General features: G+C 57.2%; 209 protein-coding genes and 8 tRNA genes (2 of these 217 running past the window's edge). 94 read left to right on the top strand and 123 right to left on the bottom strand.

Annotated features, from left to right (window positions below; genetic code table 11):
• Positions 1-1,082, bottom strand: the 5' portion of a protein-coding gene (locus ACT3IC_RS03895; RefSeq protein WP_159339724.1) for an MFS transporter. The gene continues 124 nt to the left of window position 1, outside the view; only the first 1,082 of its 1,206 coding nucleotides appear in the window; it begins with the start codon at positions 1,080-1,082; the stop codon falls past the left edge of the window.
• A gap of 163 nt (positions 1,083-1,245) precedes the next feature.
• On the opposite strand from ACT3IC_RS03895, the gene ushA reads away from it, so the two are divergent.
• On the top strand, positions 1,246-2,898 hold the full coding sequence (gene ushA, locus ACT3IC_RS03890) for a bifunctional UDP-sugar hydrolase/5'-nucleotidase UshA (RefSeq protein WP_103178519.1): 1,653 nt from the start codon (positions 1,246-1,248) through the stop codon (positions 2,896-2,898).
• Positions 2,899-3,018: 120 nt separating this feature from the next.
• Here the strand turns inward: ushA and ybaK are convergent, their stop codons facing one another.
• The 3 genes from ybaK to copA form a co-directional block, all read right to left on the bottom strand.
• Positions 3,019-3,498, bottom strand: a complete 480-nt coding sequence (gene ybaK / locus ACT3IC_RS03885) for a Cys-tRNA(Pro)/Cys-tRNA(Cys) deacylase YbaK (RefSeq protein WP_103178520.1) — start codon at positions 3,496-3,498, stop codon at positions 3,019-3,021.
• A gap of 199 nt (positions 3,499-3,697) precedes the next feature.
• Entirely contained in the window at positions 3,698-4,492 is a 795-nt protein-coding gene (locus ACT3IC_RS03880; RefSeq protein WP_473476270.1) for a TraB/GumN family protein, read from the bottom strand.
• Between the two features lie 75 nt (positions 4,493-4,567).
• Positions 4,568-7,066, bottom strand: coding sequence for a copper-exporting P-type ATPase CopA (copA, locus tag ACT3IC_RS03875; RefSeq protein WP_473476267.1), 2,499 nt, complete (start codon positions 7,064-7,066; stop codon positions 4,568-4,570).
• A 106-nt stretch (positions 7,067-7,172) separates the two neighbouring features.
• On the opposite strand from copA, the gene cueR reads away from it, so the two are divergent.
• Positions 7,173-7,583, top strand: coding sequence for a Cu(I)-responsive transcriptional regulator (gene cueR / locus ACT3IC_RS03870; RefSeq protein WP_103824084.1), 411 nt, complete (start codon positions 7,173-7,175; stop codon positions 7,581-7,583).
• Here cueR and ACT3IC_RS03865 read toward each other — a convergent pair.
• The 8 genes from ACT3IC_RS03865 to tesA form a co-directional block, all read right to left on the bottom strand.
• A complete protein-coding gene (locus ACT3IC_RS03865; protein ID WP_473476264.1) occupies positions 7,580-8,296 on the bottom strand; it encodes a DUF3142 domain-containing protein in 717 nt (238 codons plus the stop codon). The genes cueR and ACT3IC_RS03865 overlap by 4 nt on opposite strands.
• Positions 8,266-10,410: a PA5441 family protein gene (locus ACT3IC_RS03860; protein WP_473478875.1), complete on the bottom strand. Its 2,145-nt coding sequence runs from the start codon at positions 10,408-10,410 to the stop codon at positions 8,266-8,268. Before ACT3IC_RS03860 ends, ACT3IC_RS03865 begins: the two co-directional genes overlap by 31 nt.
• A gap of 16 nt (positions 10,411-10,426) precedes the next feature.
• Complete coding sequence (locus ACT3IC_RS03855) at positions 10,427-10,885, bottom strand: NfeD family protein (protein WP_159339776.1); 459 nt, start codon at positions 10,883-10,885, stop codon at positions 10,427-10,429.
• Positions 10,885-11,796 (bottom strand): SPFH domain-containing protein, encoded by a 912-nt coding sequence (locus tag ACT3IC_RS03850; protein WP_103178526.1) that lies wholly within the window; start codon positions 11,794-11,796, stop codon positions 10,885-10,887. The genes ACT3IC_RS03855 and ACT3IC_RS03850 overlap by 1 nt, the downstream gene beginning before the upstream one ends.
• A 177-nt stretch (positions 11,797-11,973) precedes the next feature.
• On the bottom strand, positions 11,974-12,828 hold the full coding sequence (locus tag ACT3IC_RS03845; protein ID WP_159339726.1) for a hypothetical protein: 855 nt from the start codon (positions 12,826-12,828) through the stop codon (positions 11,974-11,976).
• 323 nt (positions 12,829-13,151) lie between these two features.
• Entirely contained in the window at positions 13,152-14,006 is an 855-nt protein-coding gene (locus tag ACT3IC_RS03840; protein ID WP_159339727.1) for a co-chaperone YbbN, read from the bottom strand.
• Positions 14,007-14,063: 57 nt separating this feature from the next.
• Positions 14,064-14,873, bottom strand: a complete 810-nt coding sequence (locus ACT3IC_RS03835; RefSeq protein ID WP_103178529.1) for an SDR family oxidoreductase — start codon at positions 14,871-14,873, stop codon at positions 14,064-14,066.
• The gene (gene tesA, locus ACT3IC_RS03830; protein ID WP_103178530.1) at positions 14,863-15,486 is read right to left on the bottom strand and encodes a multifunctional acyl-CoA thioesterase I/protease I/lysophospholipase L1; all 624 of its coding nucleotides are present in this window, start codon (positions 15,484-15,486) and stop codon (positions 14,863-14,865) included. Before tesA ends, ACT3IC_RS03835 begins: the two co-directional genes overlap by 11 nt.
• Here tesA and ybbA point away from each other — a divergent pair.
• The 3 genes from ybbA (at position 15,457) to ACT3IC_RS03815 (ending at position 19,882) form a co-directional block, all read left to right on the top strand.
• Positions 15,457-16,143, top strand: coding sequence for a putative ABC transporter ATP-binding protein YbbA (ybbA, locus tag ACT3IC_RS03825; RefSeq protein WP_159339728.1), 687 nt, complete (start codon positions 15,457-15,459; stop codon positions 16,141-16,143). The two genes, tesA and ybbA, sit on opposite strands and share 30 nt — an antisense overlap.
• Complete coding sequence (gene ybbP / locus ACT3IC_RS03820; RefSeq protein ID WP_103178532.1) at positions 16,140-18,554, top strand: putative ABC transporter permease subunit YbbP; 2,415 nt, start codon at positions 16,140-16,142, stop codon at positions 18,552-18,554. The genes ybbA and ybbP overlap by 4 nt, the downstream gene beginning before the upstream one ends.
• A gap of 182 nt (positions 18,555-18,736) precedes the next feature.
• Positions 18,737-19,882, top strand: a complete 1,146-nt coding sequence (locus tag ACT3IC_RS03815; protein ID WP_473476260.1) for a porin — start codon at positions 18,737-18,739, stop codon at positions 19,880-19,882.
• Between the two features lie 357 nt (positions 19,883-20,239).
• Here the strand turns inward: ACT3IC_RS03815 and mnmH are convergent, their stop codons facing one another.
• The 7 genes from mnmH to ppiB form a co-directional block, all read right to left on the bottom strand.
• Positions 20,240-21,310, bottom strand: a complete 1,071-nt coding sequence (gene mnmH / locus ACT3IC_RS03810; protein WP_103178534.1) for a tRNA 2-selenouridine(34) synthase MnmH — start codon at positions 21,308-21,310, stop codon at positions 20,240-20,242.
• Between the two features lie 74 nt (positions 21,311-21,384).
• Complete coding sequence (gene purK / locus ACT3IC_RS03805; RefSeq protein ID WP_156654018.1) at positions 21,385-22,452, bottom strand: 5-(carboxyamino)imidazole ribonucleotide synthase; 1,068 nt, start codon at positions 22,450-22,452, stop codon at positions 21,385-21,387.
• Positions 22,449-22,958, bottom strand: a complete 510-nt coding sequence (gene purE, locus ACT3IC_RS03800; protein WP_032616904.1) for a 5-(carboxyamino)imidazole ribonucleotide mutase — start codon at positions 22,956-22,958, stop codon at positions 22,449-22,451. Before purE ends, purK begins: the two co-directional genes overlap by 4 nt.
• Before the next feature lie 171 nt (positions 22,959-23,129).
• Positions 23,130-23,318, bottom strand: coding sequence for a hypothetical protein (locus tag ACT3IC_RS03795; RefSeq protein WP_156654019.1), 189 nt, complete (start codon positions 23,316-23,318; stop codon positions 23,130-23,132).
• Positions 23,319-23,388: 70 nt separating this feature from the next.
• Positions 23,389-23,598, bottom strand: a complete 210-nt coding sequence (locus ACT3IC_RS03790; protein ID WP_103178537.1) for a YdgH/BhsA/McbA-like domain containing protein — start codon at positions 23,596-23,598, stop codon at positions 23,389-23,391.
• A gap of 145 nt (positions 23,599-23,743) precedes the next feature.
• Positions 23,744-24,466, bottom strand: a complete 723-nt coding sequence (lpxH, locus tag ACT3IC_RS03785; RefSeq protein WP_159339729.1) for a UDP-2,3-diacylglucosamine diphosphatase — start codon at positions 24,464-24,466, stop codon at positions 23,744-23,746.
• A 3-nt stretch (positions 24,467-24,469) separates the two neighbouring features.
• Complete coding sequence (ppiB, locus tag ACT3IC_RS03780; protein ID WP_159339730.1) at positions 24,470-24,964, bottom strand: peptidylprolyl isomerase B; 495 nt, start codon at positions 24,962-24,964, stop codon at positions 24,470-24,472.
• A gap of 172 nt (positions 24,965-25,136) precedes the next feature.
• On the opposite strand from ppiB, the gene cysS reads away from it, so the two are divergent.
• Positions 25,137-26,522: a cysteine--tRNA ligase gene (gene cysS / locus ACT3IC_RS03775; RefSeq protein ID WP_159339731.1), complete on the top strand. Its 1,386-nt coding sequence runs from the start codon at positions 25,137-25,139 to the stop codon at positions 26,520-26,522.
• An 81-nt stretch (positions 26,523-26,603) separates the two neighbouring features.
• Here cysS and ACT3IC_RS03770 read toward each other — a convergent pair whose 3' ends face one another.
• The 5 genes from ACT3IC_RS03770 to folD all read right to left on the bottom strand — a co-directional run bounded on the left by ACT3IC_RS03770 (position 26,604) and on the right by folD (position 31,151).
• A complete protein-coding gene (locus ACT3IC_RS03770; protein ID WP_103178540.1) occupies positions 26,604-27,125 on the bottom strand; it encodes a metal-dependent hydrolase in 522 nt (173 codons plus the stop codon).
• Between the two features lie 72 nt (positions 27,126-27,197).
• Positions 27,198-28,214 carry a Mal regulon transcriptional regulator MalI gene (gene malI, locus ACT3IC_RS03765; RefSeq protein ID WP_103178541.1) on the bottom strand — a complete coding sequence of 339 codons (1,017 nt, stop codon included), beginning with the start codon at positions 28,212-28,214 and terminating at the stop codon, positions 27,198-27,200.
• Between the two features lie 74 nt (positions 28,215-28,288).
• Positions 28,289-29,788 (bottom strand): PTS transporter subunit EIIC, encoded by a 1,500-nt coding sequence (locus ACT3IC_RS03760; protein ID WP_103178542.1) that lies wholly within the window; start codon positions 29,786-29,788, stop codon positions 28,289-28,291.
• A 282-nt stretch (positions 29,789-30,070) separates the two neighbouring features.
• The gene (ybcJ, locus tag ACT3IC_RS03755; protein ID WP_023334767.1) at positions 30,071-30,283 is read right to left on the bottom strand and encodes a ribosome-associated protein YbcJ; all 213 of its coding nucleotides are present in this window, start codon (positions 30,281-30,283) and stop codon (positions 30,071-30,073) included.
• A 1-nt stretch (position 30,284) separates the two neighbouring features.
• Positions 30,285-31,151 carry a bifunctional methylenetetrahydrofolate dehydrogenase/methenyltetrahydrofolate cyclohydrolase FolD gene (folD, locus tag ACT3IC_RS03750; RefSeq protein WP_103178543.1) on the bottom strand — a complete coding sequence of 289 codons (867 nt, stop codon included), beginning with the start codon at positions 31,149-31,151 and terminating at the stop codon, positions 30,285-30,287.
• A gap of 220 nt (positions 31,152-31,371) precedes the next feature.
• Between folD and ACT3IC_RS03745 the strand changes: the two genes are divergently transcribed.
• The 7 genes from ACT3IC_RS03745 (at position 31,372) to pheP (ending at position 40,400) form a co-directional block, all read left to right on the top strand.
• Positions 31,372-31,448: transfer RNA gene (locus ACT3IC_RS03745), tRNA-Arg, on the top strand.
• Positions 31,449-31,562: 114 nt separating this feature from the next.
• The gene (locus ACT3IC_RS03740; RefSeq protein ID WP_103178544.1) at positions 31,563-32,861 is read left to right on the top strand and encodes a Fic family protein; all 1,299 of its coding nucleotides are present in this window, start codon (positions 31,563-31,565) and stop codon (positions 32,859-32,861) included.
• 67 nt (positions 32,862-32,928) lie between these two features.
• On the top strand, positions 32,929-33,273 hold the full coding sequence (gene yajD, locus ACT3IC_RS03735) for an HNH nuclease YajD (protein ID WP_159339732.1): 345 nt from the start codon (positions 32,929-32,931) through the stop codon (positions 33,271-33,273).
• Positions 33,274-33,393: 120 nt separating this feature from the next.
• On the top strand, positions 33,394-34,188 hold the full coding sequence (locus tag ACT3IC_RS03730) for a hypothetical protein (RefSeq protein ID WP_139156322.1): 795 nt from the start codon (positions 33,394-33,396) through the stop codon (positions 34,186-34,188).
• A 440-nt stretch (positions 34,189-34,628) separates the two neighbouring features.
• Positions 34,629-36,815, top strand: a complete 2,187-nt coding sequence (locus ACT3IC_RS03725; protein WP_159339733.1) for a TonB-dependent receptor — start codon at positions 34,629-34,631, stop codon at positions 36,813-36,815.
• Between the two features lie 119 nt (positions 36,816-36,934).
• Complete coding sequence (locus ACT3IC_RS03720) at positions 36,935-38,908, top strand: PhoX family protein (RefSeq protein WP_103178548.1); 1,974 nt, start codon at positions 36,935-36,937, stop codon at positions 38,906-38,908.
• 103 nt (positions 38,909-39,011) lie between these two features.
• Complete coding sequence (gene pheP, locus ACT3IC_RS03715; RefSeq protein ID WP_473476248.1) at positions 39,012-40,400, top strand: phenylalanine transporter; 1,389 nt, start codon at positions 39,012-39,014, stop codon at positions 40,398-40,400.
• A gap of 44 nt (positions 40,401-40,444) precedes the next feature.
• Here the strand turns inward: pheP and ACT3IC_RS03710 are convergent, their stop codons facing one another.
• On the bottom strand, positions 40,445-40,744 hold the full coding sequence (locus ACT3IC_RS03710) for a helix-turn-helix domain-containing protein (protein WP_103178550.1): 300 nt from the start codon (positions 40,742-40,744) through the stop codon (positions 40,445-40,447).
• Positions 40,732-41,094: a type II toxin-antitoxin system RelE/ParE family toxin gene (locus ACT3IC_RS03705; RefSeq protein WP_473476245.1), complete on the bottom strand. Its 363-nt coding sequence runs from the start codon at positions 41,092-41,094 to the stop codon at positions 40,732-40,734. Before ACT3IC_RS03705 ends, ACT3IC_RS03710 begins: the two co-directional genes overlap by 13 nt.
• Before the next feature lie 253 nt (positions 41,095-41,347).
• Here ACT3IC_RS03705 and ACT3IC_RS03700 point away from each other — a divergent pair, with 253 nt between their 5' ends.
• The 4 genes from ACT3IC_RS03700 to ACT3IC_RS03685 all read left to right on the top strand — a co-directional run bounded on the left by ACT3IC_RS03700 (position 41,348) and on the right by ACT3IC_RS03685 (position 45,811).
• The gene (locus ACT3IC_RS03700; protein WP_103181038.1) at positions 41,348-42,586 is read left to right on the top strand and encodes an MFS transporter; all 1,239 of its coding nucleotides are present in this window, start codon (positions 41,348-41,350) and stop codon (positions 42,584-42,586) included.
• Positions 42,587-42,600: 14 nt separating this feature from the next.
• A complete protein-coding gene (locus tag ACT3IC_RS03695; protein WP_473476242.1) occupies positions 42,601-43,626 on the top strand; it encodes a sugar phosphate isomerase/epimerase family protein in 1,026 nt (341 codons plus the stop codon).
• Complete coding sequence (locus ACT3IC_RS03690) at positions 43,619-44,761, top strand: Gfo/Idh/MocA family protein (protein WP_103178553.1); 1,143 nt, start codon at positions 43,619-43,621, stop codon at positions 44,759-44,761. Before ACT3IC_RS03695 ends, ACT3IC_RS03690 begins: the two co-directional genes overlap by 8 nt.
• 75 nt (positions 44,762-44,836) lie before the next feature.
• A complete protein-coding gene (locus ACT3IC_RS03685) occupies positions 44,837-45,811 on the top strand; it encodes a LacI family DNA-binding transcriptional regulator (RefSeq protein ID WP_103178554.1) in 975 nt (324 codons plus the stop codon).
• Here ACT3IC_RS03685 and ACT3IC_RS03680 read toward each other — a convergent pair whose 3' ends face one another.
• On the bottom strand, positions 45,812-47,056 hold the full coding sequence (locus ACT3IC_RS03680) for a mechanosensitive ion channel family protein (protein ID WP_473476238.1): 1,245 nt from the start codon (positions 47,054-47,056) through the stop codon (positions 45,812-45,814).
• A gap of 66 nt (positions 47,057-47,122) precedes the next feature.
• A complete protein-coding gene (locus ACT3IC_RS03675) occupies positions 47,123-48,559 on the bottom strand; it encodes an MFS transporter (RefSeq protein ID WP_473476235.1) in 1,437 nt (478 codons plus the stop codon).
• Positions 48,560-48,666: 107 nt separating this feature from the next.
• Here ACT3IC_RS03675 and ACT3IC_RS03670 point away from each other — a divergent pair, with 107 nt between their 5' ends.
• From ACT3IC_RS03670 to ACT3IC_RS03660, 3 genes are all read left to right on the top strand, one after another.
• Positions 48,667-49,533, top strand: a complete 867-nt coding sequence (locus ACT3IC_RS03670; protein ID WP_156654029.1) for a helix-turn-helix transcriptional regulator — start codon at positions 48,667-48,669, stop codon at positions 49,531-49,533.
• A 137-nt stretch (positions 49,534-49,670) separates the two neighbouring features.
• The gene (locus ACT3IC_RS03665; RefSeq protein ID WP_114315711.1) at positions 49,671-50,000 is read left to right on the top strand and encodes a type II toxin-antitoxin system RelE/ParE family toxin; all 330 of its coding nucleotides are present in this window, start codon (positions 49,671-49,673) and stop codon (positions 49,998-50,000) included.
• Positions 49,981-50,268: a helix-turn-helix domain-containing protein gene (locus ACT3IC_RS03660; protein ID WP_103178559.1), complete on the top strand. Its 288-nt coding sequence runs from the start codon at positions 49,981-49,983 to the stop codon at positions 50,266-50,268. Before ACT3IC_RS03665 ends, ACT3IC_RS03660 begins: the two co-directional genes overlap by 20 nt.
• Before the next feature lie 36 nt (positions 50,269-50,304).
• Here ACT3IC_RS03660 and nfsB read toward each other — a convergent pair whose 3' ends face one another.
• From nfsB to ACT3IC_RS03645, 3 genes are all read right to left on the bottom strand, one after another.
• The gene (nfsB, locus tag ACT3IC_RS03655; RefSeq protein ID WP_156654030.1) at positions 50,305-50,958 is read right to left on the bottom strand and encodes an oxygen-insensitive NAD(P)H nitroreductase; all 654 of its coding nucleotides are present in this window, start codon (positions 50,956-50,958) and stop codon (positions 50,305-50,307) included.
• Positions 50,959-51,034: 76 nt separating this feature from the next.
• Positions 51,035-51,406: an MmcQ/YjbR family DNA-binding protein gene (locus tag ACT3IC_RS03650; protein ID WP_103178561.1), complete on the bottom strand. Its 372-nt coding sequence runs from the start codon at positions 51,404-51,406 to the stop codon at positions 51,035-51,037.
• Positions 51,396-51,986 carry a TetR/AcrR family transcriptional regulator gene (locus ACT3IC_RS03645; protein ID WP_156654031.1) on the bottom strand — a complete coding sequence of 197 codons (591 nt, stop codon included), beginning with the start codon at positions 51,984-51,986 and terminating at the stop codon, positions 51,396-51,398. Before ACT3IC_RS03645 ends, ACT3IC_RS03650 begins: the two co-directional genes overlap by 11 nt.
• A 190-nt stretch (positions 51,987-52,176) precedes the next feature.
• Between ACT3IC_RS03645 and ACT3IC_RS03640 the strand changes: the two genes are divergently transcribed.
• Both ACT3IC_RS03640 and ACT3IC_RS03635 read left to right on the top strand, forming a co-directional pair.
• Positions 52,177-53,280 carry an MBL fold metallo-hydrolase gene (locus ACT3IC_RS03640; RefSeq protein WP_156654032.1) on the top strand — a complete coding sequence of 368 codons (1,104 nt, stop codon included), beginning with the start codon at positions 52,177-52,179 and terminating at the stop codon, positions 53,278-53,280.
• Positions 53,281-53,312: 32 nt separating this feature from the next.
• A complete protein-coding gene (locus tag ACT3IC_RS03635) occupies positions 53,313-53,654 on the top strand; it encodes a RamA family antibiotic efflux transcriptional regulator (protein ID WP_103178564.1) in 342 nt (113 codons plus the stop codon).
• Positions 53,655-53,662: 8 nt separating this feature from the next.
• Here the strand turns inward: ACT3IC_RS03635 and ACT3IC_RS03630 are convergent, their stop codons facing one another.
• Entirely contained in the window at positions 53,663-53,905 is a 243-nt protein-coding gene (locus ACT3IC_RS03630; RefSeq protein WP_103178565.1) for a DUF1158 domain-containing protein, read from the bottom strand.
• Positions 53,906-54,398: 493 nt separating this feature from the next.
• On the opposite strand from ACT3IC_RS03630, the gene ACT3IC_RS03625 reads away from it, so the two are divergent.
• Positions 54,399-57,101: a cation-transporting P-type ATPase gene (locus ACT3IC_RS03625; protein ID WP_473478870.1), complete on the top strand. Its 2,703-nt coding sequence runs from the start codon at positions 54,399-54,401 to the stop codon at positions 57,099-57,101.
• 40 nt (positions 57,102-57,141) lie between these two features.
• Here ACT3IC_RS03625 and ACT3IC_RS03620 read toward each other — a convergent pair whose 3' ends face one another.
• Positions 57,142-58,263, bottom strand: a complete 1,122-nt coding sequence (locus ACT3IC_RS03620; RefSeq protein WP_103178567.1) for a YbdK family carboxylate-amine ligase — start codon at positions 58,261-58,263, stop codon at positions 57,142-57,144.
• 147 nt (positions 58,264-58,410) lie between these two features.
• Here ACT3IC_RS03620 and ACT3IC_RS03615 point away from each other — a divergent pair, with 147 nt between their 5' ends.
• From ACT3IC_RS03615 to ACT3IC_RS03585, 7 genes are all read left to right on the top strand, one after another.
• Complete coding sequence (locus ACT3IC_RS03615) at positions 58,411-58,905, top strand: GNAT family N-acetyltransferase (RefSeq protein ID WP_159339777.1); 495 nt, start codon at positions 58,411-58,413, stop codon at positions 58,903-58,905.
• Between the two features lie 44 nt (positions 58,906-58,949).
• Positions 58,950-59,195 carry a YmjA family protein gene (locus tag ACT3IC_RS03610; protein WP_103178569.1) on the top strand — a complete coding sequence of 82 codons (246 nt, stop codon included), beginning with the start codon at positions 58,950-58,952 and terminating at the stop codon, positions 59,193-59,195.
• A gap of 95 nt (positions 59,196-59,290) precedes the next feature.
• Positions 59,291-59,779, top strand: a complete 489-nt coding sequence (locus ACT3IC_RS03605) for a cold-shock protein (RefSeq protein WP_103178570.1) — start codon at positions 59,291-59,293, stop codon at positions 59,777-59,779.
• Between the two features lie 225 nt (positions 59,780-60,004).
• Positions 60,005-60,718, top strand: a complete 714-nt coding sequence (locus tag ACT3IC_RS03600; protein WP_159339741.1) for a GNAT family N-acetyltransferase — start codon at positions 60,005-60,007, stop codon at positions 60,716-60,718.
• A 359-nt stretch (positions 60,719-61,077) separates the two neighbouring features.
• Positions 61,078-61,485, top strand: a complete 408-nt coding sequence (locus ACT3IC_RS03595) for a hypothetical protein (RefSeq protein WP_159339742.1) — start codon at positions 61,078-61,080, stop codon at positions 61,483-61,485.
• Between the two features lie 701 nt (positions 61,486-62,186).
• A complete protein-coding gene (locus ACT3IC_RS03590) occupies positions 62,187-62,327 on the top strand; it encodes a hypothetical protein (RefSeq protein WP_180210385.1) in 141 nt (46 codons plus the stop codon).
• 352 nt (positions 62,328-62,679) lie between these two features.
• Positions 62,680-62,832, top strand: a complete 153-nt coding sequence (locus tag ACT3IC_RS03585) for a Hok/Gef family protein (RefSeq protein ID WP_103824124.1) — start codon at positions 62,680-62,682, stop codon at positions 62,830-62,832.
• Between the two features lie 279 nt (positions 62,833-63,111).
• Here ACT3IC_RS03585 and ACT3IC_RS03580 read toward each other — a convergent pair whose 3' ends face one another.
• A complete protein-coding gene (locus tag ACT3IC_RS03580) occupies positions 63,112-63,468 on the bottom strand; it encodes a nuclear transport factor 2 family protein (RefSeq protein WP_103178574.1) in 357 nt (118 codons plus the stop codon).
• Between the two features lie 223 nt (positions 63,469-63,691).
• A complete protein-coding gene (locus ACT3IC_RS03575; protein WP_159339743.1) occupies positions 63,692-64,273 on the bottom strand; it encodes a hypothetical protein in 582 nt (193 codons plus the stop codon).
• A gap of 585 nt (positions 64,274-64,858) precedes the next feature.
• Here ACT3IC_RS03575 and ACT3IC_RS03570 point away from each other — a divergent pair.
• Positions 64,859-65,308, top strand: coding sequence for a carboxymuconolactone decarboxylase family protein (locus ACT3IC_RS03570; protein WP_159339744.1), 450 nt, complete (start codon positions 64,859-64,861; stop codon positions 65,306-65,308).
• 194 nt (positions 65,309-65,502) lie between these two features.
• On the opposite strand, the gene ACT3IC_RS03565 is transcribed toward ACT3IC_RS03570, so the two are convergent.
• From ACT3IC_RS03565 to ACT3IC_RS03555, 3 genes are read right to left on the bottom strand one after another with little or no spacing between them, the layout of a single operon-like run.
• Positions 65,503-65,982 (bottom strand): carboxymuconolactone decarboxylase family protein, encoded by a 480-nt coding sequence (locus ACT3IC_RS03565; RefSeq protein WP_159339745.1) that lies wholly within the window; start codon positions 65,980-65,982, stop codon positions 65,503-65,505.
• 15 nt (positions 65,983-65,997) lie between these two features.
• Positions 65,998-66,606, bottom strand: a complete 609-nt coding sequence (locus ACT3IC_RS03560) for an FMN-dependent NADH-azoreductase (RefSeq protein ID WP_236560464.1) — start codon at positions 66,604-66,606, stop codon at positions 65,998-66,000.
• A 7-nt stretch (positions 66,607-66,613) separates the two neighbouring features.
• Entirely contained in the window at positions 66,614-67,039 is a 426-nt protein-coding gene (locus tag ACT3IC_RS03555; RefSeq protein WP_159339746.1) for a GNAT family N-acetyltransferase, read from the bottom strand.
• 108 nt (positions 67,040-67,147) lie between these two features.
• Between ACT3IC_RS03555 and pdxR the strand changes: the two genes are divergently transcribed.
• The gene (gene pdxR, locus ACT3IC_RS03550; protein WP_159339747.1) at positions 67,148-68,527 is read left to right on the top strand and encodes a MocR-like pyridoxine biosynthesis transcription factor PdxR; all 1,380 of its coding nucleotides are present in this window, start codon (positions 67,148-67,150) and stop codon (positions 68,525-68,527) included.
• A 256-nt stretch (positions 68,528-68,783) separates the two neighbouring features.
• Here the strand turns inward: pdxR and ACT3IC_RS03545 are convergent, their stop codons facing one another.
• Both ACT3IC_RS03545 and ACT3IC_RS03540 read right to left on the bottom strand, forming a co-directional pair.
• Positions 68,784-69,812, bottom strand: a complete 1,029-nt coding sequence (locus ACT3IC_RS03545; RefSeq protein WP_159339748.1) for an HlyD family secretion protein — start codon at positions 69,810-69,812, stop codon at positions 68,784-68,786.
• 10 nt (positions 69,813-69,822) lie between these two features.
• Positions 69,823-71,415, bottom strand: coding sequence for an MFS transporter (locus ACT3IC_RS03540; protein ID WP_159339749.1), 1,593 nt, complete (start codon positions 71,413-71,415; stop codon positions 69,823-69,825).
• Between the two features lie 149 nt (positions 71,416-71,564).
• Here ACT3IC_RS03540 and ACT3IC_RS03535 point away from each other — a divergent pair, with 149 nt between their 5' ends.
• Positions 71,565-72,350 (top strand): IclR family transcriptional regulator, encoded by a 786-nt coding sequence (locus ACT3IC_RS03535; RefSeq protein ID WP_159339750.1) that lies wholly within the window; start codon positions 71,565-71,567, stop codon positions 72,348-72,350.
• A gap of 523 nt (positions 72,351-72,873) precedes the next feature.
• Here ACT3IC_RS03535 and ACT3IC_RS03530 read toward each other — a convergent pair.
• Entirely contained in the window at positions 72,874-73,878 is a 1,005-nt protein-coding gene (locus ACT3IC_RS03530) for an SDR family NAD(P)-dependent oxidoreductase (protein ID WP_159339751.1), read from the bottom strand.
• A gap of 106 nt (positions 73,879-73,984) precedes the next feature.
• Here ACT3IC_RS03530 and ACT3IC_RS03525 point away from each other — a divergent pair, with 106 nt between their 5' ends.
• The 7 genes from ACT3IC_RS03525 (at position 73,985) to pgaD (ending at position 84,525) form a co-directional block, all read left to right on the top strand.
• Positions 73,985-74,932 carry an AraC family transcriptional regulator gene (locus ACT3IC_RS03525; RefSeq protein WP_159339752.1) on the top strand — a complete coding sequence of 316 codons (948 nt, stop codon included), beginning with the start codon at positions 73,985-73,987 and terminating at the stop codon, positions 74,930-74,932.
• 798 nt (positions 74,933-75,730) lie between these two features.
• Entirely contained in the window at positions 75,731-76,477 is a 747-nt protein-coding gene (locus ACT3IC_RS03520) for a Slam-dependent surface lipoprotein (RefSeq protein ID WP_159339753.1), read from the top strand.
• A 37-nt stretch (positions 76,478-76,514) separates the two neighbouring features.
• Positions 76,515-77,945: a surface lipoprotein assembly modifier gene (locus tag ACT3IC_RS03515; protein ID WP_103178576.1), complete on the top strand. Its 1,431-nt coding sequence runs from the start codon at positions 76,515-76,517 to the stop codon at positions 77,943-77,945.
• 387 nt (positions 77,946-78,332) lie between these two features.
• Complete coding sequence (gene pgaA, locus ACT3IC_RS03510) at positions 78,333-80,735, top strand: poly-beta-1,6 N-acetyl-D-glucosamine export porin PgaA (RefSeq protein ID WP_236560465.1); 2,403 nt, start codon at positions 78,333-78,335, stop codon at positions 80,733-80,735.
• Between the two features lie 9 nt (positions 80,736-80,744).
• Positions 80,745-82,760 (top strand): poly-beta-1,6-N-acetyl-D-glucosamine N-deacetylase PgaB, encoded by a 2,016-nt coding sequence (gene pgaB / locus ACT3IC_RS03505; protein ID WP_103178578.1) that lies wholly within the window; start codon positions 80,745-80,747, stop codon positions 82,758-82,760.
• Positions 82,757-84,091, top strand: coding sequence for a poly-beta-1,6-N-acetyl-D-glucosamine synthase (pgaC, locus tag ACT3IC_RS03500; RefSeq protein WP_156654043.1), 1,335 nt, complete (start codon positions 82,757-82,759; stop codon positions 84,089-84,091). Before pgaB ends, pgaC begins: the two co-directional genes overlap by 4 nt.
• The gene (pgaD, locus tag ACT3IC_RS03495) at positions 84,088-84,525 is read left to right on the top strand and encodes a poly-beta-1,6-N-acetyl-D-glucosamine biosynthesis protein PgaD (protein WP_159339756.1); all 438 of its coding nucleotides are present in this window, start codon (positions 84,088-84,090) and stop codon (positions 84,523-84,525) included. The genes pgaC and pgaD overlap by 4 nt, the downstream gene beginning before the upstream one ends.
• Positions 84,526-84,569: 44 nt before the next feature.
• Here pgaD and ACT3IC_RS03490 read toward each other — a convergent pair whose 3' ends face one another.
• Genes ACT3IC_RS03490 through ACT3IC_RS03475 form a run of 4 tightly spaced genes read right to left on the bottom strand, consistent with a single transcriptional unit; the run spans position 84,570 to position 89,310 of the window.
• Positions 84,570-86,069 carry an FGGY family carbohydrate kinase gene (locus ACT3IC_RS03490; RefSeq protein WP_473476216.1) on the bottom strand — a complete coding sequence of 500 codons (1,500 nt, stop codon included), beginning with the start codon at positions 86,067-86,069 and terminating at the stop codon, positions 84,570-84,572.
• 14 nt (positions 86,070-86,083) lie between these two features.
• Positions 86,084-87,502 carry an L-fucose/L-arabinose isomerase family protein gene (locus ACT3IC_RS03485; protein WP_473476213.1) on the bottom strand — a complete coding sequence of 473 codons (1,419 nt, stop codon included), beginning with the start codon at positions 87,500-87,502 and terminating at the stop codon, positions 86,084-86,086.
• A gap of 34 nt (positions 87,503-87,536) precedes the next feature.
• Positions 87,537-88,487: a transketolase family protein gene (locus ACT3IC_RS03480; protein ID WP_159339759.1), complete on the bottom strand. Its 951-nt coding sequence runs from the start codon at positions 88,485-88,487 to the stop codon at positions 87,537-87,539.
• Complete coding sequence (locus ACT3IC_RS03475) at positions 88,480-89,310, bottom strand: transketolase (protein ID WP_156654046.1); 831 nt, start codon at positions 89,308-89,310, stop codon at positions 88,480-88,482. The genes ACT3IC_RS03480 and ACT3IC_RS03475 overlap by 8 nt, the downstream gene beginning before the upstream one ends.
• 296 nt (positions 89,311-89,606) lie before the next feature.
• Between ACT3IC_RS03475 and ACT3IC_RS03470 the strand changes: the two genes are divergently transcribed.
• Positions 89,607-90,560, top strand: coding sequence for a sugar-binding transcriptional regulator (locus tag ACT3IC_RS03470; protein WP_103178585.1), 954 nt, complete (start codon positions 89,607-89,609; stop codon positions 90,558-90,560).
• Positions 90,561-90,668: 108 nt separating this feature from the next.
• Here the strand turns inward: ACT3IC_RS03470 and ACT3IC_RS03465 are convergent, their stop codons facing one another.
• From ACT3IC_RS03465 to hypA, 11 genes are all read right to left on the bottom strand, one after another.
• Entirely contained in the window at positions 90,669-91,757 is a 1,089-nt protein-coding gene (locus ACT3IC_RS03465) for an ABC transporter permease (protein WP_159339760.1), read from the bottom strand.
• Between the two features lies 1 nt (position 91,758).
• A complete protein-coding gene (locus tag ACT3IC_RS03460) occupies positions 91,759-93,285 on the bottom strand; it encodes a sugar ABC transporter ATP-binding protein (RefSeq protein ID WP_180210766.1) in 1,527 nt (508 codons plus the stop codon).
• Complete coding sequence (locus tag ACT3IC_RS03455) at positions 93,285-93,893, bottom strand: DUF2291 family protein (RefSeq protein WP_103178587.1); 609 nt, start codon at positions 93,891-93,893, stop codon at positions 93,285-93,287. The genes ACT3IC_RS03460 and ACT3IC_RS03455 overlap by 1 nt, the downstream gene beginning before the upstream one ends.
• An 11-nt stretch (positions 93,894-93,904) precedes the next feature.
• Positions 93,905-94,846, bottom strand: a complete 942-nt coding sequence (locus ACT3IC_RS03450; protein ID WP_156654048.1) for a D-ribose ABC transporter substrate-binding protein — start codon at positions 94,844-94,846, stop codon at positions 93,905-93,907.
• A gap of 135 nt (positions 94,847-94,981) precedes the next feature.
• Positions 94,982-95,626 (bottom strand): enterobactin synthase subunit EntD, encoded by a 645-nt coding sequence (gene entD / locus ACT3IC_RS03445; protein ID WP_473476209.1) that lies wholly within the window; start codon positions 95,624-95,626, stop codon positions 94,982-94,984.
• Positions 95,627-95,683: 57 nt separating this feature from the next.
• Entirely contained in the window at positions 95,684-97,768 is a 2,085-nt protein-coding gene (gene flhA / locus ACT3IC_RS03440) for a formate hydrogenlyase transcriptional activator FlhA (RefSeq protein WP_473476206.1), read from the bottom strand.
• Positions 97,769-97,819: 51 nt separating this feature from the next.
• Positions 97,820-98,830, bottom strand: coding sequence for a hydrogenase expression/formation protein HypE (hypE, locus tag ACT3IC_RS03435; RefSeq protein ID WP_473476203.1), 1,011 nt, complete (start codon positions 98,828-98,830; stop codon positions 97,820-97,822).
• Positions 98,827-99,948, bottom strand: coding sequence for a hydrogenase formation protein HypD (gene hypD / locus ACT3IC_RS03430; RefSeq protein ID WP_103178592.1), 1,122 nt, complete (start codon positions 99,946-99,948; stop codon positions 98,827-98,829). The genes hypE and hypD overlap by 4 nt, the downstream gene beginning before the upstream one ends.
• Entirely contained in the window at positions 99,948-100,226 is a 279-nt protein-coding gene (locus ACT3IC_RS03425; RefSeq protein ID WP_103178593.1) for a HypC/HybG/HupF family hydrogenase formation chaperone, read from the bottom strand. Before ACT3IC_RS03425 ends, hypD begins: the two co-directional genes overlap by 1 nt.
• Positions 100,217-101,089 (bottom strand): hydrogenase nickel incorporation protein HypB, encoded by an 873-nt coding sequence (hypB, locus tag ACT3IC_RS03420; RefSeq protein WP_473476200.1) that lies wholly within the window; start codon positions 101,087-101,089, stop codon positions 100,217-100,219. Before hypB ends, ACT3IC_RS03425 begins: the two co-directional genes overlap by 10 nt.
• Positions 101,090-101,092: 3 nt before the next feature.
• Complete coding sequence (gene hypA / locus ACT3IC_RS03415) at positions 101,093-101,443, bottom strand: hydrogenase maturation nickel metallochaperone HypA (protein WP_103178595.1); 351 nt, start codon at positions 101,441-101,443, stop codon at positions 101,093-101,095.
• Between the two features lie 233 nt (positions 101,444-101,676).
• Here hypA and ACT3IC_RS03410 point away from each other — a divergent pair, with 233 nt between their 5' ends.
• The 10 genes from ACT3IC_RS03410 (at position 101,677) to ACT3IC_RS03365 (ending at position 110,173) form a co-directional block, all read left to right on the top strand.
• Positions 101,677-102,135, top strand: coding sequence for a transcriptional regulator (locus ACT3IC_RS03410; protein WP_158251038.1), 459 nt, complete (start codon positions 101,677-101,679; stop codon positions 102,133-102,135).
• A 77-nt stretch (positions 102,136-102,212) separates the two neighbouring features.
• Positions 102,213-102,818, top strand: a complete 606-nt coding sequence (locus ACT3IC_RS03405; RefSeq protein WP_103178597.1) for a 4Fe-4S dicluster domain-containing protein — start codon at positions 102,213-102,215, stop codon at positions 102,816-102,818.
• Positions 102,818-104,647, top strand: coding sequence for a formate hydrogenlyase subunit 3 (gene hycC, locus ACT3IC_RS03400; protein WP_473476197.1), 1,830 nt, complete (start codon positions 102,818-102,820; stop codon positions 104,645-104,647). Before ACT3IC_RS03405 ends, hycC begins: the two co-directional genes overlap by 1 nt.
• Before the next feature lie 2 nt (positions 104,648-104,649).
• Positions 104,650-105,573, top strand: coding sequence for a respiratory chain complex I subunit 1 family protein (locus ACT3IC_RS03395; protein ID WP_159339770.1), 924 nt, complete (start codon positions 104,650-104,652; stop codon positions 105,571-105,573).
• Between the two features lie 15 nt (positions 105,574-105,588).
• Positions 105,589-107,298, top strand: coding sequence for a formate hydrogenlyase subunit HycE (gene hycE, locus ACT3IC_RS03390; protein ID WP_159339771.1), 1,710 nt, complete (start codon positions 105,589-105,591; stop codon positions 107,296-107,298).
• 9 nt (positions 107,299-107,307) lie between these two features.
• Positions 107,308-107,853, top strand: coding sequence for a formate hydrogenlyase complex iron-sulfur subunit (locus ACT3IC_RS03385; RefSeq protein WP_103178601.1), 546 nt, complete (start codon positions 107,308-107,310; stop codon positions 107,851-107,853).
• The gene (locus ACT3IC_RS03380) at positions 107,850-108,614 is read left to right on the top strand and encodes an NADH-quinone oxidoreductase subunit B family protein (protein WP_103178602.1); all 765 of its coding nucleotides are present in this window, start codon (positions 107,850-107,852) and stop codon (positions 108,612-108,614) included. Before ACT3IC_RS03385 ends, ACT3IC_RS03380 begins: the two co-directional genes overlap by 4 nt.
• A complete protein-coding gene (locus tag ACT3IC_RS03375; protein ID WP_103178603.1) occupies positions 108,614-109,024 on the top strand; it encodes a formate hydrogenlyase maturation HycH family protein in 411 nt (136 codons plus the stop codon). The genes ACT3IC_RS03380 and ACT3IC_RS03375 overlap by 1 nt, the downstream gene beginning before the upstream one ends.
• Positions 109,017-109,472: a hydrogenase maturation peptidase HycI gene (gene hycI, locus ACT3IC_RS03370; RefSeq protein WP_103178604.1), complete on the top strand. Its 456-nt coding sequence runs from the start codon at positions 109,017-109,019 to the stop codon at positions 109,470-109,472. Before ACT3IC_RS03375 ends, hycI begins: the two co-directional genes overlap by 8 nt.
• 320 nt (positions 109,473-109,792) lie before the next feature.
• Positions 109,793-110,173 carry a cell envelope integrity TolA C-terminal domain-containing protein gene (locus ACT3IC_RS03365; protein ID WP_263951192.1) on the top strand — a complete coding sequence of 127 codons (381 nt, stop codon included), beginning with the start codon at positions 109,793-109,795 and terminating at the stop codon, positions 110,171-110,173.
• A 142-nt stretch (positions 110,174-110,315) separates the two neighbouring features.
• On the opposite strand, the gene ACT3IC_RS03360 is transcribed toward ACT3IC_RS03365, so the two are convergent.
• Positions 110,316-111,119: an NADPH-dependent F420 reductase gene (locus tag ACT3IC_RS03360; RefSeq protein WP_263951191.1), complete on the bottom strand. Its 804-nt coding sequence runs from the start codon at positions 111,117-111,119 to the stop codon at positions 110,316-110,318.
• 38 nt (positions 111,120-111,157) lie between these two features.
• Here ACT3IC_RS03360 and ACT3IC_RS03355 point away from each other — a divergent pair, with 38 nt between their 5' ends.
• Positions 111,158-112,114, top strand: coding sequence for a LysR family transcriptional regulator (locus ACT3IC_RS03355; protein WP_263951190.1), 957 nt, complete (start codon positions 111,158-111,160; stop codon positions 112,112-112,114).
• Between the two features lie 198 nt (positions 112,115-112,312).
• Here ACT3IC_RS03355 and ACT3IC_RS03350 read toward each other — a convergent pair whose 3' ends face one another.
• Positions 112,313-112,768, bottom strand: coding sequence for a hypothetical protein (locus tag ACT3IC_RS03350; RefSeq protein WP_103178609.1), 456 nt, complete (start codon positions 112,766-112,768; stop codon positions 112,313-112,315).
• A gap of 599 nt (positions 112,769-113,367) precedes the next feature.
• Between ACT3IC_RS03350 and ACT3IC_RS03345 the strand changes: the two genes are divergently transcribed.
• From ACT3IC_RS03345 to ACT3IC_RS03305, 9 genes are all read left to right on the top strand, one after another.
• Positions 113,368-114,057 carry a hypothetical protein gene (locus ACT3IC_RS03345; protein ID WP_156654062.1) on the top strand — a complete coding sequence of 230 codons (690 nt, stop codon included), beginning with the start codon at positions 113,368-113,370 and terminating at the stop codon, positions 114,055-114,057.
• 213 nt (positions 114,058-114,270) lie between these two features.
• Positions 114,271-114,750, top strand: a complete 480-nt coding sequence (locus ACT3IC_RS03340) for an Hcp family type VI secretion system effector (RefSeq protein WP_103178611.1) — start codon at positions 114,271-114,273, stop codon at positions 114,748-114,750.
• A 157-nt stretch (positions 114,751-114,907) separates the two neighbouring features.
• A complete protein-coding gene (hydN, locus tag ACT3IC_RS03335) occupies positions 114,908-115,453 on the top strand; it encodes an electron transport protein HydN (RefSeq protein ID WP_114315672.1) in 546 nt (181 codons plus the stop codon).
• A gap of 37 nt (positions 115,454-115,490) precedes the next feature.
• Positions 115,491-117,641: a formate dehydrogenase subunit alpha gene (gene fdhF / locus ACT3IC_RS03330; RefSeq protein ID WP_473476188.1), complete on the top strand. Its 2,151-nt coding sequence runs from the start codon at positions 115,491-115,493 to the stop codon at positions 117,639-117,641.
• Positions 117,642-119,864 carry a carbamoyltransferase HypF gene (gene hypF, locus ACT3IC_RS03325; RefSeq protein ID WP_473476186.1) on the top strand — a complete coding sequence of 741 codons (2,223 nt, stop codon included), beginning with the start codon at positions 117,642-117,644 and terminating at the stop codon, positions 119,862-119,864.
• Between the two features lie 14 nt (positions 119,865-119,878).
• Complete coding sequence (locus ACT3IC_RS03320) at positions 119,879-120,898, top strand: HoxN/HupN/NixA family nickel/cobalt transporter (protein WP_473476183.1); 1,020 nt, start codon at positions 119,879-119,881, stop codon at positions 120,896-120,898.
• A 150-nt stretch (positions 120,899-121,048) separates the two neighbouring features.
• Positions 121,049-123,196 carry a formate dehydrogenase subunit alpha gene (gene fdhF / locus ACT3IC_RS03315; RefSeq protein ID WP_473476180.1) on the top strand — a complete coding sequence of 716 codons (2,148 nt, stop codon included), beginning with the start codon at positions 121,049-121,051 and terminating at the stop codon, positions 123,194-123,196.
• A 2,319-nt stretch (positions 123,197-125,515) separates the two neighbouring features.
• A complete protein-coding gene (locus ACT3IC_RS03310) occupies positions 125,516-125,977 on the top strand; it encodes a hypothetical protein (protein WP_473476178.1) in 462 nt (153 codons plus the stop codon).
• Between the two features lie 683 nt (positions 125,978-126,660).
• Positions 126,661-127,122, top strand: coding sequence for a hypothetical protein (locus tag ACT3IC_RS03305; protein ID WP_473476176.1), 462 nt, complete (start codon positions 126,661-126,663; stop codon positions 127,120-127,122).
• 557 nt (positions 127,123-127,679) lie between these two features.
• Here ACT3IC_RS03305 and ACT3IC_RS03300 read toward each other — a convergent pair.
• Complete coding sequence (locus ACT3IC_RS03300; protein ID WP_103178619.1) at positions 127,680-129,920, bottom strand: TonB-dependent siderophore receptor; 2,241 nt, start codon at positions 129,918-129,920, stop codon at positions 127,680-127,682.
• Between the two features lie 254 nt (positions 129,921-130,174).
• Here ACT3IC_RS03300 and fes point away from each other — a divergent pair, with 254 nt between their 5' ends.
• The 3 genes from fes to entF are packed head-to-tail and all read left to right on the top strand — an operon-like array spanning position 130,175 to position 135,467.
• Positions 130,175-131,377: an enterochelin esterase gene (gene fes / locus ACT3IC_RS03295; protein ID WP_325940550.1), complete on the top strand. Its 1,203-nt coding sequence runs from the start codon at positions 130,175-130,177 to the stop codon at positions 131,375-131,377.
• Positions 131,378-131,391: 14 nt separating this feature from the next.
• Positions 131,392-131,604 (top strand): MbtH family protein, encoded by a 213-nt coding sequence (locus tag ACT3IC_RS03290; RefSeq protein ID WP_214421718.1) that lies wholly within the window; start codon positions 131,392-131,394, stop codon positions 131,602-131,604.
• A complete protein-coding gene (gene entF, locus ACT3IC_RS03285; protein ID WP_473476172.1) occupies positions 131,601-135,467 on the top strand; it encodes an enterobactin non-ribosomal peptide synthetase EntF in 3,867 nt (1,288 codons plus the stop codon). Before ACT3IC_RS03290 ends, entF begins: the two co-directional genes overlap by 4 nt.
• A gap of 160 nt (positions 135,468-135,627) precedes the next feature.
• Here the strand turns inward: entF and fepC are convergent, their stop codons facing one another.
• The 3 genes from fepC to fepD are packed head-to-tail and all read right to left on the bottom strand — an operon-like array spanning position 135,628 to position 138,412.
• Entirely contained in the window at positions 135,628-136,422 is a 795-nt protein-coding gene (gene fepC, locus ACT3IC_RS03280) for an iron-enterobactin ABC transporter ATP-binding protein (RefSeq protein WP_473476169.1), read from the bottom strand.
• A complete protein-coding gene (gene fepG, locus ACT3IC_RS03275; RefSeq protein WP_473476166.1) occupies positions 136,419-137,411 on the bottom strand; it encodes an iron-enterobactin ABC transporter permease in 993 nt (330 codons plus the stop codon). Before fepG ends, fepC begins: the two co-directional genes overlap by 4 nt.
• Complete coding sequence (gene fepD / locus ACT3IC_RS03270) at positions 137,408-138,412, bottom strand: Fe(3+)-siderophore ABC transporter permease (RefSeq protein WP_103178625.1); 1,005 nt, start codon at positions 138,410-138,412, stop codon at positions 137,408-137,410. The genes fepG and fepD overlap by 4 nt, the downstream gene beginning before the upstream one ends.
• A gap of 111 nt (positions 138,413-138,523) precedes the next feature.
• Here fepD and entS point away from each other — a divergent pair, with 111 nt between their 5' ends.
• Positions 138,524-139,759, top strand: coding sequence for an enterobactin transporter EntS (entS, locus tag ACT3IC_RS03265; RefSeq protein WP_473476163.1), 1,236 nt, complete (start codon positions 138,524-138,526; stop codon positions 139,757-139,759).
• A 172-nt stretch (positions 139,760-139,931) separates the two neighbouring features.
• Here entS and fepB read toward each other — a convergent pair whose 3' ends face one another.
• Positions 139,932-140,891, bottom strand: coding sequence for a Fe2+-enterobactin ABC transporter substrate-binding protein (gene fepB, locus ACT3IC_RS03260; protein ID WP_214421720.1), 960 nt, complete (start codon positions 140,889-140,891; stop codon positions 139,932-139,934).
• A gap of 187 nt (positions 140,892-141,078) precedes the next feature.
• Between fepB and entC the strand changes: the two genes are divergently transcribed.
• The 7 genes from entC (at position 141,079) to ACT3IC_RS03225 (ending at position 148,518) form a co-directional block, all read left to right on the top strand.
• The gene (gene entC / locus ACT3IC_RS03255) at positions 141,079-142,254 is read left to right on the top strand and encodes an isochorismate synthase EntC (protein ID WP_103178629.1); all 1,176 of its coding nucleotides are present in this window, start codon (positions 141,079-141,081) and stop codon (positions 142,252-142,254) included.
• A gap of 9 nt (positions 142,255-142,263) precedes the next feature.
• A complete protein-coding gene (gene entE / locus ACT3IC_RS03250) occupies positions 142,264-143,862 on the top strand; it encodes a (2,3-dihydroxybenzoyl)adenylate synthase EntE (RefSeq protein ID WP_159339307.1) in 1,599 nt (532 codons plus the stop codon).
• An 11-nt stretch (positions 143,863-143,873) separates the two neighbouring features.
• Positions 143,874-144,728 (top strand): isochorismatase, encoded by an 855-nt coding sequence (locus ACT3IC_RS03245; protein WP_103178631.1) that lies wholly within the window; start codon positions 143,874-143,876, stop codon positions 144,726-144,728.
• On the top strand, positions 144,725-145,477 hold the full coding sequence (entA, locus tag ACT3IC_RS03240) for a 2,3-dihydro-2,3-dihydroxybenzoate dehydrogenase EntA (RefSeq protein WP_197431833.1): 753 nt from the start codon (positions 144,725-144,727) through the stop codon (positions 145,475-145,477). Before ACT3IC_RS03245 ends, entA begins: the two co-directional genes overlap by 4 nt.
• Entirely contained in the window at positions 145,478-145,891 is a 414-nt protein-coding gene (gene entH / locus ACT3IC_RS03235; RefSeq protein WP_156654076.1) for a proofreading thioesterase EntH, read from the top strand.
• Between the two features lie 264 nt (positions 145,892-146,155).
• Positions 146,156-148,261, top strand: a complete 2,106-nt coding sequence (gene cstA, locus ACT3IC_RS03230; protein WP_156654077.1) for a pyruvate/proton symporter CstA — start codon at positions 146,156-146,158, stop codon at positions 148,259-148,261.
• Between the two features lie 59 nt (positions 148,262-148,320).
• Entirely contained in the window at positions 148,321-148,518 is a 198-nt protein-coding gene (locus ACT3IC_RS03225; protein ID WP_014169079.1) for a YbdD/YjiX family protein, read from the top strand.
• On the opposite strand, the gene ACT3IC_RS03220 is transcribed toward ACT3IC_RS03225, so the two are convergent.
• From ACT3IC_RS03220 to ACT3IC_RS03205, 4 genes are all read right to left on the bottom strand, one after another.
• Positions 148,515-148,919, bottom strand: coding sequence for a helix-turn-helix domain-containing protein (locus ACT3IC_RS03220; RefSeq protein WP_114315653.1), 405 nt, complete (start codon positions 148,917-148,919; stop codon positions 148,515-148,517). The genes ACT3IC_RS03225 and ACT3IC_RS03220 overlap by 4 nt on opposite strands.
• Entirely contained in the window at positions 148,900-149,196 is a 297-nt protein-coding gene (locus tag ACT3IC_RS03215) for a type II toxin-antitoxin system RelE family toxin (protein WP_103178635.1), read from the bottom strand. Before ACT3IC_RS03215 ends, ACT3IC_RS03220 begins: the two co-directional genes overlap by 20 nt.
• 190 nt (positions 149,197-149,386) lie before the next feature.
• A complete protein-coding gene (locus tag ACT3IC_RS03210) occupies positions 149,387-150,130 on the bottom strand; it encodes an SDR family NAD(P)-dependent oxidoreductase (RefSeq protein WP_103178636.1) in 744 nt (247 codons plus the stop codon).
• A gap of 61 nt (positions 150,131-150,191) precedes the next feature.
• Positions 150,192-151,289, bottom strand: a complete 1,098-nt coding sequence (locus ACT3IC_RS03205; protein WP_156654078.1) for an oxidoreductase — start codon at positions 151,287-151,289, stop codon at positions 150,192-150,194.
• A gap of 158 nt (positions 151,290-151,447) precedes the next feature.
• Here ACT3IC_RS03205 and ACT3IC_RS03200 point away from each other — a divergent pair, with 158 nt between their 5' ends.
• The 4 genes from ACT3IC_RS03200 to ACT3IC_RS03185 all read left to right on the top strand — a co-directional run bounded on the left by ACT3IC_RS03200 (position 151,448) and on the right by ACT3IC_RS03185 (position 156,354).
• Complete coding sequence (locus ACT3IC_RS03200; protein WP_103178638.1) at positions 151,448-152,950, top strand: sugar ABC transporter ATP-binding protein; 1,503 nt, start codon at positions 151,448-151,450, stop codon at positions 152,948-152,950.
• Positions 152,947-153,942 carry an ABC transporter permease gene (locus tag ACT3IC_RS03195; RefSeq protein WP_103178639.1) on the top strand — a complete coding sequence of 332 codons (996 nt, stop codon included), beginning with the start codon at positions 152,947-152,949 and terminating at the stop codon, positions 153,940-153,942. The genes ACT3IC_RS03200 and ACT3IC_RS03195 overlap by 4 nt, the downstream gene beginning before the upstream one ends.
• 20 nt (positions 153,943-153,962) lie before the next feature.
• Positions 153,963-155,027 carry a sugar ABC transporter substrate-binding protein gene (locus ACT3IC_RS03190; protein ID WP_473476153.1) on the top strand — a complete coding sequence of 355 codons (1,065 nt, stop codon included), beginning with the start codon at positions 153,963-153,965 and terminating at the stop codon, positions 155,025-155,027.
• Positions 155,028-155,112: 85 nt separating this feature from the next.
• Positions 155,113-156,354, top strand: coding sequence for an LVIVD repeat-containing protein (locus tag ACT3IC_RS03185; RefSeq protein WP_473476151.1), 1,242 nt, complete (start codon positions 155,113-155,115; stop codon positions 156,352-156,354).
• A gap of 91 nt (positions 156,355-156,445) precedes the next feature.
• On the opposite strand, the gene mtnK is transcribed toward ACT3IC_RS03185, so the two are convergent.
• Positions 156,446-157,645, bottom strand: coding sequence for an S-methyl-5-thioribose kinase (mtnK, locus tag ACT3IC_RS03180; RefSeq protein ID WP_473476149.1), 1,200 nt, complete (start codon positions 157,643-157,645; stop codon positions 156,446-156,448).
• 105 nt (positions 157,646-157,750) lie between these two features.
• Between mtnK and mtnA the strand changes: the two genes are divergently transcribed.
• On the top strand, positions 157,751-158,779 hold the full coding sequence (mtnA, locus tag ACT3IC_RS03175) for an S-methyl-5-thioribose-1-phosphate isomerase (RefSeq protein ID WP_103178643.1): 1,029 nt from the start codon (positions 157,751-157,753) through the stop codon (positions 158,777-158,779).
• Between the two features lie 87 nt (positions 158,780-158,866).
• Here mtnA and ACT3IC_RS03170 read toward each other — a convergent pair whose 3' ends face one another.
• Genes ACT3IC_RS03170 through ACT3IC_RS03160 form a run of 3 tightly spaced genes read right to left on the bottom strand, consistent with a single transcriptional unit; the run spans position 158,867 to position 160,706 of the window.
• On the bottom strand, positions 158,867-159,409 hold the full coding sequence (locus ACT3IC_RS03170; protein ID WP_156654082.1) for a 1,2-dihydroxy-3-keto-5-methylthiopentene dioxygenase: 543 nt from the start codon (positions 159,407-159,409) through the stop codon (positions 158,867-158,869).
• Positions 159,406-160,095 (bottom strand): acireductone synthase, encoded by a 690-nt coding sequence (gene mtnC / locus ACT3IC_RS03165; RefSeq protein ID WP_263951176.1) that lies wholly within the window; start codon positions 160,093-160,095, stop codon positions 159,406-159,408. The genes ACT3IC_RS03170 and mtnC overlap by 4 nt, the downstream gene beginning before the upstream one ends.
• The gene (locus tag ACT3IC_RS03160; RefSeq protein WP_263951175.1) at positions 160,092-160,706 is read right to left on the bottom strand and encodes a methylthioribulose 1-phosphate dehydratase; all 615 of its coding nucleotides are present in this window, start codon (positions 160,704-160,706) and stop codon (positions 160,092-160,094) included. Before ACT3IC_RS03160 ends, mtnC begins: the two co-directional genes overlap by 4 nt.
• A 124-nt stretch (positions 160,707-160,830) precedes the next feature.
• On the opposite strand from ACT3IC_RS03160, the gene ACT3IC_RS03155 reads away from it, so the two are divergent.
• Positions 160,831-161,991, top strand: coding sequence for a pyridoxal phosphate-dependent aminotransferase (locus tag ACT3IC_RS03155; RefSeq protein WP_263951174.1), 1,161 nt, complete (start codon positions 160,831-160,833; stop codon positions 161,989-161,991).
• A 109-nt stretch (positions 161,992-162,100) separates the two neighbouring features.
• Here the strand turns inward: ACT3IC_RS03155 and citR are convergent, their stop codons facing one another.
• Positions 162,101-163,015: a DNA-binding transcriptional repressor CitR gene (citR, locus tag ACT3IC_RS03150; RefSeq protein WP_103178648.1), complete on the bottom strand. Its 915-nt coding sequence runs from the start codon at positions 163,013-163,015 to the stop codon at positions 162,101-162,103.
• 714 nt (positions 163,016-163,729) lie between these two features.
• Here citR and ahpC point away from each other — a divergent pair.
• Both ahpC and ahpF read left to right on the top strand, forming a co-directional pair.
• Positions 163,730-164,293, top strand: coding sequence for an alkyl hydroperoxide reductase subunit C (gene ahpC / locus ACT3IC_RS03145; RefSeq protein ID WP_103178649.1), 564 nt, complete (start codon positions 163,730-163,732; stop codon positions 164,291-164,293).
• Between the two features lie 315 nt (positions 164,294-164,608).
• Positions 164,609-166,174, top strand: a complete 1,566-nt coding sequence (gene ahpF, locus ACT3IC_RS03140; protein WP_103178650.1) for an alkyl hydroperoxide reductase subunit F — start codon at positions 164,609-164,611, stop codon at positions 166,172-166,174.
• Positions 166,175-166,230: 56 nt separating this feature from the next.
• Here ahpF and uspG read toward each other — a convergent pair whose 3' ends face one another.
• Positions 166,231-166,659, bottom strand: a complete 429-nt coding sequence (gene uspG / locus ACT3IC_RS03135; RefSeq protein ID WP_103178651.1) for a universal stress protein UspG — start codon at positions 166,657-166,659, stop codon at positions 166,231-166,233.
• 202 nt (positions 166,660-166,861) lie between these two features.
• Between uspG and ACT3IC_RS03130 the strand changes: the two genes are divergently transcribed.
• Positions 166,862-168,100: a zinc-dependent alcohol dehydrogenase gene (locus tag ACT3IC_RS03130; protein ID WP_159339297.1), complete on the top strand. Its 1,239-nt coding sequence runs from the start codon at positions 166,862-166,864 to the stop codon at positions 168,098-168,100.
• A gap of 71 nt (positions 168,101-168,171) precedes the next feature.
• On the opposite strand, the gene rnk is transcribed toward ACT3IC_RS03130, so the two are convergent.
• The gene (rnk, locus tag ACT3IC_RS03125; protein WP_103178653.1) at positions 168,172-168,582 is read right to left on the bottom strand and encodes a nucleoside diphosphate kinase regulator; all 411 of its coding nucleotides are present in this window, start codon (positions 168,580-168,582) and stop codon (positions 168,172-168,174) included.
• 397 nt (positions 168,583-168,979) lie between these two features.
• On the opposite strand from rnk, the gene ACT3IC_RS03120 reads away from it, so the two are divergent.
• Positions 168,980-169,600 (top strand): flavin reductase family protein, encoded by a 621-nt coding sequence (locus ACT3IC_RS03120; protein WP_473476141.1) that lies wholly within the window; start codon positions 168,980-168,982, stop codon positions 169,598-169,600.
• Between the two features lie 4 nt (positions 169,601-169,604).
• Here the strand turns inward: ACT3IC_RS03120 and rna are convergent, their stop codons facing one another.
• Together rna and dcuC are read right to left on the bottom strand one after the other, a co-directional pair.
• Positions 169,605-170,414, bottom strand: coding sequence for a ribonuclease I (rna, locus tag ACT3IC_RS03115; RefSeq protein WP_220435596.1), 810 nt, complete (start codon positions 170,412-170,414; stop codon positions 169,605-169,607).
• Positions 170,415-170,502: 88 nt separating this feature from the next.
• Complete coding sequence (dcuC, locus tag ACT3IC_RS03110; protein ID WP_473476139.1) at positions 170,503-171,876, bottom strand: anaerobic C4-dicarboxylate transporter DcuC; 1,374 nt, start codon at positions 171,874-171,876, stop codon at positions 170,503-170,505.
• Between the two features lie 715 nt (positions 171,877-172,591).
• On the opposite strand from dcuC, the gene pagP reads away from it, so the two are divergent.
• Both pagP and cspE read left to right on the top strand, forming a co-directional pair.
• On the top strand, positions 172,592-173,167 hold the full coding sequence (gene pagP / locus ACT3IC_RS03105; RefSeq protein WP_255410820.1) for a lipid IV(A) palmitoyltransferase PagP: 576 nt from the start codon (positions 172,592-172,594) through the stop codon (positions 173,165-173,167).
• 190 nt (positions 173,168-173,357) lie between these two features.
• Entirely contained in the window at positions 173,358-173,567 is a 210-nt protein-coding gene (cspE, locus tag ACT3IC_RS03100; protein ID WP_002439184.1) for a transcription antiterminator/RNA stability regulator CspE, read from the top strand.
• A gap of 220 nt (positions 173,568-173,787) precedes the next feature.
• Here the strand turns inward: cspE and crcB are convergent, their stop codons facing one another.
• Positions 173,788-174,171, bottom strand: a complete 384-nt coding sequence (gene crcB / locus ACT3IC_RS03095; RefSeq protein ID WP_103178657.1) for a fluoride efflux transporter CrcB — start codon at positions 174,169-174,171, stop codon at positions 173,788-173,790.
• 66 nt (positions 174,172-174,237) lie between these two features.
• Between crcB and ACT3IC_RS03090 the strand changes: the two genes are divergently transcribed.
• Together ACT3IC_RS03090 and tatE are read left to right on the top strand one after the other, a co-directional pair.
• Positions 174,238-175,026, top strand: a complete 789-nt coding sequence (locus ACT3IC_RS03090) for a deaminated glutathione amidase (RefSeq protein WP_420193155.1) — start codon at positions 174,238-174,240, stop codon at positions 175,024-175,026.
• 125 nt (positions 175,027-175,151) lie between these two features.
• Positions 175,152-175,355, top strand: a complete 204-nt coding sequence (tatE, locus tag ACT3IC_RS03085; RefSeq protein WP_103178659.1) for a twin-arginine translocase subunit TatE — start codon at positions 175,152-175,154, stop codon at positions 175,353-175,355.
• A gap of 85 nt (positions 175,356-175,440) precedes the next feature.
• On the opposite strand, the gene lipA is transcribed toward tatE, so the two are convergent.
• The 14 genes from lipA to leuS all read right to left on the bottom strand — a co-directional run bounded on the left by lipA (position 175,441) and on the right by leuS (position 190,427).
• Positions 175,441-176,406 carry a lipoyl synthase gene (lipA, locus tag ACT3IC_RS03080; RefSeq protein WP_420193154.1) on the bottom strand — a complete coding sequence of 322 codons (966 nt, stop codon included), beginning with the start codon at positions 176,404-176,406 and terminating at the stop codon, positions 175,441-175,443.
• Positions 176,407-176,612: 206 nt separating this feature from the next.
• Positions 176,613-177,566, bottom strand: coding sequence for a YbeF family transcriptional regulator (locus tag ACT3IC_RS03075; RefSeq protein ID WP_473476134.1), 954 nt, complete (start codon positions 177,564-177,566; stop codon positions 176,613-176,615).
• 304 nt (positions 177,567-177,870) lie between these two features.
• On the bottom strand, positions 177,871-178,512 hold the full coding sequence (gene lipB / locus ACT3IC_RS03070; protein ID WP_103178662.1) for a lipoyl(octanoyl) transferase LipB: 642 nt from the start codon (positions 178,510-178,512) through the stop codon (positions 177,871-177,873).
• 92 nt (positions 178,513-178,604) lie between these two features.
• Positions 178,605-178,868, bottom strand: coding sequence for a DUF493 family protein YbeD (ybeD, locus tag ACT3IC_RS03065; RefSeq protein WP_003022706.1), 264 nt, complete (start codon positions 178,866-178,868; stop codon positions 178,605-178,607).
• A gap of 107 nt (positions 178,869-178,975) precedes the next feature.
• A complete protein-coding gene (dacA, locus tag ACT3IC_RS03060; protein ID WP_103178663.1) occupies positions 178,976-180,187 on the bottom strand; it encodes a D-alanyl-D-alanine carboxypeptidase DacA in 1,212 nt (403 codons plus the stop codon).
• Between the two features lie 138 nt (positions 180,188-180,325).
• Positions 180,326-181,447, bottom strand: coding sequence for an endolytic peptidoglycan transglycosylase RlpA (gene rlpA, locus ACT3IC_RS03055; RefSeq protein WP_103178664.1), 1,122 nt, complete (start codon positions 181,445-181,447; stop codon positions 180,326-180,328).
• Between the two features lie 10 nt (positions 181,448-181,457).
• On the bottom strand, positions 181,458-182,570 hold the full coding sequence (gene mrdB, locus ACT3IC_RS03050) for a peptidoglycan glycosyltransferase MrdB (RefSeq protein ID WP_103178665.1): 1,113 nt from the start codon (positions 182,568-182,570) through the stop codon (positions 181,458-181,460).
• A 2-nt stretch (positions 182,571-182,572) separates the two neighbouring features.
• Entirely contained in the window at positions 182,573-184,474 is a 1,902-nt protein-coding gene (gene mrdA / locus ACT3IC_RS03045) for a peptidoglycan DD-transpeptidase MrdA (protein WP_103178666.1), read from the bottom strand.
• 30 nt (positions 184,475-184,504) lie between these two features.
• Positions 184,505-184,972 (bottom strand): 23S rRNA (pseudouridine(1915)-N(3))-methyltransferase RlmH, encoded by a 468-nt coding sequence (gene rlmH / locus ACT3IC_RS03040; protein ID WP_103178667.1) that lies wholly within the window; start codon positions 184,970-184,972, stop codon positions 184,505-184,507.
• A 3-nt stretch (positions 184,973-184,975) separates the two neighbouring features.
• A complete protein-coding gene (rsfS, locus tag ACT3IC_RS03035) occupies positions 184,976-185,293 on the bottom strand; it encodes a ribosome silencing factor (protein WP_103178668.1) in 318 nt (105 codons plus the stop codon).
• Between the two features lie 270 nt (positions 185,294-185,563).
• Positions 185,564-186,217 carry a nicotinate-nucleotide adenylyltransferase gene (nadD, locus tag ACT3IC_RS03030; protein ID WP_103178670.1) on the bottom strand — a complete coding sequence of 218 codons (654 nt, stop codon included), beginning with the start codon at positions 186,215-186,217 and terminating at the stop codon, positions 185,564-185,566.
• Between the two features lie 3 nt (positions 186,218-186,220).
• Positions 186,221-187,252, bottom strand: a complete 1,032-nt coding sequence (gene holA, locus ACT3IC_RS03025; RefSeq protein WP_473476126.1) for a DNA polymerase III subunit delta — start codon at positions 187,250-187,252, stop codon at positions 186,221-186,223.
• Complete coding sequence (gene lptE / locus ACT3IC_RS03020) at positions 187,252-187,830, bottom strand: LPS assembly lipoprotein LptE (RefSeq protein ID WP_103178672.1); 579 nt, start codon at positions 187,828-187,830, stop codon at positions 187,252-187,254. The genes holA and lptE overlap by 1 nt, the downstream gene beginning before the upstream one ends.
• Before the next feature lie 14 nt (positions 187,831-187,844).
• On the bottom strand, positions 187,845-190,427 hold the full coding sequence (leuS, locus tag ACT3IC_RS03015; RefSeq protein WP_263951147.1) for a leucine--tRNA ligase: 2,583 nt from the start codon (positions 190,425-190,427) through the stop codon (positions 187,845-187,847).
• 215 nt (positions 190,428-190,642) lie between these two features.
• Between leuS and ACT3IC_RS03010 the strand changes: the two genes are divergently transcribed.
• Positions 190,643-191,125, top strand: coding sequence for a zinc ribbon-containing protein (locus tag ACT3IC_RS03010; RefSeq protein WP_103823619.1), 483 nt, complete (start codon positions 190,643-190,645; stop codon positions 191,123-191,125).
• 46 nt (positions 191,126-191,171) lie between these two features.
• On the opposite strand, the gene ACT3IC_RS03005 is transcribed toward ACT3IC_RS03010, so the two are convergent.
• The 12 genes from ACT3IC_RS03005 to miaB form a co-directional block, all read right to left on the bottom strand.
• Entirely contained in the window at positions 191,172-192,962 is a 1,791-nt protein-coding gene (locus ACT3IC_RS03005; RefSeq protein ID WP_473476121.1) for a two-partner secretion domain-containing protein, read from the bottom strand.
• 65 nt (positions 192,963-193,027) lie between these two features.
• Entirely contained in the window at positions 193,028-194,701 is a 1,674-nt protein-coding gene (locus ACT3IC_RS03000; RefSeq protein WP_156654095.1) for a ShlB/FhaC/HecB family hemolysin secretion/activation protein, read from the bottom strand.
• Positions 194,702-195,051: 350 nt separating this feature from the next.
• Complete coding sequence (rihA, locus tag ACT3IC_RS02995) at positions 195,052-195,990, bottom strand: pyrimidine-specific ribonucleoside hydrolase RihA (protein WP_159339289.1); 939 nt, start codon at positions 195,988-195,990, stop codon at positions 195,052-195,054.
• Positions 195,991-196,112: 122 nt separating this feature from the next.
• A complete protein-coding gene (locus ACT3IC_RS02990; RefSeq protein WP_103178677.1) occupies positions 196,113-196,838 on the bottom strand; it encodes an amino acid ABC transporter ATP-binding protein in 726 nt (241 codons plus the stop codon).
• Complete coding sequence (gltK, locus tag ACT3IC_RS02985; RefSeq protein WP_103178678.1) at positions 196,838-197,512, bottom strand: glutamate/aspartate ABC transporter permease GltK; 675 nt, start codon at positions 197,510-197,512, stop codon at positions 196,838-196,840. The genes ACT3IC_RS02990 and gltK overlap by 1 nt, the downstream gene beginning before the upstream one ends.
• Complete coding sequence (gene gltJ / locus ACT3IC_RS02980; protein WP_103178679.1) at positions 197,512-198,252, bottom strand: glutamate/aspartate ABC transporter permease GltJ; 741 nt, start codon at positions 198,250-198,252, stop codon at positions 197,512-197,514. Before gltJ ends, gltK begins: the two co-directional genes overlap by 1 nt.
• 158 nt (positions 198,253-198,410) lie before the next feature.
• Positions 198,411-199,319: an amino acid ABC transporter substrate-binding protein gene (locus tag ACT3IC_RS02975; protein WP_201304716.1), complete on the bottom strand. Its 909-nt coding sequence runs from the start codon at positions 199,317-199,319 to the stop codon at positions 198,411-198,413.
• Positions 199,320-199,671: 352 nt separating this feature from the next.
• On the bottom strand, positions 199,672-201,210 hold the full coding sequence (gene lnt, locus ACT3IC_RS02970) for an apolipoprotein N-acyltransferase (RefSeq protein ID WP_159339287.1): 1,539 nt from the start codon (positions 201,208-201,210) through the stop codon (positions 199,672-199,674).
• 5 nt (positions 201,211-201,215) lie between these two features.
• Positions 201,216-202,094, bottom strand: a complete 879-nt coding sequence (gene corC / locus ACT3IC_RS02965) for a CNNM family magnesium/cobalt transport protein CorC (protein WP_103178682.1) — start codon at positions 202,092-202,094, stop codon at positions 201,216-201,218.
• Positions 202,095-202,198: 104 nt separating this feature from the next.
• Positions 202,199-202,666, bottom strand: coding sequence for an rRNA maturation RNase YbeY (gene ybeY, locus ACT3IC_RS02960; RefSeq protein ID WP_103178683.1), 468 nt, complete (start codon positions 202,664-202,666; stop codon positions 202,199-202,201).
• Entirely contained in the window at positions 202,663-203,709 is a 1,047-nt protein-coding gene (locus tag ACT3IC_RS02955) for a PhoH family protein (RefSeq protein WP_103178684.1), read from the bottom strand. Before ACT3IC_RS02955 ends, ybeY begins: the two co-directional genes overlap by 4 nt.
• Positions 203,710-203,859: 150 nt before the next feature.
• Positions 203,860-205,290 carry a tRNA (N6-isopentenyl adenosine(37)-C2)-methylthiotransferase MiaB gene (gene miaB / locus ACT3IC_RS02950; protein WP_103178685.1) on the bottom strand — a complete coding sequence of 477 codons (1,431 nt, stop codon included), beginning with the start codon at positions 205,288-205,290 and terminating at the stop codon, positions 203,860-203,862.
• 136 nt (positions 205,291-205,426) lie between these two features.
• Between miaB and ubiF the strand changes: the two genes are divergently transcribed.
• Positions 205,427-206,602, top strand: a complete 1,176-nt coding sequence (gene ubiF / locus ACT3IC_RS02945; RefSeq protein WP_159339286.1) for a 3-demethoxyubiquinol 3-hydroxylase — start codon at positions 205,427-205,429, stop codon at positions 206,600-206,602.
• A 97-nt stretch (positions 206,603-206,699) separates the two neighbouring features.
• Here the strand turns inward: ubiF and ACT3IC_RS02940 are convergent.
• From ACT3IC_RS02940 to nagB, 12 genes are all read right to left on the bottom strand, one after another.
• Positions 206,700-206,774, bottom strand: a tRNA-Gln gene (locus ACT3IC_RS02940).
• Between the two features lie 36 nt (positions 206,775-206,810).
• Positions 206,811-206,885: transfer RNA gene (locus ACT3IC_RS02935), tRNA-Gln, on the bottom strand.
• Positions 206,886-206,928: 43 nt separating this feature from the next.
• A tRNA-Met gene (locus ACT3IC_RS02930) sits at positions 206,929-207,005 on the bottom strand.
• A 16-nt stretch (positions 207,006-207,021) separates the two neighbouring features.
• Positions 207,022-207,096, bottom strand: a tRNA-Gln gene (locus ACT3IC_RS02925).
• A 33-nt stretch (positions 207,097-207,129) separates the two neighbouring features.
• Positions 207,130-207,204: transfer RNA gene (locus ACT3IC_RS02920), tRNA-Gln, on the bottom strand.
• A gap of 23 nt (positions 207,205-207,227) precedes the next feature.
• Positions 207,228-207,312, bottom strand: a tRNA-Leu gene (locus tag ACT3IC_RS02915).
• Between the two features lie 8 nt (positions 207,313-207,320).
• A tRNA-Met gene (locus tag ACT3IC_RS02910) sits at positions 207,321-207,397 on the bottom strand.
• 225 nt (positions 207,398-207,622) lie between these two features.
• The gene (asnB, locus tag ACT3IC_RS02905) at positions 207,623-209,287 is read right to left on the bottom strand and encodes an asparagine synthase B (protein ID WP_103178688.1); all 1,665 of its coding nucleotides are present in this window, start codon (positions 209,285-209,287) and stop codon (positions 207,623-207,625) included.
• Between the two features lie 250 nt (positions 209,288-209,537).
• Positions 209,538-210,290 (bottom strand): HAD-IIA family hydrolase, encoded by a 753-nt coding sequence (locus tag ACT3IC_RS02900; protein ID WP_159339285.1) that lies wholly within the window; start codon positions 210,288-210,290, stop codon positions 209,538-209,540.
• Positions 210,291-210,335: 45 nt separating this feature from the next.
• Positions 210,336-211,556 carry a DNA-binding transcriptional regulator NagC gene (gene nagC / locus ACT3IC_RS02895; protein ID WP_103178689.1) on the bottom strand — a complete coding sequence of 407 codons (1,221 nt, stop codon included), beginning with the start codon at positions 211,554-211,556 and terminating at the stop codon, positions 210,336-210,338.
• Between the two features lie 8 nt (positions 211,557-211,564).
• Positions 211,565-212,713 (bottom strand): N-acetylglucosamine-6-phosphate deacetylase, encoded by a 1,149-nt coding sequence (gene nagA / locus ACT3IC_RS02890; protein WP_103178690.1) that lies wholly within the window; start codon positions 212,711-212,713, stop codon positions 211,565-211,567.
• A gap of 56 nt (positions 212,714-212,769) precedes the next feature.
• The gene (gene nagB / locus ACT3IC_RS02885) at positions 212,770-213,570 is read right to left on the bottom strand and encodes a glucosamine-6-phosphate deaminase (protein WP_103178691.1); all 801 of its coding nucleotides are present in this window, start codon (positions 213,568-213,570) and stop codon (positions 212,770-212,772) included.
• Positions 213,571-213,898: 328 nt separating this feature from the next.
• On the opposite strand from nagB, the gene nagE reads away from it, so the two are divergent.
• From nagE to chiQ, 4 genes are all read left to right on the top strand, one after another.
• The gene (gene nagE / locus ACT3IC_RS02880; RefSeq protein WP_159339284.1) at positions 213,899-215,848 is read left to right on the top strand and encodes a PTS N-acetyl glucosamine transporter subunit IIABC; all 1,950 of its coding nucleotides are present in this window, start codon (positions 213,899-213,901) and stop codon (positions 215,846-215,848) included.
• 179 nt (positions 215,849-216,027) lie between these two features.
• Positions 216,028-217,695 (top strand): glutamine--tRNA ligase, encoded by a 1,668-nt coding sequence (gene glnS, locus ACT3IC_RS02875; RefSeq protein ID WP_103178693.1) that lies wholly within the window; start codon positions 216,028-216,030, stop codon positions 217,693-217,695.
• 433 nt (positions 217,696-218,128) lie between these two features.
• Entirely contained in the window at positions 218,129-219,535 is a 1,407-nt protein-coding gene (chiP, locus tag ACT3IC_RS02870) for a chitoporin ChiP (protein WP_156654102.1), read from the top strand.
• Positions 219,536-219,581: 46 nt separating this feature from the next.
• Positions 219,582-219,911 carry a ChiQ/YbfN family lipoprotein gene (gene chiQ / locus ACT3IC_RS02865; RefSeq protein WP_473478866.1) on the top strand — a complete coding sequence of 110 codons (330 nt, stop codon included), beginning with the start codon at positions 219,582-219,584 and terminating at the stop codon, positions 219,909-219,911.
• Positions 219,912-220,066: 155 nt separating this feature from the next.
• Here chiQ and fur read toward each other — a convergent pair whose 3' ends face one another.
• From fur to ybfF, 4 genes are all read right to left on the bottom strand, one after another.
• Positions 220,067-220,513: a ferric iron uptake transcriptional regulator gene (fur, locus tag ACT3IC_RS02860; protein WP_010428651.1), complete on the bottom strand. Its 447-nt coding sequence runs from the start codon at positions 220,511-220,513 to the stop codon at positions 220,067-220,069.
• A 290-nt stretch (positions 220,514-220,803) separates the two neighbouring features.
• Positions 220,804-221,334: a flavodoxin FldA gene (fldA, locus tag ACT3IC_RS02855; protein WP_168192007.1), complete on the bottom strand. Its 531-nt coding sequence runs from the start codon at positions 221,332-221,334 to the stop codon at positions 220,804-220,806.
• 155 nt (positions 221,335-221,489) lie between these two features.
• Positions 221,490-221,777, bottom strand: coding sequence for a LexA regulated protein (gene ybfE, locus ACT3IC_RS02850; protein ID WP_103178695.1), 288 nt, complete (start codon positions 221,775-221,777; stop codon positions 221,490-221,492).
• Positions 221,778-221,905: 128 nt separating this feature from the next.
• Positions 221,906-222,679: an esterase gene (gene ybfF / locus ACT3IC_RS02845; RefSeq protein ID WP_103178696.1), complete on the bottom strand. Its 774-nt coding sequence runs from the start codon at positions 222,677-222,679 to the stop codon at positions 221,906-221,908.
• Between the two features lie 183 nt (positions 222,680-222,862).
• Here ybfF and seqA point away from each other — a divergent pair, with 183 nt between their 5' ends.
• Both seqA and pgm read left to right on the top strand, forming a co-directional pair.
• The gene (seqA, locus tag ACT3IC_RS02840; protein WP_103178697.1) at positions 222,863-223,405 is read left to right on the top strand and encodes a replication initiation negative regulator SeqA; all 543 of its coding nucleotides are present in this window, start codon (positions 222,863-222,865) and stop codon (positions 223,403-223,405) included.
• A gap of 24 nt (positions 223,406-223,429) precedes the next feature.
• On the top strand, positions 223,430-225,070 hold the full coding sequence (gene pgm, locus ACT3IC_RS02835; protein ID WP_103178698.1) for a phosphoglucomutase (alpha-D-glucose-1,6-bisphosphate-dependent): 1,641 nt from the start codon (positions 223,430-223,432) through the stop codon (positions 225,068-225,070).
• 99 nt (positions 225,071-225,169) lie between these two features.
• On the opposite strand, the gene kdpE is transcribed toward pgm, so the two are convergent.
• The 4 genes in view from kdpE to kdpB are tightly spaced (at most 12 nt apart) and all read right to left on the bottom strand, a layout consistent with a single transcriptional unit that may run on beyond the window.
• Positions 225,170-225,847: a two-component system response regulator KdpE gene (gene kdpE / locus ACT3IC_RS02830; RefSeq protein ID WP_473476105.1), complete on the bottom strand. Its 678-nt coding sequence runs from the start codon at positions 225,845-225,847 to the stop codon at positions 225,170-225,172.
• Positions 225,844-228,519: a two-component system sensor histidine kinase KdpD gene (kdpD, locus tag ACT3IC_RS02825; RefSeq protein WP_473476102.1), complete on the bottom strand. Its 2,676-nt coding sequence runs from the start codon at positions 228,517-228,519 to the stop codon at positions 225,844-225,846. The genes kdpE and kdpD overlap by 4 nt, the downstream gene beginning before the upstream one ends.
• Complete coding sequence (gene kdpC / locus ACT3IC_RS02820) at positions 228,520-229,095, bottom strand: potassium-transporting ATPase subunit KdpC (protein ID WP_103178704.1); 576 nt, start codon at positions 229,093-229,095, stop codon at positions 228,520-228,522.
• A gap of 12 nt (positions 229,096-229,107) precedes the next feature.
• On the bottom strand, positions 229,108-230,686 hold the 3' portion of the coding sequence (gene kdpB, locus ACT3IC_RS02815) for a potassium-transporting ATPase subunit KdpB (RefSeq protein ID WP_473476098.1). The gene runs 470 nt beyond the window's last position; the window shows 1,579 of its 2,049 coding nt (coding positions 471-2,049); its start codon lies beyond the right edge, outside the window; it ends in the stop codon at positions 229,108-229,110.

Here is a 230,686-nt window from a genome sequence, read left to right as displayed (position 1 = left end):
CCAAGGCCACCCATGCCAAAAGCAAAACCAAAAAACAGCCCGGAAACCATGCCGATACGCCCCGGAAGCAGCTCCTGGGCATAGACCAGAATGGCAGAAAACGCAGAGGCGAGGATAAAACCAATGATCACGGTTAAAATACCCGTCCACCACAGGGTTGCGTAGGGCAAAATAAGCGTGAAGGGCGCAACGCCAAGGATAGAGCCCCAAATCACATATTTACGCCCGATTTTGTCACCCAATGGCCCACCAATAACGGTTCCGGCGGCAACGGCAAACAGGAAGGCGAAGAGATGAAACTGGGCGTTTTGTACCGATAATCCGAATTTTTCCATCAGGTAAAAGGTGTAATAGCTGCTGATGCTCGCCATATAGAAATATTTGGAGAAAATCAGCATCAGCAGAATGCTGACCGCCAGAATAACCTTGTTACGGGGAAGGGGATTGATAACCGGCGCTTTTGGTTTGCCCTTATTAACCCGGTGCTGGGCGGCGTACCAGCGGCTGATTTGCGCCAGCACCACAATCGCCAGCAGCGCAGCCAGCACAAACCAGGCCACGTTTCCTTTTCCATAGGGGGCAATAATTACCGCCGCCAACAGCGGGCCGAGGGAGCTGCCGAAGTTACCGCCCACCTGGAACAGCGACTGCGCCAGCCCGTGACGGCCACCGGAGGCCATACGTGCCACGCGGGACGACTCCGGGTGAAATACCGACGAGCCGGTGCCCACCAGCGCGGCTGCCACCAGTACCCCTTCAAAGCTCCCGGCCATCGCCAGCAGGATCAGGCCGCTCAGGGTAAAGCACATACCAATGGGCAGCGACCACGGCATCGGGTATTTGTCCGTCCAGTAGCCCACCACCGGTTGTAGCAGCGACGACGCCAGCTGGAAGGTGAGGGTGATCATGCCGATCTGCACGAAGGTAAGAGAGAACTCGGACTGCAATAAGGGGTAGATCGCCAGAATAAGCGACTGGATCATATCGTTCAGCAGATGCGAAAGACTGATTGCGCCAAGAATACCAAATGAGGTGCGAGCCTTAGCAGCCGACACCGGTGGAGTAGATTCACTGATTGCCATAAATACCACGTCGATTGTTATAGGAAGTGCAGGATGTAATTATTATCCGCCTAACATACCTGTCCCCGACATTTGAGGAAAGTCGCAATTCTGAAAACATATTTGTCTATTCTGATTACTCATTGTAATTTTTGCGTTTGTCTATGCATCAGGGAGTGAAGAAATGAAGTTAATGAAGCGAGGCGTCGCGCTGGCAATCATTGCGGCGTGTGGGCTGATCAGCCTGCCGGCCCAGGCCTGGGAAAAAGATAAAACCTATAACATCACCATCCTGCATACCAACGATCACCACGGCCACTTCTGGCGCAGCGAATATGGCGAATATGGCCTTTCGGCACAGAAAACGCTGGTGGATGGGATCCGTAAAGAGGTGGCGGCAAAAGGCGGCAGCGTGCTGCTCCTCTCCGGCGGCGACATTAATACCGGCGTGCCGGAATCAGATTTACAGGACGCGGAACCCGATTTTCGCGGCATGAATTTGATTGGCTACGATGCGATGGCCGTGGGCAACCATGAGTTTGATAATCCCATCGAAGTATTACGCCAGCAGGAGAAGTGGGCCAAATTTCCGTTCCTCTCCGCCAATATTTATCAGAAAAGCACCGGCGAACGCTTATTTAAACCCTGGGCCATTTTCAAACGCCAGGATATTAAAATTGCGGTGGTGGGGCTGACCACCGACGACACGGCGAAAATCGGCAACCCGGAATATTTCACCGATATCGAATTCCGTAAGCCGGCTGACGAAGCGAAGCTGGTGATCCAGGAGTTGCAGCAGAACGAAAAGCCGGACGTGATTATCGCCACTACCCATATGGGTCATTACGATAATGGCGAGCACGGCTCGAACGCGCCAGGGGATGTCGAGATGGCGCGTAGCCTGCCGGCGGGCTCCCTGGCGATGATCGTGGGGGGTCACTCCCAGGATCCGGTCTGCATGGCCTCGGAGAATAAAAAGCAGGTGGACTATGTGCCAGGCACGCCGTGCGCGCCCGATAAGCAGAACGGGATCTGGATTGTGCAGGCGCACGAGTGGGGCAAATATGTGGGCCGGGCCGATTTCGAATTCCGTAACGGCGAGATGAAGCTGGTTCACTACCAGCTCATCCCGGTCAACCTGAAGAAGAAGGTGACCTACGATAATGGCCAGAGCGAGCGCGTTCTCTATACGCCAGAAATTGCGGAAAACCCACAGATGCTCTCCCTGCTGACGCCGTTCCAGAATAAAGGTAAAGCGCAGCTGGATGTGAAGATCGGTACGCTCAATGGCAGACTGGAAGGCGATCGCAGCAAGGTGCGCTTCGTGCAGACCAATATGGGCCATCTGATCCTGGCCGCCCAGATGGCGCGCACCAATGCCGATTTTGCAGTGATGAGCGGCGGCGGCATCCGCGACTCCATCGAAGGGGGCGATATCACCTATAAAGATGTCCTCAAGGTGCAGCCGTTCGGCAACGTGCTGGTCTATGTCGATATGAGCGGTAAAGAGGTTACCGACTATCTCACCGCGGTGGCGCAGATGAAACCGGACTCCGGTGCCTATCCGCAGTTTGCCAACGTGAGCTTTGTGGCGAAAGGTGGGGTGCTCAACGACCTGAAGATCAAGGGTGAACCGGTTGATCCGGCGAAAACCTACCGTATGGCGACCCTGAGCTTTAACGCCACCGGCGGTGATGGTTATCCGCATATCGACGACAAACCAGGCTATGTGAATACCGGCTTTATTGATGCCGAGGTGCTGAAGCAATACATCCAGCAGAACTCACCGCTGGATGTGAATGCGTATGAACCGCAGGGTGAAGTGAGCTGGCAGTAAGCGCCGTCAGTGCCGGGTGGCGGCTTCGCCTTACCCGGCCTACGGTTCGAACGGTTTTAACGGTTTTAACGGTTTTTTGGTTTTGTAGGCCGGGTAAGCGCAGCGCCACCCGGCGTTTTTTTAATCCCGACGCGCGATATCCGCAAACTGCGCATCCAGCATTTTCGCCAGATCGCTCGCCGCCAGTTCAATATCCATCCCGCGCTTGCCGCCGGAAATATAGATCGTCTCAAACGCCTGTGAAGGTGCATCAATCAGCGTCGGCAGGCGCTTCTTCTGCCCCAGCGGGCTAATTCCCCCCACCAGATACCCCGTGGTGCGTTGCGCCACCATCGGGTCGGCCATATCCACCTTTTTGGCGCCCAGCGCTTTGGCCACTTTCTTCAGATCCAGCTGACTGGCAACCGGCGTCACCGCCACGGCGAGGTGTTTCATATCGCCATTCACCGCGACCAGCAACGTTTTATAGACCTGATCCGCATTCAGACCCAGTTTACGCACCACTTCATCACCAAAATTGGTTTCAGCCGGATCGTGGTCATAGCTGTGGATCCGAAACGGAATCTTGTTTTTTTCGAGTAATTTAACGGCGGGAGTCATAGCAATCCTTCTTAGCCTGGACAATAAACGCCTTAAGAATACGCCTCAAAAGCGGCTAAAAAATAGCACCATCTTGCGCAATAGTGTTGGCAGTGATGGTCACTTTGAGCGACAATCTGCTGAACCGGAGGTCTCCTCCGGCATAATAACAATGATGAAATTCCTCTTTGACGGGCCAATAGAAATATTGGCCACTTTTTTATCTCAGCAGCGACGGCAAATTCCCCTCGCCGTACAGATGCAACGCCCCCACCGCCACCACATACCGCCCAGCCGGCAACGCGTGCAGCTTTTCGCACCACGCCTGATTACGCTCATGCATCAGCACATCATACAGCGACTCGCTGAAGGTCGCCGGAAGCGCCAGCTTGTCGACGACAGGGGGGGAATCCAGCCACCAGCTCACCATGGTTTGCAGCAGGCGGGCATTGGTGTGCCAGTGAGTCAGGGTATCTTCCAGCAGCAGCAAACCGTCGTCTGGCATCTGGCGCAGCAGGGCGATCTGGCTGGCCGCCCCTTCCAGCTCAATGACCGGTAGGTTCTGCGTGCGCGCGGCATTCAGCAATTGGTAATCGATGCCGTAATCTCCCCGCAGCCCCAACCGCTGCGCCTGGGTAGCCTGCAACACCATAGCGATCTGCCACAGCGGCTGGCTCTCAAGCTGATTAAGCGATAATCCAAGCTCCCCGGCGACCCGTTGCAGTTCCGTAAGCTGGGTCGGGCTGATACGCTCCGCCAGCGGAGGCGGGATCGCAAGTCCTGCGAAGGGCGACTCGTTCCCGGAGATATCCGCTTCGACGATCAGCGCGTCGGCATGATGCAAGCGGGTAACCAGGCCATCGGGCAGGGGAGACATATCCCGCGTACCCATATGGATACTGCCGACCAGATGCAGATGCTGTCCGCCGGGAAGGGTGATATCAAGACCAGGCCAGCGATAGCGGCGGGGGAAGAGGGCGCGAAACGATGCTTTCAGACGTTGAAACAGACCCATACGCGCTCCCTGATGAAAAATTCATGCTAGCGCGTGGGGAGGAGTGGCGCAAGACGTCCTTGTCCTGCGACCACCTCAGGCTTTAGGTTTAAAGCGCAGCAGGCGGTTGGCGTTGCTGACCACGGTAATAGAGGAGAGGGCCATGGCGGCACCCGCCACCACCGGATTGAGCAGCGTGCCGGTCAGCGGCCATAAGATCCCGGCGGCGACAGGAATACCGAAGGCGTTGTAGATAAAGGCCCCCAGCAAATTCTGCTTCATGTTGCGCAGCGTCGCTTTCGAGATGGCGAGCGCGTCGGCCACGCCGGTCAGACTGTGGCGCATCAGGGTTATCGCCGCCGTTTCGATGGCGACATCGCTGCCGCCGCCCATGGCAATCCCGACATCGGCCTGTGCCAGCGCCGGGGCATCGTTGATGCCGTCGCCAACCATCGCCACCCGGCGCCCCTGCTTCTGCAGTTTGATAATCGCCTCCGCCTTGCCATCCGGCAGGACGCCCGCAATCACCTCATCAATGCCAGCTTCCCTGGCGATAGCCTGTGCGGTAGTGGCGTTATCGCCGGTCAACATCACCAGACGATAACCCTCCCGGTGCAGGCGTTGCAGTGCGGTCACGCTGTCTGCGCGCAGCGGATCGCGGATGGCAAACAGCGCCGCGGCCCGCCCGTCAATCGCCAGCAACACTGGCGTTGCGCCCCTGGTGGCCCAGGTGTGCAGATGTTCATCCAGCTCGCTGGTATCAATGCCATTTTCCGTAAGCAGCGCCTGATTACCGAGCAGCAGGGTGCGGTTGTCCACCTCGCCGCTGACGCCAAGGCCACGCAGGGTGCGGAAGTTATCTACCTGGGCGAGCGCGCGCTCCGCTTTATCCAGAATCGCCCGGGCCAGCGGGTGGCTGGAACCCTGCTCAAGTGCGCCTGCCAGATTGAGGGCGGCAGCTTCGTCGATCCCACCCAGGGTATGGACGGCAACCACCTGCGGTTTACCTTCGGTCAGGGTGCCGGTTTTATCAAAGACCAGCGTATCCAGAGTGCTGGCGCGTTGCAGGGCGTCGGCGTCGCGCACCAGCACGCCCGACTCCGCGGCACGTCCGACGCCGGAGATAATCGACATCGGCGTCGCCAGCCCCAGGGCGCAAGGGCAGGCGATAATCAGCACCGTGGTGGCGATCACCAGGGTGTAAACAATCTGCGGCGCGGGGCCAAAAAAGTACCAGATAGCGGCGCTGAACAGGGCGATACCCACCACCACCGGCACGAAAATGGCAGAGATTTTATCCGCCAGCTTGCCGATCTCCGGTTTGCTGCTCTGGGCCTGGCGCACCATCCGAATAATGCGCGACAGCGTGGTGTGACTGCCGACGGCGCTGGCGCGGAACAGCACGCTGCCATCCTGCACGACAGTACCGGCATGAATGCTCTCCCCGTCGCTTTTCTGCTGCGGTACCGGCTCGCCGGTGAGCATCGCCTCGTCAAACCAGGCTTCGCCCTGGGTGATCTCCCCGTCCACCGGGACGCGATCCCCGGTGGTCAGGCGCAGGATCATGCCTGCTTCAACCTCTGCCAGCGGCACGCTCTGTTCGCCGCTCTCCGTCACCACCCGGGCGGTGGGCGGCGTTAAATCGAGTAATCTTTCCAGCGCTTTCGACGAACGCTGCCGGGCCCGCGCCTCCAGCATATGGCCTAAGTTGATCAGGCCGATGATCATGGCGCTGGCTTCATAGTAGAGATGGCGCGCTTCCATCGGGAACCACTGTGGCCAGAGGTTTACGCTCATCGAGTAGAGCCACGCCGCGCCGGTACCCAGCGCCACCAGCGTGTCCATGGTGGCGGTGCGGTTTTTCAGGCTCTTCCAGGCGCTGGTATAAAAGTGGCCGCCGGCGACGATCATCACGCCGAGGGTGAGCACGCCGATCGCCAGCCACAGCGTGCGGTTATCGTCGGTGACCATCATGTTGTCGCCGAGCATACCCCAGCCCATCACCGGGATACCTACCAGCAGGGCGACAATCGCCTGCCAGCGAAAACGTTTCATGGTGGCGATGGCCGTCTCCTGCTGGCGCGCCCGCCGTTCGATGTCATCCTCAATCGCTTCGGCGCCGTAGCCCGCTTTCTCAACGGCCTGCACTAAATCAGCGGCGGAAGCACTGCCCATCACCAGCGCAGTGCGTTCCGCCAGATTGACCCGTGCCTGTGCCACACCCGGAACCGCCTGCAGTGCATCCTGCACCCGGGTGACGCAGCTGGCGCAGCTCATGCCGTTGATCAACAGCTGTTGGCTGTCATCACTGTCGTGAGCTGCCGGAAGCTCAGAGGGGTCCGCTGTCAGTGCTTCCGACGGAGTTGTTGACGCTGTCAGCGGATCAGCCTTTGGGTGGCTTAACGCCGCACCGTAACCGGCCTGTTTGATGGTGTCGATCAGGGCATCGGCGCTGGCGCTGCCGGTAACGACCGCGTGCTCGATGGTCACCTCTGCATGCTCAACGTCCGGGCGTTGCTCCAGACTCTCTTTAACGCGTTTGACACAGTGGCCGCAGGAGAGGCCGTCCAGTGTCAGATCGATGGTTTGAGACATAATTAGCTCCTTATAAATCTCCAGCCAGATATTGACCGGAGAGACACTTTCATCTAACTGTTATCAAGGTTAAACCTTCCATCAAGGGGAAGGTCAAGGGGGAAACGTGAATATCAGTGATGTTGCCAAAAAAACTGGCTTAACCAGCAAAGCGATTCGTTTTTACGAAGAGAAAGGGCTGGTGACACCGCCGCTGCGCAGTGAGAACGGCTACCGGAGCTATACGCAAAAGCACCTTGATGAACTGACGCTACTGCGCCAGGCGCGGCAGGTGGGGTTCAATCTGGATGAGTGCGGCGATCTGGTGACGCTGTTTAACGATCCTGCCCGCCACAGCGCCGATGTAAAAAGCCGGACGCTGGATAAGGTGGCTGAAATTGAGCGGCATATTGTAGAGCTACAGGCGATGCGCGATCGGCTGCTGGCCCTGGCCGAGAGCTGCCCGGGGGATGAGAGCGCTGACTGTCCGATCATCGATAATCTCTCCGGCTGCTGTCATCGTAAGGTGAAGGCTTAACGCCGGGCCGGGTTGAGCATAAACACCACCGTCCCGCGATACCAGGGGGATTTTCGCAGTTGCGCTTCGGCCTGCACATCCCGCTGGCCGTTTTGTACCAGCCCGAGCTTGAAGGGAATGCGCAGCCGGGCAAGCGCGGGCAGATAGGCCTGATAATTGTCTACCGTATGGCGGCCCTGATAGCTCTGGATCACCAGCTCATCTACCGCCAGCGCGTTCAGCGTGGCGACATCGCCGGTTTTCGCCCAGTCCAGTAGCCCGGTCACCCCCAGCGCAAACTCCGGCGGCAGCTGCTGGCGAAGTGTACGCAAAAAGCGCGCGTAGTCTGCCAGCTGGTGGGTAGCGGCATCAAAATCGACCTGTAACCCCACGACCTGATTTCCGGCGGCCTGCCAGCGCTGCATCAACCGCACAATTCTCGGCACGATGGTCGGCGGCACCTCCAGGGTAGTAAAGCGCACGGTCAGCCAGATGGAGGGAAAGGTCAGGCGACTGACCGGCAGGCCGAGGCGCTGAAATACCACCTCATCGGGCCGGGCCAGCACTTCGCCCTGATGGAGATAGACCGTTTGCGCCTCTTTCAGTGCCTCGCTGGCCTTCACCCCTGACCAGAGCCAGAAGGCCGGATGCTCGTGGGCGGTAACAATTTCTGCCGCCTGCGCCTCTCCGGCCAGCAGCGCGGCTACCAGTAGTATTTGAGTTTTTGCGCCCACGGACTGCCCGGATACTGCGTTTTTAACTGCGAGAACCAGCCTTTGCGCTGGGCTTTATCCACATCGGTTCCGCCACATTCGTTATAGCCGGACGGGGCGTAGCACATGATGGCCCGATAGAGCGCATAGCTCTTATCTTCATGTTCCGCCTTTGGTGAGGTGATGACCTGCTGGTAGTAAGCCTGTCTGTCGAACTGCCCGTAGGGTTCTTTGCGGTGGATGGCCGCCTCCAGCAGACCGTTGCCCGCACTCTCTTTCCACAGATCGACACGGGTATTGGTTGTGCGGAAAAACTCGCCCAGACAGTTCAGGGCATGGGCATCTGCGGCGTTCTGGCTGAGCACCTGCACCGTTTGGTCCAGGCTTCGACAGACGTAACCGGCTTCGGCGGCATCGCCGTTCCAGTCAAATACGCTCAGGTTAACATCGTCAAACGCTTTGCCAATGACTGGCGAGGTTATCGCGCTGGCGAGCTTTCTGTCATTTAACCAGTCGCTAAAGCGGTTCTCCGTTAAATCGCGCACCAGCAGGGTATGCAGCGCAATGGTCCGCTCTTCATTGTTGGGTCCCTGACTGGCCTGCTGACGTAACCGATCAGGCGAGGCTACCGCTTTCAGCACCCGGGAGCGATAACGCAGGCTGGTGATGGCGCTATCCGCGGCAAATATCGCCTCTGGATTACCGCTATAGACCAGGGTGGCCGCCAGTCTGGACTGCACGTACTGCTGCTGTTCAGCATCCTGGCTGAGTTTCAGCAGCTTAAGCCAGAAATCACGCGCCTCAGGCCACTGCTTTTGCGCCATCAGCGCGTCGCCGTACAGTACCTGCTCGCTGAAGGCGACAATGTCGTGCGCCGGGAGTCTTTCTGCCGGTTTAACGGCCTGAAGGATGGCGGCAGGGTTATTCGTCGCCTGCCACAGGTTCAACTGTAAATTGCGCCACAGCGCCAGCTTGCCGCTCTGTTCAAACGCCGGTTTGCCGCTGTTGAGATCCTCCTGCGTCAGGGTCGGTTTCTCGTCGCTGTTCAGGCGAAGGGCGCGCAGCAGTTCGATATAGCTGACCTGCGGCGCGTCGGGGAAGGCTTCCCGCACGGCACGACCGTAGAACTGCATGCCGTAGACATTATCGTATTCGGTCACCAGGCCGCGCAGCGCCTCAGCATTCTCAGCCTGCTGGAACCGCTGCTCGTACAGCCCTGCCAGCTGCGGCCACGCCTGCAGATACCAGTTGATGCGGCGCAGCATACCGCGCGCCGAATCGGCGTAACGCCCCTCCGGCCAGCGCTGGAGGTAAGCCTGGGCCGCTTTCTGCGCCTGTTCAGCGGCCGGACGGTCGATGCGGTCGATATCAAAATCGCCATACTCTCCGGTGCTGTTCTGGCTGCTTTTGTTCAGCGCCGTGCGCATCAGCATATAGCCCGCGGTCTCTGCCAGCCACGGACGATCGCTGTCGACAAGCGAGGTAAACGCCCGTTCCGCCTCCTCGTAATCTCCGGCATAAAAACGGGCCGCCCCGGTCAGATAAGTTTGATACAGCAGGGCAGAAGAGTGGGCAGGAAGGGTCGTCAGGGAGGCGGAGATCTGCTCATCGGTTGCGCCGGAGTAAAGCCCCAGACGCGCCTGCCCCAGGACATGGCGCTGTTCCGCCGTCAGCGCGTCGTCGGCCAGCAGCGCGGCAAAAAACTGGCTGAGGCTGTCGGCACTGTTCGAGACGAAGCGGTTTTCCTGCTCGCTGTCCTGCCGGGTGTCGACGGCCCCGAGCTGCAATGCGGCCAGCTGCTGATTGAGAAGGCTCTCTTCAGCGGGTTTGTCCGCGGCTGGGGTGACAGGATCTTCCGGGTCATCCCACTCCGGGTGGTAAGCAAAATAGAAATCCCGGGAGCGGGTGATATCCACAGGCATCGACTGCACGGGCAGGGCAAAGGATTTGGCTTCGCTCAGCAGGCGCAGCAGGTTATCGCGGGAGTCGTTACCGGGCGTCAGCACCGGGTCGCCTTTCAGCAGACAGTGCTCATCGCTCCAGTTGCAGTCTTCCATATCAAATGAGGCAAATGCCGGAGCGGCGCTCGCCAGTAAGGCGCTAACGCTGAGTGCCAGCGTTGTCTTCCTGACCATCATGCTATTCCTGTTCTTATCGGGAAAGGGCCCGGACGCGAAGGGTAATACCCTCTACGGCCACCACCTCAACTTTGGTGCCGACGCCTAAATCCTCGTCGGCAATAACCGGCCACGAACTGTCGCCGACACGCATATGACCGCGCCCGTTAACCAGGGCGGTGTCCAGGGTAAACTGCATCCCCACCAGCTGTTTTCCTCGCTGGTTGAGCCGGGCATCGGCGGGCTTCTGGGCGCGCACCTGCCTTGAGAGCCAGCGCCACCAGAGCCAGGCGGCAATCAGGGTCAGCAGGGCAAACAGCACCCCCTGCCATGCCCAGTCGAACGGTAAGATCCACACCAGCAGCCCGGTGATAACGGCCGCCACGCCGCTCCACAGCAGATAGCCGTTGCCGCCGAGCATCTCTGCCGCCAGCAGCAGGCCGCCGAGGCTAAGCCAGAAAACGTGCGGATGTGCAGCAATCATCTCGATCATCATTTGCGCTCGTTGCCGCTGTTTTTAATCAGTTCCGCGATCCCGCCGATCGAACCCATCAGGCTGCTGGCATCCAGCGGCATCATCACCACCTTGCTGTTATCCGCCGAGCCTATAGCCTGCAGCGCCTCGGTGTACTTCTGCGCCACAAAGTAGTTAACCGCCTGGATATCCCCGGCTGCGATAGCTTCCGAAACCATTTTCGTGGCGCGGGCTTCAGCTTCCGCCGAACGTTCACGGGCTTCAGCCTGTAAGAAGGCCGACTGGCGTTCGCCTTCAGCTTTCAGGATCTGCGACTGTTTTTCCCCTTCAGCCTTCAGGATCTCCGCCTGACGTACCCCCTCGGCCTCCAGAATGTAGGCGCGCTTGGTTCGCTCGGCCTTCATCTGGGCGTTCATGGAGGTGATCAACTCTGCTGGCGGGCGCACGTCGCGGATCTCAATACGCGTAACTTTAATACCCCAGGGGTTGGTGGCTTCATCGACGATGTGCAGCAGGCGGGTATTGATGCTGTCGCGCTGGGAGAGCATTTCGTCCAGCTCCATTGAACCCAGCACGGTTCGAATATTCGTCATCGTGAGATTTATGATGGCTAACTCAAGGTTGCTGACCTCGTAAGCCGCTTTCGGCGCGTCAATCACCTGAATAAAGCAGACCGCATCGATGGTGACATTGGCGTTATCCCGGGAGATAACCTCCTGAGACGGAATATCGAGGACCTGCTCCATCATATTGATTTTGCGGCCAATGCGGTCCATAAACGGCACGACCAGGCTTAAGCCCGGCTGCAGCGTCGTGGTATATCGACCAAAACGTTCCACCGTCCACTGGTAGCCCTGCGGAACGATTTTGACGCCGGCGGCGACGATCACCAGCGCCACGAAGATTAAAATAGGGATGACGATGAACATGTAAAACCTCCTGTTTTGTATTCCATGTTGCGATTAAAACTGTTCGTTTGTTGCGCATAAGTATACCGGCAAACAGGGGTAAATTCCCGCCAAATCAACGAGCCGGGCTGGATTCAGACAGAAAAAAGCCCCGCTAAAAATAGCAGGGCAACGCGTGTTTTCCGTTATCAGAGAAGATCAGGCGCTGGAGGGAGTGTAAGAGAAGTCAGCGATATACTGTTCGCCCGCGTCAACGATCGCCCGCGACAGTCCCGCATAATATTTTTCCAGGCCCATCGCTTCTATCTGCTGCAGCTGCTCGCGCACCGGGGCACAGAACAGACCGGCGTTACCCGCTTCGACGCGCTTATTATTCGGTGGCAGATCGCCGGTGATCGCTTTAAACCAGGTGCGGATACCCTGTTTAAGGTTATTTGGCGCTTTCGACAGATCGTCGATCCCCGTCAGCACCTGCAGGGTCGGGAAGCGATCTTCCGCCACGGCGCTTTTCAGGCGGTCAAAGAACTGGCTGAACAGTTCAAAGGAGCCCAGTTCGATAATTTTCGGTTTTGTGGTTTTACCGTTTTTATTGCCGATTTTGCTTGCTGCAGGCGTGCTGGACGGCACGATACCTGTCTTATGCAAGTCTAAACCAAACAGCAGATTGCAGTGGGCACGGCGCTCTTTCAGCGGGTAAGACATCAGCACATCGATAAACGTCGTCGCCATCACATCCGACAGCTTATGGTTGATCAGCCACTGCGAGCGAGAGAAATCGGCCGGGGAGACAAACCAGTGCGGAACCTCGTTGTAACGCTTCGACTTACCTTTGCCATCAAATTCAATGAAATGCGTGCCGTTGTCGAAAGCAAATTTGCAGTTTTTAAAGCTGACGATGGTGGTGTTGACGATCAGCGCTTTTTTGACGAAATCAACGACTTCCGGTCCAATAACGAAGCTGGTCTCTGCCGATGAGTGGATGACTTGCATTAATGTTTCTACATCAGGAACACCCGGCTTGAGAGAGGTGAACTCATAAAAGATATGTGCCATGCCGCATACTTCCTATAGTTATTAGCGTGCCCTTTTCATAACGAAAAAGTTTAACATCATCCTGATAAAGCTGGCTAATGGCAGCGTGTGTGGGCGTTTTGCCACGATCACAAATGGAAGATAAACGTTACTCCAGACGGGCTATTCGTTCAGAAACGTGGACATAGGGAAGGCTATATTTTACATCGTTAAAGTCTGGTTAACATTTTCTCAAAATTAAACATCAGGAAGACTAAACAAACGCTATCGGCAGAGATAAAAAAGCCGCCATAACGGCGGCTGACAGAGTGTTCGTGGCGGCACTGACCGGCCAGCTGGCAGAATCAGTACAGCAGAGCGTAAAGTTTACGGCGATAGGTCGAAGCCAGTGAATCACCCGTCCCGAGGGCGGCCAGAATTTCCTGGAACATTTTGCGCGCCTGGCCGTCTGCCGCAGCCAGATCCTTTTTAAGATGGCTGAACAGCAGTTCCAGCGCCTCTTCGTTACGACCTACCTGATGCAGCTGCAGCGCCAGCTGGCTCGCCAGTACCGCGTCGTCAGGGTTGTCGGCAACCTGCTGTTGCAGCTGCTGGATTTCCGGCGTATCCGCCGCCTGCTTCAGCAGTTCAATTTGCGCCACCAGCCCCTGGTAGCGGGTATCCTGATCCTGCAATGGGATCGTTTTGAGCACCACTTCGGCCTCTTCAGAACGCTTTAAGATAATCAGCGTTTCCGCCAGCAGCAGGCCGATTTCACTATTCTGACCGGAGAGCTGCCACGCCTCTTTCAACAGCGGCAGGGCTTCGTCATGTTTGCCTTCGGCCATCAACGCTGCCGCCTGCTGCGCTTTCAGCTCCTCTTCGCGCGGCAGCACTTTATCCAGCAGGGCGCGGATCGCCTCTTCCGGCTGCGGGCCCTGGAAGCCATCCACCGGCTGACCGTTCTGGAACAGATAAACCGTAGGAATGGCGCGCAGGCCAAACTGGGAGGCAATCATCTGCTCGGCGTCGCAGTCCAGCTTCGCCAGGATAAACTGACCGTTGTACTGGGCTGCCAGCTTCTCGAGCACCGGCGTCAGCTCCAGACAGTGCTGACTACGTTCAGACCAGAAGTAGAACAGCACCGGTTTGGTCATCGACTGTTCAAGGGTCTGGTGCAGGTTGGCTTCGGTAATGTTGACAATATTCTGTACGGACATGCGGCTATCCCAATTATGAGTTTCTGTTTACATGGGGGCGTGGCGCGAGGCTTCAACTCAACCCTGTAAAAATTTGTCCATCATCCGGCCAGGCAGCAGGCGCTTCAGCAGGCCGACGGCATGGGTCACCAGCGTGACCGGATAACGCAGCTTGGGGTTTTTGCTCTCAAAAGCATGGCGCACTTTGGCGACCACCGCCTCCGGCCCCAGGGTAAAACGGGCGGCGATACCGGGGTTTTCCACCGGCTTGTCGGCCTGGGTTTGATTGACATTGTCGGTAAAGCGGGTGCGGATAGGGCCCGGTTCAATCAGGCTCACCTTAATGCCGCTGTGGCGAAGCTCCATGCGCAGGGCATCAGACCAGGCTTCCAGCGCATATTTGCTGGCGGCGTAAGCCCCGCGGCCCGGAGTAGAGATAAGCCCCATCACCGAGGAGGTCATCACAATCCGGCCTTCGCCATGCGGCAGCATGGCCGGCAGCAGGCGCATGGTCAGCTGATGAACGCCAAAAAAGTTGGCGGAGAATTGCGCTTCAAGCTGCTGGCGGGTAACGCTCTGCAGCGGGCCGTAAACGCCGAAACCGGCATTATTAAACAGCCCGTACAGACGATTGCCGGTCAGGGCGATCACCTCATCGGCGGCGCGCTCAATGCTGTCGGTACAATCCAGATCCAGCTGTACGCCGGTTAAACCCATGCCGTTCATCCGTTCAACGTCTTCCGGTTTACGGCAGGCGGCCAGCACCCAGAACCCCTGACGCTTCAGCTCAAGGGCGCTTTCCAGGCCAATGCCACTGGAACATCCTGTAATTAAGACCGATTTTTGCATAACTTTACCTGTCAGGATCTCCGTTGAATTACGAGTCATGTTTAACTAATGGAGCCAACCGGGTTGCCATCCAGTCGGCGATAAACGGCTGGGCGTCCCGATTGGGGTGAATACCGTCGTCCTGCATCCACTGCGGTTTCAGGTAAACCTCTTCCATAAAAAAGGGCAGCAGCGGAATATCGAACTCTTTAGCAAGCTTCGGATATATCGCGCTAAAGGCTTCATTATACCGACGACCATAGTTGGCAGGCAGTCGAATTTGCATCAGCAACGGCTGGGCGTTCGCGGCGCGGATATCCTGCAGAATTTTGCGCAGGGTTTGCTCGGTCTGCTGTGGCTGGAAACCGCGCAGGCCGTCATTGCCGCCAAGCTCCACCAGCACCCAGCGCGGCTGGTGCTGTTTCAGCAGGGCCGGCAGACGGGAGAGACCTTGCTGGGAGGTGTCCCCGCTAATGCTGCCGTTAACAACCGACGTTTTGCTCTGCCATTTATCATTCAGCAGCGCAGGCCAGGCGGCACTGGCCGCCATCCGGTAGCCAGCGCTCAGACTGTCACCCAGAATTAATAGCGTGTCCGCAGCCGCGGCGCGAAATGAGAACAGCATCAAAAACAGGAAGGGCAAATGCCAGCGGAAAACATTGTTGAAGTTCATCATCTTAAGAAGTCCGTGGGTCAGGGTGAGCACGAGCTTTCCATCCTCACCGGAGTTGAACTCATTGTCAAACGCGGGCAGAGCATCGCCCTGATTGGAGAATCGGGCTCCGGCAAATCCACGCTGCTGGCGATCCTCGCCGGTCTGGATGACGGCAGCAGCGGTGAGGTCAACCTGGTCGGGCAACCCTTGCATAAGCTCGATGAAGAGGCGCGCGCCGCCCTGCGGGCAAAGCACATTGGCTTTGTGTTCCAGTCATTTATGTTGATTCCAACCCTTAACGCGCTGGAGAACGTCGAGCTGCCGGGGCTGCTGCGCGGTGAGAACACCACCCAGAGCCGGGAGAGCGCCAGCGCGCTGCTGCAACAGCTGGGGCTGGGGAAACGCCTCGATCACCTTCCGGCGCAGCTCTCCGGCGGCGAGCAGCAGCGCGTAGCGCTGGCCAGGGCGTTTAACGGTCGCCCGGATGTGCTGTTTGCCGACGAACCCACCGGTAACCTCGATCGCCAGACCGGAGACAAAATTGCCGATCTGCTCTTTTCGCTGAACCGTGAACACGGCACGACGCTGATCCTCGTCACCCACGATCCGCAGCTGGCCGCCCGCTGCGATCGCCGCCTGCGCCTGGTCAATGGCGAACTGCAGGAGGATGCATGATTGCCCGCTGGTTCTGGCGCGAATGGCGCTCCCCTTCGCTGCTGATTGTCTGGCTGGCGCTAAGCCTGGCGGTGGCCTGCGTACTGGCGCTCGGCAGCGTCAGCGATCGGATGGAAAAGGGACTCAGCCAGCAAAGCCGTGAGTTTATGGCCGGCGACCGGACGCTGCGCAGCTCCCGCGAAGTGCCGCAGGCGTGGATTGAGGAGGCGAGAAAGCAGGGGCTGAAGGTCAGCGAGCAGATCGGTTTCCAGACCATGACCTTTGCCGCCGGGACGCCGCAGCTGGCGAGCGTGAAGGCGGTCGATGATATCTATCCGCTCTACGGCGAGCTTCAGACCAACCCGCCGGGGCTGAAGCCTGCGCCGGGCACGGTGCTGCTGGCGTCGCGTCTGATGGCGCTGCTGAATTTAAAAACCGGCGACAGCATTGATGTCGGCGATGCCACCCTGAAAATCGCCGGGGAGGTGGTGCAGGAGCCGGACGCCGGATTCAATCCGTTTCAGATGGCGCCGCGTCTGCTGATGAACACCGCAGATGTCGCCAAAACCGCGGCGGTACAGCCCGGCAGCCGCGTCACCTGGCGCTTTAAGTTTGGCGGCACGCCCGCGCAACTGGAACGTTACGAAAAATGGCTCCTGCCGCAGCTGAAGCCGGAGCACCGCTGGTCCGGGATGGAGCAGGAGGAGGGCGCACTCGGCAAATCGCTGGAGCGTTCCCAGCAATTCCTGCTGCTCTCGGCGCTGCTCACGCTGCTGCTGGCGGTGGCGGCGGTGGCAGTCGCCATGGGCCACTACTGCCGCAGCCGCTACGATCTGGTGGCGATCCTCAAAACGTTGGGGGCGGGCAGGGCGCAGCTGCGCAAACTGATTATCGGTCAGTGGCTGATGGTGCTGACGCTCTCGGCTGTCACCGGCGGGATGATGGGGCTACTGTTTGAAAAAGTGCTGATGGTACTCCTCAAGCCGGTGCTGCCCGTCGCGCTGCCCCCTGCCAGCCTCTGGCCGTGGCTCTGGGCGATCGGGGCGATGACCGTCATTTCGCTGCTGGTGGGGCTGCGTCCTTACCGCCTGCTGCTCGCGACACAGCCCCTGCGCGTTCTGCGTCGCGACGTGGTGGCCAGCGTCTGGCCGCTGAAATATTACATTCCGGCTATCGTGGCGGTGGTGGTGATGCTCCTCGCCTGGCTGATGGGCGGGAGCATGCTGCTGTGGGCCGTGCTGGCTGGCGCCGTCGTGCTGGCGTTGCTCTGCGGTGTGCTGGGCTGGATGCTGCTCAGTGTGCTGAAAGGGCTCACGGTAAAATCGCTGCCGGTGCGTCTGGCGGTGAATCGCCTGCTGCGCCAGCCGTGGTCGACCCTCAGCCAGCTGTCGGCATTTTCGCTCTCGTTCATGCTGCTGGCATTGTTGCTGGTGCTGCGCGGCGATCTGCTGGATCGCTGGCAACAGCAGCTTCCACCAGAAAGCCCGAACTACTTTTTGATCAACATTGCCCCGGAGCAGGTAACGCCCCTGAAAGCGTTTCTCGCTGAACACCAGATTATCCCGGAGTCTTACTACCCCATTGTGCGGGCGCGCCTGACCCAGATTAACGGGCAGTCCACCGAGGGCAATAAAGATGAATCCCTCAACCGGGAGCTGAACCTCACCTGGCAGGATAAGCGCCCGGATCATAATCCGATCACCGCCGGCAGCTGGCCGCCGAAAGCGGGGGAGGTATCGATGGAGGAGGGGCTGGCGAAACGCCTCAACGTCGCGCTGGGCGATACGGTGACCTTTACCGGCGATACCCAGGATTTCAGCGCGAAAGTGACCAGCCTGCGCAAGGTCGACTGGGAGAGTCTGCGGCCTAACTTCTTCTTTATCTTCCCCCCCGGGGCGCTGGACGGGCAGCCCCAGAGCTGGCTGACCAGCTTCCGCTGGGAGAATGGCAACGGCATGCTCACCCAGCTTAACCGCGAGTTCCCCACCATCAGCCTGCTGGATATCGGCGCGATCCTCAAACAGGTCGGGCAGGTGCTGGAGCAGGTGAGCCGGGCGCTGGAGGTGATGGTGGTGCTGGTGACCATCTGCGGCGTGCTGCTGCTGCTGGCCCAGGTGCAGGTCGGGATGCGCCAGCGTCATCAGGAGCTGGTGGTCTACCGTACTCTGGGGGCAGGTAAAAAGCTGCTGCGCACCACGCTGTGGAGCGAGTTCGCCCTGCTGGGGCTGGTGGCTGGCCTGGTGGCGGCCATTGGTGCCGAAACTGCGCTGGCGGTGCTGCAAACCCGGGTATTTGACTTCCCGTGGGAGCCAGACTGGCGGCTGTGGGCGATCCTGCCCCTGAGCGGTGCGGTGCTGCTTTCGCTGTGCGGCGGCTGGCTGGGGGCGCGTTTACTGAAAGGCAAAGCCCTGTTCCGCCAGTTCTCCGGTTAATTCCTTTCCTGAACTATCACGTGCCAGTTTTTATACTGGCACGTGATGACTAAGTAGCATAAAAAGATAAATCATTGAATTTTAGCGGCACAAAACATTAAAAACCGGGCAACACGGACAGATAAATCCTGGTTAATATTCACCTGCTAAATAAATGGCAGTGTGTTTAACAAGGAAAAACAGTGACTATAAATAAAAAAGCGCTGGCAGTGGCTATTGGCGCAGCAGTGGCATTGACCTCTTTTGCATCCCAGGCTGAAATCACCGTTCTTAAACAAGATCCGCAGGCGGGCAACCCGCTGAGCCGTCTGAACTTCACCGTTGGCGGCAGTATTCGTCCTCAGTTCCAGAACATGACCGGCGACGACGGCAAAAACAGCTATAAGCGTAATGGCTTTGACGGCGGTACCCGCTTCCGTTTCGCGGCGGATTACTACCTGTTTGATGACATCAGCTGGGTCAGCTACTACGAGCTGGGGGTGAACATTCCGGCGCAGTTTAACTGGGACAACCACCACGCCGACGGCGCGCACGACACCTCCCGCCGCATGCTCTACACCGGCCTGAAGAGCGACACCTGGGGCACCCTGACCTTTGGTCAGCAGAACAGCGTCTATTACGATGTGGTCGGCGCGAAAACCGATATCTGGGACTACGACATGATCGGCCAGGCGCCGGGTAATGGCATCAACGGTGACTACGACGGCTCTTACCGTTCACGCCAGATGCTGAAATACAAGAAAACCCTCGGCGATGCCGATCTCTACGCCTCTTACCTGTTCGAAGATAGCGAATATCTGCCGGGCAACGGCCTCCGTTACAAGCGTAAAGGCGGCGGTTCACTGGGTCTGGATTATCGTCTGACCACCGATCTGACCTGGGGCGCGACCTGGAACTACACCCGCGCCGACATGCGTAACCCGGATAATGGCGACAGTAAAACCTGGGATCAGAACATCCTCGGTACCGCGCTGAGCTGGACGCCGGACAACTGGACCTTCTCCGCAGGCGGCGGCTGGTATCAGAACTTTATGACCAGCAAAAAAGTGTCGGTAAATGACTACTTCGCGGGTGATGCGTGGGGTATTGAGTACTTCGCCGGCTATAAATTCCCGATTGGTCAGTATGCGGTGAAATCGATCCAGCCTTACTTCATGGGTGACCGTATTGAGACCATGAATGGCCGCAACTACCAGCGCATCGACAACGGCGTGGGTGTCAGCTTCCAACTGGACTACGGCTTCCGCGTCGATTACGAGCACGTATTCACCTCCAGCACCGACGATCTGGGCGATATGAACCTGGTACGTTTGCGTTACGACTTCTGAGTCGTCTGTTCCCCGGTAGCGCGCAGCGATCCGGGGCTACGTGCGGTGCGGTTTGTTCCCCGGTAGCGCGCAGCGATCCGGGGCTACGTATGGTGCGGTTTGTTCCCCGGTGGCGCTGCGCTTACCGGGGCTACATGTGGTGCGGTTTGTTCCCCGGTAGCGCGCAGCGATCCGGGGCTACGTGCGGTTCGGTTTGTTCCCCGGTGGCGCTGCGCTTACCGGGGCTACGTGCGGTGCGGTTTGTTCCCCGGTAGCGCGCAGCGATCCGGGGCTACATGTGGTGCGGTTTGTTTCCGGTGGCACTGCGCGTACTGGAACGGTGTAGGCCGGGTAAGCGCAGCGCCACCCGGCGTTCTGTCAGCGGCTCAGCCACTCCGCCACGTCCCCATACGTCCCGCGATAGACAATCTTCTCCGCCTTCTTCTCCAGCTGATAGCGATACATCGGGTCGTAATAGTCATTGAGCAGCGGCGCCAGCCAGCTGAGATGCGCCTCGGTACTGCCGGTACGCTGCTGTTCATCCAGAGCGCTGTCCAGCAGGGCGGTCAATTCGGCATAACGCTGTAACCCCAGGCGGCGGCGAATGGCAAACAGGCCGTGGTACAGGTAATCGCGATACTCCAGCCAGCCCGCCTCTTCCCCCCGCGCTTCGTGAAAGGCCTGCCACATCTGCTCGAAATACTCTTCGCGCAGGCGCTCAAGACGCACCTCAAACGGGTCCTCAACCACCACAATGGGCGATTGCGCCATGCGGTCGCGCAGGCACTCTGGCAGGTGGTTGGAGCCAATCATCCGCCCTTCATCTTCCAGCACCCAGCGCGCAGCGTTTTTTTTCAGCAACTCGACGGCGAGATGGTTTTCAAAACTGGCCTGGGAAAGCTGCGGGGCCAGCGTGCGGCCAAAGGAGGAGCCGCGGTGGTGCGCCAGTCCTTCGAGATCGACGCCCTCAGGATGCGCCTTCACCAGCAGCGTTTTGCCGCTCCCGGTGCAGCCGCCAATCAGTACGCTGGGTTTTTGCGCCTGCTCAACGGTCGCCTGGATAGCCGCCTGGCGTAGCGCCTTGTAGCCGCCGACGATCAGCGGGTAATCCACCCCGGCTTCTTTCAGCCACGCCTGCGCGATATGCGAGCGCTGTCCGCCCCGGGCGCAGCAGAGATAGCCCTGCGGGTGAGCAAGGCAGGCGGCGCGCCAGGCCTCCAGTCGCTCTTCACGCGTCTCACCGCTTACCAGACGGTGGCCGAGCGCCAGTGCCGCCTCCGGACCCTGGCGTTTATAGCAGGTGCCCACGGCGGCGCGTTCGTCGTCGTTCATTAGAGGCAGGTTGTGTGCCGCAGGCATGGCACCCTGAGCAAATTCCACGGGGGCACGCACGTCAATTAATGGCGTGTCGGTAGCAAGTATGGCGCGGTAGTCCGTCCCATCGTTCATAAGGATCCCTCAAAACAACAATGGGCAGGATTTTACGCCGGGGAAGGGGAAGGTCAACTCCCCGGCGGTGAGGCTTAGCTGAGCGTTGACTGCGCCCAGGCAATCCCGCTGGCGTACTCCGGCGGCAGCAGAGGGACAATTGCTTCAAGCGTTGCGCAAAGGCGAGGGATATCGCTGTCATTCAGGTTGAGATGGCCGACCTTACGACCCGGGCGCACCTCTTTGTCGTACCAGTGCAGATGCACCAGCGGCAGCTTCAGCCAGTCATCGTTCAGATCGGTACCGATCAGGTTGATCATCACCGACGGGCTATTGACCACCGGCTGCGGCATCGGCAACCGGGTAATGGCGCGCAGATGCAGCTCAAACTGGCTAATGGAGGCGCCGTTTTGCGTCCAGTGGCCGCTGTTGTGGACGCGGGGCGCCAGCTCGTTGATCAGCAGACCTTCTGGCGTGACGAAGCACTCCATCGCCATTACGCCCACGTAGCCCAGCGCCTGCATGATGGCAGAGAGCATGCTTTCTGCCTGCGCTTGTTGCGCTGCGTTGGCCTGCGGGAAGACCACGCTGGTGCGCAGGATCCCGTCCTGATGCAGGTTATGGGTCAGGGGATAAAAGACCGTGCTGCCGTCGTGGGCGCGGGCACCCACCAGCGACACTTCACCGCTGAAATTAATGCCCTGCTCAACGATGCATTCGCCGTAGCACTCGTCCGGCAGCTGGTCGGTTTCCCCGGCGCGCAGACGCCACTGGCCGCGGCCATCGTAGCCGCCCACGCGACGCTTGACGATCGCCAGTTCACCCAGCGCGTCAAACACACCCGGCCACTGGCTTTTTTCACTCAGCAGCTGCCACGGCGCGGTAGCGAGATGCAGATCGTCGAACAGCTGCTTTTGCGTAAGACGGTCAGCAATGATCGGGAAGACGTCGCGGTTAACGAAGGCGTTGTGACGAGCCAGCTCGCGGGTTAACGGCGTTTCCGGCCAGCGTTCGATTTCTGCGGTGATGACGCTCTGCTGAAACGGCACGGCTTCAGGCTCATCGTCCAGCCCGACCGGCCAGACGGCGATCCCCAGCGGTTCACCAGCCTGGCGCAGCATACGGCCTAACTGGCCGTTACCAAGGACGCAAACCTGCTTCATGCCGCACCTCGCGGGTCCGGGTTCTCCAGGACCTCGTCGGTCTGGGCGGTACGCCACGCGACCAGGCGCTGATGCAGTTCTTTATCATGAGTGGCCAGGATCTGAGCGGCCAGCAGCGCGGCGTTAGCTGCGCCTGCTTTGCCAATCGCCAGCGTCCCTACCGGAATGCCGCGCGGCATCTGCACGATGGAGTAGAGGCTGTCGACACCGCTCAGGGCTGCGCTCTGAACCGGGACGCCGAGCACCGGCACCAGGGTTTTGGCGGCAATCATACCGGGCAGATGCGCGGCGCCACCTGCACCGGCAATAATCACCTGATAGCCATTCTCTTCCGCGCCTTCGGCGAAGCTGAACAGCTTATCGGGAGTGCGGTGCGCGGAGACCACTTCAACGTGGTGAGGAACGTTCAGGATGTCAAAGATTTCGGCGGCGAACTGCATGGTAGCCCAGTCGCTTTTGGATCCCATCACGATGGCGACACGCGCCGGATTATTGCTGGAAGACATGCGTCTTAAAACTCCTGTGGTGCACAACTCTCGGCTTTTGAGGCCACAGAGAATAGCACGATACACAGGCAAGGAAAACGGTTGCGCGGCTAAAACTTCCGGCAAAATCCCGCGCTTTCTGCCACAAAAAAACCGCCGAAAGGCGGTCTTTTCACAGGTTGCTTTGACATTTTACAGGAGATTACCTGCGGTCAGGCTCTCTTTATCAAAGGCATGGCTCACATCAATATGATTTTGATGTACTGCTGTGTCGATATTCGAACCCGCCTCCGGGGTGGAGAAGGCGTTCTCGGCGGCCATCGCGCCAGAGGTGAGGGAAGCGGCCAGCAGCAGGGCGCTGACGATAGTGATATTTTTCATTCTTTTTTCCTTCTTCATCCTGTTGTCGCTGTCGCTTGTCTCTTATCTGGCGGCACGGCAATGCGTTAAATTATTTAGTCAGTTCAGCGGTCATATACACGCGGTTGTCGAACTGGGCGCTGGTGATTTTGTAGGCGGCACCCTCTTTAGCGGCCTGCGCGGCGATTTTGGCTTCGGCGCGGTCAATGGTAGAGGCGGTGGCGCTCACGCTCTGGGCAAAAGAACCGAAAGAGATCAGAGAAAGTGCGGCAACTGCAACGAAAGTTTTGATGGATTTCATGGTCGTATTCCTTAAGCTGATTTGTCTGGAGTAGGGCGTTGTTGCCCTGATGTGAGTAATCATAGGCCGACCAGAGTGTGATTAAAATCAAAACAATTTGCGGGAGCAATTCAAAAAAATTGAATGATTTTCAGGCGGGGGGATTTCAGAAAGGGAAAGCGATCAGCTCCACGCCTTCGGGCGTGACCTTAATCATCGATCCTTCGCTATGCCAGGCGCCTAACACCACGCGGTGGGCTTGCTCTCCGTTGGCGGTCAGGTCATGCATGGCCGGGCGATGGGTATGGCCGTGGATCAGCCACTGGACCTGGTGTTTTTCCATCACGCTGACCACCGCCTGCGGGTTCACGTCCATGATGGTCATCGATTTGCTGCTGTTGGCGGCTTTACTGCCGGCGCGCATTTTCGCGGCGATGCGGCTGCGAATAAACAGCGGCAGGGCGAGAAAGAGCGTCTGGATCCAGGGGGTATGCACTTTGGCGCGAAACGCCAGATAGCCGGTATCGTCGGTGCAGAGCGTGTCGCCATGCATTATCAGCACGCGGCGGCCACACAAGTCGAGGACGGTCTCTTCCGCCAGCAGGATCATGCCGCTTTCACGGGCGAAGCGTTTGCCCAGCAAAAAGTCGCGGTTGCCGTGGATAAAGAAGCAGGGGACGCCAGAGTCGACCAGCGCTTTAAGCGCACTCGCTATCTCGCGGTGCAGCGGGTTCGGATCGTCGTCGCCAATCCAGGCTTCGAACAGATCCCCCAGGATGTAAAGCGCATCGGCGTGGCGGGCTTCACCCTGTAAAAAACGCAGAAAACCGGCGGTGATCGCCGGTTCTTCTGTTTGCAGATGCAGATCTGCAATAAAGAGTGTCGCCACGAATTATTCGCTGACGGTCACGCTTGTGATTACAACGTCTTCTTTTGGAACGTCCTGGTGCATGCCGCTGCGGCCAGTAGAAACGGCTTTGATCTTGTCAACCACGTCCATACCTTCAACCACTTCTGCAAACACGCAGTAGCCCCAACCCTGCAGGCTTTCGCCAGAGAAGTTCAGGAAGTCGTTGTCTACTACGTTAATGAAGAACTGCGCGGTGGCAGAGTGTGGCGCCTGAGTACGGGCCATTGCCAGGGTACCGCGGGTGTTTTTCAGACCGTTATTAGCTTCGTTTTTGATAGCCTCTTTGGTCTCTTTCTGTTTCATGCCAGGTTCAAAACCGCCGCCCTGGATCATAAAGCCGTTAATGACACGGTGGAAAATGGTGTTGTTGTAGAAACCTTCGCGGCAGTAGTCCAGGAAGTTTTTAACTGTTTCAGGCGCTTTGTCATCAAAGGTTTTGATTACGATATCGCCATGATTAGTGTGGAAAGTAACCATTTTTGCATCCTGTTCCGTTATAGTGGTGCTTCGACCCCGCCAGGGGCCACAATAAGCGCTTGTTATAGCATAACCTCACGACGCGATCACCTTGCATTGCGTGCTGCTTCGGGTTTGAATTACCATTAGAATATGCTGTTTTCACCCACACACGTCTCACATGGAATCTTCGATGTTAAAAATCTTCAACACACTGACGCGCCAAAAAGAGGAATTCAAACCTATTCATGCCGGGGAAGTCGGCATGTACGTGTGTGGTATTACTGTTTACGATCTCTGTCATATCGGCCATGGCCGTACTTTTGTTGCCTTCGACGTGGTGTCGCGCTATCTGCGCTTCCTTGGGTACAACCTTAAGTATGTACGCAATATCACCGATATCGACGACAAAATTATCAAACGCGCGAACGAAAATGGGGAAAACTTTGTCGATTTAGTCGATCGTATGATTGGCGAAATGCACAAGGATTTCGACGCCCTGAATATTCTGCGCCCGGACATGGAGCCGCGTGCGACGCACCATATTCCTGAGATCATTGAGATCACCGAACAGCTGATTGCCAAAGGTCACGCCTACGTGGCGGACAATGGCGACGTGATGTTCGACGTGCCGACCGATCCGCATTACGGTCAGCTCTCCCGCCAGAATCTGGATCAGCTCCAGGCCGGGGCGCGTGTGGATGTGGTTGAGGTTAAACGCAACCCGATGGACTTCGTGCTGTGGAAGATGTCGAAAGAGGGTGAGCCAAGCTGGCCATCCCCGTGGGGCGCGGGCCGTCCGGGCTGGCACATTGAGTGTTCGGCCATGAACTGCAAACAGCTGGGTAACCATTTCGATATTCACGGCGGCGGTTCAGACCTGATGTTCCCGCACCATGAAAACGAAATTGCCCAGTCAACCTGCGCCCATGACGGCGAATATGTGAACTACTGGATGCACTCCGGGATGGTGATGATTGACCGGGAGAAGATGTCCAAATCGCTGGGCAACTTCTTTACCGTGCGTGACGTGCTGAAGTATTACGATGCTGAAACCATCCGTTACTTCCTGATGTCCGGCCACTATCGCAGCCAGCTTAACTACAGCGAAGAGAACCTCAAGCAGGCGCGTTCTGCTCTCGAGCGTCTCTACACCGCCCTGCGCGGGACCGACACCTCCGTGGCGGCTGCGGGCGGCGAGGCGTTTGAAGCCCGTTTTGTTGAGGCGATGAACGACGACTTCAACACCCCGGAAGCCTACTCTGTGCTGTTCGATATGGCCCGTGAAGTGAACCGTCTGAAAGGTGAAGATGTGCATGCGGCTAATGCGCTGGCCTCTCATATGCGTAAACTGTCTGGCGTACTGGGTCTGCTGGAGCAGGCGCCGGAAGCGTTCCTGCAGAGCGGTGCGCAGACGGATGACGGCGAAGTGGCGGAGATTGAAGCGTTAATCAAGGCGCGTCTGGAAGCGCGTCAGGCGAAAGACTGGGCCGCGGCCGATGCCGCGCGTAACCGTCTCACCGAGATGGGCATCATCCTGGAAGATGGTCCGCAGGGCACCACCTGGCGCCGTAAGTAAGTCCATCAGGCCCGGCGGCGCATCGCTTGCCGGGCATGGGATTATGTAGGCCGGGTAAGGCGCAGCCGCCACCCGGCTTTTTTAACGCCGCTTCCACCACAACAAACCCATCACGATAACCCCCGGCAGCCACACCCACAGCAGTTCCGAGATAATCACCTGATGCCCGTACGGCGTGGTGTAGCGAGAGAGCGCAAAAGGCGCGACCTTAATCACCTGCCAGGGTGCAAAGAAACGTTCATCCGACCACGGCCACAGCCAGCCGACCCCTTTCCCGCCCGTCGTCACCGAGTCCAGCAGGCTGTGCGACAGCAGCGACACGGTTAAAAACAGCCAGCAGCGCACCAGCCCCGCCCGGAACCCTCGTCGCCCGACCAGCACGCAGAGTAACGGCACCACAAAGGCAAACAGCAGCGAGTGGGTAAACCCGCGATGACCAAAAATATTGCCGTAGGCGACGCCAAACTTAAACGCGAGTACGTCGGCATCCGGCAGCATGGCGAGAACGATTCCGGCGAACAGCAGGGGAGGGGGGATCACCCGGCTGCCCAGCCCTAAGCCGAGGCAAACCGGCACAGCAGCGTGGGTAATAATGGTTGGCATAAGGATTATCCATGGCAAATCATGGAAATATAGCAGAGCGCGGCTTAACGCAGAGCCGGGCGTAAATCTGAATTATGCCGATTCCCGGGCGACGAGTTGCCCGGAGAGAGTAATGCGCTGGGTTTGCAGCTCAGGCTCTTTTAGCTGGCGGATCATTAACCCCGCCGCCTGACGCCCCGTCTCTTCGCTGGCGGAGGAGACATAGGTAAACGACGGGGAGGTGAGGTTGACGTGCAGCATATCTTCAAACCCCACCAGCGCCACCTGCTGGGTGAGGAAGACATCTTTCCCCACGGTGCGGCCAACGTGATGGATCCCGGAGATAGAGCCGATCATCGCATCCGGGGAGTGGCAGAGCAGGGCGGTGATAGTGTTGTTCTTCTCCAGCAGCTGACGGGTGGCGAAGCTAACCGCCTGGGTATCGTCGCTGCAGGCGGGGGCGGATTCGTCGCGGAACACCAGCCCGTTTTGTGTCATCGCGCTGCGAAAACCGAGCAGCCGCTGCTCGCGGATGAGGTCACCCTCCTGACCGCCGATATAGGCGATATTGCGATGGCCGCGCTCAATCAGATAGCGGGTCGCCAGATGCGCCGCCTGGCGGTTATCGCGCATCACCAGATTACAGGTTTCGTTGAGCAACGACTGGGAGACCGCCACCAGCGGCAGCGGACACTCACGGATCATGTCAGGTAAGGTAGCATGGCGCGTATCGGAAGCCAGATAGATCACCCCGGCCACGCCCTGCTGCTTAAAGGAGAGCAGGCAGCGCTCAAGATGCTCACCGTCGTTCAGCGGCTGGCCGAGAAAGACCATATATCCCTGCTTTTCCAGCTCCTGGACGATGCTTGCCATTACCTTAATGGAAAAGCTGTCGCTGAAATCACGCAGGATCAGGCCGATAAGGTTGGAGGTGTTGGCGCGAAGATTGGCGGCGGCTACGTTATGCACGTAGCCCAGGGCGGTGATGGCGGCGTGGACTTTTTCGATCGTCGCCTCTGAGATCTTTCCTTTCTGACGCAGAACCAGCGAGACGGTAGAGACCGAAACCCCTGCCTCTCTGGCGACATCAATGATGCTGACCTTCTTCACATCTTCTCCCTGAAATGCCTGATAAGACAACGCCTCCCGTAAGAGTACAGGAGACGTGTCGGACAGGCAGCTTATTATTTACCGATTAGGGTGGACATCGTCTGGGCGATAAACTGCGCCCGGGCGCCAAAGATAACCTGAATGCCGGAATCACCGACGAAGACCACGCCGCGTGCACCGAGGCCGTTCAGACCGTCTTTGTCCACCACATCGCTCTTCGCCACTTCCAGACGCAGGCGGGTGATGCAGGAGCCGACAGAGTTGATGTTCTGCGCGCCACCGAGCAGGCCGATGATTTCGTTGGCGATTTCGGTATCGGTTTTATCGTCCGCATTGGCTGTCACTTCAGTGCGGCCCGGCGTTTTCACGTCGAAACGACGGATCACGAAGCGGAAGGTGAAGTAGTAAATCAGCGCCATCGGGACACCGATGATAATGGCGTTGAGGAAGTTGGTCTGGTACCCGTTGAACGACGGCAGGATCCCGAACGACAGGTAGTCGATAAAGCCTGCGGAGAAGGACTTGGCGATATGCGCATGCAGCAGGTACATGGTCATGTAGGCCAGGCCCGCCATGATGGCGTTAAAGACGTAGAGGATCGGCGCCACAAAGATAAAGGTGAACTCCACCGGCTCGGTAATCCCGGTCAGGAAGCAGGTGAGTGCCGCAGAGAAGAGAATACCGGCGGCAATCTTTTTGTTTTTGGTGTGCGCTTCGTGGTACATCGCCAGACAGGCCGCAGGCAGCGCGAACAGCATCAGCGGGAACTCGCCCTGCATGAATTTACCGGCGTTCTGGTAGGTATCGCTGCTGAAGGATTTCACCCCTTCTTCCAGCATCTTGAACCAGATGGTCTGGTCGCCGTGGATCACCTGGCCCGCCTGGGTAGTGTAATCCCCGAACGAGTACCAGAACGATGGATACCAGATATGGTGCAGACCCAGCGGGATCAGCGCACGCTCCACCAGACCAAAGATAAAGGTCGAGGCCGCCTGGTTATCACCGTTAACGATCACCGACAGCGCGTCGATACCGGCCTGGATATGCTGCCAGACGTACGGCAGCAGCAGCCCCATCACGAATGAGAGGAACGCCGTGGCGATCGCCACAAAACGCTTTCCGGAGAAGAAGCCGAGGAACTCCGGCAGCTGCATGGTGTGGAAGCGGTTATAACACCACGCGGCGAGGATCCCGCACAGCAGGCCGCCAAAGACGCCCATCTGCAGGGTCGGGATGCCCACCACCATGGCGTATTTCCCGCCCTGGGAGGCCATCTCCGGCGTAATGCCGAGCACGGTGCCAATGGTGATGTTGGTGACAAACACCGCCACCGCTGCCGACAGCGCGGCGATACCCGATTCCGACGCCAGGCCGACGGCAGAGCCGATGGCAAACAGCATCGGCAGGTTATCAAAAATGACGCCGCCCGCGTTCATCATCAACGGCAGGTGGAATTTATCGCCGAAAGCCAGCAGCAGGCCCGCAGCGGGAAGCAGCGAGATCGGCAGCATTAATGCGCGACCAATCATCGACAATTTTGACAGCGATTTAACAAACCCTGATATCAGACTCATGCTGATTTCCCCCGAGTGCGCTCTGTGAGCGCTGTTATAGTGAGTAGAACGTTTTAGTAGAACGTTCTACTTATCGTGATGAAAGGCTGAAATCCGCGCAACTGAATTCTCACCTTTTAACAGATGAAATAGTGATTATTTGAAGTTGATCGATAATTAACCGTGATGGTCGTGGGGGAATCGTGAAGAGAATTGCCGGGTGGCGGCTGGCGCCTTACCCGGCCTACAGACAGAGCCCGTATGTAGGCCCGACAAGCGCAGCGCCGCCGGGCATCAGACGGCTCAGGCCGTTACGGTGACGCTCTGGCCTTCAAAACTCACAGTCTGTCCGGCTACGATCTTGCAGCGCTTGCGGGTTTCTACCACGCCATCAACTTTGACCAGACCGTCAGCAATAACGATCTTCGCCTGGGCGCCGCTCTCGCTCCAGCCTTCGAGCTTCAGCAGATCGCACAGCTCAACATGCGGGTGTTTACCTAATGAAAATGTCGCCATCTTACGCTTCCTCTACGTCGTGATACTCAACGCATGCTTGTAAAGTATTCTGAATCAGTGTTGCAACGGTCATCGGGCCTACGCCGCCCGGAACCGGGGTGATATAAGAGGCACGGGCGGCGGCATCGTCAAACACCACATCGCCGACCACTTTGCCGCTCTCCAGACGGTTAATCCCCACGTCCACCACAATGGCGCCTTCCTTGATCCACTCGCCCGGGATAAAGCCCGGCTTGCCGACCGCCACGATCAGCAGGTCAGCATTTTCGACGTGCTGGCGCAGATTTTTAGTAAAGCGGTGGGTGACGGTGGTGGTGCAGCCGGCCAGCAGCAGCTCCATGCTCATCGGGCGACCGACGATATTGGACGCACCAATCACCACGGCGTTCAGGCCGTAGGTGTCGATGTTATAGCGCTCCAGCAGGGTCACAATGCCGCGCGGCGTACAGGGACGCAGGCGAGGCGCGCGCTGGCACAGGCGGCCCACGTTGTACGGGTGGAAGCCGTCCACATCTTTGTCTGGCGCGATACGTTCCAGCACTTTCACATTGTCGATGCCCGCAGGCAGCGGCAGCTGAACCAGAATGCCGTCGATCGCTTTATCGGCGTTCAGGGTATCGATCAGCTCAAGCAGCTCTGCTTCCGTGGTGGTTTCCGGCAGATCATAAGAGCGGGAGAGAAAGCCAACCTCCTCGCACGCTTTACGTTTGCTGCCGACATAAATTTGTGAAGCCGGGTTGCTGCCGACCAGCACAACCGCCAGCCCGGGGGCGCGTTTTCCCGCGGCCAGACGTGCTGCCACTTTTTCCGCAACCTCAGAGCGCACCTGCTGCGCAATCGTTTTACCGTCAATAATCTTTGCTGCCATCAGAGAGAAGATTCCGTCTGTAAGGAGTGAAAGGGGGGATGAGCATATTTTGTCAGAAGCGCGCGCTGCTGTCAGTCACACTTTGCGGATTTTCCTGTTAAGCGGCGCTGAGGAGGGGCAGGGGTATGAACTGAAAGAGGATTGTACTAAAATCAATTGACTCAACCGGCGTTGACCGTATAATTCCACGCGCTTCACCACTGCGAAGTTTCTTCTCTGTGCGCCCTTAGCTCAGTTGGATAGAGCAACGGCCTTCTAAGCCGTAGGTCAAAGGTTCGAATCCTTTAGGGCGTGCCATTCAAGCACCTTTTAGTTCCCCAACGTCTCTTTTTATTGATCTCTCCGCGCACGCTTTTTCACGCAACTACGTTAAACTAGCTCAAATATGAGATATTTTGAGATAGTTTAAGTATGTCCATAAAACGTCCTCCCAGACTGATACCGTTAGAATCCCTGACGGGCGCAGATATTGTTGCCCACCAGCACTACGCGCGTACTACGGACGACAAAGGCCGCTATCTGCCCTTCGATGAATTCAGACACCGTTTATCCTATCGCGATAACGTCGCGCTTGCCTGGACATTGACCCGCCGCGCCAGGGATGCTGCGCTACAGCGGATCGCTTACCGTAACGAGGCTGGAGAGCAGGCCGGATTCATGCTGACTTCTGCCATCTCCGCCACCTGTGAACGGGTGGATAAACACGCCACCCGTCTGGCGCTGGATAACCTGATATACCGGTTACGTGGCGCGGGAGCGGCTCTGATCCAGCTTCAACTCGATGAACCGATCACCAGCTCGCAGCTGGAAGGGGCTAATACCACCACGCTGGTGGCCAGGAAGATGTTGGGTTCCGGTCGGGCACCGCGAACCGAAGGTGAGCATATGATCGCCGGAAATGCGCGGCTGATGGCAGAGATCCCCGACCTGCTGAATGAACCGCTGACACCCGATCTTATCCGCCGTTTTCATGCGACAGGTATGGAAGGGATTAATAACGCGAAATATCAGCCGGGCGAGTTCCGTACGACAAACGATATCGTGATCGCCGACTACGACGGCAATGTGATTCACCAGCCGCCCGCGGCAGATCGCCTTCCTGCCCGCCTGCAGGGAATTTGTGACTGGGTGAACAGTACCGCGGAATATGTTCATCCGCTGGTAAAGGCGTGCATTTTGCATTTTATGATTGCCCATGAGCATCCCTTCCGGGACGGGAACGGGCGCACCAGCCGGGCGCTGTTCTACTGGTTTATGCTGAAATCGGGGTACGAGGCCTTTAAATACATCTCTATCAGCAGCCTGCTTTATGCCGCTCCGGTGAAATATGCGCAAAGCTATCAGTACACGGAAACGGACGGCATGGACCTGACCTATTTTCTGGAATACCAGTCCGGCATCATCCGCCGCGCCCTGGACCAGCTATTGCGGCATGTTGACGATTTGGTCACCAGAGCGGCAAACATTGAGCGGGTCCTGTTCGAGTCGCGTGCATTATCGCGCCTCACCTCCCGCCAGGTCACGCTGCTGAATATCATGCTGGCAACGTCGACAACAGATTATACCGCCGCTGACGTGAGTGAGGCTCTCGGGATTTCCGATAACACTGCCCGTAAGGATCTACGTGCGCTGGTACGCGAGGGGCTGGCTGAAGAAACCGCGGCGAATGACCAGAAAACGGTTTACAAAATCGCGCGAAACCTCGTTTAACCTTCGGTTCCATTCTGCGATATAGTAGGGGCATTCTCGTCTCACCTTCTGACAGGTAACACCGGCAATGGCTCTGATCCCCAAAAACTACGCGCGGCTGGAAAGCGGCTACCGTGAGAAAGCCCTCAAAATCTATCCCTGGGTATGCGGACGCTGCTCGCGGGAGTTTGTCTATTCAAACCTGCGTGAACTGACGGTTCACCATATCGATCATGACCACACCAATAACCCGGAGGATGGCAGTAACTGGGAGCTGCTGTGCCTGTTCTGCCATGACCACGAGCATTCGAAGTACACCGAAGCCGAGATGTACGGAACTACCGTGGTGGCGGGCGAGGATGCGCAAAAGGATGTGGGGGCAGCCACCTACAACCCCTTTGCCGATCTGAAATCGATGCTCAACAAAAAATAATCATTGAGTTTTCCAGGCCGGGCAAGCGACGCGACCCCGGCAACGCCCGAACAGATAACGGGTGAGTCTTCAGAGGGAATGATGTCCGGTATTGCGCATTACTATGTCCAGCAGCAGAGCATGAACACGCAGCAAGTGGCGACGCTATCGGCTCAGACCGCCTCTTCAGGGGCGTCGCAGACCAGCGTCCCGGCCTCTTTTCAGCAGGTATCCCACGCATCGCAACCGATCGTTTCGCAGCCCGCTATCCCGACGCTCAATTCCGCTGATACCCGCCAGACCGCCGTTGCCGCGACGCCCGCCTCGTTTGGTCAGCTGGATCAGTACGCCCGTATCCAGGGCTGGAGTGAGAAGCAAATCGCGTTGATGAATCGCCTGTCAGCGTACAAAAACAGCCGCTCCGGTCCCGCCTGGCGGGCGCCAGGCGCAGGTGTTCGCGGGATTCGCAATAACAACCCCGGCAATCTGGAAGCCAGCTGGGCATTTAGCTGGCTGGGGCAGAATGGCACTGACGGGCGTTTCGCCACCTTTGCCACCCCCGAACACGGGATACGCGCGCTGGGGGTCAACCTGCTCTCCTACCAGCGACGCGGGCTGGATACCATCAGCAAAATTATCTCCCGCTGGGCGCCACCGCAGGATAACAACGATACCACGGCCTATATCCAGAATGTCAGCCAGGCGCTCGGCGTCTCGCCCACCACCCGGCTGGATGTAACCTCGCCTGAGATATTACGCGCCCTCAGTAAGGCGATTATTCGTCAGGAAAACGGCAATGTGCCGTTTTCGGATGAGGTCATCAACAGCGGCGTCTTTTCGGCGCTGGGGATGGCGGAGCTGTCTGGTGCCCAGCCTGCGGTGTTGAAAAGCATGCCGGTTGACTCCCCCTTTGTGTTGCAAGCCCGCAAAGAGTAACCCGCGCTCATCTCCCTTTTTACTTTGTTGCTCCTGTTTACACTTGATCATATAAAGATAATGAGTATAGTTCTCATTCTCTTTAGTGTTTGTGGGCACGTATGGACCTTCCCGCAGCAACAGTGAGGCAGCTCTCACACGGAACACTGAGCGTTAACGGGAGACGCTGCCCTGGCCTGACGGCCTGACACCAAAATCCAAATCGCAAACCGATGCGATGCAGGCGTCCTCTTCATACTTTTGCACGGTAAAGGATGTTCCTGATGAGCCAAAAATTGTCCGCCCCAACACCTGCTTTAGCCCCCACGCAGACCAGCGTCGTCAAACGCTGTCTGGCTAACGAGCCCGACAGCGTGGCCCGTATCGCTCTGAAATAGTCTTTTTATAACAACGAAGGCCCGGCGACGGGTCATTTTGCGCGCACGTTGAAAGAGTTAATCATGAACAACACCAGAAAAATGAACAAAACGCTGCTGGCTCTCGCCATCGGCGCCATCGCCCATTCCGCCGTCGCGGCGGAGAGCAAAAAAGAAGAGACCCTCGTGGTGCAGGCCGCACCCAGCGATTTTAAACCCGGCGGCGACCAGCTGGTGCCGGCCTTCCTTGACGGGCAGGTGGCAAACGGCGGGCGCATGGGGATGCTCGGGCAGCAAAATGCCATGGACGTACCGTTTAACATCATCAGCTACACCTCGAAGCTGGTGGAAGATCAGCAGGCGCGCACCATAGCCGACGTGGTGGCTAACGATGCGGGCGTCCAGTCCGTGCAGGGCTACGGCAACAGCGCGGAGAGCTACCGCATTCGCGGCCTGAAGTTCGACGGGGATGATATGACCTTCGGCGGACTCTCCGGCGTGCTGCCGCGTCAGGTGGTGGACGCGCAGATGGTAGAGCGGATAGAGATCTTTAAAGGGGCCAACTCCCTGATGAACGGTGCGGCCAGCTCCGGCGTGGGCGGGATGATCAACCTTGAGCCGAAACATGCAGGCGCCACGCCGCAGGCGAAAGTGGGCGTGGACTACACCTCCGATTCTCAGATTGGTACTACCCTGGATGCCGGACGTCGCTTCGGTGACAACGACCAGTTTGGTGCCCGCGTCAACGTTGTCCACCGGGAAGGGGAAGCCCCGGTCGCCAACGACCGCCGCCGCACCACGCTGCTCTCCACCGGCCTCGACTATGCGGGCGATAACTTCCGCAGTTCCGTGGATCTGGGTTATCAGAAAAAAACCTTCCACGGCTCGGAGACCGGGGTCAACGTCTTCGGCGTGGATTTCGTGCCGGAGCCGCCGAAAAACGATCGTAACTACTCCCAGAAGTGGGCCTACAGCAATATCGAAAACGAATTCGGCATGTGGCGCAGCGAGTATGACATCACCGATAACTGGACCGCCTATACCGGTCTGGGGGCACAGCACGCCCATGAAGAGGGGCTTTACAGCGGTGCGAAGCTGGTGGACAGGAGCGGCAAAGCCACCGCAACCCGCCTGGATACCAACCGTATCAGCGACAGCGTAAGCGGCATGGCGGGCATTCGCGGTAACTTCGATACCGGCTTTGTGTCGCACAAGGTGAACGTCGGCTACTCGGCGATGACCAAAAATGAAAAAATCGCCTGGAAGATGTCCGCCGCGAAAGATAACCCGGTCACCAACATCTACCACAACACCGGCGTGGATGCGCCGCCGAGCACCAACTTCAACGGCTCAGGCGGCAACTACAGCGATCCGCTGACCAGCGGCCGCACCCGCACTCAGGGCTGGCTGCTGAGCGACACCCTCGGCGTGCTGGACGATAAACTGCTGTTTACCGTCGGGGCCCGTCATCAGAAGGTGGTGATCCGCGGCTATAACAAAATCACCGGGATGGAAAATGCGGCTGACAGCTTCGATGGCGACCGCTGGATGCCTACCTACGGCGTGGTCTATAAGCCGTGGGAGACGGTCTCGCTCTATGCCAACCACACCGAGGCGCTGCAGCCGGGTAAAACCGCGCCAAACACCGCCATCAACTACGGTCAGAGCACCGGTATCGTCCACTCGAAACAGAACGAAGTGGGTGTGAAGGCCGATTTCGGTCGCGTTGGCGGCTCGCTGGCGTTGTTTGAGATCAAAATGCCGTCCGCCATTCTCGACAGCCAGACCAAATACTACGGTCTGGATGCCGAACAGCGTAACCGCGGTGTGGAGCTGAACATCTTTGGCGAGCCGATGCTGGGCCTGCGTCTGAACGCCAGCGCCACCTGGCTGCAGGCGGAGCTGACCAAAACCAACAACGGCGTAAACCAGGGCAACGACGCGATTGGCGTGCCGAACTTCTACGGCGTGCTGGGGGCCGAGTATGACATCAAACCCGTCGATGGCCTGACCGCCACCGCCCGGGTGAACCACTCTGGCTCACAGTATGCGGATCTCGCCAACAGCAAGAAGCTGGATAGCTACACCACGCTGGATCTGGGTGTGCGTTACCGCTTCGCGGTGAACAATGACCAGAACCAGATGACCGTTCGCGCCGGGATCGAAAACGTCACCGATGAGAACTATTGGGCAAGCGTGGATGACAGCGGCACCTACCTCTTCCAGGGTGAGCCGCGCACCTTTAAGGTCTCTGTCGGCTACGAATTCTGAGTTCGTTCTTTATTAGTGGGGCAGGGATGCCCCACTGTCTGACTGTTATAAAAATGTAATCAATTGTTCTTATAGTGTTCCCACTTTATCGTTTCTTAGCCAAAAGAAAGGAAGCCATCGTGGGTAAACCTCTTAAGTCCGTATTCAAAAAAGAACATCGTGACGATGTCAGCAATCCCAGCGCTAACCCGGTATTTTCCAGCGTGGCGGAGATGTTCCTCTCCCGCCGTCGCTTCTTGCAGATGGGCGCCGTAGCCGGTGCCGCCGCCTCTTTCCCGTTCCTGCTCAAGCCTGAAAGCGCCCTTGCGGCGGTTTCACAGCCTTCCGCTCTGAGCAAGGCGGTTTCGCTCGGCTTTACCAGCATTCCGGTCTCCACCGACGACACGGTGAGGGTGCCGGAGGGCTACATCGCCCGGCCTTTCTACCGCTGGGGCGACGCCACCGGCATCAAGGGTGCCATGCCGGCGTTCAAATTTGACGCCAGTAACACCACCGACGAGCAGGCGGCCCAGGCGGGCATGCACCATGACGGTATGGCGTGGTTTAGCCTGCCGCAGGGGGAGGAGAATCCCGGCCACGGCCTGCTGGCGATGAACCATGAGTATATCGACAACGGCATGCTCTTTACCGATGGCACCGCCAACTGGAGCCTGGACAAAGCGCGTAAAGGCCAGAACGCGATGGGCGTGTCGGTTATCGAAGTGAAAAAGAACGGCAGTGACTGGGAAGTGGTGCGTCCTTCCAGCTTCGCCCGCCGCATCACGGTCAACACCCCGATGCAGATCACCGGCCCGGCGCGTCAGCAGGAGTTAATGAAAACCGCCGCCGATCCGCAGGGCGAGCGGGTGCTCGGTACCATGCAGAACTGCGCCAACGGCCACACGCCGTGGGGAACTTATCTCACCTGCGAAGAGAACTGGTCAGATATTTTTGTTAAGAAAGGCGAGCGGAACGCGCTGGAGAAGCGCTACGGCATCAGCGACAGCGATGAGTCCTACCGCTGGAGCGAAGTGGACGACCGCTTCAACGTGGATAAAACCCCTAACGAGCCGAACCGCTTTGGCTGGGTAGTCGAGATCGACCCCTACAACCCGGACTCGACGCCGCGCAAGCACACCGCGCTGGGGCGCTTCAAACATGAAGGCGCCGCTGTCACCCTGGCCGCCGATAAGCGCGTGGTCACCTACATGGGCGACGACCAGAAGTTTGAGTACATCTACAAATTTGTCTCCGACAATAAATATAACCCGGCGGATCGCGACGCCAACATGCAGCTACTGACCACCGGCACGCTCTACGTCGCCCGCTTCAACGACGACGGCTCCGGCGAATGGCTGCCGCTGGTTTTCGGCCAGAACGGGCTGGATAAGAGCAAAGGCTTCGAAAGCCAGGGCGATCTGCTGATCAAAACCCGTCTGGCGGCCGACGCGGTGGGCGCGACCAAAATGGACAGGCCGGAGTGGATCGCGGTCGATCCCCACAGCAGCGGCAGCGTCTACTGCACCCTGACCAATAACAGCGATCGCGGTAAAGAGGGCAAAGCGCCGGTGGACGCGGCCAACCCGCGGGCCAATAACACCTTCGGTCACATCATGCACTGGCTCGAAGAGGGGAGCGATCCCGCGGCCCTGCGTTTCAAATGGGATATTCTGGTGCTGGCCGGACGCACGGAGACGACGGATGAAAAGGCGAAGGGCAGCATGAAGGGGGCCGAATTCGGCAGCCCGGACGGCCTGTCGTTTGACCATCAGGGCGTGCTCTGGATCCAGACTGACGTCTCCTCCAGCACCATTAACAAGAAAGCCTACGAGGGGATGGGCAATAACCAGATGGTGGCGACCATTCCGGGCACCAACGAGTATCGCCGCTTCCTGACGGGCCCGCGCGGCTGCGAAATTACCGGCATCGCCTTCACGCCGGATAACCGCACGCTGTTTATCAATATTCAGCATCCGGGTGAGGGCGGGGACGACATTACCGACCCGGCAAACCCGCGCGCCGTCTCCAACTGGCCGGACAACAACCCGAACGGACGTCCCCGGGCGTCAACGGTCGTCATCACCAAAGCGGACGGCGGCCTGATCGGTTCGTGATCCCCTCCCGCCGGGCAGCAGCCGTTGCCCGGCGTTTAACTTGCTCCCGTCTGCCTGAAGTGTTAAAAGGTGCCCCTTCCTCAAAAAGAGACAGGGCCAGGCCGTGAGAAACGCCTCATCCGCTTCAGACAAAAGTGCTGCTGAAGCCGCGTCGGAACAGACACCGACGCTCCATCGTGGTTTACAAAATCGACATATTCAACTTATCGCTCTCGGTGGCGCTATCGGCACCGGACTGTTCCTCGGTATCGGGCCCGCGATTCAGATGGCCGGCCCCGCCGTGCTGCTGGGCTATGCCATTGCAGGCATGATCGCCTTTCTGATCATGCGCCAGCTCGGTGAGATGGTGGTTGAAGAGCCGGTCTCCGGCTCCTTTGCCCATTTCGCCTACAAATACTGGGGCCCTTTTGCGGGCTTCCTGTCGGGCTGGAACTACTGGGTGATGTTCGTGCTGGTGGGCATGGCGGAGCTGACCGCCGCGGGCATCTATATGCAGTACTGGCTCCCGGACATACCCACCTGGGTCTGGGCCGCGGCGTTCTTCATCATCATTAACGCCGTCAACCTCGTGAATGTGCGCCTGTACGGTGAGACGGAGTTCTGGTTTGCCCTGATCAAGGTGCTGGCGATTATCGGCATGATCGGCTTTGGTCTGTGGATGCTCTTCTCCGGGCACGGCGGCGAGCGGGCGACTATCGACAACCTGTGGCAGCACGGCGGCTTCCTCGCCACCGGCTGGAAAGGACTGATACTGTCCCTGGCGGTGATCATGTTCTCCTTTGGCGGACTGGAGCTTATCGGCATTACCGCCGCCGAAGCCCGCGATCCGCACAAGAGCATCCCGAAAGCGGTCAACCAGGTGGTCTACCGTATTCTGCTGTTCTATATTGGCTCGCTGGTCGTCCTGCTGGCGCTCTACCCGTGGGTGGAGGTGAAGTCGGACAGCAGCCCGTTAGTGATGATTTTCCACGATCTGAACAGCAACCTGGTGGCATCGGCACTTAACTTCGTGATTCTGGTGGCCTCGCTGTCGGTCTATAACAGCGGCGTTTACTCCAACAGCCGGATGCTGTTTGGCCTCTCCGTGCAGGGCAACGCCCCGAAATTTTTAACCCGCGTCAGCCGTCGCGGCGTGCCGGTTAACTCGCTGCTGCTCTCCGGGGGCATTACCTCCCTGGTAGTGCTGATCAACTATCTGCTGCCGCACGAAGCCTTTGGCCTGCTGATGGCGCTGGTGGTGGCAACGCTGCTGCTGAACTGGATCATGATCTGTCTTGCCCACCTGCGTTTTCGCGCGGCGATGCGCCGCAAAGGGCGCGAGACGCAGTTCAAAGCGCTGCTCTACCCGGCGGGTAACTACCTCTGTATCGCTTTCCTGGCGATGATCCTGGTGCTGATGTGCACCATGGATGGCATGCGCACCTCGGCGATCCTGCTCCCGGTGTGGATTGTCTTCCTGTTTGCGGCGTTTAAACTCTCCCGCAAAAAGTAGTGCGGTTTCTGCCCGGCGGCGCTGCGCTTGCCGGGCAGAAATAATCAAATGTGGAATGCGACCCGCTTGCCGGTAGGCAGTATGACATCAATACTCACTTCGCCACCTAAAGCTGTAACGTAGCGTTTCAGGGTAGAAAGGCGTGGATCATTATCCGGCTGCTCTATTTTCGCAACAGTAGGTTGTTTAACGCCCATCGCGGCGGCAAGCTCTGTTTGCGACATATTGAGCTCTTCACGCAGTTGGTTGAGCGCAACAATAATGCGTAATTCTTCAACCTTAGCGGCTATCCGCTCTTGGCTTTCTTCACTCTGCTGGGCCATCAGTTCTTTTAACGTTGCCATTTGGCCTCCTTACTCGCCAGATATTTGCTGAACTCAGCGTCAGCTATGTTAATCATACGTTTATAGAAACGCTTATCACCCGCGACTGTCTTGTTGCCAGCGCATAAAATAATGGCCTGACGCCCGGGATCAAAGGCAAAAAAAGCGCGAATCGGATCGCCTGCATGCTGAATGCGTAGCTCTTTCATATTGGTGTATTGCGATGCCTTAACGGTATCAACCCATGGTCGCCCCAGTTGAGGGCCATACTCAGAAAGAATATGCAACGCTGCCAGGACATCTTCTTTCAGGTCTTGTTTCTGATGGTGAAACCATTCGTCAAACATATCCGTTGTTTCGACTTCCCACATAGTGATTTCCTTATAGCCTTCTGGCTATAAAATAATATAGCCAAAAGGCTATACCTGCAACTGCCCAGCCTCCATAAAAACCGTAGGCCGGGTAAGGCGAAGCCGCCACCCGGCACCCCCGCACGCCCCACTTCACCTTTATCGTGACCCCTCTCGCACTTCTTAACCGATCCCCAGGATCTTTGTTTTGTAATCGATTACTTTTCACTTGATGCGATTTGTAATCGATTACTTTTTACGGGTGGGGCTTATCATGGTGTCGACAACTGAAAGTAGTGGAAAGGTGACAGGGGAGTACCGGCTGCTGGTACCGCGCCTCTCCCTGATGATGTTCCTGCAATTTTTTATCTGGGGTAGTTGGTCGGTAACGCTCGGTCTGGTGATGACCCAGCACAACATGTCATTGCTGATTGGCGACGCCTTCTCCGCCGGGCCGATCGCCTCTATTTTATCGCCGTTTGTGCTCGGAATGCTGGTGGACCGCTTCTTCGCCTCGCAGAAGGTGATGGCGGTGATGCACCTGGCCGGGGCGGCGATCCTGTGGTTCGTGCCGGGGGCGCTGATCGCGGAGAACGGCGCGCTGCTGATCGGCTTGCTGTTTGGCTACACGCTTTGCTATATGCCGACCCTGGCGCTGACCAATAATATCGCTTTCCACAGCCTGGCGAACGTCGACAAAACCTTCCCGGTGGTCCGCGTATTTGGCACCATCGGCTGGATTGTCGCGGGGATCTTTATCGGCGTTACCGGCGTGGCCGCAAGCATCACCATCTTCCACGTGGCGGCGGCCAGCTCCGTCCTGCTGGCGCTCTACAGCCTGACGCTGCCGCACACGCCTGCCCCGGCCAAAGGGATGCCGGTGAAGGTGCGCGATCTCTTCTGCGCCGACGCCTTCGCCCTGCTGAAAACCCGTCACTTCTTTATCTTCTGCCTGTGCGCGATGCTGATCTCCGTCCCGCTCGGCACCTACTACGCTTATACCGCCTCTTACCTGGCGGATGCCGGGATCGCGGATGTCAGTACCGCCATGTCCTTCGGCCAGATGTCCGAAATCTTCTTTATGCTGGTGATCCCGCTGCTGTTCCGCCGTCTGGGCGTTAAATACATGCTGCTGATCGGCATGCTGGCGTGGTTTGTCCGCTACGCGATGTTTGCTCTGGGGGTAAGTGAAGAGGGGCGCATCCTGCTCTATCTCGGCATCCTGCTGCATGGCGTCTGCTATGACTTCTTCTTTGTGGTGGGCTTTATCTATACCGACCGCGTGGCGGGCGAAAAGGTCAAAGGCCAGGCGCAGAGCATGATCGTGATGTTCACTTACGGTATCGGCATGCTGCTGGGCTCGCAGATTTCCGGCGCGCTCTACAACCGCCTGGTGGCGGGGCAGGCCGTGCCACAGGCGTGGGTAACATTCTGGTGGATCCCGGCGGTGGCTGCTGCTGTGATTGCACTCGTTTTCCTTGTCTCGTTCAAATATGACGATGACAAGGCGTAATTTCTGGAGGTGGTATGAGGACGATTAAAGGCCCGGGTATTTTTCTGTCGCAGTTTATCGGGGCACAACCCCCGTTCAACACCCTCGACGGGCTGGCCGGTTGGGCGGCGGAAAAGGGCTACAAAGCGCTGCAAATGCCCTGCAACCATAAAGCGATTTTTGACGTCGAGCAGGCGGCAGAGAGCCAGACCTACTGCGACGAGATAGGCGGCAGGCTGGCGGAGAAGGGGCTGGTCATCAGCGAGCTCTCCACTCATCTGGAGGGGCAGCTTATTGCGGTCAATCCGGTCTACGACGAGGCGTTCGATAACTTCGCTCCTCCGGCGGTGCGCGGTAACGCCAGCGCCCGCCAGGCCTGGGCGACCGATATCGTGAAAAAGGCGGCGGTCGCCTCGGCACGGCTCGGTTTAACCGCCCACGCCACCTTCTCAGGATCGCTGGCCTGGCCGTTTATCTATCCCTGGCCTCCACATAACGAGACGCGTTTTGCGGAGGCGTTCAGCGAGCTGGCCCGCCGCTGGCGACCCATTCTGGATGCGTTCGATGAGCAGGGGGTTAACGTCTGCTATGAAATTCATCCCGGAGAAGATCTGCACGACGGCGTCACCTTCGAGCGTTTTCTGGCGCTGGTAGACAACCACCCGCGCTGTAACATGCTTTACGACCCAAGCCACCTGCTGTTGCAGCAGATCGACTATCTGACCTGGATCGATCACTACCACACCCGCATCAAGGCGTTTCACGTTAAGGATGCCGAATTCCGTCCCAACGGGCGCAGCGGGGTGTATGGCGGCTATCAGAGCTGGATCAACCGCGCCGGACGCTTCCGGTCGCCGGGGGACGGGCAGATCGACTTTAAGGGCATCTTCAGCAAGCTGACCCAGTACGACTACGACGGCTGGGCGGTGCTGGAGTGGGAGTGTTGCCTGAAGGAGGGCGAAACCGGGGCGCGGGAAGGGCGCGAGTTTATCTCCTGCCACATTATTCCCGTATCCGATCGGGCGTTCGACGATTTCGCCGCAGGAGAACTTCATGATTAACGTCGGCATTATCGGCAGCGGCTTTATCGGCCCGGCGCATATCGAAGCCCTGCGCCGCCTGGGGTATGTGCAGGTGGTCGCCCTCTGCGATGGCTCGCTGGAACAGGCGCAAGAGAAAGCCCGGGCGCTGAACATTCCTCACGCCTACGGCAGCGTGGATGCACTGCTGGCGCACCCGGAGCTGCACGTGGTGCACAACTGCACCCCTAACCATCTGCATGCGGCGATCAACCGCCAGATCCTGCGTGCCGGTAAACATGTTTTCTCCGAAAAGCCGCTGTGCATGACCCCAGACGAGGCGCGGGAGCTGGTCACGCTGGCGGAACAGGCGGGGGTGATACACGGCGTGAGCTTTGTCTACCGTCAGTTTGCGATGGTGCGCCAGGCGGCGAGCATGGTGGCGCAGGGCTCCCTCGGACGGCTCTTTGCCGCCCACGGCAGCTATCTGCAGGACTGGATGCTGCTGGAAACCGATTACAACTGGCGAGTTGATGCGGCGCTCGGGGGCGCATCGCGGGCGGTGGCCGATATCGGTTCTCACTGGTGCGACACCATTCAGTTTCTGACCGGACGGCGCATCACCGACGTGATGGCCGACCTCTCCATCGTCTGGCCGACCCGCAAGGCGAATCTGGCCGGGAATCAGACCTTCAGCCAGGCGGGCGAGGCGGTATATGAAGACAAACCCGTCACCACCGAGGATTTCGGCTCGGTGCTGTTCCGCTTCGACGATGGCAGTAAGGGCAGCTTTACCGTCTCGCAGGTGAGTGCCGGACGTAAAAATCGCCTCAGCCTGGAGGTGAACGGCAGCGAGGGCTCCGTGGCCTGGGATCAGGAGGTGCCCCAGCAGCTATGGGTAGGGCATCGCGCCCGGGCCAATCAGGTACTGACGGACGATCCGGGTCTGATGAACCGCGACGTGGCCGACAGCGCCCACTTCCCGGGCGGCCATATCGAAGGCTGGCCGGACGCCTTTAAAAATATGATGGCGCACTTTTATCAGGCAGTACAGACGGGCAGGATGCCGGAGAAGCCGGTGTTCGCCACCTTCCATGACGGAGCGAGCGTCATGTATATCATTGATGCGATAGTCAAAAGCCATCAGCAGCAGCGCTGGGTCGCAGTCGCGCAGTAACACGTTGCCCGGTGCGCCGGGCAGCCCATTTATGGTAGCCTGCTGCAAACGCAAACCGCAGGATCACTCGTCGCTATGTCAATTCAGAAAATCGCCCAACTGGCGGGCGTCTCGGTGGCGACGGTATCGCGCGTGCTGAATAACAGCGATACCGTCAAAGCCAAAAACCGCGATCGCGTCTTGCAGGCGATTAAAGAGGCGAACTATCAGCCCAATCTTCTGGCCCGCCAGCTGCGCACGGCGCGCAGCTATATGGTGCTGGTGATGGTTTCCAACATTGCCAACCCGTTCTGCGCCGAGGTGGTGAAGGGCATTGAGGAGCAGGCGGAGAAAAACGGCTACCGCATTCTGCTGTGCAACTCCGGCTCCGATATTGAACGCTCCCGCTCGGGGCTCAGCCTGCTCTCCGGCAAAATGGTCGACGGCATTATCACGATGGATGCCTTCACCCGCCTCCCCGAACTGGCGGCACTCATCGGCGATGCCCCCTGGGTACAGTGCGCCGAATACGCCGATGCGGGTGCGGTCTCCTGTGTGGGGATCAACGATGTCGACGCCTCCCAGCATGTGGTCAGCCGTCTGGCCGACGGCGGGCGACAGCGGATTGCGCTTATCAACCACGATCTGAGCTACAAATATGCCCGCCTGCGCGAGCGGGGCTATAAAAGCGTGCTGCATCTGCGCGATCTGGCGTATCAGGCGGTAGAGTATGCGAGCGATCTGAGCGCGGCGGCCGGGATGACGGCGATGAGCAAACTGCTGGCAACAGAGCCGCGCCCGGATGCGGTATTTGCGGTCTCCGATACCCTGGCCGCGGGAGCGTTACGCGCTATCGAAAAGGCCGGGCTGCGCGTGCCGGAAGATATCGCGGTGGTGGGTTTCGATGGCACCGAGCTGTCGGAGATGGTCTCGCTGACCACCATTGAACAGCCATCGCGGGATATCGGGCGCAAGGCGGTCGATCTGCTGCTGAACAAAATCGACAACCCCGATGCGCCCACGGAGCGGGTGATGATGAACTGGCGCTTTATTTCCCGCGCCAGTACCTGATTATTTCGCCAGCACGCCGGCCAGGGAGCGAATATCGTTCCCGGTGGGCGACTGGTGAATACGCAGGCCAAATTCATCGATCACCGCAAAAATATGGTCGAAAATATCGGCCTGAATCGCCTCATATTCCGCCCAGATGACGGTGTTGGTGAAGGCATAGATTTCAATCGGCAGGCCGTTGGCGTCGGGGGCTAACTGGCGCACCATCAGGGTCATATCCTGGCGAATACGCGGATGGTTGCGCAGATATTCATTCAGATAGGCGCGGAAGGTACCAATATTGGTCATCTTACGCAGGTTCAGCACCGATTCGCCTTCCCCGTTTTGCTGATTCCACAGGGTGATTTCCTCATGGCGCGTGGCCATATATGGCTTGAGCAGCTTCGCCTGAATCAGCCGCTGCTGTTCCGGTTCGTCGAGAAAATGAATGCTGGTGGTATCAATATTCAGGCTGCGCTTAATCCGTCGTCCGCCGGAGGCTGACATGCCGCTCCAGTTGATAAAGGCGTCGGAGACCAGCGCCCAGGTCGGGATGGTCGTAATCGTGTTATCAAAATTGCGCACCTTGACGGTGGTCAGGCCGATATCGGTCACCGTGCCGTTCGCGCCATATTTTGGCATCTCCAGCCAGTCGCCAAGCTTGAGCATATCGTTGGCCGAGAGCTGAATGCCCGCCACCAGCCCGAGAATGGGATCTTTAAACACCAGCATTAATACGGCTGCCATCGCGCCCAGGCCGCTAATCAGAATGGCGGGAGACTGACCGATCAGCAGAGAGATAATCAGGATCCCCACCAGAATGGCGCTCACCAGCTTAATCCCCTGGAAGATGCCTTTCAGCGGCAGCTGGGAGGCGGTGGCCATTTTTTGCGACAGGTTGAATATCACGTCCAGCAGCGAGAAGAACGCCAGCAGGGCGTAAATCATCACCCACAGCTTCGCGCAGGTGGTTAATATCTCTGCCGCGTCGCTGCCTTTTTGCAGCCACAATACCGCCTGAACGTTGACGATGATCCCCTGCAGGGTAAAGGCCAGGCGGTGAAATAATTTATTCTGGGTGATGATTTGCAGCCATAAATGGCTGCTGGCCCGGGCCCGTTTCTCGAAGGCCCGCAATACCACTTTGTGCAGAATAAAGTGAATAATCAGCGAAGTAAGAAAAATAATTCCAAAGATAATCACGAGGGAAGTGGTGTGATTAATTTCAATTCCTGACTCTTCGACCAGGGAAATAAACTCCTGCATAACATCTCCTGTATTAAAGCAGCCGCCATAATGGCGGCTGCGGATCGATTATGCAAACCCAGGGGCTTATCGGGACGCGTGGCAGGCTTTCGTGACCGGCAGGCTAATACGATGGCGCAGCCGCAGGGTCGCCAGCGCCAGCACCACCATCATGCCCGTTTCCACCGCCAGGAAGAGGTTAATCGCCTCCGCGTAATCCCCGTGATGGTTTTGCAGGGCGTGGAGCAAAATCGCGCCAAATATCGCAGGCCCCAGGCCGAGCGCCGCCTGTTGCAGGGTGCTGAGAATGGCGCTGGCGGCCCCGGCGTCATCGGGCTGAATATCGCGCATGCCGATGCGGTAGAAACTGTTCACAATCAGCGCCTGGCCGTAGCCGACCAGCCCGGTGGCCGGGGCGAGGGTCAGGGCGGTGTTCTCCAGTCCCCAGATGCGGAAGGTGGCGATCAGCGCCAGCAGGCCGGTTATCTGAATTGCCAGGCCGGTAAGCAGAAGGGTGCTGGTGCTGTAGCGGGCAATCAGGCGCGGGGCAAACCACGCCGAGACAAAATAGGTCACGCCCAGGGCGATAAAGCTGTTGCCGGACTGCCACGGCGCCATCCCCAGACCGGTCTGCATGGTCAGCGCCATGCAGAACATAAACCCGGACCAGACGCTGAAAAAGAGCAGCGCAATCAGCACGCCAAAGCGGATGCTGCCGAGCTGCATTAAGCGTGGCGGGATCAGCGGGTGGGCCCCTTCGCGCTCTTTTTTACGCGCGTTCAGCGCCATCAGCCAGGCCAGAGGGACAATAACGACCAGCATCGCCTTCAGCGGCCAGGACCAGTGCCACTGCGGGCCGAGCGCCATCGGGAACAGCAGGCAACAGAGGATCGCCGCCAGCAGCGCGGTGCCCGGCCAGTCAATGCGCGACGGCGTGTCGCGGCGGGTTTCCGGCACGTAGTGACGGCTCAGGGCCAGCACCAGCAGGCAGATCGGCACGTTGATAAAGAAGGCGTTGCGCCAGCCCAGCCCGGCGATATCCGCCGACACCAGCCAGCCGCCGCCCATCTGCCCGACAATAAAGGCGATCCCGCCGATGCCGCCAAACAGGCTGATGGCTCTGGCGTGGGCGGTGCCTTTCAGGGTCACGTGAAGGGTGGCAAGAATTTGCGGCACGATCAGCGCTGCGCCCGCGCCCTGCACGATGCGCGCGGCCAGCAGTTGCTCGATATTGCCCGCCATCCCGCACAGCAATGAGGCCAGGCCGAAGCTCGCCACGCCCCACATAAACAGACGGCGGCGCCCGAGGTTATCCCCCAGCTTGCTCCCGAGCGCCAGACAGACGGCGAAGGCCACCCCGTAGAGCGCCACAATCAGCTCCAGCTCGGTGGCGGTGGCATGCAGCGAGTGGGTGATGGAATCCAGCGCCACGTTGGTGATCGAGGTATCGATCAGCGGCAGCATCTGGCCGGTTAACAGCAATATCAGGCCTGCCCGGCCCGGTGAAACAACTGACCTATTCATGGTGACTCCATTGCGTCAAACAGCGTAGCGTCGTAGCATCAACCATCTGATAAACGGGTACCAGTTCTTGCTTATACTGGTACTGGCACTACCACGCAGGGGGCACTATGGCGCTGATGTCTGAACCGGTCACCGCACTGCAGGATGACACCCGAAAACAGTTGGGGGCTTTTCTACGCGCCCGACGCGAAAGCCTCGATCCGCAGCGTCTTGGCCTGCCGCGCAGCGGTCGCCGCCGCACGCCGGGCCTGCGGCGTGAAGAGGTGGCCATGCTGGCGGATGTGGGCGTCACCTGGTACACCTGGCTCGAGCAGGGCAGGAATGTGAACCCGTCCAGCGCGGTGATGGCGGCGGTGGCGAAAGCGCTGCAATGTACCCCGACCGAAGCCCGCCACCTCTTTCTGCTGGCCGGCCTGCCGCCGGGCGAAGCGCCGCAGGCGGTCTGCTGTGAGGGGATCAGCGAAGGCACCCGCCGTCTGCTCGATACCCTGATGCCAAAACCCGCCAGCATCCAGAAACCGAATTTCGATATCGTGGCGTGGAATGACAGCTTCGGCCACCTGATGGGCGTCGACTTTAACGCCATTCCGCCGGAAGATCGCAACTGTATCTATCTCTTCCTCACCCATCCCGCGTGGCGCGCCCGGCTGGGCAAGCGTGATGACGTGTTGCCCATTTTTGTCTCCTATTTTCGCGCAGCGATGGCCGAGCACCGGGGCGACCCGCAGTGGGAGGCCAAACTGGCACGCTTCTTTGCAGTATCTGAAGAGTTTGAAACCCTGTGGCACCAGCGCAACGACGTGCGCGGCGTGGAAAACCAGCTCAAGCTCTTTACCCATCCCGCACTGGGCGATTTTCATCTCCAGCAGATGTACTGGTACTCTGCTCCGCGCAACGGCTCGCGGCTGCTGGTCTATCTGCCGGTGGATGAGGCGGGAGAGAGGGCAATGGCGTGGCTGGCTGCACAGAAATAATTTCTGCGAGGGGCTTTCAGGGAATAGAAGTCACTCCGGTCTGACCTGGATAAAGGGGGTAAGGTAAATCACGAAAGGTAAAATTAGCCTTTAATGCAAATTGCCTTACATGCTAATATCTTCAGGGATGAAAAATCGTGTTCAGACTTATCGTTCATCAGGCAGTCAGAGAAGAGATCCTCTCGTTGCCTGCAGGCGTACAGGCGAAGCTGATTCGTCAGCTTGATAAATTGCGTGCTAACCCAACGGCACTTCGGGAGCCCGACAGCAAGCCATTACCCCATGGTTTGTTTGAAATAAGAACCGTCGGTCTGATTCATAGTCGCGGGATCTATGTGTATCAGCGGGAAAAAACAATTTATCTGTTGCGTGTATTTATCAAGAAGACGAAGAAAACGCCTTCTGCTGAAATCCGTCTGGCACTGAAAAGACAACAGGAGATGTTGGATGAGCAAGAAGATCATTGACTGGGATACGTTAAGAGCGGAGCTGTTAAGCGATTCAGATGTGCAGGCTGCCTTTGACGCCGAAGAGCGTAAGGCGCGGCTGCAGGAGATGCTGGCACAGTGGCGCAAACAGGCGGGACTGACGCGTGCTCAGGTGGCGGAGCGCATGGGGGTCAGCGCGCCAACCGTCTCCCGAATGGAAGCCAATATTACCCGGGCGAGTCTGGATACCTTAACGCGTTATGCGTTGGTGTGCGGCGTTAAGCATCCGCAGATTACGCTCTATTGAAAACAGGCACGCCGGAACCCAGCGTGCCAGTAGTCATTAGCACTCAGTCACAATCGTGCTCAGCGGCAGACGCGATTTCGGCAGCGTGGCGTTGAAATCTTCCACGCTGTGATGCCCGACCGGCACGACCACCAGGCTGGTGAAGCCTTTCTCTTTCAGACCAAACTCTTCGTCGAGGATGGCGGCGTCGAAACCTTCAATTGGCACCGCGTCCAGACCCATTGCGGCCACGCCCAGCAGGAAGTTGCCGACGTTCAGGTAAACCTGTTTTGCCATCCACTGGTGGTCATCTTTCAGATCGACACGGTGCATATCGGCGAAGAAGGTGCGGCCCTTGTGGTTAGCGGCTTTCGCTTCCGGGGTGGCGAAACGGCCATCGGCCTCTTCCTGATCCACCACGCGGTTCAGCCAGGCATCGTCCATCGCGGTTTTGGCGCAGAACACCACCACGTGAGAGGCATCCAGCATTTTGCGTTCGTTGAAGACAAAGCCACCGGCTGCGGATTTCGCCACGCGCGCTTTGCCTTCTTCGGTGCTGGCGACGATAAAGTGCCACGGCTGCGAGTTGGTACTCGACGGGCTGTACTGCAGCAGGGTTTTCATTTTTTCTGCCTGGTCGGCAGTCAGTTTTTTACTCGGATCAAAGGCCTTCGTTGAGTGACGCTTTAAGGCAACAGAGATGATATCCATAACGACTCCTGGGGTTTAATGCAAAAGGGAAAATGATACAAAGGGAAAGGAACAAAGGTAAGGGCATTCCGAGCGCTTAAGGGCCCGGACGCAGACGTTTTTGCTCTTTTTTCGGCAGCTTATCCACCACCAGATGCCACGAATCATTGACCAGATCGGCGATCAGCTCAGGGGTGATATCCTCCGCTGCATAAACCGAGATCCAGTGCTTTTTATTCAGATGGTAGCCAGGCTCAATGCCCCGGTAGATCTGCTGGTTGAGCAGCGATTTTTGCGGGTCGGACTTCAGGCTGACATGCAGGCGCCCGTGTGCGACGCCAATCAGCATAAAAATCTTGCCGCCAACCTTAAACACATCGTAGTCCGGGCCAAACGGCCAGCACTGTTCGGTAAAGGGCAGCTCCAGGGCCACCTGTTTTGCGCAGGCGGCGAGGGTTTTACTGTCCATCGCTATCCTCTTCGGCCAGCGCGCGCCACATCGCTTCAAAACCCAATGCCTTAAATTCGGCTGCGCGGGCCGGTTCGCGAGTAGCGAAGGACATGGTGGTCTCCGCCAGGGATAAAAAGAGCGCGTCGCCAAACAGCCGGAACTCTTCCGACATAAACACCGGGCGGATATGGCGACGGCACAGCTCGTGCAGCTCCGGGAACATCTCGTGTACCGCCTGCTCGGTTTCGGCGTTGATCTTCTCGCTCACCCCAAGCTGGCGGATGGCACCGTGGGCCACCGGATTGCGGATCCCCCAGTCAACGTAGCTGTTCCAGATATTGCGGGTATGCTCTTTTGGCTGGGTCAGGGCGCGATCCATATTCGCCAGCATGGTCTGGCACAGATCCTGCTTCAGGTGCAGGTAGAGGGCGTTAAGCAGGTCGTCTTTGGTAGCGAAATAGCGAAACAGGGTGCCTTCTGCCACGCCCGCACTGCGGGCGATTAACGCGGTAGAAGCCGCAATGCCGGACTGGGCAAACGCGCTGGTTGCCGCGTCCAGCAACGCCAGTTTTTTATCTTCACTTTTCGGACGAGCCACTGCATTTCCTCCAGGTAATGTGCAAAAACCCCGATTGAATCATGCCCTTTGTGGGGCTGCAACGTGGAATGTCAAAGATCTTAAAACGTCTTGACGACTTTCACATCACTTCTATAATGAGTGCTTACTCACTCATAATCAAGTTTTGCCCGCGCAGGCCATCGGATGGGGCGCGAATTCGGGTCGGGATATGAAAAAGCGTTTTATTGTTAGCGTGGTGGTAGTGATGATGATTGCATCCGCGGCGAGTTTGCCGTTTGTACTCAATGCCGGGTTCGGCCAGCCGCCACAGGGCGCGCAGCTGAATGAGTTTGCCGCCTCGCCGCAATATCGCGACGGCCAGTTCCATAACACCTTGCCGACGCCCGGCTTTACCGGCAATAAGAACATGCTGGCGGCGTGGTGGGATTTTCTGGTGACGAAGCGTGAGAACGCGCGTCCGGCCCAGCCGCTGCCGCTGGTGAAAACCGATCTGGCGCAGCTGCCCCTGGATCAAGAGACGCTGGTCTGGCTCGGCCACTCCTCGTGGTATCTGCAGCTGGCAGGCAAACGCATTCTGATCGATCCGGTATTCAGCAACTATGCCGCACCTTTCTCTTTTCTCAATAAAGCCTTTGCCGGGGAGTACCCGTGGCGTGCCGAAGAGATGCCCGATATCGATCTGCTGATTATCTCGCACGATCACTACGATCATCTCGACTACGCCACCATCAAAGCCCTGTTGCCCAAAGTGAAGCGCGTGGTCACGCCGCTCGGGGTGGGATCGCACCTGCGCTACTGGGGCATGGAGCCCTCGATCATTGAGGAGAGGGACTGGGAGCAGTCGGTGCGGATCAGCGACGATCTCACCGTACATGTCCTGCCGGCGCGCCACTTCTCCGGGCGCGGGCTCAAGCGCAACCAGACGCTGTGGGGCAGCTTTATGTTTGTCACCCCAGAGACGAAAGTGTTCTACAGCGGTGATTCTGGCTATGGCCCGCACTTTAGCGCCATTGGCGAGCGCTTCGGCGCCGTCGATCTGGCGATCATGGAGAACGGCCAGTATGACCAGGACTGGAAGTACATCCACATGCAGCCTGCCGAAACGGCGCAGGCGGCGGCGGATCTTAATGCCAACGCGGTCGTACCGGGCCACTCCGGGCGCTTTGTGCTGGCAAAACACACCTGGAACGACCCACTGATCCAGCTTACGCAGGCCAGCAAGGATAAAAAATATCGCCTGCTGACCCCGGAGCTCGGTGAGCCGGTCAGGGTAGATGATGCCACGCAACAATTTCGTGCGTGGTGGGAATAATGTTAAATCGAAGAGCAGAGGGGGAGAGCAGCATGACTATTTCCGCTCAGGTTATCGACACCATTGTCGAGTGGATCGACGACAACCTTCATCAGCCGTTGCGTATCGAGGATATCGCCCGACATGCGGGCTACTCCAAGTGGCACTTACAGCGGCTGTTTATGCAGTACAAAGGCGAGAGTCTGGGGCGCTATATTCGGGAACGTAAGCTGCGGCTGGCGGCGCGGGATCTGCGTGAATCGGATGAAAAGGTCTACGATATCTGCCTGCGTTACGGCTTTGACTCCCAGCAGACCTTTACCCGCGTCTTTACCCGCACCTTTAACCAGCCGCCTGGGGCGTATCGCAAGGATAACCACAGTCGCGCGCATTAACGGCAGGCTTAATGCGCAAACCAGCGGCGCCAGATGAACCGCAGAATAAAGAATTCAATGGCGCCGAGCAGTAAAAACCACAGGCAAAAGATGATGGTGTAAAGCTGATTCAGATCCATCAGATGGAAGAGGGTCATCAGCTTTTGCGCCACCACCAGCCCCAGCGACGGCGCAGGCAGTAACAGAACGGAGAGAAAGGCCATCAACAAAATGCCGCCTGCCGTTAACAGCGATTCTAACGGGTGTCTCATGATTATGTTAATCGTCAGTTAAAAATAACATTGTCACGGATAGGGCTTCGTAAAGCAATATCAACCGTCAGACGCAGGCGCGATAAATAATTGTCCGCTAATTCGCTGTTATTTCCCCCGCCAGAAAGATCTCTATTCAATTAACCTGCATTAATGTCAATTATTGTCACCCTCCGGCAAAGACTTTTACAAAGGTATAGGTGCTCATTCCAATTAACGTCGCAATAACAATGGCAACGAAAATATATAACGCCAGACGTCGTCCTCGATAAATCCCAAACATGGTTCCCTCTCGTTTAGTTTCGGTTTAGAAATAATTTGTAAAAATCGCTCTGGTGAAATGAGACGTTACCGGTTTAATGCCGCCGACAACAATAATAGTGCGATAAATTAATTTTCCTGACAACTCAATATTGTCGACAGATTTATAAAAGCAGAGATGGAATTCAGGCTTTTGCTCACCGCAAACTGAAGGAGCTGAAATATGACCAAAATGCACCACACCCAGACGCCGCCTCCTACCACGCCAGACATGGCCTATCAGCAGACCGTAGAGCAGACGCTTGCCGCGCAGCAGAGCACCGCGGCGGGTCTGAGCCGCGCACAAGCACAGGCGCGGCTGGACAAACATGGTCCCAACGCGCTGCCGGAGAAAAAAGCCAGACCGGCCTGGCTGCGTTTTCTGGCCCATTTTAACGATGTGCTGATTTATGTATTGCTGGCCGCTGCACTATTAACGGCAATAATGGGCCACTGGATCGATACCCTGGTTATTCTGGGTGTGGCGGTCATTAACGCGTTGATTGGTCATATTCAGGAAAGTAACGCCGAAAAATCACTGAACAGCATCCGGAATATGCTCGCCAGCGATGCCCGTGTTATTCGTGACGGCGATCATGAAACAATACCCACAACTGAAATAGTTCCCGGGGATATTATTTTCCTGCGTGCCGGGGATCGTATTCCGGCCGATATGCGTTTAATTGAGGCACATAATTTACGCGTTGAAGAGGCTATTCTCACCGGCGAATCGACGGTGGTGGATAAACACACCCAGCCGCTGAACGGGGAATTACCGCTCGGCGACCGCACCAACCTGGTCTTCTCCGGTACCACGGTGAGCGCAGGCGGCGGCGTTGGGGTGGTCATTGCCACCGGCCAGGAGACCGAACTGGGCCACATTAACCAGATGATGGCCGGGATTGAAAAGCATCGCACCCCGCTGCTGGTGCAGATGGACAAACTCGGCAAGGCCATCTTCGGGATCATCATGGCGATGATGGCCGCGCTGTTCGTCTTTAGCCTGCTGCTGCGCGACATGCCGATCGGCGAGCTGCTGCTCTCTTTGATTAGCCTGGCCGTGGCGGCGGTGCCGGAAGGTCTGCCTGCCATTATCTCGATTATCCTGTCGCTGGGCGTGCAGGCGATGGCCCGCAAGCGCGCCATCATCCGTAAACTGCCCACAATCGAAACGTTAGGAGCGATGACCGTGGTCTGCTCGGATAAAACCGGCACCCTGACCATGAACGAGATGACCGTTAAGGCGATCATCACCGCCGACAGCTGCTACCGCGTTGAGGGCGACAGCTATGCCCCGGAAGGCAACATCTCTCTGGAGGGCAGCGACGAGCCGGTGAAGATCCAGCCCGGTACGGTGCTGGAGCACTATCTGCGTACCATCGACCTGTGTAACGACAGCCAGATGATTCAGGACGAGCGCGGCCTGTGGCGTATCACCGGCGGGCCGACCGAAGGCGCGCTGAAGGTGCTGGCGGCAAAAGCGCAGCTGGCGCCGGTCACCACCACGCTGATTAACAAGATCCCGTTCGACTCCCAGTATAAGTACATGAGCACCCACTATCGGATAGGGGATGAGGAGCAGATCCTCATCACCGGCGCGCCGGACGTTATTTTCGCTCTCTGCGCCCGGCAGCAGACCCGTAACGGTGCCGAAGCCTTTAACCGCAGCTACTGGGAAGCCGAGATGGAGCGTTATGCGCGCCAGGGGTTGCGTATGGTGGCGGCGGCGTACAAACCGGCGAACGGTGAGCAGACCTTAACCCACGACGACCTCAGCCACGGCCTGATCTTCCTCGGTATCGCCGGGATGATGGATCCGCCGCGTCCGGAAGCGATCGACGCCATTCATGCCTGCCAGCAGGCGGGGATCCGCGTCAAGATGATCACCGGGGATCACCCGCAGACGGCCATGAGCATCGGCCAGATGCTGGGGATCGCCAACAGCGGCCAGGCGGTGACCGGCTCCCGGCTGGAACAGATGGATGATAGCGAGCTGGCACAAGCGGCGGTGGAGTACGATATCTTCGCCCGCACCAGCCCGGAGCATAAGCTGCGTCTGGTGAAAGCCTTGCAGGAGAAAGGTGAAATCGTCGGCATGACCGGCGACGGCGTAAACGATGCCCCGGCGCTGCGCCAGGCGGACGTGGGCATCGCGATGGGCATTAAGGGCACGGAAGTGACCAAAGAGGCGGCGGATATGGTCCTGACGGACGACAACTTCGCCACCATCGCCAGCGCGGTGAAAGAGGGGCGTCGCGTCTACGACAACCTGAAGAAGACCATTCTGTTTATCATGCCGACCAACCTCGCGCAGGGGCTGCTGATTGTGATTGCCCTGCTGGCGGGGAACATCATTCCCCTGACGCCGGTGCTGATTTTGTGGATGAACATGGCGACCTCCGCCACGCTCTCCTTCGGGTTGGCATTTGAGGCCGCCGAGCGCAACATCATGCGTCGCCCGCCGCGTCAGACCGGGCAGCACGTGATGGATGGTTATGCCGTCTGGCGCGTGGCCTTCGTCGGCACCCTGATTGCCGTCGCCGCCTTTGCGCTGGAAGCCTGGCTGGCTCCGCGCGGCCACAGCGCGGAGTTCATCCGCACCGTGCTGCTGCAGATGCTGGTCTGTGCCCAGTGGGTCTACATGATTAACTGCCGCAACACCGAAGGCTTCTCCCTGAACCGCGGTTTGCTGGCGAACAAAGGCATCTGGCTGGTGACGGGCGTGCTGTTGCTGCTGCAGCTGGCGATTATCTACCTGCCGTTTATGCAGATGCTGTTCGGCACCGAAGCGCTGCCGCTGCGCTACTGGGGTGTAACCCTGGTGACCGCGGGCGCAATGTTCTTCATTGTCGAAATCGAGAAGCGACTCACCCGCAGGTTCCGTAAGGCGGCATAACGTTTGCCCCTCTCCTTTGGGAGAGGGGGAAAGAGAGCGATTACGGACTCGTCGCCCACAGCTCGGCATGTTTTTGCACCAGAGAAATGAGCGAGCCGCCGTCGGCGATAAAGTCCCGCATGCGCTGCGCCTCGCTCTTCTCCTGTTTCAGGCTCTGGGCAATCTCTTCAATCGCACTCGACGCCCCGAGCTTTGCGGCAGAAGGCGCGACGCGCTCCAGCAGCCAGGCGAGATCTTCTGCAATGGTTTTCTGCTCCCCGGTATGGACGTCCGTCAGGATCCCCTCCAGCCCGTAGCGGCAGGCCTGAAAACGGTTAAAGCGGTAGAGCAGAAAATCCCGCTCCTGATGCTTGTAAGGCCGGGTGGTGAGCAGCCAGTGGGAGGTGGCCTGGATCAGCCCGGCGATATTGATGGCATGGGCGAGGGTCAGCGGCGTGTCCATCACCCGTACCTCTACGGTGCCAAAATGGGGGCTGGGGCGAATGTCCCAGTGCAGATCTTTAATGCTGTCGATCATGCTGGTATGGCTCAGGCGGCGGAACAGCCCTTCGAACTCCTGCCAGCTGTTGACCCACGGCATCAGGCCGTTATCCGGAAAGCCGGAGAAGATATTGAGGCGCGAAGAGGAGAATTTGGTGTCGGTGCCCTGCATATAGGGCGAGCTTGCCGCCAGGGCGATAAAGTGTGGCACGAAGCGCGACAGGCCGTGCAGCAGGTAGATGGCGTCATCGCCAGTGCGACAGCCCACATGAACGTGCTGGCCGAAGACCGTGGCCTGCAAAATCAGATAGCCAAAGCGCTCCAGGGTGGCGTTATAACGCTCGTCTTCGCATACCTCCTGACGCTGCCATTTCTGAAACGGATGCGTGCCGCCGCCGCAGATCTGGATATGGTGCTCCGCCGCCGCGCGCAGGATACTCTGCTGCATGGCGGAGAATTGCGCCGCCGCCTGGTCGATGTTCTGGCAGACGCCGGTGGCGATCTCCAGCATGCTTTCGGTGATATCGTGCTTCACTTCACCGCTTTTGATGTCATCTTTCACGGCGGCGATCAGGGCGGATGAGTCCTGGCTCAGATCGTAGCCCGGCGGGTTGACGACCTGGAGTTCAAGCTCAATGCCGAGGGTGTAGGGTTCAGAGGATTTAAAATCGGGTAAAGGCATGGCGCACTCCGTTGTCTGTGATGAGTTGAGTATAGACAATGGGTGAAGTTCTCCCTTTCCCTATGGAACAGGCCCAGTCTACCTTGACGCTCCAGAGTCGTTATCGCTATTAATATTGGCCTGATTATTAATATTAAGGTGCAAGTAATGGTCTCATTTCGACCCCTGACAGAGGATGAGTATCCTGCTTATCTGGACTATTTTATTGATGATTATGCCGGGGAGATCGCCTCAAACTACGGACTCTCTCAACACGATTCTCTTGCCAGAGCGAAGCAGGAAATTGCTGAAATGCTTCCTGAAGGCGTGAATACGCATGGACACGTTTTACTCTCTCTTGTTGCGCCGATAGATCAGACCAACAGGCCTGTCGGTTATCTCTGGTACAAACCCGATACGATGATGCGTTCAGTGTTTATCTACGATTTTCATATTTTCACCTCTTGTCAGGGGGAGGGGCTGGGTAAACAGACTCTTCGCGTTTTTGAAGCGCATCTGCGCGAAAGGGGCTTTAAAGAGATCAGACTGCGGGTGGCAGGGGATAATGCCCGTGCCCGGCATCTTTACGAGACCAGCGGTTTTGGCATTACCGGAGTCAACATGAGCAAGTCTATTGTGGCGCCCGCGGAAAAAATATTGTGAGGATGCTAAAATCCTCGCAACAACTGACACCCTGAGGATAACGCATGAGCAACGACGTACCGATTAAATACTATGACATCGTGGATGAGTACACGACGGAAGCCGCCGAACCGGTCAACGAGTCAGAGCGTGATTCGCTGGCGCTCTATTTCCAGTTGCTGATCACTCGTTTAATGAATAACGAAGAGATCAGCGAAGCGGCGCAGACCGAGATGGCGGTGGAAGCCGGCATCAACACCCAGCGCATTGACGATATCGCCAATTTTCTGAACCAGTGGGGCAATGAGTAGTTCCTGCATGAAAGACATAGTCTGCGCAGGCGTTGTGCTTTACACTGCGCGCGGCAAAAACTGAGTTAGTAACGATTAATTAGGCGGTAACGGCAATGGCGATGAACGGAACAATCACAACCTGGTTTGCAGATAAGGGCTTTGGATTTATCAAAGATGAAAACGGCGATAACCGCTATTTTCATGTGATTAAGGTCGCCAATCCCGATCTGATTAAGAAAGATGCCGCGGTAACGTTTGAACCGACCACCAACAACAAGGGGTTGTCGGCGTATGCGGTGAAGGTGATCCCCGAGAGCAAATATATTTACCTCGATGGCGAGCGTCATAAGATCACCTCCATCAAATCTTACCTGGTCTACAGCGAAGAAGAGCCCGCCGAAACCCGGATTGATAAAGAGAACGGCGTGCTGTCGGTGAAGAGCCTGATGGGCAATATCGCGCCGAAATCAACGGCCAAAGCGGGCGAAATGCGCACGGTAAGAAAACTGGCTATCACCACCTTCCAGGGCAAAACCTTTATCTTCTCCGAAGATGAGATTGACCTGGACGCCACGGTGAAAATGCTCAAGAACCTGAAGTAATCTGCATCCTGCCGGGTAGCGGCTGCGCCTTACCCGGCCTGCAAACCAAAGCGGCGCGAAACGCAGACCCGTGCAAGCGCAGCGCCGTCCTCTCATCGACCTTCTCTCCTGATACATCGCCAGTATAAAGAATTATTTACGCGATTAACGCGCCCGGCAGTACTGTTATGCAGACAATCCTGTATTGTGAAATAACAAACCGTTAACAAAGAAGGGGGTAGCAGCGTGCCGGAGATGAATATCTGGGGACAGATGGTTAACGATCCTGTTCCCGGCTGGCAAGGGGCCAGTGTACTGGAGCGTGGGGTGCTGGAAGGGCGTCTTTGCCGCCTTGAGCCGCTGAATGCGCACCAGCATGCGAGCGATCTGTTCGAGGCCTACGCGCTGGGCGACGACAGCGACTGGACCTGGCTTGCCAGCAATCAACCTGCCAGCGTGGAAGAGACCGCCTGCTGGGTGCAGGGCAAAGTGCAGGATATGGCGCTGGTGCCTTTTGCAGTGATCGATCGCCAGAGCGAGCGCGCCGTCGGGCTGGTCTGTTATATGGCCATTGAGCAACAGCTGGGTTCGGTGGAGATAGGGCATGTCACCTGGTCGCGCAAAATGAAAAACAGCCCGCTCGGCACAGAGGCGATCTGGCTGCTGCTGAAATATGGTTTTGAGCGAGGCTATCGCCGTCTGGAGTGGAAGTGCGATTCGATGAACATCCCCTCGCGCCGGGCCGCAGAGCGGCTGGGCTTTACCTGGGAAGGGCGGTTGCGCCAGAAGCTGGTGCGTAAAGGCCGTAACCGCGACAGCGATATGCTCTCCATCATCGATAGCGAATGGCCGGAGCGGGACGCGGCTCTGCGTGGCTGGCTGGCCGCAGATAATTTTGATAACGATGGACGGCAGATCAAACGCCTTGAGGCGTTTCACGCTCGCCCCGAAACGGCATAACAGTGAGTCTACCGCAGGCGCCCCTCTGAAAAGGGGCCCCTGCACCGTTTATTTTCTTTTGCCATTAACAATATTATTTATTCAGATTACTCCGCAATTAAAAGTATACATTTATTATCTTTAGCAGCCCGAATTAATACGCCTTATTATCACCCCGTTGGTATTAATTGCGCGGATGATAGCACTCAGCGGAAATAACCAACCTGTCTGTAAAACGTTCGTGGAGCGCAGCCTTTTCGGCTGGCGCAATCTTGTGCCGCGCGGTGAGGCCAGGCGTTTGTTTGTCGAAAGCCGTCATGATTCATGGTGATGTGAATTAATTATTAAATCCTTTACTTAATTTAAAAGAGAAATTTGAAATGGGCATAATTAAAAAAATTCTTCTGGCTATTGTCATCATTGCTGGTGTGCTGAATATCTCCAGACAGGCTCACGAATATGGCCTCGATATTGGCTTGCAGTTGCTGACAGTATTTATCCTGAGTACCACTTTCCTGTGGCGCTGGGCGTCCGGCCACCTGCCACATATCGGGAAACCAGTCGCGATTACGCTCATGATGGTAACCATGCTGATCGCGCGGGTAATTGTTGAGTATGCCATCGCCGATCATCTGCACGTTGACCTGGTGGAGGTCATCCATACCAGCCTCAAATACAGCCCATGGCTCTGGCTGGCGATGTTCCTGGGTTCGGGTGTGAAGGTCTTTTTCTGGCGCTGGCTGTTTGCGGGCGTGCGCCAGGAGAACAGATCGGATGTTACCGCCTGAGGGCAGGGCAGAAACCGGCGCAGGAACGCGAGCACGATCGTAAGGCGCGCTACAACCATCATCACCACCGTTAAACAGGTCAGCCCACCTCTTTGGTGGGCATGATATCGTCCGGTTACCGCACTTTATGAGCCTTGACTCATTTGACTAAAGTCAAACTTTAGTGACTTATTTAATTGTCTTAATAATGTTATTTAGTGACGGTTTTTAAAAAGTTGTTACTAGATAAAATAGTCTTTAACTAGTCTTTTGCTCTGGTTGAGTTTGACGGGGTTATCTGAAGAGTACAGCTCAAACGCATAGGGTATCGGGTCATTCTCTCTGAGTATCACTCTCTTCAGGCACATAACGCTCTGGTGCGCCTGACATTTGCGCAATCCCGGTAAAGATGGCCACTTTGACAATCATTGAAGTCTTATTCATGAAGTCTAATCGCAAACATAACGTTCTGCGCTTCCTGTCTATTGTAAGACATATTATTTTCTTTCATTTGAAAATAATCTATCGATAAAGTCTTTCTAATTTAACACATCTTCAACAAGATATGTCTCAGGTTTTGAATATTGACATGTGTTAAGCAGACTTTCATATTTCAGGACATGAAATAACTGCATGCTTAAGACGGAGGGAGTGTGGACAAAATCAGAAGTTATCCATCAAAGCGCAGACCGCGAGGTGAAAGTAAAAATGCCCGGTTAACCATGCTGAGCGCACGTATCGATGATGAGCTTTGTGAATACGTGCAGGCCACCGCTTACGAAACGCGTAAAAGCAAACAGGACATCATCGCAGAAGCCCTGATGCTTCATCGCCAGCACTATCAGCTTAACCCTGGTAACTGAAGCACGCCTCAGCGTACAGGTTCGTCAAACGAAAAAGGTTGTACAGAATGAGGTTTCTACGCCTCTGGCATGATTGCACTCTGCTCCGGTGATGACGTCGATGTAACCCACTTCATGCCAGCATCTAAACGTTTTCTGAAAAAGTAATTTAACTGGCTAAATAACCAGTGGAAAGGCGGTTTTTTCACCGGTACGAGCGTAGTATTGCAGCGGGTGCCTGATGCTTTCTTAGCTCAGGCAGGTCTGGAGATGCAGAAAGCAAAAGCCCCGGAGATGTTTCCATCAACCGGGGCTACCACTCCAAACCCAGACAATTTGGATGGTAGCCTCTTCTTAGCAAGGAGGCAATGACATGCTTAACAAGTACGCCTTTTGGGCGATCCTGGTGCTGGCTTTAACTGTGCTGGGCGTCACGTTTCTGGTTCGCGAAACGTTATGCGAGCTGAGCTTTAAGGAGCGTGATGTGGAAGTGAAAGCTGTTCTCGCTTACGAAACGAAGAAGTAGCGGTATGCGGGGAGCAATCCCCGCTTATCCGGTTGTAGGTTTGGTACAGGCACCCGTTTTTTTGCCCCGTCTGGCGTATCGCCAGGCGGGGCATTTTTATTTCAACAGCGTTGTAGCATCCATCTTAGGCAAGTCTCTATTTTCGGACGGTTTGTTGAGGTTTTTGGGGAGAATTCATAAATGCCTTCAGTCCTTTTATGCGGCGCTTAATAAGGCGTTATGCCAAATAACCTGATGTCACGTCCGCTATGAGCGAGGAGCGGACGTTGCATCTTGCATCTAAACGCGCTTTAACTCAGGCGTTCCCTGATGGAATATCAATTGCCATTGGCCATTGCCACTCATTTCCCAGCATGAGGAACGAAGAGAGGCATTACTGCCATCTGGATCAAAAGTTCTGTAATGCAATATGGCGAAATTTTTTCTAACGATGATAAGTCTAAAGTCGTCACTGTGAATTATTGGACTTTTATCTTCAGTAGAAAGTGCCTCTATTGTTTCTGCCCTATCAACTAACATGCCAGATCGCGTTATCTCTCGAAATTCCTCATGAAGTATCTCTTCAAGCCATTCCCGATCGTTCCGCTTGTCATCATGAAGAGAACATTCGAGACTTTTTAATCTCTCAAGGAGCATAGTATTGTCCTTATTACATTGGGCCATTAACTTTTAGGACAATGAACGCTGAAAAGCAACATCCCCTTCTGGCACAAAGCGGACATCCCTCCTTCATGCGCTCTTTCTGCCGTCAGTTAACCCAGTCTTCCAGCGTGAGGTCCGGTACCGGCACGTCACCACGACCGTTTCTTCGTCTTTGTAATTCTGGGCCGACGACCTGCATCCGGCGCGCTTCTGCGCCTCAGAACACGGGCCGCTCCGTTGGTGGCAGGCGCAGCGCGTCGCGTATCTGATCGACCATATCCAGAAAATCCCCCACTTTCTGCAGGAAGAACAGTTGATTATGCACCTCCATCAGCGTCGGTAAATCACGACGGGCGGCCTCGATAAAGAGGGCAAACGCCAGTGAGGAGCCATGCGGGATGTGCGTGATGTCAGGCAGCTGTGAGGCACGCAGTTCAAGCAGGGGAACGCCGTTACGCATGATAGTCTGCAGATCTTCCTGTTTATAAATGCCCAGCAGACGACACCAGGTCCGGTTCTCGGCCAGCGTCTGGGCGCTGTCATACCAGTAGTCAGCGAGGGCGGCCCCCATCATGCCAGCCACGTCTTTATCCATCAGCGCAACAAGGCTGTTCCCGCGCATGAAGTTACCGATCAGATCCCCGAACGAGGCCGACAGGAACTCTTTGATAAAATCGCTTTTTGACTTGCCAGCCGCCCTCGCCTGCTCCGTGATCTCAATATCCACATCAAGCGGCATGTTCCGCACGGTCAGCGTGCGGGTGAATCCTTTTTCGGTACTTTCGTTCTGTTCAGCCATGTTTGTCTCCAGAGGGGGATGATTTATCAGAATCGATAGCGTCTATCTCAAAAATGCCACGATGACTACAAACTATTGCATTCCGTTTCAGATATAAATCCTGTATGCATATTTATTGTTATGGTGCTGTCATTGTTAAATATTAACCACCTGTAAACAGGGCGCATTACCGGCCACACAGAGATCCGAAAAAAGGTAAAGTCGGATCCTGCTCAAATTGATAAGGGCGCAGTGTCAGAATAAGAAGACTGAAGCAGCGAGATATACAGACATACCCCTTGTAAGAACAAAACTTTCATATCAAGAGGTAGGATTCCGAGTCAGATCACAAGGTGCAGTTCCAGTAGAAAGATTAAAACCGGCCGTTCTAAACCATCATTGTTGAATAAATTAAAAGTGAAATTAGAGTCATGGCATTCCGTTTTTATCATGTCCTACGCGTTTTGTTCTTACTTGTGTCTTTTTTATAGGCCAATTTTGATTATTATGATTTAAGTCTGAAGTATCAATTAGTAACCCTTCTGAAGAAGGTGGGGCTATTTCCGTAGATAAATCATCTACCTAACTATCTCTAAAGGAAAGAAAATGAATCGTCCAAATTGGTTTCAAGTATCTGCAGAAGGCTCAAAGGCACTGGGAGCGCTACATCATTTCGCCACAAAAGGAACAAATCTTCCGGAAGAGCTAATACATTTGGTTTTTTTAAGAGTATCTCAGATTAATGGCTGTGCACATTGTATTGATATTCACACACGCGATCTTATAAAGTGTGGTATGTCAGTAGATAAGATAGTACTGATTCCAGTGTGGGAAGAGGCTACTTATTTATTCTCGGATCTGGAGCAAGCGGCATTGGCATGGGCAGAAGAAGTTACCCGTGTAAGTGAGACACATGCTTCGGATGAAGCATATTCTGCAGCGCTTTCAGTATTTGGTGAAAAAGATTTGGTCGATTTGACCATCGTTATTGCAACAATGAATGCACTTAATCGTATGGGCGTCAGCTTTCGAATGAAGCCGCTGGCCAAGGCGTAAATTACCATTCGTTTTCTTCTCGCGATTGGTTATTAATTTCCCCAATGAAAAAACCGCCGAAAGGCGGTTTTTTCATTTTTTAGCAGCAAGTCATGAAAATAATCAATCTTAACATTCTTTTAGGTATGGAAACTTATGCAAGCTTAGATTCAAAAATAAAGCCGCCAACGTGAAGCGTTGGCGGCGGACATTTATCAATGTAATTCAGCACGATCCAGACCGTAAGCGCTATCCATCGAGCCTGGTGCCATCTGTGATAAAATCTGCAGGCGATTCCAAGCGTTGATTACAGCAATGGTGAATGTTAACTCTGATACTTCCACTTCAGAGAAATGTTCGCGCAATTCGCTGTACAGCGCTTCGCTTACACCATCATTACCAATGCGTGTCAACGCTTCAGTCAGTGCCAGAGCCGCTTTCTCTTTGGCGCTGAATAATGGCGATTCCCGCCAGATTGCAACGTGATAAAGACGCAGTTCACGCTCCCCATGCATTTTTGCTTCTTTAACATGCATATCCAGACAAAACGCACAATGATTCAGCTGTGAGGCACGGATATCCACTAAGTGCTTAAGTTTTTTATCCAGCGAGATTTTTCCTAATGCCATAGATGCATCGGCAAGTGTTTTAGCCAGTGCCGGGATGGTTTTGAAATGATTCACACGTGACGACATATTGTAATCCTCTTTTTAAAATAAACGATCAATGGTTTGTAGTGCATGGGGTAATGCTGTAGTACGAGTGACGGGATCATGCGTGCCGTCTACCCGAATAAATTGCACGTCGGTAATGCCAATATATTCAAGCGCTACGCGAATGTATGGCGTGAACTGGTCATCTGCTACAAATGGACCGTGGGCAAATACGCTGCCGCTGGCGACAACGCAATACACCTTTTTGCCACTGACGAGCCCTATTTTTTTGCCCTCTGGCGTAAAGGCGAAAGTTCGTCCGGCGCGGGTTATATGATCGAACCAGGCCTTTAACACAGAAGGCAGGCCGAGGTTCCACATCGGTGATGAGATAACCAGCGTGTCACAATCTAAAAGCTGATCTACCAGTTGTTCCGAAGTCTGAATAGCGGTGAGCTGAGCTTCACTGCGTAGGTCTGGTGGGGTAAAAAAACCAGCAATGGTAAATGCATCAAGATGTGGTAGCGGCCGTTGAGCCAGGTCCAGCACTGATTCTTCAAGCCCGGCATGATGCGCGCGTAATTTTTCTACCAGGCGCTCAGACGCCGCGCGGGATGCCGATCCTGATAAATCCGGGCTGACTTTAATGTGAAGCAGTTTCATCATTTTTTCCTCAGGTGAGATCGCGATAAAAGTGCAGGCCGAGGGCGGTGTATCCGACACGTTTATAAAATGCCTGGGCTCCTGAATTACTAATGGCGGTATCAAGGACTATCTGACCACAACCATATTCACGTGCGATTACCGCTAAATGATTCAACAGCTTTGCACCCATCCCCTGACCGCGAGCCTCGTTCACTGTTACCAGATCGTCGACGTAACAGAATTGCCCGTGAATGAAATTTTCGAGCACTCGATAACCGGCCAGCGCCATTGGTTTGCCATCCTGCTCCAGTCCTGCAAGCCGATAGCCTTGCGCCTGCTGGCGCTGTACCTGGGCGATAAATTGTTTCTCATTCGTTAGTTTGCTGCGTAGCTCTTGCATCAGCGCAAAGCAACGGGCAAGGGCAATGACTGTGTCGTAATGTACAATCTTCATGACGCCTCATAGTGAGTGGCTTAGTTAATAGCCATATCTTAATCTTGTATGTCTTGTTAAAAAGGGTCATTATTAGACTTAATTGATAGGACATTTAAGGTGCATTTGATGGGGTACAAAGAGATTTATGCCCGCTATCGTCAGCAAATTCAGGACGGCCTTTTGAAACCGGGGGAGCGCGTCCCCTCGATTCGTTCGCTAGCGAGCGAGTTGCAGGTCGCGCGAAAAACGGTGGAAACCGCGTATGAAATTCTTACTGGAGAAGGCTATTTCGTAAGTCTGGGGGCGAAGGGGACCTATATAAATCCGGAGCTCCGGCTAACCTCAACGGTCAGCGCAGACAACGCTGTATCGTCTTGTTCACTTAACACACAGGTTACTGAAAGGAAGGGTGATCTGAGGCTCGGAATCCCTGCCCTGGATGAATTTCCCCATAAAAAATGGTTACTAATATCGGGAAAAGCGGCGCGAAGTCTTCGTCCGGAAGAAATGCTCATGCCCCCGGTAATGGGCTTTCAGCCGCTACGTGAGGCCATTTCAAGTTATCTCAATATTTCAAGAGGACTGAATTGCCGACCGGAGCAAATCTTTGTTACCAGCGGCTATCGGGCCAACTTACGGTTAATTCTGTCGGTACTTGCACAGCCTGAAGATAAAGTGCTGTTTGAAGATCCTGGCTACTTTTATGGTCAGCAATTATTGAAGCGAATGGCATCCAACCTGCACTATATACCTGTTGATCGGCAGGGCATGGATGTTGATTATCTTCAGCGCTATCATAACGATGCACGCTTCGCTATCGTTACACCCACTCATCAAAGTCCGCTCGCAGTTAGCCTTTCATTACCGCGTAAGCATCAGTTGCTGGCCTGGGCACAGCAAAACAGTAGCTGGATAATCGAAGATGACTACGACGGAGAGTTTCATTACACACGAAAAGTAATCCCGGCGTTGAAAAGCCTCGATATGCATGACCGGGTTATTTATACCGGTACGTTTAGTAAAACGATAATGCCAGCTATGCGTATCGGCTATATGGTAATACCACAGGAGACGGTAGCCCGTTTCAGTGAACTGGGCGAAATCCTTGAAACGGGTCTACCATTACTGCCGCAAAAAATACTTGCGCAATTCCTTAGCGAAGGGCATTTCTACCGGCATATAAAAAAGATGCGCTTACTCTATCAGCAGCGGCGGCGCATGATGCTTGAAGCAATTGAAACGAGCTTTCCAGGGTTATTTGAATTTGAGCTTACAGATGGCGGGATGCATATTGTCGCCTTCCTGCAACGCGGTATTGAAGATACTGCATTAGCTGCATTATGGACACAGCACGAGCTTTACGTCCGGCCACTCTCGAGTTGGTATGCGCAGACACAAAAACGTTATGGGTTAGTAATTGGATACACTAATATTCGCTCAACCGAAGAGGCGCAGAAAATTTTGGAGCGGGTTAAGGAAAAAACACTGGCGCTTATGCAGCATTAAGCTTTTTGATAGCCAGGCGTGAATAATAATCTCTTGTTTAACCGTATCGTTGCCTGATAAAAATATTTAGTCGATCACTCCCTGTAAATGAGGGTCGACTAAATATAATCGTGATAGTACATGTGTTTTTTAACAGGAATTTAGTCTGGTGTCGGTGCCATATATCTCCTCCAGGATATTACGTATAGCTAACGGGAACACCGGTTCTAAGCCAGACGTTCCAAAATAGAGCGGGGTTTTGAGAATATCTGGAATATTAGCGGATCTCAATTTCAGGAACGGCTGACATCCCGACGCGCAATAATTTTGCATCGGGTTGATTACCATCCAGCACTATTTTCACCGGTAAACGCTGGACGACTTTAGTAAAGTTACCCGTTGCATTGTCTGGCTGGATGGCTGAAAACGTTGCGCCGGTTGCAGGAGCGATACTATCGACATGTCCAGTAAACTTTTTGCCCGGCATGGCATCAATTTTAATTAAGACCTTCTGCCCCTGCTGAACATTTGCCAGCTGTGTTTCAAGATAATTGGCAGTGATGTAAGTTTGATGTAGCGGAACCACGGCCAGTAGACGTGTCCCTGCGTTAACGTAGGCACCGAGGCGCACCGAACGCTGGCCTACCATCCCATCGACTGGTGCAACAATACGCGTATAAGAAAGGTTAAGCCTCGCCTGACTGACCTTTGCCTGCGCGACTGCAACATCGGCTTCCGCCTGACGTAATGCAGCCCTCAACACGCCTACCTGTTTTTCTGCTGAGGTCAGAGCAGCTTCGTTCTGACGAACGACTGCGGATGCAGAACGCTGCGTTGAATGGGCTTTTTGTTGATCGTCCGCAGCGACGGTACCTCTTTGATAAAGCTTGTTAAAACGTTCGGCGTTCTGACTGGCGTACTGCGCCGATGCCTGACTGGCTAAAAGGGTCGCTTTAGTCTGGGCAATAATGGATTGTTGCTGCTCCAGTTGTGCAAGGCTGCTCAGGTGTTTTGCTTGACTAAGCTGCAAATTAGCTTGCGCCATTTCAAGCGCTATTTTGTAGTCTCGGTCATCCAGCGTGGCCAGTGTTTGCCCTGCTTTAACCCGTTGGTTATCCGCGACATAGATATTTTTGATATAACCCGATACTTTTGGTGCTACCAGTGTGTAATCCGCATTTACATAGGCATCATTGGTACGGGTATCATTATTCAGCATTGTCGACCATACGAAAAATATCATCGTCATCATCAGGATTAATAATGCGCTGAGCAGAATCGTTCTTCTGGATACAGAAAATTTCATTTAACCACCTCTATTCAGTCATGGCAGGTTGAAAACGTGTCTGGGGCGGCCAGACACGTTTTGGCAACCAGATAGTGAGTAATAACAGGAGGACGGCAAAGCCAGTCATCAGCAGATAGCTGTCGCCCAGACTCAGAACAATTGCCTGATGTTTCAATAGGGTGATAAATCCCGCGATGTTCTCGGTGTTGCTGATGCTGCCGTCGTGTAATAAAGGGATACTGCTGCTGGCCTGCTCACTGACCGGTGTCGATATCAACCATGGGCGGTTGGCTACGTTATTGACCAGAACATTAGAATGAAATTGTTCTCTGTGATTTATAAACCATTCCACTAAAACGCCAGCAGCGATGCTTGAAAAACCCCGTACGGTATTGAACATAGCAGAGGCATAATGTCCTTCCGGGGGAGCCACAACACTGGTTGCGCTCATAAGCAACGGTAAAATAATTGACGGTAATCCAATCGCCTGCAGAACCTGTATGGCCCAGAAATTCTGGCGTGCCCAGCCGCTGGTTATCTGCATACCCATCAGGCTGGCGGAAATCATCAGAGCAATCCCGAAAGCTATCAGCCAGCGACAATCAACCCAGCGCAGACTAAGCAGTGCGGCAACAAGCGGGGTGATAATTAACTGCGGGAGCCCAATGGTCAAAGCCAGTGGCGCAAATTGCGCTGTTCGAAAGCCCTCTACTTTGCCAAAGAAATTGGACGGCAAAGCCGAGCCAGCCAGCGCCAGTACCAACACTACAGCGAGCGCCATCAGGCCATATGAAAAGTTACTTCTCTCCAGCATCTGTAATTTGAACAAAGGGAGGGGATGAAACCATTCATTAATCAGAAAAATCGCCAGGCACACGATGGCGCTGGATAACAGACAATTAAATAACGGCGATTCAAACCAGTCCAGACGTCCACCCTGAGTGATGGCGATTATTAAAAACGTCATACCAGAACAGCCGGTAAGCATACCGAACAGGTCGATCTGTTTAAATCGGTCGAGATAAATCGGGTCCTGCGGCAAACCCCAGCCAATAAATATCATCGAAATCAAAATGGCGGGGACCACTTGCCAGAACATGAACATCCAGCTCACTTCATCTGTCCAGAATGCCGCCAGTGAAGGTGCCACATTTGGACCAAAAGTCGCAGTCAGAGCATAAGCTCCCAGGCCATAAAGTTTTATAGATGGTGGCAGAAAACGTAGCGCCACAGTCATGAGTAAGGGAGGAAGTGCACCGCTAAACAGGCCCTGTATCGTTCGCAAGAGAATAAACAACTGCGCGTTCGGTAGTAAGGGTAAAAGTATGCCGCAAACCATAAAACCGCCAGCGCAACCAAGAGCCAATTTACGCAGCGAAAAAGTCACAGCAAACCATGGTGCGATCATCATCGCCACTACTTCCGCGGCCTGGTAGGCAGATGTGAACCAACTGGCTTGATCATAAGTCACGCCAATTCCGGCACGCACATCTGCAAGCGCTATATCTATAACCCGACCATTAAGGCCGGAGGTCAAGGCTGCAATCAGTACACCCACAAATCCCATTGCAAGGCGCCAGGTAAAGGGGGGCGAGGGTGGGGTAGAACGCTGTGCATTCATACAATGTTCTCGTGCATTAAATCGGTACGATGTACCGTATTGTGGTACAGTGTGACATCTTACATTGCGAGAGCGTCCGTTGCAATGTGATAATTAATACATGAACTGAGGTAACAGGCTGCCCGTCACCGGACAATAAGGAGCTCTATATGGCCGTAAATGCTTCAAGCTTTGAGGATGAAAAACCCGCGGGGATTCAGGTTATCGCCCGCGCAGCTGCGATTTTGAATGTGCTGGGTAAGCACCCTGGCGGCATGAGTCTGGGGGAAATTGCGCAGGAGGTTGCTCTCCCTCGTTCAACGGTGCAGCGTATAGTCGCGGCCTTAGAGAGTGCTCAACTTGTGCGTAGCAGCGGTGCAGGTGGCCTGCGTCTGGGACCAGCACTACTCAAACTTATTTCCAGTGTGCACAGCGATGTAGTGGATCTTGTACGTCCCTTCCTGGAACAACTTTCGGCCAATATTAATGAAACAGTGACCCTTGCACGTGCCAGTGGTACCCAGCTGGCAATCGTCCATTACGTTGTAGCATCACGTGAATTACGTGTTGTACCTCGTATTGGACTTAATTTGCCGCTCTACAGTACTTCCGGCGGACGTGTGTTACTGGCTATGGAAAGTGATGAAGATGTCCGCATCCTGGTAGGCGAAGCCTATGAAGATCTCACCGGAATGACAGTCAAAACGCTTCCACAGCTTCTGGAACTTATCGCCGATGTCCGTGCCAGGGGGCTGGCTATTGATCTGGGTGAAACTCTTGAGGGTGTCTGCACGATAGCGGTAGCGCTGGACACACTTTTTGGTCGTTTTTCTATCTCCTTATTAGTTCCGGCGCCACGTTTCCATAAACATGAAACCTTTTATCGGCAAGAACTCATGCAATGCAAGGAGGCGATAGTTAATGAAATTGGAAGAATAATTTCGGTAGGAGAATAACTAACAGCAGGAATAAGTGTTTTCAACGAAATTTGTGAGGCCGCTTGCACGGCCTACCCCATCCTTCGTTGACCTGCTCCCATTGATTAACACCACGATGTTAGTAATGTCTTCATCAGCAACGTGAGGACATCCCCATAAAGAAGCATTTTCTGACGAACAGTTCATCAGTATTCTCCGCGTGGCCGAGGCTGGCATTTCCGCTATCAAGGTTTTAATGCCTCCTCACTGCGCTGTAAACAACATCTCTCTGGGAAACAGAAAGATCATTAAAGTTTACTTTATCACCGTACAAAGCCTTTGTTTTTAGATGTTATTGTTCAGTTCTACAAGTGAAATGAAGTACCTCAGTAACAGTAAGAAAAGTTGAAAATGACGTAGCTTTATGCATTCATGATTTCCACTGGTGCTACTTACCATATACCCACTTATGTTTCATGGGTATATGGCACGAATTCGACCGTTTTAGCTTTTGATATAATGCTGTATGGATTAGAACGAGAGGTCGACCATGGGCTTTTGATTACTTTGAAAAAGAAATATTCAGCATAGCTTCGCTCAGCTTCCACAGACGTTGGGCTGCGACTTGGTCGATAGCATAAGGCATAGCATCTAATGTTAGTTCTTTCGGCTGGTTGAATGGGTTAAGCATGTCATCTTCCAGAACCCCGGTAATGTCTGAATTTGCACAAAAGACGCCGCCTTTTCCGTTTAGTTGTGGGCTGACCGCACACCAGACATGGGTCGCTGCGCCTTGAGGGATGGATTTCATGTCGTGTTCAGGAGCGATCACGGGATTACCGTTTGCATCGAGATTGCCCATGTTTTTCAACTGCTCAATCGACATATGCTTTGCCAACCCGGTCACGATACCTCCCGGATGCAGTGAGAAAGCACGGACGCCGTAGTCACGCCCCCTCCGATCCAGCTCAACCGCAAATAGTACATTGGCGGTCTTTGACTGACCATACGCACCCCATCCATCATAGGCACGGCGCTCGAAATTAACGTCGTCCCATACGATATCCGACAAACGGTGGCCGAGCGAGGAAACGGATACAACGCGCGCGCCGTGCGCGCGAAGCAGAGCTGGCCAAAGGCGTAGGGTCAATTGAAAATGGCCGAGATGGTTGGTTGAGAACTGCATCTCATTGCCTCGACTGTCTCGAGCTAACTCCGGCAAAGCCATGATGCCGGCGCTGTTAACCAAAATATTCAACGGCATCCCGGATTGCACTATGCCGTGCGCGAAGGTATCGATTGAAACAGGGTCGGTCAGGTCCATCGGCCTGACTTCAATTCCTCCACCGATTTCAGTAATTATTTGGCGGGCGCGATTTACGTCGCGGGCGGGCACAATCACTCGTGCGCCAGCCGAAGCGAGCGTTCGGGCAGTTTCAAGACCCAGCCCAGCGTAACCGCCAGTAACGATCGCGAGTTGTCCGGTCAAGTCAATACTTCGAATGACGTCAATTGCCGTTGTATAAGCAGTAAATCCTGAACCGAGCGGCTTTTGCAACGTGGTCATATAGAGCACTCCAGTGGTTAATTGCTTTAAACCGTAGTGTGCACCTGTGAATTAGTACGTTTAATACGCTAAAATACTTTTTTCTTTAGCGAAAGTACAAAACGTAATGCATGACCCTCTGTCCCGTACACTCGAACTTGTCGAGGCGCGAACAATCTATGCCGGTGGTTTCATTGGCGGCGGTGATTGGTCAATCCGGTTCCCGCCACCACGTAAGATCAAGTTTTTTGTGATCGGTCGTGGTTCTTGCCTGCTGGCCCTGGATGGAATTGAAACGCCCTTCCGACTTGCCACAGGCGATGTTTTTTTACTCACACGCAACGCCGGATTTACCGTGGCGAGCGATTTGAGGCTAGTACCTCTGCCTTCAAGCGAGGTTTACACGGGTAGAAATTCACGCATCATCCCAGTGGGACAAGGTGACGATTTCCTGTTTCTGGGCGGTCACATTGATACCAATCATGCAGGCGGGCGCTTGATGGCTGAGAATTTGCCTGATTTTTTACATTTCTCTGCTTCCGAAAGTGGTGCGAATCGACTTAGCGCATTGATCGGGGAATTGGTTGAAGAGGCGGCCGGTTGTGTACCCGGTGCTGAAATGGCCTGCTCAAGTCTAGCGCATCTACTTTTGATCCAAATATTGCGCCGCTACCTTTCCGCACATGAGTCAGACGAGGCGGGCTGGTTTCGAGTCGCCTGTGATTCGCGGTTAGCCCCAGCGTTGGCGTTAATGCACAGTGATCTGGCCCGAAAGTGGACTCTGACCGAATTGGCACGTGCTTGCGCCATGTCTCGAACCAGCTTTTCTAAGCACTTTCGTGTAATTGCTGGCATACCGCCATTTACTTATCTTACTGAATGGCGGATGCGCCACGCTGAACATGAATTGCGCCGCGAAGGTAGCTCAGTCGTCAAGGTCGCTCTGTCGGTTGGCTACAACTCCGAAGCTGCGTTCAGCATCGCGTTCAAGCGTGTGATGGGCCACTCTCCTCGTCGCAATACTCATCGCAGCACAAAAGGTTTAGTTTGTGGCTCAACACCTGATGATGCTTAACTTGTCACAAAACCTCAAACCTATGCACTGTAACTGTTAGGCCTTGACGCAACCTTGATGCGATCGCTGGTTTTCATAGCAACAGAGAAAAGCCCTCTTACTTTATCGTGAAGCAACTCGTAATTCCGCTCGCAAGTAAGATATAACGAAGTTCGACCACTCTGGCTGGTCCGAATTGCTTAGCCTCGAACTGGCGCTCTTTGGTATCAAGGCAACATGCATTCACTCGGAACCGTTTCGCACCGATTTCCTCGATGCGATCTCCGTCATATTCGGCGATGTCATCAACGACCGCTCCTGACACAAAGCGGACCATTATAAATTTTCTGATGCAGGCGGTAATCGCGACTTTTTCAGGCTTTCCACCTGCAATGCAACCTATAGAACTCTTCAGTCTTAGGGCTATATCAGCACCGCTGAACGCATCGCCCTCTTTTGCATGGCCGTAACAGAGCAGACTGATTCCTCTGATATCGGGTTTAAAAGACGTTCAGGATTGTTCCATTAAAAAACGTAAAAATCTGAGTTGCATTATTTGTAATAGGCAGAAGAGAGGATGAATAAGGGCACATAATGAAGCGTGCGTGAAGAAACGCTAATTCATCCCCTTAAGTTAAATTAACGCCGATTAACAGAGCCCCAGGCGAGACATTGTGTAAGTGGTTGTTAAGATTAATCTTAGAATGAACGGCGATAAGGACTAATCATTAGAGATGCTAAATGTTTTGGCGTAAATTCATTCGCAAAAATTATGTTACAAATCCTGCGAATTTATTCACAACCAAGGACGTTTAGCGTATGGGGATTTTAAAACCTGGTTTATTACTGACCGCTTTTGTGTTGACTGCATGTGGTGGTGGCGGCGGCGGCGGGGGTGGTGGCGGAGGCGACAGCACGCCTCCGGTAACCACTGCGCCTGTGCAAACGGATAACGGCAATACGGGTACCACCCCGGAAACCCCTGCCACGGCACCGGTCAGCCTGACCACCGGCGGTACCCTTTCTGGTTGGACCTACACCACCCCTGAGGGCCGTGAATATGTTATGCGCGGCACCGGGATCTCTGCGGGCCTGGTGCAAACCCAGCGGCTCACCCGTGACGACCGTTCCCCGGTCTCCTCAACGTCATGGTGCTGTGGCCGGATGAGTTACACCACATTCGGTACCTGGACACAGTATGAAAAAGGTCAGCATGAGGTCTTCTACACCGGGGATGCCACGCTCGCGGCTAACGTGCCAACCCAGGGCACTGCGACCTATGTAGGTCACGGTATGCGTGAAAATATCCTGAGCGATGCCAGCTTTAACATTGATTTCGCCGCGAAAACCATCAACGGCACTATTGCCGGCAATGATACCTTTGGTAGCGAAATTGCGATGCAGGGCAACATTGCCAACGGTGGATTCACCGGTAATGCGCAATCCGGCGGGCAGGCGGGGACCTTCACCGGACATTTCAATGGTCCCACAGCTGAAGAGTTAGGCGGTCTGGCGCAGTTTGCAGACACGACTAAAAACGCATCCTTTGGCGCGACACGTCAATAAAACGTTTTCCGGTCAGCCAGGCTGACCGGACCTTCAGATGGTAAGCCTTTCTATGAATATTTTGCGTACTGGCGCACTGAGTTTGCTCTGCCCGCTCAGCGTTGCGTTTGCTGCGCCGCCGGAAACCGACTCAATTCCTGCAGCTCCCCACCTTGAACGACTGACCACGCCGGACAAGCGCACCGGGCCTGGCGATAAGACGCTGCATGTTACCAATGCGCAACTGGCGGAACAGCCAGAGCTGGCAATGGCGATGCTCGATCAGGCCATTCGTGAAGAGAAGTGGCCGATGGTTCGTGCCATTTTACCTGTCTATGCGGCCTCACCCAATCCGGATTCAACCCTGATTCATTTTGCAAAAGCCGGTCTGGCGCGCAGTCAGGGGCATTATGCAGAGGCGATCGAACACTATCGCGCTATTCTGAGCAGGCATCCTGACTTTGCTGCGGTGCGTCTGGATTTAGCGCGGGCCATGTTTGAAAATCGTCAGTTTGACGCGGCTGATTATCAGTTTCGTCGGGTATTACAAAGCAATCCGCCTGAGAATATTCAGCAGGTCATTGCGCAATATCTTGAGCGCATTCAGCAAGGCAGCGCATTAACGGGTTCCTTCAGCGTGAGCTATCTGAATGACAGCAATGTGAATAATGCGTCATCGGGTAAAACCATTCGGGTTGGCGATCGTCTTTTTATTCGTAATAAAGAGAGTTTCCCTCAGCGCGGGGAAGGTTTCTGGTTCAATGGCGCATTACAAAAAGATGTTCAACTCTACGATCAGCATGGCTTGCGATTTATTGGTACGGTAAACGGTAAGAGTTACTGGAATAACCATGATTTTGATGATATTACCACCCGCGCTTATGCTGGCTATCAATGGCGTAATTTCCGACAACAATTCGCCCTGTTACCTTTCTATGAAAAAAGATGGTATGGCACCGAGGCCTATTCTTCTGGCCCTGGCGTCCGCGCCGAATACAGTTATTTACTTACGCCCACCTGGCAGGTGAGTCAGGCGCTGGAATATCAGAAACTGGATTATGATAATGAAGATTATCGATTCCTGCACGGGCAAAATCGTTACTCCTCCACAACCCTGTCCCATGCCTTCAGTAACCGGGTGTCAGGGTTTGCCGGCTTCGATCTGCTCGATCAGCAGACCTTCACTCGCAGTGAATCTAACCATCGGGTAGGTTTACGCAGCGGGGTGCAGGTGGATATGCCCTGGCAACTCTCTTTTGCCGCCACCACGGCCATTGCCAGACGCAATTACCAGGCCGACAGTGATATCTTCTCGACGCGACGGAAAGATAACGAACAGATCTATAATCTCTCGCTCTGGCATCGCGACCTCTATTTCTTTGGGGTGATGCCGAAACTGAATTTCACCTGGAAGCAGGTCGACAGCAATATCGATTTCTATGATTATCGACAGAGGAATGTCCTGCTATCGCTGGATAAGAATTTTTAACAGACGTTTACCAGGCCATTTTACTGAGTGTGCAGAAGAAGTCTGATACGAAAGGGTGAAATTAAGATGAAAAGCACGCTTCGGCGTGTTTTTTATTTTATGGATTGGTAAAACTTCAGCGTGGCTGCTAACTTTTTTGAGCGGCGTTCAGGTCCTTTTTTTAAAGCAAATAGTCTTTTATTGAATAATGATAAATACGAAGAAAGTATGAGATTTTAAATTTTCCGGTGCTTTTTAGTTTCTTGTTTAGCTATTGCATTTTCGTCATCTTTTAGCCATGAAAAAATGAAAGGCTCATGTTAAAACAGAGATAAAGGGATAGCTATGCTCAGAGTTTCCTGCCCCTCTTGCGTTATTAATCCCTTGCGTTCGGGACGATATTTATTAATGGTGAGCATGTTATTCCCGACATGGGTATACGCTGAGATGTCGACCTACGACGAGCTTATTATTCAGGCGCGGGATGGTGACCGCCAGCCTTTATTGCAATACCTGGCCGTTCGGGAAAAGGAGACGCAGTTAACAGCGGGAGAGATTGCTGACTGGCTTCAGGTTTCCTCATGGGCTAATAATGATGCGGAGACGCTGGCGGTATGGGAGCGTTATCGCCAACACATGGCCATCCCTGCCAGAGGGCAGGTCGCTGCCGCCCGCGCGCTGCGTAACCAAAAGCAGTGGAATGCCTCGCTGGCCGTCTGGGAAAGCGTTCTGCAAGATGAACCCGGCAATAGCGACGCCCGCACCGGCTGGATAATGACGCTCGCAGATGCCCATCGCAACGAGCAGGCCGTCACCGAAGCCCGGCGCTGGGCAGACGAGGAGCCGGGGCCAGAGAGAGAGGCCCTGCTGGCTTATGTTTATCATGCTCAGGGGAAAAACTGGGATTCTGTACTGGCGGCCAGCCACCTCGATACCGATTCAGACCGCAACAAAAACGTGGTGCCCACGCTGTTGGCTGCGATGTCGGCCAGCCGCATTGCGGGCCCTGCGCTGACCCTTTCAGAGCGCTTTCCGCAGCCTGATGCCATTAAACGTCAACTTGAACTGGATGCGGCGGCGCAAACCGTCCGCGCTGCGTTCACGCCCACCCGCAATGAAGATGAACGATTTCTGGTGGCAGATAAAGCCCTGGCTCGCTATGACGCGCTGATTGCCGCATGGGAACACCTTCCCGAGGCGCAAGCTGATGTGCGACGCGCCAGAATTGACCGGCTGGGGGCGCTGGTTATTCGTAAACGCATGGCGGAAGCGATCGCCGAATTTGAATCGCTTGAGGCGAACGGAACGCCCGTGCCTGACTACGCCAGAAGATGGGTCGCTTCTGCCTATCTTGCGCAGAAGCAGCCGGACAAAGCCGAGTCGCTGCTTGAAAGCATCTATTTTCCGCGTGGCTCGACCCTGGCATCCACGCCGCTGACTATGGACGATCAGCAGGAACTGCTCTATGCCCGTCTCGATAACAACCATTTCGACGAAGCGAAGCAGCAACTGGATGACTACAGCAAAGAGAGCCCTTACCTGCGAAAGATCTATGGCTCTCCTACGCCGCAGCCCAATGACAACTGGCTGCTGGCCAGAACCTTACAAACCGAATATCTGGTGGCCGTTAATGATTTGCCCGCAGCCGAGAAGCATGCGGAGCGGTTGGCGCGCACAGGATCGGGTAACCAGGCACTGCGTATTGCCTATGCCTCAGTGCTGCTGGCGAGAGGATTACCGCGTGCCGCAGAGGGCGAACTTAAGCTTGCTGAAGTCATTGAACCCAGCAACCTGGCGCTGGAAAGGCAGCAGGCATGGACGGCCATGGAGCTACAGGAGTGGCAACAGGCCGAGGAACTCACAAAAGATGTGGTCAGCCGTAGCCCGGATGATGCCGCCACGTTGCAGCTTGAACGACTGATGGCGGTGCATAACAAAGCGGAACTGCGGATAGCCGGATCTCAGGGCATCTCATCCGACAATCCGGTCAGTGGCAAAGATGATTTTACCCTCAACACTGCGCTTTATAGCCCGCCTGTTAACCAGAACTGGCGGCTGTTTACCGGCTACAACTTTGCCCGCGGCGAGTTTGAGGAGGGGAAGGGAATAAGCCGGGACCTGCTGGCGGGCGTGGAATGGACCTCAAGGAATAGCTGGGCCGAAATGGAGATCTCCGGGCGCAACGATAACACCGATCAGAAAATCGGCGGACGCCTCTCCGGCTGGTACGATTTCAGCGACAGCTGGCGGGTCGGAGGCTCGGCGGAGCGGTTATCCCGTAACACGCCGCTGCGTGCCCTGCGCAATGGGGTAAACGCCAACGGTGGCGATCTGTGGTTACGCTGGTATCAGAACGAACGACGGGAATATCAACTTTCCCTTTTCGGTGCCCATTTCACCGACGGCAACGATCGCCTGGAGTATGGCATCAGCGGTAAAGAACGCCTCTGGACGTCGCCACGTTTTACGCTGGATTTTATCCCTGGCATCGGCGGCAGCCACAACAGCAAAGAAGATGTGCCTTATTACAACCCCAAACGCGATCTTTCGGCAGTGGCAGGGCTGCGTGCCGAACAGGTGCTGTACCGCCATTACGACACGGTCTGGAAGCAGCAGTTTGAAGCGGGGGCGGGCAGTTACTGGCAAAAAGGGTACAGCGCTGGGGCCATCAATCAGTTTGGTTACGGGCAACGTATTCAATGGAATAACGTAGTGGATGCCGGGGTGAAACTGACCTGGGATAAGCGTCCTTACGACGGGAAGCGGGAGCGCAATATTGCCCTCGCATTTGATCTGAATGTCAGGTTTTAAGGGCGCATCATGATGAAACGATGGCTTCTCGCCGCGAGGGTAATCGTCGGGTGGATGATGATGAGCATGTGTGCACTGGCCGCGGCACCACGTTATCTTCCTCCCGCCGAACGGCCGGCGCTCTATGCGGACCAGCCCTGGCCCAAAAACAGCTTTCTTGTGCTGGCCTGGCACGACGTGGAGGACGGCGCCGCCGATCAGCGCTATCTCTCCGTGCGCACCAGCGCCCTGAACGATCAGTTTGCCTGGCTGCATGATAACGGCTACCACCCGATTAGCGTGCAGCAGGTGCTGGATGCCCATGCAGGAAAAAGCACCTTGCCGGAAAAGGCGGTGATGCTGACCTTTGATGATGGATACAGTAGCTTCTCGACGCGCGTTCTGCCGCTGCTTCGGTTGTTCAGATGGCCTGCTTTGTGGGCGCCAGTCGGCAGTTGGGTGGATGCACCGGAACATTCGCTGGTGGATTTTGGCGGACTCAAGACGCCGCGGGAAAAATTTGCCACCTGGAAGATGGTACGCGAGGCGAGCGAGTCGGGGCTCGTGGAAGTGGGTGCGCACACCTGGGCATCCCATTACGGTCATCAGGCCAATCCGCAAGGCAGTCAGGAGCCCGCAGTCGCTAACCGTTTCTACGATAAAACCCGCGGGCAGTACGAAACGGATGCGCAGTTTGAAAAGCGTATAAATGCCGACCTGGCGCGTATTACGGGCAAAATCAAAGAGGTCACCGGGAAAGCGCCGCGCGCCTGGGTCTGGCCCTACGGTGCGGCGAGCGGAACAACGCTGAAGCTTGCGCATCAGCAGGGCTACCAGATGGCTTTCACCCTAAACCAGGGGCTGGCGAATGCCGCCAGGCTGGAAGACGTTCCCCGGGTGCTGATTTCCAACAACCCTTCGCTGCGTAGCTTCGCCAGCCAGATAGCTCAGGTCAGAGAACCTGAAAACATGCGGGTTATGCATGTCGATCTCGACTATGTCTACGACAAAAACCAGGCTCAACAGCGTAAAAATATCGATCTGCTCATCCAGCGTGTTTTCGATATGAAGATCACCCATGTCTTCTTACAGGCCTATGCCGATCCGAAAGGGGACGGCAACGTCAATGCGCTCTATTTTCGCAGTCGCTGGCTACCGATGCGGGCGGATCTGTTTAACTTCGTCTCATGGCAGTTACAGACCCGTGCCGGGGTGAAGGTTTACGCATGGATGCCGGTACTGGCGTTTGGGTTAGACCCCTCGGTGCCTCGCGTGGCGGCATGGTCGCCAGACAACGGACGCATTGCGCCAGATAACCAGCATTATTTGCGCTTATCACCCTGGAATGCGGTTGCCCGGCAGAGAATCAACGACATCTACGAAGACCTGGCGCGCCATGCCAACTTCAACGGCATCCTGTTCCATGATGACGCTTTTTTAACCGACTTTGAGGATGCCTCCCCGGATGCGCTCAAAGCCTATCGTGCAGCAGGCTTCCCGGATAACCTCGCGGAGATACGCGCCAATCCGCAACTGCTGGCGCGCTGGACGCGCTTTAAAAGTCGCGCCCTGATTGATTTTACCCGACAGCTCACGCAAACCGTGCGTGCCGTGCGCGGCCCGCAGATCAAAACTGCCCGCAACATTTACGCCATGCCGGTACTGGATCCGCAGAGCGAAACCTGGTTTGCGCAGAATCTGAATGATTTTCTCAGCACCTACGACTGGACAGCGCCGATGGCGATGCCGCTGATGGAAAATGTCCCGGTCAACGAGGCCAATGCCTGGCTGGACAGACTCGTCGGGCAGGTCGCCCGTTTCCCTGGCGCGCTGGATAAAACGGTCTTTGAACTTCAGGCGCGGGACTGGCGTAAGGGGGCAGGGCAGGACGCTATTAGCGGTGAAATGCTTAACGGGTGGATGCGACAGCTCAAGATGAGCGGTGCCGGAAACTATGGCTACTACCCGGACGATTTCATTAACGATCAACCCCGGATGGCAGAGATCCGTTCTGCTTTTTCCTCTTACTGGTATCCGCAAAAATGACCGATCGCCTCATCGCCTTCCTGATCCTTTGCCTGATGTTCAGTTTTCCGCTCGGCGTGGCGGTGATTTTTACCGGTGAAGTGATCCTTAATTTCGTCTTTTTCTGGCCGCTGTTTATGTCGGCCCTCTGGATAAGCGGTGGGCTTTATTTCTGGCTTCACCGCGAGCGCCACTGGCCGTGGGGGCCGGGCACACCGCCCCCTACACTCGCAGGCAATCCGCTGATTTCCATTCTTGTGCCCTGCTTTAACGAAGGGCTGAATGCACGCGAGACTATTGAAGCGGCGCTGGCGCAGCGTTATGAAAATATAGAAGTGATTGCTATCAATGACGGTTCTATAGACAACACCGCGACCGTGCTGGACCAGTTAGCGAGTAAATATTCGCGGCTGCGGGTGATTCACCTGGCGGAAAATCAGGGCAAAGCGGTCGCCCTGCAGGCAGGTGCCGCGGCGGCGCGCAGTGACTTTCTGGTGTGTATTGATGGTGATGCGCTGCTGGACAGAGATGCGGCGGTGTATATGGTCGCACCGCTGCTCAATCACCCTCGCGTGGGGGCCGTGACCGGTAATCCGCGTATCCGTACCCGTTCAACGCTGATTGGGCGAGTCCAGGTGGGGGAATTTTCATCTATCATCGGCCTCATCAAGCGTACCCAACGCGTCTATGGTCAGGTCTTTACCGTTTCCGGTGTCATTGCCGCTTTTCGCCGTCGCGCCCTGGCAGAGGTGGGGTACTGGAGTCCGGATATGATCACGGAAGATATTGATATCAGCTGGAAGTTACAGCTGCGCCATTGGTCAATTTTCTTCGAACCTCGGGCGCTGTGTTGGATTTTGATGCCCGAGACGCTGAAGGGGCTCTGGAAGCAGCGTCTGCGCTGGGCGCAGGGGGGCGCGGAGGTGTTTATTGTCAATATGCGTCGGTTGTGGAGCTGGGAGTACCGGCGCATGTGGCCGCTGTTTCTTGAGTTTTGTATGTCAACCGCATGGGCCTTTGCCTATGCCGTCAGCATCCTGCTGTTTCTCATCGGGCTGCTTATTCCGATGCCCGATTCTTTATATGTTCAGCACCTTTTCCCACCGGCTTTTACTGGCCTGATGCTGGGCGTGGTCTGTCTGTTGCAGTTCGCGGTCAGTCTGTTTATTGAACGACGCTACGAGAAAGGTATTGCGGCGTCACTGTTCTGGGTTATCTGGTTTCCGGTGGTGTACTGGATGTTGAGCCTGTTCACTACGCTTGTGGCTTTCCCGAAAGTGATGCTGCGCCGTAAACGCAGCAGAGCGCGTTGGGTGAGTCCCGATCGCGGTATTGGGAGATTAAAACCATGATCCAACCATTAATTTTTACTGAACAACGGCTGTTTCCACGCGCGCTCGATTTGCTGTTAACGATCGTTGCCTGGCTGGGGTTTAGCTGGCTGATTTACAGTGGTCTGATAAGCGCGATTGAACATGATCCGTTTATGGGGACCAGGCCGTTCTACACCACGCTCAGTACGTTGAGTATCTACCTGCTGGTGGCCTGTCTTATCGATCTGGCGCTGATCGCCTGGGCAAAATATAACCAGCTGCGCTTTCGTGTTGAACGTCGTAAGCGCCGGCCTGGACTTGAGCGCCATGAAGTGGCGGCAAGTTTCAATATCACTCCTGAACTGGCGCTAATGATGAACCAGGCCCAGGTTTTTACCCTCGCCCATTATGATACGGGGGCAATAGACCGCGTGTGGATGGCGAAAATTCTTGCTGACGTGCGAAGCGAGTAACGAAAAACCGTGCCCCGTCTGGCGTATCACCAGACGGGGCATTTTTACCGCCGCACCCGGGCAACCGTCTCCTGCCAGGCCTGCCAGCGGGTCTGTAGCCGGGCGTGACGCGCCATGTCCGGCGTAAAGGTGACATGCTCCGGCAGATACTGGCGCAGCTGGGCGGTGGTCAGGTTAAACAGCGCCTTACGCGCCAGCAGTGCCGCCCCCATCGCTGAAAGTTCCGCCACGTCGCTGCGCATCACCGGGCAGCCGAGAAGGTCCGCCTGGTACTGCATCAGCCAGTCGTTTTTTGTCGGCCCGCCGTCCACCATCAGCGCGTTCAGGGTAAAGCCCGGATGGGCGCGCATCGCCTGCACCACGTCGGCAATCTGATAGGCGATCGACTCCAGCGCCGCGCGGATCAGGTGCGCCCGCTTCACGCCGCGGCTCAGGCCGTGGATCATCCCGCGGGCATTCTCATCCCACCAGGGGGCGCCAAGGCCGGTCAGCGCCGGCACAAAATAGACGCCGAGCGTGGAGTCTACCGAGCGGGGGAGGGTGTTGAGCTCATGGATAAGCTCCGCCTGCGACAGCTCGCTTAGCCCGGTGCTGTCCGCCATCCACGCCACCGCGTCGCCGGTGTGGGGGATATTCCCCTCCAGCCCGTAGACCAGCGTCTCGCCGTCGTGCCAGGCCACGGTGGTGGCCAGGGCGCTCACCTCGCTGCGGGCGGAGGCCACCGGCGCCATCACCGACGAGCCGGTGCCGTAGGTCGCCTTCACGCAGCCTTCCGCCCCCAGACCGTGGGCAAAGAGCGCGGCGTGGGAGTCGCCGATCATCGCCATCACCGGCAGGCCGTCCGGAATGGAGGGGCAGCCGCGGGTGTAACCAAACAGACCGCTGGAGGGTTTAATCTCCGGCAGGGCCGCGCGGGGGATGCCAAACAGCGCCAGCATCTGCGGGTCCCAGTCGGCGGTATGCAGGCTCATCAGCTGGGTGCGGGCAGCGTTGGCGTAATCGCAGCTAAACGCTTGCCCCTGGGTCAGGTTCCACAGCAGCCAGCTGTCAACGGTGCCGAGGCAGATCTCACCCCGGGCGGCACGCGCTGCGCCGTCGGGGATGTTATCCAGCAGCCAGCGCATTTTGGAGGCAGAAAACAGCGGCGCGATGGGCAGGCCCGTGGCCGCTCTAATCTCCGGGCCGTGGCCCTGCTCACGCAGCTGGTGGCAAAAGGCCGCGGTGCGGGAACATTGCCAGCTCAGCGCCGGGGCAATGGGTTTGCCCGTTGCCCGCTCCCAGCCCACCACGGTTTCACGCTGATTGCTGATCGCCAGCGCCGCCACTCTCTCTACCCCGACGGTGGCCAATGCGCGGGCCACCACCTCCAGAGAGGCCTCCACCAGCAGGTTGGCGGATTGTTCAACCCAGCCTTCGTGGGGCGTCTGGATTGCCAGCGCCCGGGAGAAGCTCGCCACCACATGCCCGCTGGCATCCAGCGCCACCGCTTTGGCATTGGTGGTGCCCTCGTCGAGGGCGATGATAATGTCCTTGTTCACCGACATAGCGGCCTCCAGCCTTAACGATGAAAGTAAGTTGAGACGCCAAGGTAGCGGGTAAAGGCTTCATACAGGATCTCCGCGCTGGCGGAGTGGTTCATCGCCACATGATGCTCAAAACCGTTGCGGCAGATCCAGTTCAGCAGGTTCTCCAGATGCGGCACCTGGATCACCGCCCGGCAGCCCACCGTGTCGAGCGGATCGTCCACCGACTGGCCCTGGCCCACGTAGGCTTTAATTTCCCCGGTCAGATCGTCGGTGCTCAGGCGGAAGTAGGTCAGCGGCCCGCTTTTCAGACGACCATGCACCGCGCCGCAGGTGTTCTCTTTCCCGACCGTGGTGCCGATGATGTCGGCGGTGCCCATATGCGGGGATTCAAGGCTTTCGGCGGCGAAGTTACCGCAGTGGAACAGCACGCACTTGTCGCGCTCGTCGCCGAAGTTATTGTTCCAGTCGGCAATGGAGGCCGGGTTCATATTGCTGCTGGCCAGGGCGTACATAGAGAGGGCGCCCATCACGTCCACCTCGCAGGCGCTCGGCATCAATTGCCCGGACATGACGCTCATGATCGAGCAGACGTTAATGCCGAGGTTCTCCTGCAGCGAGGTCCAGCACTGGATGGCGGTAGTGTCGATGTCGTTGGCGACCACCCACTCGCTGATCACCACAAACAGCTTCGCCATGGTCACCAGCTTGTCGGCCGGAATACGGCTGGCGTCGGCGTTATCGATCAGGATCCGCCGTTTTTCATCCACGCGGATGTCATCGTCGCGCAGGGTTTTGATCCGGGTAAAGACTTCTGACAGGTCGAGCGTCTCCACGGCGATGCCGAGGCGTTCGAGCAATTTTTCGCTGTAGCGCACGGTGTTAAAGCCCGCCGGACGGGCACCGATTGCCCCCACGCGCACGCCGCGCATGCTGCTCACCACGCGGCAGACCTGTTCGAAACGCTGCAGATCCTGCGCAAACACCTCACCGTTGAGGGCGCAGACGTGCTGGGTGGTCAGGGTAAAAGGAATGCCGTACTGACGCAGGTTGTTGCACAGGGAGATCTTGCCGCAGAAACTGTCGCGGCGGGTTGCCAGCCCCATTTTATCGAGGTTGTCCTCCTCGGCCTGCACCAGCACCGGCACGTTCAGGCCGGAAAGACGCAGGGTCTCGGCGATGGCTTTTTCATCGCCAAAGTTAGGCAGCAGCACCACCACGCCGTGAATGCTGTCGCGGTGGGCGCGAAACAGCTCGGCGCAGGCTTTCGCATCCTGACGGGTCTCCACGCCGCCGAGTTCGGTCTGGCTGGGATCGAGCATAATGGTGTTAATACCCAGACGGCCAAAGAGGGCGATCGCCTGCTCGCGCGCTTCCGCTACCAGATAGCTCGGGAAGAACCCCCGGTTGCCGATGACCACGCCCATTGTCAGTTGTTGAGGAATTCGGGACATTGCTTTTCTCTCCAGTAAGATGTTGTTGTTATTTTCAGCAAACCTGTCGCGTCAGCATTTCCCGGGCGTGCTTCACCACCCCGGCGACATCAATCTCGTGGCGTGCCCGCGTTGACGCTCTGTCGGCAGCAATCGCGTATTGTCCATCCGGGATCCCCAGCCGTTTCAGCGGCACGGCGCATCCCGCTTCGGCCAGCACTTCCGCCACCAGGCTGCCGACGCCGCCGTTGACGTTATGCTCCTCGACGCTTACCACTGCCCTGCACGGGGCAAGGGCGGCCAGCAGCTGTTGGGTATCACAGGGACGAATAGATGGAATGCTGATAACAGTGGCGTCAATACCTTCTTCCGCGAGTTGTGCAGCAGCTTCCACAATTTCATGTACCGTCGAGCCCATCGCCACCAGCGCCACGTCAGGGCCTGCGCGCAGGACGTCAATCTTGCCCGGCGTAAAACGGTAGCTGTCGTCATGCAGTTCCGGCAGGTTTTTCCCGTCGAGACGGATATAGACCGGGCCCACATGATCGAGGGCGTAATCGATGATCTGGCGGCACTCGTTCGGGCTCGACGGGGCGTAAATTTCGATATTGCCGAAGCCGCGCATGATGGCGATATCGTCGATGCTGTGGTGGGTGCTGGCGAGCGGGCCGTAGCTGGCCCCCGCGTTCAGGCCGAACAGCTTGACGTTGGTGTTGTTGTAGCAAATGTCGACTTTGATCTGCTCGTTAGCCCGCGAGATCAAAAATGGCGCGGCGTTGCAGGTGACGGCGATCTTGCCGCCGATTGCCAGACCGGCAGCGGCGCCCACCAGCGTCTGCTCAGCGATGCCGACGTTGACCAGGCGGCCCGGAAAACGCTGCATAAAGGGGGCAATTTTCGCCGTGGAGGTGGAGTCCGCCACCACCGGCACCAGGTCCACGCCGCGTTCAACGGCGTCAATAAAGGCATTCACCATCACCGTGGCGAGGTGTTCGCTATTACTCATCTTTCAGTTCCTCCAGCGCCAGTTCAATCTCTTCCCCTTTCGGCACCCGGTGGTGCCATTCAGGCCGTCCCTGAATAAACGAAATTCCCGCGCCCTTGGTGGTGTGGGCGATCACCACATGGGGTTTGCCGTTGGGTTTCAGCCCTTCCAGGGTGGCGACCACGTCCGCCATGTCGTTACCGTTGCAGGTGGTCACCTCCAGGCCGAACGCTTTCCATTTCTCATCCAGCGGATCGGTATTGAGGATCTCTTTGGTGGAGCCCGCCAGCTGGAGGTTGTTTTTGTCGTTGATAATGAACAGGTTATCCAGCTGATAGTGGGCAGCGACCAGCGCGGCCTCCCAGTTGCTGCCTTCCGCCAGCTCCCCGTCACCGGTCACCACAAACACCCGGCGCGCGCTGTTGTTGCGTTTTGCCGCCAGGGCGATCCCCACGGCCACTGGCAGACCATGCCCCAGCGCGCCGGTATTCAGCTCAATCCCCGGCGTTTTATGTTTCACTGGATGGCCCGGCAGGTGAGAGTCGGCATGCTGATAGGTGGCGAGCCACTCAACGGGGATAAACCCGGCCTCGGCCAGCACGCAGTAATAGCCGCCCACCGCGTGGCCCTTCGACTGGATATAGATATCGCGTTCATCGCTATCCTGAAGCGCCGGGGAGCAGTTCAGAATGCGGAAGTAGAGGGCGGTGAGCAGTTCGACCTGCGACAGATCGGCCCCGGTGTGGCCTCCCGCCGGGCTTTCGGCATTCAGCACGATGATCCGGCGACGAATCGAGCGCGCCCGGGTTTCAAGCTCCGCGATGGAGAGCGAAAACGGATTCATAACATACCTCCTGAATTTATAATCTGTTGTGAATAATTATTCCAGCCGGGTAAGTTATTTCCCTGTTCTCTCTGTCAGAGCAGGGATTTATAACCGCTTTGAATATATATTCAATGCTGATTTATTATTCATGTAATGTAAGATATGCCCAGTCAGGAGGTTTGTCTACGGTTTGAGCGGGCAAATTTCGAAGAAAGGAGAAAAGGATCACATTTGCCTGGCGGATCGGGCGGGCGCTTGCTTGTTAAATATTCAGTGATGAATAAAAATAACGACAGCCGATTAAGGGGAACGTTATGTCGAAACAGGATGAACAGCGATTGCTGGTGAAGATCGCCACACTTTACTACAGCGAGAATAAAAAGCAGTCCGAGATTGCCTCGCTGCTGCACCTCTCACAATCCTTCGTGTCGCGGGCGCTGACGCGTTGCCAGAAAGAGGGGCTGGTCAAAATTACCGTCGTTCAGCCTACCAATATTTTTGTCTCGCTGGAAAAGGCGCTGGAGGAGCAGTACGGCATCCGCCAGGCCATCGTGGTGGACGTGGGCGAGAGCCCGTCCAGTGCCCAGATCAAGCACGCCATCGGCAGCGCGGCGGCGCACTATGTCGAAACCCGCCTGCGTCCGGAAGACCTGGTGGGGATCTCCTCCTGGAGCAGCACCATCCGCTGCATGGTGGATGAGATGCACCCGCAGAATATCCGCGCCGCGGGGGTGATCCAGCTCCTGGGCGGCGTGGGTCCCAACGGCAACGTGCAGGCGACCATTCTTACCCAGCAGCTGGCGGCGCACCTTGGCTGCCCGGCGTGGCTGTTGCCGTCGCAAAGTATTGAGCACTCGGTAGAGGAGCGCGCCCGGCTGGTGAGCAGCCCGGACGTGGCGGCGGTGGTGAGCAAATTTGCCGAAGTGGATGTGGCGATTGTCGGCATCGGCGAGCTGGAGCCGTCGCAGTTGCTGAAGAACTCCGGCAACTACTACAACGAAGAGATGCTCAAACTGCTGGCCGAACGCGGGGCGGTAGGGGATATCTGCCTGCATTACTACGATGCGAAAGGCGAGCCGGTGCTGAGTGCCGAAGAAGATCCGGTGATTGGTATGGAGCTGGCGCAGATCCGCGCCTGCCCACAGGTAATCGCCCTGGCGGGTGGGGAAGAGAAACGTAACGCCATTCGCGGGGCGCTGGAAGGGAAGTATATCGACGTGTTAATCACCGATTACCCGACGGCGCGGAGTTTATTGAAGACATCGTAAGCAGTGCATTTTGCCCGGCGGCGGCTTCGCCTTGCACGGGCCTACATGTTGTGCCGTTGTAGGCCGGGTAAGCGTAGCGCCACCCGGCATAAACCCCGCACAATGTCGCTACTTTCCTTCCATCACCGCCTTCTGCGCCACCACCGCCGCTTTCTGCTGCATCCGGTTTTGCATCTGGTCGATAATCACCGCCACGATAATCACAATCCCTTTGATCACCATCTGCCAGAACTCGCTCACCCCCATCATCACCAGGCCGTCGGCCAAAAAGCCGATGACGAAGGCGCCGATCAGGGTGCCGAGAATGGTGCCGCGGCCGCCAGCAAGCGAGGTGCCGCCCAGCACCACCGCGGCGATGGCGTTCATCTCAAAGGCGGTGCCGTTGGCCGGATGGCTGGCTAACAGCTGGGCGGAAACCACAATCCCGGCGATGGCAGCGCAGAACCCCGACAGGGTATAGACCAGCACTTTCACCTGCTTGACCCGCACCCCGGAGAGTTCTGCGGCGCGCTCGTTATCGCCGATGGCGTAGACGTGGCGGCCAAAGGGCAGGCGGCGGGCGATGTAGGCGATGACCAGCGCCAGCACGATCATCATCCAGATGGCCCACGGAATGCCGAGGAACGTGCCTGCGCCAATCTCATCAAAGCCGGTATTCCCCAGCTGCGGGTTACCGGAGAGCCCCGGGAAGGTCTGGCCGTCGGAGGTCAGCATCGACGCGCCGCGCAGCACGTACATGGTACCCAGCGTGCAGATAAAGGGCGCGACGTTATAGCGGGTGATGATCCAGCCGTTCACCGCCCCTATCAGTGCGCCGATCAGCAGCACCACGGGCACAATCACCCACACGCTCGGGAAGATGGCGATGCCAAACATCGGCAGCACAATCCCTTTGGTGATCATCCACCCGGCGATCATCCCGCACAGCCCCAGGGTAGCGCCGATGGAGAGGTCGATCCCGGCGGTGATGATCACAAAGGTGATCCCCAGCGCCAGGAAGGCGTTGATGGCGATATGTTTAATCATGATCACCAGGCTGCCGGTGGAGAGAAAGCCCGGCACGGTCATGGTGAAGAAGCCGACAATCAAAAACAGCGCAATGAAGGTGCGCATTTTCAGCAACAGCAGCAGAACATTTTCCCGGGAAAGCGAGGCCCCTTTATGCGGCGCCAGCGCGACAGACTGTGTCGTTTTCATCTTAGAACCCCTGAGCACTTGCGGTTACCAGTGCCGACTCTTCGGCCCGATCGCGAACAATATCGGCGGTCAGTTTGCCGCCGGACATCACCAGAATGCGGTCAGATACCGCCATAATCTCTTTCAAATCCGAGGTGGAGAAGACCACCGCGATCCCCTCCTCAGAGAGCTGCACCATCATGCGGAATACGTCCGCTTTGGCCCCCACGTCGATGCCGCGGGTCGGCTCATCAAGGAAGAGCACCTTCGGGTTGGTCAGCAGCGAGCGGCCAATCACCACCTTTTGCTGGTTGCCGCCGCTGAGCGCCTGGATCTCTACTTCCGGGGTGGAGACCTTAATCGACAGGTTGCCGATGGTGCTGGCGACGACCTGCTGCTCCGCCTTTTGCGCGATGGCAAAGCCGCGCTGCAACCGACGCCAGAGGCTGGCGATGGTCAGGTTGCTGGCCACCGACGAGCCGGGGAAAATGCCGGTGCGTTTGCGGTCTTCCGGCACCAGGCTCATCCCCATGCGGATACGCTCGGCGGTGGTTAAGCGCTGGGGCACCGGTTTACTGTCGAGCCACAGCTTGCCCAGATAGTTGCGCTCGGTGCCGAGCATGCACTCAAAAAGCTCCGTGCGTCCGGCCCCCATCAGGCCGTAGATGCCGACGATCTCCCCGGCTTTGACCTGGAAGCTGACGTCGTTGACCACCGTATTCCCGGCTGCGTTGACGCAGGTGATGTGCTCCGCCTCCAGCACCGGCGCGCCGAAGGTGCGGCCCGGCTCAAGGAAGTTACTCACCGGGTCGCTGCCGAGCATCTCGCGCACAATCCACGGCACGTCGATATCCTGCACCTTCGCTTCGGCCTGGAATTTGCCGTCGCGCAGAATGGTGATCACATCGCCTATCGCCATCAGCTCTTCCAGGCGGTGGGAGATATAGATGATGGAGACCCCCTGACGGGTCAGCTCGCGGATCACCCGAAACAGGATCTCCACCTCGGTTTTACTCAGCGCCGAGGTGGGCTCGTCGAGGATCAGGATGTCGGCATCCTCGGCCAGCGCCTTGGCGATCTCGATCAGCTGCTGCTGTCCCACCTTCAGGTTGCCCACCAGTTCGCGAGGGGAGATAGGCTGATCGAGGCGTTTCAGCAGCTCCGCGGTGCGGGCCTCCTGTTCTGCCTCGTTGATCGGCGTTACCCCTTTTTGCAGCTCGCGGCCAAGGAAGACGTTCTCCGCCACGTTGAGGTTCTCAAACAGGTTCAGCTCCTGGTGTACCATGCCAATGCCGTGGGCGGCGGCATCCCGGGTACTGGCGAACGAGACCTGTTTGCCGTTGAGCCACATCTCGCCGAGGCTGGGCTGCTGGACGCCAGCGAGGATCTTCATCAGCGTCGATTTCCCGGCGCCGTTCTCGCCGATAATCACGTTCACTTTGCCGCGCCAGACGCGGTAATCGACCTTATCCAGCGCCACGGTGCCGGGAAAGAGCATCGAGATGCCGCGGGTGCTGAGGATAATGTCGTCTGCCGGGGTATCGCTCATCACGGCGTCTCCTGTTTCAGTTCCAGCGCTGCCGCCTCATTCGCCTTGCCGCCCGTCAGGGTGGTGGCGAACAGCACGGTGGCATTTTTGCCGCTCCAGCTGTCGTCGATTTTCGGCAGATGCTTCGCCGCCTCGCGGTTGAGGGCGCGGGAGAGCTGGGCATACTGAACCTGGTTGGTAAATTCATCGAAGCGGAATCCGGCGGCGTCGCGGATGGCGTTGCCGCGCATCACCGGCCCGCTCTGGATCTCCACCGGCTGGCCGTTCACCGTCATCACCAGCTTCTGCTCACGCGCGTTGCTGGCATCCACGCGCTCCACCTTGCCGGTAAGGCGCACGAAGACGCTCTGCGGTGTGGCTGCGGGCGTGTTCAGCTGGGTGGAGAGGGCGCTGGCGTCCAGGGCATGATTTTTCGCGGCGTCGAGGATCCGCGGCTGCCAGGTTTGTTGCGCGATCTGCTGTGGGGTCTGGTTGTCAAAGCTCGCTTTGGCGTTGGGATCGGCAGGCATGATCGGCTTGCCGTTCTCATCCAGATCCACCACGGTGCAGGCCGTCAGCAACAGGGCGGCTGCGCCTGTCAGCGCGGCGCCCCATTGTGTTAATCGCATACTGCCTCCGCTTATTTGCTGAGGTTAAACAGGTTCAGCTTGCTGGCGTTGGATTCGTCGATGAGCACGCAGTCCATCAGCTGCTTCTCATCTTTTTGCGCTTTGCCGTTTTTCAGGTAGTAGTCGGCCTGCTCAACGGCCATCTGCGCCTGCTGCCAGCCTGGCTGCAGCACCGTGGCTTTGATGTTGCCGTTCTTCAGGATCGAGTCGCGGGTGTAGTCGCTGCCGTCAAAACCGACCACAATCACGTTGTTCTTCCCGGCGGCCTTCAGGGCGGCTTCGGCGCCCAGCGCCATGGTGTCGTTACCGGAGATCACGCCCACGATATCGGGGTTGGTCTGCAGGATGGCTTCCATACGGGTGAAGGCTTCGGTCTGGCTCCAGTTGGCGGTCTGCTGCGCCACCATTTTCATCTCCGGGTAGTCGTCGATCACATCGTGATAGCCCTGGGAGCGCACGTGGGCGTTGGTATCCGACGGACGGCCCAGCAGCTCAACGTATTTCCCTTTGCCGTCCAGCAGCTTGACGAATTTCTCCGCACCGAGCTGCGCCCCCTGATAGTTGTTCGAGACAATCTGCGCTACCGCCACGCCGGTTTTGTTGATTTCACGATCGATCAGGAAGGCAGGGACGCCTGCCGCTTTGGCCTTCTCCAGCGGACCGACGGTGGCATCCGCCCCGGCGTTATCCAGGATGATCGCTTTCGCCTTACGGGCGATGGCGGTCTCAATCAGCTGGTTTTGTTTGTTCACGTCATCGTCGTGCGAGGCGACAAGGGTGGTGTAACCCAGCTCCTTTGCCTTCGCCGCCGCGCCGTCGGCTTCAGCCTTGAAAAATGGGTTGTCGTGTGAGGGGGTAATAATCGCAATGAGTCCGTTATCGGCGGCAAACAGGGAACCGGAAGCGGCGATCATTGAGGCCAGTAAAGCGGATTTTACAAAGGTCGTGTTCATTCTTTTTCTCCACATTGAATATTTATTCAATAATGATTTATTATTCAATGTAACGATAAGACTGCCTGATAAAACTGTCTACGGTTCAAGCAGCTAATTTGTCTAAAAGGAGAAAAGGATCACGATCCTGAGCAATTATTCATCACAGATCAGCGTCACCACCGTCGCGTCTGTATGGAGCCAGTGCGCGGTAAATACCTGATTTTGTGTGAAGGGAGGAAGCGGGCGGGTCAGCATTAAGGTCAGCGCGTCGGCGGTCAGGGAGGTGACGCGCGCGCACTCAAACCCCATCCACGCCTGTACCTGAGGGAAGAGCGCTTTGAACAGGCTCTCTTTGGCGCTAAAGGCCAGGGTGAAGGCGAGCGCGAAGGGAAGGCCGCAGTCGGCCAGCACGTGGGCTTCCGCAGGATCAAGCACCCCATCCTGAATCTCACGCGCTTCGTTTTCCGCAATAATCGCTTCGCAATCGATTCCTACCAGGCCATTATCGCGACAAATCGCTACCGCCTGCGTGCCGCTGTGGGAGAGGCTACCCCGCACCCCGGCAGGCCACAGCGGTTCCCCGCTGCTGCCGATGCCGGGAATGACCTGCCGGTTGAGGGCATGAAAGGCGGCAATGCGCCCGGCCAGATGGTCGGCTTTGCGTTTGCGTCCGGCGTCAGAGAGCTGGTGATGGTGCGGCAGCCAGAGCAGATCGGCCTCGGTGAAGGTGGCGGGATCGAAGGTGACGCGGTGAATGGTCTCTCCGGCGAGAAGAAATGTGGCGTGGGTGGTCTGCATGTTCTTCTCGCGGTGGACAAAAGGAGCGCTATCTTAACCTGTTTGCGGCCCGGTTGCTCAAAGGAGGGCGTTTTTGTCGATCCCCAGACGCTTCATGCGCGACAGCAGGGTGGTGCGTTTCAGCCCCAGACGCTGGGCCGCGCCTCGCGGTCCGGCGATCACGCCGTTGGTCTCTTTCAGCACCCGCACAATGTGCTGATACTCCTCCTCGCCTTCGCGAATTTCGCTCACCACGGTCTCCGGCGCGGCACTGCTGGCGCGATGAAAATCGATATCCGGCATCGAAAGCTGCAGGACGTTGCCGCGGGTGAGCAACACGGCACGCTCAATCACGTTTTCCAGCTCGCGCACGTTGCCCGGCCACTCCATCCTGCTGAGCTGGCGCAGGGTCTCCGCCGGAATGCTGTCGATGTTGCGCCCCAGACGGTGGGCAATCTTAAAGGTGAAGGATTTCACCAGCAGGGGAATATCTTCCGGGCGTTCGCGCAGCGGCGGCAGGAAGATCGGGAAGACGTTAAGACGATAGTAGAGATCGCTGCGGAATTCGCGGTCGGCCACCATCTGCGTCAGATCGCGGTTGGTGGCGGCAATCAGCCGCACGTCGGTGTGGATGATGCGGTTGCTGCCGAGGCGCTCAAACTCCTGCTCCTGGAGCACGCGCAGCAGCTTGGGCTGGAGCTCAATGGGCATATCGCCCACTTCATCCAGAAACAGGGTGCTTTTGTCCGCCAGCTCAAAGCGGCCAATGCGCTGGGCGCTGGCGCCGGTAAAGGCCCCGCGTTCGTGGCCAAAGAGATCGCTCTCCAGTAGCCCGGCAGGCATCGCCGCGCAGTTCATCTTCACCATCCGCCGGTCGCTGCGCCCGCTCTGGTTGTGAATGGCGCGGGCAATCAGCTCCTTACCGGTGCCGGTCTCGCCGAGGATCAGCACGGTGCTGTTGCTCCGGGCGACCATCTCCACCTGCTTCATCACCGTCATCATGGCGCTGCTGCGGCCAATGATTTCGCCAAAATCGGTGGCAACGTTGTTGATCTGCTCGGTCAGGGCGAGGTTTTCGTCGATCAACCGCTCCTTGAGATGGCTGATTTCCCGGTAGGAGAGGGCGTTATCCACGGCGATGGCGACACGTTCGGCAATCTGGTTCAGCAGCTTCAGATTGGACGGGGTAAACACCTGGGCGTTGCACTGCGCCAGCTTCAGGGTGCCGAGCACCCGGTCGCGGAACATCAGCGGGAACAGGCAGAGGGTCTGATCCTGCTCGCCCCACATATCAAACAGCATGCGTTCATAGGGGGCGTGCTGATCCCGGTGATGCAGGTTAAGCATCAGCATCTGCCTGTTGCGCATCACTTTTTCAGACAGGGTGCCCTTTTCATCCACTTCGCTCTGGTCGTGCAGGGGCGCCTCTTTATCGAGATAGTGGGTGGAGTAGACGAGAAGCTTCCCTTTGCGATCGCTGCGCAGCACCATGCTGATGGAGTCAATGCCGAAGTTGCGCTGGATCTCCTGCGCCACCTCCGACACCAGTTCATCAAGGTCGAGCTTCGACAGCACGGCGTTGGTGATCGCCACCAGCAGGCGAAAATCGTTACGCTCCCGCCAGAGCAGGTCGTAGTTGTCGCTGTTGTGCAGCCGCGCCTGGATCTGCTCCACGGCCAGCCCGGCCGCCTGGGTGAGGGTTTGCAGGCGGGAAAAATCGCTGTCGCTCCAGGGTTTCTCCTGGGTGCGCAAAAACTCGCAGCCGCCGAAGATGCGGCCATCGGCGGCGATGGGCGTCAGGCAGTAGTGGGCAAATGAGGGATAACGATCGAGGGCGGCAAGCTGCGGCCAGGTCTCGTTAAAGGTCGCCGCCGTGCAGTGCAGCACGTCCGGGCGGGAAAGCATGCGGCGAAAAGGGCCGCTCGCCAGCAGGGGCTCATCTTCGTAGCGGATATCACAGCCCTGTTCGTCGGTGCTGTAGAGACAGACCCGGCGCGATTCCGACTGCCAGAGCAGAATATGAACGCTATCGGCGAGGTTTATCTGCCGGACATGCTGGGTCAGCGCCTGCGCCAGGGCGCAAAGATCGGTCTGTTGCAGCAGAGTACGGGTAATGTCGAACAATCCGTGATCGACAGGATCGTTGGTGGGTGTATACGACATGCGTTTTATCCAGAGTATCCAGAAAAATAAGAGACGAATGCGCCGCCCGGATCAGCAAATTCGCGGCAGTGGCTCGCTGTGGGGCAAATTCAGCGACCGTTTTACGCCGTATAGTCCGGTAAGTCGTACCCCTTTGTGCTCAACCACCTCACCAATAATAGCGGCGTTCACGCCCAAAGGATGCGCCCGCAGCCGGGCCAGCACCCGTTCGGCCGCCTGGCGTTCCACCACGATAGCCAGCTTGCCTTCGTTGGCGAAGTTGAGCGGGTCAAGCCCCAGCAGTTCGCACGCGCCGCGCACGGCAGGTTTCACCGGCAGGCTGGCTTCTTCTATTTCAATCCCGCAGCCGCTGCTGGCGGCAAACTCATGGGCCACGGCGTTCACGCCGCCGCGGGTGGCGTCGCGCAGGGCTTTGATGCCGGGCTCGCCACGCAGGGCCTGGATCAGCGGCGTCAGTACCGCGCAGTCGCTCTGCAGATCGCCCTCCAGACCTAACCCTTCGCGCAGGTTAAGGATGGTGGCGCCGTGATCGCCGAGCGTGCCGCTCACCAGCAGCACATCCCCGGCCTCAATCTGGCGCATACCCCAGTTTACCCCCTCGGGCACCGAACCGATACCGGCGGTATTAATAAACACTTTATCTGCCGCGCCGCGCGGTACCACCTTGGTATCGCCGGTGACGATGGCAATGCCCGCCGCCGCCGTGGTGGCGGCCATGCTGGTGACGATGCGCTCAAGGGTCGCCATCTCCAGCCCCTCTTCGAGGATAAAGCCGCAGGAGAGCCAGCGCGGGATCGCCCCGCTCACGGCGACATCGTTGGCGGTGCCGCAGATGGCCAGCTTGCCGATATCGCCCCCGGGGAAGAAGAGCGGGTCAATCACGTAGCTGTCGGTGGAAAAGGCCAGCCGGTCGCCGTGGGCGGTCAGCTCGTGCAGCGGGATCCGGGCCTGGTCTTCCTGTTCGTCCAGCAGTGGGTTGGCGAAGGCGCGCATGAAAAGCTCGCCGATCAGCTGCTGCATCGCCTGTCCGCCGCTGCCGTGGGCGAGGGTTATCTGTTTCAACTTTCACACTCCTGAGAACGGTACTGATACCAGGCGCTGCACGCCCCTTCCGATGAGACCATCAGCGCGCCAAAGGCGCTTTGCGGCGTACATTTGCCGCCAAACAGCGGACACTGCGCCGGTTTACAGCGCCCGGTGAGTACCTCGCCGCAGCGCGCCTCGGGATCGTCGCAAATCTGTTGCGCCCGGGGGCGGAAGTGACGCTCGGCGTCAAACTGACGATAGGCTTCGGTGAGATGCACGCCGGAGTGCGAAATCACCCCCAGCCCGCGCCACTCACTGTCGCCTTCAATGCCGAACACCTCGGCGATGGCCGCCTGGGCCACGGCGTTGCCCGCTTCCGGAACGATACGGCGATACTGATTTTCGACCTGGCTTATGCCGGCAATCTTCTGCTCCACCAGCATCAGTACCCCCTGCAGCAGATCCACCGGTTCAAAACCGGCCACCGCCAGCGGGCGCTGATGTTCGGCGGCGATAAAGTCGTAGGCATGGGTGCCAATCACCATGCTGACGTGCCCCGGCGCCAGGAAGGCGTCGATGCCATTTTCCGGCTGCGCCAGCAGGCTTTTCAGCACCGGGATCAGCGTGATGTGCTGGCAGAAAAAGAAGAAGTTCTGCACGTTAAGCGCTTTTGCCTGGCGCAGGGTCAGGGCGGTGGCGGGCATGGTGGTTTCAAACCCCAGCCCGAAGAAGACCACCTTGCGATCCGGGTTCTGCCGGGCCAGCTTGAGCGCGTCGGCGGGGGAGTAGATGATCCGCACATCCGCGCCGCGCATGCGGGCGTCGAGCAGCGAGCCATTTTGCCCCGGCACCCGCATCGCATCGCCGAAGGTGCAGAAGATCACCTCCGGATGGCTGGCGATTTCGATGCAGGTATCGATCCGCCCCATCGGCAGGACGCAGACCGGACAGCCGGGGCCGTGAATAAACTCGATGTTGTCGGGCAGGAGCTGATCCAGTCCGAACTTAAAGATGGCGTGGGTGTGACCGCCGCACACCTCCATAATGCGCAGCGGACGGGCAGCGGTATAGGCCAGCAGCCCGGCCCGGGCCTTCAGGGCCTCGATCAGCTGCATCACCTTTTGCGGGTCGCGGTATTCATCAACAAAGCGCATCAGCGGGGCTCCTCGCCAAACAGCAGCGGGCCAACGTCCGGCTCCACCTCAAACATGTTCTGCAGGGCGGCGAGGGTATCCAGCGCCTCCTCTTCGTTAATCACGCTCATGGCAAAGCCGACATGCACCAGCACCCACTGCCCGAGACGGCTCTGGCCCTTTTCGTCGCAATCGCCAACAAGGGTCAGATCCACATCGCGCAGTACGCCGCACACCTCCACGCTGGCCTGCATGCCGTCATGGATGGCGCTGATCTTTCCGGGAATGCCTATGCACATCGCTGCGCCTCCAGCCAGTCGAGCCAGGCGTCCATCCCGTCGCCGCGGGTGGCGGAGACCAGCAGAATCGCAATCTCCGGGTTCACTTCCCGGGCGGCGGCGAGGCATTTCTCCACGTCAAAATTGAGGTAGGGCAGCAGGTCGACCTTGTTCAGCAGCATCAGCGAGGCGGCGGCGAACATGTGCGGGTACTTCAGCGGCTTATCCTCGCCTTCGGTAACGGAGAGCACCGCCACCTTATGGCGCTCGCCAAGATCGAAGCTCGCCGGGCAGACCAGATTGCCGACATTCTCAATAAACATAATGCCGCCATCCTCCAGCGGCAGGCGCGCCATCGCATCCGCGATCATCTGCGCGTCGAGATGGCAGCCCTTGCCGGTGTTGACCTGGATGGCGGGGGTGCCGGTGGCGCGGATCCGCTCGGCGTCGTTCACCGTCTGCTGATCGCCCTCGATCACCGCGCAGGGTACGCGCTGCTGCAAACGTTTTAAGGTCTCGGTCAGCAGGGTGGTTTTACCGGAGCCGGGGCTGGAGACCAGGTTCAGCGCCAGCTGGTTGCGGGCGCTGAACTGCGCGCGGTTGCGCCGGGCGAGCGCATTATTTTTGCCCAGCACGTCCATCTCGATCTCCACCATTTTGCGCTGGCTGAGGCCGGGCGCATGGGTGCCCGCCTCGCCGTGGCCGTAATCCAGCTGGCCTGCCAGAGGTTCTTTCGGGGTAAAAGCCTGAGCGTCCACGAGGGTGATGCGCAGCGCCGGACGGTGTGCCGGCGCAAAGGGGGCGCTGCGAAAAGCGGAGTGCGGGTTATGCTCATCGCCTTCAATATAGAGGTTGCCCTGATCGCAACCGCAGGTGGTACACATGGTTTACTCCTGTTCAATTTCCAGACGCGTGATATGCAGCCCGTCGTCGGCGACGATATTCAGGTTCGCCCCGCCGCACTGCGGGCAGCGTCGTACGCGGTGGGTCACCAGCTCGACGTAGGCTTTGCAATCCTGACACCAGCATTCCGCCTGCTGCTCTTCGAGATGCAGGGCGCAGCCTTCGGCGACCGTCTCGCGGCACACCAGCTCAAAGCAAAACTGCAGGGCGCTGCTCTCCACACAGGAGAAGGCGCCGACGCGCAGCCAGACGCCCGTCACGCGTTTCGCCTGATGCTGGTGAGCCTGTTTTTCGATCAATTCCAGCGCCTGCTGGCAGAGGGTGATTTCGTGCATTGTGCTGTTCCCGGTAAAGTCTGGCCGGATTAAGCAATATTGATGCCATCTTTTAGCAGCAGGGTGGCGAGAGCGGACACGCTGCCCGGTCAAAGATGACGAAATGACATGTCATTTTGTGTGATCTTTTCGGCTTTAAAAATAATTTACCTTCAAATTCAACAAATTAAAAAATGGCACGAAACGTGCTTAAGGGAGCGAACTCTTTACACATTACGCATCAGGTACGTCACATGACACTTTCCGAATTAAGTGAGAAGGCCACCATCATTGCTGGACAGCAGCGGGTGCTGCGATCCCACTGGAACCACTACGGCAATTCGTTGATTCAGGCCATCACCCTCTCTAAAGCCAGCCTGCACCTTACCGTGGGCTGCAACACCGACAGCGGGCTCGGCTTCTGGCTGTTCGACCACTTCCTTATCCGCGTCACGCCGGAGCAGGCGTTCAACGGCCATATCTTCAGTTACACCGTTGAAGAGCGCGATAACCCCGAAAGCGTGCTGATTGGCCACGCCCGTCTCGGGGACGATGGCATGCTGGATGGCGAGATCAACGTCGACCAGCGTGAGGCGGTGCTGAACCATTTCCTGAACAAAATCAGCGGGGTTTACGCCGCGATCTGGCAGGCAACGCAACGCGGCGAATCCCTGACCCTCGCCGTCCTCGCGCAGCACCACGCTGCGGTCTGAGCCGGGTGTCGACAGGTGTCGAAAATGACACTTCCGCCCGTTTTTCGTCAAAAATGACTATCACCAGAGGAAACCAGGTGAATCGTTTTGTAATTGCTGATCCCTCGCTCTGTATCGGCTGCCACACCTGTGAGGCGGCCTGTTCAGAAAACCATCGCCAGCATGGCCTGCAAAGCCAGCCGCGGCTGAAAGTGATGCGTAACAGTAAAGACTCCGCGCCGCAGCTCTGTCATCACTGCGAAGACGCCCCCTGCGCCCAGGTCTGCCCGGTCAACGCCATCACCCGCGTTGACGGCGCTATCCAGCTCAATGAAAGCCTGTGCGTCAGCTGCAAGCTGTGCGGCATCGCCTGTCCGTTCGGCGCCATCGAGTTTGCCGGCAGCCGCCCGCTGGCGATCCCCGCCAACAGCAACACCAGCAAAGCGCCGATGGCGCCCCCGGCTCCGGCCCGCGTCAGCCCGTTCCTCGACTGGGTGCCGGGCGTGCGCGCCATCGCGGTGAAGTGCGACCTGTGCCACTTCGACCCGGACGGCCCGGCGTGCGTACGCACCTGTCCGACCAAATCCCTGCGTCTGGTGAATAACCAGGATATCGCCCGCGCCAGCAAGCGCAAACGCGAGCTCACTATCAATACGGATCTGGGCGATCTGTCGTTGTTCCAGTCGCAACAAGGAGAGCGCTGATGAATGCCTTTTCGTTAATTAACCAGGCGCTGGGCTGGTACCTCGTCAGCGCCGTGCTGGCGCTGGTGTTCAGCGCCAACCGCACGCTCAGCGGCGCCATCACCGGCTTTGGCGGGGCGATTGCCAGCGCCCTGGCGGTAACCGCGGGGGGAATTGCGCTGCTGGCCGCGCCGCACATCTCCCAGCCGGGGGAGATCGCCTGGCTTCACGTCAACATCCAGATGACCGGTATCCGGGCGGTGTGGCTTATCGCCATCGGTCTGCCGGCGCTGCTCATCAGCCTCTTTACCGTCGCCTGGCATCGCCACCCGCAGGCTAAAAGTAACGGCCTGCTGACCAACCTGCTGATGGCCGCCGCCGTCGCCGCGATCATGGTTGATAACCTCGGCTGGCTGGTGGTGATGGCGGAGATCATGGCCCTGTGCGGCGCGTTTCTTACCGGCTGCGCTCAGTCCGGCAAGCTCTGGTTTGTGCTGGGGCGTCTGGGGACGCTGCTGCTGGCCTTCGCCTGCTGGCAGGCGTGGCGCTACTACGGCACCCTGGACTTTGCGGTAATGGGGGCGATGGCCTCTGACCAGGCGCCGGGAGCCAGCATCTGGCTGCCGGGTCTGGCGGGCTTTGGCCTGCTGGCGGGGGTGATCCCGCTGCACGGCTGGGCACCCCAGGCGCATGCAAACGCCAGCGCGCCTGCCGCGGCGCTCTTCTCCACGGTGGTGATGAAGGTGGGCCTCTACGGCATGCTGACCGTCGCGCTTTGCGGGGCGCTGCCGCCGCTGTGGCTCGGGGTGCTGCTGCTGGTGATGGGCATGATCACCGCCTTTGTCGGCGGACTCTATGCCCTGATGGAGCACAACATCCAGCGCCTGCTGGCGTACCACACCCTGGAGAACATCGGCATTATCCTGCTCGGCCTGGGGGCAGGGGTGAGCGGCATCGCGCTGCAAAGCCCGCTGCTGGTGGCGCTGGGCTTTACCGGCGGGCTCTATCACCTGGTGAACCACGGCCTGTTTAAAACCACGCTCTTCCTCGGCGCGGGTGCGGTGTGGTATCGCACCGGCCATCGCGATATCGAGAAGCTGGGCGGCATCGGCAAAAAAATGCCGCTCATCTCCCTTGCGATGCTGGTGGGGCTGATGGCGATGGCGGCCCTGCCGCCGCTGAACGGGTTTGCCGGGGAGTGGGTGATCTACCAGTCCTTCTTTAACCTCGGCACCCACGATGCCTTTGTTGCCCGCCTGCTGGGGCCACTGCTGGCGACCGGCCTGGCGATCACCGGCGCGCTGGCGGTGATGTGTATGGCGAAAGTCTACGGCGTCACCTTCCTCGGCGCACCGCGTACCCCGGAGGCGGAAAACGCCTGCTGCGCCCCGTGGCTGATGACCGCCAGTACCGTGCTGGCGGCGCTCTGCTGCGTGGCGGGCGGCGTGGCCGCGCCGTGGCTTCTGCCGGTGATCGGCCACCTGTTCCCGGTGAACGGCGGGGCGGTGAACACCGTCTCCCAGCCGATGATCACCCTCCTGCTGCTGGCGGGGCTGCTGCTGCCCTTTATCGTGCTGGTGCTCTTCAAAGGCAACCGCCTGGCGAACCGCGCCCGCGGCTTTGCCTGGGTGTGCGGCTACGACCACGAGCAGTCGATGGTCATCACCGCCCACGGCTTTGCCATGCCGGTTAAGGAGTCCTTCGCGCCGGTGCTGAAGCTGCGCAAATGGCTTAACCCGGTTCGCTTTATCCCCGGCTGGCAGTGCGACTGCACCGCCGTGTTGTTCCACCGTATCGCCCTGATTGAGCTGGCGGTGCTGGTGGTTGTCGTTATCTCCCGAGGAGCCTGAACATGACTTTGATCTACGCACTGATTCAGGCGCTGGTGCTCTTTGCCGCAGCGCCGCTGCTGGCGGGCATCACCCGCGTGGCCCGCGCCCGCCTGCATACCCGTCGCGGGCCGGATATCTTCCAGGAGTACCGCGATCTCATCAAGCTGCTGGGCCGCCAGAGCGTGGCCCCGGCCGCCTCCGGCTGGGTCTTCCGCCTGATGCCGTTGGTGATGGTGGGGGTAATGTTCGCCATCGCCAGCGCGCTGCCGGTGATCACGCTCGCCTCGCCGCTGCCCGCGCTGGGGGATCTCATCACCCTGATCTACCTCTTCGCCATCGCGCGCTTCTTCTTTGCCATTGCCGGGCTCGATACCGGCAGCCCGTTCACCGGGATTGGCGCCAGCCGCGAAGCGATGCTCGGCGTGCTGGTGGAGCCGATCTTGCTGCTCGGTCTGTGGGTTGCCGCTCAGGTGGCAGGCACCACCCACATCAGCGCGGTGACCGCCACCATCTACCACTGGCCGGCGGCGCACACCGTAACGCTATTCCTTGCTCTGTGCGCCTGCGCCTTCGCCACCTTTATCGAGATGGGCAAGCTGCCGTTTGACCTTGCCGAAGCGGAGCAGGAGCTGCAGGAAGGGCCATTGTCGGAGTACAGCGGGGCGGGCTTTGCCCTGCTCAAGTGGGGCATCAGCCTGAAACAGCTGGTGGTGCTGCAGATGTTCGTCGGGGTGTTTATCCCCTGGGGCCAGATGAGCCACTTCTCCGCAGGCGGCCTGGCGTTGGCCGTCGTCATCGCCGTGGTCAAGCTGGTCGTGGGCGTACTGGTGATCGCCCTGTTTGAGAACAGCATGGCGCGCCTGCGCTTTAACGCCACCTCACGAATTACCTGGGCCGGTTTTGGTCTGGCATTTTTAGCTTTCGTCTCCTTGCTGGCGGCGTGACTGTAGAGAATACCCATGTCTGAAGAAAAAATTGGTCAACACTATCTCGCCGCACTGCACCAGGCCTTTCCTGGCGTGGTGCTGGATGAAGCCTGGCAGACCAAAGATCAAATCACCGTCACGGTGAAAATTAACTACCTGCCGGAAGTGGTCGAGTTCCTCTATTACAAACAGGGCGGCTGGCTGTCGGTGCTCTTTGGCAACGATGAGCGCCAGCTCTGCGGCAGCTATGCCGTCTACTACGTGCTGTCGATGGAGCAGGGCACCCGCTGCTGGCTCACCGTGCGCGTGGAGGTGGATGCCGATAAACCGGAATTTCCGTCCGTCACCCCGCGCGTACCTGCCGCCGTCTGGGGCGAGCGCGAAGTGCGCGACATGTACGGCCTGATCCCGGTCGGGCTGCCGGACGAGCGCCGCCTGGTGCTGCCGGACGACTGGCCGGACGAACTCTATCCGCTGCGTAAAGACAGCATGGATTACCGCCAGCGTCCGGCCCCGACCACCGACAAAGAGACCTACGCGTTCATTAACGAGCTCGGCGACAAGAAAAATAACGTGGTGCCGATTGGCCCGCTGCACGTCACCTCCGACGAGCCGGGCCACTTCCGCCTGTTCGTTGACGGCGAGAACATCATCGACGCCGACTACCGCCTGTTCTACGTCCACCGCGGCATGGAGAAGCTGGCCGAAACCCGGATGGGCTACAACGAAGTGACCTTCCTGTCAGATCGCGTCTGCGGTATCTGCGGCTTTGCCCACAGCACCGCCTACACCACCTCGGTGGAGAACGCGATGGGGATCGTGGTGCCGGAACGCGCCCAGATGATCCGCGCCATTCTGCTGGAGGTGGAGCGTCTGCACTCGCACCTGCTCAACCTCGGCCTGGCCTGCCACTTCGTCGGTTTTGACTCCGGCTTTATGCAGTTCTTCCGCGTGCGCGAGACCTCCATGAAGATGGCGGAGATCCTCACCGGGGCGCGTAAAACCTACGGCCTGAACCTGATCGGCGGTATCCGTCGCGATCTGCTGAAAGAGGACATGATCGCCACCCGCCAGCTGGCCCAGCAGATGCGCCGTGAGGTGCAGGATCTGGTGGATATTCTGCTGAGCACGCCGAACATCGAACAGCGCACCGTGGGCATTGGCCGCCTCGACCCGCAGATCGCCCGCGACTTCAGCAACGTCGGCCCGATGGTGCGCGCCAGCGGCCACGCCCGCGACACCCGCGCCGATCACCCGTTTGTCGGTTACGGCCTGCTGCCGATGGAAGTGCACAGCGAGCAGGGCTGCGACGTCATCTCCCGCCTGAAGGTGCGCATCAACGAGGTCTTTACCGCTCTGAACATGATCGACTTCGGCCTGGATAACCTGCCGGGCGGCGCGCTGATGGTGGAAGGCTTCACCTACATCCCGAACCGCTTTGCGCTGGGCTTCAGCGAAGCGCCGCGCGGGGATGATATCCACTGGAGCATGACCGGCGACAACCAGAAGCTCTGGCGCTGGCGCTGCCGGGCGGCCACCTACGCCAACTGGCCGACCCTGCGCTACATGCTGCGCGGCAACACCGTCTCCGACGCGCCGCTGATTATCGGCAGCCTCGATCCTTGCTACTCCTGCACCGACCGCATGACGGTGGTGGATGTGCGCAAGAAGAAAAGCCAGGTGGTGCCGTACAAAGAGCTGGAGCGCTACAGCATTGAACGCAAAAATTCGCCGCTGAAATAAGGACTTGCCATGTTTACCTTTATCAAAAAAGTGATCAAAACCGGCACGGTGACGGAGTCCTATCCCCTCCAGCCGATTGCGGTCGACAAAAATATGCGTGGCAAGCCGGAGCACGATCCCCAGCAGTGTATCGGCTGCGCAGCCTGCGTGAATGCCTGCCCGTCGAATGCCCTGACGGTGGAGACGGATCTGCAGTTCGGCCAGCTGGCCTGGCAGTTCAACCTGGGGCGCTGCATCTTCTGCGGCCGTTGCGAGGAGGTCTGCCCGACCACCGCCATTAAGCTCTCCCAGGAGTATGAGCTGGCGGTGTGGAGCAAAGCGGATTTCCTGCAGCAGTCGCGCTTTGACATCTGCCACTGCCGGGTCTGCAAGCGCCCCTATGCGGTGCAGAAAGAGATTGATTACGCGATCGCCCTGCTGCGCCACAACGGCGACCAGCGCGCCGAATCGCATCGCGAGAGTTTTGAAACCTGCCCGGACTGCAAGCGCCTGCAGGGGCTGACCCCGGCGGACAAAATCCAGCTGACCCGGGAAATGGAGGAAGCGACACGATGAGCGAACTGTTAGGGCCACGTAACGAGCAGGGGATCCCGGTCCCGGTCACGGTGGACGAGTCCATCGCCAGCATGAAGGCCTCGCTGCTGAAAAAAATCAAACGCTCCGCCTACGTCTACCGCGTGGACTGCGGCGGCTGCAACGGCTGCGAGATTGAGATCTTCGCCACCCTGTCGCCTATCTTCGACACCGAGCGCTTTGGCATCAAGGTGGTGCCGTCTCCGCGCCACGCCGACATTCTGCTGTTCACCGGGGCGGTGACCCGCGCCATGCGCTCCCCGGCGCTGCGGGCGTGGGAGTCGGCCCCCGATCCGAAGATCTGCATCTCCTACGGCGCCTGCGGCAACTCCGGCGGCATCTTCCATGACCTGTACTGCGTCTGGGGCGGCACCGACAAAATCGTGCCGGTGGATGTCTACATTCCCGGCTGCCCGCCGTCGCCTGCCGCCACGCTCTACGGTTTTGCTATGGCGCTGGGGCTGCTGGAGCAGAAGATCCACGCCCGCGAGCCGGGCAGCCAGGACAACCAGCCCGCCGAACTGCTGCATCCGGAGATGGTCCAGCCCCTGCGGGTACGCATCGACCGCGCCGCCCGCCGCCTGGCGGGCTACCGCTATGGCCGCCAGATCGCCGACGACTTTATGCGTCATCTGATCGAGGGCGATGAGAGCGTGGCCCGCTGGCTGGCAAACGAGAACGATCCGCGCCTGAACGAGATCGTGGGTAACCTCCTCGAGGTGGTCGGGCAGGAGCGTGTGTGATGAGTGAGACGGTGGTATTCAGCCAGCTCAGCCGCAAGTTCATTGACCAGAATGACAACACGCCTGCTGATGCCCAGCAGGTGATCTACTACGGCCTGGCCATCGGCCATCATCTGGGGGTGATCGACTGCCTGGAGGCGGCGCTCACCTGCCCGTGGGAGGATTACCTGGCGTGGATCGCCACCCTCGAAGCGGGGAGCGAGGCGCGGCGCAAGATGGAGGGCGTGCCGCGCTACGGGGAGATTGTCATCGACAGTAACCATATTGTGATGCTGGCCAGCGCCTTTGACGCCGCGATAGCGCGCCAGACGGCGCAGCAGCAGGAGTGGAGCGAGGCACTGCTCGTGATGCTCCACGCCATTCACCAGGAGAACGCCATCTACCTGATGGTGAGGAGGCAACGTGACTGATGTATTACTCTGCGTCGGCAACAGCATGATGGGCGACGACGGCGCCGGTCCGCTGCTGGCTGAGATGTGCCGGGAAGCCCCGCGCGGCGACTGGGTGGTGTTTGATGGCGGCAGCGCCCCGGAAAACGACGTGGTTGCGATCCGCGAGCTGCGCCCGGCGCGCCTGCTGATTGTCGATGCGACGGATATGGGGTTAAACCCCGGTGAGATCCGCCGTATCGATCCGGACGACATCGCCGAGATGTTTATGATGACCACCCACAATATGCCGCTCAACTACCTGGTGGATCAGCTGAAGGGGGATGTGGGGGAGGTGGTGTTTTTGGGGATTCAACCGGATATTGTGGGGTTTTATTATCCGATGACGGAGAAGGTGAAGGCGGCGGTTGAGAAGGTTTATGAAAGTCTTCTGGACCGGGATGGGGTGCTGGGGTTTGAGGAGTTGTAGCGCGTAATCACGAAGGTACCTCTCTGGAAATGCCCGGTGGCGGCTAGCGCCTTACCGGGCCTACGTTTATTGATAGCGTGGGTTTTGTAGGCCGTGCAAGGCGTCAGCCGCCGCCCGGCAAGTGCGAGCACAATATTAAAACCGGGTTGCTGACTGCGTGTACCTCTATGAAATATCCAGTGGCGGCTTACGCCTTACCGGACCTGTGCCTGTGTTTTTTATTAGTTCTGATTTTCGTAAAGTGGTAAACCGAAATTAATTTTAACGGATATATGAGCACAGGAGTTTAAGGCGTGAGATCGCATGAAAGAGTAGGGAAGATGTTTACGCTTGCCGTTGTGGTCAGCCTTGCGGCGGGTTGTGCGCCGTTACAGCCTTCTGGATGCCACAAAACCACCGCGATGGGGAGTTGCAGTTCTGGCCGCTGGGACGATCAGGATGCGTGGGGCGCGCAGGCGCGGGGGATCAAGGCGGCGATAGAAGATAAAATTGCTGAGCCAGAACGCTGGAAGGGCAAAAAATGCCGGCTGCATATGGAATTTGCGCAGGATGGTACGGCTTTAAAGGTATCAACCAGCAAGGGCAACAAAGAGTATTGTGAGGCGGTGAAACTGGCGGCCCAAAAAGCGAAGTTCCCGACGTTTAGTAATCCGGAGGTGTATAGGGATTTTCAAAAGGCTGGGTTTGATATGCAGGGGTAGGTGGCGGACTATTGTTGAAATGTCCGCTTTGTGCCAAAAGCGGACATGTCAGCTTTATGTCAGGCATAAACAATGATGAGTAAAATTATTTGCTAAAAACTAACTCGCCAGTCGGTTTTAAAATTGTGAACCTTAATCAGAATCACATCTGGATCAAACGACCCAGCCGAACAGGATAGTCTGGGTCAGTAGGTGTCTGGCTACTGGTACGCTCTTTCATCACTGACCAGAATAATTCGCGCCGAATCGGCAAGCGTGTACGCTCAGCAGCCTGCAATGCCGGTATAATTTCCTTGCGTGTGAGATCGGTACAGTAGGCTGGAGCCGCAGGTTGCTGCCGCCAGGAGTCAGCTATGTTTCCTGCATCGACTGCGTCAAATCCCGTATCCTCTACAAGCGACATAGCAATTCTGCGGTCCCGCTCATTATCTGCTGCAACTGGAATTGCGAGCCTTTCCGGGTCTCCAGCTGGCCGCCCTTTGTTTTCCAGAGAATAAAAATAAATTGCGTTCCATGCTTTAACCACCGGACGCCCAAGCTGCTCCGTGACCCACTCACTCTCGACCTGTCCGGATTCTATTGCGTCAATAATGCCAGTCCTGTAAGGCCAGTAGTTTGAGGTGTCAATGACCACTACGTCTTTCGGTACATCGCTAAATAAAGATGCAATGTCTGGGATGCGCTCCATCGGGATTGAAATAATTACAACCTCTCTACCGCTTACCGCCTGTTTGGAAGTAACAGCTTTTGCCCCTGTAGAAAGTACGTCTTTCGCAATGGTTTCTGGTCCCCTGGTATTTGCGATTAGGACATCATGGCTGGCCGTAGCGAGCTTGAGTGCAAGCTGTTTGCCGATCATACCTGCACCTAAAATTCCAATACGCATCATCGTGTCTCCTTTAGTTGGAGGTAACTGCTGACCAGGTTCAACGCTTAGTTTATTCATTTCCCTCCTTGTCAGACAAACTACCTTGAAGTGCTTTTATGAATTTAACTACAGAAATTTTACCTCTTGTATTATGGAATGGAAGTATCAAAAATGGGCATATCATTCCCATATATGGAAACATGATGGATTTTAATTCTACAAAGCTGTTCATCGCGGTAGTAAACGCCGGAAGTTTTTCTGCGGCAAGCGAAAGAACGGGAGTACCGATTTCTACTATAAGCCGTAAAGTTAACGAGCTAGAGCAGGCATTAAATGTACAGCTACTTGAACGTTCAAGGCACGGAGTTAAGTCTACTTATAAAGGGCAACAGTTCTTTGAGCAGGCTCGCCTGGGGGTTGAAATACTGGAAGATGCACAAAAGTCCGTTACCTCTGTCCACAGACTACAGGGAAAATTGCGTCTGTCTGTCCCACCTAATTTCACCCTATGGTGGGATTTACTGATCGCATTTCAGCAACGTTATCCCGATATATCGGTATTTTGTCATTCCAGCGAAAGGGTTGTTGATTTGTTTGAAGACGGAGTCGATGTAGCGCTTAGAATGGGAAACCTGAATACGGATGATGTCATTGCTAAGCCTCTGATGACTATGGAAACGTTGTTTGTAGCAAGTCCTGAACTACTAGTGCAATACGGCACTCCTGAAACACTGGCTGAAATGGTCCGGCTTCCGGTTGCCGCCTGGGAGAGTCTGAATCATAGTTATTTTGAATGGGGTTTTGGAACAGAAAAAGTAAAATACGAGCCCTTCTTTACAACTAATAATTCACAGGGGTTAATTCATTACGCGTTGAGTGGTCAGGGTGTTGCTCAGTTGCCGGATTTTGCAGCCAGACCCTGGCTGAAAACTGGTGAACTGATACAACTTTTACCAGGTATAGCCACACAGACCATTCCGCTGCACCTTATCTACGCCAGCCATAAGCATCCTTCAGCGCTGGTGCGAGCCTATCTGGAGTTTTGTACCGAATGGATGGGGAAGCTAAATTAAGAGTTCTAACTACGACTTCTGTTTATCGCTCTTAGCAGACATTCATTGTTTCTCATATGCAACCGCCTATGTTGCTAGCTTATAAAATCGACCATCACAAACCCCAACACCAACCTCACCCTCAAACACATTCAGGGGCCTGTCACAGCCCCTTATAAAACCTGAAATCAGATCTCATTCACCGACTATCACTTGAACTCAATGCACCGTTATATACGGCTCCTTCACAAACTCATTAAGCAGCCAGACCAGATCGTGCAGCAGCCCCGCCAGTTCTTTCTCGACACTTGCGGGCAACGTTCCACCCAGAATTGCCTGCACCAAAGCCAGCGCATAATCCACCTGGGGCGCGGTTTCCTGCCAGCAGTCCGGCATACAGGAGGTAAGTGTTTCCCCCTGGATCAGCTGTGCTATTAGGTGCGGTGGGAGTGCAGCATCACAGCGTTCACGCAGCTGTTGCAGGGCGCGCAGCAGACCTTCATAGAGCGCAGTGCGGGATGCACTGTCATCCGTTTCGATCAATACGCTCACCAGCGCGGCGCAGCGATCGGCGACCTCAAAGAGATCCGCAGCAGCAGAAAGCGGCATAGTCAGGGAAGGGGGAATAACCTGTTCGTCAGATTGCGGATAAGTCAGGGTTGGGATAGTAGTCATAACGACATGCTCTACATGCTATTTAAATTAGCCACCCTATGAGTTCCTACGCTCGAGGGAGGCAGCGCTGACGGAGGTAGGAATACCGCGCACATAGAAAACGGCCAGCCTTTCGGCTGCTCCGCCAGCGCCACCGTGATTGTAACGGGATAAACGCTGCCACGACATAGTGAATGTCGATACATGCTAACGGGTTCCTACGCCCGGTTGCGGATGTGCCGCAACGCAACCACTTTACGAGCCCGATAACAGGAATAAAAGCGTTAACCATGAATTACATAAGGTTACTTCAGAGGTTGCGAGGCGCCTTCCAGAAAACCATGCCGGGGGCGCTACGCTTGCCCGGTCTACGATACGAATGCAGTTGCTTCTCATGAAAATGGTATTTCCCGCCCCTTCAACACCTACAGCGAAAACATCAAAACTGACGTCGTTACTTATGTCGATGACAGCTCCTATAAATGCCATAACTATTACCCAGAACGTTTAAAAGTTCTCATATGAACTTATTAGATGCAAAATGTAGTTTGCTTATTTACTCATTAAATTTTACCTCTTATACTCGCTGGGTTGACTTAAGCTAAATTGCCAGGGCGGCTATGAATTATAACAATGACGTTATTAGCTATTTACAAGCAAACAATATTCTTGCGTTAAAGCTCGATCGTGCACTAACAGGCGTTAGAGAAGTGGTTTCAAGGCAGATAGAAACTATAGGCGCCGGTGCTAAACGAGCCCTTTATTACACATCCTGTTTTACTGATGATTATCAGGATGTATGTAGAAACCAAAAGAGTGAAGATATTCGTTTTAAAAATGGCGTTGTTCACCTCTTTCAGAATAATAATATTGCTTATGAAATGCTTCGTATTTATTTTGAGCAGATATTTCAGTACAAAACGTCAGAACAGTTAGAGAACATCAAGAATAAGTTAATGGCGGCAAATGTTTATATAGCTGCAAGTTCTTTTACCAACGCAGGGTTCGCGTTAGCGGTCGCTTACTGCGTCGCTATTGGAATGAACCTGAGGCTTGAAATGAGTGCTTTGGTCGGCCGCAAGGCCGGAGGGGTTGTTGCCGTTGCGGGTATATATGGAGTTATTCAGAGAGCGGCTGACAGTGCGCAACGTCTGAAATATGTCTCTCCAGCCTATTACGCAGCGTTGTACTCACGGGAGCTTGAAATGATGTATTTCCTGGTAGAACCATTATTTGAACGAGCCGGAGCATTCTCTCATTCAACATCGGATAGCGACATAGCCGAGCTCATCACTAAGATGATTAGATAATGATGAATATTATATACAGGATATTCAGGCGGATGTTTAGGTCTTTACTTGCCGACTATGGCCCGTCCATTTTAACAATATTGTTCGCATTGGTGCTGATACATTTTTTTCCAAACGGTCCTTTATGGCCTATACCTGTGTTTTTTTTAGTTGTTCTGATTTTCATTAAGTGGTAAAGCTCAATTTAAATTTTTGAAATAATAAGGACGTTATATGTCTACACCCGCCCATTTATGGCTTGAAGATGAAAATGGCTCTCCAGTTGTAGGTGGCTGTATTATGCCGCTACGGTTAGGCTCAATTGAGCTTAAGTCGTTCTCCCACGGTGTCACCATTCCGGTGGATCCGAATCTGGGAAAGCTTACCGGGACGCGTGTCCATCGCCCCGTCACTATAGTAAAAGAGTTCGACCGGACCACGCCTCTTCTTTATCGGGCAGTATGTGAAGGAAGAACGATGAAGAAAGCCACAATTAAGATGTACAGAATCGTTGATTCAGGTATTGAGGCTGAATATTTTAATATCATTCTGGAGAATGTGAAATTTACAACTGTTGCACCCTATCTGGCTCCGAATGGAATGAGTAGTACTCATCTTGAAACGCTGGAGTTACGTTACGAGGCGATCACTTGGAAATATACAGATGGGAATATTATCTACCGTGACTCATGGAATGATCGATGCTGTGCATGAGCGAGTTCATCATTCTAAGTAAAAGTGCAATTCTGTCATCGTCACTTCTGACGATGACATCAACATCCCACACTAAACCCCTTTAAATTCAACATCATAATTTCTGGCGCGATTTATGCATACCCCATCCCGCTTATTACCTAGCCGGAGTTAAAGGATGAATCGCTTTATCATTGCCGATGCCAGCAAATGCATCGGCTGTCGTACCTGTGAAGTGGCCTGCGTGGTGTCGCACCACGACACCCAGGACTGCGCCTCGCTAACCCCGCAGAACTTCCTGCCGCGTATTCACGTCATCAAAGGCGTCAACGTCTCCACCGCCACTATGTGCCGCCAGTGCGAAGATGCCCCCTGCGCCACCGTCTGCCCGAATGGGGCGATTACCCGCGATAACGATTTTGTTCACGTCCACCAGGAGCGCTGCATCGGCTGCAAAACCTGCGTGGTCGCCTGCCCATACGGCGCGATGGAAGTGGTCCTGCGTCCGGTTGTGCGCAGCATCGGTAGCGGGCTGAACGTGATGTCGGAGAAGGCCGAAGCCAATAAGTGCGACCTCTGCTACCACCAGCCGGACGGTCCGGCCTGCGTGCAGGCCTGTCCGACCAACGCCATTGTCTGCATCGACAGGCAAAAACTTGAGCAGCTGAGCCAGGAGAAACGCCGTCGGGCGGCGCTGGACACTGTCTCTTCCATGATGCTGTAAGCATTTTCTCTTTTCACTTTTAGCAGGTCTGTTACTGATGAAAAAAATCACCAGCGTTTGCCCTTACTGCGGTGCGGGCTGCAAATTAAAACTCGTCGTTGAGAACAATAAGATCGTCCGTGCCGAAGCGGCAGAGGGGGTGACCAACCAGAACCAGTTGTGCCTGAAGGGCTATTACGGCTGGGACTTTCTCAACGACACCCGCATCCTGACGCCGCGCCTCACGCAGCCGATGATCCGCTACCAGAAGGGCGGCAAGTTTGTGCCGGTCTCCTGGGAGGAGGCCATACGCTATACCTCGAAGCGGCTGGGGGAGATCAAGGCGAAGTATGGCCCGCGGGCCATCATGACCACCGGCTCGTCCCGCGGAACGGGGAACGAAACCAACTACGTGATGCAGAAGTTTGCCCGCGGGGTGCTCAACACCAACAACGTCGACTGCTGCGCCCGGGTGTGTCACGGCCCGAGCGTGGCCGGGCTGCAGGAGACGCTCGGCAACGGGGCGATGAGCAACTCCATCAGCGATATCGAGCACTCAAAATGTCTGCTGATCTTCGGCTACAACTGCGCCGACTCGCACCCGATCGTCGCCCGGCGGGTGATTAAGGCGAAACAGCACGGCGCGAAGGTGATCGTCTGCGATCCGCGCAAAATCGAAACCGCGCGCATCGCCGACCGCCATCTGCAGATCAACAACGGCTGCAATATGGCGCTGGTGAACGCCTTCATTTATACGCTGCTGGAAGAGAACCTCTACAACAGCGACTACGTGGCGCGCTACACCGACGGGCTGGAGAGGCTGCGCGAGACGGTGCGCGAGTACGCCCCGGAAAACGTCGAGGGCATTACCGGCGTCAGCGCCCGGCAGATCCGGGATGCGATGCGCATCTACGCCGCCGCGCCGTCCGCCACCGTGATGTGGGGGATGGGCGTCACCCAGTTCGGGCAGGCGGTGGACGTGGTGAAAGGGCTCTCGACGCTGGCACTGCTCACCGGCAACCTCGGGCGCGAACACTGCGGCGTCGGCCCGGTGCGCGGTCAGAACAACGTCCAGGGGGCCTGCGACATGGGTGTCATACCCAACCAGTTCCCCGGCTATCAGGATGTGACCGACCCGCAGGTGCGGGAGAAGTTCGCCCGGGCGTGGGGCGTTGATCCTGCGCGGATGGATGACCAGGTGGGCGTGCGCATCACCGAGGTGCCGCACCTCGCCCTGGAGGGCAAGGTCAAAGCGTACTACATCATGGGGGAAGATCCGCTCCAGACCGAGGCGGACCTGGGGCTGGTGCGCAAAGGCTTTGACGCCCTCGATTTTGTGGTGGTGCAGGACATCTTCATGACCAAAACCGCCGAGGCGGCGGACGTGCTGCTGCCCGCCACCTCCTGGGGCGAGCATGGCGGGGTCTTTACCTGCGCCGACCGCGGCTTCCAGCGCTTTGAAAAAGCCGTTGAGCCAAAAGGCAACGTCAAGCGCGACTGGGAGATCATCAGCCTGATCGCCACAGAGATGGGCTATCCGATGCACTATCGCGACAACCAGCAGATCTGGGACGAGATGCGCGAGCTCTGCCCGCTCTTCTACGGCGTCACCTGGGAAAAAATGGGCGAGATGGGGCACGTCCAGTGGCCTTGCCCGACCCTCGATCATCCCGGCACGCCGTGGCTCTATGCGGATAACCGCTTCGACACCCCGAACGGCAAAGGCCAGCTTTTTGCCGCCCCGTGGCGCAAGCCGGCGGAAGTGCCAGACGATGAATACCCGCTGGTGCTCTGCACCGTGCGCGAGGTGGGGCACTACTCCTGCCGCTCCATGACCGGCAACTGCGCCGCGCTGCAGGCCCTGGCGGACGAGCCGGGCTTTGTGCAGATGAACCCGCAGGATGCGGCAAAACTGGGCGTTCAGGATCGCCAGCTGGTGTGGGTCAGCTCCCGCCGCGGGAAGGTGATCAGCCGGGCGGACGTCAACGAGCGCATCAACCAGGGGGCGGTGTACATGACCTATCAGTGGTGGATCGGGGCCTGTAACGAGCTGACCCAGGACAATCTCGACCCGGTCTCGAAAACGCCGGAAACCAAATACTGCGCCGTCAAAATCGACGCCATCGCCGATCAGCCCTGGGCGGAACGCTACGCCCAGACCACCTATCGCGACATGAAAACCCGCCTGCGTGAGGCGGTGGAGAGTTAAATGAGTACAAACGGCACGCGGGTGCGCATTCGCGGCAAAGTCCAGGGCGTCGGGTTCCGCCCCTGGGTCTGGCAGGTGGCCCAGCAGCTGGGGCTCAGGGGCGACGTCTGCAACGACGGGGCAGGGGTGGAGGTGCGTCTCGTCGGTGGGGCGCAGGCCTTTATCCGCCAGCTTGCCGTCGGCTGCCCGCCGCTGGCGCGTATCGACGATATCCAGGAGCAGCCCTGGCGCTGGGCGCAGACCCCGATGGATTTTACCATTCGTGCCAGCGCCCACAGCCAGATGACCACCCAGGTGGTGCCGGATGCCGCCACCTGTCCGGCCTGTCTGGCGGAGATGAACGACCCGCGCGAGCGCCGCTACCGCTACCCGTTTATCAACTGCACCCACTGCGGGCCGCGCTTCACCATTATCCGGGCGATGCCCTACGACCGCCCGGCCACCACCATGGCGGGGTTTGCGCTCTGTCCGGCCTGCGAGGCGGAGTACCGCAACCCGGCGGACCGGCGCTTTCACGCCCAGCCGGTGGCCTGTCCGGACTGCGGGCCGCAGGTCAGCTGGGTGTGCGGCGAGGCGCGTGAGGAGCGGGAAGCCGCCCTTAAGGCCGCCGTATTGATGCTGAAACAGGGCGGGATCGTGGCGGTAAAAGGGCTGGGGGGGTTCCATCTGGCCTGTGATGCGCAAAACGTTGCGGCGGTAAACCGGCTGCGGGAACGTAAACGCCGCCCGACCAAGCCGCTGGCGGTGATGATCCCCGCGCGCCTGGCCGCGTGGCTGCCTGACGACGTGCAGGCGCTGCTGCGCTCCCCGGCCGCGCCGGTGGTGCTGGTGGCAAAACACACTCTGTTCTGCGAGGCCATCGCCCTCGGGCTTAATGAGGTGGGGGTGATGCTGGCCGCCAACCCGCTCCAGCACCTGCTGATGCAGGAGCTCGATCGCCCCCTGGTGATGACCTCCGGCAACCTGAACGGCTGCCCGCCCGCGCTCACCAACGCGCAGGCGCTGCGCGATCTCGCCGGGATCGCCGACGGCTGGCTGCTGCATAACCGCGATATCGTCCAGCGCATGGACGACTCGGTGATGCGCGCCAGCGGGGAAATGCTGCGCCGCGCCAGAGGCTTTGTGCCGGATGCGCTGCCCCTGCCGCCCGGTTTTGAACAGGCGCCGTCGCTGCTCTGCCTGGGGGCGGATCGCAAAAATACCTTCTGCCTGGTGCGCGGCGGCCAGGCGGTGCTGAGCCAGCATCTGGGGGATCTGCATGATGACGATGCCGAACGTCAGTGGCGGCAGGCCCTGACTACCATTCAGGACATCTGGCAGTTTACCCCTGAGCGGGTGGTGACCGACGCCCACCCTGGCTACCGCGCCACGCAGCTCGGCCAGCAGATGCCCTATCCGCAGCATCAGGTGCTCCATCATCACGCCCACGCCGCAGCCTGCATGGCGGAACACGGCTGGCCGCGGGACGGCGGGGATCTCATCGCCCTGGTGCTGGACGGTATCGGCCAGGGGGAAAACGGCGCGCTGTGGGGTGGGGAGTGCCTGCGGGTGAACTACCGCACCTGCGAAAAGCTGGGTGGGCTACCAGCGGTGGCGCTGCCCGGCGGCGATCTGGCGGCGCGTCAGCCCTGGCGCAACCTGCTGGCCCAGTGGCAGGCGTTTGTCCCCGAGTGGCGGACGCTGCCGGAGGCCGCCCGCCTTCTGAACAAACCCTGGCAGCCGCTGGCCCGGGCGATTGAACGCGGGGTGAATGCGCCGCTGGCCTCCTCCGCCGGGCGGCTGTTTGACGCCGTGGCTGCGGCGCTCAACTGCGCCCCGGAACAGATCAGCTACGAAGGGGAGGCCGCCTGTCGGCTGGAAGCCCTGGCCCTGAGCGCCGCGCCGCAAAGCCACCCGGTCACGATGCCGGTGCGCGACGGCGAGCTGGATATGGCCACCTTCTGGCGCCAGTGGCTGGGCTGGCAGGCGCCGGACAACGCCCGGGCGTGGGCCTTTCACGACGCGCTGGCCCAGGGGCTGGCGACCCTTGCGGGCGAACATGCCCGGCGGCGGGCGCTCTCTACCGTTGTCTGCAGCGGCGGGGTGCTGCACAACCGCCTGCTGCGCGAACGTCTGCAGTTCTGGCTGAACGATTTTACCGTGCTGTTTCCCGGGCGGCTTCCCGCCGGTGACGGGGCGGTGGCTTTTGGGCAGGCAATGATTGCCGCCGCGACTTTTCTTTGAATCTGGATCTGACTATGTACATGAAATATTTCAATAACCATCCCAAAGCCCTGGCGCTGATGCTGGCGTTAATCGCAACCAATATTCTCGCCTGGGGGCTGGCGTTCTACCTCTTTCACGCCACGCCGTCGCTGCTGGCGGCCAGCCTGCTGGCCTGGTGCTATGGCCTGCGTCACGCGGTGGATGCTGACCACATCGCCGCCATCGATAACGTCACCCGCAAGATGATGCAGCAGGGCAAGCGTCCCTGCGGCGTGGGGGCCTGGTTCTCGCTGGGGCATTCGACGATTGTGGTGCTGGCCTCCATTGCCATCGCCGCCACCGCCACGGCGTTCAGCCGCAATATGGCATGGTTCCACGAAACCGGGGGCACCATCGGCACGGCGGTCTCCGCCTTCTTCCTGCTGGCGATGGCGCTGGTCAACCTGGTTATTCTGCGCGACATCTGGGGCAGCTTTAACAAAATGAAGCGCGGCGAAAGCGTGCCGGAGACGGTGTCGTTTGCCTGCGGCGGGGTGATGAACTGGCTGTTCCGCTCGGCGTTTCGCCTGGTCACCCGCAGCTGGCACATGTATCTGGTGGGCTTCCTGTTTGGCCTCGGGTTTGATACCGCCACCGAGATCGGGGTGCTGGGGATCTCCGCGGCGGGTGCCTCCAGCGGCATGTCGGTGTGGGCGATCATGGTCTTCCCGCTGCTGTTCACCAGCGGCATGGCGCTGATCGACACCCTCGATAACCTGATTATGGTGGGCGCATACGGCTGGGCCTTTAACAAGCCGCAGCGCAAGCTCTACTACAACATGACCATCACCGGCACCTCGGTGGTGGTGGCGCTGTTTATCGGCGGGCTGGAAGCGCTGGGCCTGCTGGCAGATAAGCTGGGCCTTGAAGGTGGCCTGTGGAACGGCGTCGCGGCGCTGAACGATAACCTCGGTAACGCCGGGTTTATCGTGGTCGGGCTGTTTGTCGCCTGCTGGGTTATCTCGTTAATCAACTACCGCTTTAAAGGCTACGACGCCCTGGTTGTACGCTAACGTCATCGCTGTCCGTTCGTCACGACACTTTTGACGAACGGACCCCTTCCCGCCATTTATCCCTCTTATTTTCAATAACTTAATTTTAGTTTTCAGGCTGGCATAGTTAATGCATGCCGCTGGGGACATATTACCAACGGAGTAACACCGATGAAGAAAGTCGTCACGGTTTGCCCCTATTGCGCATCGGGTTGCAAAATCAACCTGGTGGTCAATAACGGCAAAGTCGTCAAGGCTGAAGCAGCACAGGGTAAAACCAACCAGGGCGATCTCTGCCTGAAGGGGTATTACGGCTGGGATTTTATCAACGACACCAAAATTCTCACCCCGCGCCTGAAGACGCCAATGATCCGTCGCCAGCGCGGCGGCAAGCTGGAAGCCGTCTCCTGGGACGAAGCGCTGGACTACGTTGCCAGCAAGCTCAGCGCCATTAAGGCTGCGCACGGCCCGGACGCGATCATGACTACCGGTTCATCCCGCGGTACCGGGAATGAAACCAACTACATTATGCAAAAATTTGCCCGCGCGGCAGTCGGCACTAACAACGTCGACTGCTGCGCGCGCGTCTGACACGGCCCATCGGTTGCAGGTCTGCACCAGTCGGTCGGTAACGGCGCAATGAGCAACTCCATTGTCGGCATTGAAAAAGCGGACATGGTCTTTATTTTTGGCTACAACCCGGCGGATTCGCACCCTATCGTGGCGAACCGCGTCATCAAGGCCAAACGCAACGGGGCGAAGATTATCGTCTGCGATCCGCGCAAAATCGAAACCGCGCGCATCGCCGATATGCATATCGCACTGAAAAACGGCTCCAACATCGCGCTGCTCAACGCGATGGGGCATGTGATTATTGAAGAAGAACTCTACGACCGCGCCTTTGTGGCGGCGCGTACCGAGGGCTTCGAGGAGTATCGCAAGATCGTCGAAGGCTATACGCCGGAATCGGTCGAGGCGATCACCGGGGTCAGCGCGGCGGAGATCCGCCAGGCGGCGCGGATGTACGCGGCGGCTGAAAACGCGGCGATCCTCTGGGGCATGGGCGTGACCCAGTTCTACCAGGGCGTGGAAACCGTGCGGTCGCTCACCAGCCTGGCGCTGCTGACCGGCAACCTCGGCAAACCGTATGCAGGGGTGAACCCGGTGCGCGGGCAGAACAACGTGCAGGGCGCGTGTGATATGGGTGCGCTGCCGGATACCTATCCGGGCTATCAGTACATCAATAACCCGGAAAACCGGGCCAAGTTTGCCAAAGCCTGGGGCGTGGATTCACTGCCGGCCCATACCGGGTATCGCATCAGCGAACTGCCTCACCGCGTGGCCCACGGCGAAGTGCGCGCGGCGTACATCATGGGAGAAGATCCGCTCCAGACCGACGCCGAGCTCTCTGCGGTGCGTAAGGCGTTTGAGGGGCTGGAACTGGTCATTGTACAGGATATCTTTATGACCAAGACCGCCGCCGCCGCGGATGTGATCCTGCCGTCCACCTCCTGGGGGGAGCACGAAGGGGTCTACACCGCCGCCGACCGCGGTTTCCAGCGCTTCTTTAAAGCGGTTGAGCCGAAGTGGGACCTGAAAACGGACTGGCAGATCATCAGCGAAATTGCCACGCGGATGGGCTACCCGATGCACTACAACAACACCCAGGAGATCTGGGATGAGTTGCGTCATCTGTGTCCGGATTTCTATGGCGCCACCTACGAGAAGATGGGCGAGCTGGGCTATATCCAGTGGCCGTGCCGGGACGAGTCCGAGGCCGATCAGGGGACCGATTACCTGTTCGAGAAGGAATTTTCCACCCCTAACGGGCTGGGGCAGCTCTATACCTGCGACTGGGTCGCGCCGATCGACAAGCTGACGGAGGAGTATCCGCTGGTGCTCTCAACCGTGCGTGAAGTGGGGCACTACTCGTGCCGCTCGATGACCGGGAACTGTGCGGCGCTGGCGGCGCTGGCCGATGAACCGGGCTATGCGCAGATCAATACGGCGGACGCCGCGCGTCTGGGTATTGAGGATGAAGCGCTGGTGTGGGTGACGTCGCGTAAAGGCAAAGTCATCACCCGCGCGCAGGTGAGCGATCGTCCGAACAAAGGGGCGGTCTATATGACCTACCAGTGGTGGATTGGGGCTTGTAATGAGCTGGTGACGGAGAACCTGAGCCCGATAACCAAAACGCCGGAGTATAAGTATTGCGCCGTGCGCGTGGAGCCGATTGCTGACCAGCAGGCTGCGGAACAGTATGTGATTGATGAGTATCATAAGCTGAAGAAGCACTTGCGGGAACTGGCGGTAGGGTGAGGGGGCTGTTGTAGGCCCGTGCAAGCGTAGCGCCGCCGGGCGTGGGCAGGGGTGCCTGGGTGGTGGAACATGTGGCGGTGGAGGGGGTTCCGTTCACCTTGCGTTCGCTGCTTCTCTGTAAACCGCGTCACCCGTGAACGTGCCAGGGGGGCTCGCCGCCTCCCCCCTGGCAACCCCGGCTCCCGGCAACGAAAATCGCCGCGTTGCGGTGCCCTCAGCTTATTCCCTCCGGCTTTCGGGTCGGGGGCGATCCTACATCCCTGTAGGTCGCCCCCTCTCGGCGCGTCCCTGCGTCTCACCCCGGCCTGCGGTCAACGCTTCGGCGATTTTCAGCCGGACACGGGCATCGCTGTGAGTCATTTATTCTTTTTACGATTCTTCAGTGCTGTGATTTTGCTGGTGCAGGTTTTGTGTTTTGTAGGCCCGTGCAAGCGTAGCGCCGCCGGGCGGGGCAGGGGTGCCTGGGTGGTGGAACATGTGGCGGTGGAGGGGGTTCCGTTCACCATACGTTCCTTGCTTCTCTGTAAACCGCCTCACCCGTGAACGTGCCAGGGGGGGCTCGCCGCCTCCTCCCTGGCAACCCCGGCTCCCGGCAACGAAAATCGCCGCTTCGCGGTGCCCTCAGCTTATTCCCTCCGGCTATCGGGTCGGGGGCGATCCTACATCCCTGTAGGTCGCCCCCTCTCGGCGCATCCCTGCGCCTCGCCCCGGCCTGCGGTCAACGCTTCGGCGATTTTCAGCCGGACACGGGCGTCGCTGTGAGTCATTTATTCTTTTTACGATTCTTCAGTGCTGTGATTTTGCTGGTGCAGGTTTTGTGTTTTGTAGGCCCGTGCAAGCGTAGCGCCGCCGGGCGTGGGCAGGGGTGCCTGGGTGGTGGAACATGTGGCGGTGGAGGGGGTTTCGTTCACCATACGTTCCTTGCTTCTCTGTAAACCACGTCACCCGTGAACGTGCCAGGGGGGGCTCGCCGCCTCCCCCCTGGCAACCCCGGCTCCCGGCAACGAAAATCGCCGCTTCGCGGTGCCCTCAGCTTATTCCCTCCGGCTATCGGGTCGGGGGCGATCCTACATCCCTGTAGGTCGCCCCCTCTCGGCGCGTCCCTGCGCCTCGCCCCGGCCTGCGGGAAACGCTTCGGCGATTTTCAGCCGGACACGGGCGTCGCTGTGAGTCATTTATTCTTTTTACGATTCTTCAGTGCTGTGATTTTGCTGGTGCAGGTTTTGTGTTTTGTAGGCCCGTGCAAGCGTAGCGCCGCCGGGCGTGGGCAGGGGTGCCTGGGTGGTGGAACATGTGGCGGTGGAGGGGGTTCCGTTCACCATACGTTCCTTGCTTCTCTGTAAACCGCATCACCCGTGAACGTGCCAGGGGGCTCGCCGCCTCCCCCCTGGCAACCCCGGCTCCCGGCAACGAAAATCGCCGCGTTGCGGTGCCCTCAGCTTATTCCCTTCGGCTTTCGGGTCGGGGGCGATCCTACATCCCTGTAGGTCGCCCCCTCTCGGCGCATCCCTGCGCCTCGCCCCGGCCTGCGGTCAACGCTTCAGCGATTTTCAGCCGGACACGGGCGTCGCTGTGAGTCATTTATTCTTTTTACGATTCTTCAGTGCTGTGATTTTGCTGGTGCAGGTTTTGTGTTTTGTAGGCCCGTGCAAGCGTAGCGCCGCCGGGCGTGGGCAGGGGTGCCTGGGTGGTGGAACATGTGGCGGTGGAGGGGGTTCCGTTCACCATACGTTCCTTGCTTCTCTGTAAACCGCGTCACCGGTGAACGTGCCAGGGGGGCTCGCCGCCTCCCCCCTGGCAACCCCGGCTCCCGGCAACGAAAATCGCCGCGTTGCGGTGCCCTCAGCTTATTCCCTCCGGCTTTCGGGTCGGGGGCGATCCTACATCCCTGTAGGTCGCCCCCTCTCGGCGCGTCCCTGCGCCTCGCCCCGGCCTGCGGTCAACGCTTCGGCGATTTTCAGCCGGACACGGGCATCGCTGTGAGTCATTTATTATCAATGGGTTTCATTGTTGCTTTGATTTTTTGCGAGGCGGCTTCTGAGAATGGTTTTTGCTGGTTGTCGCTTTAATACCCTCTCGGTATCTTTCTGTTGCGCCTGCAAAATCAGGCGTCGGGATTGACCTCCTGGTATGAGTTACAGGCGACATAGATTAATATGTCGTGCGCACGGCTACACCTCAATGGCGGGCCGGGCGGGGGCGTCGCAAGACGCGCCGGTTTCCTGTAACGCCGGTAAGGTCAACCTCGTCTGGTTCCGCCACCCGTGAGATTGACCTCTCCGATGGCGGATTTAAATACCGTTACAGGAGGCTGCCACTATGGCTACTACCCCAACCCAGACTCACCCATTATTTACCGTACCGTTCTCGCACAACACGGATTTCACCGTACTGGCGAACCACTGCGAGCGTTTTGCTTACACCCTGCTGGAAACCGACGAACCCGCTGAAAAGCTGGCGCTGTGCGCCCGTCTTTGTGCCTGTCTCGCGCTGTTACAACCTACGCTCAACGAGCCCATTCCGGCGCACCTGGTGGAACATTTCACCCTTAACGATCTGCCTTCCCGTCTGCCCGCATTCGAGCCGGAAAGCGATCAGCTGGGCATCTATTGCCAGACCGTCACGCAGCTTTTAATCAGCAATATCCTGCCGCCGGAGATGGCGCGCGTGATGGAAGGACTGCTGTATGACCTGGTGAGCTTTTACGCCGACACGCTCAACGCCCCACGCTGGCTGCAAACGCCGGATGGGCGCGTGGCGTTTGATGCGTTGATCGATTGAGTTTGTAGGCCCGTGCAAGCGTAGCGCCGCCGGGCGGGGCAGGGGGGCCTGGGTGGTGGAACTTGTGGCGGTGGAGGGGGTTCCGTTCACCATACGTTCCTTGCTTCTCTGTAAACCGCGTCACCGGTGAACGTGCCAGGGGGGCTCGCCGCCTCCCCCCTGGCAACCCCGGCTCCCGGCAACGAAAATCGCCGCTTCGCGGTGCCCTCAGCTTATTCCCTTCGGCTTTCGGGTCGGGGGCGATCCTACATCCCTGTAGGTCGCCCCCTCTCGGCGCATCCCTGCGCCTCGCCCCGGCCTGCGGTCAACGCTTCGGCGATTTTCAGCCGGACACGGGCATCGCTGTAAGTCTCTTATTCTTATTGATTTTCATTGTTGCTTTGATTTTTTGCGAGGCGGCTTCTGAGAATGGTTTTTGCTGGTTGTCGCTTTAATACCCTCGCGATATCTTCCTGTTGCGCCTGCAAAATCAGGCGTCGGGATTGGAACCCTGACTGACTTTATCGATGACATAAGAGGCCTTATGTCGTACGCTCTGCTGCACTTCAATGGTGGGCTGGCGGGGGCATCGTAAGATGCGCCGGTATCCGATAAAGCCGGTAGTTCCAACCTCGCTCAGTCCACCGCCATGAGATTGGAACCTCTGACGGTGGGTTTAAAACACTTTATCGGAGGCTGCCACTATGGCTACAACCCCAACCCAGACTCACCCATTATTTACCGTACCGTTCTCGCACAACACGGATTTCACCGTGCTGGCGAATCACTGTGAGCGTTTTGCTTATACCCTGCTGGAAACCGACGAACCCGCTGAAAAGCTGGCGCTGTGCGCCCGTCTTTGTGCCTGTCTCGCGCTGTTGCAACCCATGCTCAACGAGCCCATCCCGGCGCACCTGGTGGAACATTTCACCCTTAGCGATCTGCCTTCCCGTCTGCCCGCATTCGAGCCGGAAAGCGATCAGCTGGGCATCTATTGCCAGACCGTCACGCAGCTTTTAATCAGCAATATCCTGCCGCCGGAGATGGCGCGCGTGATGGAGGGGCTGCTGTATGACCTGGTGAGCTTTTACGCCGACACGCTCAACGCCCCATGCTGGCTGCAAACGCCGGATGGGCGGGTGGCGTTTGATGTGTTGATCGACTGAGTTTGTAGGCCGGGCAAACGCAGTGCCGCCCGGCACAACAATGCCGGGTGGCGGCTTCGCCTTACCCGGCCTACAAAACTGCAAACGCCGGATGGGCGGGTGGCGTTTGATGCGTTGATCGATTGAGTTTGTAGGCCGGGCAAACGCAGTGCCGCCCGGCGCAACAATGCCGGGTGGCGGCTTCGCCTTACCCGGCCTACAAAACCAAAAAAATAAAAACCAGCGATGAAGAAATTAAAAAAAACAACGGGCTTACAGCGGCTCCCTGGTCCGGCTGAAAATCGCCGAAGCGTTGACCGCAGGCCGGGGCGAGGCGCAGGGACGCGCCGAGAGGGGGCGACCTACAGGGATGTAGGATCGCCCCCGACCCGATAGCCGGAGGGAATAAGCTGAGGGCACCGCGAAGCGGCGATTTTCTTGCCGGGAGCCGGGATTGTTAAGGGGGCGGCGATAGCCCCCTTAACACGTTCACAGGTGACGAGGTCAACAAAGAAGCAGCGAACGCAAGGTGAACGGAACCACCTCCATTGCCGCATGTCCCCCCAACCGACAAACCATCAGAACCGCGTATTCACACTCATAAACCAGGTCCGCCCCGGTTCATTATAGGTATACGCCCCCGCACCATACATATACGCCCCTGTCGTCGCATTCCCCGTCGTCTGGGCATTCCCCGCACGCCACTGGCGTTTATCAAAGACGTTATCCACGCCCCCGGTCAGGCTCACATATTTGGTCACATCCCAGGTCGCGCTCAGGCCGACGATGCTGTACGGGCTCACTTCGTCCAGCTCGGATCCGGTCGCCGGCTGACCTTTGTAGTTGTACTTCTTCGGCTGCTGCTTGCCGTACCAGGTGAAGGTCGACTGCAACGACACATCCTGCTGCACCTGCCAGCTCAGGGTGGAGTTCAGCGTGTACTCCGGGATGATCGACAGACGATCGCCGGTCTCCTTGTTCTTGCTTTGCAGCATATAGGTAATGTTGTTGGTCCAGTTGATGGCGTCGCTGACCGGCACGTTCAGGGTGCCTTCCAGCCCTTCAACTACCGCCTTCGGCACGTTTTCCCACTGATAAATATCGGTGCGGGTTCTCCCGGCAGAGGTCTGGCCGATCGGCGCATAGCCCGCTTCAATCTTGTCGCGGTAGTCGTTGCGGAACCAGGTCACGCCCGCCAGCCAGCCGTCGCGTTTCCACTCCAGGCCAATCTCTTTGTTGATGCTGGTTTCCGCTTTCAGATCTTCGTTACCCAGCATGTAGCAGCCCACGCCGTCGGCACTGGCATAGCAGCCCTGGCCCTTGCTGTAGAGCAGGTAGTTCGGGTTGGTCTGGTAGAGGCTTGGCGCTTTATAGGCGCGGGCGATGCCCATCTTCAGGGTGAAATCATCCCCCAGCCCCTGGGAGAGGTTCAGGGACGGGCTCCAGTTGTTGCCGACAATGGAGTGATGGTCGAAGCGCAGCGCCGGGGTCAGCATGGTGGTGTCGGTCAGCTCCATGTTGTTTTCAGCGAACAGGGAGAAGATTTCCGCGTCGGAGTAGGGGCTGCGATTATCGCTCATTCCCGCAATGGCGCCGCCCTGCAGGGCCTGGCCGTTGGAGGACATATCCTTCATCCGCTGCTGATCCCACTCGGCGCCCAGGGTCAGGTTCTGGTTGACGATAAAGTCGATCGGCAGGTTGATCTCACTGTGCAGCATCACGTCGGAGAGGTCGGTGTCGGTGAACTTATCGCTGTTGAACAGCCCCTCCAGACCGCCCGCCAGCCCCTCGCCGAGACGGGAGTTGCGGGTGTGCTCGTACTGCGCCCAGTTATTGGTGGTGATGCCATTATCCCAGCCGCCGGTCCAGGTCAGGGCGAAGTTCTGGCGATAGATCCGGTTGGTCTCTTTGCCATAATTTTTCTTCACCAGCCCGTTGCTGCTGTTGTCGTTGTTGGTGTTCTGGGTATCCCCGGCATAGAGGTTGTTCTGGCGGCTATAGCCCGCTTCGAACTGCAGGGCCTGCATCGGGGCAAACTCCCAGCGCAGCACGCCGTTCACGTCTTTATTCTCCACGCCTTCACGTCCGGCGGGCAGGGTGTCGGCATAGGCGCCGGTACGTTCAGACTGATGGCCCTGGTTGATATCCCAGGCGTCGGCCTGGGTTTTATCCAGGTTGCCATACAGACGGAAGCTGAACGCGTCGCTCAGCGGGCCGCTCAGGCTAAAGTTGGTGCGTTTGGTGGAGCCTTCTTCGTTGTGCTCAGGGGCATTCAGATAGGTGTTCCAGGAGCCATGCCACTCGTTGCTGACCTTTTTGGTGATGATGTTCACCACGCCGCCCGCCGCGCCGTTACCGTAACGCGCCGCCGCCGGGCCTCGGATCACTTCGATACGCTCGATCATCTCTGGCGGCACCCAGCCGGTGTCGCCGCGGGTGTCGCGCTCGCCGCGCCAGCCCAGACGGATGGAGTTGCGGCTGGTCACCGGCTTACCGTCAATCAGGATCAGGGTGTTTTCCGGGCCCATGCCGCGGATATCAATCTGGCGGTTGTTGCCGCGCTGGCCGCTGGTGGAGTTACCGGTCAGGTTAACGCCCGGCATGGTGCGGATGATCTCCGACACATCGCGCGCCGACGGGTTTTTACGGATCTCATCCGCGGTAATGGTGGAGACGCCCGGCGCCTGCAGGTTCTGCTCGGCAGCGGTGATCACCATGGTATCTTCGTGCCCGGCGGTTTCGGCTGCCATCGCAGGCAGTGCCACACCGTAAATTCCCAGATTGACCAGTAAGGTCAGCGAGTGAAGCTTATTATTCATTGTATGTCCTGCTTTTCGATGCCGCATGCCTCATGGCTCCGTCCCGAATGGGTGAGGCGGCGGAAGGAGATCGCCCGCAGTCTGCGAAAACCCCTCGATCCTGAGTCAGTACGCAGCGCAGAGCATGGTTATTAACTGTTCGCGCTTCCCACAGCGCGCCCATACGCTATTGCAAATGCAAATAGTTATCAATAATATTATCGATATTGTTTATCTTTAATCAACAATTCAGAACAAATCATGGGGTTGAATCGGTGGCGACGCTGGAAACGGGAAGTGATGCCTGGTGGCAGTCGAAACAGGGACCCGACCGGGTGCGGGAGGGGGATCATTATCGGGTGACGTTCTGCTGGCGCGACCCGCAGGGCACGGAGCAGACCTCGCCGCTAAAAAAGGTGTGGCTCTATATCACCGGCGTGACCGATCACCACCATAACGCCCGCCCCCAGACGCTGGAGCGGATTAATGGCACCGACGTCTGGCAGTGGCAGGGCGAGTTCAGCCCCCACTGGCGCGGCAGCTACTGTTTTATCCCCTCTGAACGCGACGACGACTTTGCGGATGCGGTGTTTGCCTCCGACCCGCCGGACCGCATGGCCCTGCGCGAAGGCTGGCGCAGGCTGCTGCCAAAGGCTATCGCCGATCCGCGCAACCCGCAGCACTGGCGCGGCGGACGCGGCCATCCGGTCTCGGCTCTCGAAATGCCCGAGGCGCCGCTACAGCCTGGCTGGGATCGGCCGGATACCCCGTATCAACCTGCGCAGTGCATCATTTGGCAGAGCGCAAGGCTCGGCAACACCCGCCGGGTATGGATCTTTACCACCGGCGAAGCATCCCCAAACGAACGTCCGCTGGCGGTGCTGCTCGACGGGCAGTTCTGGGCCGAGAGCATGCCGGTCTGGCCCGCGCTGACGGCGCTCACCCTCGATGGTCAGTTGCCGCCTGCGGTCTACGTGCTGATCGACGTCATCGACACCGACCATCGCAGCCGCGAGCTCCCCTGTAATCCCGATTTCTGGCTCGCCGTTCAGGAGGAGCTACTGCCGCAGGTGCAGGCGCTGGCGCCGTTCAGCGACCGCGCCGATCGCACCGTGGTTGCCGGGCAGAGCTTTGGCGGTCTCTCGGCGCTCTATGCCGGGCTGCACTGGCCCCAACGCTTTGGCTGCGTGCTCAGCCAGTCGGGGTCGTTCTGGTGGCCGCATCGCGGCGGCAAGCACGACGGCATCATTATCGAACAGCTTAAAAACCAACAGCTGTCGGCTCAGAGCCTGCGCATCGTCCTTGAGGCGGGGCGACGTGAGCCACTGATTTTTCGCGCCTGTCAGGCGCTGTATGCCGAGCTACAGCAGACACAGCAGCCGGTTATCTGGCGTCCGGTGGACGGCGGACATGATGCACTTTGCTGGCGGGGAGGGCTGACGCAGGGGCTGATGACTCTCTGGCAGCCGCTTATTTAATAATGGAGTCTGGTATGGAATTCAGTAACCCCTTCGACGATCCGCAGGGTCTGTTCACCATTGTGCAAAACGCCCAAAATCAGTACAGCCTCTGGCCGCAGCAGTGCGCCTTGCCCGACGGCTGGCACGTGGTGTGTGAGGCGCAGTCGCAGGAAGCCTGTCAGAAGTGGCTGGCGGCCCACTGGCAAACCCTGATCCCGGCCCATTTTGCACAGGTGACTCCATGAGCGTTAAACATCCTCTCGTGGCGGCCCAGCCGGGGATCTGGATGGCGGAACAGCTCTCCGACCTGCCCAACGCCTGGAGCGTGGCCCACTATGTCGAGCTGACCGGCCCGGTGGATGCGCCATTGCTGGCGAAAGCGGTGGTGGCGGGCATGATGCAGGCCGATACCCTGCGCACCCGTTTTACCGAAGAGAACGGCGAGATCGGGCAGTGGGTGGATGAGAGTGCTACCCTGCCGGAACCGCAGATTATCGACCTGCGCCATCACGCCGACCCGCATGCCGCCGCGTTGGCAACCCTGCAGGCCGACCTCAATCAGAACCTTCGCGTCGACAGCGGCCAGCCGCTGGCCTTCCACCTCCTGCTCCAGGTGGCAGATAACCGCTGGTACTGGTATCAGCGCTATCACCATTTAGTGGTGGATGGCTTCAGTTTCCCCGCCATTACCCGGCAGATCGCCGCCATTTACCGCGCCTGGTCTAAGGGGGAAGCCACGCCGGAATCGCCGTTTACCCCCTTTGCGGAGGTGGTGGAGGAGTATCAGCGCTACCAGCAGAGCGACGCATACGCCCGCGACGGCGCCTTCTGGGCGGAGCAGCGTAAGCAGCTGCCGCCGCCGGTGTCCCTCTCCAGCGCGCCGCTGCCGGGGCGCGCCGCCACAACCGATATTTTGCGCCTGAAGCTGACCGCCGATCGCCAGGCCTTCAGCCAGCTGGCGAATAAGAGCCAGAGCCAGCGCACCGACCTTGCCCTGGCGCTGGTGGCCCTCTGGCTCGCCCGCCTGACCGGACGGATGAGCTACGCCGCCGGGTTTATCTTTATGCGCCGGATGGGCTCCGCGGCGCTGACCGCCACCGGCCCGGTGCTGAACGTGCTGCCCCTGGCGGTGAACATCAACCCGCAGGAGACGCTGCCCGAGCTGGCCCAGCGCCTGGCCGGGCAGATGAAAAAGATGCGCCGTCACCAGCGTTACGACGCCGAGCAGATTGTCCGCGACAGCGGGCGTGCCGCCAGCGACGAGGCGCTGTTTGGCCCGGTGTTTAACGTCAAGGTCTTTGATTACCAGCTGGATATCGATGGCGTGCAGGCGGTGACCCATACCCTCGCCACCGGCCCGGTCAACGATCTGGAGATGGCGCTCTTCCCGGACGAGCAGGGCGGGCTGAGCATTGAGATCCTCGCCAACAAACAGCGTTACGACGAGGCCACCCTGGTGCGCCACGTCGAGCGCCTGCATGAGCTGCTGGCGCAGTTTGCCGCTAACAGCGACCTGCGCTGCGGCGAGGCCGAAACGGTCTCTGACGCTGAATATCAGCAGCTGGAAAAGATAAACCAGACCGCGGTTCCGCTGCCGCGCACCACCCTGAGCGGGCTGGTGGCGGAGCAGGCGGCGAAAACCCCGGACGCCCCGGCGCTGGCCGATGCGCAATACGAGCTGACCTACCGCCAGATGCGCGAGCAAGTGGTGGCCCTGGCGCATCTCCTGCGCGAGCGCGGGGTGAAGCCCGGCGACAGCGTGGCGGTGGCGCTCCCGCGCTCGGTATTCCTGACCCTGGCCCTGCATGCCATTGTCGAAGTGGGGGCCGCGTGGCTGCCGCTGGACACCGGCTATCCCGACGATCGCCTGCAGATGATGATCGAGGATGCGCAACCCTCGCTGCTGATCACTACCGACGACCAGCGCCCGCGCTTTGACCATCTGCCGGTGGCGACTTTTAGTTACAACATACTATTACCTGCGGCGGATGCCACACCTCTGCACCTGAGCAGGCCGGAACAGACCGCCTATATCATCTTTACCTCTGGCTCAACAGGACGACCGAAAGGGGTGATGGTCGGCCAGACCGCCATCGTCAACCGCCTGCTGTGGATGCAAAACCACTACCCGCTCACCGCCGCAGACGTGGTGGCGCAAAAAACGCCGTGCAGCTTTGACGTCTCGGTATGGGAGTTCTGGTGGCCGTTTATCGCCGGGGCGAAGCTGGTGATGGCCGAGCCGGAGGCGCACCGCGATCCGCTGGCGATGCAGGAATTCTTCGGGAAATATGGCGTCACCACCACCCACTTTGTGCCGTCGATGCTGGCGGCCTTTGTCGCGTCGCTGACCCCGGAAAATGTTGCCTGCTGCGCCAGCCTGAAGCAGGTGTTCTGTAGCGGCGAAGCCCTGCCCACCGCCCTGTGCCGGGAGTGGGAGCAGCTTACCCAGGTGCCGCTGCATAATCTGTATGGCCCCACCGAAGCGGCGGTGGATGTCAGCTGGTATCCGGCTTATGGCCCGGAGCTGGCGGCAGTAGAAGGCAACAGCGTGCCGATTGGCTTCCCGGTGTGGAATACCGGCCTGCGCATTCTGGATGGGATGATGCGCCCGGTGCCGTTCGGCGTGGCGGGGGATCTGTACCTCACCGGCATTCAGCTGGCGCAGGGCTATCTGGGCCGTCCGGATCTGACCGCCAGCCGCTTTATCGCCGATCCTTTTGCCCCCGGCGAGCGCATGTACCGCACCGGGGACGTGGCCCGCTGGCTGGATAACGGCGCGGTGGAGTATCTGGGCCGCAGCGACGATCAGCTGAAAATTCGCGGTCAGCGCATCGAGCTGGGTGAAATCGACCGGGCGATACTGACCCTGCCGGACGTGGCCCAGGCGGTGACCCACGCCTGCGTCATCAATCAGGCGGCAGATACCGGCGGCGATGCCCGGCAACTGGTGGGCTACGTGGTTTCGGAATCCGGCCTGCCGCTGGATCGCGATGCGCTTTTAACGGCGCTGAAAGCCCAACTGCCGCCGCACATGGTGCCGGTAGTGTTACTGCAACTCAGTGACCTGCCGCTCAGTGCCAACGGCAAGCTGGATCGTAAGGCGCTGCCGCTGCCGGAACTGACGGTTAAAGCCCAGGGGCGCCCGCCACAAACCGACGCCGAATGGACCATTGCCGCGGCGTTTTCCGCCCTGCTGGGGTGTGAGGTTAACGATATCGAGGCGGATTTCTTTGCCCTCGGCGGCCACTCGCTGCTGGCGATGCGCCTTGCCGCCAGCCTCAGCCGCCACTTTGCCCGTCAGGTAACCCCCGGCCAGGTGATGGTGGCCCCGACGGTGGGCAAGCTGAGTGCGCTACTGGCATCCGACATCAGCGACGAGCAGGCTCAGCGTCTGGGCTACGAGACGATATTGCCTCTGCGCGAAAGCCACGGCCCGACGCTGTTCTGCTTCCATCCGGCCTCCGGTTTTGCCTGGCAGTTCAGCGTCCTGGCCCGCTACCTGAGCCCGCGCTGGTCGATCATTGGCATTCAGTCGCCGCGCCCGGGGCCGATGCAAAACGGCGCTACCCTGGATGAGGTGATTGAGCACCATCTGGCGACGCTCCGCGCTCAACAGCCGCGCGGGCCTTATTACCTGTTTGGCTATTCGCTGGGTGGCACCCTGGCCCAGGGGATCGCCGCCCGCCTGCGCGCGCAGGGAGAAGAGGTGGCGTTCCTCGGCCTGCTCGACACCTGGCCGCCGGAGACGCAAAACTGGTCCGAAAAAGAGGCCAACGGTCTGGATCCTGAGGTTTTAGCGGAGATTGAACGTGAGCGACAGGCGTTCCTCGCCGCCCAGCAGGGGCAGGCATCCGGGGAATTGTTCAGCATGATCGAGGGCAATTACGCCGATGCGGTGCGCCTGCTGACCACGGCGCACAGCTCAACCTTTGACGGCAAAGCGACGCTGTTTGTTGCGGAACGCACGCGAACGATGGAGCCCCACAAGGCCTGGGCGCCGTGGGTAGGGGAGTTGGAGGTCTACCATCAGGATTGCGCCCATGTGGAGATCATCTCCCCGCAGGCGTTTGAGCACATCGGTCCGGTGTTGAAGGAAATATTGGGGTAGCCACAATGCCCGGCGGCGCTGCGCTTGCCGGGCCTACGGTTCGTGCCATAAGGGTTTTTTAGGCCGGGTAAGGCGTAGCCGCCACCCGGCATTGAGGCACAGTTTCAGACCGCAGTGGTTTTGTAGGCCGGGTAAGGCGTAGCCGCCACCCGGCATTTTTCTACCGCCGTCCCAGCGGCACCACTAGCGGCGTACCCGCCACCGGGTCGTCGATGATCATGCAGCGCATCCCGTAGATCCGCTCGATCAGTTCCGGGGTGACGATCGCTTTCGGTGCGCCCTCAGCCACAATCTTACCGTCGCGCAGGGCTATCAGATGGGTGGCATAGCGGCAGGCCTGGTTCAGATCGTGCAGCACCGCCGCCAGGGTAAAGCCCTGGGTGCGGTTGAGGTCGCTCAGCAGCTCCAGCAGATCGATCTGATGGCTGATATCCAGCCAGGTGGTCGGCTCATCCAGCAACATGATCGACGTCTCCTGGGCCAGCACCATCGCAATCCACGCCCGCTGGCGCTGCCCGCCGGAGAGGGTATCCACGCTCTGCGCCGCCAGGTCGGTAATACCGGTGGCCTGCATCGCTTTGGTTACCGCCACTTCATCCTCTTTACGCCAGCGGGTAAATAGCGGCTGGTGGGGATAGCGTCCGCGCGCCACCAGCTCCTGGACGGTAATATCCCCCGGCGTGGTGGCGTTTTGCGCCAGCAACCCGATCCGGCGCGCCACCTCTTTGCTGGCAAAGCGCTGGATCTGCTCCCCATCGAGATAAACGCTGCCGTGCAGCGGCGTCATCAGACGGCTCAGGGTACGTAAGAGCGTCGATTTCCCGCAGCCGTTAGGGCCGATAATGGCGGTAAAGTGGCCGTCGGGGATCGCTACCTGCAGATCCTCGGCCACGATTTTCTTACCGTAGCCGAGGGTCAGATTGTCGCCGCGCAAGCGGGTCAGATTGGCACTCATTTCTTGCGGGACTCCTGAACAAGCAAGACGATGAGGTAGATGCCGCCCAGGCTGACGGTCACCACCCCCACCGGAAGTTGATAGGGCATAAACAGCCGCTGGGCGCAGAGATCCGCCGCCAGCAGCAAGAGCGATCCGCACAGCGCCGACTGGGTTAACCCCCAGCGGGCGGTACCGCTCAGGCGGCGGGCGATGTGCGGCGCCACCAGCGCAATAAAGGAGATCGGCCCGGCGATGGCGGTGGCCGCGGCGGTTAACACCACCGCCACCAGCATCAGCATCAGGCGCGAACGCTCGACGCTCACCCCCAGCGCACAGGCGCTGTCATCGCCCATCTCCAGCAGCCGCATGCGCTTCACCAGCAACAGGGCGCAGACAAACATCAGCAGGATCAGCGGGGCGGCGGGCAGGGTTTTGGCCCACGTCAGGCCGTTAAGCGACCCGGCGAACCACAGCCCGGCAGAGAGCGAGGTCTCCAGCGACGCCTGTAGCAGCAGCCAGGTATTAAAGGCCATCAGCATGGCGCGCATGCCGATGCCGATGATGATCAGGCGGAAGGTCTCGATCCCGTCGCGCCAGGCCAGCGCCCAGACCACCAGCGAAGTGAGAATACCCCCCGCCATGGCCGCAAGCGTAATGGCCGTCAGGTGCTGGCCAAACAGCACCATTGCCACCAGCACGCCGCTCCAGGCGCCGGTGTTAAAGCCCATCACGTCCGGGCTGCCCAGCGGGTTGCGCATCAGCGACTGGAATATCGCGCCGCTGATCCCCAGCGCCGCGCCCACCAGCAGGGCCATCATCACTCTGGGTAAGCGCCATTCCGTCACCACCATGGTGATATTACGCGGCGCGCTGCCGGTGAGGGCGTTAAAGACCTGGCTCATATCAAGCGTCACCGCGCCGCTTTGCAGGCTGACGATCGCCACGGCGAGACTCACCAGCACCAGCACCAGGCAGCTGAACACTAAACGACGGGAAGGGGCCATCATACTCCACCTCCGCGCTTGCGGCGCACCAGGAAGATCAGCACCGGCGCGCCGATAAAGGCGCTGACCACGGATACCCGCAGCTCGCCCGGTACCAGAAGGCGACCGAGGATATCGGCAAACAGCAGCAGGGCAGGGGTGGCAAGCAGGGTCACCGGCAAGGACCAGCGGTGATCGGCCCCCACCAGCCAGCGGGCCATGTGCGGCATCATCAGGCCGATAAAGGCGATGGGGCCCACCACCGCCGTGGCGCTCCCGCACAATACGGTGATGGTCAGTAATCCCAGAAGCTGGGTGCGCGCCACCCGGCTGCCGAGGGCGGTAGCGGTGTCGCTCCCGAGGCTCAGGCTGTTGAGCGCCCGGCTTAACAGCAGCGCCACGGCGGCGGCGATCAGTACCGGCACGCTCACCACCTGCAACGTTTGCAGGGTGCGGATATCCAGAGAGCCCGCCTGCCAGAAGCGCAGCTGGTCGTAAACGTCCGGGTTGAGCAGGGCGATGCCGTTGGAGAGCCCCTCCAGCACCGCGCCGAGGGCCACGCCCGCGAGCGTCAGGCGCACCGGGCTGAGCTGGCCGCCGCCCTGGCTGCCGGTAAAGGCCACCAGCAGGGAGGCGGCAAAGGCGCCGCACAGCGCCATCACCAGCTGTTCGCCGGGAGAGGAAAAGCCAAACAGCGCCGCGCCCAGCACGATGGCGAAGCTCGCTCCGGCGTTAACGCCGAGAATACCGGGGTCAGCCAGCGGGTTGCGGGTCAGGGTCTGCATCAACGCCCCGGCGAGACCGAGGGCAGCACCGGCCAGCAGGCCGGCCAGGGTGCGCGGCAGGCGGGCATCCCGCACGATGGTGCAGTCGGCGCTTTGACAGGTGGCGGAGAGGGCATCCACCACCACCGAAAAGGGCAGCGGTTTGGCACCCACCAACAGGCTGAGGGCAATCGCCAGCGTGAGCAGTAACAGTAAGCCGGGCACGGCAACGGCGCGTGACGCGGAAAGGGAGTACGACATAGCTACGTCCATGATTTGATAATGATAGTAATTATCGTTATCTATCTTATTTAGCTATGTTAGCATGTGCGGCCATGGAATTGGTACAAAAGAAACCATTAAGGCTTTGTAATGACCCGACAATCCTGGCTGCTCAATCTGAGTTTGCTGAAGACCCATCCGGCGTTTCGTGCTGTTTTTATTGCCCGTTTTATCTCTATTTTATCCCTTGGCCTGCTCGGTGTGGCCGTCCCGGTACAAATCCAGATGATGACCCACTCCAGCTGGCTGGTGGGGCTCTCCGTTACCCTCACCGGCGGGGCGATGTTTATCGGCCTGATGGTGGGCGGAGTGCTGGCGGATCGCTACGAGCGTAAGAAGCTGATTCTGCTGGCGCGGGGCACCTGCGGGGTGGGCTTTGTCGGTCTCTGTCTGAACGCGCTGCTGCCGGAGCCGTCATTAATTGCCATCTATGCCCTCGGTCTGTGGGATGGCTTTTTTGCATCATTAGGGGTGACGGCGCTGCTGGCGGCGACACCTGCGCTGGTAGGACGCGAAAACCTGATGCAGGCGGGGGCCATCACCATGCTCACCGTGCGTCTGGGATCGGTTATCTCGCCGATGGTCGGCGGCCTGCTGCTCGGCACCGGTAACGTGGCCTGGAACTACGGCCTGGCGGCAGCGGGCACCTTTATCACCACCTTAACCCTGCTGCGTCTGCCGCTGCTGCCGCCTCCGCCCCAGCCGCGCGAGCATCCGCTTAAGTCGCTGCTGGCGGCGATCCGCTTTCTGTTCAGCAATCCGCTGATCGGTGGCATCGCCCTGCTGGGCGGGCTGCTGACGATGGCGAGCGCGGTGCGGGTGCTCTATCCGGCGCTGGCGATTTCGTGGCAGATGAGCGTGTCACAGATTGGCCTGCTCTATGCCGCCATCCCGCTGGGTGCAGCCTTTGGCGCCCTCACCAGCGGCAACCTGGCGCAGAGTGTCCGTCCGGGGCTGATTATGCTGCTGGCGACCCTGGCCTCGTTTATCGCCATCGGCTTCTTCAGCCTGATGCCGGTCTGGGCGCTGGGGGTGATCTGCCTGGCGCTGTTTGGCTGGCTGAGCGCGGTGAGTTCGCTGCTGCAATACACCCTGATCCAGACTCAGACCCCGGAGGCGATGCTCGGACGTATCAACGGCTTGTGGACGGCGCAAAACGTCACCGGCGATGCGATTGGTGCCGCCATTCTCGGCGGGCTGGGGGCGATCATGACCCCGGTAGCGGCGGCGAGCAGCAGCGGGTTTGTGCTGGCGATAGTGGGGGCGATATTGCTGATGGTGCTGGCGGAGCTACGTCGGTTTCGGCAGGAGATTGCCACGGTTTAACGCGGTGGAATGTGCCGGGTGGCGGCTACGCCTTACCCGGCCTACAAAACCTACACCGGCACGAACCGTAGGCCCGGTAAGCGCAGCGCCACCGGGCATCAGGCCGCACGGTACAACCCCCCCGAACCGTAGGCCCGGTAAGCGCAGCGCCACCGGGCATCAACATGCACGACTATTTAAACAAGGCCTCTAACCGCTCCAGCACCCGGGTGGCGCTGAAATAATCCAGACGGAAGGTTTCAGTCCCCAGCGCCCAGACGCGTTTGTTCTGCACCGCCGGCAGATGGGCCAGCAGGGGGTTGGCGTAGATCGCCTCCACATCCTTCCCATCCCCGGCAAACAGGAACAGCCCTTCGCCGTTCAGTCCGGCGGCCAGGTTTTCACCCCCTAACTGCACAATATCGTGGCGCTTGCCCTGGCTCTGGGACGGATTCAGCCCGGCGGGCAGGGGGGCAAGAGAGAAGCCGAGCTGTTGCAGCAGCTTGCCCTGCGCCGATTCGGTGGTCCAGAGGTTGGCGCTGTGGGCGGCAGCGGTGTAGACGATGGCATTCACCGGCTGCGGCGGCAGCTTCATCTGCTGCTTCACCCGGGCGAGCTGCTTATCAAACTCCGCAATCCGCGCTGCGGCCTGCTGCTCCTGGCCTGTAATCGTGCCCAGCTGGGTCAGCAGCGCCTGCCAGCTTTTATCGTCGTAATTGATGATAAGCGTCGGGGCGATGGCGGAGAGCTGATCGTAGAGCGCGACGGCGGAATCGCCCCCGGTGGCGCTAATGAGGATCAGATCCGGCATCTGGGCGGCCACCGCTTCTGCGCTCGGCTCGCCGATGTAGAGCCGCGCCAGCTTACGCTCTTTCGCGATCTCTCCCCACTGGCGCAAAAAGCCCTGATCGTCTGCCACCCGGTTATTCGGGGTGGTGGCGCCGCTGGCAACCACCGGGGCGTCAATGGCCAGCAGGGAGCCGGTGAGGGTCACGCTGGTGGAGACAATCCGCGTAGGTTTGCTCTCAAGGGTGTGCGTTCCGCGGCTGTCCGTCACCTGACGCGGCCAGTCGGCGGCGACGGCTGAGGTTAATCCTGAAAATAAAAGGCTGATAAAAAGCAGGGTGTTACGGCAATAGGCGGGCAGTTTCACTAAGGGGCATCCTGTTTTTGTTGAAGTTAATGCTTCTCATTTTCATGAATGAGCCGAAGGGATGCAAGCGATAGTCGCACAAGTTACACGCTGGGCTGTTGACACCATTGCGCTCTGGGATTAGGTTAGCCAGCGAAAATATAAATGATAATAATTCTTACTGCTTTTATCATTTCAGGAGGATGATATGGATACGTCACTGGCTGAGGATGTTCAGCACACCGCGACCCGGCTGCAAAAAGAGAGCTTCTTCTTTATGTCGCCCTATCGCAGTTTTACCACCTCTGGCTGCTTTGCCCGTTTTTCCACTCCCGCCGTTGGCGGCGACGATCCGGCAAGCCCATTCCAGCAGCAGCTGAAACAGGCCTTTGCCAATGCTAAAGCCGCTGGCATCAGCAACCCGGTGATGGTAGGGGCTATCCCCTTTGATACCCGCCAGCCGTCGTCGCTGTTTATCCCGGAGCTGTGGCAATCATTTGCCCGCCCGGCGCGTCAGCAGGCTGCCCGCTATGCCGCCCGAACCTCACCGCTGACGGTCAAATCCCGCACCGAGATCCCGGCCCAGTTAGCCTTTGAGGAGATGGTGGCCCGCGCCGCCGTTTTGACCGCCACTCCGCGCGTCAACAAGGTAGTGCTGTCGCGCCTGATCGATATCGCAACTGAAGAGAAACTCGACAGCGGCGCGCTGCTGGAAAAACTGATCGCCCAGAACCCGGCCAGCTTTAATTTCCACGTCCCGCTGGAGGATGGCGGGGTGCTGCTCGGCGCCAGCCCGGAGCTGCTGCTGCGTAAAGAGGGGGCACACTTCAGCTCCCTGCCGCTGGCAGGCTCGGCTCGTCGTCAGCCGGATGACATGCTCGATCGCGAGGCGGGCAACAAGCTGCTGGCCTCGGAAAAAGATCGCCACGAACATGAGCTGGTCACCCAGGCGATGAAGGCGGTGCTGGCCCCGCGCAGCCATCGGCTGACCATGCCCGCCTCGCCGCAGCTCATCACCACCCCGACCCTGTGGCATCTGGCGACCCCGGTGGAAGGCGAGGCGCGTGAAGATGAGAACGCCCTGACCCTGGCCTGCCTGCTGCACCCGACCCCGGCATTGAGCGGCTTCCCGCACCAGGCGGCGAAGGAGCTGATTGCCGAGCTGGAGCCGTTCGACCGCGAGCTGTTCGGCGGCATCGTCGGCTGGTGCGACAGCGAAGGCAACGGCGAGTGGGTGGTGACCATCCGCTGCGCGCGTATTCAGGCCAACAGCGTACGTCTGTTTGCCGGTGCCGGGATTGTTCCGGCCTCTTCCCCGGTGGCCGAATGGCGTGAAACCGGCGTGAAGCTGACCACCATGCTCAACGTTTTTGGTTTGCATTAAGGATTAATCATGACCCTTCCCTTTACCCGCTGGCCCGACGAATTTGCCCGCCGCTATCGTGAAAAAGGTTACTGGCAGGATCTGCCCCTGACGGACATTCTCACCCGCCACGGCGACAGCGACGCGTGGGCGTTAGTCGACGGCGAACGCCGCATCACGTACCGCCAGTTCCAGCAGTCCGTCAATAACCTGGCGTCGGCGTTGCAGGCGCAGGGCGTTCAGCGGGGTGAAACCGCCCTGGTACAGCTGGGCAACGTCGCCGAGTTCTACATCACCTTTTTCGCCCTGTTGCAGGTGGGCGTGGCCCCGGTTAATGCCCTCTTCAGCCATCAGCGCAGCGAGCTGAACGCCTACGCCAGCCAGATTGAACCCGCGCTGCTGATTGCCGATCGCGCTCACGGTCTCTTTGCTGGCGACGACTTCCTCAACACCTTTGTTGACCAGCACCGTTCCGTGCGCACGGTGCTGCTGCGTGGAGACGGGCTGGAGGCAGCGATTGCCCGCCCGGCGGAACATTTTATCGCCACCCCGACCCCGGCGGACGAAGTGGCGTTCTTCCAGCTTTCCGGCGGCAGCACCGGCACGCCGAAGCTGATCCCGCGCACCCACAACGACTATTACTACAGCATTCGTCGCAGCAACGAAATCTGCGGCATTACCGCGGATACCCGTTACCTGAACGCACTCCCGGCGGCGCATAACTTCGCGATGAGTTCCCCCGGCTCGCTGGGGGTCTTTATGGCCGGAGGCTGCGTGGTGCTGGCGAACGATCCGAGCGCCACGCTCTGCTTCCCGCTAATCGAACAACATCAGATCACCGTCACCTCGCTGGTGCCGCCTGCGGTCAGCCTGTGGTTACAGGCTATCAGCGAGGGGGCGGGCAATGCGCAGCTGGCATCCCTGCAACTGTTGCAGGTGGGCGGGGCGCGACTCTCCGCCACCCTGGCCGCCCGTATTCCGGCTGAGATCGGCTGTCAGCTCCAGCAGGTGTTTGGCATGGCCGAAGGGCTGGTGAACTACACCGCGCTGGATGATACGCCGGAGCGCATTATCAATACCCAGGGTCGCCCGATGTGCCCGGATGACGAAGTGTGGGTGGCCGATGAGCACGGTAATCCGCTGCCGCGCGGCGAGGTGGGGCGCCTGATGACCCGCGGGCCGTACACCTTCCGCGGCTACTACAAGAGCCCGGAGCACAACGCCAGCGCCTTCGATGAGAACGGCTTTTACTGCTCCGGGGATCTGATCGCCATTGACGAGCAGGGCTACATCACCGTGCAGGGGCGTGAGAAAGATCAGATTAACCGCGGCGGTGAAAAAATTGCCGCCGAAGAGGTGGAAAACCTGCTCCTGCGCCACGAGGCGGTGATCCACGCCGCGCTGGTCAGCATGGAAGACAGCCTGCTGGGCGAGAAGAGCTGCGCGTATCTGGTGGTGAAACAGCCCCTGCGAGCGGTGGAGGTGCGCCGCTTCCTGCGCGAGCAGGGCGTCGCCGAATTTAAGCTGCCGGATCGCGTCGAGTGCCTGGAGGCACTGCCGCTGACGCCGGTAGGGAAAGTGGATAAAAAACAATTACGCCTGTGGCTGGTCGAACGGGCCCGGGGCTGAGGAGCAAGACGATGGCAATTCCAAAATTAACCGGTTACGCGCTGCCGGGCGCGGCAGATCTGCCGACCAATAAAGTGAGCTGGACGATGGAGCCCGCGCGCGCCGCGCTGCTGATCCACGATATGCAGGAGTATTTCCTCAACTTCTGGGGCGAGAACTGCCCGATGATGGCGCAGGTGGTGGCGAACATCGCCCGGCTGCGTGACTACTGCAAACAGCAGGGGATCCCGGTCTACTATACCGCCCAGCCGAAAGAGCAGAGCGATGAGGACCGCGCCCTGCTGAACGACATGTGGGGGCCGGGCCTGACCCGCTCGCCGGAGCAGCAGCGCATCGTGGCTGAACTGACGCCGGACGAAGCCGACACCGTGCTGGTGAAGTGGCGCTACAGCGCGTTTCACCGCTCGCCGCTGGAGCAGATGCTTAAAGAGAGCGGCCGCGATCAGCTCATCATCACCGGCGTGTACGCCCATATCGGCTGCATGACCACCGCCACCGACGCCTTTATGCGCGACATTCAGCCGTTCTTCGTCGCCGATGCGCTGGCGGACTTCACCCGGGACGAGCACCTGATGTCGCTCAACTATGTGGCCGGTCGCTCCGGGCGCGTGGTGACTACCGACGAGCTGCTGCCCTCGCTGCCAGCCAGCAAAGCGGCGCTGCGCGAGCTCATCCTGCCTCTGCTGGATGAGTCCGACGAGCCGATGGATGATGAAAACCTGATCGACTACGGGCTGGATTCGGTGCGGATGATGGCCCTGGCGGCACGCTGGCGCAAAGTGCACGGCGATATCGACTTTGTGATGCTGGCGAAAAACCCTACCCTTGATGCCTGGTGGGCGCTGCTCTCCCGCGAGGTGAAATGATGCTGGATTTCACGGGTAAAACCGTCTGGGTGACCGGGGCCGGAAAAGGCATCGGTTACGCCACGGCCCGGGCGTTTGCGGCGGCGGGCGCGGAGGTGACGGGCTTTGATGTCGCCTTCCCGCAGGCGGAATATCCCTTTGCCACCGAAGTGCTGGACGTGGCGGATGCGCAGCAGGTCAACGCGGTTTGCGGGCGTCTGCTGGCGAGCCTCGAGCGGCTTGATGTGCTGGTGAATGCCGCCGGTATTTTACGCATGGGCGCCACCGACCAGCTCTCACAGGCGGACTGGCAGCAGACCTTTGCGGTCAACGTCGGTGGAGCGTTCAACCTGTTCCAGCAGACGATGGGCCAGTTCCGTCGTCAGCAGGGTGGGGCGATTGTCACCGTGGCCTCCGACGCGGCCCATACGCCACGCATCGGCATGAGCGCTTACGGCGCTTCGAAAGCGGCGCTGAAAAGTCTGGCGCTCACCGTCGGCCTGGAGCTGGCGGGGAGCGGCGTGCGCTCTAACCTGGTCTCGCCGGGCTCCACCGATACCGACATGCAGCGCACCCTGTGGAAAAGCGACGATGCCGAGCAGCAGCGTATTCGCGGGTTTGGCGAGCAGTTCAAGCTCGGCATTCCGCTGGGTAAAATCGCCCGCCCAGAGGAGATCGCCAGCACCGTGCTGTTCCTCGCCTCCGACCACGCCAGCCACATCACGTTGCAGGATATCGTGGTGGACGGCGGCTCCACGCTGGGGGCCTAGATGATCTGGAAACGTCATTTATCGCTGGAGGCGCTGAACGCTACCAGCCTGAATACGATGGTGGCGCATCTGGGGATCGTCTACACCCGGCTGGAGGATGACACCCTGGAGGCCGAGATGCCGGTGGATACGCGCACTCATCAGCCGTTTGGTTTACTGCACGGCGGCGCGTCGGCGGCGCTGGCGGAGACCCTGGGGTCGATGGCTGGCTTCCTGATGACCCGCGACGGGCAGAGCGTGGTGGGCACGGAACTGAACGCCACCCATCACCGGGCGGTGTCGCAGGGCAAGGTGCGCGGGGTGTGTCAGCCGCTGCACCTCGGGCGCACCAGCCAGAGCTGGGAGATTGTGGTGTTTGACGAGCAGGGACGGCGCTGCTGTACCTGCCGGTTGAGTACGATGGTGTTGGGGTAGAGCGTGCGGCTGTGTGCCGGGTGGCGCTGCGCTTACCCGGCCTACGGTTCGATGCGGCTGTTTGCCGGGTGGCATTTCAGCGCTGAGCCCTGTTTTAATTAAGGTCCTCCGCCGCGGGACGGGGTGAAAGTGATCGGCTTAACAATGTTATGTAAATGACTGGTTGGATGTCTGTTTTTACGTGTGGTTGAGTTGTTAAATCTTAAGCGAGTGTTATAGATACAAAATGTAACATCTCACTTCTGCGATGATGGAAACCATATCATGAATAACTCAGGGAAATACCTCATATGGGCAGGGCTCTCCGTGGTGGGTGCCTTTGCGCTGGGCTATATCGCCCTCAACCGCGGTGAACAGATCAATGCGCTGTGGATAGTCGTCGCAGCGGTCTGTATCTATCTGATTGCCTACCGTTTTTACGGCAAGTTTATTGCCCATAACGTCCTCTCGGTTGACCCGACGCGCATGACGCCAGCGGTGCGCCATAACGACGGGCTGGACTATGTGCCAACCGATAAAAAAGTGCTGTTCGGTCACCACTTTGCCGCTATCGCCGGGGCCGGGCCGCTGGTGGGGCCCGTGCTGGCCGCGCAGATGGGCTACCTGCCCGGGATGATCTGGATCCTCGCCGGGGTGGTGCTGGCAGGCGCAGTGCAGGACTTTATGGTGCTGTTCGTCTCCACCCGCCGCGACGGGCGTTCCCTCGGCGAGCTGGTAAAAGAGGAGATGGGCCCGACCGCCGGGGTGATTGCGCTGGTGGCCTGCTTTATGATCATGGTGATCATCCTTGCGGTGCTGGCGATGATCGTGGTGAAAGCCCTGACCCACAGCCCGTGGGGGACATATACCGTCGCCTTTACCATTCCGCTGGCAATTTTTATGGGGATCTACATCCGCTACCTGCGCCCGGGGCGCATCGGCGAAGTGTCGGTGATTGGCCTGGTCTTCCTGGTCTTCGCCATTATCTCCGGCGGCTGGGTGGCCGAGAGCCCAACCTGGGCGCCATACTTTGACTATACCGGCGTACAGCTGACCTGGATGCTGGTGGGCTATGGCTTTGTAGCGGCGGTGCTGCCGGTGTGGCTGCTGCTGGCTCCGCGCGATTACCTCTCCACCTTCCTGAAAATCGGCACCATTGTTGGCCTGGCGATTGGCATTCTGATCATGCGCCCGACCCTGACCATGCCGGCGGTGACGAAGTTTATTGATGGCACAGGTCCGGTCTGGTCCGGCAATATGTTCCCGTTCCTGTTTATCACCATCGCCTGTGGCGCGGTCTCTGGCTTCCATGCCCTGATCGCCTCCGGCACCACGCCGAAGATGCTGGCGAATGAAAACCAGGCCTGCTTTATCGGCTACGGCGGCATGCTGATGGAGTCCTTCGTGGCGATCATGGCGCTGGTCTCCGCCTGCATTATCGATCCGGGCGTCTACTTTGCGATGAACAGCCCGATTGCGGTGCTGGCGCCTGCCGGTACGGCGGACGTGGTGGCCTCTGCGGCCCAGGTGGTCAGCGGCTGGGGCTTTAGCATTACCCCGGATACTCTCTCTCAGATTGCCAACGAGGTAGGCGAGCAGTCGATTATCTCCCGCGCGGGCGGTGCGCCGACCCTGGCGGTGGGCATGGCCTACATTCTGCACGGCGCGCTGGGCGGTCTGATGGATGTGTCGTTCTGGTATCACTTCGCCATCCTCTTCGAAGCGCTCTTTATCCTGACGGCGGTGGATGCCGGGACACGTGCGGCGCGCTTTATGCTGCAGGATCTGCTGGGGGTGATCTCCCCCGGCCTCAAACGCACCGAATCGCTGCCTGCGAACCTGCTGGCGACGGCGCTCTGCGTCCTGGCGTGGGGTTACTTCCTGCATCAGGGGGTGGTCGATCCGCTGGGCGGCATCAACACCCTGTGGCCGCTGTTCGGTATCGCTAACCAGATGCTGGCCGGTATGGCGCTGATGCTCTGCGCGGTGGTGCTGTTCAAGATGAAACGTCAGCGTTACGCCTGGGTCGCCCTGGTGCCAACCGCCTGGCTGCTGATCTGTACCCTGACCGCAGGCTGGCAGAAAGCCTTCAGCAGCGATGCCAAAGTGGGCTTCCTGGCCATCGCCAACAAGTTCCAGGCGATGATCGACAGCGGCAAGATCCCGGCGCAGTATACCGAGTCCCAGCTCTCGCAGCTGGTCTTTAACAACCGTCTGGATGCCGGGCTGACCATCTTCTTTATGGTGGTGGTTGTGGTGCTGGCGCTCTATTCTCTGAAGACCGCGCTGGCCGCCCTGAAACAGGACAAACCTACCGCGAAAGAGACGCCGTATGAGCCGATGCCGGCCAACTATGAAGAGATTGTGACCCAGGCGAAAGGGGCGCATTAACCTGTGTGCCGGGTGGCGCTAGCGCTTACCCGGCCTACCTTTTTTGTGAGAGAAGAGCGATGTTCGATACCCTGTCAAAAGCCGGTAAATATTTAGGGCAGGCCGCAAAAATGATGATCGGCGTGCCGGACTACGACAACTATGTCGAGCATATGCGCGTCAACCATCCTGACCAGACGCCGATGACCTACGAGGCGTTTTTCCGCGATCGCCAGGATGCCCGCTACGGCGGTAAAGGCGGCGCGAAGTGCTGTTAACCCTCTTTCGGTAAGTAGAGGCTGATCTGCTCCTGCTTACAGCCATAAATGGCCGCCAGCTTTTCGCGGGTGCGTTTTTGCGGGCGGGAATCCACGGCTTCCAGCTGTGATACGGCGGACTGGCTGATGCCCAGCTTGTCGGCCACCTCCTGCTGGGACAGACCGCGGTAGATGCGCCAGGCCGCCTGCAGGCTGACATTTTCGCTATGCATTACGTTGCAGACCTCTCCCGGCAAGCCAACATTATCGTAGATATCTGATTCGTATGGAATGTCTTCCCATTCGCTTTCATCGTCGTCATCCTGCTCCAGCATGGCTAAGCGCATGCGAAGATAGTCCCTGTACGGAATGACGGCATATTGCGTTTTTCCCTCTTCATCCTTAATCAACTGCACAGTCATATTCCATCTGCTCCTCATGAAGATAGGTGGTTGTTGTTCGACGCTTAACGGATACCACATAACAGGTATCACTTTGCTGATTCTCAAGGGTGTAGATGACCCTGTAATCACCCACCCGCAATCGATGGTGGTTTTCGGGTGAGGACAATTTTTTAATATCCGCCACGGGAGCGGCATGGTCATCCAGACTCGCCAGCCTGCGTGCAATGCGCCAGCGATAGCGGGGATCGATTTTCGCTAACTGTTTCTCCGCGGTTTTTGACCAGACAATCTTCATCCGTACCTCCACTGTACGCCCACACGAAATATAAGGAAATAATAAGACTATTAGATAAATTCCGAATGTCTTATGGGGTACTGTAGGGCGAGGAGAAGAGCGGAAAAAGCGGCAAAAGTAAGTTTGTCGAGGCGGGTCGAAAACGCCTCTGCCGGACGACAGAGGCTAACATCAAAACTGCGAGCAGGCGTCAGGCGTTCAGCCCGCCGTCCACATCCAGCCCGGTGCCGGAGATCTGCCCGGCGGCGGGGCTGGCAAGGAAGGTCACCGCGGCGGCGACATCCTCTGGCTGACCATAGTGCCCGAGGGCAATAAGCTGACGCTGGGAGGCGGCCTGATCGCCATCTTCCGGGTTCATGTCACTGTTGGTTGGGCCAGGGTGAACCAGGTTGACGGTGATCCCGCGCGGGCCGAGATCGCGCGCCAGCCCGCGGGTCAGGGAGTTGAGCGCCGATTTGGTCATGGAGTAAACGGCGATGCCGGGCTGGGCAACGCGGTTCGCCAGACAACTGCCGATGTTGATGATGCGCCCGCCGTCGGACATGTGAACCAGCGCCTCCTGAATGGCGATCACCACCCCGCGAATATTGACGTTGATAAGGGCATCAATGTCCGCCAGGGTCATCGTCTCCAGCGGACCACCGCGCGCAATCCCGGCATTGTTCACCAGGATATCCAGCCCGCCGAGGCTGCGCGCCGCCTGGGTGACGGCATCCTGAATCGCCTGAGCGCTGGCGCTGTCCGCCTGGATCGCCTCGGCGCGCCGCCCCAGCGCGCGGATCTCATCCGCGACGGCCTGGGCTTTATCGGCGGATTTCTCATAGGTGATAACGACATCGGCGCCGGCGCGTGCCAGGGAGAGCGCAATGGCACGGCCTAACCCACGACTGGCACCGGTTACCAGCGCCTTTTTACCTGTTAAGTCGATCTGCATGATGACCTCGTTACGAGAGTGGTGATGATCATCATTAGGTATAGAGGGCCAGTTCCCGGCGTCAATGCGCCGGGTGGCTGAAGTTTTCCACTTTTTCAAATGCGGCGCGCAGCACCTCCGGCGTCAGGGCGATCGGCAGGGCGTGGATCGACTCTACCGGGCGCAGGGTGTGGGCGATCACCCGGTCCAGCGCCTCGCGATTATGGATGTCAACCTCCAGCTCACGCAAGGTGGTGGGCAGGTTAAAGCGCTGGTAGGCCGCGACCAGCTCGCGCAGCACCTCGTCCTGGCCGAGCAGGGCGCTCTGCACCAGGATCCCGTATGCCACCTTGGTGCCGTGGAGGAATGGCGCGGTCTGCGGCAGCACCGTTAAGCCGTTATGCACCGCATGCGCTGCCGCCACGCGGGTGTAGCGCTCCCCGAGCCCGCCGACCATGCCGCCACCGGCGATAATGGCATCCACCACGTCATGAAACTCACGCGTCACCTCGCGCCGCGTCTGGTCCGCTAACGCCTGCTCGCTGTGCGCCAGCAGCACGTCGCGGATCGCCAGCGCCCCGTTAATGCCGAGCCTCACCGTCAGCGGGAGGTGTTCGGGCTCTGGAGCCAGCACCACCGCTTCATACCATTTCGCCAGCGTGTCGCCGATCCCCGCCAGCAGGTACTCTGCCGGGGCGTTGAGGACGATCTCGGGCTCGACGAGCACCAGATAGTTGGCATCGTCAAAGATCTCAAAATGGAGCGCCTGCCCGGCGTCGTTGTACCACACCGACAGCGGGGTCCATGCCGCGCAGGTGGCCGCGATGGTGGGAATAGCCACCAGCGGCAGACCCAGACGGCGGGCCATTGCTTTAGCGGTATCCAGCAGCGCGCCGCCGCCGACGCCAATCACCACGCTGCGATCCGCGCCGGAGGCTTCTGCAAGCTGATTCACATCGCGCTTGCTGCAGTGGCCTTTAAAGAGCAGCCGTTTTGCTCCGGCAGCGTCAAAACTGTCCGGCAGGAACGGTCGGGCCCCGGCCAGGGCGCGTTCACCGTAGATCCATACCGCCCGGGAGAGTTGCTCCGGGGTAAAAAAATCGTCCAGGCGAGCCAGAGCGCCGCGGTGGGAGTAGTAGTTTGCCGGGCCGGGAACGACGCGGATGTCAGTGTTGCTCATGAGGGTTTCCTTTTTGCGAAGCGCTAACCTGATGTTATGTCTGGACATCCGGATGGCTAATACTATTTTGCTTTATCTTATGCTTTTTCCGTCGTTGCCAGCCAGCCAGTGCTGTGAAAAATTCTATAAATCAAAAGATTAATACAGGATTGCAGCGGATGATAACCAGTCGCCTCGAGATGCGCGGCATCAGCCTGGCTTTTTCTGGCTTTCAGGCGTTGTCGCAGGTGGATTTCACCCTGACGGGCGGATCGGTGCACGCGCTCACGGGCGCGAACGGCGCCGGGAAATCCACGCTGATGGCGGTTCTGTGCGGGACGCACGCCCACTATACGGGCGAAATCAGCATCAACAATCAGCCCGTCATCATTCGTGAGCCGGTGGAGGCCAAACAGCTGGGTATCCACCTGGTGCAGCAGGAGGTGGACGTGGCGCTGATCCCCGGCCTCAGCATCGCAGAAAACATCATGCTCGACCATCTGGCGCAGCCGGGACACCGCTTTCGCTGGGGCGCGATGCGGGAGCAGGCCCGGCAGGCGCTGGCGCAGCTCGACGTCTCCCTCGACGTGCGACGTTCCATCGACAGTTGCACCCTGGCAGAAAAGCAGCAGATCCTGCTGGCGCGGGCGCTCTCCCATCACTGCCGCTTTCTTATTCTCGACGAACCTACCGCGCCGCTGGATGCCCACGAAAGCGAGCGGCTGTTCACGGTTGTGCGCCGCCTGCAACAGCAGGGGATCGGGGTGGTCTTTATCTCCCACCGCATCCATGAGCTGAAGGCGATCTGCGACACCTTAACGGTGCTGCGCGACGGCAAGCTGATTGAGTCCGGCCCGATGGCGAATCTCAGTGGGGAGGCGATTGTCGAGAAGATGCTCGGCCATGCGCTGACCGATATCTACCCCCCTGCGCGACCAAAGCACAGCGCCGAAACGCTGCTGCGGGTGGAAGGGCTGCACGACGAAGGGCTGCTGAAGGATATCTCCCTGCATCTGCGTAAGGGGGAGATTCTCGGTATCGCCGGGCTGGCGGGGGCCGGAAAAACCGAGCTCTGCAAGGCGCTCTTTGGCGCGACCAAAAGCCAGGTGGCGAAGGGCGAGCTGAACCAGCAGCCGTGGACGCCGCGCGACCCGGCAGACTCCGTGCTGCGCGGGCTGGCGCTGGTGCCTGAGGAGCGGCGTAAAGAGGGCATTTTTATCGATGAGCCGGTGAGCATGAACCTGGCTGTGTCAGCGGATAACTCCTTTTCACGCTGGAGCCTGTTTGGTCATCGCCAGGCGTGGCGCTGGGCCGAAGAGGTGATCGCCCGGGTGGGGGTGCGCACCCGCGGGCCAGGGCAGGTACTGCGCCGTCTGTCGGGCGGCAACCAGCAAAAAGTGGCGATTGGCAAGTGGCTGCGCGGTAACGCCCAGGTGCTGATCTTCGACGAGCCCACCAAAGGGGTGGACGTGAAGGCCAAAACCGATCTGTTCCAGCTTATTGACGGCCTGGCGCGGGAAGGCAAAGGGGTGATTTACGCCTCGGGCGAGTTCGCTGAGCTGGTGGGGCTGTGTGACCGCATCTGCGTGCTGTGGGACGGGCGCATCGTGGCGGAAGTGGACGGGGCAAGCGCCCGGGAAGAGACATTACTTTATTATTCAACCGGAGGAACGGCGTCGTGAGCAAGGCCCTTTCAGTCAACGAGGCGGTGTCTGGCCGTCAGCACATTTTCGATTTTCTCTATAAATGGGGCATGTTGCTGACGGTGGTCGCGCTGGTGGCCATTTTCGGCCTGGCGTCGGAGAACTTCCTCGACCCCAACAACATCATCAACATTCTGCGCTCCATTGCCATCGTGACGGTGATTGCCGTCGGGGTCTCCATCTCGCTGACCATCGGCGGGTTTGACCTCTCGGTGGGCTCGACGGCGTCACTGGCGAATGCGCTGGTGATCTCGCTCTTCGTCTGGCACGGCTTCGGCACCACCGAATCGATTCTCATCACTCTGGCGCTCTGCACCCTGGTGGGGCTGTTTAACGCCTTTTTAATCGTCATTCTGCGCATTCCCGACATGCTCGCTACTCTTGCCAGCCTGTTTGTGATCCAGGGGGTGGCGATGACCTACAGCTACGGCGGGTCGATCACCGAGAACATGGTCCTGCCGAGCGGCGACATGGCGGAGGGGACCATTCCGGCAGCCTTTGGCGCGCTGGGGCAGGTGCCGACCATCGTCATTATCATGCTGGCGGTGACGCTGCTGGCGCAGCTGGGGCTGTCGCTCACCACCCACGGTCGCCGGATGTACGCCATTGGCGGTAACCCGGAGGCGGCGCGCCTGTCCGGGATCCGCACCACCCGCTACAAGGTGGCGGCCTATGTGATCGCCTCGCTGCTGGCGGGGCTGGGCGGGATTCTGCTCGCCTCGCGCATTGGCTCCTCGCAGGTGAATGCCGGCGGCGGCTATCTGATGGATGCGGTGGCGGCGGCGTGGATCGGCTTTTCGCTGGCGGGCTCCGGTAAACCGAACGCGCTGGGCACCCTGGTGGGGGCGGTGATCCTCGGGGTGCTCTCCAACGGGCTGGTGATGCTCTCGGTACCCTATTACGCCATGGACATTATAAAAGGGCTGGTGCTTGCGGTGGCACTGGCGATGACGTACGTACAAAAACGCTAACAACACAACGGGATAACAGAATGAAAAAAGTTGCACTCTCTTTGCTGACGCTGGGATTACTGAGTTCACTGCCGGGCAATGCGGCGACCCCTGCGCCGGTGCCGGCGGCGATTGCCAACCATGAGGGGCAGATCCGCATCGCGGTGATCCGCAACCTCGGCTCCGACGACAACACCACCCAGTTTGTGGCCGGGGCGATTCAGGAAGGGAAAAAGCTCGGCTTTAAGGTCAGCACCTTTTTAAGCAACGGCGACGATGCCAAATTCCAGGACTTCGTTAACCAGGCCATCAGCCAGAAGTATGACGGGATTATTCTCTCTCAGGGGCGTGACCCGTACTCCACCGCGCTGGTGAAAAAGGCGGTGGATGCCGGGATCAAGGTGGCGGTGTTTGATACCGCGGTTAACGGCGAGATCCCGGGCGTGACGGTGACCCAGCAGGATGACGCCTCCCTGACCAACCTCTCGTTCGGCCAACTGGTGAAGGATTTCAACGGCAAGGCTAACATCATCAAGCTATGGGTGGCGGGCTTCCCGCCGATGGAGCGCCGTCAGACCGCTTACCAGGCGCTGCTGAAGGCGAACCCGGGCATCAACGAGCTGGAGTCCATCGGGGCGGTATCGTCCGATGTGCAGGGCGACACCGCCAACAAGGTGGGCGCGGTGCTGGCGAAATACCCGAAAGGCAAGATCGACGCTATCTGGGGCACCTGGGATGCCTTCAGCCAGGGCGCTTATAAAGCGCTGAAAGAGAATGGCCGCACCGAGATCAAACTCTACAGCATCGATATCTCCAACCAGGATTTGCAGCTGATGCGCGAAGCGGGCAGCCCGTGGGTGGTGAGCGTGGCGGTCGATCCGAAGCTGATTGGCGCGACGAACGTGCGTCTGATCGCCAATAAAATTGCCGGAGAAGCGACGCCTGCGACCTATGACTTTAAAGCCGCGGCTATTCCGCAGGCGCTGCTGTCGGCCCAGCCGGGTGCGGTGAACGTGGCCTCTTTAGGCAAAATCATTCCAGGCTGGGGCCAGACCGACGATTTTATCGCCCCATGGTTCGCGACGCTGGAAGCGAAGGCTAAATAAACTTTGCCGGGTGGCGGCTGCGCCTTACCCGTCCTACGGACAGTAGGCCCGGTAAGCGCAGCGCCACCGGGCAACAGGAGGTTGCGTGACCGCATTACCCACCCCCGAATACAGCCGCAATATGCGCTTAATCGGCCACAGCGACCAGGGCGGACGCCCGGACGGCGTGCAGCTGATGGTGCATCGCGGCTTCGCCTATATTGGGCATATGGTGTCGCAGGGCTTTTCCATCGTCGACGTGCGCGATCCGAAGAACCCGAAGGCGGCGGGCTATGTGCCTGCACCGCCGGGCACCTGGAACGTGCATCTGCAGGCCCATGACGATCTGCTGCTGGTGATCAACGCCCGGGATCTGTTTGCCGATGCCCGCTTTGCTGACGAAAAGGTCTACTACACCCGCCAGGTGGGGGAGACGGTCAGCGACGTGCAGGACAAAGGCTGGAGCGCCGGGCTGCGCATCTTTGATATCTCCACTCCGGATAAACCGCGGGAAATCAGCTTCCTGTCGCTAAGCGGCATCGGCATTCACCGCATCTGGTACGTGGGCGGACGCTGGGCCTACGTCTCGGCGCTGATCGACGGCTTTACCGATTACATTTTCCTGACCATCGATCTGGCGGACCCGCGCAAACCCGAAGTGGCGGGGCGCTGGTGGCTGCCGGGGATGAACCAGGCGGCAGGGGAGACCCCCAACTGGCCGGAAGGCAAACGCTACGCCCTGCATCACGCCATCATCGCCGGGGATACTGCCTACGGCAGCTGGCGCGACGGCGGCCTGACCTTGCTGGATGTAAAGGATCGCAGCCAGCCGAAATTGATCAGCCATCGTAACTGGAGCCCGCCGTTTGGTGGCGGCACCCACACCGCGCTGCCGCTGCCGGACCGGGATCTGCTGGTGGTGCTGGACGAAGCGGTGCTCGACAATCAGGAGGATGGGGAGAAGCTGATCTGGCTGTTTGATATTCGCGAGCCGTCGAACCCGGTGAGTATCTCCACCTTCCCGCAGCCAAACGAGCGGGATTATGTGGCGAAAGGGGCGCACTTCGGGCCGCACAATTTGCATGAGAACCGCCCCGGGAGCTTCGTCAGCTCAACGCTGATTTTTGCCACCTACCAGAACGCCGGGGTGCGCGCCTATGATATCTCCGATCCCTATCGTCCGGTGGAAACCGGGGCGCTGGTGCCCGCCGCACCGGAGAAGATGATGGATACGCGACCCAACCGCCCGCTGGTGATCCAGTCCTGCGATCTGTTTGTCGATGCCCAGGGGATTATCTACAGCACCGACTACAACGGCGGGCTGTCGGTAATTGAGTATTTAGGTTGAGTTTTTGCCGGGTGGCGGCTTCGCCTTACCCGGCCTACATTCGAATCGTAGGCCCGGTAAGCGTTAGCGCCACCGGGCAAACAGACCGCACCTAACTGTACTGACGCACCCGCGCCACCAGCTCATCCACGCTGTCGATACGGTCGGCAATGACGATTAACGCTTTACCGAGCGTAATGGCGTGGCGCAGGCATTCGTGGCGCATCTCGTCATCACGGATGATGTCGATATCCGCCACGTGTGACAGGCCCACGCTGCGGCGGATCAGCTCGGTGCCGCAGAAGCCAATGGCGTCGTGCCAGACCTTTTTCAGAAACGCGCTGGCATAACCCGGCACGCTGAGCGCCGCATCGCGGGATTTCTCCGTTGCCAGCGCCTGGAAACGTTCCGCGAAGGTATTCCACAGCTGCTGGATATCGATCAGGCGCTGTTCACGCCCGGCCGCTGCATCCCGGATGCCCAGATGGCCCGGCAGGCCGCAGAAGTTCAGCAGCAGGTTGCCGATGGCGGTACCGATATCAAATCCAATCGGGCCGAAATAACCGAACTCGGCGTCAATGGCTTTCAGGCTGCCCTCGGCGACAAAAATCGAGCCGCTGTGAATGTCGCCGTGCAGCAGCGCTTCGGCCTGGGAGAAGAAGCGGTGTTTCAGGGCGGCGACGGCAATTTTCAACTGGGCATCTTCGCGCAGGGCGGCCACATCACTTTCCAGCGCCGCCGGGTAGTTATTACGCGCGTGGATCTGGTACGGATCGTTGAAGAAGAGATCTTCGGTGATCTCGCACATCGCCGGGTTGAGGAACTTCGCCACCTGCGCTTTTTTGGTCTGTGGGTGCAGGTAAAAATCGCTGGTGTGGAACAGGGCGTGAGCCAGGTACTCCCCCAGCTGACGTGCCGCCTGAGGGTAAAACACATTGTTAATCAGCTCCCCGCGCCAGATCTTATGGCTGGAGAGATCTTCCATCACCATCACCGCCAGATCCGGGTCGAAGTGGTGGATTTTGACCGTATGCTGCGGGCTGTGCTGATAGTGCTCCACCAGAGTTTGCGCTTCGAGGCGGGCGCGATCCAGCGTCAGCGGCCAGGACTCTCCCACGCAGCGCACGTAGGGCAGGGCCTGCTTTACGATGATGCGGCTGACGCCCTGGTTATCGAAGATTTTAAACACCAGATTGAGGTTACCGTCGCCTACCTCCTGCGCCTCTACCAGCGAGGCGGGATCGTCGAGGCCGCCAAACTGTTGGGCATACGCTACGGCGTCCTGAGCGGTAAAGGTATGGTATTGCGACATTGCTTGTTCCTCATCTGTTCCGGTAATAAAGACATTTAGACGTCTATACATCTGAATTTTATCCTGACACAATGTGCTACAACAACGCAACAGAGAATTAACGACATGCAGAGATTACAGACGACCAGCCTGCGGGTGACGGAAAATCAGCTATTTATTCTCGACCAACAGGCGCTTCCGCAGGAGAAACGCTGGCTGGATGCGACAACGGTAGAGGCGCTGGTAGGGCATATTCACGCCCTGCGCGTGCGGGGCGCGCCGCTGATTGGCCTGTCTGCCAGCCTGCTGTTGGCGCTGCTGGCGGAAAACGGCCATAGCCGGGATGAACTGGCGGTGGCGCTGGAGACGCTGCGCGCCTCGCGTCCGACCGCGGTCAACCTGATGAACAATCTCGACCGTATGAAACAGGCGCTGTGGCAGGAGGATTTTGTCCCGGCGCTGGTGGCAGAGGCGCTGCGCCTGATCGACGAAGATAAGCAGCTCTGCGACGCGATTGCCCATGCAGGCAGCGCGCTGGTGAAGCCCGGCAGCCGCCTGCTCACCCATTGCAATACCGGTGGCCTGGCGACCGCCGGTGTGGGCACCGCGCTGGGGGTGATTGCCCTTGCCCATCAGCAGGGCAAGGTCAGCAACGTCTGGGTGGATGAGACCCGTCCGCTGTTGCAGGGCGGCAGGCTGACGGCCTGGGAGCTGGGTGAGCTGGGCGTGCCGTATAGTCTGATCACCGATTCAATGGCCGCCAGCCTGATGGCCAAAGGCCAGGTGGACGCGGTGTGGGTGGGGGCGGATCGCATTGCCGCTAACGGCGATGTGGCGAATAAAATCGGCACCTACTCCCTGGCGGTACTGGCGAAATTCCACGGTATTCCGTTCTATGTGGCTGCCCCGCAAACCACGCTCGATCCGAACTGCCCGAACGGGGAGGCGATCCCCATTGAACAGCGCGATGCCCGGGAGGTGACCGGCGTGGCGGGGAGCTTCGGTGCGGTACAGTGGGCGCCCACTGACGCACAGGTCTATAACCCGGCGTTCGACGTCACGCCAGCGTCACTGATAAGTGGGTGGGTGCTGGATACGGGCGTGGTACGGCCGGAAGAGGTGGCGAAGGGATTTTTTGGCAAGGGTGCGGTCTGAATAATGCCGGGTGGCGCTAACGCTTACCCGGCCTGCAAACCGTTTGTAGGTCCGTGCAAGCGCAGCGCCGCCGGGCAGGGCACGGTGCTACGGCAATCTCGGATAGCTATCTGCAATCGCATCCCCGGTAAACTGCGCCACCCAGCCTTCCGGGTTATCGAAAATCCGGATCGCGGTAAAGTTCGGCTCAGAGCCCATATCAAACCAGTGCGGCGTACCGGCGGGAACGGAGATCAGGTCGTTCTTCTCGCATAACACCTGACAGACCTGGTCGCCAATGTGCAGGCAGAACAGCCCGGCGCCTTCAACAAAGAAACGCACTTCATCTTCGCCGTGGGTGTGTTCATTGAGAAACTTCGCCCGCAGGGCCTCTTTTTGCGGGTTATCTGCGCGCAGGCTGATGACATCCCAGCTCTGGTAGCCCTTCTCCGCCACCAGCTTATCGATGGCGTGCTGGTAGGCATTAATCACCGTCTCCGGCGACGGATCGCGGCCCAGATCGCGGTCGGCTTCCCAGCGCTCAAAGCGGACGCCGCGGGCGTTCAACTGCTGCTGGATCGCCTCAGCGTCGGTGCTGTGCCACTCCGGCTGGCTGGCTTCTTTATCTGAATAAATGGTCAATGCGCTCATGAAGGGATCTGCTCCGGATTGATGTCGTCAAACTGATGCACCTGATGGTGATGGCTGGCCCCGTCCTCATCGCCGCGAATCAGCTGCAGGGTGCGGAAACCGGCCTGTTCCGCGGCATCCAGCTCCTGATGAATATCCGACAGGAAGAGGATCTGCGAGGGGGCTGCGCCAATCTGGGCCGCAATATTCTGATAAGACGCTACCTCGCGCTTGGCACCTATGTGGGTATCAAAATAGCCGCTGAACAGATGAGTAATATCACCTTCGTCGCTGTAGCCAAATAACAGTTTCTGCGCCGCCACGGAGCCAGAGGAATAAACATAGAGATCAATGCCCTGCGCTTTCCATTTTTCGAGAGAGGGCAGAACGTCCGGATAGAGATGGCCGGTGAAGTCACCGTTGACGTAACCCTCCCGCCAGATGATCCCCTGCAACGCTTTGAGCGCTGTCGATTTGCGATCGTCATCCATAAAGGCGAACAGGGTCTCAATTAGATCCCGGGTGCTGGCCTGCGGCCGGGCAATCTCTTCGCGCAGATTGTCCAGAATGGTGTTGACCGGTTCGGCATACTGCTGGGCGTTGATAAAGGCCGCCAGCCGCTCGCGCGCATAGGGGAACAGGACATTATGGACAAAACGAATATCGCTGGTGGTGCCTTCAATATCCGTCACAATCGCGCGAATCATACTCTCTCCAGTTGTCGTAAACGCATCTCGCACTCGAACAGGAATTCGAGGCCTTCAAGGTGACGCCGGGCTTCGGCCACGTCGCGTCCCCAGCAGGTTAAGCCATGACCGCGCAGAAGAAAACCATAATTCAGCGGGCGCTCCCGGGCGTAATGGGCGATTCGCGAGGCCAGGGCGTCGATATCCTGGTCGTTATCAAACACGGCGATGGGCACCGTATCGAGGTGGCTGGTCTGGCCGCGGAGTGATTTCTGCATCTCAAAGCCGCTGAGGCGTAGCTCCGGCGTTTTCACCAGCCGGGAGAGCACCGTGGCGTTGACCGTATGCACATGCAGCACCGCATTGGCCTCCGGGAAGAGGCGATAAATCAGAGTATGCAGGCCAGTTTCTGCGGAAGGCTTACGCCCGGAAGGGGCGCGGTTGGTGGCAATTTCAACCTGCAGGAAATCCGCGGTCGTCAGGCTGCCTTTGTCTTTGCCGGATTCGCTGAGCCAGCACCAGGTCTCATCCTGCCGCACGGACATATTGCCCCCGGTGGCTGGCGCCCAGCCTTTGGCGCCGATCCAGTGGCAGGCATCCACCAGGGCTGTGAGTCGCAGGTCGTCTGTCATCTTCCTTCTTACCTCTTCGGCCAGGAATATCATTATGGTTTAGACGTCTAAGCGTCTTGATTGCCAAATACTAGCATCGTGTTATAGTGGCAGCAACATATGTATTACATACAGGTCCGTCGACATGCGTAATAACCCCTTGATTCCAGACAGCAAACTTCCGGCTCTCGGCACCACGATCTTCACGCAAATGAGCGCTCTGGCGCAGCAATACAACGCCATAAATCTGTCGCAGGGTTTTCCCGATTTCGATGGCCCGGACTACCTTCAGCAACGTCTGGCCTGGCATGTGGCGAACGGTGCGAACCAGTATGCGCCGATGACGGGGGCGCAACCGCTGCGCGAAGCGATTGCCGATAAAACCGCGGAACTGTATGGCTATCAACCGGATGCTAATAGCGACATCACCGTCACCGCCGGGGCGACTGAGGCCCTCTACGCCGCAATCACCGCCCTGGTGCGTACCGGCGACGAGGTCATCTGCTTTGACCCAAGCTACGACAGCTATGCCCCGGCGATTGCGTTATCGGGTGGGGTGGTAAAGCGCGTGGCGCTCCAGCCGCCGCACTTTCGCCCGGACTGGCAGGCCTTCGCGGCACTGCTCAGTGAGAAAACCCGGCTGGTTATTTTGAACACGCCGCACAATCCCTCTGCGACGGTATGGCGGCAGGCGGATTTTGCCGTGCTCTGGCAGGCCATTGCGGAACGCGAAATCTATGTGCTGAGCGATGAAGTGTACGAGCATATCTGCTTTGCAGAGGCGGGGCATGCCAGCGTGCTTGCGCATCCGCAGCTGCGCGAGCGGGCCGTTGCCGTCTCCTCTTTTGGCAAAACGTTCCATATGACCGGCTGGAAAGTGGGGTACTGCGTGGCGCCTGCGGCGATCAGCGCCGAACTGCGTAAGGTGCATCAGTTCCTGACGTTTGCGGTCAATACCCCGGCACAGCTGGCAATTGCCGATATGCTGCGCCACCAGCCGGAACACTACCGTGAGCTGCCGGACTTTTATCGCGCCCGCCGGGATCGCTTTATCGGGGCGTTGAGTGAAAGTCGTCTGGAAATTCTGCCCTGCGAAGGGACCTATTTCCTGCTGGCGGACTACAGTGCAATCTCCGATCTGGATGACGTCAGTTTTTGCCAATGGTTAACCAAAGAGGTAGGGGTGGCGGCGATCCCGCTGTCGGTATTCTGTGCTGACCCGTTCCCGCATAAACTTATTCGCCTCTGTTTTGCCAAGCAGGAGACGACATTACTGGCGGCGGCAGAACAGCTGAACAAATTATAATAAAATAAATATAAATCAGTGGGTTCTAATACGCAGAATTATAAAATAATTTCTGCGTATTTATTTTGTAATAGTATTAACAGTGTGATTCAATTCCCATCAGACCTTGTTACTCATACTGAAAACCCTCGGCACTCACTTGCTCGACAAAAGTAGAGAATACGCTGCTATTTAATGCCGTGCGGTTATACAGCATATAAACATTCAGGGTGGGTAAGGTAAAAGGGACCTCAATTTTTTTCAGATTAAATGCCTCACGATACTGTTCATATACCGCCTCAGGCATAAAGCCGAGTAAGTTTGATGAACCTACCATCATAATCAGTGAAAAAAAGGAGTCACAGCGGAAAGCGATTTTCCTGTCCGGAAACGAGTTTTCTGCCTGCATCTGAAAGACTTTAACGCCCGGTTCATCACTCATAAAGAAAGTGTATTTTTCCTTACTCAGTTCTTCCTGAGTGGCAACCGAGCCGATGCGCGGGTGATCCTGACGACACACCGTCACCACGGGTAAATCGAGGTAGCGAGTGCAGACAATCGACCGGTTGGCTATCGGGGCGAAAGAGAAGACCAGGTCAGCTTTACGGTAGGCTAACAGGTCTTCCGCCGAGTCGGCCGCCAGCAGCATGTCGTGGTATTCAATTTCATAATTATGCTCACGCATCAACAGTTTCATCGACGCGATCAATGGGCCTCTCGTCATGACCTGCGGGCAGTAGATAACAAAGTTCTTCTTCAGCGCCGAGCCATGCATGATATTGATCGTCTGCTCGATACTATTCAGATTTTGTTCGAGATGCATATGTAAATTGACCCCCACCGTCGTCGGGGAGATGCCTTTACCGGAGCGGATAAACAGCGGATCGTTCAGCTGATTACGTAATCGTTGCAGTGACTGGCTCACCGCAGAGGGGGTAATAAATAGCGTTTCTGCTGCTTTGCTGATACTGAGATGCTGGTAAATGCACTCAAAAATCACCAACAGATTAAGGTCAAATTTTTTCAAATCGTAAAGGTTAGCCATGATTCGTCCTGAGTAAGCTCTCTGAATGGCATTATCATATAAATAATAACTATAGAAGTAAGTTTGCCATTCATCATCCATTTGATCGGATAACTTAAGATAATTTAAATTTCAACTTAATATATCATGGCTGCAAATTAATTAAATAAAGGCCGAACAATTATTATAGTAATTTTCACCATAAAAAGGCGGGCAAAAGCGTTGCTATTACGCTGCCAGTCAGGTATTAAGGCTTACTCATCATCCTATTAAGCTGTTCCTTATTCGCCAGGCTGGCCACCTGCTGTAATTCATTCTGGCTATTCGTATAACAGCGCGCCAGCGTGGCCGCTGCGCCTGGCTTATCCATGATCCCCTATAAAATCACTCGCAAAGCGCGGGTTCGGTAAAACCTATCACAGCCATAGGTATTATTACCCTGTCAGCGAATTGCCCTTTCGTTGAGGGGGTGGTGTAATCCCCTTTGCTGTCACGGCCTGACTAAAGGTCATGTAGAGCGCAACACATCGCCAGCTTCGGCTGGCACTGATGTTACCCCCGGGTAGCTCAGGTATCAGGGCCGCCGTCAAGGCGGCCTTTTTACTTTTTTAGTTCACGCAGTTTCTTGTGAAAGGTTGTTAGGTATCGCTGATTGATTTGATAATGCAAACGCATTAGCCCGGATCGGCAAAGTTCGGTACCTTACACCTCAACGAAAACACGGAGGAAGTACAGATGTCTTTAATTAATACCAAAATCAAACCTTTCAAAAACCAGGCGTTCAAAAACGGTGAATTCATCGAAGTTACCGAGAAAGATACCGAAGGTCGCTGGAGCGTCTTCTTCTTCTATCCAGCTGACTTCACCTTCGTCTGCCCGACTGAACTGGGTGACGTTGCTGACCACTACAGCGAGTTCCAGAAGCTGGGCGTAGATATCTACTCTGTCTCTACTGACACCCACTTCACGCACAAAGCATGGCACAGCAGCTCTGAAACCATCGCGAAAATCAAATATGCGATGATCGGCGACCCAACTGGCGCCCTGACCCGTAACTTTGACAACATGCGTGAAGATCAGGGTCTGGCAGACCGTGGTACCTTCATCGTTGACCCGCAGGGCATCATCCAGGCGGTAGAAGTTACAGCTGAAGGCATCGGCCGTGACGCATCTGACCTGCTGCGTAAAGTGAAAGCGGCTCAGTACGTTGCTTCTCACCCAGGCGAAGTTTGCCCGGCGAAATGGAAAGAAGGCGACGCGACTCTGGCTCCGTCCCTGGACCTGGTTGGCAAAATCTAAATTTCCGTCGTATTTCGCGCCATAGCGGCGTTGGCGTCGCCTGCTCACCCCGGTCACTTACTTATGTAAGCTCCCGGGGACTCACAGGCTAGCCGCCTTGCTCTGACGCGAACCACTTTGGAGATTCGTTTGCAATGCCCGGCGGCGCTGCGTTTGCACAGGCCTACAAAACGCAGGCCGGGTAAACGAAGTGCCACCCGGCATTCAATGGGCGCATCCGCGCCCATTTCATTCCAGCACCATGATGCAAGTTGCACTCAGGCAGCCAGGATTAGGCCGCTTGCATGATGATGTTTTTTAAGCAGGAGATAAAGAATGCTCGACACAAATATGAAAACCCAGCTCAAAGCCTACCTTGAGAAGCTGACCAAACCTGTTGAGCTGATTGCCACGCTGGATGACAGCGCTAAATCGGCAGAAATCAAGGAACTGCTGGCGGAGATCGCCGACCTGTCCGAAAAGGTCACTTTTAAGGAAGACAACACCCTTGCGGTGCGTAAACCCTCTTTCCTGATCACCAACCCAGGTTCGACCCAGGGGCCGCGCTTTGCCGGTTCTCCGCTGGGACATGAATTTACCTCACTGGTACTGGCCCTGCTGTGGACCGGTGGTCATCCGTCGAAGGAAGCGCAGGCATTACTTGAGCAGATCCGCGACCTGGATGGTGATTTTGAATTCGAAACCTACTACTCGCTCTCCTGCCATAACTGCCCGGACGTGGTGCAGGCGCTGAACCTGATGGCGGTGCTGAACCCGCGCATCAAACACACCGCCATTGACGGCGGGGTGTTCCAGAACGAAATCACCGATCGTAACGTGATGGGTGTTCCGGCGGTGTTTGTGAACGGTAAAGAGTTCGGTCAGGGTCGTATGACGCTGGCTGAAATCGTCGCTAAAGTGGATACCGGCGCGGAAAAACGTGCAGCAGAAGAGCTGAACAAGCGTGATGCCTATGACGTGCTGATTGTCGGTTCCGGCCCGGCGGGTGCGGCGGCTGCGGTTTACTCTGCCCGTAAAGGTATTCGCACCGGTCTGATGGGCGAACGCTTTGGCGGCCAGGTACTGGATACGGTGGATATTGAAAACTATATCTCCGTGCCTAAAACCGAAGGTCAGAAACTGGCTGGCGCCCTGAAAGCGCACGTCAGCGAATATGAAGTGGATGTGATCGACAGCCAGAGCGCCAGCAAACTGGTGCCGGCAGCGCAGGAAGGCGGTTTCCACCAGATTGAAACGGCATCTGGTGCCGTGCTGAAAGCGCGCAGCGTGATCATTGCTACCGGTGCCAAATGGCGCAACATGAACGTGCCTGGCGAAGAACAGTATCGCACCAAAGGGGTAACCTACTGCCCGCACTGCGACGGCCCGCTCTTCAAAGGCAAACGCGTGGCGGTAATTGGTGGCGGTAACTCCGGTGTGGAAGCGGCCATCGACCTCGCCGGTATCGTGGAGCACGTCACGCTGCTGGAGTTTGCGCCAGAGATGAAAGCCGATCAGGTCCTGCAGGATAAAGTGCGCAGCCTGAACAACGTCGACATCATCCTGAACGCGCAGACCACCGAAGTGACAGGCGATGGCAGTAAAGTGACCGGCCTTGAGTACCGCGACCGCGTGAGCGGTGACGTACACAGCGTTCAGCTTTCGGGGATCTTTGTGCAGATTGGTCTGCTGCCGAACACCACCTGGCTGGAAGGCGCCATTGAGCGTAATCGCATGGGCGAGATCATCATCGACGCCAAGTGTGAGACCAGCGTGAAGGGCGTATTTGCGGCGGGCGACTGCACCACCGTACCGTACAAACAGATCATCATCGCCACTGGCGAAGGGGCGAAAGCGTCACTGAGCGCCTTTGATCATCTGATTCGTACCAAAACAGCATAAGAACGTAAGACAACACCTGCACTGTAAAGAGGCTACCCTGGGGTAGCCTCTTTTTTTTATCTCACGACCAGCACCGGCACAAAGGCGTGGCGGATCACGCTGGAGGCGTTCGACCCCAGCAGATGGGTGGAGATTGACGGGTTACGCGACCCGATCACCACGATATCGGCCTTCAGCTCGCTGGCCATCTCATTCACGACGTCACGCACGTGACCAAAACAGACATGGGTTCTGAGACGTGAGGAGTCGATGCTGAAGTGGCCGATCATGGTCTGCAGCCGGGCTTGTGCTTCTTTTTCGATATGCTCTTCAAAGCGGCGCATATCGGCGGCAAAGCGATGCAATCCGAAGGTGGACGAGCCCGGTAAAACATGCAGTAAGTGAATAATACCATCCTGCTGCGCCAGGAATTCAGCGTGGCGAATCGCCTTGTCGCTCAATTCCATCTCAAAAACATCCACCGGCATAATAATCGTCTGGTACATACCCGTTTCTCCCTGTTTATTTACGCTTATTCCATTCAAACACAAAATATAAGCAAATTCTGATAGCTGGCAGGCATTTTTTAATATCGTCGCGCTTGTAAGCCAGGAATAATCCCAAAGCCGTGCAATTTCCCGGTATATCCCCGCTGATGGCTACCCTTTTAAGGTAAACCCGCATTTTTTCTCTGAATCCGGAGGTCGAATGAAAGCATTGACGTATCATGGCCCACATAACGTTAAGGTTGAAACGGTACCCGATCCGGCCATCGAGCAAGCTGACGATATTATCCTGCGCATCACCGCCACCGCGATCTGCGGTTCTGATCTGCATCTCTATCATGGGAAGATCCCGAAGGTGGAACATGGCGATATCTTCGGCCATGAGTTTATGGGGGAAGTGGTGGAGACCGGCCGAGAGGTGAAAAACCTCGCTAAGGGCGATCGGGTAGTGATCCCCTTTGTGATTGCCTGCGGCGACTGCTTTTTCTGCCGCCTGCAGCATTATGCCGCCTGTGAAAATACCAACAGCGGGCGCGGCGCCTCCCTGAATAAAAAACAGATCCCACCTCCGGCTGCGCTTTTTGGCTATAGCCATCTTTACGGTGGTGTGCCCGGCGGCCAGGCGGAATATGTCCGCGTGCCAAAAGGCAACGTCGGCCCCTTTAAGGTGCCGCCGCTGCTGTCAGATGATAAGGCCCTGTTCATGTCGGACATCCTGCCCACTGCCTGGCAGGCCGCCAAAAATGCCCAGATCACTCAGGGCAGCAGCGTCGCGGTATTTGGCGCCGGGCCAGTAGGCCTCCTGACCGTTGCCTGCGCACGTTACCTCGGGGCCGAGCAGATTTTTATCGTCGATCATCACGACTACCGACTGCGCTTCGCCCAGGATCGTTACGGCGCGATCCCCATTAACTTCGATCGCGACGACGATGCCGCAGAAAAAATCATTGAGCAGACCCGGGGTCAGCGTGGGGTGGATGCTGTTATCGATGCGGTAGGTTTTGAGGCGAAAGGGAGCACCACGGAAACGGTGCTGACCAACCTCAAGCTCGAGGGCAGCAGCGGTAAAGCCCTGCGGCAGTGTATTGCTGCGGTACGGCGCGGTGGGATCGTCAGCGTGCCGGGCGTCTATGCCGGCTTTATTCATGGTTTCCTGTTTGGCGATGCCTTTGACAAAGGGCTCACCTTTAAAATGGGGCAGACTGACGTTCATGCCTGGCTGGGTGAACTGTTGCCGCTGATCGAGCAGGGGCTGCTCACGCCTGAAGAGATCGTCACCCATTATATGCCGTTTGAAGAGGCGGCTCGCGGATATGAGATCTTTGATAAGCGTCAGGAAGAGTGCCGGAAAATTATTCTGGTGCCTGGTGCACAAAGCGCGGAAGTGGCAAAAGAGCGGGTCACGGGGCTGGTCAACCCTATGCCTGGCGGCGTGATCTGATAGCGGAAGGCCGGAAAGAGGATGCCCGGGCATCCTCTGGGTTAAGCGCGTAAACGCTTATTCAGATGGGCTTAGCGCAGGTATTCGCCTGCTGCTTCAGGCTGCCAGAGCAGTTCCAGCACCTCCAGATGCGTGGCGGTACCGCCTGGCAGTTCCCAATGGATAGTGTCGCCGGTACGCAGGCCAATCAACGCGGCCCCCACCGGTGCCAGGACCGACAGTTGCGTGCTGCTGTCGGTCATCTGCGCCGGGTAGACCAGCGTGCGGGTACGCACTTCGCCAGTGGTCAGATCGCGGAATTTCACCTGGCTGTTCATGGTGACCACGTCAGACGGCATGTCCTGCGGGGCACACATCTGGGCACGATCCAGTTCAGCGTTCAGGGCATCTGCGACGGGTAGCGATGCAAAGGCCGGTTGCTCCAGCAGGCGGTCGATACGTTCAGCATCGAGTTCGTTAATGATAATGGTGGGTCTGGACATTATTTACTCCATGTCGTTAATGCTGCGACAACCGCAGAAGATGCCAAAAGAAAACCCTCGCCATCCGGTAGCGAGGGTTTAACGATAACTGATAATACTGAGTCTGCGCCCGGGTTTGAAGTGATGGCTGTCACATTCATGGTGTGGATTGAGTTCCAGGCTGTCATCTGCCTCTATAGTATGAATTTTGTACGAAAAACGTGATCGTTCGCCGATTTGGATTATCCTTTTTATGCGCCCTTACAAAGTGAGCGCCGCTGATAAGCGTCGATAAACGACACATATTCATTCTTCATTTCATACGGATTGCGTTACGCTGATCCTCTTGGGGCAGGGGGATGAGCGAAGCGTAATCCGTGCCTGCCGGTTTACATTCCAAACCTGTTCAGAGAGCGCTATGTACTTTTATCAACCTTCCCAGGGACACGGCCTGCCGCACGATCCACTTAACGCCATTGTTGGCCCACGTCCGATTGGCTGGATTGCCTCGTGCGATCCTGAAGGACGCCCCAATCTGGCGCCCTACAGCTTCTTCAACTGTTTTAATTACCATCCGCCCATCATCGGTTTTGCCAGCACCGGCTGGAAGGACAGCGTTCGCAATATTGTCGAGACCGGGGAGTTTGTCTGGAATCTCACCACCCGTGAGCTGGCCAGCGCCATGAATGAGACCTCTGCCAGCCTCGCGCACGGGGAGGATGAATTTTTACGTGCCGGGCTGACTAAAGCGGAGAGCCAGCTGGTGAAGGTGCCGCGCGTCGCCGAAAGTCCGGTCAATTTTGAGTGCCGCCTGTCACAGTGTATCCAGTTGACTGCCGCCAGCGGCGCTTCGATCGATACCTGGCTGGTGCTGGGGGAAGTGGTGGGGATCCACATTGACGAAAACCTGCTGCAGGACGGGATCTATCAGACGGCGAAAGCCCAGCCGGTGCTGCGCGCCGGTGGCCCGACGGTGTACTTCGCCATTAGCGAGGATCAACGCTTTGACCTGGTCCGCCCGGACGCGCGAAAAGGGTAATATCTCAGTAACCGATTTTGTCGATCACAAACTGTTTGCCACAGTTGCCCGGATGCGGCTGTGGCACAAATGAGGAGGTTGCCAGCGGGGCGTTGATGCTGGCCGCGGTGAGGGAAAGCTGTACTTCCGTGAGATAGGCCGGATTACCGCTGCAGCTGAGCTTGACGGCTTTCACCGTTGTCGGCCCCCAGCTTCTGGCGACGGCGGCGTCAAAGGCGCTGCGGGTGACGGTTTTGCCGTAGTTGGCCGCGAGGAACTGCCCCAGCGGGCTAGCTTTGACTTCCTGGTTCATGCGCACCATGGTGCCGAAATAGGCGTCGGGATCGAACCCAAAGCAGACGCCGTGTTTGGCATATTCGTAACGTTCGAGGCAGGAGTTGCCGCCTGCGCCGGGCATCACCTCATTTAGCTTCGCGGCACCGGTCAGCGACAGGCCGGTCTCGGCGGCGTCGCATTTACGGCTGGCTTTTGCCTCCGGCATATTGGGAATGGGGCGGGTGGCGCAGCCATAGCGCATCCAGCGGCGATCGTCGACGCCGCGGGCGGCGATAGATTTCGGCAAGCCCGGCCACAGGCCGTGAACGGTGAGGATCGTCGTTTTGTCGTCACGCTCTTTTTGCAGGCGGCACTCATCTGGCGCTGCGCGGTTGCGGTCATGCAGGCTCTGGCAAAAACCAGATTGCCATGAGAGCGCCAGCACGTAGCGATCGAAATCCGCATATTGCGTCGCCTGAAGCGGGGCGGCCTGCGCCGGGAAAGCGCACAGCGCAACTGCGGTTACGCTGACAGGCAAAACGAAATCCTTTCTGAACATGTCAATTCCTGATGGTTGAATGCAAAATATTGCTGGTGCTTATTAAAGCACAAAAAGCGCCCGCAGGCGCTTTATGCTGTGGCGTGGCTTAGCCCACGGCGGTGCCAGGCACCAGTACTTCCGTGGCAATAATCACAATCACCAGCCCCACCAGCACCGGAACAGAGGTGCGTTTTACCACTTCGAACGGCGAAATCTTCGCCATCCCGGCAACGGCGACCACCACACCGGAAACCGGGGAGATGGTGCGGCCCAGGTTGGAGGCCTGCAGCATCGGGATGGTGAGATAGGCCGGGTTAATACCGGACGAGTGCGCCAGTTTCGGGATCATCTCCACGAAGGCGTAGAACGGCGCATTACCGGAGCCGGTGGTCATCGCCGCCAGCATGGTCAGGACAACCAGCACCATCATCAGGATGATACTCGCCGAACCAAACGAGGTGGCGATGGAGATCAGGCTCTGGATAAAGCCGATAGTGCTCAGCCCCTGGGCAAAGACCCCGGCCGCCACCAGCAGCATCACCACCCCGGCGAAAGCATCCGCCATGCCGCGATAGGCCACTTCCAGGCCGCTAAAGACCTTCTGAGTATTGAAGCCGCGAACAAATTCCAGCAGTGCGGCAATCAGCATGCAGAGCACCAGAATGGTGATGATATGCAGTTCCGGACCCCATTTGCCGTCGAAAATCAGCACGCCGACGATGGGCGTAAACGGCAGAATTGCATAGAAGGAGGGGGCGGTGGTGGTGATTTCGCTGACGTCGAGGCGTTCGTGCGAGATGTTCTCTTTATTATCGAGGTAGCGCTGCCAGAAGAAGTGCGCAATTGCCATGCCGATAATGGCGGCAATAGAGATCGGCAGGGTGGTTTTAAAGGCGAAATCGATCAGCGGCATCTCCGCGGCTTTAGCGGCCAGCACCACGTCACCGGAGGTGGGGGAGAGAATAATCGCTGCCGGGGAGGCACAGATGGCTGCCGCCGCACCGCGACTGATCCCCACGTTGACCATTATCGGGAACAGGGTCGCCATCAACAGTACCCCGAGGCCCGTCGCTGACGACACGGCCAGTGACATCAGGCAGGCGACAAAATAGGCGGCAATCATCAGCAGGTAAGGGGAGTTGATATAGCTCAGCGGCTTTGAGGCCAGCTTAACGACCATATCATTGGCGCCGATGTGAGTCATATAGGCGGCAAAGCCGCAGAGCATCATGATCATCATCCCCAGATCGCCACCGCGGCTCATCAGCAGGATTTTGATATATTCAATGATGTCGGTTGCGGTGTAACCGGTGCTGGTGGCACTGGACGGCAGCACCTGGTGACCCATCAGGGCACTGACAATCAACAGAGCCAGACCGCCGACAAAGAGCACCCCGGTAGCGGAGTAACCTTTAATGATGTAGCGTGCGACGCCGACAATGACAACCACCCCGATCAGGAGCTCGATAAACGTTAGCATGGTTTCCTCTGTTTCCCGACGCCCCCAGAGCGAAGGATAAAGTAGCAATGAAAATAAGGTGACAAAATGTGCCGAAATAATGGCCCGGTCTCGCTGACTAAAATCAATAAATCGGCGACTAAAGCGTCGTTGTTGCCGATTTTCTGCTGCAGCGCTATGTATCTTCGCTGGTTGGTCCTGGTTCGCGTGTCGACGCGCGATCACCACACTCCTTAAACCCGCCTTTGGCGTCTCTCTGCTGCAGAAAGAAACCCGATACATTCAGATAATCAAATTTCAATACGCTTTAACCGTCACTTCGCGGATAATATTTTACCGCTCGGATCGCTCTTAAAATATATTTAAGATGGGCTTATGCGGATAAAAATATTACCTTTTTAGCCGTTATTTCAATGCGGATAAATATCCGGCAAAGGCGTCCTGGCGCGATGCGTGTTGCCAGCCTGAGGAGTGGGGGGTTGGCGGGTTTCTCGACGGTATAGGAGCCCCGCAACACCGCTGTGATAGGGGGTAAGCTATTCGTGTGCTATATAAGCTATTGCATCATCATTAATTTTTCTTAAAAGCATCTTAATATTTTGCGGTAAGCCATTTTTTATCAGGACAATTCTTATCTGCTGCGCTGAATAATTAAGATAAACGCCAATGTCGTCATGTTTCCATTCCGCTATTCTGTGCGAGAAGACGCGGTGAATATGAAAATGGTAATTTGATTGTGACGTTTTTTAATAAATCTTTCCTTATTTTTTCTTTTATTTTTGCTCAGTTACCTTTTTCAACTGCGGCAATGGCTAAAGATGTGCCTACTCTCAGGGACTGGGTCAAAACGATCCACAACGATATGGTTGAAACCTGGGAGGCGCCCCAGCATTACGATCTCTATGTCCCCGCCATCACCTGGCATGCCCGCTTTGCCTACGATAAAGAGAAGACCGATCGCTATAACGAACGTCCGTGGGGCGCGGGAGCGGGCCAGTCGCGCTGGGATGAAAAAGGTAACTGGCATGGACTTTATGCCATGGCGTTTAAAGACTCTTACAATAAATGGGAGCCGATTGCGGGCTACGGCTGGGAGAAAACCTGGCGGCCGCTGGCCGATGACAATCTCCATCTGGGGCTCGGGTTTACTGCTGCAGTGACGGCGCGCGATAACTGGAATTACATCCCCGTTCCGGTGCTCTTACCGCTGGCTTCTGTGGGATATGGTCCGGCAACCTTCCAGATGACCTACATCCCCGGTACCTATAACAACGGCAACGTTTACTTCGCCTGGATGCGGTTTCAGTTTTAACTGAAAAAACTTTACACGCTGGTGATTTAATAGCCAGTTATTGAATAGTAAAGGATAAAAATTGGGCAGGAAAAATTAACGCGACTTTTGTCACTTTTCTTCAAAAAGCCACTGGACAAAACCGCTAACAATTGTTGTACTGATACCCGACACAGCATTTGTGTCCAATTTTCATGTAAAGGTAATTTTGATGTCTAAGATTAAAGGTAACGTTAAGTGGTTTAATGAGTCCAAAGGATTCGGTTTCATTACTCCGGAAGATGGCAGCAAAGACGTGTTCGTACACTTCTCTGCAATCCAGAGCAATGGTTTCAAAACTCTGGCTGAAGGTCAGCGCGTTGAGTTTGAAATCACTAACGGTGCCAAAGGCCCTTCTGCTGCTAACGTAATCGCTCTGTAATTCAGACGAGACAGCAAGAATTTCAAAACCCGCTCACCGAGCGGGTTTTTTTCGTTTTCAGCTCAGCTAAACAGGTACAGTTTCAGAAAGCTGGCGATAATCAGTATGCCCAACATCACCGCCCCTGCGCTTGCCATTTTCTCTTTCATTCCCACGCCCTCTCAGTCAACTGCCTCAAGGGTGCCTGAGAAAAATTAAGCCAACATTAAGGGCCGTGGTTTTAGTGTGCGTTAATTGCAGAAACTAACCAAAATGCGAGCGCGGTCATCATTAGCGAGCCCAGCAGATTGACCGCGACGTTCAGCAGCGCCCAGGCGGCGCGGCCATCCTGTAACAGGAACACCACTTCCGCCGAGAAGGTTGAGAACGTGGTCAGCCCGCCGCAGAAGCCGGTGGTGATCAATAATTTCCACACCGGATCGATGTGAGTCATCCTGTTGAACCACGCCAGCCCCAGGCCAATAATAAAGGCACCCGTGAGATTCGCTGCCAGCGTGCCGAACGGGATTTGCTGATGCAGCGGATTAAACCGCATGCTCAACAGCCAGCGCGCCACGCTTCCTGTGCCCCCACCGATAAAAACGGCTAAAAGTAGTTGAAACACGAACAATACCTGCTGTTTGATGTGTAAGGGCTATGAGTGTAACGCCGTTTGAGGCAGGGGGAAAATATGTACGTGGCGGTTGGACAATTTGCAGTAACGGCGGAGTGGCAAAAAAATGCCGAAACCTGCGTGTCGCTGATGGCGCAGGCGGCAGAGCAGGGGGCATCGCTGCTGGTGCTGCCCGAAGCGCTGCTGGCACGTGATGATAACGATCCCGACCTCTCTGTAAAGTCTGCCCAGCAGCTCGACGGTGGCTTTCTGACGCGGTTGCTGGAGGAGAGCGCACGTAATCACCTGACTACGGTACTGACCGTACATGTTCCTTCAAGCGCAGGCAGAGCCATTAACACCCTTGTCGCCCTGCGCGACGGCAGGATCGTTGCGCAGTACGCCAAACTCCATCTTTATGATGCGTTCAGTATTCAGGAGTCCCGTCTGGTTGATGCGGGCTCGGTTGTGCCGCCGCTGATTGAGATCGACGGCATCCATCTGGGGCTAATGACCTGCTACGATTTGCGCTTCCCGGAGATGGCATTGAATCTGGCGCTGGCGGGAGCTGAGGTATTGGTTTTACCTGCGGCATGGGTCAGAGGGCCGCTCAAGGAGCACCACTGGTCAACGCTTCTGGCGGCCCGGGCGCTGGATACAACCTGCTATGTGATCGCAGCAGGCGAGTGCGGCAATAAGAATATCGGTCAGAGCCGCATTATCGATCCCCTGGGCGTGACCATTGCAGCCGCAGCTGAAGGCCCGGCACTGTTGCTGGCTGAGATCGACCGGGAGCGCATCATCAAGGTGCGCCAGCAGTTGCCGGTCCTGCGCAACCGACGTTTCGCGCCACCGCAATTATTGTGAGTTTTTTAAACAACGCTTGATTCACCTTGTTACAGATTGCTATTGTGTGCGGGCGCCAAATGACCGTTAATAAGGTCGGGTTTTTAAGGCGCGAAATGCAGCCTGTTTACGTCAAGAAGGTATCTATGGGTGAGATTAGTATTACCAAACTGCTGGTGGTAGCCGCACTGGTTGTCCTGCTGTTTGGTACCAAAAAATTACGTACGCTGGGCGGAGACCTGGGTGCTGCCATCAAAGGCTTTAAAAAGGCGATGAACGAGGATGACGCAACGGCGAAAAGAAGTGCCGACGCGGATATCACTGCCGAGAAGCTCTCTCACAAAGAGTAACGGCAACGCGTTAAAGCGTTTGATAAAAAAAACCGGCCTGTAAGCCGGTTTTTTTATGGGTGAACTGTAAACTTTTGTGACGGGTTTACTTCACCTCTTCGCCTTTCGCCTGCATATCGGCGTGATAAGACGAACGCACAAACGGACCACAGGCTGCGTGGGTGAAGCCCATTGCCATCGCTTCGGCTTTCATCTCGTCAAACTCTTCCGGGCTCACGTAGCGCTGCACTGGCAGGTGGTGACGGCTTGGCTGCAAATACTGGCCCAGCGTCAGCATGGTGACGCCATGACGACGCAGATCGCGCATCACCTCAACGATCTCTTCGTTGGTTTCACCCAGCCCGACCATCAGACCCGATTTCGTCGGGATATCCGGATGGGCTTCTTTAAAGCGCTCCAGCAGCTTCAGTGACCAGTTGTAATCTGCACCCGGGCGCACCTGACGATAGAGGCGCGGTACGTTTTCCAGGTTGTGGTTAAAGACATCTGGCGGGTTGGCATTAAGAATCTCCAGCGCGCGATCCATACGGCCACGGAAGTCCGGAACCAGCGTCTCAATCTTAATGGACGGGCTTTTCTCACGGATGGCAGTAATGCAGTCAGCAAAGTGCTGAGCGCCGCCGTCGCGCAGATCGTCACGGTCGACAGAGGTGATAACCACATAGCGCAACGCCATATCAGCAATGGTCTGCGCCAGTTTCTGGGGTTCATTGACGTCCGGGGCGACAGGACGTCCGTGGGCAACGTCACAGAATGGGCAACGGCGGGTACAGATTGCGCCGAGGATCATGAAGGTCGCGGTGCCGTGGTTGAAACATTCAGCGAGGTTCGGGCAGGAGGCTTCTTCACAAACGGAGTGAAGGCCGTTTTTGCGCATCGCCGCTTTAATTCCCTGAATACGCGAAGAGTCCGCCGGAAGTTTAATTTTCATCCATGCCGGTTTTCTTAACAGCGCTTCGCGCTCCGTAGCCACGTTTTTAACCGGGATTAGGGCCATTTTATCGGCATCGCGGTATTTAACACCGCGTTCCATCACAATGGGTTTACTCATAGCGTGCGTCTTCCAGTTGCGAATATCGAAGGAAAGCGTTTCAATTCAAGGGAATGTTGTATTTATCAACTATTTTTGAACGAACGACAGGCAGTATATCATTGATACGGACGATAAAGCAGCCTGCCCGGTCGCCAAATTGTAAAATAGTTGTTGTTTTGAGCCTTTTATGCGGAATAACCCGCTTTTATGGATGAGGATAAGGCTTAAAAGGCCTGGCGGATGACGTTGATGAGATTTTCCAGCACCGGCTCGCGCAGGCTCAGCTTGTTGTAATACAGCGAGATTTCTACGCATTCAGCATTGAGCGGGGCGAAGGGGATCTGCTCCAGCGGCCAGCAATGGCGTACCAGGTTAAACAGGCGCTCCGGGATGATACCAATCAGATCGCTGTTGCCGATCAGGGCGGCAATCGTAAAAAGATTGTAACTGCTGAAGTTGACCTGCTTTTCCGGGAAAATGTCGTTAATGCGTTGTCGCAGCCCATTCAGGTTTTGGCCTTCCAGCGTGAGCAGCGTTTGCTCATAGTGCTGCAAATTGTCTACCGTTGCGGCCTGGCTCAGCGCCGGATGGTCTTTACGGCAGATTAGCAGCAGTCTGTCGGCGAAAAGTACGTGGTGGCTCAGGGCGCGGGCATTCAGGGAATTGCTGTCCACAATCAGATCGGACTGGAACTGCCCTAACTGCGTCTCGGCGTCAACGATCGAAATATTACGCAGCATCAGGTGTGGCGCATGGATCTTCACGGCCTGGTAGATTGGCGGCAGAACCAGAGCGCCTACGGTCGGGGTCGTGCCAATGGTGATAGTGCGCTGCTTATCGTAGCTGCCGGTGAGATCCAGCGCCCCGAGAATCGATTCCAGCCCCTGGCTGATATATTCGTGCAGATGTGTGGCGTAGGCGGTGGGGGTCACCCCCTGGCCTTTACGAATAAACAGCGGATCGGGAAAAATTGTCCGTAATTTTTGAATGGACTGACTAATTGCCGAGGGAGTGAGATTCAGAATTTTCGCAGCATTAACGATCCCTTTATGAACATATACCGCCTCAAAAATCGTCAATAAGTTGAGATCGATATTACGTAAAGTCCGAAAAATTTGCGGTTTTGCATCACTGCCGATTTCACTCAAGCGCTTTTCTGGAAGTTTATTATTATCCACGCTATCCCTCCATATATATTCACGATATAAATAATAGTTGAATTTAAATAATGTGCTTATTGAGATGGGTAAACAGGTTCTGTTAATTGAGGTTCTTTACATTAACTCTTTGAATTACATTGTTTTCGATCAGGCGTGACTGCGCCAGTCGGCTGGCCATGCCGACGCGGAAAAACAGGTGAAACGCGAATGTGCAGACGTTTTGCAGGCGTTTTGAAAATATAGAAATCAGGGGGTGTTGTAAAGGATAAATGGTTCAAATAAGAATGGCTCATCAAATAAATGAGCCAGTCCGGAAAGAGAATTAAGCAGCAATATATTTATGAGGTGGATTGTTTAGCAGCGCTAAAATAGAGTTAACCAAATGTGGGCGCGCCACCTCGGGCGTAATGTCCTTGACCCACTCACACATTTGCGCCATCTCCATCCCGGCATAGCCGCAAGGGTTAATGCGCTGAAAAGGCGAAAGATCCATATTGATGTTTAATGCCAGACCGTGAAAAGAGCACCCTTTACGAATTCGCAGACCAAGGGAGCATATCTTTCTTTCACCGACATAGACGCCGGGAGCGTCTGCCCGCGGGTGCGCATCAATATCAAATTCAGCCAGCGTGTTAACCACTGTCTGTTCCAGCAGCGTCACCAGCTCGCGCACGCCGAGCTTTCTGCGTTTCAGGTTAAGCAGAACATACATCACCTGCTGGCCCGGCCCGTGATAGGTAATCTGTCCGCCACGATCGCTCTGGATAACCGGTATATCGCCAGGCATCAACAGATGCTCAGCTTTGCCTGCCTGGCCCTGGGTAAAGACGGGGGGATGCTCTACCAGCCAGATCTCATCCGGCGTGTTCTCGTCGCGTGTGTCAGTAAATTCATGCATAGCCTGGGAGACAGGCTCATAGGGCTGCAGCCCAAGCTGGCGAACGAGAAGGGTGTCCTGATACAAAACGATCTCTCCGAACGAAGGAACAAACTGTAGCGGGGAGTATATCACAGAGGGGAAGCAGGTTACCCGGCGATGCGGGTAACCGAAAGGCGTTAAAGCACCATACGAACGATATCGATATTGCCGAGCTCTTCGTACAGGGTCTCGACTTGTTCAATATGCGTGGCCGTGATGGTGATCGACACAGAGTGGTAGTTACCTTTGCTGCTTGGTTTCACCGTCGGAGAGTAGTCTCCTGGCGCATGGCGCTGTACCACCTCAACCACCTGATCAACCAGCTCAGGCAACGCCTGTCCCATTACTTTGTAAGTAAAAGGAGTAGGGAATTCAAGCAGTTCATTAAGTTTGGTTTTCATGGGAGCTCCGGCAGTACGTCAAAAAAATAATAACTCCCACATCAGGTGGGAGTTATCAGGTTACATAGTATATGGGGACAGAAATCACACTTTCAAGTGTTCAATTCTTAACCAAACCAGTGATGGAACATCAATTTAATGTAATCAATGATTTTGCCGAAGAAATTGCCTTCAGGGATTTCATCCAGCACCACCAGTGGGCGCTGATCGATGGTTTTACCATCGAGCTGGAAGTTGATGGTGCCGACAACCTGGTTTTTCTTCAGCGGGGCGTGCAGCTCGCTGGCGTTCAGCACATAGCTGGCCTTCAGATCTTTCATGCGTCCACGAGGAATGGTCAGGTAGAGATCTTTATCTACACCCAGGGAGGCACGATCGTTATTACCGAACCAGACCGGCTCAGAAGCAAACTCTTTACCTGCTTTCAGCGGGTTAACGGTTTCGAAGAAGCGGAAGCCCCAGGTCAGCAGCTTCTTGCTCTCAGTCTCGCGTCCTTTAAAGGTACGACCACCCATCACGGCAGAAATAAGACGCATCTGGCCTTCCGTCGCCGAGGCGACCAGGTTGTAACCCGCTTTTTCAGTGTGGCCGGTTTTGATGCCGTCAACGTTCAGGCTGTTGTCCCACAGCAGGCCGTTACGGTTGGTCTGACGAATACCGTTAAAGGTGAACTCTTTCTCTTTGTAGATGGTGTATTCGTTCGGTACGTCACGGATCAGCGCCTGACCAATCAGCGCCATATCGCGCGCAGAGCTGTACTGACCTTCAGCATCCAGGCCGTGAACCGTCTGGAAGTGGCTGTTTTTCAGACCCAGCGCGCTCACGTAGCTGTTCATCAGGCCGACGAAGGCATCCTGGCTGCCAGCCGCAAAGTCTGCCATCGCCACGCAGGCATCGTTACCGGACTGCAGGTTGATGCCGCGGATCAGCTGAGAGACAGGCACCTGCATACCCGGTTTCAGGAACATCAAAGATGAGCCCTTAAATACCGGGTTGCCGGTAGCCCATGCATCGTTACCGATGGTGACCAGGTCGGTCTCTTTGAATTTACCTGCTTTCATGGCCTGACCGATGACATAGCTGGTCATCATTTTGGTCAGACTGGCCGGATCGCGTCGTGCATCAGCGTTCTGTTCAGCCAACACTTTGCCGGAGTTGTAGTCGATCAGGATGTAGGATTCCGCGTCGATCTGCGGAACGCCTGGGATCATGGTCTTGATATTCAGGTCATCGGCGTGAGCAACAGAGAGCGTGGCAGCGCAAAGCGCCGTAGTGAGCGCCATGCGCTGCATAAAACGAGCGGAGAAAGTGGTCTTCATGGTCAGAACAACGACATCCGTGATGGAATTAAAAAAAGTGCCTTACTATAGCAAATGCTATACAGGCAGGCATCCGACTTTCAGCATGAGAATGTGAATCATCATGACAAAAACTGACAATTCGGATACCGCCGATTATCATTTTGCAACAGCGATAAATGACTGTAACTGCGCTTCATTCTGCAGGCGCTGCTGCAACGCGGCGGCCTCAGATTTGCTGGCAAACGGGCCTAACTGGATACGCCAGACTGCACCATTTTGCTCAACACGACCCGGAACACCAAACTGCTGGCCGAGGCGCTGCTGATACTGCTGCGCACGTGCCCGATCGCTGACTGCGCCAACCTGCACGACATAGCCACCGGCCTGGGCAGGGGCGGAAACGGGGGCCGTAACCGGCGCCTGAGTCGGAGCGGAAACTGGTGCAGTGACCGGAGCCGTCTGGTTCACCGGCGCGGTGACGACCGGCTGCGGCGCTGGCGGTTCGCTGCCTTCCAGTACACCTGGCGCAAGCGTGGTGGGTGCGCCGAGGAAGCCGCTGCTGCTGACCGGTGCGCCCATGCTGTCTTCGCTTTTCAGCGTGTCGTTACTGATGGGGCGCACGTCACCCTGCGGCGCAGGTTCGGAAACGGACGACGCGCTACCCATACCGCCGCTCAGATCGGGACGCGCGGGCAGGGCATAAGTCTGTTTTGCCACGGTAGTACAGGCCATACCCGGGCCGGAGAGCGAGCCGTCCTGGGCGACAATAATCGGGTCGATCCGCACTTTGGTATTGTTTGACGTGTTCAGGCGGTCTGCCGCGGCGCGCGAAAGCGAGATGACGCGATCGTTGCCGTAAGGGCCCCGGTCATTAATACGCACCACGATCATCCGGCCATTCGCCAGGTTGGTGATACGCGCATAGCTCGGGATCGGCAGGGTCGGATGCGCAGCCGTAAGCTGCATTGGATCAAACACTTCACCGGATGCGGTCAGGTTGCTTCCCGGCTCGGCATCATAAATAGCCGCCAGGCCTGCCTGACTGAAGCGGGAAAGATCCTGGACGATTTTGTAGCTCTTACCGTCTCGCTCGTAATCCTGGTTCGCGGTAGCGCTGAGCGGTTCAAAGCGCGGATCGGCTCCGCTGATCTCAACCACCGGACCATTACATACTGCCGGCTGCGGCGGTGCGACGGTCGCTTGCTGCTGACCATCGTCACTTGTACAGGCTGCCAGTAAACTCACTGCGATGCAGATCCCAGACCACTGCTTACGCATTGCGTGCCCCTTATACGCTTTTTGACAACATTTTTCTGTGTGTGTGGATCGACATGACGATCCCGAACCCGGCCATCAGAACGATCAGGGCCGAGCCTCCGTAACTCACCAGGGGAAGCGGTACGCCTACCACCGGCAGAATACCGCTCACCATACCAATATTTACGAAAACATAAACGAATAAAATCAACATCAAGCCACCGGCCATCACGCGGCCAAAGGTGGTTTGCGCCCGGGCGGCTATCCACAATCCACGCATGATCAACAGCAGGTAGAGCGCCAGCAGAATCAAAATCCCCACCAGACCTAACTCTTCGGCCAGTACCGCGAAGATAAAGTCGGTGTGACGTTCAGGCAGAAACTCAAGCTGCGACTGTGTTCCGTGCAGCCAGCCTTTACCGCGCAGGCCGCCAGAGCCGATTGCAATCTTCGACTGTATAATATGATAGCCTGCTCCCAGCGGGTCGCTCTCCGGATCCAGCAGCATCATCACACGCTGACGCTGGTAATCATGCATCAGGAAGAACCACAGAATCGGTACAAAGGCTGCGACCAGCACCACCGCAATGCCGATAAGCCGCCAGCTCAGGCCAGAGAGGAACAGTACAAACAGGCCGGAGAGGGCGATCAGGATTGAGGTGCCGAGGTCTGGCTGCGCCGCCACCAGCAGCGTCGGCAGGAAGATCAGCACCAGCGCGATAGCCGTATTTTTCAGCGACGGCGGACACACATCACGGTTGATAAAGCGCGCCACCATGAGGGGGACGGCGATTTTCGCAATCTCTGAGGGCTGAAAACGCACGATACCCAGGTCGAGCCAGCGCTGCGCGCCTTTCGAAATCGCCCCGAACGCATCGACCGCCACCAGCAGAATAATACAGAAGATGTAGAGATAGGGGGCCCAGCCTTCGTAGACGCGCGGCGGGATCTGCGCCATCACCACCATGATGATCAGACCCATGGTGATCTGGCCGATCTTGCGTTCGGTCATCCCGAGGTCCTGGCCGCTGGCACTCCAGATGACCAGGGCGCTATAAACCAGCAGCGCCAGCAGGATCAGCAGCATGGCCGGGTCGATGTGGATCTTGTCCCACAGCGATTTTTTATTCGGATTATCCGTCACGATTATTGGTCCTCCGCGCCGGCGGCAGCCGGGCTCTCGCTCGGCAGGTCAGTGTTGTTGTCACCCAGCATAATGTGGTCAAGGATCTGGCGCATAATGGTGCCGACCGCCGGGCCGGCACCGCCGTTTTCCAGAATGATCGACACAGCAACCTGTGGGTTCTCATAAGGGGCAAACGCAATCATCAGCTTATGGTCACGCAGACGTTCAGCAATTTTGTGTGCGTTATAGGTTTCGTTCGCCTTCAGGCCGAAGACCTGCGCAGTACCGGATTTGGCAGCAATTTTGTACGGTGCGCCGGCAAAGTACTTATGGGCCGTACCGTTCGCGCGGTTAGCAACGCCGTACATCCCGTCTTTGGCAATTTCCCAGTAACCGGAGTGGATGTCTCCCACCGGCGGTTCATGGGGCTGCGCCCACGGCACTTTTTTGCCATCTTCGACGGTGCTCATTAGCAGGTGCGGCACTTTCACCACCCCGTCGTTGATAAGGATCATCAGCGCTTTGTTCATCTGGATCGGGGTCGCGGTCCAGTAGCCCTGGCCGATGCCTACCGGAATGGTGTCACCCTGATACCACGGCTTTTTAAAGCGTTTCAGCTTCCATTCTCGGGTTGGCATGTTACCGGAACGCTCTTCGGCCAGGTCGATACCGGTGTAATGGCCATAGCCAAATTTGCCCATCCATTCCGAGAGACGGTCGATGCCCATATCGTAGGCCACCTGGTAGAAGAAGGTGTCTGCCGACTCCTCCAGCGATTTGGTGACGTTCAGATGACCGTGCCCCCACTTTTTCCAGTCGCGGTAGCGTTTTTCAGAGCCCGGCAGCTGCCACCAGCCCGGGTCGAAGAGACCGGTGTTGCGGGTGATGACCCCGGCGCTCAGGGCCGAGACCGCCACGTACGGTTTCACCGTTGACGCAGGCGGATAGACCCCCTGGGTCGCGCGGTTGACCAGCGGCGTATTCGGGTCGTTGAGCAGGCCAGAATAGTCTTTGCTGGAGATGCCATCCACAAACAGGTTCGGGTCATAGCTCGGGGTTGAAACCAGCGACAGAATGCTGCCGGTGCGCGGATCGGTGACAATCACCGCCGCACGACTGCCTGCCAGCAGGGTTTCGATATACTGCTGGAGCTTAAGATCCAGGGTCAGATAGATGTCATGTCCGGCCTGCGGCGGCACCTCTTTCAACTGACGGATCACCCTTCCCCGGTTGTTAACCTCAACTTCTTCATAACCGGTCTGGCCGTGGAGAACGTCTTCGTAATAACGCTCAATACCCAGCTTGCCGATATCGTGCGTTGCCGCGTAGTTGGCGAGCTTGCCATCTTTATCCAGCCTGTCGACATCTTTATCGTTGATTTTCGAGACATAGCCGATAACGTGAGTTAGCGCAGAGCCGTACGGATAGAAGCGACGTTTGTAGCCTTTAACTTCCACGCCGGGGAAGCGGTACTGGTTCACGGCGAAGCGGGCAACCTGCACTTCGGTGAGGTTGGTTTTTACCGGGATCGAGGTAAAGCGGTGCGAGCGTGAGCGCTCTTTTTTGAAGGCGGCGATATCGTCATCAGTAAGATCGACCACATTGCGCAGCGCATCAAGCGTCTGCTGCACGTTATCGACCTTCTCCGGCATCATTTCAATCTGGTAGATGGTGCGGTTCAGCGCCAGCGGCGTACCGTTGCGGTCATAGATGATGCCGCGACTGGGGGCGATGGGAACAAGTTTGATGCGGTTTTCGTTGGAGCGGGTCTGGTAATCGGTAAAACGGACAATCTGCAGATTATAGAGGTTGGCGATCAGCACGCCAGTCAGCAGCAAAATCCCCAAAAAGGCGACCAGCGCCCGGCGCACAAACAGCGCGGACTCAGCCGTATAGTCGCGAAAAGAATTCTGTAGTTTCATCCGCTGCTTAATTTATCCAGGACTTAATCATTACTCACGGTGATAAGGGTGGTTGGTCGTGATGCTCCACGCGCGGTAGAGGCTTTCAGCAACCAGAACCCGAACCAGCGGGTGGGGGAGCGTCAGCGCGGAGAGAGACCAACTCTGTTCTGCTGCCGCTTTGCAGGCGGGGGATAACCCCTCCGGTCCGCCAATTAACAGGCTGACGTCGCGACCGTCCTGCTTCCAGCGTTCCAGCTCAACCGCCAGTTGCGGCGTATCCCAGGGTTTGCCCGGAATATCGAGAGTGACGATGCGGTTTTTACCGGCAGCAGCCAGCATCAGTTCACCCTCTTTATCGAGAATACGTTTGATATCCGCGTTTTTACCGCGCTTGCCAGCGGGGATCTCCACCAGCTCGAACGGCATGTCTTTTGGAAAACGACGCAGATATTCAGTAAACCCCGTTTGTACCCAGTCGGGCATTTTTGTACCGACGGCTACCAGTTGCAGCTTCACGCATTAACCCCAGAGTTTTTCCAGCTCATACAGGCGACGGCTCTCTTCCTGCATGACGTGGACAATCACATCGCCAAGGTCAACGACGACCCAGTCAGCGGTCGCTTCGCCTTCAACGCCGAGCGGCATCATGCCGGCAGCGCGAGACTCCTGAACCACATGATCGGCGATGGAGGCAACATGGCGCGTAGAAGTGCCGGTGCAGATAATCATGCAATCGGTGATGCTTGATTTGCCCTGAACGTCGATGGCAATGATGTCCTGACCTTTCAGATCATCAATTTTGTCGATAACAAAATCCTGGAGTGCTTTACCCTGCAAGTTTTCCCCCTGGGAGAGTGAGATTGAACAACTATAAATTCGTAGCCAGACAGTATACCTGAACTGGCTGCAGTGTCGGGACAAATGTCACCGGACGGGCATGAGAAGGCGGGTATCATCCCACCCTCAGCCGAAGATTGCATCGCCATTTTTGTAAAACAGTTTTTGTAAAACAGTGCTGGCGGGAAGTCTGGCAGCGGAGGATATCAGCCTGGTCGGGGGTGTCAATGGCGAGAGCGCGAATGGCGCGCTTTTTCTCCCGGGCGCCAGTCAGTTGCTGCTTTTCTGATACAACCCCTGCTGTTGAATATAACGCAACACCGGCATCGGTAACATCTCATCACAGGGGAGCCCCTGCTGCAGGCGCTGGCGGATAAGTGTGGCTGAGATATCAAACCAGGGCGTCTCCGCGAGGTAAATTTTGCCGGCAGGCTGGTTGTGCAGATCTTCAGATTGATAAGTGAGGTGCTGCTCCAGCCACAGCTGATGCCGCTCCTCTTTCATCGCCAGGGGATAGCCTGGCCGACGGCAGACGATTAAATGGCTGTTATCGAGGATTGTTTCGTACTGATACCAGCTCGGGAAATTGAGCAGCGAGTCCTGGCCGATAATAAAGGCCAGCGGTTTTTCCGGCCCCTGTTCGCGTCGCCACTCCTCTAGCGTCTGCGCCGTATAGGAGGGGCTGTTCCGGCGCAGCTCGCGCTCATCAAGAACAAACAGCGGTTTATCGGCGATCGCCAGCTCCAGCATCTGTTTGCGCTGGGCGGGGGTAGCCTCGGGCTGCGGGCGATGCGGCGGCACGTTGTTCGGCATAATAGTGACGCATTGCAGGCCAATCTGGTTGGCCAGGATCTCGACCGGTTTCAGATGCCCGTAATGTACCGGGTCAAAGGTGCCGCCATAGAGTGCCTGTAGAGAGTGCATCTCTTACCCTTCTATAAAAATGTCTGCCAGCGCCTTGTGGCACAGCAGCAGAGAAAGGCTTTCCAGCTCAGACCAGATCGACTGACCGTAATCCTGCTTCAGGGTCAGTTCGGTGCGTGTCAGAAGCTGAACGGCCTGGCGCAGCTGTTCCGGGCTCAGCCGGTTCAGGGCTTCGGTGGTCATGACGCGACGGTTCTGCCAGACCCGGTGTTTATCAAACAGCGCGCGCAAAGGCGTATGCGCTGACTGGCGTTTAAGCGTCACCATCAGCAGCAGTTCCCGCTGTAAGGTTCGCAGCAGAATCACCGGCTCGCTGCCTTCGAGACGCAGCTGCTGCAGAATATGCAGAGCGCGTTTGCTCTTAGCGGACAGCAGGGCATCGACCCAGTGGAAAGGGGTAAAGTGCGCCGCGTCGTTAACTGCCTGCTCAACGCGCGGTAAGGTCAGTTTGCCATCGGGCCAGAGCAGCGCCAGCCGCTCCAGAGCCTGGGCCAGCGCCAGCAGATTACCTTCGTAACAGTAACAAAGGAGCTGGTTGGCCGCGTCATCCAGCTGCAGATTGCGCTGCTTTGCCCGGGCCGCCACCCATTTTGGCAGATGCGCCTGCTCCGGTGTCTGGCAGGTCACCAGCACCGAATGGTTTGCCAGCGCCGTAAACCAGGCGGCATTTTCCTGCGCTTTGGTCAGTTTATTGCCGCGAACGATCAACAGCAGATCGCTGTGCAGCAGGCTAACCAGCGTGGCAAGCTGTTCGTTGATCGCCGCGTTAGGGCCGTTTTCCGGGAGCTGGATAAGCAGCGTTTGCCGGGCAGCAAACAGGCTCATGGCCTGGCAAAGGGAGAAAATCTCCTGCCAGTCGGTGCTGTTATCCAGGGTGAAACTGTGGTGCTCCTCAAAGCCCTGAGTGGCCGCAAACTGACGCACGGCGTCCTGGCTTTCCTGGAGCAGCAGCGGATCGTTTCCGAGAAGCAGATACGCCGCGCGCAGCCCTTCATTGAGCTGCGCGCGGAGTTGTTCAGGGTACAACCTGAGCATTACTGACCCAGCGTCGTGGAGACGCGCGAGGAGGATGCCGTTGGCTGAGCAGCAGGCTGAGCTTTCAGGTCATTCTCTTTTTCAGCAGTCTGGACGCTCGGCAGCTTACGGATCAGCTGTTCCGCCGCCTTGTCGTACATTTCGTTGATGATAATGGTCTGCTCAGCGTCTTTCGCAAGTGCCGTCTGCGGGTTATCGAAGAACGAACGGTAGACCTTGGTGCTGATAGGGTAAATGTCGCTACCTGGGATCAGTACCGCAGCGTGCACTTCCATCACCATCTGATATTCCGCAGTACGACCATCCTGGAAGATGGAGGCGGTATCCTGGCTCAGGGTAGAGTTCAGGATGCGGAACGATGGGATGTCCTGGCGCAGCGTACCTTTTTCGATCAGTTCAACGCCGTTAAGACGCAGCTGGTTACGAATGGCACGGCTAAGCGGACCATTTGGATCGCCCGAATCGAAAATCATCGTTTTCATCTGCTCCGGCACCTGTGTGGTGTTACGCAGATGCCAGCCACATCCGGCGGTGACCAGCACCGCCAGCGATAACAGTAATGTTGCCAGTTGTCGCACGCTTCCTCCCGCGCTTAGCCAACGACCAGGTTCAGCAGTTTACCAGGCACGTAGATCACTTTACGTACGGTAACGCCATCAAGATACTTCGCCACCAGAGTTTCCTGGCCAGCACGCTCGCGGACCTGCTCTTCGGTTGCATCAACCGGAACAGTAATCTTACCGCGAACTTTACCGTTGACCTGCACGACGACCAGCGTGGTGTTTTCCACCATTGCGGATTCATCAGCCACCGGCCACGGGGCATTGTCGATATCGCCTTCGCCGTTCAGCTCCTGCCACAGGGTGAAGCTGACGTGCGGGGTGAACGGGTTCAACATACGTACCACTGCCAGCAGCGCTTCACGCATGATGGCGCGATCCTGCTCGCCCTCCTGCGGGGCTTTCGCCAGCTTGTTCATCAATTCCATAATAGCCGCAATTGCGGTATTGAAGGTCTGACGGCGACCAATATCATCGGTCACTTTGGCAATCGTTTTATGCACATCGCGACGCAGCGCCTGCTGATCTTCCGTCAGCGCCGCGGTATTCAGTGCCGGTGCGTCACCCTGAGCGGTGTGCTCGTAAACCAGTTTCCAGACACGTTTCAGGAAGCGGTTAGCCCCTTCCACGCCGGACTCCTGCCATTCCAGAGTCATATCCGCCGGCGAGGCGAACATCATGAACAGGCGCACGGTATCGGCACCGTAGCGCTCAACCATCACCTGCGGGTCAATGCCGTTGTTTTTGGACTTCGACATTTTGCTCATGCCGGTATAAACCAGCTCGTGGCCCGCGGCATCTTTCGCCTTCACGATACGGCCTTTTTCGTCGCGCTCAACGATGGCATCAACCGGGGAGACCCAGTTACGCTCGCCGTTTGCGCCCACGTAGTAGAAGGCGTCGGCCAGCACCATGCCCTGACACAGCAGCTGTTTGGCTGGCTCGTCAGAGTTCACCAGGCCCGCGTCGCGCATCAGCTTGTGGAAGAAGCGGAAGTAGAGCAGGTGCATGATGGCGTGTTCGATACCGCCAATGTAGATATCTACCGGCAGCCAGTAGTTTGCGGCTTTGGAATCCAGCATGCCTTCCTGATGCTGCGGGCAGGTATAACGCGCATAGTACCAGGAGGACTCCATGAAGGTGTCGAAGGTGTCGGTTTCACGCAGCGCAGGCATACCGTTTACGGTAGTCTTCGCCCACTCAGGGTCGGCTTTGATTGGGCTGGTGATGCCGTCCATGACCACATCTTCCGGCAGGATCACCGGGAGTTGATCTTCTGGCGTTGGCATAACGGTGCCATCTTCCAGGGTGACCATTGGAATTGGCGCGCCCCAGTAACGCTGACGGGAAACGCCCCAGTCGCGCAGACGGTAGTTAACTTTACGCTCGCCGACGCCCAGCGCGGCCAGTTTGTCAGCAATGGCGTTAAAGCCCTCTTCAAAGCTCAGGCCGCTAAATTCACCGGAGTTAAACAGGGTGCCTTTTTCGGTCAATGCCTGTTCGGACAGGTCAGGCTCGCTGCCATCTGCTGCCAGGATAACCGGCTTGATCGCCAGGTTGTATTTGGTGGCAAACTCATAGTCGCGCTGATCGTGACCCGGAACCGCCATGACAGCGCCCGTACCGTATTCCATCAGCACGAAGTTGGCGACCCAGACCGGGATTGCTTCGCCGGTCAGCGGGTGTTTGGCGTAGAAACCGGTGGCAACGCCTTTTTTCTCCATCGTCGCCATGTCGGCTTCGGCCACTTTAGTGTTGCGGCATTCGTCGATGAAGGTCGCCAGTTCCGGATTGTTCTCTGCCGCTTTCTGCGCCAGCGGGTGACCTGCGGCCACGGCCAGGTAGGTCGCGCCCATGAAGGTGTCCGGACGGGTGGTGTAGACGGTCAGCGGCCGATCGTAGTTTTCAACGTTGAAGGTGATCTCTACCCCTTCAGAGCGGCCGATCCAGTTACGCTGCATGGTCTTCACGGTATCTGGCCAGTGGTCCAGATTATCCAGATCGTTCAGCAGTTCGTCGGCGTAAGCGGTGATTTTGATAAACCACTGCGGGATCTCTTTGCGCTCAACTTTGGTGTCGCAGCGCCAGCAGCAGCCGTCGATAACCTGTTCGTTCGCCAGAACGGTCTGATCGTTCGGGCACCAGTTAACGGCGGACGTTTTTTTGTAGACCAGCCCTTTTTTGTAGAGCTCGGTGAAGAACTTCTGCTCCCAGCGGTAATATTCCGGGGTGCAGGTCGCCAGCTCGCGGCTCCAGTCATAGCCAAAGCCCAGCATCTTGAGCTGGTTTTTCATGTAGGCGATGTTGTCGTAGGTCCATGGCGCCGGCGCAGTGTTGTTTTTTACCGCGGCACCTTCTGCAGGCAGACCAAACGCATCCCAGCCGATTGGCTGCAGGACGTTTTTACCCAGCATACGCTGATAACGGGCGATCACATCACCGATGGTGTAGTTACGCACGTGGCCCATGTGTAGTCGGCCAGAAGGATAGGGAAGCATCGACAGGCAGTAATACTTCTCTTTGCTCTCGTCTTCGGTGACTTCAAAAGTGCGCTTCTCGTCCCAGTGTTGCTGGACTTTCGATTCTATCTCTTCCGGGCGGTATTGCTCTTGCATGGCAGCCAGTGGTCCTGTGTTCAATACAGCTACAAACGTAGCCAATGGATGTGGTAATTCAGATCCGCATAGCATAGCCCAAACGCCCGCGTCAAAACAGCCTTTACCACTAAAAGCGCCTTGCAGGAATTTACGTAGAGTGTGGATGACCTGACAAAGCGGGGCGCAAATAAGGTCTATCATTAGAGAGGTTTACTTACCCGGGAGGCAAAATGATGAACAAGGTTGCTCAATTTTACCGTGAACTGGTCGCCACATTGACAGAACGTCTGCGGAATGGTGAGCGTGATATTGATGCGCTCGTCGAGCATGCACGCGTTAAGGTGATGCAGACGGGTGAGTTAACGCGCACCGAAGTGGAAGAGGTGACCCGCGCGGTTCGCCGCGATCTGGAAGAGTTCGCCCGTAGCTATGGCGAGAGTCAGGACGAGGCCACCGACAGCGTATTTATGCGGGTGATCAAAGAGAGCCTCTGGCAGGAGCTGGCGGACATTACCGATAAAACCCAGCTGGAGTGGCGTGAGGTCTTTCAGGATCTGAACCACCACGGGGTGTATCACAGCGGTGAGGTTGTCGGGCTGGGGAATCTGGTATGCGAGAACTGCCATTTCCACATGGCGATTTATACGCCGGAGATGCTGCCGGTCTGTCCTAAATGCGGCCACGATCAGTTCCAGCGTCGGCCATTTGAACCCTGAGGTAAACGCAACGATGCGCGAGGCGCGCATCGTTGCGTTTTGGCACTTATTGCGCGCGCTTGATCTCAACAGAGTTAAAGTGTTGCAGGCCGCCCATTTCACTGGTGCTGTTATGCGATGAAGTCAGCACCAGTCTGGATGCGGACAGGGTGCCTTTATCACAGGTTTGCAGTTTAAATAAACCGCAGCGATAGCCGCCATTCTCAACTTTATTTGCCGTGATATTGAGCGTATCGTCGGCGCTAATCGTGCCGCGGTTGGTAAACCGGGCGTTTTTCGTGTTTAAGGTCATGTTTTTTAACGCGTGAATGGACCCCTCATTCCATAATTCCTGCCCCGAGTTGAGTGTGATGTCGTTGGCGTAAAGGGTGCCCGCGTTCTTGAGGGTCTGATTATTTATTTCAATTGACGGGGCGGTGATATCGCCAAGGTTGGTGAGGTTGTTAACGTTAGCCGTGAACTTCTTCCATACCTCAGTATTGGCTGTCGCCGTCTGCCCGAACATGCCATTGGTCTGCACAATGAGATCGCCCTGTGAAACCAACTGGCCTTCGTTGATGATTGAGCCATTGCTGATGGCGTTATGTTCCTGATTAGCTGACTGAATGATCACATTATCATAACCGTACAGGTTGCCGGTAATCTGCATCGCGCTGCCTGAGAAATTCACGCGTACGTTTTGGCCGCTAATGGATCCGCCGTTGAGAACGTTATTCAGCACATTAATGTTAGTATTACCGTTGGAAGAGAGAGTAGAACCATAGTGGGTAATGAGGTTGCCGTAAGCCGTCAACTCCAGCCCTTCCTGGCCTTTAATGTTACCCTTATTCTCCACGCTCCCATAGTTGGACAATATCAACTGTTTGGTCGAGGTGATATTGCCACTGTTAAGCAGATGATTCATACCGCGAATCAGCGTATTGTTTTTGGTGCTAATGTTCCCCGTGTTCTGCAGAACGCCAGCTGAAACCACCTCAGTGGCAAAGCCATTGCTGTTGATAGTGCCTTCGTTCACCAGCGCGCCGTTGCTGGCCATTGCCAGGCTGGTATTCGCAACGATAGTGCCCTTGTTACGCACGCCAAAACCCAGGTTATTACCCATCATGGTAATGGAGTTGGCGCGGACCCCGCCGAAGTTAGCGATATCAATGCTGTAGACCGGATTGTTTAGCTGATCTTCGGTGGCCTGTTTCCGATGGGAGGTTACCACATCGGTTTTTCCATCCATGGTGAAATTGCCCGCGCTCAGATAGGCGTTGCTGGCGTCCAGGGTGCCGGTGAGCTTAATGGCGTCCGCCAGCAGCATGACATAACTGTTTTCGGCGTACATGCCATTGCCGTTGATAGTGACGTTGCCTTTCGTCACGTCATAGCTGCCAATGGCGCCGTTTTCAGCCAGATTCACTTTACCGGTGGTCAGAATGGCTTTATTGGTGTTAATGAAGCTACAGCCTGAACAGGTAATGCCGTTCGGGTTAGCGACAATGACATCGGCTTTTTGGCCCGACACTTCCATAAAACCAGCGAGGAGACTGGCTTTGTTCGAGGCCACTTCATTGAGGATCACCGATGCCGCAGCGCCATCCAGGTTACTGTTTTTTGCGATGTCGCCATATTTGCTGTGCGTAGCATCTGCCAGGTTGTTATTGAAGATAACGCCTTTGCTGTCGACGTTAAATTCATTATAAATATTATGAGACACACCCGCCTTGTTGGGCTTTTCAATATCGATGACTTTAGGCCCATTCCCCAATTTATAGGTGTTTGGCTCAGCCATGACCACGGATGAACTCAGCGCGGCGGCAAGCGCTACGTAGATGATTTTCATTTTGAACATATTATTTATTCCTTTAAATAGAAGTACTCTGTAGAATTAACGCGAGATTGCTGTATATGTGGCGATTAAAACCTCCATTTTAATGACATACCTAAATTCAGTGCGTCGCTATGGAAATTATCCGGCTTGACCAGTGGGGTCGCGACGAAGAGATCGTATTGCGTCAGATATTTTTCACCCCGGAGCCCGATTACCGCGCCTGATAATACTTTTCCATTATAATAATTCGGGCTGCCAATCATTCGGCCAATATCTAAACCCAGGTAAAGCTGCTGGTTCGGGTCGGGAAGATCCCAGATGAAGTCGTTACGCCAGTACCATCCCTGATGGCCGGAAAGGGTGTTTTCACCGTCGAAACCGCGTACCGTCCAGCGGTTGCCGATATTGAACTGATTGTCGGAAGAGAGGATATCCGGTGAAAATTGCGCGCGAATCTGCGGGGCATAGCTAAATTTATCCCCTGTCAGATCGAATTTCAGTAATGCCTGGATCTCGGCATGGAGTACGCGTGAGAACTTGCTGTAAAGGTTAGCTTTCTCCTCGGGGGTCGGCGTGGAGCGTAGCCACGCCAGGCTGCGCTGAATGCCCAGGCTGGCATCGACCACTTTGCGGTCGAAATAACGCTGATGACGCAGGGTCATTTCCCATCCCGGATTCTGTTTGCGCATGACCTCGATTTCGGTGCCGCCTAAAAAGTAGCTCGACCGGCTTTTAAATATCCGGCCCTCAAGGGTCGTTTTCTGCTGGCGTGTGTGGGAAAGCAGACGAGAGAGCGTGGCGCTGTAATAGCGATTTTTCGAGATGTACTCGCTTGTAGTCCAGTATCCTTTGAAAAGCTGGCGATATTCGCTGTATGCGCCGTAGAGCGCTAACGCCCAGTAGCCAAAGGGGACGGAATAGTAAAGGCTGCCGTTGTGGTTGCCATCTTTGCGCTGGTTGAATTCAACATCACCGCCAGCCGAGAGATAGAAAATGTCGTTCAGACGGGTGATGTCATACAGATAGAGGGCCGCGCCGCCCAGATAGCGGCCGCTGGCGCGGCTGCCTGAGTCGTCCAGCCATGCACCTGCCTGCCACTTTTTACCCAGTTGACGGGTTAATGAAATGTCGGTTTCCGCGTGGTGCTCCCCCGGTATAAGCTGCATATGGGCTGAGGAACCTGGAAGGCGTTGCAGGTTGGCCATGCCTTGCTCCAGATCGGATAAGCGCAGGGTATCGCCGGAAGAGAAAGGCAACGTGTTCCAGAGTGCCGTCGTCGCTTTTGTCCTGGGCTGAAAAGCAATTTTCCCGATTGTCCCGTAGGTCAGAATCAGGTGCAGGACACCCCCTTCCAGGGATTGCTGCGGTACGTTGATTAACGAGGTGATATATCCCTTTACCAACAACTCGTTCTGCATGGTATTAGAGAGCAGGCGGATGCCTTTAATACCGAGGCATTTATTCACCCCCTGCCTGGTGATTTTACCCAGCAGCCTGCTGGTTAATTTTTCATCGTCAGATTCAATAATGATTTTATTTATATTTTTGCAGATTGCTTCGTTTGGAAAATTGATAATCCCCGGGCGACTATTTTCACGCGTGGAGGAATGTTCCTGTTCCTGCGGCGTCAGCGCGGAATAACGGGCTTTATCCTGCTCAATTTGGTTAGCGGTGCCGCTTGAAACACTGGCTTCAGCGAGCGGGCAGACTGCGAGTAAAATTAACAGGCTGGAAAGCAGCCTGTTTTTATTAATTAGCATGAAGCAACATCCATTTTGTTTCATTTAATCTATTGAGGCGCCGCCCATAAGTATAAGAATCATTCTCAGACTTGACCTGCGGCGTGTATAGTTTCAGTGCCGATTGCCACGAAAGCAAATTATGTATATTTTTAGCAAAGCTAATCCCCTCTGTTTTATTTTAAATAAGCAGGGCGGGGATTTTTTCTGAAAAGGCCTGGATAATATCCGGGTTTTGTCTTTTCTACCACTCTCAGCTATCTCAAGAAAGCATGAATTCATTATTTACAGCTTTGCTTTTATATATTTTACGGAGAGTTATTTGCAGAATAAATGGATCAAGCGCCCGTCCGCTGTCGGGCGCCAGTGAGTTAGTGCGAATAAAATGCCAGTCTGTCTGCCAGTAAATCAACAAACGCCTGGCGATCGATATCCAGCATAATGTCGGTGTTGGGCGTATTGCCGCTGAGGAAGTAATAATCGACCACGGTCATACCCTGGGTATATTTGCCCTGCGTTTCAACCCCAACCCAGCGTTTAGCGGTACTGAAGATCTCTGGTTTTAACAGCCAGGCGATAGTGCAGGGATCGTGCAGCGGTGCCCCCTGGAAACCCCATTTCTCGGTTTTATGGTACTCCATAAAGAAGTCGAGCAGCTCCGCCACGGTGGTTGCCACCGGGTTGCCGATCCGGCGAAAACGTTCGATATCCTCCGCCATAATTTGCGCCTGATGCGTCACATCCAGCCCGGCCATGACCACCGGAATGCCGGACTGAAAGACGATCTCGGCCGCCTCGGGGTCAACAAAGATGTTGAATTCCGCCGCAGGCGTCCAGTTACCCAGCCCCATCGCACCACCCATGATCACAATCCGGGCGATTTTCGCATGCAGTTCAGGGTGGCCATTCAGCAGCAGGGCGACGTTGGTTTGCGGACCGGTAGAGACCAGCGTCACCGGTTCTGTGCTTTCGCGCAGTACGTTTGCCATCAGCTCCACTGCCGTACAATCCTGCGGCACAAAATCTGGCTCGGGCAGGGCAGGGCCGTCAAGCCCACTTTCCCCGTGTACATTGTCGGCAATGATCAGATCGCGCATCAGGGGCTTAATCGCGCCGCCTGCCACCGGAATATCGCCGCGTTTCAGCAGGGTCAGCATGCGCAGCACATTGCGCAGGGTTTTGTCAGGGGTCTGGTTACCGGCAGAAGAGGTTACAGCCTTGAGCTCAAGCTCGGGTGAGGCGAGGGCAAGGACGAGTGCTATCGCGTCATCATGACCCGGATCGCAATCGAGGATAATGGGCAGTGCCATAGAAATCTCCATTTCTCAGTGTTGTTTGGCGACAAGGCTAACGCTGAAGGCAGAGGCAGACGAGATAAAGAGATAAAAAGCGTGAAGCGGTGCGCAATCTGAGCGATTGCGCACCGGGGAGATTAATGCAGGATCTTGGCGAGGAAGTCTTTAGCGCGTTCAGACTGCGGGTTATTAAAGAACTCCTCTTTCGCGGAGTCCTCGACGATTTTCCCCTCATCCATAAAGATCACGCGGTTTGCGACTTTACGCGCAAAGCCCATTTCGTGCGTGACCACCATCATGGTCATTCCTTCCTGCGCCAGTTGCACCATAACATCCAGCACTTCATTGATCATCTCCGGATCAAGGGCGGAGGTCGGCTCATCAAAGAGCATCGCGACGGGATCCATACAGAGCGCACGGGCAATCGCCACGCGCTGCTGCTGGCCGCCGGACAGCTGCGCCGGGAATTTATCGGCATGGGCGGAGAGGCCCACGCGCTCCAGCAGTTTCAGCCCTTTCTCACGTGCGGCCGCCTTATCGCGCTTGAGGACTTTGACCTGCGCCAGGGTCAGGTTCTCAATGATCGACAGATGCGGGAAGAGTTCAAAGTGCTGGAACACCATCCCGACGTTGGAACGCAGCTTCGCCAGATTGGTCTTCTTGTCATTCACCCTGGTGCCGTTGACGATGATCTCGCCCTGCTGCACCGGCTCAAGACCGTTCACGGTTTTAATCAGCGTGGATTTACCCGAGCCGGATGGCCCGCACACCACTACCACTTCGCCCTTTTTCACTTCCGTGGAGCAGTCGGTCAGCACCTGAAAGTGCCCATACCATTTAGAAACATTTTTCAGGGAAATCATTACACTGTCCTTTTCTTCAGCCAGCTGACCAACAGCGACGCGCTTAAACTAATTGCAAAATAGACCGCACCTGCGAACAGGATCATCTCAACCTGGGTACCATCGCGCTCGCCGATGGTAGAGGCGGTACGGAAGAAGTCTGCCAGGCTCAATACATAAACCAGCGAGGTATCCTGGAACAGCACGATACCCTGGGTGAGCAGCAGCGGAACCATGGCGCGGAACGCCTGCGGCAGAATGATGAGCTTCATCGACTGCCAGTGGGTCATGCCTAACGCCAGCGCAGCGCTGGACTGCCCGCGGGAGATACTCTGGATCCCGGCACGAATAATTTCTGAATAGTAGGCCGCCTCAAACATGGAGAAGGCCACCATTGCCGAGATTAAACGGATATCGGATTTCGGCGACAGGCCTAAAACGTTCTGCAGGAATCCAGGAACGATCAGATAGAACCACAGCAGCACCATCACCAGCGGGATAGAACGGAAAACGTTCACGTAAGCGGTCGCAAACCAGGCCACAGGCTTAAAGCTCGACAGACGCATTACCGCCAGCAGGGTACCCCAGACAATCCCGACAATCACCGCCGTCAGGGTGATCTTCAGCGTGATGATCAGGCCATCGATCAGGTAGGGCATGGAGGGAACAATAGAGCTCCAGTCAAATTCGTACATTATTTGCCCCCCAGGTTGCCCGGCAGGCGAACTTTACGTTCAACCAGGTTCATCACCAGCATAATGACAGCATTAATCAATACATAGGCCAGGGTAATGGCGGTGAAGGATTCCCACGCATGGGCGGAATAATCCAGCAGTTTGCCCGCCTGCGCGGCCATATCCACCAGACCGATGGTCGAGGCGATGGCCGAGTTTTTCACCAGGTTCATCATCTCCGACGTCATCGGCGGTACAATCACGCGGTAGGCGTTGGGCAGCAGCACATAGCGGTAAGCCTGCGGCAGGGTAAGACCCATCGCCAGCGCCGCATTTTTTTGTCCACGTGGCAGAGACTGGATAGCCGCACGCACCTGCTCGCAGACGCGGGCGGCGGTGAACAGACCCAGACAGAGCATCGAGGAGACAAAGAACTGCACGTTTGGATCCAGTTCCGATTTGAACCACATGCCGATATCTTCCGGCAGCAGTTCCGGGATGACCAGATACCAGGTAAAGAACTGCACGATTAACGGAACGTTACGGAACAGTTCGACGTAGCAGGTGCCAATGGAAGAGAGAAAACGGTTAGGCACGGTACGCAAAATACCGAACAACGAGCCGACAAGAAACGCAATAATCCAGGCGGTGATCGACAGCGCGACCGTGACCTGAAAACCGCTCCACAGCCAGCCAAGATAGGTGGTGTTGCCGAACGGGGCTTGCTGCAGGAAAATGCCCCAGTTCCAGTCAATTGACATAGTAAACTCCAGAAAAAAAAGGGTAGCAGCGCTACCCTCGAAGATTGGTGAGAAGCTTTAATATTCGCGCTGAATGGGGAACGACCACTCAGCGTTTAGTCTGTCCGCGCTTCCCGACAATCGAGAGGGCAGGAGAACCCGCCCCTTAGTGGTTCTAATTAGTTAAGTGCCTTGTCATTCGGTTCTTTAAACAGTGCTTTCATATCGTCAGACAGTTCAAAGTTCATGTTGAGATTTTTTGGTGGGATTGGGTTTTTAAACCACTTATCGAACCATTTCTCTGCTTCACCGGAGGTCTGAACCTGAGCGATGGTGTCGTCGACGAGTTTCTTAAACTCCGCGTCGTCTTTACGCATCATGCAGCCGTAGGCCTCTTTTGATTGCGCCGTGCCAACGATTTCCCAGTTATCCGGTTTTTTCGCTTTAGCACGCTCACCCGCCAGCAGAGCATCGTCCATCATAAACGCGACGGCGCGGCCGCTTTCCAGAGTACGGAAAGAGTCACCGTGGTCTTTGGCGCTGATGATACGCATGTCCATTTTCTTCTCTTCATTCAGCTTGTGCAGCAGAACTTCAGAGGTCGTCCCGGAGGTCACAACCACCGCTTTGCCTTTCAGATCGGCGAAGTCTTTAACATCGCCGCCTTTTTTGGTCAGCAGACGGGTACCCACCACGAAGATGGTGTCGGAGAAGGCAGCCTGTTTCTGACGCTCAAGGTTGTTGGTGGTGGAGCCACACTCAAAATCAAAGGTGCCGTTTTGCAGCAGTGGAATACGGTTTTGTGAAGTGATTGGGATCAGCTTCACTTCCAGATCCGGTTTGTTGAGCTTTTTCTTCACCGCGTCGACGATCGCGTTGGAGTAAGCCTGTGAGTAGCCCACGACTTTTTGCGTGTTGTCGTAGTATGAGAACGGAACAGACGATTCACGGTGACCGACCACAATCACGCCGTTTTTCGCGATTTTTTCCAGGGTGCTGCCTGCTGCCGGAGCAGCATCTTCGGCGTGAACGACGCCTGCGGACAATCCCATCACCAGCATTGCTGTGGCCAGTTTACGTAATTGCATATCCAACTCCTTTATTATCAGCGCCAGAGACGCATTGATATTCGGTGTGATGTTGTTATAGCTCGCGCGATACGAGTGCAGTGTTATACCTGTTTGTTAACATTTAGTTTGGCTTAATGTAAAGATTTTGCTGCGTTATTGTTTATTTTTGCGAAGCGCGCCGCACCATTCAGAGGCATAAATCTTTCGTTGCACCGTTTCGGTGCTACCGATGAGCTACCCTGGTGCGACCGGGTTGCACAGTAAGCCAAATCGCGTTTACGTAATTAGGTAAAGCAATAACCGTGCCAGAGTTGCGGCGTAGGCCCGGCAAGCGTAGCGCCGCCGGGCAAAGAAGAGGAGGAGAAGGGGACTACTTACGACGCTGACGCAGGCTCATCAGCACGGCGCCAAAACCGAACAGCGCGGTGAGGATCCACAGGGGCCAGTTGCCGGTGCGGGCGTAAGGCGTCAGCCCGGTCGTCGGCGTGACTTTTGTGGTCAGCACGTCGCGGGTGAACTGCGGCAGCATGGCCTGAATTTCACCCTGCGGACCAATCACGGCGGTAATGCCGTTATTGGTGCTACGCAGCAGAGGGCGCGCCAGCTCCAGGGAGCGCATCCGCGCCATCTGGAAATGTTGCCACGGGCCGATCGACTTACCGAACCAGGCATCGTTGGAGATGGTCAGCAGATAGTCGGTGTTCGGGCGGAAATTATCCCGCACCTGCTCACCGAGGATGATCTCGTAGCAAATGGCGGCGGTCAGTAAAAAGCCATGGGCGCTCAGCTGAGGCTGAACGTAGGCGCCCCGGCTAAAGGAGGACATCGGCAGATCGAAGAACGGCGCCAGCGGGCGAAGAATCGACTCCAGCGGCACAAACTCACCAAACGGCACCAGGTGATTCTTGTTGTAGCGGTTCGCCGACTCGTAGCTGTACGGATTGTCTTTTCCCAGCGTGATAATGGTGTTGTAAGTGTCGTAACGGTTCTGCTTGTTCAGCCGCGCGTCAACGATACCGGTGATCAGCGTGGAGTTTCGCGCCCGCAGCAGATCGTCCATCATGGTCAGAAAACGCTGCTGGTTGATCTCCAGATCCGGAATTGCCGACTCAGGCCAGATAATCAGCTGGGATTTGCCCATCTCTTTCTGGGTGGCATCCAGATAAATTTTCAGGGTGTTGATCAACTGACCTTCATCCCATTTCAGCGACTGGGGAATATTACCCTGCACCATCGACACCTGGGTGGCGCGTTCCGGCTCAAGGGTAAACCACTGGATATAACGCAGCGGGAAAGGCAGGGCAAAAAGCACCACAGCCATGACCAGCGCTCGCCCGTTGCGCTGCACCAGCGCCAGCACCAGCAGGCCGCTTACCACCATCAGCAGGAAGTTGATCGCCTCGACGCCCATCACCGGCGCCAGGCCCTTTAGCGGGCCATCTATCTGGCTGTAGCCGAACTGCAGCCACGGAAAGCCGGTCAGCACCCAGCCGCGCAGGAACTCGGTAATTTGCCAGACCACCGGGGCGGCAATCGCCACCCGCAGCCAGCTGGTTTTTGGCCACAGGCGGGAGAGGATCCCGGCAAACAGACCCGTGTAGAGCGAGAGGTACGCCGCCAGCAGCACCACGAGGAAAACATTCACCGGGCCTGGCATGCCGCCAAACTGGGCAATACTGACGTAAACCCAGTTAATACCGGAGCCAAACAGGCCCAGCCCCCAGAAATAGCCAATCGCCGCCGCCTGAACAGGGCGTCGGTTAAGGGTCAGCCCCTGGAGCCCCATCAGGGAGAGGAGGGCCGCTGGCCAGAAGTCATAAGGGGAAAAAGCCAGCGTACCGCTGGCTCCGAGGATCAGCGCCAGCAGCAGACGCGTGCGCTGGCGTTCAAGCAAGGGGGCAAATGCCATTTAAATCAATCATCCAGTGTGGGTTGCGGAGCATTGTCCGGCATTCTGACATGAACCTGAATAATACGTCGACTGTCGGCCATCGCCACCTTGAACTGATAGCCGTCAATTTCCACGGTTTCGCCACGCGCCGGCAGGTGACCAAACGCCTGCATCACCAGCCCGCCGATGGTATCTACCTCTTCGTCGCTGAAATGCGTGCCGAAGGTGTCATTGAAATCTTCGATTGGGGCGAGCGCACGCACGGTCCAGGTGTGGCGGCTCAACTGACGGAAGTCGATATCCTCTTCTTCGTCATATTCATCTTCAATTTCGCCAACAATCAGCTCAAGAATATCTTCGATGGTGACCAGGCCCGAAACACCGCCAAATTCATCGATAACAATCGCCATGTGGTAGCGCTGAGAGCGGAACTCTTTCAGCATGCGATCGACCCGCTTACTTTCCGGGACCACTACCGCCTGACGTAACACTTTTTCCATGCTGAAGGCTTCGGCATCGCTGCGCATAAACGGCAGCAGATCCTTGGCCATCAAAATTCCTTCAATGTGGTCTTTGTCTTCGCTGATCACCGGGAAACGAGAGTGAGCGGATTCGATAATGACATCGAGGCACTCATCCAGGGTCTGGTTGCGTTTCAGGGTAATCATCTGCGAACGGGGGATCATGATATCGCGAACGCGCTGGTCGGCGATGTCCATTACCCCTTCAAGCATCTCGCGCGTATCTTCATCGATAAGCTCGTTCTGCCCGGAGTCACGGATAAGCTCCAGAAGGTCATCACGGTTTTTAGGTTCACCGTGGAACAGCTGGCTCAGAAGGAGGGAGAAAAATCCTTTTTTGCTGTTTGGTGTGTCGCTACTGTGTGAATTGTCGTCGCTCATGGCGTTTGTTAAGGGTTCTCATGTTGGTCTGTTGACTGCCGTCGCGGACTTTTGTCATACGCAACGGCACATTATGCCAGTAAGGCGCAAACGCACCCTACAGACTACTCTTTCTCGGCAATGTACGGATCCTCATAGCCCAGAGCAAGCATTATCTCTGTCTCAAGGGATTCCATCTCTTCCGCTTCGTCATCTTCAATGTGGTCGTAGCCCAGCAGATGCAGGCTGCCGTGCACCACCATGTGCGCCCAGTGGGCCTCGAGGGGCTTCTGCTGCTCCTTCGCTTCCTGCTCAACCACCTGGCGGCAGATGATCAGATCGCCAAGCAGCGGCATTTCGATACCCGGTGGGGCTTCGAACGGGAAAGAGAGCACATTGGTCGGCTTATCTTTCCCGCGGTAGGTCAGGTTCAGGTCGTGGCTTTCTGCTTCATCCACCAGGCGAATCGTGACTTCTGACTCCTCCTGAAACTGCGGGATGACGGCATTCAGCCACGCCTGGAACTGGCTCTCTTCCGGCAGGCCGGCGTTATCTTCACAGGCCAGCTGTAAATCGAGGATCACCTGACTCATTTCTGCTCTTGCTCCTGGGCTTCGCGTTTACGTTCCGCGGCCTGTTCTGCTTTACGTTTTTGATCTGCGGCTTCCCACGCTTCATACGCCGTGACGATGCGGGCAACTACCGGGTGGCGCACCACGTCTTCACTGTGGAAGAAGTTGAAGCTGATTTCGTCCACTTCGGACAGGACTTCAATAGCGTGACGCAGACCCGACTTGGTGCTGCGTGGCAGGTCAACCTGGGTGATATCGCCGGTGATCACCGCTTTGGAGTTAAAGCCAATACGGGTCAGGAACATCTTCATCTGTTCGATGGTGGTGTTCTGGCTCTCATCCAGGATGATGAACGCATCGTTCAGGGTACGGCCACGCATATAGGCCAGCGGAGCCACTTCGATGACGTTACGTTCAATCAGTTTTTCGACCTTCTCAAAGCCAAGCATCTCAAACAGCGCATCGTACAGCGGGCGCAGGTAAGGATCGACCTTCTGGCTCAGATCACCAGGCAGGAAGCCCAGCTTCTCGCCCGCTTCAACGGCCGGACGGGTGAGCAGAATGCGGCGGATCTCCTGGCGCTCAAGGGCATCCACGGCAGCAGCCACCGCAAGGTAGGTTTTACCAGTACCTGCCGGGCCGACACCGAAGGTGATGTCATGATCGAGGATATTGGCGATGTACTGCGCCTGGTTTGGCGTGCGCGGCTTAATGACGCCACGCTTGGTCTGAATGTGGATAGCCTTGCCGAATTCCGGCACGCTCTCCGCGCTCTGCTCCAGCACTCGCGATTCTTTGATCGCCAGATGGATCTGTTCCGGCTCAATATCCTGAGTTTCACCGCGCATCGGCGCGGTATCAACGTACAGACTACGGAGAATATCCGCAGCGGCATTGACGCAAATGGCGCGTCCGGTGAGTTTGAACTGGTTATCGCGACGATTAATCTCGATACCCAGACGTCGCTCCAGATGTTTGATGTTGTCATCAAACGGCCCGCACAGGCTCAGCAGGCGAGCGTTGTCTGCTGGCTCAAGGGTAATTTCACGTGTGTCTATATTCAAACCGTTCCTCTTAATGTCTCGGGTGTCATAGGGCAGTGGGTCTGTCTTATGAAAGTATTCACGCCACGGAATAAAGGCGCAAGCATTGCGAAGGATATGGGGGAGAGCAGGGGGAAATACAAGGCCTGTCAGAAACGACAGGCCGAAGGATCACGGCTGATAAACGCTGACGCCGAGATCGTTTTCTTTACGAGTACGGGCAATCACCGATTCCGGCGACTGGGCGACGCGCAGGCCCATTTCATCTTCGGTGCGCACCAGTTTGCCACGCAGGGAGTTGGTCAGCACCTCGAGGATCTCAATATCGACGAACTTGCCCACCAGATCCGGCGTACCTTCGAAGTTCACCACGCGGTTGTTCTCTGTACGGCCAGAGAGCTCCATGATGCTCTTACGTGAAGTGCCTTCTACCAGTACACGCTGCACGGTGCCGAGCATCCGGCGGCTCCAGGCGTTGGCCTGCTGGTTAATGCGATCCTGCAGAATATAGAGACGCTGCTTTTTCACCTCTTCCGGCACGTCGTCAACCATATCGGCGGCAGGCGTCCCTGGACGCGCCGAGAAGATGAAGCTGTAACTCACGTCGAAGTTCACATCACCAATCACCTTCATGGTGCGTTCAAAATCGTCGTCCGTTTCCCCCGGGAAGCCGACGATGAAGTCAGAGCTTATCTGAATATCCGGGCGCGCTTCACGCAGCTTGCGGATAATCGCTTTATATTCCAGCACGGTGTGGGTGCGGCCCATCAGGTTCAGTACGCGGTCAGAACCACACTGGATCGGCAGATGCAGGAAGCTCACCAGCTCTGGCGTATCGCGGTAAACCTCGATGATGTCATCGGTAAATTCGATCGGGTGGCTGGTGGTAAAGCGGATGCGGTCGATACCGTCAATCGCCGCCACCAGACGCAGCAGTTCAGCAAACGAGCCGGTGCTGCCGTCATAGTTCTCGCCGCGCCAGGCGTTAACGTTCTGCCCGAGCAGGTTCACTTCGCGCACACCCTGTGCCGCCAGTTGGGCGATCTCAAACAGGATGTCGTCGCAAGGACGGCTGACTTCTTCGCCGCGGGTATAAGGCACCACGCAGTAAGTACAGTATTTATTGCAGCCTTCCATGATGGAGACGAAGGCGGTCGGGCCATCTGCGCGCGGTTCCGGCAGACGGTCAAATTTTTCGATTTCCGGGAAGCTGACGTCAATAATCGCCTTGCGATTACCGCTTCCGCGTACGGCGTTGATCATCTCCGGCAGACGGTGCAGGGTCTGCGGACCAAAAATAATGTCGACGTAGTGGGCGCGCTGACGAATCAGCTTCCCTTCTTGCGAGGCAACACAACCGCCGACGCCGATGATGATATCCGGGTTTTTCTGCTTGAGGAGCTTCCAGCGACCTAACTGGTGAAAGACTTTTTCCTGCGCCTTCTCACGGATTGAGCAGGTATTCAGCAGCAGCACATCTGCCTCTTCCGCCACGTCGGTGAGTTGATACCCATGGGTGGCATCCAGCAGATCGGCCATCTTGGATGAATCGTATTCGTTCATCTGACAGCCCCAGGTTTTAATATGGAGTTTTTTTGTCATCGACTTGCTCATGCTCAGGATTGCAGGGCGCGTATTGTAATGCTTTGGTGCGGTTGTGACCAGTATGAAGGTTGTCAGCCTCAAGGCCAAAAAAATCCGGTAAACTTAGGAGATTATCAAATAAGGACAAATGACCATGACTATCCAACAAGCCGGGATCGCCGTCGTCGGCGGCGGTATGGTCGGCGGGGCGCTGGCGCTGGGGCTGGCGCAACACGGGTTCGACGTCACCGTTATCGAACAGGCGCCACCTGCTGCTTTTGACGCGTCACAGCAGCCGGATGTACGCATTTCGGCGATCAGCGCCGCGTCAGTTGATCTGCTTCGTGGGCTGGGGGTATGGGACGCGGTGCTGGCCATGCGCGCGCATCCGTATCGTCGCCTGGAGACCTGGGAGTGGGAAAACGCCCACGTGGTGTTTGACGCCGCGGAGATGAAACTCCCGCTGCTGGGTTACATGGTTGAAAATAGGGTGCTGCAACAGGCGCTCTGGCAGGCGCTGGAGGCGCATCCGCAGGTGACGCTGCGCGTTCCTGCGTCGGTGAAGGCGCTCCACCGCCACAACGATCAGCATCTGATTGAGCTGGATAATGGCGAGCAGCTGGCGGTAAAACTGCTGGTTGGGGCCGACGGCGCAAATTCCCGGGTGCGCGAGCTGGCCGGGATCGGCATTCACGCCTGGCAATATCAGCAATCCTGCATGCTGATCACCGTCGCCTGTGAGAACGATCCGGGTGACAGCACCTGGCAGCATTTCACCCCGAACGGTCCGCACGCGTTTTTACCGCTGTTTGACCGTTGGGCATCCCTGGTGTGGTATGACACCCCCGCGCGGATCCGCCAGCTGCAGGGGCTCTCTATGGAACAGCTGCAGCGCGAAATCGCCCACCATTTCCCGCCGCGTCTGGGTAAGGTCACGCCGGTCGCCGCAGGGGCATTCCCCCTGACGCGTCGTCATGCGCTGAAGTATGCCCGCGAAGGGCTGGCGCTGGTCGGCGATGCGGCGCATACCATTCATCCGCTGGCGGGGCAGGGGGTTAACCTGGGCTATCGCGACGTCGAAGCGCTGATAGATGTACTCAGTAATGCCCGCAGCCACGGCGAAGCCTGGGCCAGCCATCAGGTGCTTAAGCGTTATCAGATGCGACGAATGGCCGATAACTTCATTATGCAGTCCGGGATGGATCTCTTTTACGCCGGGTTCAGCAACGATCTCGGGCCGCTGCGCATCCTGCGTAATGTGGGATTGATGGCGGCACAGCGCGCCGGTGGACTGAAACGTCAGGCGCTGAAGTACGCCTTAGGGCTCTAGACATTCCCTGGGCCGGGTAAGGCGAAGCCGCCACCCGGTTTGTTCAGTCTGGAAACGTAGAAAAGCAAAAAGCTCGCCGAAGCGAGCTTTTTTTATGTGGCTGGGGTGCAGGGATTCGAACCCCGGAATGCTGGTATCAGAAACCAGAGCCTTACCGCTTGGCGACACCCCAATTGCGTTAAACAAATAGCTTAACGACTTTTTAAATTGGCTGGGGTACGAGGATTCGAACCTCGGAATGCCGGAATCAGAATCCGGTGCCTTACCGCTTGGCGATACCCCAACAAATTTTTTGCTTTACCGACCGGAATCGATACAAGCTGATATGGTGGCTACGACGGGATTCGAACCTGTGACCCCATCATTATGAGTGATGTGCTCTAACCAACTGAGCTACGTAGCCAGACTGCTTTCTTCGATGGCTGGGGTACCTGGATTCGAACCAGGGAATGCCGGTATCAAAAACCGGTGCCTTACCGCTTGGCGATACCCCAATAACCGCGGAGAACCGCAAAATCGAAGAAATATGGCTGGGGTACCTGGATTCGAACCAGGGAATGCCGGTATCAAAAACCGGTGCCTTACCGCTTGGCGATACCCCATCCGTGCAACGCTTACCTGGGAATGGTGCGGGAGGCGAGACTTGAACTCGCACACCTTGCGGCGCCAGAACCTAAATCTGGTGCGTCTACCAATTTCGCCACTCCCGCAAAAAAGATGGTGGCTACGACGGGATTCGAACCTGTGACCCCATCATTATGAGTGATGTGCTCTAACCAACTGAGCTACGTAGCCATCTTTTTTTCGCGTTACCTTATCGGCGTTGCGGGGCGCATTATGCGTATAGACCCTTGCAGCGTCAACACCTTTTTCAACGAAAATGTCTGGAATGTGACTGTTTGGTTAGGTTGCGAACAGCGTGACCGAATATTCGGCAATTATTGGTTATTAATCGTTTTTGTCCAGCGAAACGCGAGGCAAAAAAAGAGGCCCCGAAGGGCCTCATGGCGATCTGACTGATTACTTATAGGCGGACTGATGCACACCCACGGCACGACCTGATGGATCGTTCATGGTTTTGAAAGCTTCATCCCACTCAATGGCTTTCGCCGAGGAGCAGGCGACGGAAGGACCGCCAGGAACACACTCTGCTGCGCTTGGCAGCGGGAACAGCTCTTCGAAGATCTCACGGTACAGATAGGCTTCTTTCGAACCCGGCGTGTTGTACGGGAAGCGGAAGCTGGCGGTTTCCAGTTGCTGATCGGAAATCTGCTTCGCTGCCACCTCTTTCAGGGTGTCGATCCAGCTGTACCCTACGCCGTCAGAGAACTGCTCTTTCTGACGCCATGCCACGCTTGCAGGCAGGTAAGATTCGAAGCATTCGCGCAGAACGTGTTTCTCCATCTTACCGTTGCCGCACATTTTGTCCTGCGGGTTGATACGCATGGCCACGTCGAGGAATTTTTTATCCAGGAAGGGAACGCGCGCTTCAACACCCCATGCAGACATCGCTTTGTTGGCACGGGCGCAGTCAAACATGTGCAGGGCCTGCAGTTTACGCACGGTCTCTTCGTGCAGCTCTTTGGCATCCGGCGCTTTATGGAAGTAGAGGTAGCCGCCGAACACTTCGTCAGAACCTTCGCCGGAAAGTACCATTTTAATGCCCATAGCCTTGATTTTACGGGACATCAGGTACATCGGCGTGGAGGCGCGGATGGTGGTCACATCATAGGTTTCAATGTGATAGATAACGTCGCGGATCGCATCCAGCCCTTCCTGCACCGTAAAGTGGATCTCATGGTGCACGGTGCCCAGGTGATTTGCCACCTCCTGCGCGGCTTTCAGGTCCGGGGATCCTTCCAGGCCGACGGCGAAGGAGTGCAGCTGCGGCCACCAGGCTTCGGAGCGCTCCTGATCTTCCACGCGACGTGCGGCATACTTTTTGGTGATCGCCGAGATAACGGACGAGTCCAGACCGCCTGAGAGCAGCACGCCGTAAGGCACGTCCGACATCAGGTGGCTTTTCACTGAATCTTCCAGCGCCTGGCGCAGCTCGTTTTTATCGGTGACGTTGTCTTTAACGGCATCGTAATCGAACCAGTCGCGCTGATAGTACTGGCGAATTTCGCCATCCTGGCTCCACAGATAGCTGCCTGCCGGGAACTCTTTGATGGTGCGGCAAACCGGCACCAGGGCTTTCATTTCAGAGGCAACATAGAAGTTGCCGTGCTCATCATGGCCCATATAGAGCGGGATAATCCCGATGTGGTCGCGGCCAATCAGGTACGCATCTTTTTCGCTATCGTACAGCGCAAAGGCAAACATACCCTGCAGATCGTCGAGGAACTCGGGCCCTTTCTCCTGGTAGAGGGCCAGGATCACTTCGCAGTCAGAACCGGTCTGGAAGGTGTAGCGATCGCCGTACTCCGCGCGCAGCGCCTGGTGGTTGTAGATTTCACCGTTGACCGCCAGCGCATGGGTTTTTTTCTCGTTATATAACGGCTGGGCACCGGCATTGACATCCACAATCGACAGACGCTCGTGCGCCAGGATGGCTTTATCGCTGGCGTAGACACCGGACCAGTCCGGGCCGCGATGGCGCATCAGACGGGAGAGTTCCAGTGCTTTTTTACGCAGTTCGCCTGCGTCAGTTTTGATATCCAGTACGCCGAAAATTGAACACATAACCTTCTCCATTAACCCTGTTGCAGTGTGATGTTGCTTGCTTATGAAAATGCCGCAAAAGCGGAGGGGCGGCAAGCGATTTGCCGGGTAAAAAGAAAAAAGTGCAATACCTGTTGATGAATGTTGAAAAAAGCGTACGCCTTAAGCTGGATTATTGATGTTTATTCAGTAAAAGGCGTTTTTTATTAGATGAATTTCTATTTTTGACGCGGCAAAATGAAAAAACCACGTCCGGGGACGTGGTTTTGGGTTACAGGACATCAATTTCCGCGACCGAGGGGTAAATCCAGCTTGGTCGGAACGGCATCGAATCGATATCGTCCAGGGTGGATACCCCCGACAGGACCAGGATGGTTTCCAGCCCGGCCTGGAAGCCGGCCAGAATATCGGTGCGCAGGTTATCGCCCACAATCACCGTATCTTCCGAGTGGGCCTGCATTGTGTTGAGTGCTGCACGAATGATCCACGGGCTGGGCTTACCAACATAAAACGGCATGCGGCCGGTCATCTTCTCAATACCGGCACAGAGTGCGCCGCAGGCCGGGTAAAAGCCGCGGCCATGGGTATCCGGGTTGGTGGCGATAAAGCGGGCGCCGTTGGCGACAAAGAAGGCCGCCTTGTGCATCATCTCCCAGTTATAGGAGCGCGTTTCGCCAACGATAACAAAGTCGGGGTTGACGTCGGTGATGGTAAAGCCCGCTTTGTACAGTTCATGGATCAGTGCGCCTTCACCGACTACATACGCTTTTTTGCCTTCCTGACGCTTCAGGAAATCTGCGGTGGCCATTGCCGAGGTATAGAACACGCTGGCGGGCACATCGATACCGGCGTTGGCAAAACGGTTCGCCAGATCCTGTCCGGTCTGCGACGGGAAGTTAGTGAGCAGCACCAGCGGCATACCCTTTTCCATGATGCCGTTAAGAAACTCTGCAGCGCCCGGCACGGCAACGTTGTCGTGCATCAGCACGCCGTCGATATCACAAATAACATTCTTAATGGTCATGAACTTCCCGACATCAAAAAAAGAAGGCGTCACTATAAAGCGCTGTCAGCTTTCCAGCAAACGCTGCAACAGGATACCGTTAAGCATGGCGCGTTTTACCAGGGCAAAAGCGCCAATCGCGGAACGGTCGTTCAGCGCGGAGCGAACCACCGGCAGGTTCTGGCGAAACGCCTTCAGCGCCTGGGTATTGATGCACCCTTCGATGGCAGGCAGCAGCACTTTTTCGGCCTCGGTAATTTCACCGGCGATCACCACTTTTTGTGGGTTAAACAGGTTGATGGCGATGGCAATGGTTTTACCCAGATGACGGCCAACCTGCTCAATCACTTCACTGGCTAACGCGTCGCCCTTATTGGCCGCCCGGCAGATGGCGCTGATTTTACAGTCATCGAGCGTGACGCGGCTCTGATAACCCTGCTCCAGCAGATGGCGCACCCGCTGCTCAATGGCGGCGTTGGCAGCGACGGTTTCCAGACAGCCAAAGTTGCCGCAGTGGCAGCGCTCACCCAGCGGGTCAACCTGAATGTGGCCAATCTCGCCCACGTTACCGTTACGGCCAATAAAAATGCGGCCATTAGAGATAATACCGGCACCCGTACCGCGGTGAACGCGCACCAGAATTGAGTCTTCACAATCCTGACTTGCACCAAAGTAGTGCTCGGCCAGCGCCAGGCTGCGGATATCGTGACCCACAAAGCAGGTTACGGCGAAACGCTTTTCCAGCGCGTCGATCAGCGCCCAGTTTTCGACCTGAATATGCGGCATATAGCGGATCACGCCGCTTTCGGGATCGACGAGCCCGGGCAGGATCACCGAAATGGCAATCAGCTCGCGGATTTTGCGCTGGCAGGATTCGATAAACAGCTCGATGGCGTTAAGCAGCGCATGTTCGAGGGTCTCCTGAGTGCGTTCCGGCAGGGCATAGTGCTCTTCAGCAATGGCCTTACTGCTGAGATCGTACAGCGTCAGGGTGGCGTCATGACGTCCAAGGCGCACGCCAATGGCGTGGAAATGACGGGTTTCGGTAACAATTGAGATAGCGCGACGGCCTCCGGTGGAGGCCTGCTGATCCACTTCTTTAATCAGCCCGCGCTCAATAAGCTGACGGGTAATTTTCGTCACGCTGGCGGGGGCAAGCTGGCTCTGTTCTGCAATCTGAATCCGCGAGATGGGTCCGTGCTGGTCAATCAGTCGATAAACCGCCGCACTGTTCAGCTGTTTTACCAGATCAACGTTGCCAATTTGAGCTTGTCCGCCAGGTGTCATACTTTCGCTTACTCTGTAACGACCTCGTTACCATTAACGATGGTCTTGATGATTTTATAATCGTGTGTGAATGCGGTGAGGTTAGCGACCATCCCCGGTGCAATACTGCCCAGCTGTTTATCTACGCCTATCGCGCGTGCCGGATAGAGCGTTGCCATACGCAGCACTTCATCGAGGGCAATGCTGCAATGTTCAACCAGATTGCGCACGCCTTCGATCATGGTCAGAGCCGAGCCGCTTAACGTTCCGTTCTCATCCACACAGAGTCCATTCCGGTAGTATATTGTTTTACCAGCAAAAATGAACTGTTCAATATTTGCCCCAGCTGGTGCCGTGGCGTCTGTTACCAGACACAGTTTGTCACCTTTCAGGCGCTTAGCGTTACGCACGTTGGCGTAATCGACATGTAAACCGTCAACAATAATGCCGCAATAGACATCTGGTTCGTCGAAGATCGCCCCGGCGAGACCGGGTTCGCGTCCGGTAATATAAGGCATAGCATTATAAAGATGGGTCGCGAAGGTGATACCGGCGCGGAAGCCCACTTTGGCCTCTTTTAGCGTGGCGTTGGAATGCCCTGCAGAGACCACAATACCTGCGCCCGCCAGCTTGCGGATCACCTCAGGATCGACCATTTCTGGCGCCAGGGTCACTTTGGTGATCACATCCGCGTTGGCACAGAGAAAATCAACCAGTTCACCGTCAGGTTTACGGACGTAATCAGGATTATGGGTGCCTTTCTTGACGATATTCAGCCACGGCCCCTCAAGGTGCAGACCCAGCGCCTGGTGTGGATATTTCGCCAGATATTCACGCATCACGCGAACGCCTTGCTTCATCAGGTCGTCGCTGGTGGTAATAAGCGTCGGCAGGTAGCTGGTGCAGCCCGATTTTTCATTGGCGCGCTGCATAATTTCCAGCGTTTCAACGGTGACGGCTTCGGCAGTATCGTTGAACTGCACGCCGCCACAGCCGTTAAGCTGTACGTCGATAAAACCGGGGGAGATGATTGCTCCATTGAGCGAGCGTTGTTCAATGTCCGCTGGCAGTTCGGCCAGTGGGCAGACACGTTCAATCAGGCCATTGGCGATAACGATCGCATGGTCATCCAGAATTTCATGGCCGGTATAAATCCGACCGTGGGTTAAAGCGTACATAACGACCCCCGGTTTAAAAATAGCATGCCGTCTCTGCAGGCAGAGACGGCGTCACATTACAGACCTTTAATATTTTCTGCTTCTAATTCGTTGAAATACTTCAACGTCTTCACTTTCAGTTCCATGGTAGACGGTTCATCGCATACCACAACTGCTTTCGGATGCAGTTGCAGACAGCTGATGGTCCACATGTGGTTGACGTTGCCTTCTACCGCCGCCTGCAGCGCCTGCGCTTTTACACTGCCCAGCACCAGAATCATCACTTCTTCCGCATCCAGCAGGGTACCCACGCCAACGGTCAGGGCATATTTTGGTACCTGGTTAACGTCGCCATCAAAGAAACGGGAGTTTGCCACACGGGTGTCATGTGTCAGGGTTTTGATACGGGTACGGGAGGCCAGAGAAGAAGCAGGTTCGTTGAAGGCGATATGACCGTCGTTACCGACGCCACCCATGAACAGGTGGATTTTACCGTAAGCACGGATTTTTTCTTCGTAATGACGGCACTCTGCATCAATATCCGGGGCATTTCCGTCCAGCAGATTAATATTTTCCGGTTTAATATCAATGTGATCAAAGAAGTTCCGGTGCATGAAGCTATGGTAGCTCTCCGGGTGCTCTTTTGGCAGGCCTACATACTCGTCCATGTTGAAGGTGACAACATGTTCAAAGCTAACCTGGCCCGCTTTATGCATCTCAACCAGTGCTTTATAGGCGGTAAGAGGTGTGCCACCGGTAGGCAGACCCAGTACAAAAGGACGATCGGCTGTCGGTTTGAACGCGTTGATACGTTGTACGATATGGCGAGCAGCCCATTTGCCGACTTGTTCTGCGGTTGCCAGGGGGATCAGTCTCATTATTCACCTCTGAAGTTTTAGTAAAAGTTGGCGGATTGCTTGTCGGGGTATGATATAAGCCTAACCTGTTTCACACCGAGAGGGGTCAATCCGTCCTGATTTTTCGTATCATAAAATAAGTTTTCACTGTTTGCCAGTACAGGGGAGGGGAAGAAACAATATTTGGTGACAAAACTCACAAAAAGTACGCGTTTAATTTGCGATACGAATTAATTTTTCAGACACTCTCAAAGCCAGTGAATCATCAACTGTATTTATCGTTCGTTACACAATAAAAAAACATAGTTTATGCGCGAGCCTTAACAAAGGGTCTCGTAGGGGGAATAGGATGAATATTTTAGGTTTTTTCCAGCGCCTCGGTAGGGCTTTGCAGCTCCCTATCGCCGTGCTACCGGTTGCAGCGCTCCTGCTGCGATTCGGGCAACCCGATCTTCTTAACGTGCCGTTTATTGCTCAGGCTGGCGGCGCAATTTTTGACAACCTGGCGCTGATTTTTGCCATCGGTGTGGCGTCAAGCTGGTCAAAAGACAGCGCTGGTGCTGCGGCACTGGCCGGGGCCGTGGGTTACTTCATCCTCACGAAAGCGATGGTGACCATCAACCCTGAAATCAACATGGGCGTACTGGCGGGTATCATTACCGGCCTCGTCGGTGGTGCCGTCTACAACCGCTGGGCAGGTATCAAACTCCCTGACTTCCTGAGCTTCTTCGGCGGAAAACGTTTCGTGCCGATCGCGACGGGCTTTTTCTGTCTGATCCTTGCCGCCATCTTTGGCTACGTGTGGCCACCGGTGCAGCACGCTATCCATGCGGGTGGCGAGTGGATCGTTTCCGCGGGCGCAATGGGTGCGGGTATCTTCGGTTTCATCAACCGTCTGCTGATCCCAACGGGTCTGCATCAGGTGCTGAACACCATCGCCTGGTTCCAGATTGGTGAGTTCACCAACGCGGCGGGTGCCGTGTTCCACGGTGATATCAACCGTTTCTACGCAGGCGACGGCACCGCGGGCATGTTCATGTCCGGCTTCTTCCCAATCATGATGTTTGGTCTGCCTGGCGCTGCGCTGGCAATGTACCTGGCTGCGCCGAAAGAGCGTCGCCCAATGGTTGGCGGTATGCTGCTGTCCGTTGCGATCACGGCCTTCCTGACCGGCGTGACCGAGCCACTGGAATTCCTGTTCATGTTCCTGGCGCCGCTGCTGTATCTCATGCACGCCTTCCTGACCGGTATCAGCCTGTTTGTGGCCACTCTTCTGGGTATCCATGCTGGCTTCTCCTTCTCCGCAGGCGCTATCGACTACGTGTTGATGTACAACCTGCCGGCGGCAAGCAGCAATGTCTGGATGCTGATGGTGATGGGCCTGGTGTTCTTCGTTATCTACTTCCTCCTGTTCAGCGCGGTTATTCGTATGTTTAACCTCAAAACGCCGGGCCGTGAAGAGACAAAAGATGACGTCGTAACCAGTGAAGCAAACAGCAATACCGAAGAAGGTTTAACTCAGCTGGCAACCAGCTACATTGCCGCTGTAGGCGGTACCGATAACCTGAAAGCCATTGATGCCTGTATTACCCGCCTGCGTCTGACCGTTGGCGACTCTGCGCGCGTGAGCGATGCCATGTGTAAACGCCTGGGCGCGTCTGGTGTGGTGAAACTGAACAAACAAACCATCCAGGTTATCGTGGGTGCGAAGGCCGAATCTATCGGCGACGAAATGAAAAAAGTGGTTGCCCGTGGGCCGGTCGCTGCTGCCTCAACGGATAGCGCACCCGTGGCTGACGCGCCGGTTGCGAAACCGCAGGCGGTGCCAAATGCGGTAACCATTGCCGCACTGGTTTCGCCAGTCACCGGTGAGGTGGTGGCTCTGGAGCAGGTTCCTGATGAAGCCTTCGCCAGTAAAGCCGTGGGTGACGGTGTCGCGGTTAAACCAACGGAGAAAACCGTTGTGTCGCCTGCGGCGGGCACCATCGTTAAAATCTTCAATACCAACCACGCGTTCTGCCTGGAAACCGACAAAGGGGCGGAGATCGTTGTCCACATGGGCATCGATACCGTAGCGCTGGGTGGCCAGGGCTTCAAACGCCTGGTCGAAGAGGGTGCGGAAGTGGTGGCGGGTCAGCCGGTTCTGGAGATGGATCTCGACTACCTGAACGCCAACGCGCGCTCGATGATTAGCCCGGTTGTCTGCAGCAATATCGATGACTTCAGCGGCCTGGTCATTAAGGCGCAGGGTCAGGTTGTGGCCGGTCAGACACCTCTGTATGAAATTAAAGGCAAATAAGTGCTCCTGAGTAAGCGTTAGTGCCTGAGCGGCGGGGATATCCCCGCCGCTTTTTTTTGCAGCAATCGCCCTCATAATTCTCTTCCGGGACCGTTTTTTGCGTAACTAAAGGTTGTCACTACGCCCGGCTTATAAGATCATATGCCGTTATACGTCGTTTACGCTTTGAGGAATCCACGATGAGTGAGGCTGAAGCCCGCCCGAGCAACTTTATCCGTCAGATCATTGATGAAGATCTGGCCACTGGTAAGCACACCACAGTTCATACCCGTTTCCCGCCGGAGCCGAATGGCTACCTGCATATTGGTCATGCGAAATCGATCTGCCTGAACTTCGGCATCGCGCAGGACTATCAGGGTCAATGCAACCTGCGTTTCGATGACACCAACCCGGTGAAAGAAGATATCGAATACGTAGAGTCCATTAAGAACGACGTGCAATGGTTGGGCTTCAACTGGTCTGGCGACATCTGCTACTCCTCCGACTATTTTGACCAGCTGTATGCTTACGCCGTAGAGCTGATCAACAAAGGTCTGGCCTACGTTGACGAGCTTTCCGCTGACGAAATCCGCGAATACCGCGGCACGCTGACCGCGCCGGGCAAAAACAGCCCGTACCGCGATCGCAGCGTGGAAGAGAACCTGGCGCTGTTTGAAAAAATGCGTGCCGGTGGCTTCGAAGAGGGTAAAGCCTGCCTGCGCGCTAAAATCGATATGGCCTCACCATTTATCGTGATGCGTGACCCGGTGCTGTACCGCATTAAGTTTGCCGATCACCATCAGACCGGCAGCAAGTGGTGCATCTACCCAATGTACGACTTCACCCACTGCATCAGCGATGCGCTGGAAGGCATTACTCACTCCTTATGTACGCTGGAGTTCCAGGACAACCGTCGTCTGTATGACTGGGTGCTGGATAACATCTCCATTCCGGTGCATCCGCGTCAGTACGAATTCTCTCGTCTGAATCTGGAATACACCGTGATGTCCAAGCGTAAGCTGAACCTGCTGGTTACCGACAAGCACGTTGAAGGCTGGGATGACCCGCGTATGCCAACCATCTCCGGTCTGCGTCGTCGTGGCTATACCGCCGCATCTATCCGCGAGTTTTGCAAACGCATCGGCGTGACCAAGCAGGACAACACCATTGAGATGGCGTCGCTGGAATCCTGCATTCGCGAAGATCTGAACGACAATGCGCCGCGCGCGATGGCTGTTATCGATCCGGTTAAGCTGGTTATCGAAAACTATCCTCAGGGCGAAAGCGAGCTGGTGACCATGCCGAACCATCCGAGCAAGCCGGAGATGGGTAGCCGTGAAGTGCCGTTCAGCGCAGAGATCTGGATCGATCGCGCCGACTTCCGCGAAGAAGCGAACAAGCAGTACAAACGCCTGGTGCTGGGCAAAGAAGTGCGCCTGCGTAATGCCTACGTGATCAAAGCTGAGCGTGTTGAAAAAGATGCTGAAGGCACTATCACCACGATCTTCTGCAGCTACGATGCCGAGACTCTGAGCAAAGATCCTGCCGATGGCCGCAAGGTGAAAGGCGTTATCCACTGGGTCAGCGCGGCACATGCGCTGCCGGTTGAGATCCGTCTGTACGATCGCCTCTTCAGCGTGCCAAACCCGGGTGCCGCAGAGGACTTCCTGGAGGTCATTAACCCGGAGTCGCTGGTGATCAAGCAGGGCTTTGCGGAGCCATCCCTGAAAGGGGCTGTTGCCGGCAATGCGTATCAGTTTGAGCGCGAAGGTTACTTCTGCCTCGACAGCCGCTACGCCACAGCCGATAAACTGGTGTTTAACCGTACCGTTGGTCTGCGTGATACCTGGACGAAAGTCGGCGAATAACCGATCATTTTCTGATAAACGCCGCGCATTGCGGCGTTTTTTTTGCCAGACAATCGGGTCAGAATTTAACCATATGTTCGCGTTGCGAATTAATTCCCTTTCTTAAAACTGTTCGCTTTTTCTTCCTTTTCGCAAATTCACCGTAATAGCTATCAGAATGGCTGTTTAATGCCTGCCTGTTAAAAATAACTCGCTAATTATTCCTGTTATTTTAATAAAATATTCTTCTTCCTTTGCTTTGTTACAATTAGCAATCAAATATGTGCGCTTTGTCATAATCCTGACGTTTGATCGCTGAAAAGCATTGATAATTCGCGTCGCGAAAAATAGTCTACAGAGAGGAGATGTAAGCGGGTATTTCTGGTTACCTCCACTTTTTACTTTTTGTTTTTCGCCGTTTTAGGCGCTTTAAATACGTCAAAGAGGATTAATTATGCGTACGTTCAGTGGCAAACGTAGTGCGCTAGCGCTGGCTATTGCCGGTGTAACAGCAATGTCAGGCTGGATGGTTTCTCCGAAAGCCCAGGCCGAAGGTTTTATTGATGATTCCACGCTCACGGGCGGTATTTATTACTGGCAGCGTGAACGTGACCGTAAAGATGTCGAAGCAGATAAATATAAAACTAACCTGGCTCACTCCACCTGGAACGCCAACCTCGATTTCCAGTCCGGCTATGCCGCCGATATGTTCGGTCTTGATCTTGCTGCGTTCACGGCCATTGAAATGGCGGAAAATGGCGACAGCGGCCACCCGAACGAAATTGCGTTCTCCTCCAGCAACAAAGCCTACAAAGAGGACTGGTCCGGCGATAAGAGCGGAATCAGCCTGTATAAAGCCGCAGCAAAATTTAAATACGGTCCGGTCTGGGCGCGCGGTGGCTGGCTGCAACCAACCGGCCAGACCCTGTTAGCGCCACACTGGAGCTTTATGCCAGGTACCTACCAGGGTGCCGAAGCCGGGGCAAACTTTGACTACGGCGACAGCGGGGCGCTGAGTTTCTCGTATATGTGGACCAACGAGTACAAAGCGCCTTGGCATCTTGAGATGGACAAGTTCTATCAGAATGACAGAAAAACCCGCGTTGATTATCTCCACTCATTTGGCGCGAAGTACGATTTCAAAAATAACCTGATTCTGGAAGCCGCGTTTGGCCAGGCGGAAGGCTTCATCGATCAGTACTTTGCCAAAGCGAGCTACAAACTGGATATCGTGGGCGGCCCCCTCTCTACCAGCTACCAGTTCTACGGCACGCGTGATAAAGCCGATAGCGGCACCGTGAACGATATCTACGACGGCACGGCATGGCTGCAGGCGCTGACCCTGGGTTATAAGGTCGGTCAGGTCGACTTACGTCTGGAAGGGACTTACGTTAAGGCGGAAGGGCAGCAGGGCTATTTCCTGCAGCGCATGACCCCAACCTATGCTTCGTCCAACGGTCGTCTGGACGTGTGGTGGGATAACCGCTCCGACTTCAACGCCAACGGCGAAAAAGCGGTCTTCTTCGGCGCGATGTATGACCTGAGCAACTGGAACCTCGCAGGCTGGAGCGTCGGTGCTTCTTATGTTTACGCCTGGGATGCAAAACCAGCAGACTGGCTGATCAACAGCGCGGGCCAGCGTGAAGATATCGCCTCTAACAAGATCAAAGAGTCTGCCTATAGTCTGGATGCGATCTACACCCTGCAGGACGGTCGCGCGAAAGGCACCATGTTCAAACTGCACTTCACGCAGTATGACAACCATTCCGACATCCCAAGCTACGGCGGCGGCTACGGCAACATCTTCCAGGATGAGCGTGACGTGAAATTTATGGTTATCGCCCCGTTCACCATCTTCTGATGACTCACCCGGCGGGGGATAACCCCGCCGATCGGAGACTGCTATGCTGAAAAAAATCGTACTGGTTGCGCTGCTGGCATCAGGACTGGCCGCCTGCGCACAACCCCAGACCCAGAGAGAAGACACCCGTCTGAAAGAGGCCTACAGCGCCTGTATCAATACCGCTGAAGGTTCGCCAGAAAAAATCGAAGCCTGCCAGAGCGTGCTGAACGTGCTGCGCCAGGAGAAGAAGCACGAACAGTTTGCCAACCAGGAAAGCGTGCGAGTGGCGGATTACCAAGCCTGTATTATGGCGCGCAAAACGGGTAACAATCAGGACGTGACCAAAAATTGCGACAAAATCTGGCAGGAAATTCGCAGTAATAACAGCAAGTAATTCGCTGTTTTTAACGCCCGGTGGCGCGATGCTCACCGGGTCTACCAGGGTGAAATCACCCGTAGGCCCGTGTAAGCGCAGCGCCACCGGGCTTTTTACATTATGACAGGCATAAAAAAGCCAACCGTCAGGTTGGCTCGGAGCAGGCGGATGAATTATTTCGCGTCGTGCGCGTGATCATCTTCGCGGCAGTCGCCTTCGGCACAGTGGCCATAGAGGTAGAGACTGTGGTTGGTCAGACGAATGCCATGACGGGCGGCAATTTCACGCTGACGTGATTCGATAGAGTCGTCGCTGAATTCGATCACTTTGCCGCAATCCAGGCAAATCAGGTGATCGTGGTGATGCTGCTGCGTCAGTTCAAATACGGATTTCCCGCCTTCAAAGTTGTGACGCGTCACGATGCCTGCATCGTCGAACTGGTTCAGTACACGGTAAACGGTCGCCAGACCAATCTCTTCGCCCATGTCGATCAGACGCTTGTATAAGTCTTCCGCACTGACATGATGGTTATCCGGACCCTGAAGCACTTCCAGGATTTTTAACCGTGGAAGCGTGACTTTCAGTCCGGCCTTCTTTAATGCGGTGTTGTTGTCAGTCATGCGGAATCTGTCCTGTTGCTAAACGATTCACTTCTAAAGAAGAAGTGACAGAAAATGCACCTGGGAAATGCGTCTCATTATAGAACTGCCATGACCTAATGAAAACTGCAAGTCTCAAGTAAAGTATGCTTATAAAAACGTGGTACCGCCAACAAACTTGTTACAGGGTGACCCGTTTGAACCTGGATCATTGTACAGGTATGGCAGGAAAAGTTAAAAATTTGTAGCAATTATTTTGATTGATATTACCTATCAATGCGGCGCAACTATGGCGTTGCGCCGCAGTGTGATCAGGCGTTGAGAATATCGTCGAGGTGCAGCTCTTCGCGAACCTGCTTAACCCATTTCTCTACGCGCTCAGCGGTCAGTTCAGGCTGGCGATCTTCATCGATGGCAAGACCCACGAAGTGGTTATCATCGGCCAGACCTTTAGAGGCTTCGAAGTGGTAGCCAGCAGTTGGCCAGTGACCAACGATTACGGCGCCGCGCGGCTCAATGATATCGCGGATGGTGCCGAGAGCGTCGCAGAAGTACTCTGCGTAATCTTCCTGATCGCCACAGCCGAACAGGGCAACCAGTTTGCCGTTGAAATCGATCTCTTCCAGAGACGGGAAGAAATCGTCCCAGTCGCACTGCGCTTCACCGTAGTACCAGGTAGGGATGCCCAGCAGCAGGATATCGTAGCCTTCGATATCTTCTTTGCTGCTTTTCGCAATGTCATGCACATCGGCAACGTCTTTACCTAGCTGTTTTTGAATGTTTTTTGCGATATTTTCGGTATTACCCGTGTCGCTGCCAAAAAAAATGCCGATGATTGCCATGAGTAAAATAACCTCTTGAAACTTAATGGTATGGTGGCGCAATTTAGCCACGGATAAGGGCAATCATAGCAGAACAGAGAAGCCTGCGGAAACTGCAATCACCCAGGACTGCACTCTGTGCTACATGAAAGCAATAAGAAGGGGAGTTTTCTGACTTACGCTTTGCCGTGCCATATCTCGAGCTGCGCAATCAGCATCTCTTCAATCAGCTCACTGCGGCTGATATCACGGGCATTCGCCAGCTCGTTCAGCGCATCGACGGCTTCAGCGTTCAGTTTCAGCTCGACGCGTTTAAGCCCGCGGCTTTTATCGCGTTTAAGCTGATTGCGCTTATTGATGCGCAGCTGTTCATCACGCGAAAGCGGATTGGTTTTCGGTCGTCCCGGGCGACGCTCATTCGCGAACAGATCTAATGTCGTGCGGTCCGTGTGTTCTTTGGCCATGATTTTGAGACTTCGGGGGAAACAAGACACCCTGCTAATGCCCGGGCGATAAGCGCGCCATCATACATCACCGAAAACGGCACGCCAACGACTGGAGGCCCGCTGGCGACCAGTCGCTCTCTTTTTAATCAATTTGCCGTGTCGGCGAGGTAACGACGGATAGCGCGCAGCACCGCGTCCGGTTTTTCGGCATGAACCCAGTGTCCGGCGCCGGCAATGACATGCGCACGCGCCTGAGGGAATTGCGTCAGTAGCGCATCGCGATACGCTTCGGTTACATACGGGGAGTTGCCGCCGGTAATAAACAGCGTCGGATGCGGCCACGCCGGCACCGGCTGCCAGCCGACGATCTGGTCATATTGATCCCAGAGCACCGGCACGTTAAAGCGCCATTCGCCGTCGACGAAGGATTTCAGCAGAAACTGCACCACGCCTTCTTCGTTCAGATGCTCACGCATCAGCGCGGCAGCCTGCTGGCGGGTGCTAACGCCAGCGTCCGTGACGGCGTTGATAGCGGCGAAGATCTCATCATGGCGGCGCACATCGTAATCCACCGGCGCCACGTCGATCACCACCAGGCCCGCAATGCGCTCCGGCGCAAGCGCCGTCAGCGCCATCACCGCTTTGCCACCCATGGAGTGACCAATCAGGGTCGCTTTTTCAATATTATGCTCATTCAGCGTATCCAGCAGATCCTGGGCCATATCGGCGTAGGTCATCTGCGGCGAGCGCGGCGACAGGCCGTGGTTGCGCATATCTACCTGCAGCAGCGCGTGATCCTGCACCAGATCCCGTGCCAGTACGCCAAGATTATCCAGACTACCAAACAGACCATGCACCAGGACGATGGGAGAATTATTGTGCGGCGATTGTGCAGATTGCGCTCGGGTATTCAATTTCATGGCAAAGTTCTTTTTTTACGTATGTCAGGTTAGGGTATCATGTTGACCATTCTGCCGTCCGGCTGCAAGGAGACAGTTAATTCTGACTTTTGCCGCTATCCTGGCTTGACGCTATCCGCTGTTGGGTTTTGACCTTATACTCCCAACGACTTGTATTCAGATAAGATATCGCACTGGATTAAGATGAAAACAATCGAAGTTGATGACGAACTCTATCAGTATATTGCCAGCCAGACGCGGCATATCGGTGAGAGCGCGTCCGACATTTTACGGCGCATGCTCAAAATGGCCGCCGCCTCGCAGTCTGCCGCTCCAGCCCCCAAAGAGACGCGCCAGCCCGTTGCCGTCGCCCAGGAAAAGCCGCTGACGCAGGTAAAAGACAAAGTGCGTGCGATGCGCGAACTGCTGCTTTCTGACGAATACGCTGAGCAGAAGAAAGCAGTTAACCGCTTTATGCTGGTGCTGACTACACTCTATTCACTGGATCACAACGCGTTTGCCGATGCGACGGAGTCACTGCATGGTCGCACGCGTGTCTACTTCGCGGGTGACGAGCAAACGCTGTTACAGAATGGCAATCAAACTAAACCCAAGCACCTCCCTGGTACACCGTACTGGGTGATCACCAATACCAATACCGGACGTAAACGCAGCATGATCGAACACATCATGCAGTCGATGCAGTTCCCGGTGGAATTGATTGATAAGGTTTGCGGAACTATCTAACCCTTGCATCAGAAGGACCAGGCAATGGCAAATCACAATCGTGCGGGTCAACCTGCACAACAGAGCGATTTGATTAACGTCGCCCAGCTTACCGCACAGTATTACGTGCTGAAGCCGGAAGTGGGCAACGCAGAACACGCAGTTAAGTTTGGTACATCCGGGCACCGCGGCAGTGCGGTACGCCATAGCTTTAACGAGCCGCATATTCTGGCCATTGCTCAGGCCATCGCGGAAGAGCGTGCCAAAAACGGCGTCACCGGTCCGTGTTACGTGGGTAAGGATACACACGCCCTGTCAGAGCCAGCGTTTATCTCCGTACTGGAGGTGCTGGCGGCCAACGGCGTGGATGTCATCATTCAGGAAAACAACGGCTATACGCCGACCCCTGCCGTTTCTAACGCCATCCTGGTGCATAACCAGAAGGGCGGCGCGCAGGCTGACGGCATTGTGATCACGCCGTCCCACAACCCGCCAGAAGATGGCGGCATCAAATACAACCCACCCAACGGCGGCCCGGCTGACACTAACGTCACGAAAGTGGTGGAAGATCGCGCCAACGCGCTGCTGGCTGATGACCTGAAAGGCGTGAAGCGCATCTCTCTGGACGAGGCGATGGCCTCCGGCCACGTGAAAGAGCAGGATCTGGTGCAGCCTTTCGTTGAAGGACTGGCAGATATCGTCGACATGGCGGCGATCCAGAAAGCGGGTCTTAAGCTGGGCGTCGACCCGCTGGGCGGTTCCGGTATTGAATACTGGAAGCGTATTGCGGAGCACTACAAGCTGGATCTGACCATCGTTAACGATCATGTCGATCAGACCTTCCGCTTTATGCACCTGGATAAAGATGGTGCAATCCGTATGGACTGCTCCTCCGAGTGTGCGATGGCTGGCCTGCTGGCGCTGCGCGACAAGTTCGACCTCGCCTTTGCCAACGACCCGGATTACGACCGTCATGGTATCGTCACGCCTGCGGGCCTGATGAATCCAAACCACTATCTGGCGGTGGCGATCAACTACCTGTTCCAGCATCGTCCTCAGTGGGGGGCAGAGGTTGCCGTCGGTAAAACCCTCGTCTCCTCCGCAATGATCGACCGTGTGGTTAACGACCTGGGCCGTAAGCTGGTGGAAGTGCCGGTGGGCTTTAAGTGGTTTGTAGACGGTCTGTTCGACGGCAGCTTCGGCTTTGGCGGCGAAGAGAGCGCGGGTGCCTCCTTCCTGCGCTTCGACGGTACGCCGTGGTCTACCGACAAAGACGGTATCATCATGTGCCTGCTGGCGGCGGAGATCACTGCCGTCACCGGTAAGAACCCGCAGGAGCACTACGATGAGCTGGCCGCCCGTTTCGGTGCGCCGAGCTACAACCGTCTCCAGGCCTCTGCCTCCTCCGCCCAGAAAGCGGCGCTCTCTAAGCTCTCACCTGACATGGTCAGTGCCAGCACCCTGGCAGGCGACCCGATCACCGCCCGTCTGACGGCGGCACCGGGCAACGGTGCCTCAATCGGCGGTCTGAAGGTGATGACCGAGAACGGCTGGTTCGCGGCGCGTCCATCCGGTACGGAAGATGCTTACAAGATTTACTGCGAAAGCTTCCTCGGTGCGGAACACCGCCAGCAGATTGAGAAAGAAGCGGTAGAGATTGTCAGCGAAGTGCTGAAAAACGCATAACTGCGGTTTGTGCGCCGGGCGGCACTGCGTTTGCCCGGCCTACAACTGCTTCTATTTTGTAGGCCCGGTAAGCGTGAGCGCCACCGGGCTTTTTTGTGTTCAAAGCATAAAGCGGTAGCCAATCCCTGTTTCGGTTAACAGATGCTGTGGGCGCGCGGGATCCGTTTCGAGTTTCTGGCGAAGGTGCCCCATATAGATGCGCAGGTAGTGACTATGCTCCACCGCATTCGGTCCCCAGACCCGACTTAACAGCTGGCGCTGGGTAAGAACTTTGCCGTGATTGTTGAGCAGGACCGCCAGCAGGCGGAACTCGATGGGGGTCAGGTGGATTTCAGCCTCACCGCGTTGAATGCGGCGCGAGGCCAGATCGACACGAATATCCGAAAAGGTATACACCGGGTCGACGGGGGCGGTGGTCGCGTGGCGGCGAAGGGCGACGCGCAGACGCGCCTGCAGTTCGCCAATGCCAAACGGCTTACTGAGATAGTCGTCGGCACCGGCATCGAGTGCGGCAATTTTGTCGGTCTCCTCCAGACGGGCGGAGAGCACGATGATCGGCATCTGGCTCCACTGGCGCACCTCCCGGATAAAGTCGAGGCCGTCGCCGTCCGGCAGGCCCAAATCGAGGATCACCAGGTCCGGCTTGCGGGTGGCGGCTTCAATCAGGCCTCGCTGTAGCGTCCCGGCATCGTGAACGCGCAACCCTTCACCTTCCAGCGCGGCACGCAGAAAACGACTGATAGCGAGTTCATCTTCAACAATCAGGACGTTAATCACAAATCCTCTGGAAAGTCATTCAGCTCGGGTGGGGCATCAAGCGGCAGTGTAACACAAAAACCGGCCCCCCCTTCGGGGCGATTATGGGCGGTAATGGTGCCGCCGTGCACCTCCACAATCGCCTGGCAGATAGCCAGCCCCAGTCCGACGCCGGGAATGGCGGACTCCTTATTTCCGCGGGCGAATTTATCAAAGATAGCCTCTTCCTGACCCGCCGGAATGCCCGGGCCGCTATCCCAGACTTCCAGCTGGAGCTGGTCCGGGGTGACGCTGGCGTCAATGCCGATTTGCGCTTTGCTGCCCGCATATTTCGCGGCGTTCTCCAGCAGATTAATCAGCACCCGCTCAAACAGCGGGCCATCCACATGGATCAACGCCAGGGGATCGGACATCGCGAGCGCGATATGCCGGCCACCCAGCCCCGGCTCAAGGGTTTTTAAGGCGCTGCCGATCACCTCTTCCAGCGTCAGCCACTCTTTTTTCAGGTTAAAGCCGCCGGACTGGATCCGCGCCATATCCAGCAGGTTGTTCACCAGCCGGGTGGTGTTCAGCACGTGCTGGCGGATCTCGCTGGCCTGGATAGCGTGGCGGGAGCCTTCTGCCGCCAGGTCGAGGGTCAGGATCTCCGACTGACCGAACAGCACCGTCAGCGGCGTGCGCAGATCGTGGGAGAGGGCGGCCAGCAGCGAATTGCGAATGCTCTCCCGCTCGCTGGCTAACCGCGCCTGTTCTTCGCTGGCGGTGAGCGCCAGCCGCTCCAGCGCGCTCGCCACCAGCAGGGTAAAGGTCTCCAGCAGCCGCTGCTGCTCGGGGATCATCAGCTGGCGCAGGTTAGCCGGCTCGACAATCAGCACCCCCTGACGCTGCAACGGCAGGATCTGATAGGGTACACCCGGGAGCGTGTCGGTGCCTGCTCCCGCAGGCTGGCCTTTATCAAAGCTCCAGTGGGCAATGGCCTCATCCCAAGGCGTGATGCCCGAAGCCGGGGTGAGGGGGGCGAGTTTGCCTTCGCGATCCGGGAGCAGGATCAGGCTGCGGGCGTTAAAGGTGGAGTGAATAAACTGCTGGCTGGTCTGGACGATATCCTGCGGTGCGCGGCCCACCGCCAGTGCCTTCGACATCTCATACAGCTGGCGGGTGCGTTGCTCTCGGTAACGGGCGATCCGCGCCTGATAGCGCACCCCCGCCGTCAGGTTGCCGATAAGCAAACCTACCGCCAGCATCACGGCGAAGGTGAGGACGTACTGCACATCCGACACCGCCAGGGTGCCGCGCGGGGCGATAAAAAAGAGATCGAAGCTGATGACGTTGATCACCGTCGCCAGCACCGAGGGCCAGCGGCCGTAAAACAGGGCCACGATCACCACACCCAGCAGGTAGATCATCACCAGGTTGGCGGCATCGAAGCCGGGTAGCCACTGGCTGGCAACAAAGGTGATCAGCGCGCAGAGCAGCACCGCCACCAGACAGCCGCGCAGCTGGATCCGCCATTTGTCGCTGAATGCCCGGTTGTCCGGGGTTCTGGCGGGCAGGGCGGCCGGTTTGTCGTCCAGCGCGACGATCAGCAGATCGAGGTCGGGGGCGCGCTGTGCCAGCTTGTCGGCAAAGCTCTCCCGGCTGAACCCGCGGCGACGGGTGCGCCTGCCGATAACAATTTTGCCGAGGTTATGCTCCCGGGCGTAGCGCAGGATGGCTTTCTCTTCCGCCTGCTCGGCCAGGGTGGCGGTTTCGGCCCCAAGCTCCTGCGCCAGACGCAGGGCGCCAAGAATGGCGCGGCGCTGGTTCTCCGGCAGACGGTGCAGCCGCGGCGTCTCCACGTAGACCGCATGCCAGACGCTGCCAAATTTTGCCGCCAGACGCGCGGCGGTGCGCACCAGCTTCTCGTTGCCGCTGCCGTGGCCGATGCAGAGCAAAATCGCATCGCGGGTATGCCACACCTTCTCCTGACCCTGGCGGTCGCGCCAGGCCCGCATCTGATCGTCCACCCGGTCGGCGGTGCGGCGCAGAGCCAGCTCGCGCAGGGCGATCAAATTGCCTTTGCGGAAGAAGTGCTCGATGGCTCGCTCAGCCTGCCCGGCGATATAGACTTTGCCCTCATGCAGTCGCTGGCGCAGATCGTCCGGGGGGAGATCCACCAGCACCACCTCGTCCGCCGCGTCGAAGAAGGGATCCGGGACGGTCTCCCGCACCTGAATACCGGTCACGCCGCTGACCACGTCGTTGAGGCTCTCCAGATGCTGGACGTTGACGGTGGTGAAAACATCAATTCCGGCGTCCAGCAGCTCCTCGACATCCTGCCAGCGTTTGGGATGGCGCGAGCCCGGGGCATTGGTGTGCGCCAGCTCGTCCATCAGGATCAGTGCCGGACGGCGGGCGAGGGCGGCGTCGAGATCGAATTCCGTTACCAGACGCCCACGATGATGAATGCGGCGCGGCGGCTGGGTTGCCAGCCCCGCCAGCAGCGCGGCGGTCTCCTGGCGACCGTGGGTTTCCACGACACCGATGAGAATATCGAGCCCCTGGGCGCGCAGACGCTGGGCTTCACTGAGCATGGCGAAGGTCTTGCCGACGCCCGCGCAGGCGCCGAAGAAAATTTTCAGCTTACCGCGATGGGGCCAGGCGGCCTGTTCCAGCAGTTTGTCCGGGTCCGGGCGCAGAGGCTCGTCAATCATTTACTCTTTCCTTAGCGCGTCCAGCGCCAGATTCAATTCAACAATATTGACCACTGGATTGCCCGTCGCGCTGAATAATGGCTTTTGCGTATGGGCGGCCACCAGCTGGCTGAGCTGTTCGGCGCTGAGCTGACGCGCCAGAGCCACCCGTGGGATCTGCCAGGCGACGGCCTGCGGCGTCAGGCTGTAGTCCAGCCCGCTGCCTGAGGCGGTCACCAGTTCAACCGGCACTGCCGGGCTCGCCTGCGGGTTGGCTGCACGCAGAGCCGCCACACGGGCACGAACGGCGTCATCCAGCTCAGGGTTGCTGCCCGCCAGATTGCTGCCGCCCGAGGCCATGGGATTATACGGGCTCTCAGCCGTAGCGGAAGGACGCCCGTGAAAGTAACCCGCCGCGGTAAAGTTCTGTCCAATTAGCCGGGAACCGCGGATCTCCCCCTGCTGGTAGATAAGCGATCCGTTGGCCTGGTCGGTAAACCACCATTGACCCAGCGCGGTGGTCACCAGCGGATAGAGCCCGCCGGTTATCAGGGCCAGCAGAATAAACAACAGTATAGCGGGACGTAACATAGCCATTTGATTTTCCTCTTAAACCAGCCCGAACAGGGTGAGCACGATGTCGATGGCTTTAATGCCGATAAACGGCACCACCAGCCCACCCAGACCGTAAATCCACAGATTGCGGCGCAGCATGGCGGCGGCGGTGAGCGGCTTGTAGCTCACCCCTTTCAGCGCCAGCGGGATCAGAAAGATAATGATCAGCGCGTTGAAGATCACCGCGCTCAGGATGGCCGAGGCGGGGGAGTGCAGATGCATCACATTCAGGGCGTTCAGTTGCGGATAAGTCGCGGCAAACGCCGCCGGAATAATGGCGAAATATTTCGCCACGTCGTTGGCGATACTGAAGGTGGTGAGCGAGCCGCGGGTCATCAGCATCTGTTTGCCGATATGTACCACCTCGATCAGCTTGGTCGGATTAGAGTCGAGGTCAACCATATTGCCCGCCTCTTTCGCCGCCTGGGTGCCGGAGTTCATGGCTACCGCCACGTCCGCCTGGGCGAGGGCCGGGGCGTCGTTGGTGCCGTCACCGGTCATGGCCACCAGCCGTCCTTCTCCCTGGTACTGGCGGATCAGCGCCAGTTTGGCCTCCGGCGTCGCTTCGGAGAGAAAATCATCCACCCCCGCTTCGGCGGCAATGGCGGCCGCCGTCAGGCGGTTATCCCCGGTGATCATCACCGTTTTGATGCCCATTTTACGCAGCTGGGCAAAGCGCTCCTTGATGCCGCCTTTGACGATATCTTTCAGGGCGATCACCCCGAGTACGGTCGCCCCTTCCGCCACCACCAGCGGCGTGGCCCCCTGACGCGCGACGTTCTCCACCAGGGTATCGACCTGCGGCGGGAAGTGGCCGTTATTGGCCGCAATATGGCGGCGAATCGCGTCCACCGAGCCCTTGCGGATCAGGCGGTCCTGAATATTGATGCCGCTCATCCGCGTTTGCGCCGTAAAGGGCACAAAGGTGGCATTCAGGCTTTGCACGTCGCGCTGGCGCAGGTTAAAGCGCTGCTTGGCGAGAATGACGATGCTGCGGCCTTCCGGGGTTTCGTCCGCCAGCGATGCCAGCTGGGCGGCGTCGGCCAGCGTTTGCTCATCCACCCCCGGGGCGGGCAGGAACTCAGATGCCTGACGGTTGCCGAGGGTGATGGTGCCGGTCTTATCCAGCAGCAGCACGTCGACGTCGCCTGCCGCCTCGACGGCTCGCCCGCTGGTGGCGATAACGTTGGCCGCCAGCATCCGGCTCATGCCCGCCACACCGATGGCCGACAGCAGGCCGCCGATGGTGGTCGGGATCAGGCAGACCAGCAGGGCCACCAGCACGGTGACGCTCACCGCCGTCCCGCCATAGGACGAGAAGGGCCACAGAGTGGCCGTCGCCAGCAGAAAGACGATGGTCAGCGCCACCAGCAGAATGGTGAGGGCGATTTCGTTCGGGGTTTTGCGCCGCTGGGCGCCTTCCACCATGGCAATCATCCGATCGAGGAAGGTTTCGCCCGGATTGACGCTGCACTGGATCACCAGCCAGTCGGAAAGAATGCGCGTTCCGCCGGTGACCGAGGCAAAATCGCCCCCGGACTCACGGATCACCGGCGCGGACTCCCCGGTGATG

Source organism: Leclercia sp. GHBNCSD (assembly GCF_055805075.1).
Note: the sequence above shows the minus strand (reverse complement) of the source record. Positions and strands in the feature narration are given on the sequence as shown.

Excerpts from the sequence above, each read along its gene's own strand:
- ushA (WP_103178519.1), top strand. The coding sequence starts at position 1,246 with ATGAAGTTAATGAAGCGAGGCGTCGCGCTGGCAATCATTGCGGCGTGT.
- ybaK (WP_103178520.1), bottom strand. The coding sequence starts at position 3,498 with ATGACTCCCGCCGTTAAATTACTCGAAAAAAACAAGATTCCGTTTCGG.
- ACT3IC_RS03880 (WP_473476270.1), bottom strand. The coding sequence starts at position 4,492 with ATGGGTCTGTTTCAACGTCTGAAAGCATCGTTTCGCGCCCTCTTCCCC.
- copA (WP_473476267.1), bottom strand. The coding sequence starts at position 7,066 with ATGTCTCAAACCATCGATCTGACACTGGACGGCCTCTCCTGCGGCCAC.
- ACT3IC_RS03860 (WP_473478875.1), bottom strand. The coding sequence starts at position 10,410 with ATGGTCAGGAAGACAACGCTGGCACTCAGCGTTAGCGCCTTACTGGCG.
- ACT3IC_RS03855 (WP_159339776.1), bottom strand. The coding sequence starts at position 10,885 with ATGATCGAGATGATTGCTGCACATCCGCACGTTTTCTGGCTTAGCCTC.
- ACT3IC_RS03850 (WP_103178526.1), bottom strand. The coding sequence starts at position 11,796 with ATGTTCATCGTCATCCCTATTTTAATCTTCGTGGCGCTGGTGATCGTC.
- ACT3IC_RS03845 (WP_159339726.1), bottom strand. The coding sequence starts at position 12,828 with ATGGCACATATCTTTTATGAGTTCACCTCTCTCAAGCCGGGTGTTCCT.
- ACT3IC_RS03840 (WP_159339727.1), bottom strand. The coding sequence starts at position 14,006 with ATGTCCGTACAGAATATTGTCAACATTACCGAAGCCAACCTGCACCAG.
- ACT3IC_RS03835 (WP_103178529.1), bottom strand. The coding sequence starts at position 14,873 with ATGACTCGTAATTCAACGGAGATCCTGACAGGTAAAGTTATGCAAAAA.
- ybbA (WP_159339728.1), top strand. The coding sequence starts at position 15,457 with ATGCCAGCGGAAAACATTGTTGAAGTTCATCATCTTAAGAAGTCCGTG.
- tesA (WP_103178530.1), bottom strand. The coding sequence starts at position 15,486 with ATGAACTTCAACAATGTTTTCCGCTGGCATTTGCCCTTCCTGTTTTTG.
- ybbP (WP_103178532.1), top strand. The coding sequence starts at position 16,140 with ATGATTGCCCGCTGGTTCTGGCGCGAATGGCGCTCCCCTTCGCTGCTG.
- mnmH (WP_103178534.1), bottom strand. The coding sequence starts at position 21,310 with ATGAACGATGGGACGGACTACCGCGCCATACTTGCTACCGACACGCCA.
- purK (WP_156654018.1), bottom strand. The coding sequence starts at position 22,452 with ATGAAGCAGGTTTGCGTCCTTGGTAACGGCCAGTTAGGCCGTATGCTG.
- purE (WP_032616904.1), bottom strand. The coding sequence starts at position 22,958 with ATGTCTTCCAGCAATAATCCGGCGCGTGTCGCCATCGTGATGGGATCC.
- ACT3IC_RS03795 (WP_156654019.1), bottom strand. The coding sequence starts at position 23,318 with ATGAAAAATATCACTATCGTCAGCGCCCTGCTGCTGGCCGCTTCCCTC.
- ACT3IC_RS03790 (WP_103178537.1), bottom strand. The coding sequence starts at position 23,598 with ATGAAATCCATCAAAACTTTCGTTGCAGTTGCCGCACTTTCTCTGATC.
- ppiB (WP_159339730.1), bottom strand. The coding sequence starts at position 24,964 with ATGGTTACTTTCCACACTAATCATGGCGATATCGTAATCAAAACCTTT.
- cysS (WP_159339731.1), top strand. The coding sequence starts at position 25,137 with ATGTTAAAAATCTTCAACACACTGACGCGCCAAAAAGAGGAATTCAAA.
- ACT3IC_RS03770 (WP_103178540.1), bottom strand. The coding sequence starts at position 27,125 with ATGCCAACCATTATTACCCACGCTGCTGTGCCGGTTTGCCTCGGCTTA.
- ACT3IC_RS03760 (WP_103178542.1), bottom strand. The coding sequence starts at position 29,788 with ATGAGTCTGATATCAGGGTTTGTTAAATCGCTGTCAAAATTGTCGATG.
- ybcJ (WP_023334767.1), bottom strand. The coding sequence starts at position 30,283 with ATGGCGACATTTTCATTAGGTAAACACCCGCATGTTGAGCTGTGCGAT.
- folD (WP_103178543.1), bottom strand. The coding sequence starts at position 31,151 with ATGGCAGCAAAGATTATTGACGGTAAAACGATTGCGCAGCAGGTGCGC.
- ACT3IC_RS03740 (WP_103178544.1), top strand. The coding sequence starts at position 31,563 with ATGTCCATAAAACGTCCTCCCAGACTGATACCGTTAGAATCCCTGACG.
- yajD (WP_159339732.1), top strand. The coding sequence starts at position 32,929 with ATGGCTCTGATCCCCAAAAACTACGCGCGGCTGGAAAGCGGCTACCGT.
- ACT3IC_RS03730 (WP_139156322.1), top strand. The coding sequence starts at position 33,394 with ATGAACACGCAGCAAGTGGCGACGCTATCGGCTCAGACCGCCTCTTCA.
- ACT3IC_RS03725 (WP_159339733.1), top strand. The coding sequence starts at position 34,629 with ATGAACAACACCAGAAAAATGAACAAAACGCTGCTGGCTCTCGCCATC.
- ACT3IC_RS03710 (WP_103178550.1), bottom strand. The coding sequence starts at position 40,744 with ATGGCAACGTTAAAAGAACTGATGGCCCAGCAGAGTGAAGAAAGCCAA.
- ACT3IC_RS03705 (WP_473476245.1), bottom strand. The coding sequence starts at position 41,094 with ATGTGGGAAGTCGAAACAACGGATATGTTTGACGAATGGTTTCACCAT.
- ACT3IC_RS03700 (WP_103181038.1), top strand. The coding sequence starts at position 41,348 with ATGGTGTCGACAACTGAAAGTAGTGGAAAGGTGACAGGGGAGTACCGG.
- ACT3IC_RS03695 (WP_473476242.1), top strand. The coding sequence starts at position 42,601 with ATGAGGACGATTAAAGGCCCGGGTATTTTTCTGTCGCAGTTTATCGGG.
- ACT3IC_RS03690 (WP_103178553.1), top strand. The coding sequence starts at position 43,619 with ATGATTAACGTCGGCATTATCGGCAGCGGCTTTATCGGCCCGGCGCAT.
- ACT3IC_RS03685 (WP_103178554.1), top strand. The coding sequence starts at position 44,837 with ATGTCAATTCAGAAAATCGCCCAACTGGCGGGCGTCTCGGTGGCGACG.
- ACT3IC_RS03680 (WP_473476238.1), bottom strand. The coding sequence starts at position 47,056 with ATGCAGGAGTTTATTTCCCTGGTCGAAGAGTCAGGAATTGAAATTAAT.
- ACT3IC_RS03675 (WP_473476235.1), bottom strand. The coding sequence starts at position 48,559 with ATGAATAGGTCAGTTGTTTCACCGGGCCGGGCAGGCCTGATATTGCTG.
- ACT3IC_RS03670 (WP_156654029.1), top strand. The coding sequence starts at position 48,667 with ATGGCGCTGATGTCTGAACCGGTCACCGCACTGCAGGATGACACCCGA.
- ACT3IC_RS03660 (WP_103178559.1), top strand. The coding sequence starts at position 49,981 with ATGAGCAAGAAGATCATTGACTGGGATACGTTAAGAGCGGAGCTGTTA.
- nfsB (WP_156654030.1), bottom strand. The coding sequence starts at position 50,958 with ATGGATATCATCTCTGTTGCCTTAAAGCGTCACTCAACGAAGGCCTTT.
- ACT3IC_RS03650 (WP_103178561.1), bottom strand. The coding sequence starts at position 51,406 with ATGGACAGTAAAACCCTCGCCGCCTGCGCAAAACAGGTGGCCCTGGAG.
- ACT3IC_RS03640 (WP_156654032.1), top strand. The coding sequence starts at position 52,177 with ATGAAAAAGCGTTTTATTGTTAGCGTGGTGGTAGTGATGATGATTGCA.
- ACT3IC_RS03635 (WP_103178564.1), top strand. The coding sequence starts at position 53,313 with ATGACTATTTCCGCTCAGGTTATCGACACCATTGTCGAGTGGATCGAC.
- ACT3IC_RS03630 (WP_103178565.1), bottom strand. The coding sequence starts at position 53,905 with ATGAGACACCCGTTAGAATCGCTGTTAACGGCAGGCGGCATTTTGTTG.
- ACT3IC_RS03625 (WP_473478870.1), top strand. The coding sequence starts at position 54,399 with ATGCACCACACCCAGACGCCGCCTCCTACCACGCCAGACATGGCCTAT.
- ACT3IC_RS03620 (WP_103178567.1), bottom strand. The coding sequence starts at position 58,263 with ATGCCTTTACCCGATTTTAAATCCTCTGAACCCTACACCCTCGGCATT.
- ACT3IC_RS03615 (WP_159339777.1), top strand. The coding sequence starts at position 58,411 with ATGGTCTCATTTCGACCCCTGACAGAGGATGAGTATCCTGCTTATCTG.
- ACT3IC_RS03610 (WP_103178569.1), top strand. The coding sequence starts at position 58,950 with ATGAGCAACGACGTACCGATTAAATACTATGACATCGTGGATGAGTAC.
- ACT3IC_RS03605 (WP_103178570.1), top strand. The coding sequence starts at position 59,291 with ATGGCGATGAACGGAACAATCACAACCTGGTTTGCAGATAAGGGCTTT.
- ACT3IC_RS03595 (WP_159339742.1), top strand. The coding sequence starts at position 61,078 with ATGGGCATAATTAAAAAAATTCTTCTGGCTATTGTCATCATTGCTGGT.
- ACT3IC_RS03590 (WP_180210385.1), top strand. The coding sequence starts at position 62,187 with ATGCTGAGCGCACGTATCGATGATGAGCTTTGTGAATACGTGCAGGCC.
- ACT3IC_RS03585 (WP_103824124.1), top strand. The coding sequence starts at position 62,680 with ATGCTTAACAAGTACGCCTTTTGGGCGATCCTGGTGCTGGCTTTAACT.
- ACT3IC_RS03580 (WP_103178574.1), bottom strand. The coding sequence starts at position 63,468 with ATGCTCCTTGAGAGATTAAAAAGTCTCGAATGTTCTCTTCATGATGAC.
- ACT3IC_RS03575 (WP_159339743.1), bottom strand. The coding sequence starts at position 64,273 with ATGGCTGAACAGAACGAAAGTACCGAAAAAGGATTCACCCGCACGCTG.
- ACT3IC_RS03570 (WP_159339744.1), top strand. The coding sequence starts at position 64,859 with ATGAATCGTCCAAATTGGTTTCAAGTATCTGCAGAAGGCTCAAAGGCA.
- ACT3IC_RS03565 (WP_159339745.1), bottom strand. The coding sequence starts at position 65,982 with ATGTCGTCACGTGTGAATCATTTCAAAACCATCCCGGCACTGGCTAAA.
- ACT3IC_RS03560 (WP_236560464.1), bottom strand. The coding sequence starts at position 66,606 with ATGATGAAACTGCTTCACATTAAAGTCAGCCCGGATTTATCAGGATCG.
- ACT3IC_RS03555 (WP_159339746.1), bottom strand. The coding sequence starts at position 67,039 with ATGAAGATTGTACATTACGACACAGTCATTGCCCTTGCCCGTTGCTTT.
- pdxR (WP_159339747.1), top strand. The coding sequence starts at position 67,148 with ATGGGGTACAAAGAGATTTATGCCCGCTATCGTCAGCAAATTCAGGAC.
- ACT3IC_RS03545 (WP_159339748.1), bottom strand. The coding sequence starts at position 69,812 with ATGAAATTTTCTGTATCCAGAAGAACGATTCTGCTCAGCGCATTATTA.
- ACT3IC_RS03540 (WP_159339749.1), bottom strand. The coding sequence starts at position 71,415 with ATGAATGCACAGCGTTCTACCCCACCCTCGCCCCCCTTTACCTGGCGC.
- ACT3IC_RS03535 (WP_159339750.1), top strand. The coding sequence starts at position 71,565 with ATGGCCGTAAATGCTTCAAGCTTTGAGGATGAAAAACCCGCGGGGATT.
- ACT3IC_RS03530 (WP_159339751.1), bottom strand. The coding sequence starts at position 73,878 with ATGACCACGTTGCAAAAGCCGCTCGGTTCAGGATTTACTGCTTATACA.
- ACT3IC_RS03525 (WP_159339752.1), top strand. The coding sequence starts at position 73,985 with ATGCATGACCCTCTGTCCCGTACACTCGAACTTGTCGAGGCGCGAACA.
- ACT3IC_RS03520 (WP_159339753.1), top strand. The coding sequence starts at position 75,731 with ATGGGGATTTTAAAACCTGGTTTATTACTGACCGCTTTTGTGTTGACT.
- ACT3IC_RS03515 (WP_103178576.1), top strand. The coding sequence starts at position 76,515 with ATGGTAAGCCTTTCTATGAATATTTTGCGTACTGGCGCACTGAGTTTG.
- pgaA (WP_236560465.1), top strand. The coding sequence starts at position 78,333 with ATGGTGAGCATGTTATTCCCGACATGGGTATACGCTGAGATGTCGACC.
- pgaB (WP_103178578.1), top strand. The coding sequence starts at position 80,745 with ATGATGAAACGATGGCTTCTCGCCGCGAGGGTAATCGTCGGGTGGATG.
- pgaC (WP_156654043.1), top strand. The coding sequence starts at position 82,757 with ATGACCGATCGCCTCATCGCCTTCCTGATCCTTTGCCTGATGTTCAGT.
- pgaD (WP_159339756.1), top strand. The coding sequence starts at position 84,088 with ATGATCCAACCATTAATTTTTACTGAACAACGGCTGTTTCCACGCGCG.
- ACT3IC_RS03490 (WP_473476216.1), bottom strand. The coding sequence starts at position 86,069 with ATGTCGGTGAACAAGGACATTATCATCGCCCTCGACGAGGGCACCACC.
- ACT3IC_RS03485 (WP_473476213.1), bottom strand. The coding sequence starts at position 87,502 with ATGTCCCGAATTCCTCAACAACTGACAATGGGCGTGGTCATCGGCAAC.
- ACT3IC_RS03480 (WP_159339759.1), bottom strand. The coding sequence starts at position 88,487 with ATGAGTAATAGCGAACACCTCGCCACGGTGATGGTGAATGCCTTTATT.
- ACT3IC_RS03475 (WP_156654046.1), bottom strand. The coding sequence starts at position 89,310 with ATGAATCCGTTTTCGCTCTCCATCGCGGAGCTTGAAACCCGGGCGCGC.
- ACT3IC_RS03470 (WP_103178585.1), top strand. The coding sequence starts at position 89,607 with ATGTCGAAACAGGATGAACAGCGATTGCTGGTGAAGATCGCCACACTT.
- ACT3IC_RS03465 (WP_159339760.1), bottom strand. The coding sequence starts at position 91,757 with ATGAAAACGACACAGTCTGTCGCGCTGGCGCCGCATAAAGGGGCCTCG.
- ACT3IC_RS03460 (WP_180210766.1), bottom strand. The coding sequence starts at position 93,285 with ATGAGCGATACCCCGGCAGACGACATTATCCTCAGCACCCGCGGCATC.
- ACT3IC_RS03455 (WP_103178587.1), bottom strand. The coding sequence starts at position 93,893 with ATGCGATTAACACAATGGGGCGCCGCGCTGACAGGCGCAGCCGCCCTG.
- ACT3IC_RS03450 (WP_156654048.1), bottom strand. The coding sequence starts at position 94,846 with ATGAACACGACCTTTGTAAAATCCGCTTTACTGGCCTCAATGATCGCC.
- entD (WP_473476209.1), bottom strand. The coding sequence starts at position 95,626 with ATGCAGACCACCCACGCCACATTTCTTCTCGCCGGAGAGACCATTCAC.
- flhA (WP_473476206.1), bottom strand. The coding sequence starts at position 97,768 with ATGTCGTATACACCCACCAACGATCCTGTCGATCACGGATTGTTCGAC.
- hypD (WP_103178592.1), bottom strand. The coding sequence starts at position 99,948 with ATGCGCTTTGTTGATGAATACCGCGACCCGCAAAAGGTGATGCAGCTG.
- ACT3IC_RS03425 (WP_103178593.1), bottom strand. The coding sequence starts at position 100,226 with ATGTGCATAGGCATTCCCGGAAAGATCAGCGCCATCCATGACGGCATG.
- hypB (WP_473476200.1), bottom strand. The coding sequence starts at position 101,089 with ATGTGTACCACCTGCGGTTGCGATCAGGGCAACCTCTATATTGAAGGC.
- hypA (WP_103178595.1), bottom strand. The coding sequence starts at position 101,443 with ATGCACGAAATCACCCTCTGCCAGCAGGCGCTGGAATTGATCGAAAAA.
- ACT3IC_RS03410 (WP_158251038.1), top strand. The coding sequence starts at position 101,677 with ATGACACTTTCCGAATTAAGTGAGAAGGCCACCATCATTGCTGGACAG.
- hycC (WP_473476197.1), top strand. The coding sequence starts at position 102,818 with ATGAATGCCTTTTCGTTAATTAACCAGGCGCTGGGCTGGTACCTCGTC.
- ACT3IC_RS03395 (WP_159339770.1), top strand. The coding sequence starts at position 104,650 with ATGACTTTGATCTACGCACTGATTCAGGCGCTGGTGCTCTTTGCCGCA.
- hycE (WP_159339771.1), top strand. The coding sequence starts at position 105,589 with ATGTCTGAAGAAAAAATTGGTCAACACTATCTCGCCGCACTGCACCAG.
- ACT3IC_RS03385 (WP_103178601.1), top strand. The coding sequence starts at position 107,308 with ATGTTTACCTTTATCAAAAAAGTGATCAAAACCGGCACGGTGACGGAG.
- ACT3IC_RS03380 (WP_103178602.1), top strand. The coding sequence starts at position 107,850 with ATGAGCGAACTGTTAGGGCCACGTAACGAGCAGGGGATCCCGGTCCCG.
- ACT3IC_RS03375 (WP_103178603.1), top strand. The coding sequence starts at position 108,614 with ATGAGTGAGACGGTGGTATTCAGCCAGCTCAGCCGCAAGTTCATTGAC.
- ACT3IC_RS03365 (WP_263951192.1), top strand. The coding sequence starts at position 109,793 with ATGTTTACGCTTGCCGTTGTGGTCAGCCTTGCGGCGGGTTGTGCGCCG.
- ACT3IC_RS03360 (WP_263951191.1), bottom strand. The coding sequence starts at position 111,119 with ATGAATAAACTAAGCGTTGAACCTGGTCAGCAGTTACCTCCAACTAAA.
- ACT3IC_RS03355 (WP_263951190.1), top strand. The coding sequence starts at position 111,158 with ATGAATTTAACTACAGAAATTTTACCTCTTGTATTATGGAATGGAAGT.
- ACT3IC_RS03350 (WP_103178609.1), bottom strand. The coding sequence starts at position 112,768 with ATGACTACTATCCCAACCCTGACTTATCCGCAATCTGACGAACAGGTT.
- ACT3IC_RS03345 (WP_156654062.1), top strand. The coding sequence starts at position 113,368 with ATGAATTATAACAATGACGTTATTAGCTATTTACAAGCAAACAATATT.
- ACT3IC_RS03340 (WP_103178611.1), top strand. The coding sequence starts at position 114,271 with ATGTCTACACCCGCCCATTTATGGCTTGAAGATGAAAATGGCTCTCCA.
- hydN (WP_114315672.1), top strand. The coding sequence starts at position 114,908 with ATGAATCGCTTTATCATTGCCGATGCCAGCAAATGCATCGGCTGTCGT.
- fdhF (WP_473476188.1), top strand. The coding sequence starts at position 115,491 with ATGAAAAAAATCACCAGCGTTTGCCCTTACTGCGGTGCGGGCTGCAAA.
- hypF (WP_473476186.1), top strand. The coding sequence starts at position 117,642 with ATGAGTACAAACGGCACGCGGGTGCGCATTCGCGGCAAAGTCCAGGGC.
- ACT3IC_RS03320 (WP_473476183.1), top strand. The coding sequence starts at position 119,879 with ATGTACATGAAATATTTCAATAACCATCCCAAAGCCCTGGCGCTGATG.
- ACT3IC_RS03310 (WP_473476178.1), top strand. The coding sequence starts at position 125,516 with ATGGCTACTACCCCAACCCAGACTCACCCATTATTTACCGTACCGTTC.
- ACT3IC_RS03305 (WP_473476176.1), top strand. The coding sequence starts at position 126,661 with ATGGCTACAACCCCAACCCAGACTCACCCATTATTTACCGTACCGTTC.
- ACT3IC_RS03300 (WP_103178619.1), bottom strand. The coding sequence starts at position 129,920 with ATGAATAATAAGCTTCACTCGCTGACCTTACTGGTCAATCTGGGAATT.
- ACT3IC_RS03290 (WP_214421718.1), top strand. The coding sequence starts at position 131,392 with ATGGAATTCAGTAACCCCTTCGACGATCCGCAGGGTCTGTTCACCATT.
- entF (WP_473476172.1), top strand. The coding sequence starts at position 131,601 with ATGAGCGTTAAACATCCTCTCGTGGCGGCCCAGCCGGGGATCTGGATG.
- fepC (WP_473476169.1), bottom strand. The coding sequence starts at position 136,422 with ATGAGTGCCAATCTGACCCGCTTGCGCGGCGACAATCTGACCCTCGGC.
- fepG (WP_473476166.1), bottom strand. The coding sequence starts at position 137,411 with ATGATGGCCCCTTCCCGTCGTTTAGTGTTCAGCTGCCTGGTGCTGGTG.
- fepD (WP_103178625.1), bottom strand. The coding sequence starts at position 138,412 with ATGTCGTACTCCCTTTCCGCGTCACGCGCCGTTGCCGTGCCCGGCTTA.
- entS (WP_473476163.1), top strand. The coding sequence starts at position 138,524 with ATGACCCGACAATCCTGGCTGCTCAATCTGAGTTTGCTGAAGACCCAT.
- entC (WP_103178629.1), top strand. The coding sequence starts at position 141,079 with ATGGATACGTCACTGGCTGAGGATGTTCAGCACACCGCGACCCGGCTG.
- entE (WP_159339307.1), top strand. The coding sequence starts at position 142,264 with ATGACCCTTCCCTTTACCCGCTGGCCCGACGAATTTGCCCGCCGCTAT.
- ACT3IC_RS03245 (WP_103178631.1), top strand. The coding sequence starts at position 143,874 with ATGGCAATTCCAAAATTAACCGGTTACGCGCTGCCGGGCGCGGCAGAT.
- entA (WP_197431833.1), top strand. The coding sequence starts at position 144,725 with ATGATGCTGGATTTCACGGGTAAAACCGTCTGGGTGACCGGGGCCGGA.
- entH (WP_156654076.1), top strand. The coding sequence starts at position 145,478 with ATGATCTGGAAACGTCATTTATCGCTGGAGGCGCTGAACGCTACCAGC.
- cstA (WP_156654077.1), top strand. The coding sequence starts at position 146,156 with ATGAATAACTCAGGGAAATACCTCATATGGGCAGGGCTCTCCGTGGTG.
- ACT3IC_RS03225 (WP_014169079.1), top strand. The coding sequence starts at position 148,321 with ATGTTCGATACCCTGTCAAAAGCCGGTAAATATTTAGGGCAGGCCGCA.
- ACT3IC_RS03220 (WP_114315653.1), bottom strand. The coding sequence starts at position 148,919 with ATGACTGTGCAGTTGATTAAGGATGAAGAGGGAAAAACGCAATATGCC.
- ACT3IC_RS03215 (WP_103178635.1), bottom strand. The coding sequence starts at position 149,196 with ATGAAGATTGTCTGGTCAAAAACCGCGGAGAAACAGTTAGCGAAAATC.
- ACT3IC_RS03210 (WP_103178636.1), bottom strand. The coding sequence starts at position 150,130 with ATGCAGATCGACTTAACAGGTAAAAAGGCGCTGGTAACCGGTGCCAGT.
- ACT3IC_RS03205 (WP_156654078.1), bottom strand. The coding sequence starts at position 151,289 with ATGAGCAACACTGACATCCGCGTCGTTCCCGGCCCGGCAAACTACTAC.
- ACT3IC_RS03200 (WP_103178638.1), top strand. The coding sequence starts at position 151,448 with ATGATAACCAGTCGCCTCGAGATGCGCGGCATCAGCCTGGCTTTTTCT.
- ACT3IC_RS03190 (WP_473476153.1), top strand. The coding sequence starts at position 153,963 with ATGAAAAAAGTTGCACTCTCTTTGCTGACGCTGGGATTACTGAGTTCA.
- mtnK (WP_473476149.1), bottom strand. The coding sequence starts at position 157,645 with ATGTCGCAATACCATACCTTTACCGCTCAGGACGCCGTAGCGTATGCC.
- mtnA (WP_103178643.1), top strand. The coding sequence starts at position 157,751 with ATGCAGAGATTACAGACGACCAGCCTGCGGGTGACGGAAAATCAGCTA.
- ACT3IC_RS03170 (WP_156654082.1), bottom strand. The coding sequence starts at position 159,409 with ATGAGCGCATTGACCATTTATTCAGATAAAGAAGCCAGCCAGCCGGAG.
- mtnC (WP_263951176.1), bottom strand. The coding sequence starts at position 160,095 with ATGATTCGCGCGATTGTGACGGATATTGAAGGCACCACCAGCGATATT.
- ACT3IC_RS03160 (WP_263951175.1), bottom strand. The coding sequence starts at position 160,706 with ATGACAGACGACCTGCGACTCACAGCCCTGGTGGATGCCTGCCACTGG.
- ACT3IC_RS03155 (WP_263951174.1), top strand. The coding sequence starts at position 160,831 with ATGCGTAATAACCCCTTGATTCCAGACAGCAAACTTCCGGCTCTCGGC.
- citR (WP_103178648.1), bottom strand. The coding sequence starts at position 163,015 with ATGGCTAACCTTTACGATTTGAAAAAATTTGACCTTAATCTGTTGGTG.
- ahpC (WP_103178649.1), top strand. The coding sequence starts at position 163,730 with ATGTCTTTAATTAATACCAAAATCAAACCTTTCAAAAACCAGGCGTTC.
- ahpF (WP_103178650.1), top strand. The coding sequence starts at position 164,609 with ATGCTCGACACAAATATGAAAACCCAGCTCAAAGCCTACCTTGAGAAG.
- uspG (WP_103178651.1), bottom strand. The coding sequence starts at position 166,659 with ATGTACCAGACGATTATTATGCCGGTGGATGTTTTTGAGATGGAATTG.
- ACT3IC_RS03130 (WP_159339297.1), top strand. The coding sequence starts at position 166,862 with ATGAAAGCATTGACGTATCATGGCCCACATAACGTTAAGGTTGAAACG.
- rnk (WP_103178653.1), bottom strand. The coding sequence starts at position 168,582 with ATGTCCAGACCCACCATTATCATTAACGAACTCGATGCTGAACGTATC.
- ACT3IC_RS03120 (WP_473476141.1), top strand. The coding sequence starts at position 168,980 with ATGTACTTTTATCAACCTTCCCAGGGACACGGCCTGCCGCACGATCCA.
- rna (WP_220435596.1), bottom strand. The coding sequence starts at position 170,414 with ATGTTCAGAAAGGATTTCGTTTTGCCTGTCAGCGTAACCGCAGTTGCG.
- dcuC (WP_473476139.1), bottom strand. The coding sequence starts at position 171,876 with ATGCTAACGTTTATCGAGCTCCTGATCGGGGTGGTTGTCATTGTCGGC.
- cspE (WP_002439184.1), top strand. The coding sequence starts at position 173,358 with ATGTCTAAGATTAAAGGTAACGTTAAGTGGTTTAATGAGTCCAAAGGA.
- ACT3IC_RS03090 (WP_420193155.1), top strand. The coding sequence starts at position 174,238 with ATGTACGTGGCGGTTGGACAATTTGCAGTAACGGCGGAGTGGCAAAAA.
- tatE (WP_103178659.1), top strand. The coding sequence starts at position 175,152 with ATGGGTGAGATTAGTATTACCAAACTGCTGGTGGTAGCCGCACTGGTT.
- lipA (WP_420193154.1), bottom strand. The coding sequence starts at position 176,406 with ATGAGTAAACCCATTGTGATGGAACGCGGTGTTAAATACCGCGATGCC.
- ybeD (WP_003022706.1), bottom strand. The coding sequence starts at position 178,868 with ATGAAAACCAAACTTAATGAACTGCTTGAATTCCCTACTCCTTTTACT.
- dacA (WP_103178663.1), bottom strand. The coding sequence starts at position 180,187 with ATGAAGACCACTTTCTCCGCTCGTTTTATGCAGCGCATGGCGCTCACT.
- rlpA (WP_103178664.1), bottom strand. The coding sequence starts at position 181,447 with ATGCGTAAGCAGTGGTCTGGGATCTGCATCGCAGTGAGTTTACTGGCA.
- mrdA (WP_103178666.1), bottom strand. The coding sequence starts at position 184,474 with ATGAAACTACAGAATTCTTTTCGCGACTATACGGCTGAGTCCGCGCTG.
- nadD (WP_103178670.1), bottom strand. The coding sequence starts at position 186,217 with ATGCACTCTCTACAGGCACTCTATGGCGGCACCTTTGACCCGGTACAT.
- holA (WP_473476126.1), bottom strand. The coding sequence starts at position 187,252 with ATGCTCAGGTTGTACCCTGAACAACTCCGCGCGCAGCTCAATGAAGGG.
- leuS (WP_263951147.1), bottom strand. The coding sequence starts at position 190,427 with ATGCAAGAGCAATACCGCCCGGAAGAGATAGAATCGAAAGTCCAGCAA.
- ACT3IC_RS03010 (WP_103823619.1), top strand. The coding sequence starts at position 190,643 with ATGAACAAGGTTGCTCAATTTTACCGTGAACTGGTCGCCACATTGACA.
- ACT3IC_RS03005 (WP_473476121.1), bottom strand. The coding sequence starts at position 192,962 with ATGTTCAAAATGAAAATCATCTACGTAGCGCTTGCCGCCGCGCTGAGT.
- ACT3IC_RS03000 (WP_156654095.1), bottom strand. The coding sequence starts at position 194,701 with ATGCTAATTAATAAAAACAGGCTGCTTTCCAGCCTGTTAATTTTACTC.
- rihA (WP_159339289.1), bottom strand. The coding sequence starts at position 195,990 with ATGGCACTGCCCATTATCCTCGATTGCGATCCGGGTCATGATGACGCG.
- ACT3IC_RS02990 (WP_103178677.1), bottom strand. The coding sequence starts at position 196,838 with ATGATTTCCCTGAAAAATGTTTCTAAATGGTATGGGCACTTTCAGGTG.
- gltK (WP_103178678.1), bottom strand. The coding sequence starts at position 197,512 with ATGTACGAATTTGACTGGAGCTCTATTGTTCCCTCCATGCCCTACCTG.
- gltJ (WP_103178679.1), bottom strand. The coding sequence starts at position 198,252 with ATGTCAATTGACTGGAACTGGGGCATTTTCCTGCAGCAAGCCCCGTTC.
- ACT3IC_RS02975 (WP_201304716.1), bottom strand. The coding sequence starts at position 199,319 with ATGCAATTACGTAAACTGGCCACAGCAATGCTGGTGATGGGATTGTCC.
- lnt (WP_159339287.1), bottom strand. The coding sequence starts at position 201,210 with ATGGCATTTGCCCCCTTGCTTGAACGCCAGCGCACGCGTCTGCTGCTG.
- corC (WP_103178682.1), bottom strand. The coding sequence starts at position 202,094 with ATGAGCGACGACAATTCACACAGTAGCGACACACCAAACAGCAAAAAA.
- ybeY (WP_103178683.1), bottom strand. The coding sequence starts at position 202,666 with ATGAGTCAGGTGATCCTCGATTTACAGCTGGCCTGTGAAGATAACGCC.
- miaB (WP_103178685.1), bottom strand. The coding sequence starts at position 205,290 with ATGACAAAAAAACTCCATATTAAAACCTGGGGCTGTCAGATGAACGAA.
- ubiF (WP_159339286.1), top strand. The coding sequence starts at position 205,427 with ATGACTATCCAACAAGCCGGGATCGCCGTCGTCGGCGGCGGTATGGTC.
- asnB (WP_103178688.1), bottom strand. The coding sequence starts at position 209,287 with ATGTGTTCAATTTTCGGCGTACTGGATATCAAAACTGACGCAGGCGAA.
- ACT3IC_RS02900 (WP_159339285.1), bottom strand. The coding sequence starts at position 210,290 with ATGACCATTAAGAATGTTATTTGTGATATCGACGGCGTGCTGATGCAC.
- nagC (WP_103178689.1), bottom strand. The coding sequence starts at position 211,556 with ATGACACCTGGCGGACAAGCTCAAATTGGCAACGTTGATCTGGTAAAA.
- nagA (WP_103178690.1), bottom strand. The coding sequence starts at position 212,713 with ATGTACGCTTTAACCCACGGTCGGATTTATACCGGCCATGAAATTCTG.
- nagB (WP_103178691.1), bottom strand. The coding sequence starts at position 213,570 with ATGAGACTGATCCCCCTGGCAACCGCAGAACAAGTCGGCAAATGGGCT.
- nagE (WP_159339284.1), top strand. The coding sequence starts at position 213,899 with ATGAATATTTTAGGTTTTTTCCAGCGCCTCGGTAGGGCTTTGCAGCTC.
- glnS (WP_103178693.1), top strand. The coding sequence starts at position 216,028 with ATGAGTGAGGCTGAAGCCCGCCCGAGCAACTTTATCCGTCAGATCATT.
- chiP (WP_156654102.1), top strand. The coding sequence starts at position 218,129 with ATGCGTACGTTCAGTGGCAAACGTAGTGCGCTAGCGCTGGCTATTGCC.
- fur (WP_010428651.1), bottom strand. The coding sequence starts at position 220,513 with ATGACTGACAACAACACCGCATTAAAGAAGGCCGGACTGAAAGTCACG.
- fldA (WP_168192007.1), bottom strand. The coding sequence starts at position 221,334 with ATGGCAATCATCGGCATTTTTTTTGGCAGCGACACGGGTAATACCGAA.
- ybfE (WP_103178695.1), bottom strand. The coding sequence starts at position 221,777 with ATGGCCAAAGAACACACGGACCGCACGACATTAGATCTGTTCGCGAAT.
- ybfF (WP_103178696.1), bottom strand. The coding sequence starts at position 222,679 with ATGAAATTGAATACCCGAGCGCAATCTGCACAATCGCCGCACAATAAT.
- seqA (WP_103178697.1), top strand. The coding sequence starts at position 222,863 with ATGAAAACAATCGAAGTTGATGACGAACTCTATCAGTATATTGCCAGC.
- pgm (WP_103178698.1), top strand. The coding sequence starts at position 223,430 with ATGGCAAATCACAATCGTGCGGGTCAACCTGCACAACAGAGCGATTTG.
- kdpD (WP_473476102.1), bottom strand. The coding sequence starts at position 228,519 with ATGATTGACGAGCCTCTGCGCCCGGACCCGGACAAACTGCTGGAACAG.
- kdpC (WP_103178704.1), bottom strand. The coding sequence starts at position 229,095 with ATGGCTATGTTACGTCCCGCTATACTGTTGTTTATTCTGCTGGCCCTG.